The sequence below is a fragment of the Williamsia sp. R60 genome, from assembly GCF_054063855.1.
In genome coordinates, this window is record NZ_JBSSGR010000004.1 from 173,015 (window position 1) to 403,008 (window position 229,994).

Genomic DNA, 229,994 nt, shown 5'->3' on the forward strand with positions numbered 1-229,994 from the left:
CTGGTCGACCAGCCGTCGGTCCAGGAATCCAAGAAGACGGTCAAGGCCGTCCTCGACGAGGCAGGGGCGCAGGTTGTGTCCTTCACTCGTTTCGAGGTCGGACAGGCCTGAGTTTTCATGAGAGAACCCCGTGCGAATCAATCGATTCGCCGGGGTTCTTTTGTGCTCGTTTAGGATTGGGCCGGACCCGGGACGCATCCCGGACCCGCCGGCACCAGTAGCCCGCCGCGCCCACAATCGCTCCATGGAGGAACGCCACATGACCGACGACGCCACCGCTCAACGCGCCGGGTTCAAACGGGTTGTCCTGAAGCTGGGCGGCGAGATGTTCGGCGGCGGCAAGGTCGGTCTCGACCCCGACGTCGTGTCCACCGTCGCCGACCAGATCGCCGAGGTGGTCGACACCGGTGTCCAGGTGGCCGTGGTGATCGGCGGCGGAAACTTCTTCCGTGGCGCCGAACTTCAGCAGCGGGGTCTCGAGCGCGCCCGGTCCGACTACATGGGCATGCTCGGCACCGTTATGAATTGCCTTGCGCTACAGGACTTCCTGGAGAAGCGCGGCGTCGTCACCCGAGTGCAGACAGCCATCACGATGGGTCAGGTCGCCGAACCGTACATTCCGTTGCGTGCCCAGCGGCACCTGGAGAAGGGCCGTGTCGTCATCTTCGGTGCAGGCATGGGAATGCCGTACTTCTCCACGGACACCACCGCTGCCCAACGCGCCCTCGAGATCAAGGCCGAGGTGGTTCTCATGGCCAAGGGCGTCGACGGCGTGTACTCCGCCGATCCCAGGATCGACCCGGACGCCACCCTGTACCGCGAGATCACGCACCGTGAGGTGCTCGAACAGGGCCTCAAGGTCGCCGACGCCACCGCATTCAGTCTCTGTATGGACAACCAGATGCCCATCCTGGTCTTCAACCTGCTCGAGCAGGGCAACATCGCCCGTGCGGTCGCAGGTGAGAAGATCGGAACACTGGTCAGCACCTGACCCGCGACTCGGCCCGCCCGTCGTTGCGGAGACGGACCGGCCGCGGCACCACCACCACACGACAACGGAGGACACCATGATCGACGACGCGCTGCTCGACGCCGAGGAAAAAATGGAGAAGGCCGTCATTGTGGCCCGCGACGACATGGGTTCGGTCCGAACCGGCCGGGCGAACCCGGCGATGTTCAACCGCGTCACCATCGACTACTACGGTGCGCCCACCCCGATCACGCAGGTGTCGTCCATCAACACCCCGGAGCCGCGCATGGTGGTGATCAAGCCATACGAGCAGTCGTCTCTGGGTCTGATCGAAACAGCGATCCGCAACTCCGACCTCGGTGTCAACCCGACCAACGACGGCAACATCATTCGGGTCGCGATTCCCCAGCTGACCGAAGAACGACGTCGTGAACTCGTCAAACAGGTCAAATCCAAGGGTGAGGACGCCAAGGTGTCCATCCGTAACGTGCGTCGCAAAGCGGTCGATGAACTCAAACGCATCCAAAAAGACGGCGAAGCCGGTGAGGATGAGGTGACCCGGGCCGAAAAGGATCTGGACAAGACCACCTCGACGTACGTCGCGCAGGTCGACGAATTGGTCAAACACAAGGAAAGCGAACTGCTCGAGGTCTAGTCATCCGATGACGACTTCACGCAGTTCCAGGGGAGCAGGGCAGACGGTGACCGACACAGATCGGCCGCAGGACACACCAGGACCGCAGCCCAAGGGCTCCAGCTCGCGGGCCGGCCGGAACCTCCCGGCCGCAATCGGGGTCGGAGGCGCTCTGGGTGTGTCGCTGATCCTGATCCTCACCTTCGTCCCCGAGGTCTGGTTCCCGGTCGTGGCGGTGGCCATCGCGGTCGCCAGCTGGGAGGTCACCAAACGATTCCGAGATGCCGGTATCAAGGTCGCGCTGATCCCGATCCTCGTGGGCGGACAGGCGATCATCTGGGTGAGCTGGCCCTGGGGGATCACCGGATCAGTGGTGGCCTTCGCCGCGACGGTCCTGGTCTCGATGATCTGGAAACTGCTCTCGCAGGGATTGCAGGCGGCGCCTCAGCACTACCTCCAGGACCTCGCCGGCACCACGTTGGTGCTCGCCTGGCTGCCGTTGATGGGCGCCTTCGGCGCCTCGATGGTGCTCGAAGAGCACGGTGCGGCGAGAGTCTTCACGCTGATGATCGTCGTCGCCTGTTCCGATATCGGCGGGTACATCGCGGGAGTCACGTTCGGGCGGCACGCCATGGTTCCCGCGATCAGCCCGAAGAAGTCGTGGGAGGGCATGGCCGGATCCATGCTTTTCGGCATCGTCGGCGCCGTACTCACCGTCACCTACCTCGTCGACTCCCACTGGTGGATCGGACTGATCCTCGGGCCGGTGCTGGTCGTGTGCGCCACGCTCGGCGATCTCGTGGAGTCACAGGTCAAGCGTGATCTCGGTATCAAGGACATGGGCACGCTGCTGCCAGGACACGGCGGGATCATGGACCGACTCGACTCGGTGCTGCCGTCGGCCTTCGTGGTGTGGGCCGTGCTGGGCGCGCTGCTCTGATCGCTCACCCGCCGCGGACTCAACCGTGATCGGTGAAAGCCGGGTTCAGGGCCGGGCCTTCTTCACCGCCCGGCGAACCTGCAACATCCGAAGACTCCCGATGATCGCGGTGATGACGGCGCCGAGGATCGCCGCGACGAGCAGGCTCACGCCGAGCGGCAGGTTCACACTCCAGAAGAAGAGATCGACCTGCTGCTTGTCGAGGTTCTGCAAGATGAAGATCAGCAGCACGAGGGTCACCAGGACACCGATGATGAGCCCGACCCAGGCTGCGCGGGTACGGGTGTGCTTCACGTCGTCGAGCGCTTTGCGCCGCTCTTCCTCGCGGTGGTCGGCGGCGGGGACATCGCTGCCGGTGTAGTCCGGGGGAGGCGCGCTGCCGGTGGTGGCCGGGTCGTACGCGGGTTCCTGCGGGTAACCCTCGGGCTGTTGGTAAGTCATGTGTTCCATGGTGCGTCAGCGCGCACCGAACGACAATGTCGGTGATCGAATTGGCATCATCACCGGGCCGAATTGGCTTCTGTGGCCCCAGTCCGTCACCCTTGTGTTATGACAAGTCCGCTGCCGTTGGTGTTCGACGCGCCCAAACGGGGCAAGCCGCCGCAGCATCTGGCCGACCTCGACGCCGCCGGCCGCGTGGCCGCAGTGACCAAACTGGGCTTACCCAAGTTCCGGGCGGATCAGTTGGCCCGCCAGTACTACGCCCGTCTCAACGCCGACCCGGCCGAGATGACGGACCTGCCTGCAGCGATGCGTGAATCCGTCGGTCAGGCTCTGTTCCCGCAGCTGATGACGGTGGTTCGCCACATTGCCTGTGACGACAACACCACGCGCAAGACCCTGTGGCGACTTCATGACGGCACGCTTCTCGAGTCGGTGTTGATGCGGTATTCCGATCGCACCACTCTGTGCATCTCGAGTCAGGCCGGCTGTGGCATGGCCTGCCCGTTCTGCGCGACGGGTCAGGGCGGCCTCGACCGCAATCTCTCCACCGCGGAGATCGTCGACCAGGTGCGCGCCGCCGCCCGGTCCATGCGTGACGGGGAGCTCGGCGACCCCGGGCGTCTCTCCAACGTCGTCTTCATGGGAATGGGCGAGCCGCTCGCGAACTACAAGCGGGTCATCGACGCCGTCCGGCGCATCACGTCGCCGGCTCCCGAAGGCCTCGGGATCTCTCAGCGGTCGGTCACGGTGTCGACCGTGGGTCTGGCGCCCGCCATTCGGCGGATGGCCGACGAAGGACTGACCGTGACCCTCGCGGTGTCACTGCACACCCCCGACGACGAACTGCGCGACACCCTGGTTCCGGTGAACAACCGGTGGTCGGTGCGCGAGGTACTCGACGCCGCCCGCTACTACGCGGACTCCACCGGCCGGCGGGTCTCGATCGAATACGCCCTCATCCGCGACATCAACGACCAGCCGTGGCGTGCCGACCTCCTCGGGGAGAAGCTGCGCAAGGCACTCGGACCCCTGGTGCACGTGAATTTGATCCCCCTCAACCCGACGCCGGGCTCGAAGTGGGACGCGAGCCCCAAGCCCGTCGAGCGCGAGTTCGTGAGACGCGTGATCGCGCAGGGTGTTTCGTGTACGGTTCGCGACACCCGTGGCCAGGAGATCGCCGCGGCCTGCGGGCAACTCGCCGCCGAAGAGCGCTGAGGCGCCGTTCACCTGGCACTGCCCCCGGCTGGTGGCCACGCAAACATGTGTGCGGCATTCGCAGGACAAGTTGCCCGCCGTTCATCGATCAGATGCTGTACTCGTCACACACGCCCGAACAGATGAGACGAGACCATGACTTCCCAGGCGCCTATGACCACGGAACAATTCGCCGACCACGTGTTCGGTGCTCTACTCGGCGCCCAGCAGGTCCAGGCGCTGTATCTGGGTGACCGGCTCGGCTGGTACAAACTGCTCGCGAAGGAAGGCCCGCTGTCACCAGCGGAACTGGCAGAGCGATCCGGCACAGCGGAACGCTATGCCCGCGAGTGGCTCGAGCATCAGGCGGTCTCAGGTTACGTGATCGCCGACATCGGGCCCGAGGTCACCCGATTCGCGCTGCCCGCAGAGTATTCCGAGGTTCTGGTGAACGGCGACAGCCTGTCGTACCTCGCCCCGCTGGCACGGTTGTCGGTCGCCACTGGGAGTCAGATGTCGGAACTGCTGCAGGCCTATCGCACCGGCGGCGGTGTGTCGTGGCAGCAACTCGGCGCCGATGCCCGCGAGGCGCAGTCGTACGCCAACCGGCCGATGTACATGGGGCAGTTGACTTCTGAGTTCCTGCCGCAAATCCCTGATCTGCATGCGTTGTTGACCGCGGGTGCGCGTATCGCCGACCTGGGATGCGGTGAGGGATGGTCGTCGATCGCCCTCGCTGTGGGATATCCGAACGTCTCGGTCGACGGCTACGACATCGACACGGACTCCGTGGCCGCCGCGCAGCGGAACGCTGTCGAGTACGGCGTGTCGGACCGCGTCACGGTGACCGTGGCCGATGCTCAGTCAGAACTGGATTCCGACAGCCACGATGCGGTCTTCGCCTTCGAGTGCGTGCACGACCTCTCGGATCCGGTGTCGTTCCTCGCGACGATGCGTCGAATAGCGAAACCTGGCGCACCGATCATCGTGATGGATGAACGAACGGCCGATTCCTTCACCCCTGATGCCGGGCCGGTGGAACAACTGCTGTACGGATTCTCGATCGGTTGTTGCTTGCCCGACAGCATGTCCGGTGGGGACAGTGCAGCCACCGGAACTGTCATGCGGACGTCCACGCTTGATGCCTACGCCCGGTCGGCAGGACTGGACGGGGCCTCCGTGCTCGACATCGAGCACGACATCTTCCGTTTCTACAGGCTCCAATGACGACAACCGGGTGATGCCGCGGGACCACGCCGTCCGCGGTCAACCACCCAGGAGCCGCACGATGTCGGTCTGACCGAGGTTGCGTGCATTGTCCACGGCAGTTCGTCCCTGCGCGTCCCGGACATCGGGGTTCGCACCCGCCGCGAGCAGGCGCGCCACGATGTCCTGGTACGGCGCCGAACCATCTCCGTAGACAACGGCTTCGAGAAGTGCGGTCCAGCCGGAGTAATTGATGTGGTCCAGCGGAACCCCGGCGTCGATCAGCAACTGCACGGTGGTCGGGTGCCCCTTCTCCGCTGCCGGAATCAGGGCGGTGCCCCCGAATCGGTTGAGCGACCGCACATCTGCGCCGTGGTCGAGGGTGAGGACGAGTATCTCGTCGAGGCCTTCGGCGCCCGCGTAGAGATACGCGGAGTCGTCGAGATCATCCTTGGCATTGACATCGGCGCCGGCGAGGATCAGCCGTCGTGCGGTCTCGACATCATTGGCCTTGGTGGCCGCGACCAAGGGCGTGCGTCCGTCGGCATCGGTGACCTCGAGTGCGGGATCAGGGCTGGGTGTCGACGCCGGCGGTGCCGGCGGGGGCGTCTTGGAGATGACCGATGGACGGGTGGTCGACGGCTCGGTGCTGTCGGCGCGAGGCGGCTCGGACGTGGCGGTGCACGCAGCGCAAAACAGGATCAGGCATCCCGCTGTGGCGGACAGTGCCCGTCGCAGGCGGGAGGGCGAGGACGCGACCGCGCCTACTTCTTGATCGCCCATTTTCTGCGGCTGAGGATCTCGCCGCGGATCAAGATGAAGGCGAGGAGCAAGGCGAAGCCGAGCAGGAAGAGGTCTTCGACGTGACCTTCGTGATTTCCGATCATCATGACCAGCAGTGCCACGATCGACACCCATCCGGCGATCTTGAAAGTCTTGAGACCTTCGCCGTGCCAGCCGAATCGGGCCGACGGCGCATCCGCGGGCTCGCGCTTGTACTCGACCTCAGTGCTGGCCACGGCTACTCCTGATGGTTGGGACCGACGATTCTTCCGCGTCAGCATATCGTGGGCGGTCGGGCCTCGGCCGACGTGGGGTTGGTCGGGTCGTGCCCTTCCCGGCGCCGTCTCCGCTGCGCCTTCGGTGACCCGGTGCCAGAATGAACGCCGTGCCGCCGGAAAATCATGTAAGCGCCGACTATCCGCGTGATCTGGTCGGATACGGCCGCACCCCACCGCATCCGCAGTGGCCAGGCGAGGCCAACATCGCCGTGCAATTCGTCCTCAATTATGAGGAGGGTTCGGAGAACAACGTCCTCGAGGGCGACCGTGGGAGTGAGACGTTCCTGTCGGAAATGGCTGGCGCGGAATCATTTCCCAACCGGCACATGAGCATGGAGTCGTTGTACGAGTACGGTTCGCGGGCCGGCCTGTGGCGACTACTCCGCGTCTTCGACCGCCGCGAACTGCCCCTGACCATCTTCGCCGTCGCACAAGCCATGGCGCGCAATCCCGAGGCCGTCGCTGCTTTTCTCGAACGGGGCGACGAGATTGCTTCGCACGGCTTGCGCTGGCTCAGCTATCAATTGGTTGACCCCGACATCGAGCGTGCCCACATGGCCGAAGCCGTCGAGATCCTCACGGAACTGACCGGGGCCGCGCCGCTCGGCTGGTACACCGGCCGGGATTCGCCCAACACCCGTCGGCTGGTCGTCGAGCACGGCGGTTTCCTGTACGACTCCGACAGTTATGCCGATGACCTGCCGTACTGGGACAAGGTGACCGTCCCGGGTCGGGGCCCCGGTACCCCAGACCGCACCGTTGATCATCTTGTTGTGCCGTACACCCTCGACACCAATGACATGAAGTTCTCCTCACCCGCCGGCTTCCCCTCGGGCGACCAGTTCTTCGCCCACCTGCGCGATGCGTTCGACGTTCTCTACGCCGAAGGTGAGGCGGGGGCCCCGAAGATGTTGTCGATCGGGTTGCACTGCCGCTTGGCGGGACGCCCCGCTCGCACCGCAGCCCTGGAGCGTTTTCTCGACCACGTGCAGTCGCATGACAAGGTGTGGATCGCCCGGCGGGTCGACATCGCTCGCCACTGGGCCGAGCGACATCCGGCGCCGGGGACCGGCGGGTGACAAGTCGCCGCTCGTCGAGGTGGTCGCGCGGGTAGTACGGGATCGATCACACTGGGTGGGTGACCACACGCGTTCTCATTCTCGGTAGCACCGGATCGATCGGTACCCAGGCACTGGAGGTGATCTCAGCCAACCGCGACCGATTCGCGGTGGCCGGCCTCGGCGCCGGTGGCGGCAACGTCGACCTGCTCGCGAAGCAGATCAGTCAGTGGCAGCTCCCCGGCTCGGCGGTCGCCGTTGCCGATCCCGATGCTGCCGCACGCGTCGAGTCCGTCACCGGGACGACTGGCGTCCTGTCAGGGCCAGATGCCATGAGCGACCTGGTCGAGGCGACCGGCGCAGACGTAGTGCTCAACGCCGTGGTCGGATCACTCGGACTCAGGCCGACGCTGACGGCGCTGCGATCCGGTGCCCGGTTGGCGCTGGCCAACAAGGAGTCGCTCGTCGCCGGGGGAGCGTTGGTGCTGGCCGCCGCCGGGCCGGATCAGATCGTGCCCGTCGACAGCGAACACTCCGCCATCGCGCAATGCCTACGGGCCGGGACAGCGGCCGAGGTCGACCGGCTGGTGCTCACCGCGTCCGGCGGGCCGTTCTTCGGCTGGGACGCCGCAGCACTGGAGGACGTCACCCCAGAGCAGGCCGGTAAACATCCGACCTGGTCGATGGGACCGATGATCACCCTCAACTCGGCGACCCTGGTGAACAAGGCGCTGGAGGTGATCGAGGCCCATCTGCTGTTCGGGGTTCCATACGAACGCATCGACGTGACAGTTCACCGCCAGTCGATCGTGCATTCCATGGTCACGTTCATCGACGGCGCCACGGTCGCCAAGGCGTCTCCTCCGTCGATGAAGCTGCCGATCGCCCTCGCCCTGGGCTGGCCGGACCGCATCGCGGGGGCGTCGACGCCGTGCGACTTCTCGTCCGCGGCAACGTGGACCTTCGAACCGGTCGACAACGCGGTGTTCCCGGCCATCGATCTCGCCCGTCACGCCGGAACGCGTGGGGGATCGCTGACGGCGGTGTTCAACGCCGCCAATGAAGCAGCTGCCGACGGGTTCTTCGCAGGTGCCATCACCTTCCCCCGGATAGTCGGGATCATCGAGGAGGTGCTCGCTGCTGCGGATCAGTGGACCGAGGACCCAGGTACGGTGGATGACGTCCTGGCGGCCGACGCCTGGGCGCGTGAACGCGCTCGTCTGCTCGTCGCCGGTGTGCACCGTTAGCAGGTTCTCAGAAGGGTTAAGAAGCGGCCGATGATGTTTGCTCTGGGCGTGGTGCTCTTTGCACTCGGGTTGCTGGCGTCGATCGCCTGGCACGAGTGCGGTCACATGTGGGCTGCACAGCGCACCGGAATGTATGTGCGGCGCTATTTCGTCGGTTTCGGCCCGACCCTCTGGTCGACGCGACGGGGCGAGACCGAATACGGGATCAAGGCGATTCCCCTTGGCGGCTTCTGCGACATCGCGGGCATGACCACCCACGACGAACTCGCACCCAAGGACGAACCCCGTGCGATGTACCGCCAGAAGTCGTGGAAACGGGTAGTGGTGCTGCTCGCGGGTCCGGTGCAGAACCTGATCCTGGGGTTCGTGTTGATCGTGATCATGGGGCTCGCCTGGGGGTTGCCCAACCTCTCCGGATCGATTCCCGCGAAGGTGGGAGCAATCTCATGCGTCGGGCCCACCATCACTAACGGCGACATGGCGCCGTGTACCGGTGATGGTCCCGCGGCGGAGGCGGGCCTGCAACCGGGTGACACAGTCATCTCAGCCAACGGCCAGCGAATCAGCGATACAGCGGAGCTGAGCAAGGTTTTGCGCGCGGGCACCGCTCCGGTAGCCCTGACCGTCGAGCGCGAGGGAGAGCAGCTCGACCTGACTGTGATACCGCAGCAGGTCACCTCCACCGCGGTTGACGATAAGGGCGTCACCACTACCGAGACGGTCGGCATGGTCGGCATCGCCTACGATCTCGACGCCGGAACCGAACATCCCTCGGCGTTGGGCGCAATCCCGGCGGCAGCGGGGTTCACCGGCGACCTGATGGTGGAGACCTGGCATTCTTTGTTGTCTTTGCCCTCGAAAATTGGGGCGTTGTGGACGTCGGTGACCGGGGGTGAGCGCGCCGCCGATACACCGGTCAGCGTTTATGGTGCATCGGTGATCGGTGGCGGGGCCGCCGAAGCGGGCGTTTGGTCCTTCTTCATATTCCTGTTGGCCAGCATCAATTTCTTCCTGGCACTGTTCAATTTGGTTCCGCTACTACCCTTGGATGGTGGACACATCGCCATCGTCGTTTACGAGAAGGTGCGCGATTGGTTGCGACGGCTACGTGGTCTCGGCGCCGGCGCGCCTGTCGACTACCTGAAATTGATGCCGGCGACGTACGTGGTCCTCGCGATCATGGGCGGATACATGGCACTGACGCTGACCGCTGACATCATCAATCCGATCAAGGTGTTCTAGACCATCCGAAAACAGTTACAGATCAGGAAGTGACCCCGATGAGTGCAGATGCAACCGCGATCGGTCTGGGAATGCCCGCCGCACCGCCGCCGGTTCTCGCACCGCGCCGCAAGACGCGGCAGCTACAGGTGGGCACGGTGCCCGTCGGCAGCGACCATCCCGTGTCGGTGCAGTCGATGACCACCACCAAGACCCATGACATCAACGCGACTCTGCAGCAGATCGCCGAACTGACCGCGTCGGGGTGTGACATCGTCCGGGTGGCGTGCCCGCGGCCCGAGGACGCCGAGGCGCTGCCGGCCATTGCCAGGAAGTCGCAGATCCCGGTGATCGCCGACATCCACTTCCAGCCCAAGTACATCTTCGCCGCGATCGACGCCGGGTGTGCTGCCGTCCGGGTCAACCCGGGCAACATCAAGGAGTTCGACGGCCGGGTCAAGGAGGTCGCGAAGGCTGCCGGTGATGCCGGGATCCCGATCCGTATCGGCGTCAACGCCGGATCACTCGACCCGCGCCTGCTCCAGAAGTACGGCAAGGCGACGCCGGAGGCACTGGTGGAATCAGCGCTGTGGGAGGCGAGTCTCTTCGAAGAGCACGGCTTCGGCGACATCAAGATATCGGTCAAGCACAACGACCCGGTGATCATGGTGGAGGCCTACCGCCAGTTGGCCGCTGCCTGCGACTACCCCCTCCATCTCGGTGTCACCGAGGCCGGACCGGCCTTCCAGGGCACGATCAAGTCAGCCGTGGCGTTCGGCGCCCTGCTCGCCGAAGGGATCGGGGACACGATCCGGGTGTCGCTGTCGGCGCCACCGGTCGAGGAGATCAAGGTCGGCAATCAGATCCTGCAATCGCTCAACCTGCGGCCTCGTAAGCTCGAGATCGTCTCCTGCCCGTCCTGCGGCCGTGCGCAGGTGGACGTGTACAAGCTTGCCGACGAGGTGAGTGCTGGACTCGAAGGTATGGAGATCCCACTGCGGGTGGCCGTCATGGGCTGCGTGGTGAACGGCCCGGGAGAAGCACGCGAGGCCGATCTCGGTGTCGCTTCTGGAAACGGTCGCGGCCAGATCTTCGTCAAGGGTGAGGTCATCAAGACCGTTCCCGAAGCTCAGATCGTGGAAACGCTCATCGAAGAGGCGATGCGCATCGCCGAAGCGGCAGGCGAATCCGGTGACGCGGCAGGGGCCGGCGCACCGATTGTCACGGTGAGCTGACTTGGCACCGAGCGGGCTGGCAGAATGGCGACGTACGCTCTCGTACGCCCGTTACTAACCTGGGAGCCGCGGTGCTGAAGCTGTTGGGTGACCGTCCGCTCGGCGAGCGGGACTTCGACGCGGTCAGCCAGGCTCTCGCCCTCGATCCGGTGTCGTCGTGCATGGTCGCGGCTCGGGTGGAAGACCACGGCATCAATCCGCGAGCGCTGGGCGGGGAGCTGTGGAGCAACGGACAGCCGGTCGAGTCGCTGTGTTTCTCCGGGGCCAATCTCGTTCCGCTGCTCGGTACCGCTGACGATGTGCGCACCTTCGCAGAGCGGGCCATCCGCAATCCGCGGGCCTGTTCATCGATCGTCGGGCCGGCGGAGCTGGTGATGCCCTTCTGGGAACACACTCGTGAACACTGGGGTCCCGCCCGCGAAATCCGTTACAGCCAGCCGCTTCTGGCGCTGGGCACCGAACCTGCCATCCGTGCGGACCCCTTCGTGCGACGGGTGCGACTGGACGAGATCGACGCATACCTACCTGCCGCGGTCGAGATGTTCGTGGGGGAGGTGGGAATCGACCCCTGCGCGGGAGACGGTGGACGGTCCTACCGCCGCCGTATCGCAGGCCTGATCAACGCAGGCCGTGCATACGCGAAGTTCGAACGCGGCGAAGTGGTCTTCAAGGCCGAGGTCGGTGCGATGTCGCGTCGGGTCGGACAGATCCAAGGTGTGTGGGTTGCCCCGCACCGTCGGGGCACTGGCCTCGGTTCTGCGGGTACCGCGGCCGTTGTCGAAGCCATCGTGGCTGCCGGCCGTACCGCCAGCTTGTACGTCAATTCGTTCAACACGCCTGCGCGCGAGGCGTATCGGAGAGTCGGCATGCACGAGGTGGGTACGTTCGCGACCGTGTTGGTGGACTGACCGACCGCAATCGGGTGGGATCGCTCCTGTCTCGCCTGCGTGGCAACCGGGTTGCAGTGCCGCGCGCAAATACGATGACCGGTGATGATCCGATCAATTCACCTGTGGCCCGTTCGACTCCTCGGGATCGCCCTCGTGGTGGTCATCGGGGTCGCGTCGGCAGGTTGTGCCGGTGATGACAACGGACCGGGCGCTGCAGCGCAACGATTTCTGAGTGCTTTCGCTGATCACGACGGCAGTCGCGCCGGAGCCCTGACCGACGATCCCGTGTCGGCGACGTCTGCGATCGACGCGACCTGGAAGGGCTTGGCCGCCACCGAGATGTCGGCCGACACAGGGCAGGTGAAGGTCACCGGGGACACGGCCACGGTCGCAACCGACTACACGTGGGACCTGCCGGGCGGGCGCACCTGGGAGTACCGGGCGACCGTGCAGATGTCCCGCAGTGACGCGGGCTGGCAGGTTCGCTGGGTGCCGTCGAACGTTCATCCGAAACTCGGTGGGAACCAGACGATGCAGCTGCGAACGCTCGAGGCCCAGCGTGCAGCGGTCCGCGAAAGCGACGGCACCAATGTGCTGGTACCGGGCACTGTGTACAACGTACGGTTCGATGCCGCGGTGGCCGCCGACTCCGGCGCGGTCGTGTCCACCGCGACGGCACTGGCGACTGTTCTCGGTCGGTTTGCTCCGATGTCCGCGCAGGCCATCGCCGAGCAGGCAACCGGGCTGGGCGGCGAGTACTCGGTGATCACGCTCGGTCAGCGTGACTTCGATCAGGTCCGTGACCAGCTCGCGGGTCTGCCCGGGGTGTCGACGGTCGACCAGGCAGATCTTGTCCCCTCTGATCCGAAGTTCGCCCCGGCGCTGCTCACCCAGGTGAAGAAAGAAGTGTCCAAGGATCTCGAGGGCAAGGCCGGCTGGCGTGTGGTGTCGGTCAACCCGAACGGACTCGATGCCGATGTGCTGGCCGAGACCGCCCCTGCCCCGGCTCCGTCGGTCCAGATCAGCTTGTCCCGCGAAGTGCAGGAAGCGGCGCAGCACGCGGTGGACCAGCGCACAGATTTCCAGGTGGCCATGGTCGCCATCCAGCCGTCCACGGGGCGCATTCTTGCGATCGCCCAGAACGAGCTGGCCGACCGGGACGGCCAGATCGCGACCATCGGTCTCTATCCACCCGGCTCGACGTTCAAGGTGGTCACCTCCGCAGCTGCGATCAGCACCGGGCTGGCCCAGCCATCGACCATGGTCGGGTGCCCCAGTGAGGTCACCATCGGCGAACGCAGCGTCCCGAACTACAACGGTTTCGGACTCGGCACGGTCCCGATGCAAACCGCTTTTGCCCGGTCGTGCAACACCACCTTCGCCAAACTGGCCAGCGAGATGGGGCCGTCTGATCTGACGCGGACCGCCGCATCTCTCGGTATCGGTCCCGAGTATCACGTGGTCGGCCTGCCGACGGAGAGCGGGTCGGTCCCGATCGCACCCGAACTGGTGCAGCGCACGGAAGACGGGTTCGGCCAGGGCAAAGTGCTGACCAGCCCGTTCGGCCTGGCGATGGTGGCGGCCACGGTGGCACGCGGTTCGACACCGATCCCGTCGCTGATCGTCGGCCGAGACACCACCATCTCAGGGCCTCACCCGGACATGGACCCGGCCGTGGTCACGAAGTTGCGCCCGATGATGCGCGAGGTGATCTCGTCCGGCACCGCGTTGCGCATGCAGGATCTCGGTGAGGTGTTCGGCAAGACCGGTGAAGCCGAGGTCGCGGATGGTTCGCACGCCTGGTTCGCCGGCTACCGCGGTGACCTGGCATGGGCCACATTGGTGGTGCTCGGCGGGAGCTCGGACAACGCGGTGGCCGTCACCCACGAGTTCTTGGCGGCCCTGCAGCCCCGATGACCTCGATCGGACCGGTGGAGATAGTGAGCTTTGTAAAAGACATCCTGCCAATATTTTTTGCCGATTCCGGCACGGGGTGGAACCAAAACTGAGAAGCTCTCGTCAGATTCCTAATCGGATCGGCGGGGCACTGGAGGGGGGTACCCCGCCGATCCGTTTGTTCGACCCAAGGTGGCCCGACCCGGGGCAGTTCGATCCGGGACCACAAGGAACTGGCCGGTGTCAGGGTGAATCCATGTCAGCACCGGATGTTCATAGACCTCACTGAGCAGTTCGGCAGTCATCACCTCGCGTGTCGGCCCGGCGGCCACCATCGTGCCGCCCTTCATCACCAGCACCCGGTCCGCATACGCCGCCGCAAGCGACAGGTCGTGCACCACGATCAGGACCGCGCCGCCGTCATGGCGCCGTTCGCTCAGTATCGTCAGCAAACGTTCCTGGTGATGGATGTCCAAGGCCGCGGTCGGTTCGTCGAGCATCAGGATGGGTGTCTGCTGAGCCAGTGCGCGAGCCAGCGCAACCCGGGCCTGCTGCCCACCGGACAGTTGGCTGAATGGCCGATCGCGCACCTGCAGCAGATCGCATTGCGTCAGTGCCGCTTCCACCACGGCTGCGGACTGCGCCGCCCGTTCGGTCCTGGACCAGGGAAAACGGCCCATCTCCACCACTTCGTGCACCAGGAATGGGTTGTCTTCACGGTGCGACTGCGTCACCAGGGCTCGCCGTCGCGCCAGCTCGACAGGGGACAGTGACCCGAGGTCAGCCCCCGCCACGGTGACCGACCCCGCGGCAAGGGGACGCAGACCCGCCAGGCCCGACAACAGTGTCGACTTTCCACAGCCGTTCGGGCCCACCAGCGCAACAATCTCGCCCGTACCGAGTTCGAGGTCCACGTCGGTCACGATGGGGCGGCCACCGATGGCGACGTGCACGTCGCGTGCGACGAGAGCCTGCCCGGGCGTCAACTTCGTCACCAGCCGACTCCGGTATGACGGCTGCGACGCAGCAGCAGGAAGAACACCGGCCCACCGATCAGGGACGTGAGCATCCCCAGCGGAAGATCGGCGCCGGTCATCAGCGTCCGAGCGCCCAGATCGGCGGCGCACACGACGATCGCCCCGCCGATGACGCTGGCGGGAAGCAGGATCACGTGCCGCGGCCCGACGATCAACCGCATGAGGTGGGGGACAACCAATCCGACGAACATCACGATCCCGGTGAAAGCGACGGCAGCAGCGGTGAGCACCGCGACCAGCAGAATGGCGATGCGCCGAACCGTTTCCACCCTGACGCCCAGGGCAGCGGCCTGAATTTCGCCCAGCGACAACAGATCCAGCCTGCGGACCAGCAGCAGGCTCACGGCGATGGCCGCAGTCGCCACCGGCAGCACCACCCACACCGGACGCCAGCCGACACCTTGGAGCGACCCCAGCTGCCAGAAGACGATCTGTTCGCGGTCGTTGGTGTCGGCGAGGAAGGTCAGGAAGGCGATGATGCCCGAGGCGAACGCGTTGACGGCAATGCCGATGAGTATCAACATGATCGGCGACGACGATCCATCTCGCATCGACAGGGTGTAGACCACGGCCACCGTGATCAGTGCGCTGATGAAGGCGGCGCCGGCCAGCCCCCACACACTCGCCCAGATCCCGCCCGACACGATGGCCAGGCAGGCGCCGACCGCGGCGCCGGCCGACACCCCGATGACACCGGGCTCGGCGAGTGGGTTGGCCAGGACGCCCTGGAGCAGACAGCCTGCGCAGGCGAGTGTCGCCCCGACGAGCAGACCCATCACGATGCGGGGAAACCGTACGGTCCACAAGGTTTCTTCCCCATTGGGGGAGCTCGGCATCGGCCCGATGTCGAGGCCCAGGTGATGCATCACCGATCCGAACACCTCGGCAGGCGGGATGTACACCTGGCCACTGGCAGCCGAGCAGCCGACCAAGACGACAAGCAGCGCCAGCATGAGGGCGATCACGAGGGCATTGCGGGAGAGGACAACCCGTTTGGCGCTGCCGACGGTCAGGATCTGCTCGCGAAGTGCCTTCACACGTAGATCGCTTCGGCCAGTGCCGCGAGCACCCGCCCGGTGTCGGGGCCGAAGGTGAGGATCTCGGCCTGGTCCATCTGCACCACACGCCGATTGCGGCCCGCGTCGGTCTGGGCCAGGCCCGGCAACTGCAGCACCTTGTCGATTCCTCCAACCGATTCTGCTCCTTGCGTCATCACCAGGATGACCGCGGGATCGGCGTTGATCATCGCCTCCGCGTCGACGGTGGTGAACGAGGAGGTCAACCCGGCCGCGGTTCCGGCATCGACACCACCGATCGCCTCGATCAGATCGTCGGCGCCCGAGCCGGGTCCTGCCAGGAGCTTGAACCTCTCACCGCGCAGGTACAGAAACGCCATCTTCGACCCATGCGCCCGTTCGGGCACCGATGCCCGTGCCGCCTCGATCTCCGCGTCGGTGCGGGCGGCGAGGGCCCGGCCCTGATCGGGCACGCCCAGCGCTTCGGCGACCGCAGTGATGAGCGGGCCGGTCGAGGCGATGGTGCGGTCCTTGGCGAACACCACGACCGTGATCCCTGCAGCGCGCAGTTGATCGATGGTCCCCGGCGGATTCACCGACTCGTCGATGAGCACCACGCTGGGATCGGCGGCCAGGACCGCTTCGATGTTCACCGAGTGCCCACTGTCGGTGATCAGAGGAAGCTGCCCCGCCTCGGGGATGACGGTGGACCGGTCACGTGCGACCACTCGTTCACCCAGCCCGAGGGAGAACACGATGTTCGCCAGGGTGCCCGAGCGATCGATCGCGATGATGCGGCTCGCGTCGACGACGGTGACCCGTCCGCCGCCCACCGAATCCACGGTCACCGGCAACATCGGGACGGGACTGTCGGCAATCGGCTCGACGTCCGGGCCTTCGAGCGCGGCGGTCTGCGGACCGGACCGCAAGATGTTGTCCTGCGCCGTCGAACTGTTCGCCGAGTCGGTGATCGGCGCGGTGGAACAAGCTCCCATCAGCACGCCGATGATCATGATCAGCGCTGCGACGACCGGCGCAGTTCTTCCACCGGAAGACCGGTTCTTGACCATCGTCGCACTCCATCCCAGCACAGTGTGAGCCTTACCTTACTTAGGGCGATACGGCTGTGATCGTGCGGGGGACAGCCGCGGGTTAGGCTGGATACATGCCAGTTCGTGCCGCCCTGACCCCCGGCGAGATCTCGCCCACCCTGTCCGTGCCGTCGTTCATCCCGCGCCCCGAGTACGTGTGGAAGTCGACGGTGAACGAAGGTCACGAGCCGTGGGTTCAGACACCCGAGACCATCGAGAAGATGCGGGTCGCGAGCAAGATCGCGGCCAACGCTCTGGCCGAGGCGGGTAAAGCGGTGGCACCCGGGGTCACCACGGATGAGCTGGACCGGATCGCCCACGCGTACATGATCGACCACGGTGCGTACCCTTCGACGCTGGGCTACAAGGGTTTTCCCAAGTCCTGCTGCACCTCGCTCAACGAGGTGATCTGCCACGGGATCCCGGACTCGACCGTCATCGAGGACGGCGACATCGTCAACATCGATGTCACGGCATACATCGATGGGGTGCACGGCGACACCAATGCCACCTTCCTCGCCGGCGATGTCGCCCAAGAGGTGGTCGATCTCGTCGACCGCACCCGCGAGGCGACGAACAGGGCGATCAAGGCGGTGCGTCCGGGCCGGGAACTGAACGTGATCGGGCGGGTCATCGAATCGTACGCAAACCGCTTCGGCTACAACGTGGTCCGCGACTTCACCGGCCACGGGATCGGTGAGACGTTCCACAACGGTCTGGTGATCCTGCATTACGACCAGCCCAACGTCGAAACGCTGATCGAACCCGGGATGGTGTTCACCATCGAGCCGATGATCAATCTCGGCGCCCTCGAATACGAGATCTGGGACGACGGCTGGACCGTCGCCACGGCAGACCGCAAATGGACCGCGCAGTTCGAGCACACCCTGGTGGTCACCGACACCGGGGCGGAGATCTTGACCCTGCCGGACGCCTGACCTGTGGCGCACCCGGACCTCCGTCGATGAAGGGCGCCCTGCTGGTCGCGGGCACCAGTTCCGACGCCGGTAAGAGTCTGATCGTCGCCGGGCTGTGTCGTGCGCTTCATCGTTCGGGTGTGTCGGTGGCGCCGTTCAAGGCGCAGAACATGTCGAACAACTCGGTGGTCACGCTCGACGGGGGTGAGATCGGGCGAGCACAGGCAATGCAGGCCGCGGCCTGCGGGCTGGCGCCGTCGGTGCGTTTCAACCCGGTTCTGCTCAAGCCCGGTAGCGACCGGCGCTCGCAGGTTGTGGTCCGTGGACAGGCAGACGGGTTCGTCGGTGCCGTGGACTACCACAGTCGCAGAGCTGCTCTGGCCGGCGTCGTGGGGGACGAATTGCGTTCACTGCGCGACGATTTCGATGTCGTGATCTGTGAGGGTGCGGGGTCACCCGCCGAAATCAACCTCCGTGCGTCCGACATCGCCAACATGGGTCTCGCCGAGATGGGCGACCTGCCGGTGATCGTGGTCGGCGACATCGATCGCGGTGGTGTGCTGGCTCATCTGCTCGGAACGCTGGCGTCGCTCGAAGCGGCCGACCAGGCGCGCATCGCAGGTTTTGTGGTCAACAAGTTCCGCGGCGACCGATCGATATTGGAGCCGGGTCTCGAACAACTCCACGCCCTCACCGGCCGGCCGACCATCGGCGTGATCCCGTTCGCGGAGGGTCTGTGGCTCGACGCCGAGGACTCGCTTGCCAGCGTGGTCGGGCACCCCGTGGGGCGATCTGCTCCGGCTGTGGGCACGGACCGGTTGTCGGTGGCGGCGATACGCCTGCCCCGGATATCCAACTCCACCGACGTCGAGGCGCTGGCGTGCGAGCCGGGAGTCGACGTGCGCTGGGTGGACGACCCTGCGAGCGTTGCCGTGGCCGATCTGGTGGTGATCCCCGGCAGCAAGGCAACGGTGTCTGATCTGAAGTGGTTGCGTGCCAGGGGAATCGACTCGGCGTTGATCACCCGCGCCAGAACCGGACGGCCTGTCCTGGGGATCTGCGGCGGCTATCAGATGCTGGGCAGATCCATCACCGACGACGTGGAAGGTCACGTGGGAGAAGTCGCGGGCCTGGGGATCCTCGCCCTCGACGTCGTCTTCGGCGAGCACAAGGTGCTCCGGCAGGTGAACGGCACGGCATGGGGACATCCGGTGACCGGGTATGAGATTCACCACGGGCGGGTGGTCGCTTCCGGAGATGACGGACTGCTGATCGATGCGGAGGCGGGCGGCGAGGGCAGTGTGCGTGGAGTTGTTGTGGGCACCCACTGGCACGGGGTGCTGGCATCGGACGGATTCCGTCGTGACTATCTCCGCCGGGTGGCCGGCCACGTCGGACGTTCCGGGTTCGTACCCGGGGAGGTGTCGTTCGAACAGGCGAGGATGTCGCAGCTCGATCTGATCGCCGACCTGGTGGAGACCGAACTCGACATGGAGTTCATCGCCGACGTGGTCACCGCTGGGCCGAAGCCGGGGTTGCCGACGCTCACGGCCACGCTGACTTGACCCGATCGTCGTACCCGGACACGTAGGCTGACCGGGTGAGTATCGAACACCGCACCCTCACCGTGGGCGACCTGCAGTTCGACGTCAGGATCGGTGGGCCGGAGAAGGCGCCGTCAGTGCTGTTGCTGCACGGATTTCCCACCACCGGAGCCTGTTTCGACGGCGTCGTCGGACGGCTGCACGATTCGGGCCTGCGTACCATCGTTCCGGACCAGCGCGGCTACAGCCCCGGAGCCCGGCCCGACGATGTCGCAGCCTACGAACTGCGGCACCTGGCCTCCGACGCCATCGGCATCCTCGACGCTCTGGGCATCGGGTACACGATGGTGGTCGGACACGACTTCGGGTCGCTCGTGGCGTGGCATCTGGCCGGCCACCATCCGGATCGGGTGACCGGACTCGTCGCGGTCAGCGTGGGCCACCCATCGGCGATCTCGACGTCCCTGGCCGCGAGCGATCAGCGTGAACGGTCGTCGTACATCCTCGACTTCGTCAAACCCGACGCCGAGGACACCATGCTCGCCGACGACGCGAAGATGCTGCGAGAGCTGGTCCCCGACGACAGCGTGCTGCCCCTCACCGAGCGTCCCGCGCTGACAGCGGCGCTGAATTGGTACCGCGCGAACTTCACCGGCGACATCAAGGCGCACCTGTCGTGCCCGCCGATCGAAGCCCCCACGACGATGCTCTGGGGCGACCAGGATTTCGCGCTGGGGCGCGAGCAGGCAGAGGGGAGTGGACGATACGTCTACTCCGACTACCGGTTCGCTGCCCTCGAAGGCGTCGATCACTGGGTGCCGCAGAACGCGGCGGCTGCGCTCGCGAGCGAGGTCGCGTTGCGTTCAGCCGTGTGGTGATCCTCCCCGTCCGGTGGACCCGGCACAGGCCCGGTCCCCTCAGACCTCGAGGCCGAGGAGCGCGTTCTCGAGGACTTCGGGCATGGCGGGGTGGATCCAGTACTGACCGCGGGCCATGTTCTTGACGTCGAGACCGAACGACATGGCCTGGATGACAGGTTGGATGACCGACGGCGCCTGCGGGCCGATGATGTGTGCGCCCAAGATGCGCCCGGTGCCTTTCTCGGCGATCACCTTGCACAGACCGGTGAGGTCCTCCATCGCCCAGCCGTACGCCACATCGCCGTAGTTCTGCACCTTGACGGTGATGTCGAGGCCGGCCTGCACTGCCTCGTCCTCGGTCAATCCGACCGACGCGATCTGCGGGTGGGTGAACACCGCAGCCGGTACGAACCGGTGGTCGAAGGATTCGAGTTCGGTGCCGTCCCAATCGCGCAGGAGGTTGGCCTGCACCACCCGACCTTCGTGGTTGGCGACGTGCTTGAGCTGGTACTTCGAGGTGACGTCGCCGACAGCCCACACGTTCCGGGCCGCGGTGCGCCCGTAGGCGTCCCGGCAGACGCGGCCCTCGGAGTCGATGTCGACGCCGATCGTGTCCAGTGCCAGCCTGTCGCCGTTGGGGATCCGGCCGACAGCGACCAAGAGGGCATCTCCGGTGATGACGGTGTCGTCGGCGAGCTGCACCCGGACGTCGCCGGAATCCTCCTGCTCGACACTGTGGATCGCGGACTCGAAGTGCACATCCCATGCGGCCGAGGCGATTTCGGTGAACCTGCGGGAGATGTCGGCGTCCTGCGCGCGCAGGAGAGCGTTGCTGCGGGCGATGATCGACACCTTCGAACCCAATGCGCCGAACACGTGGGCGAACTCTGCCGCGATGTAGCCGCTGCCGATGATGATCAGGTGCCTGGGGAGCTCGGGTAGACGCATCACGTCTTCGTTGGTGTGGAAGTTGACCCCGCTCTCGGCGACCACGTCCGGGATGGCCGGCCTCGATCCGGCGGCCAGCACCACCTTGGTGGCGACGACCTCGTCTCCGGCAGCGGTGCGCAGCCGATACCGGCCGTTGTCGGTGACCCCGTCGAACTCCACGTGACTGGTGTAGACGGTGATGTTGGTGCAGTCCTCGACGCGGTAGCGTTTACCGCCCGCCGAGATCGGATCGATCCGCCCGAAGACGCGATCGACGATGCCCGGCCAGTCGACCTTCTCCACCGAGCCCGTGACGCCGAGACGTTCGCCCTCCCGGATGGTCTGGGCGATCTCCGCGGCGTACACGAACATCTTGGTGGGGATGCAGCCGACGTTGAGGCAGGTTCCGCCGTAGATGCTCTCCTCGAAGATCGCGATCTCCTGATCGGCGAACCTCTCGTCGGGGATCGAGTTGCCGGTTCCCGAACCGATGATCGCCAGGTCCACCTCGTGCACGTGTGGATGGCCGTTGTTCGTTGTCGATTCAGCCATGGATGACACCTCGTATCCGGTCGTTGTTGCTCGAGAGCCAGTGGTCGAGTTCGGAGTAGGCGGTGTCGCGTACCCCGGTGCGCGACAGGAAGACGTCGTGGCGGGCGCCCTCGACGGGGACGACGCTCACCCGGCCACCGAGGCAACCCGACCACTTGGCGATCTGACGGACGTCGAGGACTCCGTCTGCCGAGTCGATGTCTGCGACACTGCCGTCGGCCTCGGGCCCGCTGAGGGTCGTCTCGGTCGAGTGCAGCACCAGCGAGGGAACGCCGATGTCGAGTCCGCGGTGCAATCTGGCCTGTCCCTGACGTACCGCGCTGAGGAAACCGAACGTGACCGGATAACCCTGTAAGGGTTTGTAATGGAGGTCGTACTCCCACTCGCCGTGCACGCTGTGGTGCAGACTCTCGCCGTAGGCGCCGGAGATGTTGCGGGGTATGGCGGCCAGGGGGCGTACCCGGGCGACGCCGTTGATCAGCGCGGTCCCGGCCGTGCGCAGGATCGGAGCGCCTTGCAGGTCGAACCACGGCGAGTTCAGCACCAGCCCGCGTGGGCGTGCCGAAACCAGGGGATCAAGCTCCCGCGGCCTGTCGAGTGCTCGCAGCCGATCGAGCCACAGGGCGGTGATCAGGCCACCGGTGGAGTGCGCGGCCACCAGGAGCGGAACCCCGTCGGTGCCGGCGTTGATCTCCGCGACGGCGAGGTCGAGCTCGAAGTCGTAGGCGGCCAGGTCGGTGATGTGATGAGGTGTCTGCCCCGGTCGTTGCGAACGTCCGCACTTGCGCAGATCCAACGCGTAGAAGGCATACCCGCGCTGAGCGAAGAACTCGGCGAGAGGTCGTTGGAAGAAGTAGTCGGTGAAGCCGTGGACGTACAGCACCGCGCCGGTCACCGGACCGGTCGGTTCGTGGCGGACGAGGGTGGCGGTTATCTCACCTTCACCGTCGGGGTCGATGCCGAGGTCGAAGGTCGATGCCGAGAAGTCGGGGCCGAGTACATCGGGCTGCCAGCGGGAAGGGGCCACAATCGTTCACTGTAGATGTGCGCGCCGCCACGGGGAGTGTGCCCGAGGCAACTGCCGACCGCGTTGCAATGACCGCACCCGCATGAGAGACAATGGAACACATCCGAAAGTTCGCCGAATCAGGAAGTTGAGCTGGAGTGTCTGAGTCAGCAAACCCGCGCGACGGCGGAGTCATCACAACCGACATCGTGCTGGTGGGCGCAGGAATCATGAGCGCCACGCTGGGCGCGTTGATCCACCGGCTGCAGCCGGACTGGTCGATCAGTGTGTTCGAGCGCCTCGACGCGGCGGCCGCCGAGAGCAGCGATCCGTGGAACAACGCCGGTACCGGTCACTCCGCGCTCTGTGAATTGAATTACACGCCGCAGACAGCTGACGGCGAGGTCGACATCACCAAGGCTCTGCACATCAACGAGCAGTTCCAGGTCTCGCGCCAGTTCTGGGCGAACTCGGTGGAAGCGGGTGTGCTGCGGCGCCCCGAGGAGTTCATCAACCCGATCCCGCACGTGAGCTTCGTGCACGGTGAGTCCAACATCGACTACCTGCGTAAGCGGTACGACAAGCTGGCGGGCGAGACCCTGTTCAAGGGGATGGAGTACATCACCGACCCCGTGGAGTTCACCAAGCGTCTGCCGCTGATGTCGGCAGGCCGCGACTTCGCGGATCCGGTAGCACTCAACTGGTTCGACGGCGGAACCGACGTGGATTTCGGCGCTCTCACCCAGCAGTTGCTCGGCTACATCGGCCACGCCGGCACGGTGAACTTCGGGCACGCGGTGACAAACCTGAAGAAGCAATCCGACGGCACCTGGATCCTGAAGGTCAAGAACCTCCGGACCAAGGAAACCAGCACGGTCAAAGCAGGTTTCGTCTTCATCGGTGCGGGCGGCGGCGCGCTGCATCTACTGCAGAAGTCGGGAATCAAGGAAGCGAAGGGATTCGGCGGCTTCCCCGTGAGCGGCGCGTTCTTCCGCTGCACCAACCCCGATCTGATCGACGACCACGGCGCGAAGGTGTACGGCAAGGCAGCTGTCGGTGCGCCGCCGATGTCGGTGCCCCACCTCGACACCCGCGTGATCAACGGCAAAGCAGGACTGCTCTTTGGACCGTATGCCGGGTGGTCGCCCAAGTTCCTCAAGGAGGGCAAGATCACCGATCTGCCCGCCTCGATCAAACCGGGCAACCTCCTGCCGATGATGTCGATCGCGCCGAAAGAGTTCGGCTTGCTGAAGTACCTGATCAGCGAGCTCGCCGCCGGACCGGCGGATCGGGTCGAGACGCTGGCCGAGTTCGTGCCGAGGGCGCAGGGGGAAGACTGGGAGCTCATCGTCGCCGGCCAGCGCGTGCAGGTCATCCGCAAGCAGGGGCGCGGCGGTGTGCTCGAGTTCGGGACCGCTGTCATCGCGGCCGAGGACGGCAGCATCGCAGGCTTGCTGGGCGCGTCGCCCGGTGCCTCCACCGCCGTCCCGGCGATGCTCGATGTCTTGCAGCGTTGCTTCCCGAAGCACTACGAGGCGTGGCAGCCGCAGCTGTCCGACATGATCCCTTCGCTGGGCCACAAACTGAACGACAATCCCCGTCTCTTCGAGCAGATCTGGGACCACACGTCCAAGGTTCTCGGACTGCAGAACACGGTCGAGACGACGCCGAATGAGCGTGGCGCTCATCTGGCGACACCGAGCACCGTGTGATAGGCACTTGCATATGACCGCCACCGCGAACCTGCACCGCAGCTGGGCCCAAGACATCGAGATGTCGACCCTCTACAAGATCCTGCAGCTGCGAGTGGAGGTGTTCGTCGTCGAGCAGTCGTGCCCGTATCTCGACCTCGACGGGCGCGACCTCGATCCGGACACGAGGCATCTGTGGCTCGAAGAAGACGGCGAGATCATCAGCACCCTGCGACTGCTCGAAGAGCACGAAGGCGGCAAGTCCTACCGGATCGGCCGCCTGTGCACCGACCGCGCGCACCGAGGTCAGGGCCACACAACCCGGCTGCTGCAGACGGCTCTGGCAGACGTCGGTTCGGACCTCTGCCGTATTCATGCGCAGACCTACCTCATCGACATGTACGCCAAGCACGGTTTCGTCGTCGACGGCGAGGAGCATCTGCTCGACGGCGTCCCACATGTGCCGATGGTTCGTGGCGGCGGACATCGCTGACGGTGTGAAGGATCCGCTCTCCCGAGAGACAGCCTTGGACGGGGGGCCTGGGCACGGCAGCAATGCCGGGCTGGACCTCCCCTTTCCGTTCAGTGCGGTTGTCGGACAAGAACAGCTCAAGCTGGCGCTCATCCTCGCCGCCATCGCGCCGTCGATCGGTGGCGTGCTGATCCGGGGTGAAAAGGGCACGGCCAAGACCACCGTGGTGAGGGCGCTCGGTCCGCTGCTGCCTGCTCGCGACGACACCGGAGCATCGGTGGTGGAATTGCCGATCGGTGCCACCGAGGATCGGGTGGTCGGTTCACTCGACCTGCAGAAAATTCTGTCCGAGGGTGAAAAAGCCTTCACGCCAGGGCTGTTGGCGAATGCCGACGGGGGAGTGCTCTACATCGACGAGGTCAACCTGCTCGCCGACCACCTTGTCGACGTGCTGCTGGACGCAGCGGCGACGGGCCGGGTGGTCATCGAGCGTGACGGCGTCTCGCACACGCAAGCGGCCCGTTTTGTCCTCGTGGGGACGATGAACCCCGAAGAGGGTGAGCTCCGCCCGCAGCTGCTGGATCGATTCGGACTGGCGGTGGATGTGGCCGCGCCGCAGGAGATCGCGACGCGCGTCCAGGTGATGGAACGCCGACTTGCGTACGAAGACGACCCGGCAGGGTTCGCGGCACAGTTCACCGACCAGGACGCCGAGGTCGCCGCAGCCATCGCGCGGGCACGCTTGGTGCTCGGATCGGTGCGGCTGCCGCCGGCCCAACTCCGACGCATCGCGGCGATCTGCATGGAACTCCAGGTGGACGGTCTGCGCGGTGATCTCGTGGTCGCCCGTGCGGCCCGGGCCCACGCCGCATGGCGTGGATCCGACCTTGTCGAGGACATCGACGTCCGGCGTGCGGTGGAACTCGCGTTGCCGCACCGACGTCGCCGCGACCCCTTTGATGAGCCCGGTCTCACCGAGGACCAACTCGACGACGCCCTGCAGAAGGCGGACGAGCAGTCGCACCAGCCGGACAGTCAGAACTCGGAAGAACAAGCGCCCGGGCCAGAGCCCGAGCCACCGCCGCCCGGCGATCCGGCGGACACCGACCCCGATCCCGACGACCCAGGTCCGGACGGCTCGAAGGGTGGGGGAGCGACGCCGCCGAGCGGCGGATTCTCGCCGACCCGTGCGTCGGGCAAGGTCAAACCGATCAGTGCCGTGGGTGTTGGCGCCGGGGAGCCGGGTCGACGTTCGCAATCGCTGAGCGTACGGGGGCAGGCAGTTCGAGCGGTCACCGAAGGCGGAAGTGGCGTGCACCTGATCGGCACGGTTCTGGCCGCTGCGGAAGGCCACCTCGAGCGGGGCAACACGCGACTTCAGGTACTACCGCAAGACGTCCGGGGTGCGTTGCGCCGCGGCAGAGAAGGCAACTTGGTGGTCTTTGTCCTCGACCTGTCGGGATCGATGGCGGCACGTAAGCGCCTGGACGCAGTGTCTGGCGCAGTGGTGTCCATGCTGCGCGATTCCTACCAGCGACGTGATCGTGTCGCCGTGGTGACGGTGCGCGGTGACGGCGCAGAGGTCGCGGTTCCGCCGACCCGGTCCGTGGACGCCGCAGTACGGAGGCTGACCGGTCTGCGCACCGGCGGACGCACGCCGCTGGCCGAAGGCCTGCTCACGGCCCGCGAGGTGATCCGCCGGAACGCATTCAAAGAGCCTCATCGACGCCCACTGGTGGTGGTACTCACCGATGGCCGGGCGACAGCCGGAGCGGGCGCCTTGCCCAGGGCCGCGGCGGCGGCTGACCGGCTCCGTCGCGACGGGACCACATCCATCGTGATCGACTGTGAGCACGGCATGATCCGTCTCGGGCTTGCGGCGTCGCTCGCCCACGGCCTCGGCGGTCAGTGTGTGCAACTCGCCGACCTCACCGCCGGTGGTGTCGCGGGCGTCATCCGCGCGGCTGCATGAGCACGGATGTGTAGACGCCGAGACACTCACAGACCACCACACCGAGAGAGGTAGAGCTGTGCCACAGGGAGTTCCATCGGTCATCCCCGACGACGGTCTGACCACCCGAGCGCGCCGTAACCAGCCGGTGCTGGCTGTTCACACCGGTGACGGCAAGGGCAAGTCCACGGCAGCATTCGGGATGGCCATGCGTGCCTGGAATGCCGGCCTCGACATCGGCGTGTTCCAGTTCGTCAAGAGTGCCAAGTGGAAGGTCGGCGAAGAGTCCGCACTGACTGCGCTCGGTGAGCTCCACGCCCAGACAGGCCAGGGTGGTCCGGTGCAGTGGCACAAGATGGGCGAGGGCTGGTCGTGGATCCGCCACTCGGGCAAGGAGTCCGACCACGCCGAGCAGGCTGCCCAGGGGTGGCTCGAGATCCGGCGCCGCATCCTCGAGAGGACCCACGAGTTCTATGTCCTCGACGAGTTCACCTATCCACTCAACTGGGGGTGGGTGGACGTCGACGACGTCATCGAGGTGCTGAGGTCCAGGGAAGGCAAGCAGCACGTGGTGATCACCGGTCGTCGCGCTCCGGCCGCGCTGGTCGACGCTGCCGACCTGGTCACGGAGATGGTCAAGACCAGACACCCGATGGATGCCGGTCGTAAGGGTCAGAAGGGGATCGAATGGTGACGGCTCCACCGGCACTCGTCATCGCCGCTCCGGCATCCGGAAGCGGTAAGACCACTGTCACAACGGGTTTGATCGGCGCTCTGGCCCGGGCCGGGCACCGGGTGGCGCCCTTCAAGGTCGGCCCCGACTACATCGACCCCGGTTACCACGGACTGGCGGCGGGCCGGCCGGGCCGCAATCTCGACCCCGTGCTCGTCGGCGAGGACCGCATCGGTCCGCTGTATCGAGCCGGATCCGCTGGCTGCGACCTCGCCGTCGTCGAAGGCGTCATGGGGTTGTTCGATGGCCGCATCACCGAAGACCACATGCCGGCGATCGCGCCCGGATCCACCGCTCAGGTCGCATCTCTACTCGGTGCGCCGGTGGTATTGGTGATCGACGCATCCGGACACAGTCAGAGCCTCGCCGCGATCCTGCACGGGTTCGTCAGCTTCGATCCAGGCATCGACATCCGGGGTGTGATCCTCAACCGGGTTGGTTCCCCCCGTCACGAATTCGTGCTTCGCCAAGCCTGTGCCCGCGCCGGGCTCGAGGTGTTCGGCGCCGTTCCCCGCAATGCGAAAATGGCCGTGCCCTCGCGCCACCTGGGCTTGATACCCGCTGCCGAACGCGGGCCCGAAGCGGTCGCCGCGATTGATGCCATGACCGAATTGATCGGCGGTGCAGTCGATCTGGCCGCCCTCGTCGCCGCTGCCGACATCGGAGCGGGTGCCGTCGGCCCGATGTGGTCACCGGAATCGGAGGTCGGGGTCGACGAATCTGTGTCAGGCGACAGCAGGCCGGTCATCGCGCTCGCGTCCGGTGCGGCCTTCACATTCGGGTACGCCGAACACTCCGAGCTCCTGGCCGCCGCCGGCGCGTCGGTGGTGCCGTTCGACCCCCTCACCGACCTGTTACCCGATGGGTGCTCGGGTGTTGTCATCGGTGGTGGATTCCCCGAGGAACATGCCGCCGCGCTTGCCGCCAACCGGCGGCTGCTGACCCAGCTGCGCACAGTCGCACGATCCGGGATCCCCATCCACGCCGAATGCGCGGGACTGCTGTACCTGGCCCAGAGCCTTGATGATCATGTGATGGCCGGAGTGCTCCCCTTGCGCGGAACCTTCGGCAAGACACTGACACTCGGCTACCGAGACGCCGTCGCCCTGACGGACTCGGTGCTGTTCGATGCCGGTTCCCGGATGCCGGGGCACGAGTTCCACCGCACCACCATCACGGCTCTCGACGGCTCGAAGCCGAGCGCCTGGGGGTGGCGGCGCGATGGGGTGGCCCACATCGAGGGTTGGGTACAGGGCAACGTGCACGCGTCGTATCTACACACTCATCCGGCAGGTAGGCCGGAGGTCGTCGCGCGCCTGGTGCGGGCGGCGAGAACCGCGTTCGAGAGCGTTTCGCAGTACTGACGAGCGTGACGCCCTAGGTGCCAACCGTGCACACGAAGTGCGCTGGGTACGGTTTATCGCATGTCGGACAAGGAACTCGAAGGCCAGCAGGCCGATCACTACCTGGTGGGGCTCAGTTTGTCCGGGCGTCGGGTGGTGATCATCGGTGCGGGTTCGGTGGTGCAGAGACGATTGGGCACCCTCGCCCACAGCGGCGCGGACATCCACGTCATCGCCCCAGAGGCGACCCCGACCGTCGAATCGTTCCCGGGCATCACGTTGTCGCTGAGGGAATACCGCGACGGCGATCTCGCAGATGCCTGGTACGCGCTCGCGTGCACCGACGATCCCGAGGTCAACGCCGCGGTGGTGGCTGAAGCCGAATCACGGCGCATCTTCTGTGTTCGCGCCGACGATGCGCGGCACGGTACCGCCGTGACCCCTGCGTCGTTGCGGCACGACCACCTGAGCATCGGAGTGCTGGCCGGTGGGGACCATCGACGGTCTGCCGCGGTCAGGACAGCGATCGGTCAGGCGCTGGGCGGCGGCGAGTTGGGCGCTGCCGGTCTGGAGGCGGCTGCGCACGGTTCACAGCCACCCGGTGTCGCGCTCGTCGGAGGTGGTCCGGGTGACCCGGATCTGATCACGGTGCGTGGTCGGCGGTTGCTCGCCGCTGCCGATGTGGTCGTCGCCGATCGCCTCGCGCCGCCGGCGCTGCTCGCCGAGCTGGGACCGCACGTGGAGATCATCGATGCCGCGAAGGTCCCCTACGGACGGGCGATGAAGCAGGAGTCGATCAACGAGGTCCTCATCGACCGCGCCAAGGCAGGCAAGTTCGTGGTCCGCTTCAAGGGCGGGGATCCGTACGTCTACGGCCGGGGATTCGAAGAACTCGCGGCATGTGTGGCCGCGGGTGTGCCGGTGACGGTGGTCCCCGGGATCACCAGCGCCATCGCCGGTCCGTCGGCCGCCGGCATCCCGGTGACGCACCGGGGGATGACCCACGAGGTGGTGGTGGTCTCCGGTCACATCCCGCCCGATCATCCCGACTCCCTCGTCGAATGGCCTGCACTGGCGAAGATGCGCGGCACCATCGTGCTGATGATGGCCGTCGAGCGACTCGACGTGTTCACCGCGGCGCTGCTGAAAGGCGGGCGGGACGAGGCGACCCCCGTCGCGATCATCGAGAACGCCACACTCAGCAGCCAGCGGGTCGTGCGCTCGACGCTTGCTGCGGCGGCCGCGGACGCACGCTCCCAGAACGTTCGCCCACCCGCGATCGTGGTGATCGGTCCGGTCGCCGGGTTCGACGCGGAAACCGGCAGCACCGGGACTCCCGCGACCGGACCGTGACAAGCTTGATTGTGAAATGGCGACCAGGCGGCGGTACCGTCGATGCCCATGACCTCATCGACACGCATGTCTGCTGACGTCGGACAGACCCGCGTGTGGGGCCCGCAGATCGTCGTGCTGGGCGGTATGCAGCTGCTCGTGGTGCTCGACGGCACGGTAGCCGCGCTGGCTCTGCCCCGCATACAGACAGCGTTGGAGCTCTCCGACAGCGCCGGAGCATGGATCATCACCGCGTACGTGCTCGCGTTCGGTGGTCTGATGCTGCTCGGCGGAAGGCTCGGCGACACTTTCGGACGCAAGAGGATGTTCGTCGGGGGTGTGGCGGCCTTCACCGTCACTTCTCTGCTCTGCGGACTCGCCTGGGATCCGTTCAGCCTGATCATCGGGCGCGGGCTGCAAGGCGCTTCGGCAGCGGTGGCCGCGCCCACCGCAATGGCCCTGGTGGCAACCACATTCGCGCCGGGAAAGGCCCGCAACCAGGCATTTGCGGTCTACGCCGCGATGACCGGGATCGGTTCGGTGGCGGGTCTGATCGCAGGAGGCGTGCTCACCGAACTGTCCTGGCGGCTGGTGTTCCTGATCAACGTCCCGATCGGTCTGCTGGTCGCGATAGGCGCAATCTTTGTCCTGCAGGAGTCACAGGGTGAGCGCCTGCCGCTCGACGTCCGGGGTGCCGTGCTCGGCACCGCCGGCTGTTCCCTGGTGGTGCTCGCGGTGAACGAAGGACCCGGAGGCTGGTTGCGTCCGATCGTCGTGGTCCCGCTCATCTTGGGGATCTGTGCACTGATCGCTTTTGTGATGGTCGAGCGTCATGCCGACAATCCCATCCTGCCGTTCAGTCTGTTCGCCAACCACAGCCGCGTCGCAGCGCTGGTCGCGATCCTGCTGGCGGGCGCCATCATCATGTGCATGGCGGTCTTCATCTCGCTGTACCTGCAGGGCATTCTCAAGTACTCACCGATCCAGAGCGGCATGGCCGTGGTTCCGTTCGCGTTCGGTCTCGGGATCGCGGCGGCCGTCGCATCCAAACTGGCGTTGCGTTTCCAGCCGCGATGGTTGGTGATCGCCGGCGGTTCGGTGGTGGTCGCGGGCTGCGCCTACGCTGCCGCGATCGCCCGCGATGCGCCCGCCTACATGCCGCACATCTTCATCCCGGTGATCGTGATCGGCGCCGGCGTGGGTATGGCGGTGATCCCGCTGACGCTGTCTGTGGTCGCCGGAGTCGGGCCCACCGAGATCGGACCGCTGACCGCGCTCGCGCAGGTGGCCCAGAACCTCGGTGGAGCGATTGCACTTGTTGCGGTCGGGGCGATGGTGACCTCGCGGACCCTGTCCGAGGGTGGGGTGACCGGACCGGTGGAAGAGATGGACGCCGGCGAGCTCGATGCGCTCGCAAGCGGTTATGGGCTGGCGTTCGTCTGTTGCGCCGCGATCGCCGTCCTTGCCGGTGTGGTGGTGATGTTCATGCGTTTCACCCCCGAGGACGTCGCAGAGGGGCAAGCGGCTCAGGAGGCCGCTCACACCGACATCGACCCCAACGAACTGACTGCCTGACCCTGCGTCCACCGCTCAGTCGGTGAGGACGATCAGCTCCCGCTCAGAGGCCACCTCGGCTCGCTGACCCCCGTCGGCGACGATTGCCGCCAGCGAGTTGATGTCGCGTACCTGTTTGCGAGACCGGATCAGCGAGCGGGCCACCACACCCTTGTGGTGCTTGTTGAAGTGGCTGACAACGGTGCGTGTGCCGTCGGGTCCCTCGGTCAGCACTGTCACCGTGATGGCGTCGGGGACAGGACCCAGTTGCTGGTAACCACCCGACCGCAGGTCGATGACCACATCCTCGCCCAGAGCGGCCAGTGCCTCGGGGAGCGCGGGTTTCCATTCGGCTGCCAAAGTCCTGAACCCCGGAATTTTCGACCCCGCGGACAGTCGGTACGCCGGGATCAGGTCGCCCGCTCGCACGACGCCGAACATTGCCGAGCCGACAGCGAGACGGTCGATCGCCTTGGTCTTGCCTGCCCGACTCAGCGACGGGTAGTCGAGTGCGTCGAACAACACACCGGTGTACCGCTCGATCGCCGGTCGTGTCGGACTCGTCCACAGCTGGGCGTTCCGCTCGATCTCGGGCGTTGCCGACGCCCCCAGGCCCAGAGCCTTACGGCTCGCGTCGTGGTCGTCGGCGAGGGACACGATGGCCTCGGCCAGCTTGCGGCGGATGGGCGTCAGGGTGGGCAACGACAACGCGTCCAGGTCCAGTGGAGCGCCGCGGCCGCCTCCGGCCTTGGTCTCCGAGGGGGGTAACACGATCAGCACAGTGCAACACCGTATCGCCGACGGCACAGCCGTGACCGGGCACCGCCGGGAAGGCGTCCAGACCCCGTTAAGGTGACACCGTGATCACACGCATGTCGACCCTGTTCCTGCGCACGCTGCGCGACGACCCAGCCGACGCCGAGGTACCCAGCCACCGGCTGCTGGTCCGCGGCGGCTACGTCCGTCGGGTCGCCCCAGGCGTGTACAGCTGGCTGCCCCTGGGCCTGAAGGTGTTGCGCAAGGTGGAGACCGTGGTGCGCGAAGAGATGGACAACATCGGAGGCCAGGAGATCTCTCTGCCTGCACTGCTCCCGCGCGACCCGTACGAGGTCACCGGCCGCTGGACCGAATACGGCGCCGCCCTCTTCCGGCTCAAGGACCGCAAGGGCGCCGACATGCTGCTCGGACCGACACACGAGGAGCTGTTCGCGCAGCTGGTGAAGGGGGAGTACTCGTCCTACAAAGACCTCCCGGTCACGCTGTACCAGATCCAGACCAAGTATCGCGACGAAGAACGCCCGCGTGCGGGTATCCTTCGCGGCCGCGAGTTCATCATGAAGGACTCATATTCCTTCGACCTGGACACCGACGGATCGAAGGCGTCCTACGACGCCCACCGAGAGGCGTACCAGGCGATTTTCCGCAGGCTCCAGGTCAAGTACGTCATCGTGGCCGCCACGTCCGGCGCGATGGGGGGCAGCGCGTCCGAGGAGTTCCTCGCCGAGAGCGAGGTGGGCGAGGACACCTATGTCCGCAGCCCCGAATCCGGGTATGCGGCCAACGTCGAGGCCGTCATCACCCCGGCACCGCCGGCGCGCCCCATCGAGGGCCTGCCCGAGGCGACCGTGCACGACACCGGCAACACCCCCACCATCGACACGCTCGTGGCGTGGGCTCAGGAGACCTTCCCCGATCGCGGCTTCACTGCGGCGGACACGCTCAAGAACGTGGTCGTGAAGCTGCGCCATCCCGACGGCACGTCCGAATTGCTCGCGGTTGGTGTGCCCGGGGATCGCGAAGTCGACATGAAGCGGCTCGAAGCAGCTGTGGAACCTGCTGCGCCCGAACTCATCACAGACGCCGATTTTGCTGCCAACGCCTTCCTGGTCCGCGGCTACATCGGCCCGAAGGCCCTGCAGGACAACGGTGTGCGCTACCTGGTCGACCCCAGGATCGTCGACGGCACCGCGTGGATCACCGGCGCGAACGAGCCGGGCAAGCATGTGGTGGACCTGGTGGTCGGGCGGGACTTCGTGCCCGACGGCACGATCGAGGCCGCCGAGGTGCGCGACGGGGATCCGTCGCCCGATGGCCTGGGAACCCTGGTGACCGCCCGGGGGATCGAGATCGGCCACATCTTCCAGCTGGGTACCAAGTACACCGATGCATTCGATGTGGACGTCCTCGGCGAGAACGGCAAGCCCGTCCGGCTCATCCAGGGTTCCTACGGGGTCGGCGTGTCCCGGATGGTCGCCGTGATCGCCGAGCAGCACCACGACGAGAAGGGTCTGCGGTGGCCGAAGTCGGTGGCGCCCTTCGACATCCACCTCGTGATCGCGAACAAGGACGAACAGGCGTGGGCCGGGGCGCAGGGTCTGGCCGCCGACCTCGATGCAGCCGGCATGTCCGTGTTGATCGACGACCGCAAGGCGTCGCCCGGAGTGAAGTTCAAGGACGCCGAACTGCTGGGCATGCCCGTGGTGGTGGTGGTCGGTCGTGGCTGGGCGAACGGCACGGTGGAGATCCGGGATCGCTTCACCGGCGAGGCCACCGAGGTCGCCTCCGACGTGGCGGTCGAGACGTTGCTTGCGGGCCGCTGACTCAGATCGTGCTGCCGGGCAACGCGACGGTCGACGGTGAGATCCGTAGCGCCAGACGCCATGTCGCAGCCCGACGGGCGCTGTCGGTCAATCCGCCCAGCGCCAGGCCGCGTACGGCGGCGTCCTCGGCGCGTTCCAGCAGGGCGCGGTAGGCGATCGTGCAGTCCTCTTCGGTGGACAGCGCGACGGTGAGGGCAGAAACCGGGTCGGTGATCGGCTGCGGCAGATCGTAGCCGGGTGCTGCCTCCGGCACCTCGGCCGCGGCGGTGGTGAGAGCCGCGGTCAACTCTTCTCGACGTGATCGATGTTCGGCGGTGAACTCGGCGACGGTCTGTGCGCGGGACGCGGCCGCGTACGCCGCCACCACCCCGTAGGTGAAGATCGTCGCGTTCTCTGCATCCAGTGTCGCCGCGAGGGCGTCGGTGGTCACGGTCACGAGAGCTGCACCGCCACAGCTGTTGTGGTGCCGGCGCTGATCGACCCGAGGAGGCCGGCGACATACCCCTGCGTCTGCACCGCCAGGTCACCGGCCGACCGGGCGGAGGCGGTGAGCTGTACACGCAACTGATCGATCGTCGGTGGGGCCGGCGGGCTCGGACTCGGCGCCGCGGAACTCGATGCGCTCTTCGCGCGTCCGCTGTCGAGACGGGTGATCTCGTCGGTCAGCGCCCGTGCATGCGTGCTGCGCTCCTGCGCGATCACGGTCAGTGCGGCCGCCCGGTCGGGATTGGTCGCCACCGCGGCCGTCGCGGCAGTTGCATCGGCGTTCGCCGAGGCGACCTGGGGGAGCAGCTGGTCGGCGAGCTTCTGTTTCGCAGTGACCTCCGCGTTGTCACCGCATGCAGCCACCGTCGCCACCGCGGCCGCACCCGCCGACAACACAACCGTCGATCGCAGGAAAACCCGTCGCGTAGGACTCCAGCTGGTGGAGCCCGAGGGTTCCACGGACCTCACCAGGTCCATCGAGTTTCGTATGTCACTGACCGTCACAGGTTCACATAGTGCCAGTCGCGCTCGGCAAGGGAAGACTCTGCCGGTTCGCGGTGGGTCGCGTGCCCTGCCGACCGAGCAGGTGGGCGAAACGGTGTCCGCGGGGCGTTAAGCTGATGGCCACACGCCGCATCGCCGATGCGAAGGCATGCGGCCGACTATCGACCGCTCGACATGCTGGGAACCGACAACTGCACATGGAGGAGACGCCGATGCCCGGGGCAATCGACCACGACCGGATCAGCGCACTGCTCGAGCCGATCGCCGCTCAGAACGGCTACGACGTCGAGGAACTGACGGTGTCCGCCTCCGGTGCGGAGAACGTGGTCAAGGTGGTCGTCGACCGCGATGGTGGCGCCACACTCGACGAACTGGCCGCCCTGAGCAGATCCATCTCCGAAGTGCTCGACGCTCCGGCCGAATCCGACGACTCCGTCGGCGACATGACGTCGGCCGACCCGGTTGCCGCATTCAACACCTATGTGTTGGAAGTGACATCGCCGGGCGTGGACCGCCCGCTCACGGCAGCGCGCCATTGGCGACGCGCCGCCGGCCGCAAGGTTGTCGTCGACCTCGTCGGTGAGCCGCCCGAGCGGGTCGCCGGGCGGGTGGGGCGACTAACCGACGACGAGAACAGCGTGTCGGTGGTCATCAAGTCCGGCCGGGGACTGACCACCCGGGAGATCGAGCTGGCGGCTGTACGCAAGGCGTTCGTACAGGTGGACTTCGGTGAACCGTCCCCTGCGGAACTAGAGAAGTGCGGCCTCGATCCCGAACAGATCGAGGCAAGACGGAAAGGGAACAAATGAATATCGATATCGCAGCGTTGAGAATGATCGAGGCCGAGAAGGGCATCTCGATCGACACCGTCATCGAGACCATCCAGTCGGCTCTGCTGACCGCGTACCGCCACACCGACGGATTTGCACCCCACGCGTACATCGACGTGGACCGCAAGTCGGGTCAGGTGCGGGTGATGGCGCAGGAACGTGACGAGGACGGCAACGTCATCTCCGAATGGGACGACACACCAGAGGGATTCGGGCGGATCGCGGCGACCACCGCACGCCAGGTCATCCTGCAGCGTCTCCGAGATGCCGAGCACGACAAGAACTTCGGCGAGTTCTCCACCCACGAGGGTGAGATCGTCGGCGGTGTGGTCCAGCAGGACGCCCGGGCGAACGCACGAGGCATGGTGGTCGTGCGGATCGGCAGTGAGGCAACGGGTCAAGAAGGTGTGTTGCCGCCGGCGGAACAGGTGCCGGGAGAGAAGTACGTGCACGGCGAGCGGATCAAGTGCTACGTGGTGGGCGTCACCCGAGGGGCGCGTGGACTCCAGATCACGTTGTCGCGAACCCACCCGAACCTGGTCCGCAAACTCTTCTCGCTCGAGGTCCCGGAAATCGAAGACGGGTCGGTGGAGATCGTCGCCGTGGCCCGCGAGGCCGGGCATCGATCGAAGATCGCGGTGCACACCGGGGTCGCCGGGCTCAACGCCAAGGGCGCCTGCATCGGGCCGATGGGGCAGCGGGTCCGCAACGTGATGAGCGAACTGGCCGGAGAGAAGATCGACATCATCGACTACGACAACGATCCCGCGGTGTTCGTCGGTAACGCGCTCTCGCCGTCGAAGGTCATCTCGGTCACGGTGGTCGATCTGGCTGCCAAGGCGGCGCGTGTCGTGGTTCCCGACTACCAGTTGTCGCTGGCCATCGGCAAGGAAGGGCAGAATGCCCGGCTCGCGGCGAGGCTCACCGGATGGCGTATCGACATCCGCAGCGACACCCAGCCCGATCCCGACCACGTCGAGTCGGCGGCGGGTGCGAGCTGACCGAAAACTCGCCGGAAAGGGTGGCATTGGCATCTGCAGCGCCCAGGACGGTAGACTTTGCGGTGGTCCACAGTGATCCTTCGCCCCACCGCGAGAAAATTCCGATGCGTACCTGCGTCGGATGTCGACAGTGTCGCCCGGCCACCGAACTCATTCGGCTGGTCGTCTGCACCGACGACGGTCTCCCGGCTGTTGTGATCGACCATCGAAAGACCATGCCAGGGCGAGGAGCCTGGCTGCATCCCGAACCGGCATGTCTGGTGACAGCGGTGCAGCGTAGAGCCTTCGCAAGGGCATTTCGGCTCGGCGGGTTGACCGTCGACGCCGATCTACTGACCCGAGAGATCGAGTCGGTAGCCACACAGAGAGGCCGGCAGCAGTCGGCCACTAAGGACAGGTAGCAGAAGACATGAGCACACCGTGAAGTTCTTGCGATGAGCACGTTTCGGACGTAGACCGAGGTCGTAGCGGGCAATGCCGCTCGACCTCCAAGTGAGGAGAGCAGTGGCAGGCAAGGCCCGCGTGCACGAATTGGCCAAAGAACTGGGCGTGACGAGTAAAGAAGTACTCGCCCGACTCAGCGAACAAGGCGAGTTCGTCAAATCAGCGTCGTCGACCGTAGAGGCCCCTGTGGCCCGGCGACTTCGCCAGTCCTTCCCCGGGAAGGACGCTCCCGCCGCCAACGGTGGAGCACCATCATCAAACGCCGGAGGCAGCGCCCCGGCAGCAAAACCATCAGCAGCCAAGCCGGGTGCCGCGCGCACCCCGGCTCCTTCGGCGCCGGCACCGAGCGGTTCGGCTCCGGCCGCGCCGTCGACCGGCGCAAAGCCCGGCGCGCCGCGCCCGGCGGCGCCCGCAGCCAAGGCGACACCGGCAGCACCCCCGGCGCCCCCGGCAGCAACTCCGGCCCCGCAGAACCGGCCCGCTCCCCAGCGTCCGGCACCGGCGGCTCCTCAGGCTCCCGCAGCATCGGCAGCCTCCGCGACCCCGCCTGCGGCTCCTTCCCGTCCGGCTCCGGCCGCACGGCCGGCCGCTCCGGGACCCAAGCCCGGCCCGCGCGCGCCGCGGGTCGGTAACAACCCTTATTCGACGGCCGCTCCGGTCGAGCGTCCGGCACCACGTCCGGCACCCGGCGCTGGCGGTCCCCGCCCCGGCGGCGGCCAGCGCCCCGCACCCGGCGGCGCGACCGGCGGACGCCCGGCACCGGGTCAGGGCGGTCCCCGTCCCAGCCCCGGCAGCATGCCTCCTCGTCCCAATCCCGGCGCCATGCCGGCTCGTTCGGCCCGCCCAGGCGGTCCGGGCGGACCCGGTGGAGCACGCGGCGGTCCCGGTGGCGCACGCGGCGGACCCGGCGGTGCCGGTGGTGCCCGCGGCGGTCCCGGTGGCGGCGGCGGTGGATACCGCGGCGGTCCCGGCGGCGGCGGCGGAGCCCCGACAGGTGCTCCCGGTGGTCCTCCCGGTGGGTTCCGCGGACGCCCAGGTGGTGGCGGTCGTGGACGAGGTGGCGGCGCAGCCGGTGCCTTCGGTCGCCCCGGCGGTGCAGTCCGTCGTGGTCGCAAGTCGAAGCGGGCGAAACGCGCCGAGTACGAGAGCATGCAGGCTCCCGCAGTCGGCGGCGTGCGGTTGCCACGTGGCAACGGCGAGACCATTCGCCTTGCTCGCGGTGCATCGCTGTCCGACTTCGCCGACAAGATCGACGCGAACCCGGCAGCACTGGTGCAGGCGCTCTTCAATCTCGGTGAGATGGTCACGGCCACCGAATCGGTGAACGACGAGACGCTCGAGCTGCTCGGCGGCGAGATGAACTACGTCGTGCAGGTCGTCAGTCCTGAAGACGAAGATCGCGAGCTGCTCGACTCCTTCGACCTCACCTACGGCGAAGATGCCGGTGGCGAGGACGACCTCGAGCAACGTCCGCCGGTGGTGACCGTCATGGGTCACGTCGACCACGGTAAGACGCGACTGCTCGACACGATCCGTAACGAGAAGGTCCGCGAAGGCGAGGCCGGTGGCATCACCCAGCACATCGGTGCCTACCAGGTCCTCACCGAACTGGACGGCAACGAGCGTCTGGTCACCTTCATCGACACCCCGGGTCACGAAGCGTTCACCGCCATGCGTGCCCGTGGTGCGAAGGCCACCGACATCGCGATCCTCGTGGTCGCGGCCGACGACGGTGTCATGCCGCAGACGGTCGAGGCGATCAACCACGCACAGGCGGCCGACGTGCCGATCGTCGTGGCGGTCAACAAGATCGACAAGGAAGGTGCTGATCCGCAGAAGATCCGCGCTCAGCTCACCGAATACGGTCTGGTTGCCGAGGACTTCGGCGGCGACACCATGTTCGTCGACATCTCCGCCAAGCAGGGCACCAACATCGACGCGCTGCTCGAAGCAGTTCTGTTGACCGCCGATGCCTCACTCGACCTACGGGCGAACCCGGACATGGACGCGCAGGGTGTGGCCATCGAGGCCCACCTCGACCGCGGCCGCGGCCCGGTGGCAACCGTGCTCGTGCAGCGCGGAACGCTCAAGGTCGGCGACTCGATCGTCGCCGGAGACGCCTACGGACGTGTCCGACGGATGGTCGACGAGCACGGCGCCGATGTCACGGCGGCTCTGCCGTCGCGCCCGGTCCAGGTCATCGGTTTCACCTCGGTGCCCGGTGCAGGCGACAACCTGCTGGTCGTCGACGAAGACCGCATCGCCCGCCAGATCGCCGATCGCCGCAATGCGCGCAAGCGCAATGCGCTGGCCGCACGCAGCCGTAAGCGGATCAGCCTGGAAGATCTTGATTCGGCTCTGAAGGAGACTTCGCAGCTGAACCTGATCCTCAAGGGCGACAACTCGGGAACCGTGGAAGCGCTCGAAGAAGCGCTGCTCGGTATCGAGATCGACGACGAGGTGCAGTTGCGGGTCATCGACCGCGGTGTTGGTGGCGTCACCGAGACCAACGTGAACCTGGCGTCGGCATCGAACGCGATCATCATCGGGTTCAACGTCCGTGCCGAGGGCAAGGCAACCGAACTCGCGAACCGCGAGGGTGTCGACATCCGGTACTACTCGGTGATCTACCAGGCCATCGACGAGATCCAGAGCGCGCTCAAGGGCATGCTCAAGCCGATCTACGAAGAGGTCGAACTGGGTCGGGCCGACATCCGTGCGATCTTCCGTTCGTCGAAGGTCGGCAACATCGCGGGTTGTCTGGTCACATCGGGCATCATGCGCCGGAACGCCAAGGCCCGTCTGCTGCGCGACAACGTCGTGATCGCCGAGAACCTCACCATCTCCTCACTCAAGCGCGAGAAGGACGATGTCACCGAGGTCCGCGACGGCTACGAATGCGGTCTCACGATCACGTACAACGACATCAAGGTCGACGACGTCATCGAAACGTACGAGTTGCGGGAGAAGGCACGCGAATGACGTCGGCGACGGACATCAAGGTCGACGACGTCATCGAGACCTACGAGTTGCGGGAGAAGGCCCGGGAGTAATCCCGGACCAGGACGTCATGTTTGTCGGCTCCCTGGAGATCGACCTACTGCTCGGAGACGTCCGGTCCCTGAAGCAGAAGCGCTCAGTGGTGCGGCCCATCGTCGCATCACTGGCGCGTCTGCGGGTTTCGGTCGCCGAGGTCGACGACCACGATCTGCACCGCAGGGCGCGGATCGGGGTCGCGGCAGTTGCCACCGATTCCCGGCACATCGGTGAAATACTCGATGCCAGTGAAGATCTGGTCATGCAGCGGCCCGAGGTCGAAGTGTTGTCCGTCCGGCGCAGAATTCGCAGCAGCGAGGACGACTGAGCTCACTGCAGCACAATTACTCGAGAAGAATTCGGCTCACGGGCCGGTCTGAGAACAAAAAGGAGTGAGGTCCCATGGCAGACCCCGCACGGGCACAGCGGTTGGCGAAGCGGATCTCATCGATTGTCGCCACGGCCATCGCCAAGGAGATCAAGGATCCCCGGCTGGCCTACATCACCGTCACGGACGCGAAGGTGACCGGCGATCTACACGATGCAACAATTTTCTACACGGTGATGGGTCCGTCGCTCGACGAAGAACCCGATTACGCGGCGGCGGCAGCCGGTCTGGCCAAGGCGACCGGCATCCTGCGGTCGAAGGTCGGAGCCGGAACAGGCGTCCGCTTCACCCCGACACTGAGCTTTGTGTTGGACAAGGTGCCCGACACCGCCCGTGATCTCGAAGAATTACTGGAGCGCGCTCGCCAGCAGGACGAGGAAGTCGCCCGGCTGGCCCGCGATGCCGCCCCGGCCGGCGACCCGGATCCATACAAGGAACCGGCCCGGGCCGATGGTGATCCCGGCGACGAAGGTGCGGGTACTGCGGGTGCCGGCGAAAGGTGAACACCACCGAAACGGCGTCCACCTCCGCGCTGCGGTCGATCGTCGACGTGCTGGCAGCTGCCGAGCACGTCACCGTCCTCTGTCATACGCGACCTGACGCCGACACCATCGGCAGCGGCCTTGCCATAGCCGGAGCACTGCGACGCCGAGGCACCGTGGTGGAGGTGAGCTTCCCCGATTCGACGACGCTACCTGCGGCGCTGGCCGAATTGCCCGGCGCGGACACGCTTGTCGAGCCGGGCGAGGTGGTCGGCCACCCCGTCGTGGTGACCGTGGACTGCGCCAGCATTCATCGTCTGGAATCGCTGGCCGCCGTCGTGGAGGCGGCGCAGTCATCGGTGGTGATCGACCACCACGCGTCCAACGACGGCTTCGGCACCATCAACTTCGTTGATCCCACTGCCGACTGCACGGCCGAACTGGTTCTCGAGATCATCGATGCGCTCGAGGTGCCGCTCGACGTCGAGGTCGCCACCTGCCTCTATGCCGGCGTGGTCACCGACACCGGGTCATTCAAGTGGGCCAGCCCCCGATCACACAGGATCGCCGCCCGGTTGCTCGAACTGGGCGTGGATGGCCGGAGATGGACTCGGCGACTTCTCGACACCCACCGGTTCGCGTGGCTGACGATGGTTGCCGCCGCCCTCGACTCGGCGGAGCTGGTTCCCCACGCGTTTGCCGGACGCGGTCTGGTGTACGCCGTGGTCGACCACGAGTCGACCGCAGCGCTCGGCTGGGAAGAGAGCGAGAGTGTGGTGGACATCGTGCGCACCACCTCCGAAGCCGAGGTCGCCGTTGTCTTCAAGGAGGCCTCGCCGGGTCAGTGGACGGTGTCGATGCGGTCCAAGTCGGACGTCGACCTCGTCCCGCTGGCTCGGATACACGGCGGCGGCGGTCATCGGCTCGCGGCGGGATACGGCGCCACCGGGACGGCCACGGAGGTCGTCGGGCAGTTGTTGCGCTCGGTGTGACCGAAGCACCCGTCGGGGAGTTCACTCCCACCAACAGCCGAATCCTGCGGTTGTCGGCCTCGGCCCTGGTTGTTCTCGTGGCCGAGCCGTTGTACCTGATGCTCGATCTGGCCGTTGTCGGCAGGCTCGGTGGTCTCGACCTTGCAGCGCTCGGTGTCGGGGTGCTCGTCTTGTCGGTTGTCAGCACCCAGCTCACGTTCCTGTCGTACGGCACGACGGCCCGGGCTGCCCAGAGGTTCGGCGCCGGCGACCGGGCAGGCGCGGTGGGCGAGGGGTTGCAGGCCACGTGGATCGCGCTGGCAGTGGGTGCGATCATCGTGGCGGTCATGCAGCTGGCCGCCCCCTGGATCCTCGAGGTGCTCACCGGCGGTGGTGAGGTGGCCACCGAGGCGGTCGACTGGCTGCGCATCGCGGTCTGTGGGGTGCCGCTGATCCTGCTGTCGATGGCCGGTAACGGCTGGATGCGCGGCGTGCAGGACACCCGTCGTCCCATTCTGTACGTGGTTGCCGGACTGGGTCTTTCGGCAATTCTGTGCCCGATTCTGGTGCACGGACTGCTCGGTGCGCCGCACCTGGGGCTCGTGGGCAGCGCGATCGCCAACGTCATCGGCCAGAGTCTGGCCGGGCTCCTGTTCGCGATCCGCGTACTCCGCGAGTTCAGCGCGGTCACTCGCCTGACGCCGGTGGGCGCCGGACCCGGTGATCGATCGACGGTGTCCAGGCGTCCTCAGTGGACGGTCATCGCAGCGCAGCTGACCCTAGGCCGCGACCTCATCATGCGCAGTCTCGCCTTTCAGGTGTGTTTCCTGTCCGCAGCCGCCGTGGCGAGCCGGTTCGGCGTCGCGGCGGTCGCGTCCCACCAGCTCGTCCTGCAGCTCTGGAACTTCGTTGCCCTCGTCCTCGACTCGTTTGCCATAGCGGCCCAGGCCCTGGTCGGTGCGGCACTGGGGGCCGGTGCGGTTCCGGCAGCTTGGAGGGTCGCCCGCCGCGTGATCGCTTGGTCGCTGGGTGTGTCGGTCCTTCTGGCCGCGATGTTCGCCGCTGGCAACGCCGTCTTCCCGCGTGTGTTCACTTCCGACGCCGCGGTACTCGACGAACTGTCCACGCCGTGGTGGTTCTTCGTCGCGATGCTCCCGATCGCGGGAATCGTGTTCGCCCTCGACGGCATCCTCCTCGGGAGCGCAGACGCGGCCTTCCTGCGCACCTCGACACTGCTGTCGGCAATCATCGGATTCTTGCCGCTCATCTGGTTGTCCCTGGCGTTCGACTGGGGTCTGGCCGGTATCTGGACCGGCCTTGTCGTGTTCATGGTGCTGCGGCTGATCACCGGTGCATGGCGAGTGCGCGGTGGCAGATGGACCGAGGTCGCAGCCGGGCGACCCCAGCGCCCTGAACCGGGGCCACCCGAACCTTCGACTACCCTCGCGTGACGGGGCGGAAGACGAGACGGGCAGACCTGTGAACATCGGCGAAAGGACGCGACATGGCGACACTGTGGGCGATCAGTGACCTGCATGTCGCGCACCGCGGGAACGAATCGATCATCGACCGGATCCGGCCCGAGGGCGACGGCGACTGGCTGATCGTCGCCGGTGACGTCAGCGAACGGACCGACGACATCTCCGACACCCTGCGCCGCCTCAAAGCGCGGTTCGAGACCGTGATCTGGACCCCGGGCAACCACGAGCTCTACACCACCGCCAAGGATCCCATGCAGATCTACGGCGTCGCACGCTACGACTACCTGGTGCAGATGTGCCGCGATCTGGGCGTCGTCACACCCGAGGACATCTACCCCCTGTTCGACCCCGGTGACGGGACCGCACCGGTTCGCGTGGTGCCGATGTTCCTGTTGTACGACTACACCTTTCGACCGAAAGGCACCGTCAACAAGTTGCAGGCCCTGGCTGTCGCCCGGGAGAACAACGTGGTGGCGACGGACGAGTTCCTGTTGTCGCCCGAGCCATTTCAGACGCGCGACGCCTGGAGTCGGGCCCGCATCGACCAGACTCGCCGCCGGCTCGACCGACTCGACCCCACCGAGCGCACAGTGCTGATCAACCACTGGCCGCTGCGACGAGAGCCCACCGATGCATTGATGTACCCCGAGTTCGCCCTGTGGTGCGGCAGTGAACTCACCGACGACTGGCATCTGCGGTACAACGCGATGTGCAGCGTGTACGGACACCTGCACATTCCTCGGACCACCTGGTACGACGGGGTGCGGTTCGAAGAGGTGTCGGTCGGCTACCCGCGCGAGTGGGGCCGCCGTGGCCTGCCGGATCCCTTGCTGCGCAAGATCGTTCCCGATGACGGTTTGCTGCCCGAGCACCTGCCCGAACACGGCGCTCGGTTCGAGCTGCCCCCGGACTACAAGGAACGCGCCGAGGAGTTCGCCCAGAAGCTGGCCAAGAAACGTGAGGACGTGAAGGTGCGCCGCGCCGAGCGTGAACAGAAGCGAGACGAGACACCATGATCGAGAAGCTGTTTCCCTCAGGGGTCGCAGTGGCCGAGTCGTTCGGCGAGATGGCCGACGCCGAGCCGATGGCCGCCGAGGCCTCGTTGATCGCCCGTGCCGTAGACAAGCGTCGCCGCGAGTTCGTCACCACCCGCAACTGCGCACGAGAGGCGCTGAGCCGACTCGGTGTCGAGCCGGTACCCATCCTGCGTGGCGACAACGGTGAACCGCTGTGGCCCCGTCAGATCGTGGGCAGCCTGACCCACTGCGATGGGTACCGGGCGGCGGTCGCGGGCTATGCGATGCAGGTCCGTTCGCTGGGCATCGATGCCGAACCGCACGAGCCCCTGCCCGAGGGAGTTCTCGAGCACGTCAGTATCGAGCCCGAGCGAAAAGTGTTGGCGGCCCGGGACTCGGACGTGCACTGGGACCGACTGCTGTTCTGCGCGAAGGAAGCCACCTACAAGGCGTGGTTCCCGTTGGCCAAACGTTGGCTCGGTTTCGAGGATGCGCACATCACGTTCGAGCAGACCGCAGAACGCACGGGCACTTTCCGTACCGAACTCCTCGTGGACGGTGCCACCGTGGACGGGGGCCAGCCCTTGCTCGGGTTCGATGGGCGCTGGTTGGTCCAGGACGGTCTCATCGTCACCGCGATCGTGCATTGAGGAGTCGACCGTGAGTTCTCGACCACCACATTCAGGCCTTGACGGCGCGGGCCTGATGATCATCGACAAGGCCGCCGGCGTCACCAGCCACGACGTCGTCGCCTCGTGTCGCAAGCTGCTCAAGACACGGCGCGTGGGGCATGCCGGAACACTCGATCCCATGGCCACAGGCGTGTTGGTCATCGGGGTGGAGCGGGCGACCAAGATGCTCGGCCTCCTGTCGCTGACCACCAAGGCGTACGACGCGACGATCCGGCTCGGGGCCACCACCGACACCGACGACGCCGAAGGCAGCGTTCTCACCCGCACCGACACGAGCGACCTCGACCACGGGCGCATCCACACCGAGGTCAAACCGCTGACGGGGGAGATCAGCCAGATCCCGGCCCGCGTCAGCGCCATCAAGGTCGACGGTCAGCGCGCGCATGCGCTGGCCCGCGAAGGCGCCGAATTCGAACTCAAGGCCAGACAGGTGACGGTGTCGCGATTCGACGTCGTCGACATCGAGACCGTCCAGGACGGCGACGCGGTCTACACCGACGTGCGTGTCCAGGTCGAGTGCTCGGCGGGGACCTATATCCGGTCGCTGGCACGGGACCTCGGGGCCGAACTCGGCGTGGGTGGCCACCTGACGGCACTGCGGCGCACGAGGGTCGGTCCGTTCGGGCTCGACGTGGCGCGCACGATCGCCGAATTGACCGACGACCCGACGGTGTCGCTCGACATCGATGCAGCAGCGCAGTTCGCCTTTGCCCATCGCAACATCACCGCGGAGGAAGCCGAGTCGATCAGCCAGGGGCGCTGGCTCGAGCCGATCGGGATGGCGGGGGTCTACGCAGCCATCGACCCGGAGGGCCACACCATCGCGCTGCTGCAGGAAAAGGGCCGCAGAGCCAGCTCGGTGATGGTGGTCCGGCCGGCGACGTTGCGCTGAGAACCGTCTCGGCCGAGTTCAGCTCGGCTCACTTCAGTCGGCGAGCCAAATAGCCCGTGCGGCAATGTCTCCGAGATCGATCGGGGTTCCGCCGTCGATACAGATCTCGATGGTGCCGGCAAACGGGCGACGTTCCCGGACGGCGATGGTGCGGTCGAGCGCGATGCCCACCGAGTCGAAGTAGCGCAGCATCTCAGGGTCGGTGTCGGCGATGCGAGCGATCCGTCCGGCGGTGCCCACGTCCACATCGGCGAGCACCCGGGCCGATGGCGACGGCACCGACCCGTCCACCTGCGGTATCGGGTCGCCGTGGGGATCGCGGGTGGGGAAGTCGAGTTTCGCGTCCAGCCTCGACAGGAAGCGGTCGGACACGGCGTGCTCGAGTACCTCGGCCTCGTCGTGCACCTCATCCCATCCATAGCCGAGCTCGCGGACGAGGAATGTCTCCAACAGGCGATGCCGCCGGACCATCAGCACCGCGGCCGTTCTGCCGGCCTCGGTGAGCGTGATCGATCCGTAGCGCTCGTGCACCACGAGATCCTGATCGGCGAGCTTGCGGATCGCCTCGGACGCGGTGGACGGTGACACGCCGAGACGTTCGGCCAACATCTTGGTGGTGATCTTCTCCGGCCGCCATTCCTGGCCGGTCCAGATCACTTTCAGGTAGTCCTGCGTCACCGAGGACAGTTCGGACACGCCCCGCTGGTCGGCGGAGTCGGTGAGATCCTTCCCTGTTTCTTCGGGAGCATCAGATGGAGGCACCTGTCGAGCTTAGGACGCGACAACACGAGATGTCAGATCGCCAGGGGGAGTTCGGTGTCGCGGTCCCGCGGGCGGGGTCGTAGGCTTGTGCCGTGTTGCGCTGGCGAGGGCTTGAGGATATCCCCGCGGACTGGGGCAGATGTGTGGTCACGATCGGCGTCTTCGACGGCGTGCACCGAGGTCACGCGCAGTTGATCACGACCGCGACCAAGGCCGCCGAGGAACGTGGAGTGCCCGCGGTACTGATGACGTTCGATCCCCATCCCGCCGAAGTGGTGCGCCCGGGCAGTCACCCTCCCCAGTTGTCCACCCTCACCAGACGGGCAGAGCTCGCCGAAGAGCTGGGCATAGACGTGTTCTGCGTCATGCCGTTCACTCCCGTGCTCGCCGCCCAGTCCCCGAAGGACTTCGCGCATGAAGTGCTGGTGGAACGCCTGCACGCGCAAGAGGTCGTGGTCGGCGACAACTTCACGTTCGGGAAGAAGGCCGCGGGCAACGTCGAGGTACTCAGAACATTCGGCGAGAAGTTCGGATTCGGTGTGCAAGCGGTGTCCCTGCTGGGTGAGCATGCGGTGACGTTCTCCTCGACATACATCCGTTCGTGTGTCGACGCCGGGGACGTCGCGGCGGCGGCCGAGGCCCTCGGCCGGCCCCATCGGGTGGAAGGCGTGGTCGTCCGTGGTGACGGACGTGGCCGCGAACTGGGTTTCCCCACTGCCAATGTGGCACCGCCGATGTACTCGGCCATTCCCGCCGACGGTGTGTATGCCGCCTGGTTCACCGTTCTCGGAGCAGGTCCGGTCGTCGGTCAGGTGGAACCAGGGGAGAGTTACCAGGCGGCCGTGTCGGTCGGGACCAACCCGACGTTCTCCGGACGTACGCGCACCGTCGAGGCGTTTGTTCTGGATACCAAGGCCGACCTCTACGGCCAGCACGTCGCAGTCGACTTTGTCGGACGCATCCGAGGGCAGGTCAAGTACGAGTCGGTGCAGTCGCTGATCGACCAGATCGCAGCCGATGTCGAAGAGACCCGTGTGGTGCTGGCATCCGGGCCCGATCCAGAGGACTGACTCGCACGTCGGCCCGCTCGAGGGTCCAGGCCTCGATTTGGCCTGGTGACCGCCGCGCCGGTACAGTGGACAGTCGGTGTGTGCTGCGGTTCGCGGTGGCTGCACCAAGATCTTCGAGGGTGGTGGGTCAAAACCACCCGGAGTTCTCCCATCAACGCGCGGACGGCATTTTCAGGAGTTTCTTGTGGCTTTGACCGTTGAACAGAAGAAGACCATTCTCGCCGAGTACGGCTTGCACGAGACCGACACCGGTTCTCCCGAGGCTCAGGTCGCGATGCTGACCAAGCGCATCACCGACCTCACCGAGCACCTCAAAGAGCACAAGCACGACCACCACAGCCGTCGCGGACTCCTGCTGCTCGTCGGCCGTCGCCGTCGTCTGCTCAAGTACGTCGCCAAGGTCGATGTGCAGCGCTACCGCTCGCTCATCGAGCGTCTGGGCCTGCGCCGCTAGTACGGCCCACCCGGCCTGCGCGGAGGTGCCGAATGGCGCTCGGCAGGCCACTGCACCACCGAGAGTGCGAACGCCGAGGATATCGAGTGATATCCTCGGCGTTGGCTTTTGTACCAAGAAGATCACGGCCGTTTGCGCGGCAGTACCCGGTCGGCATCTGCGGCCCGGACACACTGCAGTAGGTGAGCGGTCCTCGGTAGTGGCTCCCGGAGACACGATTCTCCGGCGGCTTCGATCGATGGCCGTCACGCGACGTGCAATTGCCTCCTCTTGGTTCAGGGCCTACTCGCGTGTGTTCGCCCGCGAGTCGACCGACCGTAAGCAGGTCGTCATCTCTGACGCCTGACGAGAGGAACCATCAACACATGACTGACGTCACCACCACAGACACCGTCGATTACGACGACGAGATCACCGAAGCCACCGCTGTCATCGACAACGGCACCTTCGGCACCCGCACCATCCGTTTCGAGACCGGCCGGCTCGCGCAGCAGGCCGCAGGCGCGGTTGTCGCCTACCTCGATGACGAGACGATGCTGCTGTCGGCCACCAGTGCCGGCAAGCACCCCAAGGACCATTTCGACTTCTTCCCGCTGACGGTCGATGTCGAGGAGCGCATGTATGCGGCCGGCCGCATCCCCGGGTCGTTCTTCCGTCGTGAAGGCCGTCCGTCCACCGACGCGATCCTGACCTGCCGCCTGATCGACCGGCCGCTGCGCCCGTCGTTCGTTGACGGTCTCCGTAACGAGATCCAGGTCGTAGTCACCATCCTGAGCCTCGATCCCAAGGACCTGTACGACGTGGTGGCCATCAACGCCGCCTCGGCGTCCACCCAGATCGCGGGCCTTCCGTTCTCCGGGCCGGTCGGTGGCGTGCGGGTTGCGCTCATCCCGACCGACGAGAACAAGGCCGGCCAGTGGGTCGCCTTCCCGACCGTCGAGCAGCTCGAAGGCGCCGTCTTCGACATGGTCGTAGCAGGCCGAATCGTCTCCGGCGAGGGTGACTCCGCCGATGTCGCGATCATGATGGTCGAGGCCGAGGCCACCGACAACGTGATCGAACTGATCGAGGGTGGCGCGCAGGCGCCCACCGAAGCCATCGTGGCCGAGGGTCTCGAGGCCGCCAAGCCGTTCATTGCTCGTCTGTGTGAGGCACAGCAGAAGCTCGCCGCCGAGGCAGCCAAGCCCACCGGCGACTTCCCGCTGTTCCCGCCGTACGGGGACGACGTCTTCGCTGCTGTCGAGGCCGCAGGCTCGGCCAAGCTCTCCGAGATCCTGACCATCGCGGCCAAGGCCGAGCGCGACGACAAGACCGATGAACTCAAGAGTGAGATCCTCGAGCAGCTCGCCGGACAGTTCGAAGGCCGCGAGAAGGAAATCGGCGGCGCATACCGGTCGCTGACAAAGAAGCTGGTACGCGGACGCATCCTCACCGACCACTTCCGGATCGACGGTCGCGGTGTCACCGACATCCGCTCGCTGTCTGCCGAGGTCGCCATCATTCCTCGCGCACACGGCAGTGCCCTGTTCGAGCGTGGCGAAACCCAGATCATGGGCGTCACCACCCTCGACATGGTGAAGATGGCGCAGCAGGTCGACTCCCTCGGGCCCGAGACCAGCAAGCGGTACATGCACCACTACAACTTCCCGCCGTACTCGACCGGTGAGACCGGCCGGGTGGGTTCACCCAAGCGTCGCGAGATCGGCCACGGCGCACTCGCCGAGCGCGCCCTGATGCCGGTACTGCCGAGCGTCGCCGAGTTCCCGTACGCGATCCGTCAGGTGTCCGAGGCCTTGAGCTCCAACGGCTCTACGTCGATGGGCTCGGTGTGCGCCTCCACGATGTCGCTGCTCAACGCCGGCGTGCCCCTGCGGGCCCCGGTTGCCGGCATCGCGATGGGCCTGGTGTCCGACGAGATCGACGGCCAGACCCGCTACGTCGCCCTGACCGACATCCTCGGAGCCGAGGACGCCTTCGGCGACATGGACTTCAAGGTTGCAGGCACCAAGGACTTCGTGACCGCACTGCAGCTCGACACCAAGCTCGACGGCATCCCGTCGAAGGTTCTGGCATCGGCGCTCGCCCAGGCCAAGGACGCCCGCATCACCATCCTCGACGTGATGGCCGAGGCCATCGACGAGCCGGATGAGATGAGCCCGTACGCGCCTCGTGTGACCACGGTCAAGGTGCCCGTCGACAAGATCGGTGAGGTCATCGGGCCCAAGGGCAAGATGATCAACTCGATCACCGAGCAGACCGGTGCGAACATCTCCATCGAGGACGACGGCACCGTGTTCGTCGGCGCCACCGATGGTCCGTCTGCGCAGGCCGCGATCGACATGATCAACGCCATCGCCAACCCGCAGCTGCCCAAGGTGGGCGAGCGGTTCCTCGGAACCGTGGTCAAGACCACCACCTTCGGTGCCTTCGTGTCGCTGCTCCCGGGCCGCGACGGTCTGGTGCACATCTCGAAGCTGGGTAAGGGCAAGCGCATCGGCAAGGTCGAGGACGTGGTCAACGTGGGCGAGAAGCTCCGCGTGGAGATCGCCGACATCGACGACCGCGGCAAGATCAGCCTCGTCCCCGTCGACGACGACGCGGCTTCGGCCCCGGCCGAGGCGGAGCCCGTCTCGGAGGCGAACGCCTGAGCAACGCAACAGGTTTGACCTCGTCGCGGCCGAAGTCCGCGTCGACCGCAAGCCACCGGGCAGTACGGAGATCCGTGCTGCCCGGCGGGCTGCGGGTGGTCACCGAACACATCCTGGGGGTCAGGTCCGCATCGGTCGGCCTCTGGGTGGCGGTCGGTTCGCGTGACGAGAAGCCGTCGGTTGCCGGCGCTGCACACTTTCTCGAGCATCTGGTGTTCAAGTCGACGCCCACACGAACGGCAGCGAGTACGGCGCAGCAGATCGATGCCATCGGCGGTGAACTCAACGCCTTCACCGGCAAAGAGCACACCTGCTACTACGCCCACGTACTCGACGAGCACCTGGCCACGGCCATCGACATCGTCGGTGACGTCGTGCTGCGCGGTCGTTGCCGCGCCGAGGACGTCGAAGTGGAGAGGACCGTTGTGCTCGAGGAGATCTCGATGCGCGACGACGATCCCGAAGACCTGCTCGCCGATCTGTTCATGACGGCGATGTACGGGGACCATCCGATCGGACGGCCGGTGATCGGGTCGGCAGAATCGATCACCGATATGACCAGAACGCAGATCAAGTCGTTTCACGGTCGTCGGTACACACCCGACAAGATGGTGCTGTCGGTCGCCGGGAACGTCTCACACGCCGACGTTCTCGCCGCAGTTCGGTCCACCTTCGCCGGTCATCTCGGCGGCGACGCCGCGCCCGCCCCGATTCGTGTAGGAAGCAAGACGATCGGTGGCCTGCCATCGCTCGAGTTGTCCTATCGCGACACCGAACAGGTACACATCCTCCTCGGTGTTCGCGCGCCCGGCAGGGGCAATCCGGATCGATGGGCACTGTCCCTGCTCAACACCGCGCTCGGGGGCGGGCTGAGTTCTCGGCTGTTCCAGGAGATCCGGGAGTCGCGAGGTCTGGCGTACTCGGTCTACTCGTCGGTTGATTCATTTGCCGACATCGGCGCGTTCTCCGTCTATGCCGGTTGTTCTCCCGACCATCTGGCCGAGGTCGTCACTGTCACCGGAGAGATCCTGTCCCAGGTTGCCCGCGAGGGCATCACCGAGGAAGAACTGGTGCGCGCCAAGGGTTCGTTGATCGGCGGCATGGTGCTGGGGCTCGAGGACTCTCAGTCCCGGATGCATCGAAACGGACGCGGCGAGATCAACTACGGCAAACAGCTCTCCGTCGAACAAACGCTTCGCAAGATCGAACGGGTCACCGTGGCCGACACGAGCCGGGTGGCAGGCGAGTTGCTGAGCCGGCCCATGGGGGCCGCGGTGGTCGGCCCGTACCGCTCCCGTCGGCAGTTGCCGAAGTCACTGACCGGTCTGATCTGCTGATCGGGTCCAGGCCTGGCACGATGAGGCAATGGTCCAGATCGCGGAGTTCCTTGCCGCCTACCCGCCGTTCGACTCACTCGACGAGTCGGAGATCGCACGGATCGCTGCGTCGTCGCGGCTCGAGCACCACGAGTCCGGTAGCCAGATCATGGACGGATTCAGCCGGCCGGTCGAGGAACTCGCCGTTGTCGTAGCCGGCCAGGTGGAACTGTGGAACTCGCCCGATCACAAACCCGATGGCCCGGACGAGATCCTCGGGCCGGGCGGGGTGTTTGGCTACTCGGCGATGTTGACCGGATCGTCGATCGGGCCACTCGCCATCGCGGCCGGCCCGGTCCAGGTCTGTCGCGTCCCTAATCATGCTGTGCGTGCGGTCTTCTCGTCCCTGGCGGGCGCCGAGTTCCTCGCCCGTAAGCTCACCGTCGCGCAACGCACCGACTCGTTGTCGATCAACGACTATGGCACCGTGGACGAGCTGATCCGTACGGCCCCGGTGGTCGGCTCCGGATCGATGACGGTGCGAGAGGCCGCGTCCGTCATCACCGAGCGTCGCAGCGGGTACATTGTGATTCCCTGTGACGACGGGCGTTTCGGTGTGCTGACCGACCGCGACATCCGCGCCCGTGTGGTCGCCACCGGAGCAGATCTGCGGACGCCGGTGCGCGAGGTCATGACCTTTCCTGCGATCACCGCGGTGACCAATGCGCCCGCTTCCGACGTACTCGTCAACATTCTGGAGCACGATCTGACCTGTGTCCCGGTGGTCGATCCGGGCGGGACGCTCCGGGGAGTTGTTCTGCCCGGTGACTTCGTCAATGCCCCTGCGGGTATCAGTGTTGCTCTGCGAGAACAGATCACGCGTGCCGACTCGATCGACACCCTGCAGGACCGTGGCAAGCGGATGCGATACCTGGTGGCTGATCTGCTGCGACGTGGTCGGCCGTCCTTCGAGGTCACCGCCGTTCTGTCGGTGGTCACCGATGCCGTGGTGCGCCGTGCCCTCGAGATCGTCTTGGGTGGTCACCCAGAATTGGACCCCGCCGCCCTCACCTGGCTGTCGCTCGGCAGCAATGCGCGCCGGGAACCAGTTCTCAGTTCTGACGTGGACAGTGCGGTCTCGTTCGCCGAATCGGTGAACGACCCGGAGGCGATAGCGGCGTATCGCGCAGCGTTCGCCGAGGTCGGCGAGGTCTTGCGCGGCTGCGGGCTCAGCATCGACAGCAACGGCGCATCGGCAGAGATGCCACTGTTCTCCCGCACCCACAGTCAGTGGCAGGAAGCTGCCCAGCAGTGGCTGGTATCGCCCCTGGACAACAAAGGCATGATCCTGGCCTCCCTTCTGCTCGATGGCCGGCCCATCTGGGGTGATCCGGGTGTCACCGCCGTGTCCGAGGTGTTCGGCAACGTGCGGTCGCATCCTGGCACCATGCGACTGCTGCTTGCCGAATCGCTGTCGTACCGAGCGAAACTCCGCTCGATGCGCGACGTGTTGTCGCGGCGCGGGGGGACATTCGACATCAAGTCCCACGCCTTGATCCCCGTGATCAACATCGCCCGGTGGGCTGCGTTGAGCGTGCAGAGTCCGGAGTTGGGTACGCGCGCACGGTTGGGCGCCGCCGCAGGTAGTCCGATGCTCACCGAGGACAACGCCAACACACTCATCGAGGTGTTCGAGGTCTTGCAGAAGATCCGGCTGACCTACCAGGTAGCCCAACTCGACAGAGGGGAGAGGGCCACGGACGTGCTCACCATGTCCAGACTGTCACCGCTGGACCGCAGTCTCGTCGGACAGGCCGTGCGAGAGGTGTCGGCGGTCCAGCGGCGGATGGAGAACATGTCGCACTACTTGTCTGTCCGGGAGTTCGTCGACCCGCCCGCGTGAGCGGAATCGTCGAGGGGCGATGTGCCCAGCGGGATCTCGAGATCGGCCGCCACGTGCGGGCACAGCATCTCACCGCGGTGGGTGCTCAAGCCCTTGGCGAGTGCGGTGTCGCGACGCAGCGCCTCGGTCCATCCGAGGTCGGCAAGCTTCAGTACGTACGGCAAGGTGGCGCCTGTGAGCGCCATCGTCGAGGTCCGGGCCACTGAGCCCGGCATGTTGGCAACGCAGTAGAACACCGAGCCGTGCACCATGAACGTCGGGTCGTCGTGCGTGGTCGGTCGTGAGTCCTCAAAGCATCCACCCTGGTCGATGGCGATGTCGACAAGGACCGATCCTTCTCTCATCTCCGCCACCAGCGTATTGGAGACCAGCACAGGGGCTTTCGCGCCGGGGACAAGAACCGCGCCGATCACGAGATCGGCGTTCTTGATCGCCTCGCCGAGCGCGAGCGCGGTGCTGTACCGGGTGTGTACCCGACCGGAGAAGCGGGCGTCGATCGCACGCAGCTTGGCGATGTCGAGGTCGAAAACGGTCACCGTCGCCCCCATACCCATCGCGATGGTCGCGGCGTTCACGCCACTGACCCCGCCCCCGATCACCACGACGTCGGCGGGGGCGGTACCCGGGACCCCGCCCATCAACACACCACGTCCGCCGGCCGACCGCATCAGGTGGTAGGCGCCGACCTGCGGGGCCAGCCGACCGGCGACCTCGCTCATCGGTGCCAGCAGCGGGAGCGAACCGTCTGCGGCCTGCACGGTCTCGTAGGCGATGGCAGTTGTACCGGATTGGAGCAGGGCGTCGGTGCACGCCCTGCTCGCCGCGAGGTGCAGGTAGGTGAAGAGCACCTGACCTTCTCGCATCAGCTCGTATTCGGCTGCGATGGGTTCTTTCACCTTGAGCAGGAGTTCGGCTTGGTCCCATACGGCTTTGGCGGTGCCCAATATCTGGGCGCCGGCTTCTTTGAAATCGGTGTCGGAGATGGCCGAGCCGGCGCCGGCGTTCTGCTCGATGATGACCTCGTGGCCCCGCCGGGTCAGTTCGGCCACTCCTGCCGGGGTCACCGCGACCCGGTATTCGTTGTTCTTGATCTCGCGTGGGATTCCGACACGCATGACGTTCTCCTTGTGATTGAGGTAGGTCCAAGCGTGAAACTTGTTCGATTCCGGCGCAATATATGTGACGATAATTCTCTGGAGTCGGGATTGTTCCGACAATTCTTCGATCTTGGAGGTTCGCGTGACACCTGAGCCGAATATTGTTCGACCGCGGACGGCCGGGTTGGATGACGTCGATCGCAAGATCTTGGCGTTGCTGCAAACCGATGCGCGTATGTCCAACAGTGCGCTGGCTGCCGAGGTGGGCATCGCCGCTTCGACCTGCCACGGCCGGATTCGCCGGTTGGTCGACATAGGAGTGGTGCGCGGGTTCTTCGCCGATATCGATCCGGCTGCCGTGGGGCGACCGCTGCGGGCGATGGTGGCGGTGAGTCTGCAATCGGACGCGCGGGGCCAGATCCGTCGCTTCGTGGCGGAGATCGGTGTGCACGACGAGGTGATCGACGTTTTCTTCCTCGCAGGTACGGACGACTACTTGCTCCACGTGGCCACCGCCGACACCGAGACGCTTCGTCAGTTCGTGGAGATGCTCAACTCGCGTCCCGAGGTGGCCGGGACAACAACGTCATTGGTGTTCGAGCACCTGCGCGGTTCGGCGCCGATCTTCTGACCGGTCGATGTGTTTGCGTAGTCGGGTGAAAGTGCGACCACCGCCCGTCGCGACCACTGCGACGGGCTCGTCGACGTCGCCGTACACCGCCACGAAGCGATCCGACTCCAGATTGCCTTCGACGATGCTGGGCGATTGCCCTGCAGGTATGGTCCCGCACACCTGAAGCCTCAGATCATACTGATCCGACCAGAAGTACGGCGCCGTGTACTTCGGTGGAGGCAAGCGCAGCAGCGATCGCGCCGCTCGTCGTGCGTGGTCGAGCGCCGCCGCCCAATGTTCCTGTCGCACATGGGTAGCCGTGATGGCGTTATACACGCGGGCACAATCTCCGACCGCGTATACGCCGGCCACCGCGGTGGCGCACTGTTCGTCGGTGAGGAAGCCGCGGTCGATCGCAATCCCGGATGCGGCAGCCCACTCGGTGTTGGGGAGGGCTCCGATTCCGATCACCACGGTGTCTGCCGGTAGTTCGGTGCCGTCGGCGAGCGTCACCGACTCCACCCGGGCGGTTCCGTTGATCGTCTCGATCGCTGTCCCGGTACGCAAGGTCACCCCGTGCCTGGCGTGCACGCTGTGTAGCCAGTGCGCCAGTCGCGCACCGAGCAGGGCCGCACCGGGGGCCTCGGACGCCTCGACGATGGTCACCGACATGCCTGCTGCTGTTGCACTCGACGCCACTTCACATCCGACGAAACCGGCACCGATCACAACCATGTGACCGCCGCGCCGCATGGATTCGCGGAGCTCGAGAGCATCGTCAAGGGTTCTGAGGGTGTGTACGCCGGCCATGTCTGCGCCGATCAGGGTGCGCGGCCGAGCGCCGGTCGCCACCACCACGGTCGCTGCGGTGATCGAAGTGCCGTCGTCGAGCAGTACATCGTGCCCGGCTGCGTGATGGTCGATGCCGATCGCCGGCGACCCCAGGCGCCACCGGAACTCGGTCAGGTCCTCGTCGTCGGTCAGGCCGATGGGTGCGCTGGTCACGCCCTGGCACAGAACAGCTTTCGACAGCGGCGGCCTGTCATAGGGCAGATGGCCCTCCGCCCCGATGAGGGTGATCTCGCCGGTGTGCCCGAGTGCGCGTAGTTCGCGGGCGGTCGACAGACCGGCAAGCGAGGCCCCGACGATCGCCACGGAGGCGGTGGACGGGTCTGCGAGCGATGGTTCGGCCGTGGTGTCCGATGGCGTCCCGCTCACGCGGCGTCGTGCCCGGAGAGCTGCAGGTAGATCCGGCCGTCCTCGACCAGGGTCTGATGAGTCCGGACCGCGATCTTCGCCGGGGGTCCCGAGGGCAGTCCGGTCCGGAGGTCGAAGCAGGCTTCGTGCAGCGGGCACTCCACCGCGCAGCCTTCCACCCAGCCGTCGGCCAGCGAAGTCTCCTGATGGGTGCAGGTGTCGTCGATCGCGAACACCCCGTCTTCGGTGTGGAACACGGCGATGGGTGGTTGACCCGGGGGAGTGACACGTGCGACCTCCCCGGCCGGCAGGGCGTCGAGAGTGGACACCAAGTAGTGCTGAATGGCCTGGTCAGGAGTGATTGTCATGGCAGCCTCGATGAAGTCGGTGTACAACTCACGACGGTTGAGTTGCGTCAGTTGCAACTAAGTTCGGTATGCGCAACAGCGTCGCATCCGGCGGAGCGTCAGTCAAGCCGACCGGCCGGTTCCGGCGGTGCCCCGGGAGCGCCGCATTAGGCTGAGCGACGATGACTGAAGCCGAGAGTGAAACCCGTCCCGCATCGATCCAGTCGGTGGACCGTGCCCTCCAGGTGCTGGAGATCCTTGCCCGCCAGGGTCAGGGCGGGGTGTCGGATATCGCCGACACCCTCGGAGTCCACAAGTCGACGGTGTCCCGGATCGTCTCGGTCCTCGAGGCGCGGGGGTTCGTCGAGCAGTTGTCTGATCGTGGCAAGTACCGGCTCGGCTTCACGATCGTGCGGTTGGCCGGGGCGACGATGGCGACCCGCGATCTGGGCAAAGAGAGTCGCGAGATCTGTGAGGCACTTGCGGACGAGGCCGGGGAGACGGTGAATCTGGCGATCCTGGAAGGTGATCGGGCCATCAACATCACCGAGGCGAGCGGCCCGCTCGGGATCGCGCTGCGAACCTGGGTCGGGCAGAGTTCGCCCGCGCACGCGACATCCAGCGGCAAAGTCCTCCTCGCCGCCGTGCCGGAAGGGCGGTTGGGGCAGACCCTCCGTGACCAACTCGAGCGGTTCACCCCTCGCACCATCACCGACCTGACCGAGTTGCGCGAGCAGCTGCAACTGATCTCCGCGCGCGGGTGGTCCAGCGCAGTCGAAGAGCTCGAGGACGGCCTCAATGCGATCGCTGCGCCGGTTCGTGACCACACCGGCGATGTGATTGCGGCGCTGAGTATTTCCGGACCCAGCTTTCGGCTCACACCTGAGGCAATGGATGCGTTCTCGTCGCGGTTGTGTGGTGCGGCGCTGGACGTGAGCCGAAGACTCGGCTTCCCGGGCTGAGCGCCCGATTCGCCTGTCCGCTTGACACACGCGTGGCGCGGCTTCACCATTTGTTGCGTAGGGCACGAACGAGTTGCGTAATGCGCAACGCTCGGGCCGTCTCGCCGCAAACGTTTGGAGTCCCCGGGTGGTGCAACCGCGATTTCTGATCATCGGTGCGGGTGTGGTCGGATCGGCCTTGGCCGATGAGCTGACAGCGCTGGGATACACAGAGGTGACCGTCCTCGACCGCGGTCCACTCGCGCCTGGTCAGACGCCGATGACAGGTGGGTCCAGTTCGCACGCACCCGGATTGGTGTTCCAGACCAATCCGTCGCGGACCATGGCGGAGTTCGCGCGCTACACGGCCACCAAGCTCAGGTCGCTGAACACGGCGGACAGCCTCTGTTTCAACACTGTCGGCGGGCTCGAGGTTGCCACCACGCCTGAGCGACTGGCCGACCTGCACCGGAAGGCGGGCTGGGCGCAGGTCGAGGGAATCGAAGCCGCGGTCGTCGATGTCGACGCGTGCGTGCGGCTCCATCCGCTGATCGATCGAGACATCGTTCTGGGCGGCCTGTACACACCCGCCGATGGCCTGGCCGGTGCGCCGGCCGCGATCGGGATGCAGATGCGGCGGGCAATCGACCGGGGCGCAACGTTCTTCGGTGGCCAGCAGGTGATCGAGATCAGCCAACGGGCTGGTGTGGTGACCGGTGTCCGCACCACCGAGCGCACGTTCGAGGCTGACGTCGTGGTCTCGTGTGCCGGGTTCTGGGGCGCCGAACTCGGGAACCTGGTCGGACTGCGGGTACCACTGGTCCCGATGGGGCACCAGTACGCCAAAACCACTGCGCTGCCCGTTCTTCGGGACCATTGTGATCAAGCGCGAGGCCACGCCGACGCGAGACTGCCCATTCTTCGGCATCAGGACGCCGACCTCTACTATCGCCAGCACGGCGAGGCGATGGGCATCGGGTACTACGGGCATCGCCCGATGCCGGTGGACATGGCCTCTCTCGAGGAATTGACCGCGGCCCAGCCGATGCCCTCGATGCTGCCCTTCACCGATACCGACTTCGCTCCTGCCTGGACCGAGTCGATGCGTCTTCTGCCTGCGCTTGCCGAAGTCGGCGTGGTCGAGGGGTTCAACGGCATCTTCTCGTTCACCCCGGACGGGGGCCCGATGATGGGCGAACATCCCGCGCTGTCCGGATTCTGGGTGGCGGAGGCGGTGTGGGTCACGCATTCGGCCGGTGTGGCCAGGACGATGGCCCAGTGGATCACAGCCGGAACCCCCGACCTCGATCTCCACGGTTGTGACCTCGCCCGGTTCACCACTCCGCAGCTTTCGGCCGATTACGTGGCCGAAACGAGTGCACAGGCTTTTGTCGAGGTGTACGACATCATTCATCCCCGCGACCAACGCTCGGTGCAGCGCGGCCTCGCCAGGAGCCCGTTCCATGCGAGGCACGTGGACGCGGGCGCGGTGTTCCACGCCGGCCGCGAGTGGGAACGGCCGGCCTGGTTCGAGAGCAACGCGGGCATGGTCGACTGCGACGTCACATATCCCCACGACGGGTGGGCCGGCCGGAACTGGTCGCCGATCGTGCCGGCCGAAGCCCTCGCAACCCGCCGCCGTGTGGGCTTGTACGACATGACGTCGCTCATGCGGATCGAGGTCACGGGTGCCGACGCCACGAACTTCCTCGACAGGATGCTGACCCGCACGGTGCGGCGACCGATCGGGACGGTGATCTACGCGCTGCTCCTGGACGAGTCCGGCGGTGTCCGCAGTGATGTGACGGTTGCCCGGCTGGGCGAGAACACCTTTCAACTCGGTATCAACGGACCGATGGACATCGACTGGCTGCAACGGCATCGAGCCGATGCCGACATCACCGTCACCGACATCACCGCGGCCACCTGTTGCGTGGGTGTATGGGGGCCGCTGGCCCGTGAACTTGTGGCGCCTCTGTGCTCGATTGATCTGTACGACACCACACTCGGCTACTACCAGGCCGCACGCGCGATCATCGGCGGCATTCCGGTGACCATGATGCGTATCTCCTACGTCGGCGAGCTGGGTTGGGAGATATACGCCGACGCTGCCCACGGCGAAACGTTGTGGGACGCATTGGCAGACGCGGGAAAACCACTCGGTGCGGTGTGGGCAGGGCGGGGGGCGCTGGACGTGTTGCGCCTGGAAAAGGGGTATCGCGCCTGGGGCACCGACGTGGATGCCGAGATGTCTCCCGAGGAAGCAGGGTTGTCCTTCGCGGTGGGAAAGAAGCACGACTTCCTCGGCAGGCACGCGCTCGAGGCGAAGGTGGTGCGCTCGAAGCTCCACACCCTCGTCGCTCTAGACCCACAGGCGATCGTCATGGGCGGCGAGCCGGTGACCGCAGCCGGTCTGGTGGTCGGGTTCGTCACCTCGGCTGCGTTCTCCGCACTGGTGGGCCGGACGATCTGCTATGCCCGACTGGCGCCGCACCTGTCTGTCGGAGACACCGTCGCCGTGGAGTACTTCGGAGAGCTCCTCGACTTCGCCATCACCGAACCGGTGCTCGTCGACCCAGAGGGAGCACGCGTCAAAGGTCTGATCGGAGTGAACAATTGAGTGACCGCAGCGCGGGGAGCTACGACGTCATCGTCCTGGGTCTGGGCGGGATGGGCTCATCGGCCGCCTATCACCTGGCGCGCCGAGGTATGCGGGTCCTCGGGCTCGAGCGGTTCGCGCCTGCGCACGACAAGGGGTCCAGCCATGGCGGATCGAGGATCATCCGGCAGTCGTATTTCGAAGACCCCGCGTATGTGCCACTGCTGCTGCGGTCGTACGAGCTGTGGGAGGAGCTCAAACAGAACAGCGGTGTCGACGTCTACTCGATCACCGGTGGTCTGTTCATCGGCCCACTCGACTCGACGACCTTCTCCGGCTCACTGCGGGCATCGGAGCAGTGGGGCCTGGACCACGAGGTACTGACCGATCGCGAGGTGCATCAACGCTTTCCGGCCTTTGAGCCGCCCGCGGGGCAGTACGCACTCTATGAGCGTATGGCGGGTTTCGCGCGACCGGAGTTCACCGTCCGGGCCCACATCGGGCTGGCAGAGCAGGCGGGCGCCGACCTCCACTTCGGAGAACCGGCGCTGTCGTGGACCGACGACGTCAACGGGGTGAGCGTCCACACCGAGGCCGGTACGTATCAGGCCGCGCAGCTCGTTGTGTGCCCGGGCGCGTGGGCGCCGAAAATACTGTCCGACATCGGGATTCGAATCAAGATCGAGCGACAGGTGATGTACTGGATCGATCACTCGCCGGGGTCACCGTCGATGGAAGGCGGCCCGATCTACATCCAGGAGAACAACAACGTCGAGCAGATCTACGGGTTCCCGCCGATCGACGGTCCTGCAGGCGGAGCCAAGGTGGCGTTCTTCCGCAAGGGAACCGAATGCACACCGGACACGATCGACCGGGAAGTTCACCCGGATGAGCGCATGGACATGCTGGACCGGGTCTCGCAGCTGCTTCCAGGGTTGAGCGGTCCGGTTCTGGACACGGCCACGTGCATGTACTCGACGACTCCGGACGAGAATTTTGTCATCGCCCGCCACCCGCTGCACACCAACGTCTCGGTCGCCTGCGGATTCTCGGGCCACGGGTTCAAGTTCGTGCCAGTGGTCGGGGAGATACTCGCCGATCTGGTCGAGCATGGCACCACCGACCATCCCATCGCCCTGTTCGATCCGGCCAGACTGGCGAGCGCATGACCGTCACCGAGCCGGCGGATCCGCCGGCGTCCGGGCGGGATGCCTCCAGACCCTCTTCTGCGCCTTCGGAACCGGCGCTCATTCCCACGCTGGCAGGCGAGGCGTACACCGATCCGGGCTTCTTCGCGGCCGAACAGGAACGGATCTTCGAGCGGATGTGGTTCTGTGCCGTGCTCGCCGCCGATGTGCCCACTGCCGGTGCGTTCCGCACAGTTGTCATCGGCCGAGAGAGCGTGTTGATCGTCCGGGGTCGCGACGGGACGTTACGTGCGTTCCTCAACAGTTGCCGCCACCGCGGTGCACTCATCTGTGACCAGCCCGAGGGGCAGGTGCGGCGCAACCTGCAATGCCCGTATCACGCCTGGACCTACGGGCTGGACGGAAAACTCGTCGCCGCACCCAACCTGGCCGATCTCGGCGACATCGACCGGGCCGCTTACGGTCTGATCCCCGTCGCCGCCACCGAGTGGCTCGGCTACCTGTGGGTCTGTCTGGCCGACACCCCGCCGTCGTTTGCCGACGAGGTCGTCGGCGCCGTGACGGACAGGCTCGGGAGCACGGAGTCGATCGAGCGATACGAGGTCGATCAGTTGGTACTGGGCCGACGTGAGCGGTACGAGGTCGCCGCGAACTGGAAGCTCATCATCGAGAACTTCATGGAGTGCTATCACTGCGCCACCATCCACCCGGAGTTGACCGAGGTGCTGCCGGAGTTCGCCGACGGTCTGGCGGCCCAGTACTACGTGGGCCACGGCGCACTGTTCGGCGAGGATGTCGAAGGATTCACCGTCGACGGTTCACCCGGCCACGCGACGTTGCCGGCGTTGTCGGATGCGCAGGATCGCCGGTACTACGCGATCACGGTACGGCCGCAGGTGTTCATCAACCTGGTCCCCGACCATGTGATCGTGCACCGGATGTACCCGGTGGCGGTCGACGCCACGGTTGTCGAATGCGACTGGCTCTATCGGCGAGAAGTGGTGGATTCAGGTGCGGACCTGGACAAGTCGGTCGAGTTGTTCCATCGGGTCAACCTCCAGGACTTCGCCGCGTGTGAGCGCACTCAGCCGGGCATGTCCTCTCGTGCCTACCGCCGCGGCGGCGTACTGGTTCCCGCCGAGCACCACATCGGCGAGTTTCATGATTGGGTACGTGCGGAGGTCGATCCGGCGTCATAGTTGTTCCACGACACACCCGGCCGCGCGAGATCGGCCCAGGGCGAGAGGAGTCCGACCGCGTGGCAGATCTGTTGATCGGAGGCAAGTGGGTCGCCTCGTCCTCGGGCGAGCGACGCGATTGCATCAATCCCGCAGACGGTTCGGTGGTGGCGACGGTCGACGAGGCGAGTGCCGATGATGCTCGTGCTGCCGTCGACGCGGCCCGCGCCGCCTTCCCGGTATGGTCCGCCACTGCTGTCGCCGAGCGTGCCGCTGCTCTCGACAGCATCGCGGACCTCCTCGGCCGCGACCGCGAGCAGCTGGCCCGTATCGAGACCCTCGACACGGGGAAGACCCTGGCAGAGAGCCACATCGACATCGACGATGTGATCTCGGTGTTCCGGTACTACGCGAATCTGGCACGCACCCAGGCCGACCGGGTCGTCGATGTCGGCAACCCGGAGGTGATCTCGCGGGTGGTGGCCGAACCCGCAGGGGTCTGCGTCATGATCGCCCCGTGGAACTACCCGCTGCTGCAGATCTCGTGGAAGGTGGCTCCGGCGCTGGCTGCAGGTTGCACCATGGTGCTCAAACCCAGTGAGGTGACCCCCCTTTCGACCATCGAGTTCGCAAAGCTGATGTCGGAGGCAGGTGTCCCGGACGGGGTGGTGAACCTGGTCCAGGGGAGCGGCGCTGCGGTCGGCGGGGCGCTCACCGACAACCCCGACGTCGATCTCATCTCGTTCACCGGTGGACTCGCCACCGGTCAGAAGATCTCCGAGGTGGCGGCCAAGCATGTCACCAGGGTTCTCGTCGAACTGGGCGGGAAGAACCCGCACATCGTTTTCGCCGATGCGCTTGCGGACGACCAGGCGTTCGCCAATTCGGTAGACCAGGTGCTCACAGGTGTATTCCTTCATTCCGGCCAGGTGTGCTCGGCCGGAACCCGATTGATCATCGAAGAGTCAGTGGCCGATGACTTCGTCGACGCGCTGGTCACCGCGGCCGAGCAGATCGTGATGGGTCCGGGCCTCGACCCGGCGAGCAGGACCGGCCCCCTGGTGTCCGAAGCGCAGCTGCGCAAGATGCAGGAGTTCGTCCGGGTGGGTGTCGAGGAGGGAGCCGCCCTCGTCGCCGGCGGACGACAGCCCGACGACGAGGAACTCGCGTCCGGGTTCTTCTTCCTGCCGACCATCTTCGACCACTGCGATCGGAGCATGCGGCTGATCCGGGAGGAGACGTTCGGCCCGATCCTCACCGTCGAGCGATTCACCTCCGAGTCCGAGGCGCTCGAACTCGGCAACGACACGGAATACGGCCTTGCTGCAGGTGTCCGCACCTTCGATGCCGCCAAGGCCGAGCGCATGGCGCGCGGGCTGCGTCACGGCACCGTGTGGGTCAACGATTTCGGCTACTACACCCCGGCCGCAGAATGGGGTGGTTTCGGGCGATCCGGCAACGGACGCGAACTCGGACCGACAGGGCTGTCGGAATACCAAGAGCTCAAACATATTTGGAACAACACCGCGGCACCCGCCGCGGGATGGTTTTCCGGCTAGGCGAGGCGTCCTTCGAAAGGTTACGGCCCAATGACCACAACGCAACCCGGGGGCGCGCCCCCGCCCGGATCCACATCTTCGTCCGCCGACACCGGGATGGAGCATTTCGGTTACAAGCCCAGCCTCGATCGCAGTATCGGCAAGTTCGCCAGTTTCGCGGCCGGCGTGTCCTACATCTCGATCCTGACCGGCACCTTCCAGTTGTTCTACTTCGGTTTCGGTACCGCCGGTCCGGCGTACCTGTGGTCCTGGCCGCTGGTGTTCATCGGGCAGATGGCTGTTGCTCTGTGTTTCATGGAACTGGCCGCGAAGTACCCTGTCGCGGGCTCGGTCTACAACTGGTCAAAACTGTTGGGCAGCAGGATCGTCGGATGGTCATCGGGCTGGCTGATGCTCACGGCGTCGATCGTCACGCTCGCGGCCGTGGTACTCGCACTGCAACTCAACCTGCCCCGTCTGTGGAGTGGCTTCCAGATCATCGGTGATGGCACCGGAGAGTACGACTACGCGGGCAATGCAGTCATCCTCGGCACGATACTGATCATCATCACCACGGTCATCAATGCGCTCGGCGTGAAGCTGATGGCGATGATCAACAGCGCGGGTGTGTTCATCGAACTCATCGCGGCTGTCCTGATCGCGATCATCCTGGCGGCCAACATCGAACGTGGCCCTGATGTGTTCTTCTCGACGAACGGCTACGGCACGGGAGAGAGCGGTGGCTACCTCGGTGCGTTCTTGATCGCCTCGCTTGCCTCGGGATATGTGATGTACGGATTCGACACGGCCAGCTCACTCGGCGAGGAGACGATGGAGCCGCGGCGCACGGCGCCCAAGGCCATCTTCCGGGCGATCCTGGCGTCCTTTGTCATCGGCGGCGCCATCCTCGTGTTCGCGGTCATGGCTGCACCCGACCTCGACGATCCGGCACTGGGTGAGCAGACAGGAAGTCTGCAGGGCATCGTCGAGGCCGTGATGTGGGGACCGCTCGGCGATATCTTCCTGGTGTGCATCGTGATCGCGGTCATCGTGTGTTCGCTTGCCGTGCACACTGCGGCGATCCGGCTCACCTTCGCGATGGCGCGCGACAATGCGCTCCCGTTCGGCAATGCCCTGGCGCGCGTCCACCCCAAGACCCAGACCCCGGTGGTGCCGGCCATCGTGATCGGCGTGTTGGCGGTGCTGATCCTGGTCATCAACATCAACCAGCCGAAGATATTCACGGTCCTGACCTCGATCGCCATCATCATGATCTATCTCGCGTACCTCATGGTGACCGGTCCGTTGCTCAAGAAGCGTCTGCAGGGGCAGTGGCCGCCGAAGGACCTCAAGGAGGACGGTTATTTCACCATGGGCCGGTGGGGGATGTTCGTCAACATCGTCGCGGTCGTCTGGGGTGCCGCGATGGCGTTGAACCTCGCCTGGCCGCGAGAAGCGGTGTACGGCACCCCTTGGTACAACACCTGGGGTGCGTTCGTGTACATCGGCATCATCCTGGCCGCCGGGCTGCTGTGGTACGGCGTCAAAGGACGTCACCACATCGGGGTGCTCCGGTCTCACGCATCGTCCACCAAGGAGTGAATCCTCGTGCCGCAGCAACATTTCGACTACGTGATCGCCGGGGGAGGCACAGCGGGATGTGTGCTCGCGGCCCGGCTGAGCGAGGATCCGTCGGTGACGGTGTGCCTGGTGGAGGCGGGGCCCACCGATGTCGACAATAAGGACATCCTGGAACTCGCGGCGTGGATGCACCTGCTCGACTCGGGCTATGACTGGGACTACCCGGTCGAACCTCAAGAGATCGGTAACTCGTTCCTGCGTCATGCCCGCGCAAAGGTGTTGGGCGGCTGCTCCTCTCACAATTCCTGCATCGCGTTCTGGCCGCCGGCCGAGGGGTTGGCGGAGTGGGAGGCGTCCGGACTGACCGGGTGGGGTCCGGATTCGATCCGGCCGCTGGTGCGCAAGCTCGAACGCAACGACGCCGAAGGCTCACACGGACACGACGGCCCGGTCCGGTTGCGGGATGTGCCACCGGATGACCCCTGCGGCGCAGCCGTTCTCGAGGCGGCCGCCCAGGTCGGCCTGCCCACCGTCAAATTCAACCGCGGTGACACCGTGCTGAACGGCGCCGGGTGGTTCCAGATCAACGCCGACGAAGACGGCACCAGGATGAGCACCTCACACGCCTATCTGCATCCGATTCTGGGGTCGCGTCCGAACCTCGAGGTACGGACCGGATGCTTTGTCAGTGAGGTGGTCTTCGAAGGCACCGCCGCAGTCGGCGTTCGCTACCAGCGGCCAGACCTGACCGGGTACGACGTGGTGTCGGCGACGCGCGAGGTGATCGTGACCGCCGGGGCCATCGACACCCCGAAACTGCTCATGCTCTCGGGGATCGGTCCGGCAGAGCACCTACGGGATATGGGCATCGAGGTTCGCGTCGACGCGCCCGGTGTGGGGGCAAACCTGGACGATCATGTCGAGGGACTGGTGTTCTGGGAAGCCTCGCGTCCGATGGTCACCACGTCGAGCCAGTGGTGGGAGATCGGATTGTTCGCCACCACCGAGCCTGATCTTGTGCTGCCGGATCTGATGATGCACTACGGAAGTGTGCCGTTCGACATGAACACCCTTCGGTGGGGTTACCCGACCACCGACAACGGCTTCTGCCTGACTCCCAATGTCACACAGGGGCTTTCGCGTGGGACGGTGCGGCTGCGCAGCCGCGATTTCCGTGACCGCGCGAAGGTGGACCCGCGGTACTTCACTGATCCGGACGGCCACGACAACCGCGTGATGCTGGCCGGCGTGAAGCTCGCACGCACCATTGCCGAGCAATCACCGCTCAAGCAGTGGATCGCGCGCGAGTTGGCCCCAGGGCCCGACGCCGTCACCGATGACGAACTCCTCGACTACATCCACAAGACGCACAACACGGTCTATCACCCGGCGGCCACCGCGCGGATGGGTCCCGACGGCGACCCGATGGCCGTGCTCGACGCGCAGTTGCGCGTGCGCGGCACCCAGCGGCTGCGGGTCGTGGACGCGTCGGCAATGCCCAAGCTCCCCGCGGTGAACCCGAACATCACCGTGATGGCCATGGGAGAGAAGTGTGCCGAGCTGATCAAGGCGACGTGAACGGCCTGCGCCACCGTCAGGCCCATGACCGGACGCCCACTGACTAGACTCGGCCGGGTGAATGACCAGATCAATGTCGGTGTACTCGGTTCCGGCGGCAAAGTCGGGCAGGCCATCGTCGACGCGATCGAGGCCGCATCGGACCTGAGGTTCAGCGCCGGCGTCGACAAGGACGACTCGCTGACGCGTTTCGTCGAGACCGGTACGTCGGTGGTGGTGGACTTCACCCACCCTGACGTGGTGATGGACAACCTCGAGTTCCTGATCGACAGCGGCATTCATGCCGTGGTCGGGACAACGGGTTTCGATGACAACCGGCTCGAAACAGTGCGCGGCTGGCTGGCGAAGAAGCCGGACGTCGGTGTGCTCATCGCACCCAACTTCGCGATCGGCGCCGTGCTGAGCATGCGGTTCGCCCAACAGGCCGCGCGCTTCTTCGACTCCGTCGAGGTCGTCGAACTACATCACCCGCACAAGGCCGATGCCCCGTCCGGGACCGCGTACCGGACCGCACGTCTGATCGCCGAAGCCCGCGCGGCGGCGGGCGTGCCGATCAGTCCGGATGCCACCAGCACCGAACTCGAAGGCGCACGTGGGGCCGACGTCGAAGGTGTTCGTGTCCACTCGGTTCGTCTGGCGGGCTTGGTCGCCCACCAGGAGGTGCTCCTCGGGACGCAGGGGGAGACGTTGACCATCAGGCATGACTCGATCGACCGGACATCGTTTGCGCCCGGAGTGCTGCTGGGCGTCCGTCAGATAGCGTCTCGGCCCGGCCTCACCGTGGGTCTCGACGAGTTGATGGACCTGTGAGTCACGCCGGTGAGTGAGAAACGCGCAGATGCCCGGCCGATCGTCCTCGCGATCGCAGCCCTGGTTCTGGTGCTCTGCTTCTACTTCGTTCTGCTGGGGACGCGGGGTGTCGATCTGTTGACCAGTGGCGAGGCCGTCGGGGTCGGTCTCGGAATCGGAGTGCTCATCCTGCCGTTGCTGGGTGTCTGGATGGTGGTCGCAACACTGCGGGCCGGGCTCGCCCATCAGCGGCTCGCCAGACGAATGGCAGAAGAGGGCACCGAACTGGACGTCTCCGCGTTGCCCAGACGCCCGTCCGGCCGGATCGAACGCGACGCGGCGGACGAGTTGTTCGCGAAGGTCAAGGCCGAATGGGAAGCAGACCCCAGCGATTGGCGCGCCACCTACCGCATCGCCCGGGCCTATGACTACGCCGGTGACCGTTCCCGTGCCCGCGAGATGATGAAACGCGCTGTCGCGCAAGAGAAGGAATCGAGTACCGCCGACGGCCGTGCTGATGGCTGACGCGCGGACATTGCTCGTGGTGCACCACACGCCTTCGCCGCCGACCCGTGAGCTGTTGGAGAAGGTGCTCGAAGGCACGGCCGACCCGGAGATCTCCGGTGTGCGGGTGCGGCCCGTCGCGGCGCTTGCGGCCACCGTGCCCGACGTGCTGGCCGCCGACGGCTTCCTGTTCGGCACCCCGGCCAACTTCGGGTACATGTCGGGCGCGCTGAAGCACTTCTTCGACACCGTCTACTACCCGGTGCTCGGATCGGTGACCGGTAAGCCGTACGGCTTGTGGGTGCATGGCAACAACGACACCGCGGGGGCGGTGGCTTCCGTTCAGCGCCTTGCCACGGGGTTGGAACTCGAGCCTGCGGCCGCGCCGCTCGAGATCACGGCAATCGACCCGTCCACGCGGGAGGCGTGTTACGAGCTGGGCGCAGTGCTGGCGGCCACAATCGCTTGAGCCACCGTCCTGCTCGAGGGTGTGCGAAGACTGGATGGTTCGCCGCGGCGACACGCGGAAACGCTGCCGAGTCCGACGCACCCTAGACTTGACCCCGTGACGGACGCGGCCAAGATCCCAACCCCGTACGAGGACCTGCTTCGGCTTGTGCTCGACACGGGAACGCCCAAAGCCGACCGCACCGGTACCGGCACCCGGAGCCTGTTCGGTCATCAGCTCCGATACGACCTCGCCGAGGGTTTCCCGCTGATCACCACCAAGCGGGTGCACCTGAAGTCGATCGTCTACGAGCTCCTGTGGTTCCTCCGTGGCGATTCGAACGTGCGGTGGTTGCAGGACCGCGGCGTGACCATCTGGGACGAGTGGGCCGATGCCGATGGCGAGCTCGGACCGGTTTACGGCGTGCAGTGGCGCAGCTGGCCGACCCCGTCCGGCGAACACATCGACCAGATCTCCGCCGCGCTCGAGCTGCTGCGCAGCGACCCCGACTCCCGGCGCAACATCGTCTCCGCGTGGAACGTGGGCGAGATACCGCAGATGGCTCTGCCTCCCTGCCACGCGTTCTTTCAGTTCTATGTCGCCGACGGCAAACTCTCGTGCCAGCTCTATCAGCGCAGCGCTGACCTGTTTCTCGGGGTGCCGTTCAACATTGCGTCGTACGCGCTGCTGACGCACATGATGGCCGAGCAGGCGGGCCTCGGTGTCGGCGAGTTCGTCTGGACCGGCGGCGACTGCCACATCTACGACAATCATGTCGAGCAGGTCACCACCCAGCTCCAGCGCGACCCGTATCCCTACCCGCGCTTGTCGCTGGCGCGGCGGGACTCCATCTTCGACTACGAATACTCCGATATCGAGGTCCTGGACTACCGCTACCACCCGGGCATCAAGGCGCCGGTGGCGGTCTAGTTCGCCGATGACAATCGCACTCATCTGGGCTCAGGCTGCCGACGGGGCAATCGGTCGTGGTGGCGACATACCGTGGCATCTGCCCGAGGACCAACGGTACTTTCGGCAGATCACCGGCGGGCACCCGGTGGTGATGGGGCGGCGTACCTGGGATTCTCTCCCGGCTCGATTCCGTCCTTTGCCGGGTAGGGCCAATCTTGTTGTCACCCGCAATGCTCAGTGGTCCGCGGACGGGGCTCAGACCCACCCGAACGTGCGCGACGCCCTCGACGCCGGACTCCACCTCGACGACACGGTCTTTGTCATGGGCGGTGGTGAGATCTACAGCGCAGCAATGGAATTAGCCCACGCGGCGTACGTCACCGAGATCGACCTCGAGGTGTCTGATGCCGACACCTGGGCGCCTGCACTCGATCCCCGCCGATGGGCGCTCGAATCGGACGGAGGCTGGCTCGAATCGCCCACCGGTGTCCGCTATCGATTCCTTCGGTATTCGGCGTCACCGTGACAACCGTTCGACGAGCCCGGGCCGAATCGCTGTCGGCGACGCAGGCCCGCAAAATCGCCCTCGCCGCACAGGGTTTCACGGACCGCCGGCCCACGGGTCCGGTGACCCGGCGTCACCTGCAGCGCGTCCTGGAACGAGTCCGCCTGTTCCAGATGGACTCGGTCAGCGTGGCCGTACGGGCTCATTACATGCCGCTGTACAGCCGGCTCGGTTCCTACGATCGCGGCCTCCTCGAACAGGCCGCGTGGGAACCCACCGCCCGTCGTCCCGCGCTCTTGGCCGAGTACTGGGCGCACGAAGCCGCACTGATTCCCATCGAGCATTGGCCGCTCTTCCGTTGGCGGATGGACGATTTCCAGCACGGGCGCTACAAAGAAGCAGTCGGTGACCCACAAGCCGCCGCGATGCGCACACAGATCCGCGAAGCGGTCGCCGAGTTGGGGCCCTGTACGAGCGGGATGCTCGAAGATCATCTCGGCCACGAGAAGCGGACACGCAAAGGCACGTGGTGGGACCGCAGCCACGTGAAGTACCTGTGCGAGGTGATGTTCGCTGCGGGTGAGCTGGCTGCGGTGCGACGCAGCGGCTTCGCCAGGTATTACGACCTCACCGAGAACATCGTCGGGGAGAACACCGAGGTCACCGTGCCCCGGGACGAGGCAATCCGCGAATTGGTCGCCGGTTCGGTGACCGCGCTCGGTGTCGGCACCGAGGTCGACATCCGCGACTACTACCGTCTCAAGCCGCAGGCGGCCCGCGAGGCACTGGATGATCTCGTCGCCGCCGGGCGTGTTCAGCAGGTGGAGGTCGAGGGCTGGGCGAAACCGGCATTCCTCGATCCCGCCGCGCGACTACCGCGAAAAGTCGAACGCACGGCCCTGCTCAGCCCGTTCGATTCGTTGGTGTTCTTCAGGCCCCGTACCGAGCGGCTGTTCGATTTCCGCTACCGGATCGAGATCTACGTTCCCGAGGCCAAGCGCGTGCACGGCTATTACGTCTTCCCGTATCTGATGGGCGAGCGGCTCGTGGCCCGGGTGGACCTCAAGACCGACCGGGCAGGTGATCAGTTGCTGGTCCTCGGCGCGTTCTGCGAGAGCCGGGCCGATCCATTGGAGGTGGCCACCGCGTTGGCCGCGGACCTGCTGGACATGGCACAGTGGCTCGGCGTCAGCAGGGTCGAGGTCGGTTCGCGGGGCGATCTGGCAGCCCCTCTCACCGCCGCCGTGCACGCTCAACTCTGAACCCGTCCTCGGCCCGACCATCGGGTCCGGGGCGGTGAAGGGGACAATCGGTGCTCCAACACGAAGAAAGAGGAATGCGGTGTCCGAACTGGTGCCATTGAAGGTGCAACTGGTGGCGAAGTCGTCGTTCGACCCGCCGACCGATGTGCCGTGGACCACAGATGCGGACGGGGGTGAAGCCCTCGTCGAGTTCGCCGGGCGCGCCTGTTACCAGAGTTGGGACAAGCCCAATCCGCGGACCGCGACCAACGCCGGATATTTGCGTCACATCCTCGAAGTCGGGCATCTGTCACTGCTCGAACACGCCACGGTCACGTTCTACATCTCAGGGATCTCCCGGTCGTGCACCCACGAGCTGATCCGCCACCGACATTTCTCCTATTCGCAGCTGTCGCAACGCTTTGTGCCCGAACATGATTCGAATGTCGTCTGCCCTCCGGCGATCCGGGGCGACGCCGAACTCGAAGCCCTGTTCGTCTCGGCCACCGATGCCAGCCGCGCAGCCTACGCCGAACTGCTGACGGCACTCGAAGAGAAGTTCTCCGATGTGCCCAACAACATCCTGCGGCGCAAGCAGGCCCGTCAGGCCGCACGTGCCGTCCTGACGAACGCCACGGAGACCAAGATCGTCGTCACCGGCAACTACCGCGCCTGGCGGCACTTCATCGGTATGCGGGCCACCGAGCACGCCGACGTAGAGATCCGTCAGCTGGCCATCGAGTGCCTGCGTCAGCTGCTCGACATCGCCCCAACGGTGTTCGGGGACTTCGAGATCGGGCGGCTCTCCGATGGGTCGGAGGTGGCGACGTCCCCGTTCGTACTGGAGGGGTGAGAGTCGGGCCGGGACCGGCCGACCTCTGGCGGCGCCGCGGATGCGGGATCGGCGCAGGGCCTCCGGTAACCTTAGCCACCATGACCACCGGTGAGACGCAACCGCAGAGCTTCCCTTTCGGGACTGTCAGTGTTGCCATGGTTACCCCGTTCACCGTCGATGGAAAGCTCGACCTGGACCGGGCCGGCGAACTCGCCGTGAAGCTCGTGGACGGCGGGTGTGATGGGCTGGTGGTCTCCGGGACCACCGGCGAGTCGCCGACGACGACGCCCGCCGAGAAACTCGATCTGCTCAAGACCGTGCTCGCCGCGGTCGGTGACCGGGCCCGCATCGTGCAGGGCGCCGGGAGTTACGACACGCGGGAGAGCGTCTGGTTCGCGAAAGAGGCCGCAGCGCTCGGCGCGCATGGCCTCCTCGTGGTGACCCCGTACTACTCGAGGCCTCCGCAGACCGGTTTGCTCGCACACTTCACAGCGGTCGCCGATGCCACCGACCTACCGGTGATGCTCTACGACATCCCGCCGCGCTCGGTGGTGCCGATCGAACACCGCACACTGCTCGAACTCTCACGCCACCCGAACATTGTCGCTGTCAAGGATGCCAAGGGCGATCTGAACTCGGCGGCGTCGCTGATGACCGACACCGGGCTGCAGTACCTGTCCGGTGAAGACGCGCTGAACCTGCCCTGGCTCTCGATCGGCGCGGCGGGGTACGTCAGCGTCATCGGACACCTGGTACCCGATCGGCTGCGCGACATGCTCGACGCGGTGAACAAAGGCGACCTGGTTCGCGCCCGCGAACTGAATGCGTCGATGATCCCGCTCGTCAATGCGATGGGCCGACTCGGCGGCGTCACGATGGTCAAGGCTGCGCTGCGCATCCTCGGTCTCGACGTCGGAGACCCGAGGCTCCCGCAGGTGCCGGCCACCGGCCCCCAGATCGAAGCCCTGATCGCCGATCTGCGCGTCGCAAAGGTGCTGTCATGACCACGAACGAGCCCGGCCGTCGCCGGGGACGAGTCATTCGCAAGGCCGGACCGCCGGCAGAACCCCCCGTAGAGAAGAACGAGTCGAAACCCCCAGTGGCCAAAGCCCAAGAACCCGTCACCACCCCAGAGCCCGTCGCTGCCGCGGCATCCGGCACCTCGGCGCCCGCCGCCGCGCGAGCACCGAAGTCAGGCAACTCGGGTTCACCCGGCTCGAGTTCGTCTGGGTCCAAACGAAACTCGCGTGATCGCCGGGGCGGTGCAGCTCGCAAGGCCGCGGCAGAAAAGAACGCCGAGTCGAAGCAGGTCGATCCGACCGAAAAACTCGGTGCACCGCGACGGCTGCCCGCCGGCGGCCTGCGCGTCGTCGCCCTCGGTGGCATCGGCGAAATCGGCAGGAACATGACCGTATTCGAGTACGACGGTCGTCTGCTCATCGTCGACTGCGGTGTGCTCTTCCCCGAGGACGCCCAGCCCGGTGTCGACCTGATCCTCCCGGACTTCCGGTACATCGAAGACCGCATCGACGACGTCGAGGCGATCATCCTCACGCACGGCCACGAGGACCACATCGGTGCGGTCCCGTTCCTGTTGCGACTGCGTCCGCAGATCCCGGTCATCGGGTCGAAGTTCACTCTCGCCCTGCTCGCCGCCAAGTGCCGCGAACATCGCCAGCGTCCGAAACTGGTCGAGGTCGTCGAGGGCGAGAAGACCACGCACGGACCTTTCGAATGCGAATATTTCGCGGTCAACCACTCGATCCCCGATGCTCTCGCGGTGGCGATCCGGACCGGTGCAGGCGTTGTCCTGCACACCGGCGACATCAAGCTCGACCAGCTGCCGCTGGACGGCAGGCTCACCGACCTCGCCGGGTTCAGCCGCCTCGGCGACGAAGGCGTCGACCTCTTCCTCGTCGACTCGACCAACGCCGAGGTGCCCGGGTTCGTCACACCGGAACGCCAGATCGGTGGGGTGCTCGACCAGGTGATCGGCAAGGCCCGTCAGCGCGTGATCGTCGCCTCGTTCGCCAGCCATGTGCACCGCATCCAGCAGGTCGTCGACGTGGCCCACACGCACGGACGCCGGGTGACATTCGTCGGACGCTCGATGGTTCGCAACATGCAGATCGCCCAGGAACTCGGCTACCTGCGGGTGCCCGATGGCGTGGTGGTCGATCTCGACACGGCCGCAACACTTCCCGACCACAAGCTGGTCCTGATCTCCACCGGATCGCAGGGCGAACCGCTGTCGGCACTGTCACGGATGGCTCGCGGTGAGCATCGGCAGATCAACATCCGCGCGGATGACCTGGTCGTCTTGGCGTCTTCGCTCATCCCGGGCAACGAGAACTCGGTGTTCGCGGTGGTCAACGGCCTGGCGCGACGCGGGGCGACCGTGGTCACCCAACAGAGCGCCAAGGTGCACGTGTCGGGTCACGCATCGGCCGGTGAGCTGCTCTACCTTTACAACGCCGTCCGGCCCTCCAACGTGATGCCCGTGCACGGTGAGTGGCGGCATCTTCGCGCCAACGCAGCACTGGCTGTTGCCACCGGCGTCAAGCCGGAGGCCGTTGTCCTCGCCGAGGACGGTGTGGTGGTGGATCTGATCGACGGTCGCGCCCAGATTTCCGGCCGTGTCCCTGTGGGCTACGTCTACGTCGACGGACTCTCGGTGGGAGACGTGGGGGAGTCGACGCTCTCGGAGCGTTTGGTGCTCGGCGAGGGCGGCTTCATCGCGATCGCCGTGGTGATCGACGCCGACACCGGCCGGGCGATCAATCCGGCCGAGGTTTCCGGAAGAGGATTCTCCGATGATCCGACCGCGCTGAAAGAGGCGGGCGACCTGGTCGATCAGGCGCTGGCACAGATGGCGGTCGAACGCGTCACGGACACTCATCGGATCGCTCAGACTATCCGTCGTGTGGTGGGTCGCTGGGTCGCCGACAAGTACCGGAGGCGCCCCATGATCGTGCCGACCGTGATGACCGTCAGCGAGTCTTCGGCGGACTGACCACGCCGCACCTCATAGGGTGTGTGCATGACCATTGCCCGAGATGAACGCGCCGCGCTGGTGTCCACCCTGCGCAGCGTCGGCCCCGATGCCCCGACGCTGTGCGAAGGGTGGACCACCCGAGACCTGACCGCTCACATGATCGTCCGCGAGTACCGGCTCGATGCGATGCCCGGCATCCTCGTCCCGGCCTTGGCGGGCCGGACCCAAACGGCCCAGGACCAGGCCGCGCGCGACGACTGGGACGCGATGCTCGCCAAGTTCGCGGCGGGTCCTCCGCTGTACTCGCCGCTCAAGCTGGTGGACCGCTTCGCCAACGTGACCGAGATGTTTGTTCACCACGAGGACGTCCGGCGTGCGGGCGGACCCTGGGAACCGAGAGACCTCGACCCGGCCACCGAGAAGGCGATTCGGGTGCCGCTCAAGGCGATGGGGAAGCGCGCGATCGCTAAGTCGCCCGCCACCGTCGAGATGATCACCACCGACGGACAGAAAGTGGCCACCGGCGGCCGGGGACCGCAGGTCACGGTGACCGGTGATCCCCTCGAACTGCTCATGTTCGCGTTCGGGCGTCACGAGACACTGGTTGACTACGCCGGCGACGCCGATGCTGTCGCTGCGGTCAAATCGGCCAAACGCGGACTCTAGCGTTTCGATTTCAACACATAGCCCGATACGCGTGTTGCAGATGAGGTAGCTGTGACAGTTGCCGACTAGGCTGTCAGCCATGGCAACCAAGTCCACCGCCCGTCGTTCCGGTGCGTCGGGTCGTAGTCCCGCGCGCTCCGGCGCCGCCCCGGCCAAGAAGGCCGGTGCCACCAAGGCTGCACCCCGAAAGGCCTCTCCCAAGAAGGGGTCGTCGGCGAGCGCCGGAAGCCGCAAGACGCCGGCGAAGAAGGCTGCGAGCCGGCCGTCCACCCGCACGTCGGCTGGGACGAAACGCGCCTCCACCACGCGTTCCGGCGCAACATCTCGTGCCTCGGCCCCCCCACGCAAGTCCGTGGTGAAGTCCGTTGGCAGCGGTGTCGGCGCCGGGTGGGGTTTGCTCGCCAAGGGTGTCGGCGCGATGGCGCGCGCCGGCTCACGCAGTGGCGATCCCGACTACGACGAGCGCGTGTACGGAGCCGACGACGGATGGGACGAGGGCGGGGACGCGGACGGATCGTTCTCTCCGCGACCTGAGCACCCGCACACACAGGGACGCGACGGTGTTGCGCTTGTGATGATCGCGCTGTCGATCGTCGTGGTCGCGTCGGTGTGGTTCAGCGCGGGCGGACCGGTGGGTGCATTCGTGGACTCGGCGACTCGCGCGCTGATCGGGTCGGCTGCGGTACTTCTCCCGATCGTCCTCTTGGTGGGCGGTTTCATCCTGATGCGCCACGGACCCGATCCGGCGGGTCGCGCTCGGCGCATCGGGGCAGGCCTGCTCATCGCGTTGCCCATCGTCGGGCTGTGGCACATCTTTGCCGGTGCACCCACAGATTTCTCCGAGCGACAGCACGCCGGCGGATTCTTCGGAATGGCCGCAGGTGGTCCGCTGACCGACGGCCTGACGGCCTGGTTGTCGGTGCCGATCCTGCTGCTGTGCCTGGCCTTCGGGCTCTTGCTCCTGTCCGGTCTCACGGTGCGTGAACTGGTCGACGTCACCCGTGCCTACCTCGGGCTCGGTGTCGACGACCACTGGGACGACGACGAGGACGTGGACAACGATGAAGACGGTGGTTACGCAGACACAGCCTTCGGCGATCCGTACGACAACTACCCGCCCGACGACAACGCGACCCGGGCGACCGAAACTCTGCGACGGCCGGCGCGTCGACGCCAGTCCACTGCGGTGACGGCGGGGGAGGCACTGACCGAACCCATCATCGAAGACGAGCCGGTGCCTGCTGCCGTGACCGAGGCACTGAGCACACCGCCGGTCGGCGCCCAGCCGGTCCGCAAGCGCGCGGTGCCCAAACCTGCGCCGAAACCGGTGCGGCCCGAGCCCGAGCCCGAACCTGATCTCGACTCCGGCAGCGGCCACGATGCACTGGTCGTGGACAAGGCCGTGGAAGGCGACTACCGGCTTCCGCCGGCCAGCCTCCTGATCGAGGGTGACCCGCCCAAGCTCGGCAGCGCGGCCAACGACGAGATGATCGACCGCATCTCGGCGGTCCTGGAGCAGTTCAAGATCGACGCGGCCGTCACAGGATTCACCCGGGGGCCGACGGTCACGCGGTACGAGGTGGAACTCGGACCAGGTGTGAAGGTGGAGAAGATCACCGCCCTGCAGCGCAACATCTCGTACGCTGCGGCAACCGACAACGTGCGGCTGCTGGCACCCATCCCGGGTAAGTCCGCGGTGGGGATCGAGGTCCCCAACAGCGACCGCGAGATGGTGCGGCTCGCCGACGTCCTGACCGCCGGTTCGACGCGCAAGGACAAGCACCCGCTGGTCATCGGTCTGGGTAAGGACATCGAAGGTGATTTCGTCACCGCCAACCTCGCGAAGATGCCCCACTTGCTCGTCGCCGGTTCCACCGGTTCCGGTAAGTCGAGCTTCGTCAACTCGATGCTGGTCTCGCTGTTGACCCGGGCCACTCCCGACGAGGTACGGATGATCCTCATCGACCCCAAGATGGTCGAGCTCACCCCTTACGAGGGCATCCCGCACCTGATCACCCCGATCATCACGCAGCCGAAGAAAGCTGCCGCGGCACTCGCGTGGCTCGTGGAGGAGATGGAGCAGCGCTACCAGGACATGAAATCCTCGCGCGTTCGTCACATCGACGACTTCAACAGCAAGGTGCGTTCGGGAGAGATCTCCACACCGCTGGGATCGGAGCGGGTCTACAAGCCGTATCCGTACATCCTCGCCATCGTGGACGAGCTCGCCGATTTGATGATGACCGCTCCGCGTGATGTGGAGGACGCCATCGTCCGGATCACCCAGAAGGCGCGTGCGGCAGGTATCCACCTCGTGCTGGCCACGCAGCGACCGTCCGTCGACGTGGTGACCGGCCTGATCAAGACCAACGTCCCGTCGCGGCTGGCGTTCGCCACGTCGTCGCTCACCGATTCCCGGGTCATCCTGGATCAACCGGGCGCCGAGAAGCTGATCGGTATGGGCGACGGACTCTTCCTCCCGATGGGCGCGAGCAAACCCGTCCGTATGCAGGGTGCGTTCATCACCGACGAAGAGATCCAGGCCGTCGTCGACTTCGCCAAGGACCAGAGCGAACCCGATTACACCGAGGGTGTGACAGCGCAGAAGGTCTCGGACAAGAAGGACATCGACTCCGATATCGGCGGCGATCTCGACGACCTGCTGCAGGCGATCGAACTGGTCGTGTCCAGTCAGTTCGGCTCGACGTCCATGCTGCAACGCAAATTGCGCGTCGGATTCGCCAAGGCCGGACGGCTGATGGATCTGATGGAGACCAGGGGAGTGGTCGGACCCTCCGAGGGTTCGAAGGCACGAGATGTGCTCGTCAAGCCCGAGGACCTGGCCGGGGTGATCGCCTCGATCACCGGCGGCGGTGACACGTCGGACGACTCGGACGACTAGCCCTACCCGTTTCGTGGCGGTGGCCGTTTTGTGTGTTGCCAAAGTCTCACCAGCGAAAAAGTCTGACCGGGTGATGTCACGGGGGTCGCAGCGCATCTGCGCTGTGACCGTCGGAACATCCTCTGCTGCAGGAGAATCCCAGACGTAGCCGTTCACGCCTCGGGTCTGCTCCACACCTGCACCGCGATGGGCGGGGCGAGGGACGGTATTCGCGTGTCCGTGGGCGGTTCGATCCTTCGGTAAAGTGGTCTTTACTTTTCCGAAACTGCTGCTGGAGGCTGCGTGGACGTATCACCACTCGTGTGGATTATCACCTGTCTGGTGATCCTGGGACTCTTCATATTCGACTTCTTCGCCCATGTGAGAACCCCACACGCTCCCTCGTTGAAAGAATCCGGCTTCTGGTCGGCCGTCTACATCTCCATCGCCCTGATCTTCGGTGGCTTCGTGTGGTGGAAATGGGGTGGGACCTCGGGCACCGAGTACTACGCCGGATTCATCACGGAGAAGGCGTTGTCGGTCGACAACCTCTTCGTCTTTGTCATCATCATGGCGAAGTTCGCCGTGCCGCGTGAGTACCAGCAGAAGGTTCTGCTCCTGGGCATCGTGATGGCCCTGGTGATGCGCGGTGCATTCATCGCCGTCGGTGCGGCCGCGATCAATGCTTACTCGTGGGTCTTCTACCTCTTCGGTGCATTCCTCATCTACACCGCGGTGAAGCTGCTGCGTGAATCCGGGCACGAGGAAGAGGTCGAAGAGGAGCGGGAAAGCCGTATCCAGCGCTTTGTGAAGAAGGCGCTGCGGACCACCGACAACTACGACCGCGACAAGCTGTTCACCAAGGAGAACGGCAAGCGCCTCGCGACCCCGATGCTCATGGTCCTGATCGTCATCGGGTTCACCGACGTCCTGTTCGCCCTGGATTCGATCCCGGCCATCTACGGCCTCACGGAGGAGCCGTACATCGTCTTCACCGCCAACGCTTTCGCGCTGATGGGTCTACGCCAGCTGTACTTCCTGCTCGGCGGATTGCTCGACAAGCTGGTTTTCCTGTCGTTCGGCCTGTCGTTCATCCTCGGCTTCATCGGCATCAAACTGGTGTTGCACGCTCTGCACGAGAACACGCTGTCGTTCATCAACGGCGGCGAACACATCAAGGTGCCGGAGATCTCGACCCCGCTGTCGCTCGGCGTGATCGTCGGAACCCTGGTGATCACCACCATCGCCAGCCTGGCGAAGACACGATTCGACGAGGGGCGCGCCGACAAACAGGCGGTCAGTCAGAAAACGGACCAAAAACACTGACCCACTTGTTGATCCGGACCTCACCGACGTAGCCGGCAACCGCGAACGGGTCGGCGGCCAAGATGTCCTTGGCCGCCTGCTCGTCGGCGCAGTCGAGCAGGATCAGCGCGCCGCTTCCATCGGCGTACGGCCCGGCCATCCGCACAACACCTTCGCTGTTCAGCTTGGACAGCCAGGCGCGGTGGTCGGGCCGAGTGGTGTCGCGCCCGTCGGCGAACTCTACGGGGTAGGTGTATTCGACGCTGAACAGCGGCATGGTTCGACCTTTCAGAGGTTGGCGAGCATTCGGGTGTTGCCGAGTGTGTTGGGTTTTACGTAACTGAGGTCCAGGAACTCCGCGACGCCGGCGTCGTAGGAACGGCACATCTCCTCGTACACCTCGGCGGTCACCGGTGTGCCCGCGATCTCGGAGAAGCCGTGTTTGGCGAAGAAGCTGGTCTCGAAGGTGAGGACGAACACCCGGGAAAGCTGCAACTCGCGGGCCATACCCATCAGTCGGCTGACGATCTGATGGCCGATCCCGCGCCCCGCGTAGGACTTGTCGACCGCGACCGTGCGGACCTCACCGAGGTCTGCCCACAAGACGTGGAGTGCGCCGCAGCCGACAACCGTGCCATCGATCTCGGCGACCCAGAACTCCTGGACGGCCTCATAAAGGGTCACGAGATTCTTCTCGAGCAGAATCCGTCCGGCGTACTGATCGATGAGTTCCTTGATACGGGGTACGTCAGATGTGCGGGCACGGCGCACGCTCACGTCGCCTCGCGAAACGGGGGAATCGTGGTGACCGGCCAGGTCGGCCGGTCCAGATGTCGCGGCATGCTCGTGTGCCGAGCTGTCGTGAGGTGCCATGAATGAACAGTAATACGCGGGCACACCGGGGCCGGTGGGCCGCCGTCCGGACCGGGCCGATACCCACGGCCCTGGGTGGCGGGGCCTCCGCCTATCCTGTGGTCGTGGGCATTGGGCAATTCTTATCACCGGAACCAGGTGCAGCCCGTGGCTGATCGTTTACGACGGCAGGTGAACGAGCCGGAGCCCGACCCGATCTCCGATCCGGTCAGCACTGATGTGCCCGTGTTGAACCTTGCCAATGTGCTGACGATGTTCCGTATCGTTCTCGTCCCCGTATTCGTCGTGGTCCTGTTCATCGACGACGGCGACAACCCGTGGTGGCGGACGATGGCGTGGGGCGTGTTCGCCCTCGCCGCCGTGACGGATCACTACGACGGTCGTATCGCCCGTCAACGGGGCCTGATCACGGACTTCGGCAAGCTGGCCGACCCGATCGCGGACAAGGCGCTGATCGGTTCGGCACTGATCGGGTTGTCTGTGCTGGGTGAGCTCCCGTGGTGGGTCACCATCGTCATCCTCGCCAGGGAACTGGGCATCACCGTGCTCCGTTTCTGGGTGCTGCAACATGGCGTGATCCCGGCGAGCCGGGGCGGAAAGCTCAAGACGCTGCTCCAAGCCATCGCGATCGGACTGTTCATCCTGCCGCTGCCCGGGCCGCTGCACTGGCTGGCGATCGCCGTCATGGCTGCCGCGCTGGTGGCGACCGTCGTCACCGGGGTCGACTATGTCTGGCAGGCGCTGGCGAAGCGGGCACAGCGTCGTCGTGACGCAGCTGCCGCGCGCCGAACCGACCGAACCGGTAGGTGAACCGCAGGTTCGTCGTCGAGCCGGCGGATGGGTGCATCTCGCTGATCACCGCGGAGCTTGGCCGATCGTCGATGTGGCCGGGTGGGAATGGCTCGTTCGGCATCGGAGTTCTACCGGTGTCGCTACGCGGCGATCGGCGGGATCTTCGTCTAGTCTCGACCACACGGTCGACGGACGAAGCGCTCGGGAGGATCTGCTGCACAGCGCTCGGCGGTTCGGGAACGGATTCGGCCCGTGCGGCGTTGGACTGACTGACGTGTTGAGGAGGACTCATATGGCACTGCTCCTGCGGGAAGCACTCGGTGGCAGCCTACGGCGGGTCCGGATGGATCAAGGCCGTACGTTGCGTGAGGTATCAACCAGTGCCCGGGTCAGCCTGGGTTATCTGTCGGAAGTCGAACGCGGCCAGAAGGAAGCGTCGAGCGAACTGCTCGCCGCCATCTGCGATGCGCTGGAAGTGGAGATCGCCGATGTGTTGCTCGATGTCCGCGATACCCTCCGCACCGGCCACGACCAGCCCACGACCCCGCCCACGCACACGACGATCGCCACCGAGACCAAGGTGGTCATCCCGCAGCCGGCATCGGCTCTGGCGGCTGCGTGATCGATGTCTTGTGCCACCGGGCCGGGCCAGACGATAGATTAGATCGAGACTGCTCGGATTCGGACTTCAAGACAAGGCGGGGCAATGGCTAACCCATTCGTGAAGGCGTGGAAGTACCTGATGGCGTTCGGCAACGCCAAGATCGACGAGAACGCCGACCCGAAGATTCAGATCCAGCAGGCGATCGAGGACGCGCAGCGTCAGCACCAGGCGTTGTCGCAGCAGGCTGCGGCGGTCATCGGCAACCAGCGCCAGTTGGAGATGAAGCTGAACCGTCAGCTCGAGGACATCGAACGTCTGCAGGCCAACACCCGTCAGGCGTTGACGCTGGCCGACAAGGCCGCCGCCTCCGGCGACGCCGCCAAGGCGACCGAATACACCAACGCCGCAGAGGCTTTCGCTGCCCAGCTGGTCACCGCGGAACAGAGCGTCGAGGACCTCAAGGCGCTGCACGACCAGTCGCTGCAGGCGGCCGAACAGGCCAAGCGCGCGGTGGAACAGAACTCGATGACGCTGCAGCAGAAACTCTCTGAGCGCACCAAGCTGCTCAGTCAGCTCGAGCAGGCCAAGATGCAAGAGCAGGTCTCGGCATCGCTCAACCAGATGAGTGAACTCTCCGCCCCCGGCAACACGCCGAGCCTCGACCAGGTGCGGGACAAGATCGAGCGACGCTACGCGAATGCACTGGGATCGGCCGAGTTGTCGCGCAATTCGGTTCAGGGCCGGATGCTCGAAGTGCAGCAGGCCAGCGTGCAGATGGCAGGACACTCACGACTCGAGCAGATCCGCGCGTCCATGGCGGGCGAATCACTGGCCGCGGGCGACTCGGCCACGACGCCGGCCGTCGACCAGGCGAAGACGAACATCGAGAAGCCGCAAGCCAACTGACGTCTCCGGGGTCAGGGTAGTCCCTGAACTTCCCCCCATCTTGGTCGTTTTCGACTGACATCGGAACCGAGCACTGGCACCGTTGAGGTCACTCGGACGACAGGAGATGTCATGTGGTGGAAAGTTCTTCTAGCGATACTTGTGGTGTGGCTGGCCTTCGGGCTGATCATGGCCGTGGTGAAGGGTCTGCTCACGGTGCTCGTGATCGGGCTCGTCGTGATCGGGATCGTCGCGGTGATCAAGTGGGCAGCTTCTGACAAGAGTTCGACCAAGATCGGTTCGTGATCGGCGGTACGGGGGACACGCGTGCGGGCAGCTCTGGTGGCAGGCTCAGACGCCGGTCATGCCTTTCCGATGTTCGCGCTGGCGGAGTTGTTGCAGGACAACAACATCGAAGCGGTGGTGTACACGGGTTCGCAGTGGATCGAGAAGGCAACCGCTCGCGGCCTCGACGTCCGAGAGCTCCCGGGTCTGACGGCGTCGGCTGCTGACGACGACACCGATGCGGGTGACAAACTCAGTGCACGCGCGGCGCGGATGAGCCTGCAACTGGCGCCGGTGCTCGCTGAACTGGAACCCGATCTGGTGGTCGGCGATGTCATCACCGTGTGTGGCGGCTGGGCCGCCGAGACGATCGGTGCCCCATGGGTGGAACTGTCTCCCCATCCGCTGTACCAACCCTCGGTGGGGCTTCCCCCTGTCGGCAGTGGCCTGGAACCTGGCACTGGCCTGTCCGGCAGGGTGCGTGATGCGCTGATGCGCGCGGCTACCGGCCGATCCATTCGAGTGGGACAACAACAGCGTGCGGCCGCCCGGGTGGGCATCGGGCTCGATCCCGCGCAGCCGCATCCGGGAGCGCGGCTGATCGCCACCCTTCCGGCGCTGGAGGTGCCCCGCCCGGACTGGCCCGACGGAGCCGAGGTGGTCGGCCCCCTGCTGTGGGAACCCACCGACGCCGTCTTCGCACGTCCCCCCGGTGACGCCCCGTTGGTTGTCATCGCGCCGTCCACCGCGGTGACCGGTTCGGCAGGTCTGGTGGAGGCGGCGCTGGCTGCTCTCGACCCGCGCGTACTGGGACGCCCGGTGCGGGCGGTGGTCTCGGGGCTCGATCCCGAGGTAGGTGATCTACCGTCGTGGGCTGTGGCCGGACACGGCAGGCAAGACGAGCTCCTCCACGACGCATCGCTCGTCATCTGCGGTGGAGGACACGGAATGCTGGCGAAGTCCATGCTGGCCGGCGTACCTCAGGTGCTCGTTCCCGGCGGCGGAGATCAGTGGGAACTGGCCCAGCGTGCCCGCCGATGGGGCAGTGCCGCGGTGGTCAGGCCCACCACCGTCGAGTCGTTGGCCGCGGCGTGCCGAAAGGTGCTGGACAACAAGTCATTCACCGACGCCGCCCGACGCGGCGCCCGGACCGGTGTCGACGTTGTCGACCCGGTCGCGGTATGTGTCGGTGCAGCGCGGTCCTGAAGGTTTCGCTACGCTCGGTCACGTGCGATTGACCGAATTCTCCGAACTCATCAGCACCGAGTTCGGGTCCACCACTGCGAATTCGATGCTTGTCGACCACGTCCTCACCGACCTCGGTGGCCGGACGGCTGCCGAAGCGCTTGATGCCGGCATCGATCCCAGAGATGTGTGGACAGCGCTGTGCCGGGACTTCGACGTCCCGCGGGAACGCTGGTAGCAGTACTTCATCTGCCCCGGCGTGTCGGATGTCCGGGTGGTTGACTCGAACAAGCGTTCGCCTAGAGTGGGTGGTGTTCGACGCGAGGACGGGAACGTCGAGATCCGGGATTGTCAGAGGGCTGATCTAGCGTGACGTCAGTGCGCAAAGAGATGCCGAATACGCGAAAGAAAGCCCGATCCCGCCAGACCGGCGGCACCACCACCGCCGACAACTCGGCGCAAACACTAGGGGAAACCATGGCAGCCCAACCAGACCGCGAAAAGGCCCTCGACCTGGCATTGGCCCAGATCGACAAGAACTACGGCAAGGGCTCGGTGATGCGTCTCGGCGAGAACGCCCGCCAGCCGATCGCCACCATCCCGACCGGCTCGATCGCGCTTGATGTCGCACTCGGCATCGGAGGTCTCCCGCGAGGCCGCGTCGTCGAGATCTACGGGCCGGAATCGTCGGGTAAGACCACCGTTGCGCTGCACGCGGTCGCCAATGCACAGGCCGCCGGTGGCATCGCGGCGTTCATCGACGCCGAGCACGCCCTCGACCCGGACTACGCGCAGCGGCTGGGAGTCGACACCGACGCGTTGCTGGTGTCACAGCCGGACACCGGTGAGCAGGCACTCGAGATCGCTGACATGTTGATCCGGTCGGGCGCTCTCGACATCCTTGTCATCGACTCGGTCGCGGCGCTCGTGCCGCGTGCGGAGATCGAGGGCGAGATGGGCGACAGCCACGTCGGTCTGCAGGCGCGGTTGATGAGCCAGGCACTGCGGAAAATGACCGGTGCCATGAGCAATTCGGGCACCACCGCGATCTTCATCAACCAGCTGCGCGAGAAGATCGGCGTGATGTTCGGGTCTCCCGAGACCACCACCGGTGGTAAGGCGCTGAAGTTCTACGCATCGGTCCGTCTGGATGTGCGCCGGATCGAGACCCTCAAGGACGGTACCGAGGCAGTCGGTAACCGCACTCGCGTCAAGGTCGTCAAGAACAAGGTTGCCCCTCCGTTCAAGCAGGCCGAGTTCGACATCCTGTACGGCCATGGCATCAGCAAAGAGGGTTCGCTCATCGACATGGGCGTGTTGCACGGCTTTGTCCGCAAGTCCGGTTCCTGGTTCACCTATGAAGGTGAACAGCTGGGCCAGGGCAAGGAGAACGCTCGTAAGTTCTTGCTCGAAAACACCGAGGTGCGTGACGAGATCGAGAAGAAGATCAAGGAAAAGCTCGGGATCGGCGCTGTCCTGACCGAGGACGCCGTCGCGCCGGCACCGGTCGAGTTCTAGGACGCCGATTCAGGTGAACAGGCCTGCGGGAGAGGACGTCCACGAGAGCACCGCCGAGCTGCGGTCCGCGATCGCAGACATCCTCTCCCGCAGTGCTGTCCCGGCCGATCCGCCTGCGACGCAGCCTGCTCCGGAGAGTTTCGGCGACCGCGCCGCTACCACCGCATCGGCTTATGACGCCGCATTGCGGTTACTCGGCGTCCGCGCACGGAGTCAGGCAGAACTGCGCAAACGATTGCACGACAAAGATTTTGCGCCTACCGAGATCGAATCGGTGATGACTAGGCTCGCCGCGGCCGGTCTGCTCGACGACGTCGATTTCGCCGAGCAATGGGTGCATTCCCGACACCGCCACAGCGGCAAGGGACGCACTGCTCTACGGCACGAGCTCCGGCAGAAGGGCGTCGCCGACACCGTGATCGAGCACGCACTCGATCAGATCGACGACGACGCCGAACGCGAACGGGCAGCAGATCTGTTGCGCCGCAAAATGTCTCGCCTGACAGCCGAAGACATCGCTGACCGGGCCCTGCGGGACAAACACGTTCGGCGACTGGTAGCGATGCTGGCCAGACGTGGGTACGCGCCGTCTCTGGCCATGAGTCTGGTGAACGAGGAACTGAACCAGCTCACTGCCGAGTGAAGATCAGATAGCAGCGGCCTGTTCGTCCACTTTCACATCTGCGACCGGTCCGCGATTCTTGCCTTCCCTCAGTCTCCGCTCGATGACGGTGGCCAACGTGGAGAGCCCGAAGTTCAGCAGGATCATCACGGCGGCGACCACCACGAGGGCCGGTAGATAGTTGCCGTAGAACGATGCCGACTGGATGCCGGACCGAACCACCTCGACATAACCGATCGCGTATCCGAGTGCACTGTCCTTCAGAGCGATGACCATCTGCGATATCAGTGCAGGCAACATGGCAGTCACCGCCTGCGGGAGCAACACCAGTCGCATGGTCTGTGATTTGCGGAGGCCGAGTGAGTTCGCCGCCTCGAGCTGGCCGCTCGGTAGCGATGTGATGCCTGCCCGCAGGATCTCTGCGATGACAGAGCCGTTGTACAACGTCAGTCCGGTCACCACGGCAGCGAAGGCCAGGTCCTCGGCTGGGAAGACGGCGTATTCGGCAAACAGGTAGTAGGCGAAGATCATCAGGATGAGCACGGGTATGGCCCGGAAGAACTCGACCACCGCTCCGCTGAGTCCGCGAATCGCTCGGTGGTCGGACAATCGGCCGATGCCGAGAACCGCGCCGAGCAGTAGAGCCAACACGATCGACAGAACCGCGGCGGAGAGTGTTCCCCACAAACCGGGCAGCAGGTAGGTGGTCCACGTGTCCGGTTCCAGAAACGGCTTCCACTTCTCGCTCGTCAGCTGCCCGTTGCCGGCCAGTGCCACGACCACGTAGATCGCGATGGCGAGTAGCACCACCGCGAATCCGACAGCGATGAGCTGATTGCGACGCCGTGCCCTGGGCCCCGGAGCGTCGTAGAGAACTGTTGCACTGCTCATCGCTTGACCGCCAGACGCTTTGCGAGGAAACCGAAGACATATCCCTCGGTGAGGGTGATCACCATGAACCCGATGGCGATGATGACGAAGATCCCCACCACCTGATCGGCGTGGTTCTCGATCTGTTCTTTCATCAGCAGCGAGGCCTCGGCCACACCGATCGCCGAAGCGATCGTGGTGTTCTTGGTCAGTGCGATCAGCACGCTGCCCATCGGACCGATCACCGATCTGACCGCTTGGGGAAGCACGATGATCCCGAACACCTTGCTGAACGGCAGGCCGAGCGAGCGAGCCGCTTCGGCTTGTCCGAGTGGCACGGTGTTGAACCCCGAACGCAGCGTCTCGCAAACGAACGTGGACGTGTAGAGCACAAAGGCCAGGACGGCGAGCCAGAAATTGTTGTTGGTGATGAACTCGTCGTTCTCCTGAGCCAGCTTCAGCCCGAGGTTTTGGTACAGGCCGACCGAGGCAAAGATGACGATGAGCGTCAGCGGAGTGTTCCGGACGATATTGACGTACCAGGTTCCGAACACACGCATGACGGGGACAGGAGAGACCCGCATGCCGGCCAGAACGGTGCCCCAGATGAGGGATCCGATGGCCGAGTAGAAGGTGAGTTTGAGCGTGACCCAGTAGGCAGGCCACAGCTGCGGTCCGATGTCGGACCAGAGTTCACTCATGACAGTTCCGCCGGGCATGGGGTGGATGTCGACTCGAGGAAGCCGAGGTCTCCTGGCACCGGGGTGAACTGGTACTTGGAATCGGGACCCTGCGCACGCTCGATCATCGAATCGACTTCGCTGTCGCCGATCTCGTCGCGCAAGGCGATCTCCCAGGCCGACTCGCCGCCGTCGGCAGGCTTTGCCAGCATCGACCTGAGTGCCTCGTTCACCGCCGTCACGGATTCGGGATAGTCCTTGGGCATCCCGATGCCATATCGCTCGGTCGAGAACGGGGTGCCGGCCTTCTTGAGCGATTTCTTCCCGCTCGAGGTCACACATGCGTCCTTGGGGTACGTCATGTCGACGATCTTGAACTCATCGGGGAAGAAGTCGGAGAACCCAGCGAGGATGGCCTCGTCGGTGGTGAGGGCGTCAACCTTGTTGCGGCGCAGAGCCTCAACACAGGACGAGTACGAGTCGTACTCCTGCAGCTGGATTTTCGGCAACTGGTTCTTCACGTTCTGGGCCGAGGTGGAGCCTGTCACCGAACACAGCTTCTTGCCTTTGTTCAGATCCGTCAGCGTGGTGATGCTGTCGTCGTCCTCGCGGACCAGCAGCCCCTGGTAGTTGATCAGATAAGGACCGGCGAAACTCACCTTCTTCGAACGGGCCGCGTTGATCGAGTAGGTGGCGGCGATCATGTCGACCTCACCGTTGTCGATGAGCGTCTCGCGTTGCGCCGATGGGGTTTCCCGCCATGTGATCTTCGGCTTCTTCCACCCGTTGGTCTGCGCGATGGTGTTGACCACGTACTCGGACACCGCGACATCGAATCCGGTGAACGACTTGTCGGGGTGTCGCAGACCCAGGCCGGGCTGATCGAACTTGGTGCCGAGGATGACCGAGCCGCTCTCGATCGATTCCATGAGGTTGCGCGGGCTGGTGTTACCGCATGCGGTGAGTGCTGTGCAGAGCACCACGATGGCCAGGGCCGGTAGCAGGATCCAGTGTTTCGAGTTCTCACGCATGGTGCGCTTCCTCGTTGGCGCCGTCTTCAATGGCCGAGGATCTTGCCGAGGAAGTCACGGGCGCGCCCGGACTCGGGCCGGGTGAAGAACGACTCGGGATCGGTGTCCTCCACGATGGCGCCATCGGCCATGAAGACCACTCGGTCGGCCGCCTTGCGGGCAAACCCCATCTCGTGGGTGACGACCAGCATCGTCATGCCCTCTTTTGCGAGTGAGACCATCACGTCGAGGACTTCGTTGACCATTTCCGGGTCCAGAGCGGATGTCGGCTCGTCGAACAACATGACCTTGGGATCCATCGCCAGTGATCGTGCGATGGCAACGCGTTGCTGCTGCCCGCCGGAGAGTTGCGCCGGGTACTTGTCCTTCTGGCTCGCGATGCCGACTCGCTCCAGCAATTCCATCCCGCGCTTGTTCGCCGCAGCCTTGTCCTTGCCACGCACCTTGATCGGTGCCAGCGTCACATTGTCGAGAATTGTTTTGTGCGCGAACAGATTGAACGACTGGAAGACCATTCCGACGTCGGCGCGCAGGGCGGCGAGCGCCTTGCCTTCGGCGGGCAACAACTTGCCGTCGATACGAATCTCGCCGCTGTCGATCGGCTCGAGCCGGTTGATCGTGCGGCACAGGGTGGACTTGCCCGATCCCGACGGACCGAGGATGACCACGACCTGACCGGCGGGCACCTCGAGGTCGATGTCCTTGAGCACGTGGAGGTCGCCGAAGTGCTTCTGCACGTCGCGCAGAGCGATCATCGGTGGGGCGGTCTGTGTGGCGGCCGGCCCGTCGGGATGAGGCGCGGACGAGCCCGCTCGAGGTGCTGTCATAACTGTCGACCTTAAGGTGCCGGTGTCGGCGAGCAGCGGGGGACCGGGAACATCGCCGGCTGGAGGGGCGGATCGCCGCAGCTCAGCCGCCAATTTCACCTGGTCTGATGGGCCAAGTACCCTGGTAGGAGTGACAATCTCGATGACGGATCCGCAGACCGGGCACCCCGACACCATGGGGCGCTCCTACCAGGTCCGCACCTACGGCTGTCAGATGAATGTCCACGACTCCGAGCGTATTTCCGGTCTCCTCGAAGAGGCCGGTTATGTCCGCGCATCCGACGATGGCGATGCCGACCTGGTGGTCTTCAACACCTGCGCCGTCCGGGAGAACGCCGACAACAAGCTGTACGGCAACCTCTCGCATCTGGCACCGGTCAAGGCGAGTCGTCCCGGAATGCAGATCGCTGTCGGCGGCTGTCTTGCCCAGAAGGATCGCGGCACCGTCCTGGAGAAGGCCCCGTGGGTCGACGTCGTGTTCGGAACACACAACCTCGGATCTCTGCCGGTGCTGCTCGAACGCGCTCGCCACAATGCGCAGGCCCAGGTCGAGATCATCGATGCACTGGAGGCCTTTCCGTCCACGTTGCCCGCCAAACGCGAGTCCGCGTATGCGGGGTGGGTGTCGATCTCGGTCGGTTGCAACAACACCTGCACGTTTTGCATCGTGCCGGCTCTTCGCGGCAAAGAGGTCGATCGCCGGCCCGGAGACGTCCTCGCCGAGGTGCAGGCGCTGGTGAACGAAGGGGTTGTCGAGGTCACCTTGCTCGGCCAGAACGTGAACGCCTACGGGATGTCGTTCGCCGATCCGGATCTGGGACGTGATCGGGGAGCATTCGCCGCGCTGCTGCGTGCCTGCGGTGACATCGAGGGTCTCGAACGTGTGCGGTTCACGTCGCCGCACCCCGCAGAATTCACCGACGACGTGATCGAGGCGATGGCGCAGACCCCGAACGTCTGTCCCCAACTGCACATGCCGTTGCAGTCGGGTTCTGACCGGATCCTCAAGGCGATGCGCCGCAGCTACCGCAGCACAAAGTTCCTCGGAATCATCGAGCGGGTGCGGGCGGCGATGCCGCACGCATCCATCACCACCGACATCATCGTCGGATTCCCCGGTGAGACCGAAGAGGATTTCCAGGCGACCCTCGACGTGGTCGCCGCGGCCAGATTCACCAGCGCGTACACCTTCCAGTATTCGCCCAGGCCGGGGACACCGGCGGCCGACATGGCCGACCAGGTACCCAAACATGTTGTGAGTGAGCGCTATATGCGGCTGACCGACCTGCAGGACCGGATCTGCCTGGAGGAGAACCAGAAGCTCATCGGCGCGCCGGTGGAGGTCCTGGTGACCGCCGACGGCCGAAAAGATCAGGGCCGGATGACCGGCCGTGCGCGCGACGGCCGGCTCGTCCACTTCGCCAGCGATGGCGACGCCATCCGCCCGGGCGATCTGGTGGACGCGGTCGTGACCGGTGCGGCACCGCACTATCTGCTGGCCGATGATGGTATCCGCGGCCATCGGCGCACCAGGGCCGGCGACGCGCACGCGGCCGGTACCACCCCCCAAACCCCGCCGATCGGAGTCGGACTCGGTCTGCCGCCGATCGGGAAGCCTGACGAAGCGCCGGTTGAATCTGCCTGTGGCGCAGGATGCGAGCTCTGATGACCGAGAAGAACAACGGACCGGACCCAGCGGGTTTCGATCAGTTCAAGGGCGATCTGCGCAAGGCCGAACGCAAGGTCGCCGGCGAGATCGACCCCGGGGCCCGCGCCGTGGTGGTGGCGGTTGCGGTGCTGGTGGCGATTCTGTCCTTCGTCCTGCCCCACACCGGGTCCGTGACCGGCATCGACGTGATCACGTTCAGCTCGGACGCGGCGGCCGAGCGGGTGACCATCACCTCGCGCGTGTTCGTGGTCCTGCAGCTGGTCTTCGGGATCGGTTTCTCGGCGCTCGCACTGCTCACCCGTCGATGGGTCTTCGCCTGGATTGCCCTGTGCGGCAGTGCGGTGTCCTGTTTCGCGGGTTTGTTGGCGTGGTGGTCGCGCAACACTCCGGGAGTGTCCGGAGAGGAGCCGCCCAGCGGCGTCGGCATCGGCTTGATCATCGGATGGCTGGCGATGTTCGTGATCACCTTCCACTGGTCGCGTGTGGTGTGGGCCCGCACCAACTACCAATTGGCTCTCGAGGCGCAGCGTCGCAACGAGGCCGCAGCCGAGGAAGAGCGGGCGCTCGCGCTACAGCGGCGAACGTCCGAACGCCGGCGTGAAAGCCGTCGCTCCGAGGGCGAAGACCTCTAGCAAGCCGCCGGCCCGCCGACATCGTCCGGCCCGCCGGCATCCGTGAGGATGCCAGGTCGACGTCAGTCCCCGATGGCGCCTTCGGCTGCACGCGCCCATTCGCGCCACTGTTCGGCCTGTTCGCGTAGTTTGCGCGCATCCTTGCTCTTGCCGTTGGCTTCCGCCTTGGCAGCCTGATCCTCGAGCTGGGCCACGCGGTCGGCGAACTGCTGTGCACGCGCCTTCACCGCGGGATCGGTGCGCTGCCACTGAGCGGACTCGGCGTCGCGAATCCGCTTCTCCACAGCCTTGATCCGTGCCTCGAGGGAGTGCATCTGTTCGCGCGGGACCTTGCCGATCTCGTCCCACTGGTCCCGGATGGTGCGGAACTCGCGACGAGCCGCCTCGAGATCAGCTTGCGGATCGATGGACTTCTCGGCCCGCGCAAGTAGTTCGAGCTTTGCCTTCGCGTTGGTCTCGAACTCGGCATCGCGTTGTGACGACGCGGCGTTGCGGGCGCTGAAGAAGACATCCTGGGCGGCCTTGAACCGCGCCCACAATGCGTCGTCCTGGTCGCGTGGTGCGCGCCCGGCGGCCTTCCACTGGGTCAGCAGGTCGCGGAACTTCGCTGCGGTGTCGGCCCATTCGGTCGACGACGACAAGGCCTCGGCCTCGACGATCAGCTCTTCCTTGCGTGAACGGGCGCCGGCGCGTTCGCGGTCCATCTCGGCGAAATGTGCACCGCGACGGCGGTTGAAGGTGTCACGGGCCTTGGAGTAGCGCTTCCACAGCTGGTCGTCGGTCTTGCGGTCGACGCCTTTGATGGTCTTCCACTCTTCGAGGATGACCCGCATGCGGTCGCCGGCGACTTTCCATTGGGTCGACTCCGACCCGATCTGCTCTGCTTCGGCGGCGAGCTCTTCTTTGCGGGCGACGGCCTTTGCACGGGCTTCGTCCCGGTCGTGTTTGACCTTTTCGGCGGCGCCGTCCGCGCCGTCGATGATCAGCTTCAGTCGCGATGCGACGGCATCGACATCTCCGATGACCGCTGCCGTGGGCAACGTGTCGAGTAGTGTGGCCGCTGCGGTCTTGGTCTTGCGGGGATCGCCGGTACCGGCGTCAAGGCGTTCCTCAAGCAACTCGACCTCGACCACGAGGTCGTCGAATCGCCGACCGAAGTGCGCCAGGCCTTCGGCGGCTGTGCCCGCCTGCCATGAGGCGATCTGGTGTTCGCCCTCGGAGGTCTTGAGCCACACGGCGCCGTCATCGTCGATACGCCCGAACTTCGAGGGATCCGACGCGGGACGTATCACCTCCGCAGGTGCGGGGTGGACCTTTGCCGGGGGGTGCTGACCGGGGCGCGGGCCCGGTCGCGGGCCGGGCCGGGGACCAGGCTTGGGTCCCGGGGCGGGCGCCGGTGTCTCTGGTGCGGCCGGTGCGGGCGTGTGCTGCTCGGTCATCTCAGTACCTAGTTCCTGCCGCGCGACACGGCTGCCAGTTGCGTTTGTCTACCGGCGGTGAACGGTCTCCACACCCGGGTGGCGGCGCACCGCCTCTATCATTGAAGCAGGTCACCGGCTTGTGTGTGGACACTCGTGGACAATCGGCCGGTCGGGCGCATTCTGGGTTCACGCGCGTCGGCTAGCGTGGCGCAGGTGTTGGTTGCCGCTGCATTTGTCCCGGGCGCGCCGGTATTGGTGCCAGAACTGTCCGGGCCGGCGCTCTCGGAGGTCGCACCGGTGCGGGCCGCGGCATTCGACGTCTGTGGACAACTCGCCGAAATGTGCAGTCGCTGGGTACTTGTCGGTGCCGGAGACCCTCGACGTGAGATGTCTGCGCGGGGAACCCTGGCGGGTTTCGGTGTCGATGTGGCAGTGGAATTGGTCCCGGGTTCTGATGAGCCGACTGATGCCGGCATGCCCACCACAGTGTTGATCGGGGGATGGCTCCGGTCCCGGACGGCTCCACATGTTGCGCTCACGGTGGAGGTCGTGGACCCGGCTGCGCCCGCGCAGTCGTGTCTACGGCAAGGGTCCGACCTAAGGTCGCGGCTCGCGTCGGCCCCGGAGCCTGTCGGTCTGCTCGTGGTGGCCGACGGTGCAACAACGATCACCGAGAAGTCGCCCGGTGGGCTGAAGCGCGGTGCGGTCGAGTTCCAGGACATGATCGACGGCGCGCTCGCAGCGGCCGACCACAACACGATCTCGGGGCTCGACGAATCGCGGTGTGCCGAGTTCGGCGTCGAGGGCAGGGCAGCGTGGCAGGTGGCATCTGGAGCCTTTGCCGGACCATCTCTGGCGTCCGAGGTCCGCTACGCGGGGGCGCCATTCGGTGTGGGTTACACGGTGGCCTGGTGGAACACGTGACCGCCGGGACGAAGCCCATCGCGGTGATCGGGCCCACGGCCAGTGGCAAGTCCGACCTCGCGCTCGATCTGGCGGTCGAGCTGGGCGGGGACATCGTGAACGTCGACGCGATGCAGCAGTACCGGGGGATGGACATCGGTACGGCCAAGGTTCCCGTGCACGAGCGTCGCGGGATCACTCATCATCAGATCGACGTCCTCGACGTCACCGAGACGGCGACCGTCGCCAGGTACCAGCAGGCCGCCCGCGAGGACATCGAGCGTCTCCTGGCGCAGGGGCGAACACCGGTGGTGGTGGGTGGATCGATGATGTACATCCAGGCACTCCTCGACGACTGGAACTTCCCGGCCACTGATCCGGCCGTCCGACGGCGCCACGAAGACGAACTGGCGCGAATCGGAACACGGGCGATGCATGACCGGCTGGCGCAGGTGGATCCGGAAGCCGCCCGGCAGATCCTGGACACCGATGGTCGCCGGATCGTCCGGGCGTTGGAAGTGGTGGAGCTGACGGGTCAGCCCTTCGCCGCGTCGGCTCCGACGATCGGTGACCCCAGGTGGGACACGACGGTGATCGCACTCGATCGCGACACCGCAGAGCTCGACGAGCGGATCGAGCGACGCACGAGTGCGATGTTCGGATCGGGCTTCGTCGACGAGGTGGAGACACTGCTGTCGGCCGGCCTCCGGGACGGTGTCACCGCGGCTCGCGCCATCGGATACGCACAGGTCATGGCCGCCATCGACGGCGAATACGACGTGGCCCGCGCGCAGGAGCTGACCTTCATCGGTACGCGGCGTTACGTACGCAGGCAACGGTCCTGGTTTCGCCGTGACCCTCGCATCCACTGGCTCGACGCCTCGTCGCCGGACCTCACGGGTCAGGCGCTGCGCGCGGCAGGCAGATGAGGAGGTCGGGCGCGTATCGTTGACACAATGTTCGCACGCGTCGACTTCGTCAAAGGGCACGGCACACAGAACGATTTTGTGCTGTTGCCCGACCCCGGCGTGCAGTTGGACCTCACCCCGGAGTTCGTCTCGGCGCTGTGTGATCGTCACCGTGGCATCGGGGCGGACGGGGTCCTCCGGGTCGCCACAGCCGGGGCACTCCGCGACGCGGGTGTGCTCACAGCGCTCGGCGCCGGCATAGCCGACGACGATTGGTTCATGGACTACCGCAACGGCGACGGCTCGATCGCGGAGATGTGTGGCAACGGTGTCCGGGTGTTCGCGCATTTCCTTGCCGCGCACGAGCTCGTGTCCGAACGCTCCTTCACCGTCGGGTCGCGCGCGGGTGCGCGGCCGGTGACGGTGCACGCTGTGACGGGTTCGTCGGCCGACGTCACCGTGAACATGGGCCCAGCCCGTCTCGGCGTCGACAGCAAAGCCCAGATCGACGGCCGGCGGTACGCCGGGGTGTCGGTGGATGTCGGCAATCCCCATCTGGCGTGCGTGGTCGACGGGTTGAAGCCGCAGGATCTGGCGGACATCGATCTGTGCGGGTCGATCACGTTCGACAACACAGTCTTTCCCCATGGTGTGAACATCGAGCTGATCACCGCACCGTTGTCGGCAGGCGCTGCGGACGCCGAGATCACGATGCGGGTCCATGAACGCGGAGTCGGTGAAACCCGCAGCTGCGGTACCGGAGTCGTCGCCGCCGGCGCCGCTGCTCTGCGGTTCATGGGAAGGTCCGAGGGGACGGTACTCGTCAACGTTCCCGGGGGTCAGATCACGGTGACGGTCGATGACGAGAACACAACGCTGCGCGGCCCGTCGGTACTCGTCGGCGCCGGAGTGCTCAACGAGGGATGGCTCTAAAATCGGTATGCACCACACCTACCCGAGTGTCACCATGGTGATCTCATGACCGAAAACAACAAGGCCGGCAACGATCAGCGCGACGCGCCGACGATCGGCGAACTCCAGCTCGACGAACGCAGTTCGCTGCAGCGCGTCGCCGGATTGTCCACAGAGCTCACCGACGTCACCGAGGTCGAGTACCGCCAGCTACGACTCGAACGGGTTGTCCTGGTCGGGGTCTGGACGCAGGGCAGCACCACTGCGCAGGCCAATTCGAGTCTCGCCGAACTCAAGGCCCTCGCCGAGACGGCTGGGTCGGAAGTTCTCGAAGGTCTCATCCAGCGTCGTGAAAAGCCCGACCCGGCAACCTATATCGGGTCCGGCAAAGCTCACGAGCTGCGTGAGATCGTCTTGGCCACCGGCGCCGACACCGTCATCTGCGATGGCGAGCTGACCCCTGCTCAGCTGACCGCTCTGGAAAAAGTGGTCAAGGTCAAGGTTGTCGATCGAACTGCGCTGATCCTCGACATCTTCGCCCAGCACGCGACGTCGCGAGAAGGCAAGGCGCAGGTCGCGCTGGCACAGATGGAGTACATGCTCCCGCGGCTTCGTGGCTGGGGTGAATCCATGTCCCGGCAGGCGGGTGGCCGTGCCGGCAGCAATGGCGGCGTCGGACTGCGCGGACCCGGTGAGACGAAGATCGAGACCGACCGCCGACGGATCCGCGAACGCACAGCGAAACTGCGGCGCGAGATCCGCGAGATGAAGACGTCACGAACCACCAAGCGCGCCAAGCGAAAGCAGGCTGCCGCGTCAGCGGTGACCATCGTCGGGTACACGAACGCCGGCAAATCGAGTTTGATCAACGCGTTGACCGGATCGGGCGTGCTGGTCCAGAACGCCTTGTTCGCAACCCTCGATCCGACAACCCGTCAGATGTCCCTCGAGGATGGCCGTGAACTGGTCATCACCGACACCGTCGGATTTGTCCGGCATCTGCCCACCCAGCTGGTCGAGGCCTTCCGTTCGACCCTCGAGGAAGTCGCCGACGCCGATCTGCTCCTGCACATCGTTGATGGTTCGGACCCGGTTCCGACCGACCAGATCATGGCGGTGCGGAAGGTGATCGAATCCGTGCTCGAGGAGGAGAATGCAACAGCTCCGCCCGAACTGCTCGTGATCAACAAGATTGATGCCGCCGACCCGCTGGTACTGGCGCAGCTCAAAGGGCTGTTCTCGACAGCTGTGTTCATCTCGGCGGCCACCGGCGAGGGCATCGACGTACTCCTCGATCGCATCCGGGAGTCGGTGGCCAGGAACGACGTGCACGTCAGTGTCCGGGTGCCGTATGAGCGTGGCGACCTCGTGTCCCGGATCCATGCCGAGGGTGACGTATTGACCGAACGTCACGAGGCGGACGGGACTGCGATCACCGCCACGGTGCCTGCCGCGCTGTCGCGCCAGCTGGCATCTCTGGCCATTCCCGAGTCAGCCGAATAGCCCTCCGAACTGCAGCTTTGGGCCAGATGTAGAATCCGGTTACAGTTGGATATCCAACCAATGCCACCTGTAATGGAGACCTGACGATGGAACGCACCCTTTTCGAGCCCGAGCACCTTCTCTTCCGCGATTCGTACCGGAGCTTCCTCGAACAGCACGTGGCGCCGAACCACGAACGCTGGGAAGAGCAGAACCTGGTGGACCGGGATGTCTGGGTCGAAGCAGGCAAGAACGGATTCCTCGCGGTGGAGGCGCCCGAGGAGTTCGGCGGCGGGGGAGTCGACGACTTCCGTTACAACACCATCATCGACGAAGAGACCGTCCGCGGCGGCTACAGCGGTATCGGCTTCGCGCTGCACAACGACGTGGTGGCGCCGTACCTGCTCGACCTCTGCAATGACGAGCAGAAGGCACGCTGGCTGCCCGGCTTCGTCTCCGGTGAGCTGATCACCGCGATCGCGATGACCGAGCCCGGCACCGGGTCCGATCTCCAGGGCATCAAGACCAACGCCAAGAAAGACGGCGACAACTGGGTGCTGAACGGTTCCAAGACGTTCATCACCAACGGCATCAACGCGGACCTCGTCATCGTGGTGGCCCGCACCGACCCCGAGGCCGGTGCGAAGGGGTTCAGCCTGCTGGTGGTCGAGCGCGGTATGGAGGGATTCGAACGCGGCCGCAATCTCGACAAGGTCGGGATGAAGGCGCAGGACACCGCCGAGCTGAGCTTCGACAACGTCAAGGTGCCCGCCGAGAACCTCCTGGGCGAGGAGGGCATGGGCTTCATCTACCTGATGCAGAACCTCCCGCGCGAGCGCCTGTCGATCGCTGTTGTGGCGGCCGGTGCCATGGAGTCGGTTCTCGAGACGACAATCCAGTACACGAAGGACCGCAAGGCATTTGGCCGCCCGATCGGTAGCTTCCAGAACTCGCGGTTCCTGCTCGCCGAACTGGCGACGTCCACCGCTACCACCCGTGTGTTCGTCGATCGGTGTATCGAACTGCTGAACGAGAAGAAGCTCACCGTTCCGGACGCGGCGATGGCGAAGTACTACGCCACCGAGAACCAGGTCCACCTCATCGATCGTTGCCTGCAACTGCACGGCGGCTACGGCTACATGCGTGAGTACTCGGTGGCCAAGGCCTTCCTCGATTCACGCGTGCAGACCATCTACGGCGGCACCACCGAGATCATGAAGGAAGTCATCGGCCGAAGCCTCGGGGTCTGAGTACGTTTCATAACTACGCGAAGTGGGGTGCACCGGAAGGTGCACCCCACTCGTGTCTGCGTAGTACCCGCGTTTGTTCGGTTGCCGAGGATGTTGCCGGACGCCTCAGAGGCGCCGCATCACCGTGACGACTTTGCCCAACACAACGGCGTTGTCGCCGGGGATGGGGTCGAACACCGGGTTGTGCGGCATCAGCCACACCGCATCCTTGGTGCGTTTGAACGTCTTGACGGTCGCCTCCCCGTCGATCATGGCCGCAACGATGTCGCCGTTGTCTGCGACATTCTGCTGCCTGACGACCACCCAGTCGCCGTCACAGATGGCGGCATCGATCATTGACTCGCCGACCACCCGCAGGAGGAACAAAGATCCTTCACCGACAAGCTCTTTCGGTAGCGGGAACACGTCTTCGACGGCTTCCTCGGCCAGGATCGGCCCGCCGGCCGCGATGCGGCCGAGGACCGGAACGAACGTCGGTGTCGGCAGGGATTCGTCGGGTACCTGGACCTGGCCGGCCGCCGTGGCCGGATTGAGGTCGGTGTCCTGGATGTTGACCGCCCGGGGACGGTTGTTCTCGCGCTGGAGGAATCCTTTGCGCTCGAGGGTGCGGAGCTGATGAGCGACCGACGACGTGGAGGTGAGGCCGACGGCATCACCGATCTCGCGGATTGACGGGGGATAGCCGCGTTCGCGGACCGACGCCCGGATCACCTCCAGTACGGCTTTCTGGCGCGGGGTCAGCGACCCCTCGGCCAGCGGTTCGGAAGTGACCACCGTCGCGGCCGCCGCGTCCGGCGGCGTCCGGGTGTCTGTCGTATCGGCCATCAGGTCCTCCAGTTCGTACGGTGTCCGGCCAAGGTGTCGTAGCTGTCGAGAGAAGAAAACGCACACGTTGTTCGTTGGATTATGGGGATCACGCTAATGCAATCTGTCACAACTCTCAAACATTTGTTCGATTGGGCGTGGCGTGTGTCGGACCCCCGTGATACAACTCGAACATTCGTTCAATCGAACGAGTGATCGAACTGTTGACCCGAGGATCGAACAATGACTGCAGCCACCACCATCAGCCGCCCGGCCGCTGAGCGGCCCCGTCGCCGGCTCGCCCGAGTCGGTGGGCCCGTCGCCTCCGATCAGTACACCCGCACGGCGCGAGCGCGTGTCGACAGTACTCGCCGGCCGGCCGACCGCAGGCTCGCCGCAGACCGCCGTGTTGTGGTGGGCTGCTCCGAGCCTGGCAGTTACGCACCGTCGGCTGCCGTCGTCGAGCGCGATGTGTATTTCCGCCGACGTGCCTGGGCCGGGGCCGCCGTGGTCGGAATCGGCCTGATGATGCTCGTGTTGTTCCTCATGTTCTTCGGCCGGGTTGTCGAGAGCGGTGCCGCTCCGGCGAACACCGGGACGGCGGTCGTCCACGTGCAGTCAGGAGAATCGTTGGGCGACATCGCCTCTCGAATCGCTCCCGAGATGCCGACCGAAGCGGTGGTGGAGAAGATCATGGACCTCAACGCGATGAGCAATTCAGCGTTGTCGCCCGGGCAATCCCTGGTGACGCCGATCTACGCGCGGTAGCTGCAGTGCTGGGGCAAGCAATCGGCCGGGCGGTATCCTCTACAACAGAGTGTCCGGTCATTCCGACGGGGCCGCTGACGTCCGAGGAACCCTGCATGCACTGCCCGTTTTGCAAGAACGAGGACACGCGGGTCGTCGACTCACGGGTGGCCGACGAGGGCCAGGCGATTCGTCGTCGGCGGGCCTGCTCGCAATGCGGACGGCGGTTCACCACGGTGGAGAGCGCAGTCCTTGCGGTCGTCAAACGCAACGGCGTCACCGAACCCTTCAGTCGCGAGAAGGTGATGAGGGGCGTGAGGCGCGCCTGCCAGGGCCGTGCGGTCGACGATGACCGGCTGCACCTGCTCGCGCAGCAGGTCGAAGAGGCCGTCCGCGCCTCAGGATCGGCCGAAGTTCCCAGCAACGAAGTGGGCCTGGCGATCCTGGGCCCGTTACGGGATCTCGACGAGGTCGCTTACCTTCGCTTTGCGTCGGTGTATCGCTCGTTCGACTCAGTCGAAGACTTCCAGAAAGAGATCGACGATCTGCGAGCGGCCAAACCCTGACCGCCTTTCGTCCGGCAGTGGTGCCGCCGGATCAGCGCAGTTCCCGGATGGCCTTGATCGCCCGTTTCTCCGACACGGGATACGCAGTACGCAGGTGCTGTGCGAACAATCCGACTCTCAGTTCTTCGACGATCCATCCAGCTTGCTCGTTGACTGCGTCCCGGCGACCGGGCGGCACGTGTCGCAGGTGATCAGTCCACGCCGACACCACCCGGTCGATGGCCGCCATCGCCTGGGCATCGCGAGCGGCGCCTGCCGGGAGCTGTTCGAGCCTCGACCTCGCAGCATCGAGGTAGCGGGGGATCTCCGCGAGGTGTTCGTCGCGTGTCGCAGAGACGAATCCGTCGAACAGCAGCTCGTCCAGCTGGTCCCGCACGTCGTCGGCGGCGATCGATCTGCCGGCCGCGGTAATCGCCGTTCGTAGGGGCGCCACGCGGGTCAGGATCGTCGCCACCCTGCGTAGTTTCTCCGTTGCCCTCCCGGTTGCCTGGCGGGCCACATTTTCCCGAAGTGCAGCGAATTCGCTTGGCGTCCAGACATTCGGCGGGTTGGGTACAAGGTCCACCACGGCAGCCCGAACGCAATCGGCCAGAAGAGCAGCGGTGTCCGGGTAGGGGCTCTGGCTGAGGGCGAGTCGCTCCGCGGTGCTCAGAGTCGAAGTCACCGACGGTCGTAGTGGCGGAACGCTGGAGACGATCATCTCGACAACAGCGTCGTACATGTTCGCAGCCTGCTCGGCCTGGGTGGGCACGGCGACCACCGTGAAACCACTGCCCCGGCGGGTCAGGGCGGGATAGCTTGTGATGTCTTGGCCGGCAACAGAACTGCGCAATGTGCGGCTGATGTCTCCGAAGGTGTCCGCGGTCCACGTGGTGGCCACAGGTCGGGATGCGGTGCCGGCCTCACTCTCCAGAGCCGCGCGAGATCTACCGGCCAGTCGATCCTGCAGTTCGCGCAGCGACTTGGAACGTCCGAGAACTTCGCCGTCGGTGGTGACGGCGGTGAAGGTCATCCGCAGGTGGTCGGGGAGTGCGGCCAGTCGTAGATCTGACGCTGCGACGTCAACACCTGTGCGCACACGGATCTCGGCGGCCACCGCCTCGGTGACAGGTTTGCTCCTCGGTGTCACCGACTCCAGTATTCGCGCGGCCAGGTCGGGGGCCGGTCCCACTTGCCGCCGTAGGGATTTCGGCAGGGTGCGGATCAGCTCGGTGATCAGCTCCAAGCGCATGCCGGGGACCAGCCAGTCGAACCCAGAGGGCCGGGCACGCACGAGCAGCGACAACGGGATGAGCACACTCACGCCGTCATCGACGGTGCCGGGCTCGAACCGGTATCTCAAGGCATAACTCGTGTCTCCCTGACGCCAGTGGTCGGGAAAACCGGCCGGGTCGGTGGCGGCAGTGTCGGCCACGAGGTCGGCGGGATCCAGATCCAGCAAGGTGGGGTCAGCTTTGCGTGCGGTCTTCCACCACGTGTCGAAGTGTCTGCCCGACACCACTTCTCCGCCGATGTGTCGGTCGTAGAAGGCGAAGAGCTGGTCGTCGTCGACGATGACGTCGGTGCGCCTCACCCGATGCACCGACTCCTCTGCGTCCTCGAGCAACGCGCGATTGCGGTGGAAGAACGGGTGTTGTGTACGCCAGTCACCCTCCACGAGCGCGTGGCGGATGAACAACTCGCGGGCAACCGCGGGATCGATCGAGCCGTAGTTCACCCGTCGTTTGGTGACCAGCGGGACGCCGTAGAGGGTGACCCGCTCGTAGGCCATGGCCGCTGAGTGTTTCCCGGACCAATGAGGCTCGCTGTATTGACGTTTGACGAGGTGCTCGGCCAGGCGCTCGGCCCATTCCGGTTCTATGCGGGCGGCGGTACGCGCCCAGAGCCGAGAGGTCTCCACGATCTCGGCCGCCATCACGAACCGTGGTGGTTTCGACGAGAGATGAGATCCGGGAAAGATCATGAACTTCGTGCCGCGAGCGCCCAGGAACTCCTTGGCGTCCCCCTCGCGGACGCCGATCTGGCTGAGTAGACCGGACAGGATGGATTGATGAATCGATGCCGCCGATGGCGATTCATGGTCGGGTGCGGTCACCGTCGCAGGAACCGACCACCCGAGGTCCTTGGCGATCCGGACCAGCTGCGCGTGCAGGTCTCGCCATTCGCGGATTCGCAAGCTGTGCAGATACTCTCGACCGCACCGCTTCCGGAACTGGTTCGACGACAACTCCGAGCGGAGTTCATCCAGGTAGGTCCACAGATTCAGCAGGGTCAGGAACTCAGACCCCGGAGCAGCGAAGCGTGCATGCGAGGCATCGGCCGCCTGGCGATGCTCGGCCGGTCGCTCGCGTACGTCCGGAATCGACAGTGCGGCCGCCAACACGAGCATCGGGCCGACCACGCCCTGTTTGTCGGCCTCGACCAGCATGCGCGCCAGCCGCGGATCGACAGGTATGCGAGCGAGCGACCGTCCGATCGGGGTGAGTCGGCGCACGGGGTTGTCGGCCGAGGCAGGTTCGAGCGCCCCGAGTTCGTCCAGTAGTTGCTGGCCGTCTCGGATCGCCCGCTGATCCGGCGGCTGTACAAACGGGAACCGGCCGACGTCGCCGAGCCCCAGAGAGGTCATCGTGAGGATCACCGACGCGAGGTTGGTGCGCAGGATCTCGGGCTCGGTGTACTCGGGCCTGCTCTCGAAGTCCTCTTCGCTGTAGAGCCGGATGCACACACCTGCGGCCACGCGGCCACACCGCCCCGCCCGCTGCCGTGCGCTGGCCTGCGAAATCGGCTCGATCGGCAGCCGCTGCACCTTGGTGCGCGTGGAGTAGCGCGACATCCGGGCGGTGCCGGCGTCGATGACGTAGTGGATTCCCGGCACGGTCAGCGATGTCTCGGCAACGTTGGTGGACAACACGATTCGCCGACCTCGGTGACTGGAGAACACCTTGTGCTGGTCTGCCGCCGACAGTCGGGCGAACAGCGGGACGATCTCGATGCCACGGGATTCAAGGTGCGCAAGCGATTTCGCGGTATCGGTGATCTCGCGTTCGGTGGGCAGGAACACCAGGATGTCGCCTGGGCCGTGAGAACACAGCTCGTCGACGGCGGCCCCGATGGCCTGTAGCTGATCGAGGTCGGCTTCGTCCTCGTCATCGACCACGAGTGGGCGATAGCGGATCTCCACCGGATAGGTGCGGCCGGACACCTCGATGATCGGCACCGGCGCGTCATCGGTCGCGAAGTGGTCGGCGAACCGGCCGGGTTCGATGGTCGCCGAGGTGATGATGATCTTCAGGTCGGGGCGGCGTGGCAGCAGTTGCTTGAGGTAGCCGAGGATGAAGTCGATGTTGAGGCTTCGCTCGTGGGCCTCATCGATGATCAGGGTGTCGTACTCGCGGAGCATCCGGTCCTGGGACAATTCACGCAGCAGTATGCCGTCGGTCATCACCTTGACCAGCGTGTCGTCGCCTGCCTTGTCGGTGAAGCGCACCGAATATCCGATGACGCCGCCGAGGTCGGTCCCGGTTTCCTCGGCGATCCGTTCGGCAACCGACCGCGCAGCGAGTCGGCGAGGCTGAGTGTGACCGATCTTGCCGGCCAGTCCGCGCCCCAGCTCGAGACAGATCTTGGGAAGCTGTGTGGTCTTACCGGAACCGGTTTCACCGGCGACGACAACAACTTGGTGCTCCGAGATCGCCTCGGCGATGGCATTGCGGGCCTCGGACACCGGCAGTTGCGGCGGGTAACTGATCGTGGGGACGAGCGCGCGTCGGCGCTCGATCACAGCCGGATCCGGCCGGTCGGTGCGAGTGGAGCGGCTGGTCGGACGTCGTCGCCGTTTACGCCGGGCGGACTGTTCCGGCTGGTTGGACGAAGTCGACATAACTGATCAAGCCTACCTGAGCGGCGGATCCGGCAATGTCCGGCGGACCCGTGTCCCCGCTCCCGGCGCGCCCGAACACGGATTGACACGAGAGTGGCTGCGGCCCCGGAGGAAACCAGGGGGACACCAGGCATGATGTTCACATGACAGTCTCAACTTCTGCCGGTCTCTGGCACGGATTCGCCGACATGGGCGCAGTGAGCACCACGGGACCCTTTGTGGTCACCAAGGGTGAAGGCGTCCACATCTGGGACGACAAGGGGAACAAGTATCTCGACGCCACAGCAGGCCTGTGGTTCACCAACGTCGGGCACGGACGCACGCAGATCGCCGACGCGGTGGCGAACCAGTTGAGCACATTGGCGCACTACTCCGGATTCGGTGACATCACCTCCGACGTCACGGCGGCGTTGGCCGACCGTCTGTCCGGCCTCGCTCCGGTACCGGGGAGCAAGGTGTTCTTCACCTCGGGCGGCAGCGATTCGATCGACTCGGCCGTCAAACTGGCGCGCCGCTACTGGCATGAGATGGGCAGGCCCGACAAGAAGATCGTGGTCGGCCGCACGAAGGCGTATCACGGTATGCACGTCGGCGGCACCGCGCTGTCCGGGCTGCCCCCGAACCGCGAGAACTACGGCGATCTCATGGCCGATGCGGCCACTGTCGACTGGGATGACGCCAAAGGGCTGTTGGGGTTGATCGAGCGGGTCGGTGCCGAGAACATCGCCGCGTTTTTCTGTGAACCGATCATCGGGGCGGGCGGGATCTACCTCCCGCCGGAGGGTTACCTCGCCGAGGTGCGCCAGATCTGCCGCGACCACGATGTGTTGTTCGTCGCCGACGAGGTGGTCACCGGCTTCGGCCGGATCGGCGGATCATGGTTCGCCTCGAGCCGATTCGACCTGCAACCCGACATGATCGCCACCGCGAAGGGATTGACATCGGGGTACGTGCCGATGGGAGCGGTGTTCATCGCCCCGAACGTCGCCGAACCGTTCTATTCCGGCGGTGTCTGGTGGCGCCACGGTTACACCTACGGAGGTCACGCCGGGGCCGCGGCAGCAGCCATGGCGAACCTCGACATCATCGAGACCGAAGGTCTGCTCGAAGATGCTGCCCGCTTGGAGTCCGATCTGCATGTGGCGCTTGCGCCGCTTGCTGATCTGGACGCGGTCAGCGAGGTCCGCAGCGGGCTAGGCGCGGTGAGCGCCGTCCAGCTCGAGGAGCCTTCGCGGGCACCTGCTGCAGTGGCAGCTCTGCGCGCTCACGGCGTCAGCGGACGGGCGGCAGGCCAAGGCGCACTACAGATCTCACCGGCGTTTGTGATGACAGGCGCGCAGGTGGCCGAGCTCGCCGAGCGGATCTCCGACGCCCTGAGCTAGTCACTCGACAACAGAACCCACCGGTTCCGGTGAGCCGGCCGACAACGGCGGCCGGCTTCGATCGGAACGGGTGGGTTCTGTGTGTCGGGGTCTATCCGACGAGTACGTCGGCCGTGCTCAGTGCGGCTGCCACGCCGGCGACGATGGAAGCCACCTTGAGTGCCTCGAGAATGGCCTCGCGGTCGATGCCGGCCTCGCGCAGGGTGTTTTCGTGAGCGGCCACACAGTGACCGCACCCGTTGATGGACGACACCGCGAACGACCACAGCTCGAAATTGGCTTTGTCGACGCCGGGATTGCCGATGATGTTCATCCGCAGCCCGGGTCGCAGGTCGTCGTACTTGCCGTCAAGGAAGCCCCGTCCCCGGTAGAACACGTTGTTCATGCCCATGATCGACGCGGCGCCCAGTGCGGCGTTGTACGCCTCTGCCGAAAGCGTGTCGGCCGCTTCGTCGGCGATCTCCTTGAGCACCACCGCGTTCTTGGTAGCGGCTGCGGTGGACAGGAGGGTGCCCCACAATTGCTCGTCTTTGAGAACCGTTGTGCGAGCGATCGACCCGAGATTGAGCTTGAGGTCTTTCGCGTACTCGGGCAGCGCGTTCTTCAGGTTGTCGATACTCATGTCTCACCCAATCCTTGTTGCGAGCGTCAGACGCTTGCGGTCAGCAGCTCACCAGCGTTGATGGTCGGATCGCCCTTCTTCCAGTTGCAGGCGCACAACTCGTCGGACTGAAGTGCATCCAGCACCCGCAGAACCTCGTCGACGTTGCGACCGACGGAACCGGCCGTCACCGAGACGAACTGGATTTCGTTGTTCGGGTCCACGATGAACGTCGCACGATCGGCGACACCGTCGGCGTTGAGCACGCCGGCTGCCGATGCGAGTTCACGCTTGAGGTCCGAAAGCATCGGGAAGGGAAGTGTTTTCAGATCTTCGTGCTGCGCACGCCACTGGAAGTGCACGAACTCGTTGTCGACGGACGCTCCGAGGACCTGGGCGTCGCGGTCTGCGAACTCATCGTTCAACTTGCCGAAGGCGGCGATCTCCGTGGGGCACACGAAGGTGAAGTCCTTGGGCCAGAAGAACACGATGCGCCACTTGCCCGGGTGGTCGTCGCTGCTGATGGTGGTGAAGTAGTCATCGGGCTGCTGGGCGTCGACCTTCGAGAGGTCGCCGCCGATCACGGCCGTCAGGTTGTAGGAAGGAAATTGGTCGCCGATGGTCAGCAAAGCCATGGTGCTCCTTGGTATTCGACTAGAGATGCGAGATTTTCAGATCTTCGATGTGTGCGGACGCGTCAGTGCGCACTGAACCATCGTGCCCAAGTACGGGCGAAAAGGAAACGTGATGAGTAGCACTAAGGTGATAGGTATGGCCGATCAAAGTTATCAACCGACCATCGCCGGGCTCAAGGCCTTTGCGGCTGTCGCCGAGAAACGCCATTTCGGCTCTGCGGCAACCAGTCTCGGCATCAGTCAGCCGTCGCTGTCCCAAGCCCTCGCGGCCCTGGAGGCCGGACTGGGGGTCAAACTTGTCGAGAGGTCGACCCGGCGTGTCTTCTTGACGAACGAGGGAAATACCTTGCTGCCCAGGGCCATGTCCGCCATCGATGCCGTTGACTCGTTCACCCACGCCGCTGCGGGAGTCACCCAGCCGATGACAGGTACTCTCCGACTGGGTCTGATCCCGACTGTCGCGCCGTATGTCTTGCCGACTGTGTTGCGCGGACTGGGTGAACATGTTCCTGCTCTGACGGTGAGGGTGGTCGAAGACCGGACGGGCCCGTTGCTCGAAGCCCTGCGCCACAATTCGATCGACGCGGCGATGATCGCGTTGCCGTCTGACGTGCCGGGGATGATGGAGATCCCGATGTACGACGAGGATTTTGTCCTCGCTCTGCCGGCCGGTCATCCACTCGCCGGTGCACGTGAGGTCAATCCGGCTGCGCTGGCTGATCTTCCGCTATTGCTGCTGGACGAAGGGCACTGCCTGCGCGAACAGGCCCTGGAGGTCTGCCGCCTTGCGGGGGTGCGTCCGGATATGGGCCCCACACGGGCGGCGTCGCTGGCCACGGCTGTGCAGTGCGTAGAAGGTGGCCTGGGGGTCACGTTGATACCCGCGACGGCCGAACGCACCGAAACCGCCAGGGGTTCACTGGCAACGGCACGGTTCGACTCGCCGCGCCCGGGGCGTCGCATCGGTCTGGTGTGGCGCGTGACAAGCGGACGAGAGGCCGAATATCGAACGCTTGCAACACTGATTGCCGACCTGGTCACCGAGTCCGGTGCTGCGCGCCCCGTGTAGTTGCTGCGTGCAGTTCGGGTCCGGTCAAGTCGCCGACTCCAGCGACTCCAGTGCGGCGGACAGGTCCCGCAGACCGGCAAGCGCGGCCTCCCACCGTTCGACACCCAGGTGGCCACACAACTGCGCGGCGAGGGCTGCATGCCCCGGGTTGATCCGATGCACGGCATCGCGCCCGGCATCGGTGGCCTCCACGAGCTTGGCCCGACGGTGGGCCGGGTTGTCGTGGTAGGCGACGAGGCCTTGTGCGGCAAGCACATCGGCGGTGCGTTGCACACTCTGTCTTGTGATACCCATCGTCCGTGCGATGTCGGAGACCGTCAACGGCTCACCGAGGATGGCGCCGAGCACTTGCCAACGGGTTGCGGTCAGCCCGGCAGGCTCGGCCAATTGTTCTGCCACGGCCATGAACTGACCGTTGAGCCGAAAGGTGGTGAGGGCCGAATCGCTCAGGAGGTCCTGAGGGTCTGTCATGCCTGAAGCGCCATCAGGTCGTGATAGCCGGCGGGGTCGCCGCTGTAGAGCCGGAACCAGGCCGCAAGGACCTCGGGGGTATAGAGGTCGAGCTCGGCGAAGATCTCGCGGGCGAACGCCACCGGCTGCATGGCGGCGGCGGTGATGAGGTGGCCGGGCGTGCTGGTGTCGGTGACCGCTGGTTCGTCTACGTACTCCGCCGCACCCAAGTATCCGGTCCACGACAACGCCTCGGCGGCGTTGCTGGTGTGGCGCCGACCGTCGAGCAACCCGGCTCGGGCCAGCCCGACGGTCGCGCCGCAGATCGCGGCGACGGGAACGCCCGCGGCCAGGAACGCGGCCGCGGCGTTCGTGAAGTCACCGAGGTCGCCGGTCATCCACGCGCCCGCTCCGGGGAGGATCAGCATTGCACTGTCATCGGGATCCAGGTCACCGATCGCGAGGTCGGGCACGATGCGCACGCCGCCCGCGGTGGTCACAGCGTCGGTGGTGGGGCCCACCGTACGAATCCGGTAGCGACCGGGTCTTTTCTGATGCTCCGGGTCGTTGATGTGCGCGACGGCGTGACCGGCTTCCCAGTCGGCGAGTGTGTTGTAGACGGCGAGGTGGACGACGGAGGTCGCGGGGTCTGAGGACATGACAACATGCTGTCAATATGACAGCGTGCTGTCAATGGGTCATCCGGCCTGGATGTGCAGGTCGAGCAACTCGGGTTCGTCCTCGGCGGTGTCGGGCCTGCTGTACCTGGCAACGATCGACCATCCGTGGTCACCGTCGGGGTCGTCGAGGACCTGGCGGGCAACCCACTCGTCACCGTCGGCTTCCACCGAGAACAAGGCCGGGCTCCTGGCTGCCGGCCCTGCGCCCGGAGCGCCGTACTCGTCGAAGAATTCCGCGGTCTCGTCGAACCAGTCGAGATCGGGGTAGGCGGCATGCAGTGCGGTCCAATTCCGGTTGGCCAACAGGTTGACGAACCGGAACATGTTGTTGCGCAATTCGACTCGGGTAGCTCGAGTGTTCGGCGCCCGGCCCGGTGGCGTCACGGACGCCAGCGGGTCGGCGATCGCCTGGTCGGGGTGTGTCAGCTGCTCCCATTCGTCCAGCAGGCTCGAGTCCACCCGGCGAACCAGCTCGCCCAGCCATTCGATCACGTCGTCGAGTTCGTCTGTCCGTGCCGAATTGGGAACACTCTGCCGCAGGGTGCGATAAGCGTCCGTCAAATACCGCAGCACCACGCCCTCGCTGCGGGCCAGTGCATAGCGCGAGATGAGGTCGCCCCAGTCCATCCCTTGTTCGATCATGTCGCGGAGTATCGACTTGGGGCGCGGGGGAGTGTCGATCACCCACGGGTGACCCTGCTGGTAGGTGCCGAATGCCTCGAAGATGAAGTCGCGCAGCGGTCGTGGCCACGTCACCTCGGTGAGGAGCTCCATCCGCTCCTCGTACTCGACTCCGTCGGTCTTCATCTGCGCGATGGCCGCGTCCCTCGCGACCTTCTGTTGGCCCATCAGCACCGGACGCGGATCTTCCAGTGTCGCCTCGACAATCGAGATCAGATCGAGGGTGAAGGTGTCGGAGTCGGTGTCCAGCAGCTCGAATGCCGCCAGGGAGAAGGGCGACAACGGGTTGTTCAGGGCAAAGTTGTTCGGCAGGTCGACAGCCAGCACGGCGTAGCGGCCCAGGTCGTCGGGTTCGTCGAGTCGCAGGACCACGCCGCTGTTGACCAGGGATCGATACAGCGACAAGGCCCGAAGGATGTGCCAGCGTTGACGGGCCCGGGTCTCGTGGTTGTCTTCGAGCAGGTGACGCATGGCCGAGAAGCAGTTGCCCGGGCGGGCAATCACTTCCAGCAACATGGACGTGCTGACACCGAACCGGGATCGCAGGGGTTCGGGCGGAGCGTCGATGAGCTTGTCGAATGTTGCCTCACCCCAGGAGACGAACCCCTCCGGCGCCTTCTTGCGCTGGATCTTTTTCAGCTTCTTCGGATCGTCACCGGCCTTGGCGACCAGCCGGGCGTTCTCGACGTCGTGATCGGGCGCTTGGGCGACCACGAAACCGCGGACGTCGTACCCGGCCCGGCCCGCCCTCCCGGCGATCTGATGGAACTCGCGGGCACGCAGATGGCGCTGACGCACGCCGTCGTACTTGGTCAGTCCGGTCAGCAGGACGGTGCGGATCGGCACGTTGATGCCGACACCCAGGGTGTCCGTCCCGCACACCACGCGCAGAAGCCCTTGCTGGGCAAGGCGTTCGACAAGGCGTCGATAGCGCGGCAACATGCCGGCATGATGCACGCCGATTCCTGCGCGGACCGTCTTCGACAGGGTTTTGCCGAAGCCCGTGCTGAAGCGGAAATCACCGATCTCCGCTGCGATCGCATCGCGTTCGGACCGGCTGCAGATGTTGGCGCTGAGCAGCGACTGTGCGCGTTCCATCGCGGAGACCTGGGTGAAGTGCACCACGTAGACCGGCGCCCGGTCTTTGGCGATCAGTTCCTCGATGGTCTCGTGCACGGGCCGGGTGGAGTACGAATACTCCAGCGGCACCGGGCGAGTGGTGCCGGTGATGTCGGCGGTGTCACGTCCGGTGCGACGCCGTAGATCTTCGATGAAGAAGTCGACATTGCCCAGTGTCGCCGACATCAGGACGAACTGGCTCTGCGTCAGCTCGATCAGGGGGACCTGCCACGCCCAGCCACGGTCGGGCTCGGAGTAGTAGTGGAACTCGTCCATCACCACGATGCCGATGGAGGCGTCAGCGCCTTCTCGCAGGGCAATGTTCGCCAGCACCTCGGCCGTGGCGCAGATGATGGGGGCACCGGCGTTGACCGAGGCATCCCCGGTCAGCATGCCCACGTTCTCGGCGCCGAACTGGGCGCAGAGGTCGAAGAACTTCTCGCTGACCAGCGCTTTGATCGGCGCCGTGTAGAAGGCGCGACGGCCCTGTGCGGCAGCGAAATAGAGTCCGCCGCTGGCGATGAGCGATTTACCCGAGCCGGTGGGGGTGGAGACGATCACGTTCGACCCGGCGGCGAGTTCGAGGAGCGCTTCGTCCTGGTGGGGGTACACCTCGATCCCGCGCGCGGCCCACCAGTCGACGAACGCGGTGTACAGGCCGTCGGGGTCCGCGTCCCCGGGATTCGGGAAGGCGAGCGGCCGAGCCTCTGCGGACTGTGTCACCAATGCAGGTTAGGCCACCGTCGGCGATCAGCCGGCAGTGCCGCCGCCCGCCTGGCCCGAATCATCGTCTGAGTTGCGGTCGCTGCCGGCATCCCCGGTCTGGGTGGCGAGGAACCGTTCCAACTCGGCCCCGAGCTCGTCGCCGGTGGGCAGATCACCCTCGGCGGCCAACAGCGATGCCTTCTCCTGTTGCGCCTGGTTGAAGGTGTCGTACTGCGTTTCGAGCGCGGCGACCACAGACTCGACCTCCTGGTTGCCCGACACCTCGGCGTCGACCTGGCTGCGGACCTTCTCCGCCGCGTTGGCCAGTGCGGCCGTCGGCAAATCCAATCCGGTGATCTCGCCGAGCGACTCGAGCAACTTGTGCGACGCGGCAGGGTATTCCGCCTGCGAGAGATAGTGCGGCACATGGACGGAGAGTCCGGCAGTTGTCAGACCGTGCTGTCCCAGACGGAGTTCGAGCAGCATCGATGCGCTGGCGGGAACCTTCAGCTCCGAGCCCCATCGGGGCAGCGAAGCGATCAGGTCCTTGTCGTTCGCGTGCGCGGTGATGGTGGACGGCCGGGTGTGCGGTATCCCCATCGGGATGGCGTTGAGACCGATCACTGTGGACACCCCGAACCGATCCGACAATCCCTGGATGGCGGCGACGAACCGTTCCCAGCGCAGGTCCGGCTCGGCGCCGGAGAGCAGCAGGAACGGCGTGCCGTTGTTGTCGCGCACGGCATGCAACGTCAGCTCGGGCATCGCCACGTCGGTGAACTGGTCACCCGTAAACGTCATCAAAGGGCGGCGCGATCGGTAGTCCATCAGTTCGTCGGTGGAAAACGTCGCCACCAATTCCGATTCCAGACTTTGCCGCAAGTGGTCCGACGCGAGTTTGATCGCGTGGCCCGCGTCGGCGAAACCCTCCAGCGCGTGGACCAGTACCGGTCCGTCACCCTCGTCGCCGGTCACCTGTGGCGCTGGAAACTCGAGCTCGTAGAGCGTGGACTTGTCGTCCATGGCGAACCTCCTCGCTGCCCAGTCCTGCTGTCGTGTGGATAAGTGTTCTCCATTGTCGCCCATGATCGGCCGTTCGAACCAATCCCTGGCCGAGAGTCAGCCCTGACCACGGGCTCAATGGCGACTAGTGTTCTCAACGGAGTTCGAACGGTGTCAATTCCCCAGCGAGTTCGCCGTGAGCGAAAACCAAGCAAACATTAGGGTGAAGACCGCGGCGGTCAGACCGCCCCAAACACGGTCAGTGCAGCGAAAGGCAATCATGGCAGAGCAGGTGCGTGGTGTGGTCTCGGCAGGAAAAGGGGCCCCGACCACGATCGAGACGATCACGATCCCCGATCCAGGCCCCCGCGACGTGGTGGTGCGCATCCTTGCCTGCGGCGTGTGCCACACCGACCTCGCCTACCGCGAGGGCGGCATCAACGACGACTACCCGTTCCTGCTGGGACACGAGGCCTCCGGCATCGTTGAGACCATCGGTGATCAGGTCACCCATGTCGAACCCGGCGATTTTGTCGTACTGAACTGGCGCGCCGTGTGCGGTGTGTGCCGAGCCTGCAAGCGTGGTCGCCCCTGGTACTGCTTCGACACGTTCAACGCGAGCAAACCGATGACCCTTCAAGACGGCACCGAGCTGACCCCCGCACTCGGTATCGGCGCGTTCGCGGACAAGACGCTCGTTCACGAAGGACAGTGCACCAAGGTCGCCCCCGATGCCGATCCGGCCGTGGTCGGGTTGCTGGGTTGCGGTGTCATGGCCGGCATCGGAGCCGCGATGAACACCGGTGGCGTCGGCCGCGGCGACAGCGTCGCTGTGATCGGATGCGGTGGGGTGGGCGATGCCGCCATCGCGGGCGCAAGGCTTGCCGGCGCGACCAAGATCATCGCGGTCGACCGCGATGCCCGCAAACTCGAGTGGGCGACCTCTCTCGGCGCCACCCACACCATCGATGGTTCTGTGACCGACGATGTCGTCACCGCCATCCAGGACATCACCGACGGCAACGGTGCCGACGTGGTCATCGATGCGGTCGGTCGGCCCGAGACGTACAAGACCGCGTTCTATGCGCGCGATCTGGCCGGTGTCGTCGTGCTCGTCGGTGTGCCGACACCCGAGATGACCCTGGAGATGCCTCTGGTCGACTTCTTCTCTCGCGGCGGTGCCCTCAAGTCGTCCTGGTACGGCGATTGTCTGCCCGAGCGTGACTTCCCGATGCTTGTCGACCTGTACCAGCAGGGCAGGTTGCCACTCGAGCTGTTCGTCACCGAGCGTGTCGGACTGGACGACGTGGAAGCCGCGTTCAGCAAGATGGAGGCCGGCGAGGTCCTGCGTTCGGTGGTGATCCTGTGACCGTTCGCGTCGACCACGTCGTCACGTCGGGCACGTTCAGTCTCGACGGCGGTACCTGGGATGTCGACAACAACATCTGGCTCGTCGGTGACGATTCCGAGGTTGTCATCATCGACGCCGCACACTCGTCGGCGCCGATCATCGAGGCGGTGGCCGGACGTACGGTCAAGGCCGTGCTGCTCACCCATGGCCACAACGACCACATCACGGTGGCCCCCGAGTTGTCGCGCACCCTCGATGCCCCGATGAAGATGCACCCGGGTGACCGGATGCTGTGGGACCAGACGCACGCCGATGTCGCTCCGGAGGAACTGGCCGATGGTCAGAAGATCAGTGTCGCGGGCACCGACCTCGTCGTGATCAACACCCCGGGTCACTCGCCTGGTTCATCGTGCATCTACGCACCAGAACTCGGGGTGCTGTTCAGCGGCGACACACTGTTCTCGGGCGGACCCGGCGCAACCGGTCGCTCGTTCTCGGACTTCCCGACGATCATCGAGTCGATTCGGACCAAGATCTTCACGTTGGATCCGGGGACGAAAGTGCACACCGGACACGGTGATTCCACTGCGGTGGGTACCGAGTCGCCACACCTCGAAGAGTGGATCAAACGCGGGAGCTGACCTCGCGGGAGGTCAAGCATCCAGTGCAGGCGGCGAGCTGATCCTGGTGATCAGCTCGTCGACCTGATCGTGCTGCACTGTTGCCCAGCCGGACAATGCGGCCGCCACGTTCTCCAACTCGGTGACCGCGGAGTCGGCGTGAGCAAGCGTGGTTTCCCGCAGTCGCGGGGGAGTCTTGGACACCGCTATCAGCCAATTGTCGAGATCTGTTGCGGCCAGCTCGATCCGGACCCTGGCGTCGATACGTTCGCCGTCGTACTCGAGCTTCGGGTCGGCGCGGAGGAGGGCCAGCGCGTCGCGGATGCGCCGGTGCAGCCGCGCTTCCGGGTCGTGCGAACCTGCCCAGGACGCGGGCGCATTGGTGGGCTGGCCGGGGATGATCTCGTTCGAGCGCACCGCGCTGTCCCGGATCCGGCGGGTCATGAGGAAGACACCCACCGCCGCGGCAACGCATGCGACGAGGACAACGACCACGATCGCGGTGGTCATGACGGCCTCTCGGTGGATGCGGTCATCGCAGCGCCGCCCACGTGGCGACCACTGCGATGATGACGATCAGGGCCGCGAGCACGGCGAACGCGATCTTCACCTTGCTCCACGGACGTTGGCCCTGCACCTCGCCGGTCACCCCGTTGATGAAGACCTGGAACGGATTGCCTGCGTAGACCACGGTGAGCAGCCAGATCGGCAGCAGGACGTGCTTGAACGTGAGTGCGTTGTACCTGGTGTCCTTGCTGTTGATCCGCTGGTGGTCACCGCCGATGTCGCGACGGATCGCGTGGTCGATCCCGGCGTCGATCCGTGCCTGGGCCACCGGAAAACACTGGTCCGCGTCGTGATCGTAGGTGCGGCACAGATGGCCTGCGACGAACTCGGGTGTGTACGGCGTTGCCTGAGCCGTCGGCCAGGGTTCGAGTTCATGCACCTTGTCGGTGTCGAATCCCGTGTTCGCCAGAACCGCCACGTCGTCGAAGTCGACCCCCACGACACCGGAACGGTGACTCCACCGCGTGCGGGTCTCGGTGCGGCGATTGTCGCCGCTGCCGACCGTCACCGTGTAGTTGTCGCCGCGCATTCCGGTGTACGACGTCGTGGTGTCGGCGTCGTAGGTGAAGTAGGCGGCGTACACGCTGCTGAACGCGCCCACCTCGCGGTACTTCTTGAACTCGGTGGGGGCGAACCAGCGACTGTTGATCCACTTCTCGATCACCTCGCGGCCCTGCTTGTCGTCGACCTGGAACGGCAGGATGCCGTCGACAGGAAGTCGCGTGGGGGCGTCGTGTATGTCGTCGCGCTGGATCGGGGTGGCACAGTACGGACACCGGGTGGCGGTCAGGGTGCCGCTGAAGGTTGTTCTGCCGCCACAACTCTGGCAGACGATCTCGCGCTCGCTCACTGTCTGACCCGACGAGTTCTCGGCGATCAGCCCGCGCAGCTGGGTCATCGTGGAGGCCAGGTCGTGTTCGACCACCCGCCGGTTCGGATCCAGCACGATCTGATGGGAACGACCGCAACTCGGGCAGAGCAACTGCTGTGACGCCGGGTCGAACACCAACTGTGCCCCGCAGGTGTCGCAGGGATAGGTACGCGTCCGCTCGGTGACCTGGAACTGGGCTCGCTCGGGGTCGGATGGTCCGGGTAGCGGTTGCTGTGGCGAGGCCGGTCGCGGGTCACGCGTCGGTAATGGTGGCGGGTCGAAGGACGACGGCGCGGCGTAGCCCGAAGGCGATGCGTCCGGCTGAGCACGACCGGGCAGCGGCGGTGGTCCGACGTTGTCGTCGTTCATGGCTACGCCGATGGTGTGGTCGTAGGGATGGGTGGCGGGGTCGCGAACAGGCCCGCAAGAGCGGGAACGGTCGCCGCCTGCGCCCATCCGGGCATGCCCTGGGTCCACACCAGAGTCGCCCCGGTGAACTGCCCCGACGCGACCGCACCCTGCAGCTGAGCGACGGTATAGGGACCCGCCGGCTGACCGCCGTTGTCGATGTGGAACGTGACGGCCCCCGGCAACGGTGGAGGCCCTTGTGGCGCAGCCGTATTCGCCTGCTGCGCCTGCCCGCCGAACTGGCCGGCCATCTGGCTGCCCAGCGCCACGCCCATACCGGCCGACATCATGTCGCCCATTGCGCCCCCGCCGGGGTTCTGCGCTGCGGCGAGCATGGCGTCGGCGGCTCTGCCCTGCTGATAGCGGCCCAGGTCGCCGACGTTGTTCAGGAAGCCGCCCTCCTCGACGCCGCGGGCGACACCACGCGTCATCGCCGAGGTGATCTCGTCGGGCAGCGAGATGTTCATCGTGATGGAGTCGATCGACAGCCCGAACTCGTCGTCGACACGTTCGGCGACGAAGTCCCGGAGTTTCTGCGACAACTCGACCTGGCGCCCCTGGAGGTCGATCACACCGAGACGGGTTTCCATGATCATGTCCGAGAACGCCAGTGTGATGACACGCCTCAACAGCTCGGAGATCTCCTCCACGTCGACCTCGCTGTCGGTGCCGATCACCTCGCGAAGAAATATGTCGGGTTCAGCCACCCGAACGACACACAAACCGTTGGCCCTCACCTGGACCATGGTGAAATCCGGGTCGCGCACGGTGACCGGATTGGCGGTACCCCAGCGGAGGTCGGTGACCGGCCGGGTGTTGATGAAGTACACCTCGGACCGGAAGGGGCTGTTGAACCCGTGCTTCCAGCCCTGCAGGGTGCTCAGGAGGGGGAGGTTCTCGGTGGTGAGCTGATAGTGGCCCGGACCGAACCGATCGGCGAGCTGCCCGCGGTAGACGAAAACAGCCTGCTGACCTTCACGGACGATGAGCTCGGCGCCGTTCTTGATCTCGTTGTGGTAGCGAGGAAACCGCCAGGCCAACGTGGAGCGCGAATCATCGATCCATTCGATGATGTCGACGAGTTCACCCTTGATCTTGCCGATGATCCCCATAACCGTTGTTCTCCTCGCGGCGTCGCCTGATCGCTGTCTTCGGTGATGTTCGCGCAGCAGTCGCCCCGGCGGCTGTCACTAGTGGGCAGTCTAATCGTGTCGCGCGCCCCGATGGCCTGCTCGCGGTGGCACAGTGGGTCCGGTGAGTTGGGTGTCGGGGTGAGCCGGGTGACAGGTTTTCGTGCGGGGCGACGGGGGTTGTCCTTGCTGGCGATGGTCGCTGTCATCGCGGTCGCCGGGTGCACGTCCGCGGTCGACGGTGAGCCGACGGCAGCACCGACGGGGTCGGCGGAGCCGCAGAATTCGAGTTCGAGCCTCGACCTCGCGTCTCGATCCGTCACCGCTGCAGACTTTCCGGCCGGCTACTCGCCGACAGAAGTGACCGGAGACCAGTTGGGCGCCGTGCTCGCCGATACGGCCGGAGTTCCCACCGGCGGCGGTGTGAACCCACCGAACTGCGCCCCGAGACCGTTGCCCAGTGGCGGTGGGCAGGCAACGGCATGGGTGGCAACCGGCGCAGGGCCCAATGCGGGAACCCTCAGCGCCGTGTCGATTCTGGTGAACTCGCCGCTGGCCGACCTACAGACCCAGATCCAGAACTGCCCGTCATACACAACTGACGCATTCGGCGCGACAGCCACCGTGACCACCACGATCCTGCCTCCTTCGCCCGCGGAATCCGACGAGTCGATGGCGTTCCGTCGGGTCACGGTCTCGGGGGCCATGACTCAGACGATGACCGCGCTGGTGGCCCAGAACGACGGGGTACGCGTATACGTCACCTCCCTCGTCGCAGGTCCGCGGCCCGGATCGGATGGGTTGGCACTCGACGAGTTGTACACCAAGGCGGTCTCTCGCTCGCGTGGATGAGTCGGCCGCTGTGGACAACCCGGGATCGGTGGACAACCCGGCCGAATCGGTCCTCGTGCCATCACCTCTGTTGTCGGGTGCCCCGAACATAGGTGCATGACATCTGACAGCTACGCCACATCGGTTTCCGGCCCGGGGGCGTTGATCACCGCCATCCCGGCCCTCCTCGGCTTCATCCCGGAGCGTTCCTTGGTCCTCATCACCCTCGACGGGGAGGGTGACGAGATCGGCACCACCATGCGACACGATCTTGTGCTCGATGACAGGGGTCGTCCGACCTCGGAGATGCTCGCGCTCATCGAGCACCTCGCCCACGTGTGTGAATCGTATGACGCACAGCTTGTGATGGGGGTCGTGATCGACGGCGCTCATCCGGCCGACAGCCCCCACTATCGGCGCCTGTTCGCGATCATCGATCGGCATCTGTCCGCGGTCGGCGGACTGTACGGCGGTTTCGTGACGCCTGCCATCACCGCAGGTTCTCACTGGACGACGATGTGGGACAACAGGTCCGACGCACAACAGGGGAGCGGTCCGGCCACGGGTGTGCTGGGTGACCCTACGATCAGCCCGGTGGCCATCGCACGCGCCGTCAAGAACGGCAGGCGCGTACTGATGACCCGCGACGAGATGGTGAACAGTTTGTCAGCCCTTCCGCACTGTGCAGATCCGGCCTGTGACGCCCACGCCGTGGCCGCCGACGATGACAGCGCGTACTGGCGGATCCACGACGAACGCGTGGAGAGTGCGCTGTTCGGCTCAGGGGAGGACGACGAGCTGGACCCACAGGATTGTGGTCGAGTGGACGAGACCGCGCACTGGGTGAACCGGGTCCCGCAGTCGCTGGACCAGACGACAGTCGCTCCGTCGACACTGCGACAGTGGGCCGAGTCGGCGGCGCCGCAGCGAATTGCGTTGCCGACCTTGGTCGATGACCTTCGCCGCCTCCAGGAGAGGCTCGACCTCGAGAGCGCCCTGGACGTGCTGGAGGACGGTCGTGAGCTGACGTGTGCCGATCTCCGGTTCTTCGACAAGGCCCTTCGTGAGTTCTACGTGCGCGACTCACTGCTGGCGCTGGCGGTCACCGACCGATGGATGGACGCCGAACGGGCGTGGACGCAGGCTGCTCGTCGGCTCCGCGGTCGCGGACAGGCATCTGCGGCCACGTTGCTCGGATTCATCTACTACGTACACGGCAACGGGGCGATGGCAGGCACCGCGTTCGACGTCGCGTTGCGCGCCTGCCCGGACTACTCGATGGCGGTGTTGTACAGCGATGCCCTCGTGCGGGGGATTCCACCCCACAGGATCAGCGAATGCGCCGAGTCAGGATTCATCGTTGCGCGGTCACTGGGCGTGACACTTCCGGAACCCGTGGTGCGGCCGGCGGCCTGAGAACAGACGTCAACGAGCGGCGGCTGCCGCCGAGTGGGCCCGATCACCGAGGGTCCGTGTGAACTCCCAGGCGTCGCGGACGATGACCGGTAGATCTGTCTTCTCGGGGTACCACCCGAGGTCGGCGATGGCCTTGTCGCTCGAGGCGATCAGGACGGCGGGGTCGCCGGCGCGACGCGGCGCATCGACGACGGGGATGTCGAGGCCCGTCACCTCGGCACACGCCGAGATGACTTGCCGCACAGAGAATCCCGTGCCACTGCCCAGGTTGTAGATCGCGTGACGACCGGCGATTGCCGATTCGAGCGCCAGCACATGTGCCTGCGCCAAGTCGTACACGTGGATGTAGTCGCGTATCGCCGTGCCGTCATCGGTGTGGTAGTCGGTACCGAAGACCTTGATGTGGTCCCGGTGTCCGAGGGCGACCTGAAGGATCAGCGGGATCAGATGCGTCTCGACCTGACGATTCTCGCCCGCGCCGGCATGTGCGCCCGCAACGTTGAAGTACCGCAAGCTCATCGCGGCCAGCCCGTGGGCCGCCGCGTAGGACGTGATGGCGTGGTCGATGGCCAGTTTTGTTGCGCCGTAAGGATTCGTCGGCCGAGTCGGTGAGGACTCGAGAATCGGCACCGACTCAGGTTCGCCGTAGGTGGCGGCGGTAGAGGAGAACACCAGTCGCGGGGTTCCCGAGATCCGAACCGCCTCGAGGAGGGCCAACGACTCGACCACGTTGCCGTACCAGTACTTTTCGGGTGACTCGACCGATTCGCCCACCAACGACTGGGCGGCGAAGTGGAGTACGCCGTCAAATGAGTCGGAGCCGAGTACTCGCGGCGCGACCTCACTCACGTTGCCCTGGATGAACGCGGCGTGGTCGGGCAGGGCATCGACGTTGCCGGTGGAGAGATTGTCGATGATGGTGACGTCGTGGCCGTGCTCGATCAGCACCCGAGCGCAGACGCTACCCACATAACCGGCTCCGCCGGTGACCAGAAGCTTCATTGCGGTGCGTTCAGACCTTCTCGACCTGCAGCGAGTGGGCCATTTCCTCGGACAGGGTCAGCCCTTCGTGTCCCGGGGTGATGATGACGATCGCGCCGGGCTTCACCGACACGGTCACCCGCGCGTTGGGCACCACGCCGGCCTCACGGAGCTGACTGATCAATTCGATGTCCGACTGAGCGTGCTCGGACAACCGCCGGACGATCACGGCAACCGGTTCGCCCTGCGGGAGTTCGGAGATGCGTGTCATCGGTCCGGGAGGTGCGATGTTCTCATAGCCCAGCAAGTCCAGGCCCGGGATCGGGTTGCCGTACGGCGAGGTGGTCGGGTGGTCGAGGACCTCCAGCAACCGGCGCTCGACGTTCTCGCTCATCACGTGTTCCCAGCGGCATGCCTCGGCGTGCACGTCTTCCCACGGCATGCCGATCACGTCGACCAGCAGCCGCTCGGCGAGCCGGTGCTTGCGCATCACCGACACGGCGAGGCTGCGGCCCTTGTCGGTCAACTCGAGGTGGCGGTCGCCCGCAACCATCACCAGTCCGTCGCGTTCCATCCGTGCGACGGTTTGTGACACCGTCGGGCCGCTCTGTTCCAGTCGCTCGGCGATACGAGCCCGCAGCGGAACGATGCCTTCTTCCTCGAGGTCGTAAATCGTCCGGAGATACATCTCGGTGGTGTCGATCAGTTCGTTCACGATCCCCATCCCTTTCGTCCTCTAGTAAGGTTACCTGTACGAGTGGGTTGTAGCGGTAGCGCGGGGCGAGGGGGCGCGATACGCCTGTGCCCCGGTCCGGGTGAACCAGGCCGACAAGGCCCCACTGCGCGTCAGTCGAACTAGGCTCGCAGCATGAACAATGCAGTCGACCGACCCGGTGCCGAGCCGGCCGCAGTGATCTGGAGCGACGACTTCCTCGGATACCGATGGACGGCGGCGCATCCGATGAACCCGGTGCGGCTGGCCCTGACGATGTCTCTGTCGCGGTCGCTCGGGGTGCTCGACGGTGTCGAGACCACGCCGCCGATGAACGTCGACGACCGGCTGCTGCAGACCGTGCACACCTCCGCTTACCTCGATGCGGTGCGCAGCGCCTCCGCGGTCGACGACTATGTCGGCGGCGCAACACATTTGCTGGAGAGACTGTTCGGGCTGGGAAGCACGGACAACCCGATCTTCGAGGGAATGCACAGTGCCGCCAGCGTTCTCGTCGGCGGCACCATGGCGGCCGCCGCGGCAATCGCGTCGGGCTCGGTACGTCGAGCGGTGAACATCGGTGGGGGCATGCACCACGCGATGCCCGGTCACGCGGCGGGTTTCTGCATCTACAACGACTGCGCTGTCGCCATCAGGTGGCTGCTGGAGCAGGGGTATGACCGCATCGCCTACATCGACATCGACGCGCACCACGGTGACGGCGTGCAAAAGGTCTTCGCCGCGGACCCCCGCGTTCTGACGGTGTCGTTGCACCAGCATCCGGCGACGCTCTGGCCGGGCAGCGGGTGGCCGGAAGAGGTGGGGGAGCAGGACGGCAGGGGCACCGCGGTCAACATCGCGCTGATGCCCGAGACCGCGGACAAGCTGTGGCTGCGCGCATTCCACGCCATCGTGCCCGGGATGCTCGAGAGCTTCCGTCCACAGATCATCGTCAGCCAGTGCGGAGTGGACAGTCACCGGCGCGATCCGCTGACCGACCTGTCGCTGACGATCGACGGTCAGCGCGCCGCGGTCCTCGCGATGCGTGACCTCGCCGACACCTACGCCGAAGGGCGTTGGCTGGCGGTCGGTGGTGGTGGATACGGCATCGTGGACGTGGTTCCGCGCAGCTGGACCCACCTCATCGCGGCGGTGACCGGACACGACCTCGACCCCGTCACCACCATCGATGAAAGCTGGTGCCGCGCAGCGACAGAGGAGGCACAAGCGCTCGACGAAACGCTGCGCGGCGATCCCGTGAACAGCATGACCGACGGGGGCGACATCGACTACCTCCCGTGGGACGGTGATGGTGGTGGACCGCTGATGGCGGGTGTCACCGATGCCGCCCAAACCCGAACTGACGCCACCATCATGGCCACCCGCCGAGCGGTGTACCCGCTGTGCGGACTCGATCCGGAGGACCCCCGTGACTGACACCGTGCCACCCGATCAGCGGGGCCCCCACGACTACCCGCGTCACTGGATCGCCGATGTTCTCGCGAGCGACGGCGGCGTGGTCCATCTGCGCCCGATCGTGCCCGAGGACGCCGACCGTCTCGTCCGCTTCCACTCACGGCTGTCCGAGCGCACGCGCTACCTGCGCTACTTCGGTCCCTTCCCGCAGATTCCGCCCCGCGAACTCGCGCGGATGACCACCGTGGACCACTACAGCCGCGTCGCGTTCGTCGGCATGCTCGGCGGTGAGATCATCGCCATCGGCATCTACGAGAGCCTGGCCGGCGACGGCAAACCCGGGACGGCAGAGGTCGCGTTCGTGGTGGCCGACGAGCACCAGGGAAGGGGACTGGGCCCGATCCTGCTCGAACATCTCGCCGGTGCCGCCGCGGAATGCGGATTCGAGAAGTTCGAAGCCGAGGTGCTGGCCGAGAACCCCAACATGGTGGCGGTGTTCCGGGACGCGGGATATCAGCTGCGACGTAGCTTCGACGGCAGCACCATCCACGTCGAGTTCACCATCGACCCGACCGAAGCCCTGCTGTCGGTGCGCAACGCGCGCGAGCGCGGATCAGAGGCCCGCAGTGTGGCAAACCTGTTGCGGCCGACGTCGGTTGCGGTCATCGGCGCTTCCGTGGACAGATTGAAGGTCGGCAATGCGGTGCTGGCGAACGTGATCGCCGCGGGATTCACCGGGCCGGTGTATCCGGTCAATTCCGAGCACCGGGCGGTGCGCGGCATCCGCGCCTATCCGACGGTGCGCGACATCCCGGATCCTGTGGACCTGGCCATCGTCGCGGTTCCGGCCGACGCGGTCGAGGACGTCCTCGACGACTGTCTGTCCAAGGGTGTCAAGACGATGCTCGTGCTGTCCTCCGGATTCAGTGAGACCAGCGATTCCGGGCTCGAATCCGAGCGTCGTCTGGTCGAGTCCGTCCGCGAGCACGGTATGCGACTGGTGGGGCCCAACGCCCTCGGTGTGGCGAACACCGATCCGGCTGTCGGCCTCAATGCCACACTGGCGCCGTTGGTTCCAGGGCGAGGTGCGGTGGGCTTCTTCTGCCAGTCGGGCGCCCTCGGCATCGCGATCCTGGACGCCGCCGCCCGACGGCAACTGGGTCTGTCGACGTTTGTGTCGGCAGGCAACCGCGCGGACGTATCCGGTAATGACCTGCTGCAGTACTGGGACAGCGATCCGGACACCGAGGTGGTGCTGCTCTATCTGGAGAGCTTCGGTAACCCCAGGAAGTTCACCCGCCTCGCCCGGCGGGTTGCAAGCGGCAAACCGGTTGTCGCGGTCAAGTCCGGCCGCGGTGCCGTGCCACCCGCGATGGCCGCCGCCGACCATTCGCTCGACGACGAGAGCACCCGGGCCATCCTCGCCCAGTCCGGCGTCATCCAGGTGGGCACCATATCGGCACTGTTCGACTGCGCGACGGTCTTTGCGTATCAACCCCTTCCGCGTGGTCCCCGGGTCAGCATCGTCGGCAACTCTACGGCGCTGGGAGTGCTGGCACAGGAAGCCGGTAGCCACTTCGGCCTCGAAGCGGTTCAGCGGGTCGATCTCGGACCGGGTGCCTCCCCGGAAGAGTTCGAGGCAGCCGTTCGGACGGCAGCCGCCGATGACGGGGTGGATGCATTGATAGCCGTGTTCGTCCCACCGGTGGCGGTGAGTGTGGACCGGTACGCCCAGGCGTTGATGACCGGGATGGCCGACTCCGACAAACCAGTGGTGACCACGTTCCTCGCGGTGGAAGGCATCCCGCAGAACCTCACCGTCCTCGGACCACACGGAACACCCGCACGCGGATCGATCCCGTCCTATCCAGGGCCCGAGCGGGCCGCCGAAGCACTCGGATATTCGTGGCGATACTCGCAGTGGCGGTCGCGGCCACCGTCCCAGGTCCGCCGGCCTGCCGATGTGGACCCCGACACCGCTCGCCGTCTCGTCCGGGAGGCCGTCGACGCACAGGGCGGGGATGTCACCGAGCTCGACGACGCGGCAACCGCCGAGGTGCTCGCCTGCTACGGCGTCCACATCGTCCCCTTCCGGGAGATCAACAGCGTCGAGGAGAGCGTCGCGGCTGCGGACGAACTCGGGTATCCCGTTGCCGTCAAAGCATTCTCGGAAGAATGGCGAGGCCGGGCCGATCGCGAGGGTGTGCGCCTGGACCTACCCGATCAGCATGCGGTCCGGCTCGCGGTGGTGGAGCTGGGTGAGGTGACCGGCGAATCCCGTCTGCACGTCCAGCAGATGGCACCCAAGGGGATCAGCACGGTCATCAGGGTGCGTGACGACCCGTCGTTCGGGTCGCTCATGTCGTTCGGATTGGCCGGCGTGACAAGTGATCTGCTGGGGGACAGGGCGTATCGGGCCTTGCCCCTCACCGAGAGTGACGCCGCCGACCTGATCGAGGCGCCGCGGTCGGCGCCACTGCTGTCGGGCTATGGCGGTTCGGAGCCGGTGAACAAGGATGCACTCATCGATTTGGTCACCCGTATCTCGGCGCTGGTCGACGACATCCCCGAGGCACGCGAGGTGGTGTGCGACCCGATCCATGCCACGCCGGGTGGGGTGGCCGTGCTCGCGGCACGCATGCATGTGGGGCCCGTTCCCACCAAGCACGATTCAGGGCCCCGCCGTCTGGGGTGATACGGGATCCATGACGAGAAAAGCCGCCACCGACGAATCGGTGGCGGCTTTCCGCTCGAGTGTAGACGTACGGCGCGATCAGCTCGCGTAGGCGCGAAGCCGTTCGGCGCGTTCGCCCTGGCGCAGCTTCGACATCACTTCGCGCTCGATCTGGCGAACACGTTCACGCGACAGGCCGAACATCCGCCCGATCTGATCGAGGGTGCGGGGCTGGCCGTCGTCGAGTCCGAAGCGCAGGCGAATGACCTGCTGCTCACGCTCGTCGAGGGTGGAGAGCACGGTGCGCACGTCGGTGTGCAGGAGACCGGCGATCACGGCATTTTCGGCGGAGGTGGCCTCCGCATCCTCGATGAAGTCGCCGAGGGGAGCTTCTTCATCGCTGCCGACCGGCATGTCCAGGCTCACCGGGTCGCGGCTGTGGTCGAGCAGATCGGCGATCTTCTCGGCCGGGATGCCCGACTCCGACGACAGCTCCTCGTCGGTGGCCTCACGGCCGAGCTGCTGATGGAGTTCGCGTTTGATGCGGGCCAGCTTGTTGACCTGCTCCACCAGGTGGACAGGGAGCCGGATCGTTCGGCTCTGGTCCGCCATACCGCGGGTGATGGCCTGACGGATCCACCAGGTGGCGTAGGTCGAGAACTTGAAGCCCTTGGCGTAGTCGAACTTCTCCATCGCTCGGATCAGACCCAGGTTGCCTTCCTGGATCAGGTCCAGGAGCGGCATGCCGCGGCCGGTGTAACGCTTGGCCAGCGAGACCACCAGGCGGAGGTTGGCTTCGAGCAGATGCGAGCGAGCCGACTCACCTTCACGGACCAGTTGGGCCAGATCGCGCTTCTTGACTGCGGACAGACGCTTGCGGGTGGCCAGGACATGCTTGGCGTAGAGGCCGACCTCGATCTGCTTCGCCAGTTCGACTTCCTGCTCGGCGTTCAGGAGGGCGGTGCGGCCGATACCGTTCAAATAAACGCGGACCAGGTCCGCGGCCGGGCTCTGTGCATCCAGGTCCTGTTCGGTCATTGCCGGACGGATGGTGGTGGGGCTGGACATGTCGGCCTCCTCGAGTGCGATTGTCTTCACAGAGTTCAACGGCTAAGCCTCACCAGATAGTTCCGCGAGGTGTTCCCGCGCAGGATGCGCTGACCTGCGTCTTTGGGAAGACGGTCTGAGAAGTTACTGAGAGTGAACTGAGCTTTCCCGGCAGGGACCGCTACATCCCCGCGGGGACAACGATTCCGTGACGCACCAGGCCCTCGATCATCGCGTGCACATCACCCGGATCCAGGGGGTCGGACCCGGTGGCCATGGCGAGCAGCTCGGCCACCTCATCGAGGCACAACCCGTCGGGCCGCAGCCCAGCCAGCAGGGATCGACCGAGTGCATCGATCTCGTGGCTCCACCGGGGCCCGTCTCCGCGGTGGATGCGGGTGACGACGTCCTCCCAGCCGTCGTCGCCGGTCAGCGTCGCGACCCGTTCGAGCGCGACGCCCCCACGCACGCTGAAGCGTTCCTCGCCCAGATCGTGGTCGCGCAACCACGCGACCCGACGCAGATACTCGGCCGCCTCGGGACCCAGTGGGTCGTCGAACGCCTGACTCATCTCTTCCGCCAGCAGGTCGGTGGGCTCATCGGTGCGGCGCAGGAAGACGAAGCCGAAGCCGATGCCCCGCACACCGGCACCGTCCAGATGGCTCAGCCATCGGTCCGCCAACTCCGCGGCCGCAGGATCGCGCAGGTCATGCCCGGCGTCGCGCAGCCACGTGCCGACGTAGAGCGCCGGATCGGCGACGTCGCGCTGGACCACCCATGCGTCCACACCGTGGTCCGGGATCCACTGGGCGACCCTTTCGCGCCAGTCGTCGCCGCGGATCGTCCACGAAGCCAACATCGACGCAGTGCCGCCCTCGGCAAGGAAGTCCGGTGCTGTTCGGCACATCAATTCGCTGGCCCCGTCGAGGTCGAGGCCGGAGTCGCGGTACGTGTGCGTCACGGACGGGAGGCCCACCACAAACGGCGGGTTCGCCACGATGTGGTCGAAACGCGATCCCCCGACCGGTCCGAACCAGGCACCACGCGCCACTGTGACCCGTTCACGCGTGATGTCGTTGATGGCCACGCCGGCGCGGGTCATCGCCAGTGATCGTCCGGTGATGTCGGTGGCGGTGATGTGGCGAGCGAAGTCGGCAGCGTGGATTGCCTGCACACCGCAGCCCGTCCCGATGTCGAGAAGTGTGCCGACCGGCTCGGTTGCTGTTGCTCTGAGCAGTGACAGCGATGCCTGCCCGACTCCGAGGACATGATCGTCGGTGATGGCGATCCGGCGCATGCTGCCGTCGAGGTCGGAGAACAGCCAGCGCGACCCCGTCCCGAAATCCACGGGCCGGACATCGATCGCGGCTCGGACACCGTGATCGTCGTGATCAAGCATCCCCACGCGCACCGCATCGTCGACCGGCACGGGCTTCAGGGCAGCGGCGACGTCGCCCTCCGGGCACGTGTCTCCCAACAGGAGCAGCCGGATGAGGACGCCCAGCTCGCCCCCGTCGGCGCAAGCACGCCGTACCGGTACGGGTTCGCCGCGACCGAGCGCATCATGCGCGTCGGTTCCCAGTAGGTTCAGGATCCCGTCGGCGGTGTAGTCGGTACGGAGGAACGCCGAGCGCAGACCGGCCGCAATGGACGCCAGGTCCTCGACGGATCGAGCGGTGCTCACTCGCGTCGTCGGTCGAGCCCGTTGAAGGTGGCCCCGTCGGTGAGCTGGCGGTGATTGTCCGGGCCGTACTTGTACTGGGGCACCTCACCCTTGGCCCGAGGCGGTCGATCATTGGCGATCAGGACCGCCACCCACGGGATGGGAATGGACAGGACGATGATGCCGAGTGCCAGCAGACCGTTCTGGGTGGCGCCATAGACGAGCCCCGCGATGACAAGCGCCGGAACGCGAAACGCCATCAGCGTCAGGTATTTGCGTACTCGAGTACGGTGCTGCTCCTCCAGGGACGTCTGCGCCTGGGTGATCAGATATGTCTCGGTCGCGTGCTCTTTCGGACCCACGGCTCCACTATCCACCTTTCCTGGCCGGACAGCCACCATGCGCGGTGTGACCCCTACGGCACGCCCATTGGCCGACACCGCCGCAGCGATGCAGAATTGGACCCATGGATACGCAGACCGTCGAACGCCCCGATGTCACCACCGATGAGACGACCGAAGACGACACCCCGAAGTTCTTCCACTATGTGAAAAAAGACAAGATCGTCGAGAGCGCTGTCATGGGGAACATCGTTGTCGCGCTGTGCGGCGAGACCTTTCCCGTCACCAAGTCGGCGAAGCCCGGGTCCCCCGTGTGCCCGAAATGCAAGAAGATCTACGCCCGCATGAAAAAGGACTGATCACCGCTCATCCTCGAGGGGACGGTCCGGGCTACGTCGTGGAGGCGACTGCGGCGGTTCGGCCGCCTCGAAATCCGGTTTGCGGATCGGGCCCGTTGGCAGTCTCTTCGGAACGGTTTTGAGTTGGTCGGTGATGTCGCTGGTCTGCGCCGAGACCCAGTCGCGGACCTGGTCGATCTTGCTCGGATTGGCGGGCCACGTCTCCTGCACGATGGAGTTGAACTCCGCGCCGATGACGATGGCGAATCCCAGGAAAAACGTGAACAGCAGGAACGCGATCGGCGTCGCCAGCGCCCCGTAGCTGTACCCGGTCTGGGTGATGATCGACAGGTACCAGCGCAGCACCGCGCTGGCGAGCCAGAACACCGCGCCGGCCAGCAGCGCACCGCATAGCAGCCGGTGCCACGGCAGTGGATTGGCCAGGGCTACCCGGTAGAGCGTGGTCAGTCCGATCAAGAGCAGGACGGCCACCGCCGGGAAGTAGCCGTAGTCGACCAATTGTGACCCGGTCTCGCGCCACGCATCGGGTACCACCTCACGTACGTACGTGGGGCCAAGGGCGACCAGGGGCAGTGTGAACACCGACAGGACGAGGAAGCAGACGTAGAGCCAGAGCGCGAACAGCCGCTGTGTCACCGCGTGCCGCACGTTGTGTTGACCGTGGGCGACCACGATGGAATCGACGAAGCTGGACATCGCCGAGGACCCGGCCCACAGCGACAGCAGGAAGCCGAGCGAGATGACCTCTGCGCGACCGCTGACGAGCACGTTGTCGACGGTGGGGGTGATGATCTCGTCGACGACGTTCTGGCTGAACGTACGGTCCGCGAAGCCGATGATCCGGTCGGAGATGATCTGTTCGGTGTTCGGGCCGAACCAGCCGGCGATGTAGCCGAGACTGCCGAGAATGCCCAGGAGCAGTGGGGGCAAGGACAACGTCTGCCAGAACGCGGCCTGCGCGGACATGGCGAATATCGAGTCATCCCACGACTTCGTGATCGTGCGCCAGAGGAGCCGGGGAATCGTTCTGAGGACCGGCGGTCGCGACGTCGGGGCGTCGAGGGGATCTGCGTGAGCGCCGCGCGCCGGCTTCTTCGGGGCGGGTTCGGATTGGGGATCGGTTGGAGGAGCGATGGTGTCCAGCATTGCCGAAGTTCGGATGCGATGCGTGATGCCGCGCCGCCGCCGCGGTCGCTCGGACGTCTGCGGGCGCGGTAACATTTTGCCGGTGCCCGACGGACCCGTGCAGTGGCCGATCTGCCCCTCGGCAAGGCACCGACCGTCCGACCAGCTCGGACGGGTGGAATCCGATCTCATCGCAGCTAGGAGTTGTGCCCTGTCGTGACCCGACCTATTGCCGCCACCGGATCACAGGTCACGTCCGACCCAGCGCCCGCGCCCGCCGCGTCGTCGCTGCGTACCTGGCAGCGACGCGCGCTGACAAAATATCTGTCCGCGGCACCGAAGGACTTCCTGGCGGTCGCGACCCCAGGTGCAGGCAAGACGACGTTCGGTCTGCGGATCGCCACCGAATTGCTGACCGACCGCACCGTGGATCAGGTCACCGTCGTCGCGCCCACCGAGCACCTCAAGCACCAGTGGGCCGCAGCGGCCGCACGCGCGGGAATCGCCCTCGATTCACGATTTAGCAACAGCACCGGCCAGACCAGTTCGGACTTCCAGGGTGTCGTCGTGACATACGCGCAGGTCGCGGCGCATCCGGCTCGACACCGGGTGCGAACCGAGAACCGCCGCACCCTGGTGATCCTCGATGAGATCCACCACGGAGGCGACGCGAAGAGTTGGGGAGATGCGATCCGCGAGGCGTTCTCCGACGCGACCCGGCGTCTGGCGTTGACGGGAACCCCGTTCCGGTCCGACGACAGCCCCATCCCGTTCATCAACTACGAACCCGAGCCGGGCGGTGGAGCCCGTTCGGTCGCCGACTACGTGTACGGGTATTCCGATGCCCTTGCGGACGGCGTGGTCCGGCCGGTTGTCTTCCTCGCGTACTCGGGGGAGGCAAGCTGGCGAAACAACGCGGGGGAGGAGTTCACTGCCCGCCTGGGTGAGCCGCTGTCGGCCGAGCACACCGCACGCGCCTGGCGGACCGCCCTTGACCCACACGGAGACTGGATCCCCGCTGTGCTGCAGGCCGCGCACACCCGGCTGCGGCAGCTCCGAAAATCAGGGATGCCCGATGCCGGTGGGCTGGTGATCGCCAGCGATCAGACCGTCGCACGCGACTATGCCGAACTCCTGCAGGCCATCACCGGTAAGGCCCCGGCGCTCGTCTTGTCCGACGACCCCAAGTCGTCGAGCAGGATCGCGGAATTCGGTGACTCCGATGACGAGTGGATGGTCGCGGTCCGCATGGTGTCGGAGGGTGTCGACGTGCCGCGCCTGGCAGTCGGCGTCTACGCCACCAGTGCATCGACCCCGTTGTATTTCGCTCAGGCGATCGGCCGGTTCGTGCGGTCGCGGCGGCCGGGAGAGAACGCGAGTGTGTTCCTTCCCTCGGTGCCCGTGCTGCTCCAACTGGCCAGCCAGCTCGAGGCCCAACGCGACCACGTGCTCGGCAAACCGCACCGCGAGTCCGAGGGACTCGACGACGCGCTGCTGAACGACGCCAACAAGACGAAGGACGAGAAGGACGACGAACGGGGATTCGAGTCCCTGCACGCCGACGCCGAGTTGGACCAGGTGATCTTCGACGGGTCCTCGTTCGGTACGGCGACGTTCTCCGGCAGTGACGAGGAGGCCGACTATCTCGGCCTTCCGGGGCTGCTCGATGCCAACCAGGTGCGGGACCTGTTGCAGAAGCGGCAGTCCGATCAGATCGAGGCCCGCAGTGCCGGTCCTGCAGCTGCGCCGGCCACACCGCGCGAACCCACCGTGGGCAATCAGCTCAGTGCGTTGCGCCGGGAGCTGAACAGCCTTGTCGCGATGCACCACCACCGGACCGGTAAACCGCACGGACTGGTCCACAACGAGCTGCGTGCGAAGCTCGGGGGACCGCCCACAGCGATGGCCACGGCAGAACAACTGCAGGCCCGGATCGAGGCGCTGCGCACCTGGCGTTAGGACTTGCGAGAAGGTCCTGCGCCCAGGTCGGCCACACAGACGACACCGCCGCGGTTCACAGTGAGTGAACCGCGGCGGTGTTGTGTTGTCGGCGTGTCAGACGAGCTCTTCCTCGTTCGTGATCACGGTGGCGCCCATGTCCACCAGCCGGGCTTCGTGCTCGTTGAAGTGGTGGCGGCAGAACAGCAACTCGCCACCTGTGGAGAGAACAGCGCGTACACGGGCTGCTGCACCACATCGATCACAGCGGTCGGCAGTGGTCAACGGCATGGAGATCGGGGGCGTGGTGATGGTCTCTGACATTTTTTCCTCCGTCCCGGGCCTGCGCTGGCGCGGTCCCTTCGCGAGCTAACACACCGGGGTGGTGCATCCACTCTCACTCTTTCAGACGATCAGGGATTCGGCTTTGTTCCCGGGTGCCTCGGCGTGTGTCGTCACTCACCCGTAACAGCAGGCTTTCGATCGGCAACATCTGTGTATCGCGGGCCTATGAAATGCATCCCAGTACAGCCACCTCGCCGGGTCATCACCGCGGTCGTCATGCCTACAGTGAGCCCATGAGCAGCCGTGTCGATCCCTCTCGGTCGGAACGGATCTCCGCCAATCTACCTCTGCTCTTCATCATCGGGGCGGTGTGCCAGTACGTCGGCGCATCGGTTGCGGTGCCGCTGTTCTCCCAGCTCAACCCGGCAGCGGTGGCCTGGCTTCGGGCCACCGCCGCCGGGCTCGTGCTGTTGGCTCTGTGGTGGCCGCTCGCAGGGCGGCGATGGCCGAGGGGGCAGGGCTCTTATCCACCTCGCCGACTCGCGATCGCAGCTGCTTTCGGGCTGATCACCATGGGTATGAACATGGCCTTCTACCTGGCGATCGACCATATCGACCTGGGGGTGGCCGTCGCGATCGAGTTTCTCGGGCCGATCGTCGTGGCAGCAGCGGGTTCGCGGAGGATGTCGGACGGCGTTGCGGTGGTGTCGGTGCTGGTGGGCGTCGTCCTGCTCAGCGGGGCGAGTTTCTCCGGTGCGCCGCTCGGGGTGCTGTTCGCCCTGGTGGCCGCCGGATTGTGGGCCGGCTACATCGTGGTCGGCAAGATGGTGTCGACGGGGAACGTACATGCCGAGTCTGCGCCGGCCGGCCCGGCGTGGCGCAACGGGATCGACGACCTGGCCATCGGTCTCAGCGTCGCCGGGGCCATCTGTGCCCCGGTGGTGATAGGCATCACGACGACCATCTCGCACGGAGAACTCTGGAGCTGGCGGGTCCTGGCGCTCGGGGTCGCGGTCGGCGTGTTGTCGAGCGCCGTGCCGTATCTACTCGACCAGGTGGTGCTTGCCCGGCTCGGCCGGTCCCAGTTCGCCTTGCTGCTCGCACTGCTGCCACTGACCGCGACGGTGGTGGGTGCCATCGCATTGGCACAGGTGCCTTCGTGGACCGAGATGTGCGGAATGGTGCTGGTGGTCGCCGCGATCGTCTTCACGGCGCGATCGTCCGAAATTGACTCTGGCGCAGGTACCGGGTGATGCGGCAGGCTGGTAAGGGTGAGTGACGGCGTCCACCTGGTTCATCTGTGCTCGATATCCGACTGGCTCGAGGCGCGTACGAGTGGCGTCCTGGAACCGGAGTCGCTGACGCAGCAGGGGTTCGTGCACCTCTCTGAACGCACCCAAGTCCACATCCCGGCCAATCTGCTCTACCGAGATCATTCCGATCTCGTGCTCTTGAGCATCGATCCACAACGCGTGGGTGGCGAGATCGTATGGGAAGACGGCGACCCGCCGAGTGATGACGGAACGCAGTTCCCGCACCTCTACGACACTCTGCCGACAAGCGCGGTCGTCGGAGTGGAACGGTACGAGATAGATGACTCCGGTCGATATCCACAACTCAACTGACCGCCGGGTCTGGAGTGGTCAACGCGTGCCGTCGGGTCTGACGACACCGTGTTCGCGGGCGATGATCGCGGCCTGCACACGGGACTGGAGCCCGAGTTTGGTCAGTACCCGTGACACGTGAGTCTTGACCGTCGTCTCCCCGATGAACAACTCCGAGGCGATTTGCGCGTTCGACAGTCCGCGTCCCAGTGCCGCCAACACGTCGCGTTCGCGTTCGGTCAGCTCGGCCAGCCCGCGTGCCACGACACGATCGGGTTCGGACGCCGGCCGCGGCGACGGGTGGTCGGTGAACCGTTCGATGACCCGGCGAGTCACTTCGGGGGCAAGGGCAGCGTCCCCGCGCGCCACCGCCGTGACGGCCGACACCAGTTCTGTTGCGGTAGCGGTCTTGAGCATGAACCCGGCCGCTCCGGCGCGCAGCGCCGCGAAGAGATAGTCGTCGATGTCGAAGGTGGTGAGGATCAGCACGTTGGCGTCGTGGGTGGCGCCGATGAGAGCGGTGGCCGCGATCCCGTCGGTGCCCGGCATGCGGATGTCCATCAGCACCACGTCTGGGTGGAGTTCTGCGACGAGCCGGACGGCGTCATCTCCGTCGACGGCCTCGCCGACGACCTCGATGTCGTTCACGCCGTCAAGCATGAGGCGGAGCCCCGCGCGGATGGCGGCATGGTCGTCCGCGATCACGACCCGGATCATCGGGACCCTGCCGACGTGGTCGATACGCTGGCGGTGGTGTCGAGGACAATGGTCGGCAACTGCGCGGACACTCGCCATCGTCCTTGTGAGACAGACACTTCGAGCACGCCGCCCACCGACGACGCGCGCATCCTCATGTTCGTGATGCCGTGGCCGGCGTCCGGCAGGGCTGCCGTGGTTCCGTCTGGTACCGGGTTCGTCACCGCGATCGTCAGAGACGAATCATCTTGCTGCACATCGATCTCGATGGCGCTGCCGGGACTGTGGACCGTCGCGTTGGTGATGGCCTGCTGGATGATGCGGAAGGCGGCGATGTCGGTGGCCGGGGCCAGGCGTGAGTGGACGATCGTCGCCCGCACGGGAGAGCCGGCGGCCCGTGCGGCGTCGATCAACCGGTCCACCCGGGCCAAGGTCGCGGTGGCCGGAGGATCGACATCGTCGCTCCCGGAAAGCAATTCGATCATCGTGCGCATCTCGCCGAGCGCGTCGACGCTGCTTGCGCGCACGGTACGCAGCACTGTCTCGCGGGTTGCCGGGTCGGTGGTCTCCAGGGCCGCTGCAGTCTGTAGTGCGATGCCCGACAAATGGCCCGCGATCACGTCGTGGAGATCGCGCGCCAGCTGTCGGCGTTCCTGGGCGATCGCGGCCTCCTGTTCCCGGACGGCCAGTTCCTCGGTCGCCTGAGCCCTGGCGCGTTCGCTGTCGGCTGCGATCTGATGTTGCCTGATCGCGTGGCCGTAGGAGGCGGGGGAGGCGATCAGTGCGGTCACCAGCAGCATGACCATCAAGGCGATCCGCCAGTCACCGGAACCCGCGATCGCCGTGGTCAGGGCGACCGCGGCGATCAGCCAGTTCGCCAGCAACATGGCCCGCCGGGTCTGGGCGGAACCGTACCTCGCGACGGAGTAGACGACATCGGAGTACACGATCCACACCGCGATCGTGGGGCCGGCGAACGCATCGACCACCATGACGGCTAGGCATCCGCCGAGAGCGATGTCCGGGCGGGTCGACCGCAGCGATTGGAAAGCGCACGCAAGGGCGAGTGCGACGTATGGGACCCACTCCGGGACGACAGAGACAAGTGGCTCACCGCCGAAGAAGTAGCGCAGGTCGCCGACGTAGAGCGCGATGCCCAGAACGAAAAATGCCACGGCCACCGCGACATCGCGCCGGCGGTCCGGGTCGATGGTGAGCTTTGTCATCGCGGCGCCTCCTTGCACCCCACCATGACAACACATCGGCTGACCGCGGTCGTCGTCCCAAGTGATGACTCTTTCTCGATCTCGTGGCCGATGTGTCGGTTGCGGCCACCGACCGAGACTCGTCGGTATGGAATCGCCTGTTCTCGGTGTGATCGTCGGTTGTGAAGTCGGTTTCTGGGTGGTCGTCTTCGGTGCACTGGCGGTTCGATATCTCCTGCACCGACAACGTGCCTCGATCATCGTGCTGGCTCTGCTGCCCCTGCTCGACGTGGTTCTGCTCGGTGCGGTCGCAGTGGACTTGCAGCGGGGGAGCGAGGTCGAGACGGTGCATCGCCTTGCCGGTATATACCTGGGGGTGACCGTAGCGTTCGCCCATTACCTGATCGGGTGGGCCGATGTCAGGTTCGCGCACTGGTTTGCCGACGGGCCGCCGCCTCTGGCCCGACATTCAAAGGGCAGGAACGCCTTTCGGCACGAGGTGGAGATGTTCGGACGGTGGATCTGTGCTGCCGCCGTGTCTATCGCCGCGGTTCTCCTGCTGGCCTGGACCGTAGCGGACGGCGATCAGGCACGTGGCTTGTACGGCGTCTTCCCCACGCTGGGGGTGATCACGGTTGTCTGGCTACTTGTCGGACCGCTCTGGTCGTTGGCCGATGTCCGGGCCGGTTGATCAGCAGTCGCAGCAATCACAGACGTTGCAGCAGTCGCACCCGTTGCATGCGGCTTGGTGCCGGCGTCCGTTGCACGGATTGGTGTGGTCCGCGCAGCAGGCGTAGCCGGTGCAGTACACGCCCATCCACGGCAGGACCCGCTTGTAGAACGGCGGCAGTTGCGGCTGACGACGCTGTCCGGGGCTGGTGAACACGGCATCGGGACCAGGACCGAAGACGCGTACCAGCGCACGGTTCAATCCACCGATCAACAACATCCGCAGCAACCGGTCATCGCGCAACCGCACCCCGTCAAGCGCCACCCTGATCGCATCCACCAACCGCACGCACTCTGTGCGCGCGAACTCCACAGTGGTTCCCGTTGCGATCAACGGATTGAAGTCCCCACCTGCTCGATCACGCTCGAGATCCTCCACCGCATCCAGCAAATGAGCACACCGTCCGAAATCGCGACCGATGCCCGCCAACACCTCCCGGTTGCCCGGCACTCCCGCCAATTCCGCCGTCGCTGCGAAGACTGCGGCACCAGCGGACGCTGCATTCTCGGTGATCTCCCCCAACGACACCGACCCCGACTCCACCTGCGCCTGAGCACCCAGCTGCGTCAACAACTCCCCACCACCCATCGCAGCCGAGACCGGCGCATCCGCCAATGCCCGAGACCGCAGCCGCGGCTCCGCCCACCGTGCACCCTCGGCCCGCACCGCGGATGGCGACGCCACCCCCGCCGCCCGCTCCGCCACCACATCAGCAGCTTTGGCCGAGGCCAACGTCAGCGACGCCGTCGCCCCCAACCGCACACTGACATCACTCGCCGAGACCACCTGCGCCCCACGCATACCCCTCAACGCACACCGACCTGCCGACACCAGCTCCGGCGCCGACTCACGCTGCGCATCGACAAGAACCGACACCACCACCGCATCGGTATTGGTTGTCAACCGTGACAACTGTCCGTGAGTGGACCTCAACGTCAAACACACACCACACAAGTGCGCACGCCACTGCGCGCCCAACTCTTCATCCAAATGCGCCACGCATGGGCTCAACACACCGAACATGCGGATATGGAAGCACAGCAGAGGGCGCCGGGCCTCGCAGAAACCCGGATTTACCCCCGATGATCATTCAGACTGCTGACGTGCGCTCTCGACGCGAGCGCAGAAAACCCGGCCGGAAGGATCCGAGATGCCGTCTGAATTCGTTGTCGAATCGGTCCACGGCGCAGTGTTGTCCGGCTCGCGGTGGGAGCCTGCGGGAAAGCCGGTGGCGACCGTGTTGCTGGTACACGGCATGGGTGAGCACGTTCGCCGGTACGAGGACACCGCCCACGCCTTGACCGCTGACGGCTTCGCCGTGGTCGGCTACGACCATCGCGGGCACGGTTCGTCGGTACTTCCCGGCCGCCTCCCCGGCGATCTCGGACCAGACGGCTGGAATGCCCTGGTGGCCGACGTGGGGCGACTGATCGATGTGGCGAAGAACGAGATTCCGGAGTTGCCTCTGATGGTGATCGCTCACAGCATGGGGTCATTCGCCACGCAGCAGTACCTACTCGAGCACAGCGACGACGTGGACGCCGTGGTACTGAGCGGGACAGCGGCCCTGGACGCCCTCGAACCCGCACTCGACTTCGAAAGCGAATTGGACCTGTCGATGTTCAACGCACCCTTCGCCCCGGCACGAACCGACTTCGACTGGCTGTCGAGGGACACCGACATCGTCGATGACTACGTCGCCGACCCGCTGTGCGGTTTCGGCATCGATGCAACGGCAACCCGTGAGATGTTCACCGGGGCCCGCAGACTTGCCGATCCCGCGCTCGTCCGAATGATGCGCCGCGACCTACCGATCCTGATCGCGGTGGGTGATCAGGATCCGGTCGGTGGCGGGGGAGCACTGGTCGATCAGCTGGCAGCTCATTACCGGTCTGCCGGGCTCATCGACGTCACCGTCCGGGTGTTCCCCGGCGCCCGACACGAGATCCTGAACGAGACCAACCGAACGCAAGTCCGCAATGAACTCATCGCATGGATGATGCGGGCGATCGGTCCCTAATCGAGGTAGTCGCGCAGGACCTGCGACCGTGACGGGTGGCGCAGCTTCGACATGGTCTTCGACTCGATCTGGCGGATGCGCTCGCGGGTGACCCCGTAGACCTGGCCGATCTCGTCCAGGGTGCGTGGCTGCCCGTCGGTCAGGCCGAATCGCAGGCGGACAACACCGGCTTCGCGCTCGGACAGTGTCTCGAGCACCGATTGGAGCTGGTCCTGCAGCAAGGTGAACGACACGGCGTCAACGGCCACGACTGCTTCGGAATCCTCGATGAAGTCACCGAGCTGGCTGTCACCTTCGTCGCCGATGGTCTGATCGAGCGAGATGGGCTCGCGCGCGTACTGCTGGATCTCCAGCACCTTCTCGGGCGTGATGTCCATCTCCTTGGCGAGCTCTTCAGGAGTGGGTTCACGACCCAGGTCCTGCAGGAGTTCGCGCTGGATGCGCCCGAGCTTGTTGATGACCTCGACCATGTGCACCGGGATGCGGATGGTGCGCGCCTGGTCGGCCATGGCCCGGGTGATCGCCTGACGGATCCACCACGTGGCGTACGTCGAGAACTTGTAGCCCTTGGTGTAGTCGAACTTCTCCACCGCACGGATGAGGCCGAGGTTGCCCTCCTGGATCAGGTCCAGGAATGCCATTCCGCGGCCTGTGTACCGCTTGGCTAGGGAGACCACGAGACGGAGGTTGGCCTCGAGCAGGTGGTTCTTGGCGCGGCCACCGTCGCGTGAGATCCACGACAGATCGCGACGCTGAGCGACGGTGAGTTTTTCTCCGGACTCGGTGATCCGCCGCATGCGTTCGGTGGCGAACAGGCCGGCCTCGATGCGCTTGGCGAGTTCGACCTCCTCTTCGGCGTTGAGGAGAGCAACCTTGCCGATCTGCTTGAGGTACGCGCGGACCGAGTCGGCGGACGCGGTGAGCTCGGCGTCCTTGCGGGCCTGCCGCAATGCCTCGGACTCGTCTTCGTCCCACACGAAGTCACCGGAGGCCTTGTCGGTCTCGGACGGTTCTTCGACATCCTCGTCGGCCTTCTTGGCCTTGCCCTTACCCGGTGCGACGACTCCGGCCTCGACAGTGTCGTCGTCGACCACGACCACAACATCGTCGTCGGTCAGTTCGCCCTCGGGTACGTCGATGTCATCGATCGAGGGATCCGGTTCGAGACCGTCGCCTTCGATGATGTCGCCATCAGGCGCGCCGTCGACCTTCTTGGTCGCGCGTTTTGCGCCTGCCTTCTTGGCCGGGGCTTTTTTCGCCGGGGCCTTCTTGGCGGCTGTCTTCTTGGCGGCTGCTTTCTTTGCGGGTGCCTTGCGCGCCCGCGACGCGGTCACCGACTCCGATTCCGACTGCTCGGTATCCGGTTCGGTTTGGCGGGTTTTCGTGGCTGCCACGTACGACCTTTCGGGCTATCTCCGTGACACCGAAACCGGTGGGTTTCGCCGCGGAGACGGTGTCCCGCCGAGATGTCACTCGGCGAAGCTGGGGGCTTGGGGGGAACCGGCGTACAGCCAGTCGAATGCCATTGTAACGGCACCTAGGGTCGCAACCCCGCCTCCACCGCCATAGCGGCGCCCACAATCCCGGCGGTGTTCTGCAAAGTGGCCGGTACAACGGGTGTCTGGTTGGTCAGATGAGGAATCCATTTGTGCGCCTTTCGGCTGATCCCGCCGCCCGCGATGAAGACCTCGGGCCAGAACAGTGCCTCGTACGCCGACAGCACGACGGACACCTCCTCGGCCCACTTGGAGTAGGACAGGTCGTTGTCTTCCTTCACCTTCGACGACGCCCGGTGTTCGGCCTCTTTGCCACCGACCTCCATGTGGCCGAGTTCGGTGTTCGGGATGAGCGTGCCGCCGAACATGATCGCCGAGCCGATGCCGGTACCGAACGTCAACAGCATCACCACGCCCTTGTAGTCCTTGCCCGCGCCGTACCGGTCTTCGGCCATGCCGGCCGCGTCGGCGTCGTTGAGCACCGACAGCTGTCGGTCACCCAGTTCGGCGCCGAGCAGCTTGTAGACGTCCGTGCCGATCCAGCCCTTGTCGACGTTGGCGGCGGTGCGTGCGACGCCTCCGGTGATGACGCAGGGCAGGGTGACGCCGACGGGGCCCTTCCAATCAAAGTGCCCGACGACTTCGCGGATGCCGCCGGCAACGGCCTCAGGGGTGGCCGGCTGCGGGGTCAAGACCTTGAATCGATCGCCGACCAGCTGCCCGGTGGTCAGATCGACGATCCCGCCCTTGATCCCCGATCCGCCGACATCGACGCCGAACCCCAGCTTGTTCGACTCTGGTAACGACTCGGTGGACACCCCGGGTTCACTGGACACGAGAACGGCTCCTTCGGCTCGACACGGCGGTGACACCAACCGGCCCGCCGTTGTTCAGGCTAGTCAGCACGCAAGGGTTCTGCGCGACGTCGGGCGGATCTGTTCGCGTTCGGTTCACCGGGTCGCCCCGTCGTTTCGGCCAGGGGTGTGCTCACATGTAGCAATGGCGGAACTCGAGCCGGCCGACCTGACCGCGGTGGCGATCCAGGTTGCCGAACAGGCAGCACAGCACGTGCGCACCCGAAGGCCCGAGGTCTTCGGGTCTGGTGTCACGAAAACCGATGCACCGCAATCGGTGTCGACAAAGAGTACTGACACCGATCCGGTCACGATCGTCGACACCGAGTCCGAGAGCCTGGTCCGCGGGCTGCTCGCGTCGCTGCGTCCGGGCGATGCCGTGCTCGGTGAAGAAGAGGGTGGCTCGGTCGAGGTTCCTTCCGGTGTCCGGTGGGTCATCGACCCCATCGACGGCACGGTCAACTTCCTATACGGCATTCCTGCGTACTCGGTCTCGGTGGGCGCTCAGGTGAACGGGCGCACGGTCGCCGGAGCTGTTGTCGACGTCGTCCGCGGCACCACCTACTCCGCCACTCGTGGCGAGGGCGCGTATTCGGACGATGGCTCGGGTCCGGTCCGGCTCCGGACGAACCCCATCGACAAGGTCGGGCTCGCTCTGGTGGCCACCGGTTTCGGCTACGGATCGGCGCGTAGACGGGTCCAGGGCGAGTTGATCTCCGCATTGCTGCCACACATCCGCGACGTCCGCAGGATCGGTTCGGCCGCACTCGATCTCTGCATGGTGGCAAGCGGGGCGGTGGACGCACATTTCGAACACGGCCTGAGCCCGTGGGATTGGGCGGCCGGATCGCTGATCGCCGAAGAGGCGGGCGCCGTGGTGACGATCCCCGACGCCACCTCACGGAGCGCAGCGGGCAACGTCACCCTGGCCATGGCTCCGGGTATCGCCGACGAATTGGGCGGGTTGCTGGCGCGGCTGGGTGCCCTGGAGCCGATCCCGGACTAGATCCGGTCTACGGCCGACAGCGGGCGGGTCGGTGATCAGCAGGGGGAGTCGTGGACCGCTGCCACCACTGCAGGGTCGGCTCCGGTGTTCGGGTCCGAAGGATTGGCCACCCGCAGCGTGTCGAGGACGGCGAGCGCGTCCTGATTCTGTTCACTCTCGCCGTAGTGGTTGCCGAGTGCGAGGTCGACGTCGGTTCCTGGGCGTCCGTCGTTGATCAACTGCGTGCACGGCGCCGCGATCCACAGTGCCGCAGCGGCGGCCTTGCCGCCTTCGCCGAACCGGATCTGCCCGAAACAATCGAGATTGCGATCCGGATAGAGGGGATCGTCTCCGTAAGCATTTTCCGGCGCGGCCTGGAATCCGAGGGCGGTGAGGTCGTCGAGGATGGTCTGCGCCATGCCCTGTTCGTCCGTCGCGTTGAGGACCCGGATCTGAAAACTGCTCAACGCGGCGGGCGGAACCTGCAGCATCTCGTCGGTGGCGGCCGGTGTACCCACCACGGGTGTGGGCCCCTCGGGAGCGGCCGACGGGGACTGAGGTTGCGGACAATCGGTCGGGGTCGCCTGCGTGTCGGACGAAGACAGCGCACCGGCCCACACCACCGCAGCGATGAGTGCAAGCACCACCGCGGCGATGATTGCCGGGAGGTAGCGGCGTCGCCGGAAGGGACGACCGCGATCGTCGGTGGGGTAGCCGTAGGTGATCTGGGAAACCACGGGTTCTCAGGTGCCTTCCGCGCGCAGTTGTGGGGCGAGTCAACTGTAGTCGGTACACACCGTGACGCCGCGCAGCTGGACACGCAGGAGATCTGGGCCGCGTCGCGCATCGTGGCGGCACGCGGCTTTCGACGGGAATGTTCTCGCGCAACCGTTGTTGTTGACTCTGAGCAACGGCTGGGCTAGGCTTCGGCCGCCTCGGTTGGACAGCCCAAAAAGAGGCTATCCACCAACTGTGGCGAAAATCACAGAAATCATGCTCCTGTTCGGCAACGAATACTGATCGATGGCTCGTTGTCCAAGGGGCATCGTCGCGGAACTTTGCAGATGGGGAAGTACGCGGCTTGTTGGGACTTTTGGAACCTGCACACATCGGGAACCTGAAAGTCGCAGGCGCTTCTATTTTAAGGCGGAATGATGGCAACTGATTACGATGCGCCGAGGCGCACTGAATCCGACGAGGTATCCGAGGACTCCCTCGAAGAACTGAAAGCGCGGCGGAGCGAGGCGCAAGCCGCCTCCGTCGACATCGACGAAGGCGACACCGCCGAGTCGTTCGAACTCCCCGGGGCCGACCTGTCGGGTGAAGAACTCTCGGTGCGGGTCATCCCGAAGCAGGCGGACGAGTTCACCTGCACCAGCTGCTTCCTCGTGTACCACCGCAGCCGACTCGCGACCGAGAACGGTAACTCGCGTATCTGCGTCGACTGCGCTTGACACAACGCCGTCCGCGACCACGGTGTGGCGGACGGCGATGATCGCCGGCGGGTTCGACTACCCCGGGTCCGAGGCTTCGGTGGCCGCGTCTGGTAATCCCAGCGCGGCCACCAGCTTTTCTGGGTGTCGCGTACTGACGAGCCAGTAGGGCGTGGGGTCGTCGGGGTCGTCGAGAACCAACAAGACCATCGTCTTCACCCAGAACTTGTGAACCAGGAATGCGGCCGGATCGAGCTGCCGGCCCAGTGCGGCGCTCTTCGCAGCGGCGGGGATCACGGCGGCCCGGTCGATCACCTCGATTGGCAGATGGGCATTGTGGGCCCACAATTCACCGTCGGCCACCCGCACGCGTGTGCGCCCCATCGACCACAGACCCCAGAAGACCAGCGGGGTGAGGACCGCGTACGCGATCCAGCTCAGCGAGCTCTGATGCAAGGCCAATTGCACCTCGTACCCGAGCAATGCGATCAACGCGACGCCCAACAGCCACCACCAGGCAGGTACGCGCAGCCGCTCGTCATGGGTCCCCTCGGATGGGGTCGGGCGGGTGCCGGCAGCGTCACCGGCAGGGTCGGGTGATGGAAGAGGTGGCACGTCCCCAGCGTAGTCTTCCGGTGTGGCAACCAACGCTGGCAGCACCCCCGCCGATGCACCGTTCGTCGCCGTCAGGCGTCTCGATCCGGGCATCGATCTACCCATGCGGGCCCATCCGGGTGATGCGGGTGTGGACCTCTCGAGCACGATCGACGTGGTGCTCGAACCCGGTCATCGCGCCTTGGTGCCGACCGGCATCTCGATAGCGTTGCCGATGGGCACGGTGGGACTGATCCACCCGCGCTCGGGCCTGGCCGCCCGCGCGGGACTGTCGATCGTCAACACACCGGGAACTGTCGACTCGGGATATCGCGGTGAGATCAAGGTGTGCCTGATCAATCTGGATCCGCACGATGCGATCACGATCGCCAGGGGCGACCGGATCGCCCAGCTGCTGGTCCAGAAGGTCGAGCTGCTCGACTTCGTGGAGGTCGACGAACTGGACGAGACGAGCCGGGGCGCAGGCGGACACGGATCGAGTGGGGGCCACGCGATGTTGGGGGCCTCGCAGCCGAAGGGAGTCTGAACCATGGCACGGGACAAGGGAATCGGGCGTGGCCGCCGCGCCCGCGGTGCGGCATCTGAGCCCGATGTCGAACCGAAGGTCATCGGTAGCGGTGAAGGCCCTTACGACATAGGCGATCTGGCCGCAGATGCCGGCTTCGAGAACTCGCATCTCGATCTGGGCTCGGTACTCGTGCCCGTGGTCGAGGGCGGTCAGGTCACCGTGGAGATGACCGCCGACCATCAACCCCAGGCCGTGTATCTGGTGACGCCCCACGGGCGGATCACCGTGGCAGCCTTCGCTGCGCCGAAATCGAGCGGGCAGTGGCGCGAGGTCGTCGGCGAGCTGACCGAGTCCCTGCGTGCCGAGGGAGCAGAGACCAGCATCGAGACCGGCTTCTGGGGGCGTGAGGTGGTCGCCACCGTGCCCGGCGGCATTCATCGTTTCATCGGCGTCGACGGTCCGCGCTGGATGATCCGCTGTGTTGCCAGTGCGCCGACCGCCGGTGCGGAAAGCCTGTCGAAGGTGGCCCGGGCTGTGGTCAGCGAAACGGTCGTCCGCCGCGGCGACGAACCGCATCCACCCCGAACCCCGCTGGCGATCGTGCTGCCACCCGTGCTGGCCGAGCAGGTCGCGGCCGCACAGCAGCAGATGGCCGCCGGTCAGCAGAATGTTCCGGGTGCCGTACCCGACACGGGGGCCCAGGCCCAGTCTGCGCAGGCGAACGTGATGGTGCAGGGCGGTGCCGAAGCCGTTGCCGCCGAATCGGAGCCGCCCGCCCCGGCCGAACCGGAGGTCGAACCGGGTCCGGTGTCTCGCGGTTCGGCCATGCAGCAGCTCCGCAATCAGCCCAAGCGCTAGCCGGGCGCGGTCGTGAGGTCGCGCCAGCCGTGGATCGCGAGGCGGCCCAGGAGCGCCGGGTCCGCACCCCATCGGGCCATCGAGATCTCGGTCGACACCGAGCTGTCGGCGGCGTCGTGCCACGCCTTCGCAACGTCTGCCGGGTGCACCGGGTCGTCGGACACCGCAACGATCGACAGTGGAACCCGCAGTCCCGCAATCATTTCCGCGGTCGGGGCGACATAGTTGGCGGCCTCGTCCAGTTGTGACACCAGGTGCGGGCCGGCGGCCCGCCAGGATCTGTCCAACTCGGCGGAGAGCCAGGCCGGACTGCCTGCGGACATCTGTCGGATCGTCTCCTCCAACCCGTGGGTGCGGATCAACGCTGCGGTCCAGGCTGCGCTGTGCGCAGCAGGCGCCGTGCGCGGAGAACCGATCCACGGGGGCAGGGCCGCGAGCACCCCGGCGCACGCGGCCGGATGCGACAACGCCCACTGCACCGCTACGCACGCACCGATGGAGATGCCCGCCGCAATCACCTGGGTGTGGTCTGCGGCGGCACGATCCAGCGCGCGCTCGTAGCCCCGGACCAGGCCGGTCCCGTCCGGATCCACCGCGACGACCGGCAGTCCCGTGGACCCGAACGCGCGTCTGGCGTAGTCGGCATCCGACCCCGTCCCGGGCAGCGCCACGACCACCGGATCGGCACTTGTAGGGGCCGTTCGCGACCCCTCTGAACTGCGCATCTGTTGATCTTCCCGTGGAGGGTGGAAGTCGGGTGTGCGGGGGTCTACTCTGGCGGAGGCACAGCCCCGTGCCCACCAGCCCGATTGTCCCCGAAGGGTGCATAAGCGCAATGACCGCAGGCGGATATCTCAAACGCCTCACCCGCAGGCTCACCGAAGACATCGATCAACTCGATGCCGAGGACATCTCGCAGCAGTCGCAACAAGCAGGTGCACAGCGCGCCTGCGATTGTTCGGCAGGCGACGAGGTGACCATGCAAGGTGAGCTGCGCTCCGTCCAGACCTGCTCGAAGGCCATGAAGACCGGGATCGTCGCCGAGTTCTTCGACGGAACCGACGTGGTGACCCTGAAGTTCATCGGCCGCAATCGCATCCCCGGCATTGAACCCGGGCGGACGTTGACGGTGCGCGGCCGAATCGGTGAGCACGACGGCAACAAGGTGATGTTCAACCCGTACTACGAGTTGCTCGGTGAGAGCTGACGGCAGCGCTCATCGGCAGCAGCCAGATGGCGATGAGCGGGTGTCGCCCGACGACATCCCGGGTGACGCCGACAAGGCCGACGCTCCCACGCTGACGCTGCTGGAGCAGATGGGCGGCGTCTCGGGGCTGATCTACTCGTCGGTGCCGATCCTCGTGTTCGTTCCGGCCAACTCGCTGTGGAATCTGACGGTGGCCATTTACGCCGCCCTGGCCACGGCGCTGGTCATCTTCCTGGTCCGGCTGGTGCGGCGTGAACCCATTCAGCCGGCTATCTCCGGTGTGATCGGCGTGGCGGTGTGCGCGTTCATCGCCCACCGCACGGGCAATGCGAAGGGGTTCTTCCTCTTCGGCATCTGGACGACACTGCTCTACGCCGGTGTCTTCGTGGTCTCCATCATCGTCCGGTGGCCCCTGGTCGGCGTGATCTGGAACACGTTGAACGGCAACGGAACCGACTGGCGTCGTCATCGGCGCACGTTGATCGCCTACGACATCGCGACCGCCATCTGGGCAGCCCTCTTCGGTGTGCGCTACCTGGTGCAGTCATTCCTCTACGACCACGACGAAACCGGCGCTCTCGCGATCGCACGGATCGGGATGGGGTGGCCGCTGACAGCGGCTGCGGTTGTTGCCACGTTCTTCTTGGTCCGGTGGGCACACAAGGAAGAGTCTGTGGATCAGGACGCCGTCGCAGCCGGACCGGGCCCGGACGAAGTCACTTCCCGTGGCACCGGCACGCGCGTCGTCGACGGTGTGTCCGAGGACAACGCCCCGGAGCAGCCGGACGGGGCTAGCGGGCAGGCCCCGCCGGCTCGATGATCGCTGCGCGCAACTGACCTTCGGCCTCGGCGGGCACGATGAAGATCAGCTCGTCGCCGCCTTCCACGGCGTCGTCGGCGAGCGGCACGATCACGCGTCCGCCCCGCAGGATCGTGACCAGAGCGGCGTCGCGGGGGAGTCGCAGCTTTTTCACGGGCTTGCCCGCCAGGGGTGTGTTGTCGGGAAGCGTCATCTCGACGAGATTGGCCTGCCCTTGCCGGAAGGTCATGAGCCGGACCAGATCACCCACCGATACCGCTTCCTCGACCAGTGAGGCGAGCATCCGCGGCGTGGAGACGGCCACATCCACGCCCCAGTCCTCGTCGAACAACCACTCGTTGCGGGGATCGTTGACCCGGGCAACCACACGGTGGACCGCGAACTCGGTTTTCGCGAGCAGGCTGACCACCAGGTTGGCCTTGTCATCTCCGGTGGCCGCGATCACCACGTCGAACCGCTGCAGCTGAACCCGCTCGAGGTTGTCCAACTCACACGCATCGCCGCCGACCCACTGTGCCCCCGGTACCGATTCCTCGTCGATGTGCTCAGGATTGCGCTCGAGCAACGTGACGTCGTGGGCGTTGGCGATCAGCTCCCGTGCGATGGAACGGCCTACCGCGCCGGCTCCGGCGATCGCGACCTTCATGATTTCTCCTACGGGCTGTGGTCGAAAGACCTCGTTCGTGACTGGGTGGGTGATGCGGGCAGAACTCAGTCGAACTCCGGGGCCACGCCGGCGGCAACTGTGCGCACTGCCTCGAGGTTGTCGGTGAGGGCCGCGACGAACACCTGATCATCCTGCTGGAGAACCGATTTCGCGCTGGGTAACACGGGCCTGCCCAGTCGGTTGATGAAGCTGACCCGGGACCCGGTGTTCTCCTGGAACAGGGTCACCGAGGTTCCCACCCACGATTCGTGCACGGTGAGCTGGACAATCGCGACCTCGCCCGACGGTTCGGTCCAGGCGACATCGTCAGCACTGCCACTGCCCAGCGCGGAGATGAACCGGTCAGTGGTCCACGGCACCGTCGCCACGGTGGGAATGCCCAGCCGTTCGTAGACCGCGGCGCGCTTGGCGTCGTAGATCCGGGCGACGACCTTGGGCACATTGAAGGTCTCGCGGGCGACGCGTGCGGCGATGATGTTGGAGTTGTCACCGGAGGAGACCGCCGCGAAGGCATCGGCTTCGGCGATTCCTGCGCGGCGCAACACTTCCTGATCGAATCCGACGCCCTTGACCTTGGTTCCGCCGAAATCCTCGGGAAGTCGCCGAAACGCTGTGGCGTCGCGGTCGATGATCGACACATCGTGCCCGGAACCTTGCAGTTCCTGGGCAATGGACGCGCCCACGCGACCGCATCCCATCACCACAACATGCATGAGAACTCCTCGCTCACATCACCTGAGTGAACTGTTGCTCCGGGCTCGGCTCGGCCGCGTCCACTCACTCTCCCGAACGCTACCGTGACCGCCGTAGCTATACGGCAGCACAGGCCCTATTGTTTGCTTGGTGTCCACGGTGTCGAAGACCTCCACCGCAGCCAAACGGCTGCTGCTGGGACGTCCTTTCAGGAGCGACAAACTCGGGCACACCTTGCTGCCCAAGCGGATCGCCCTCCCGGTCTTCGCCTCCGATGCCATGTCATCGGTGGCCTACGCCCCGCAGGAGATCTTCCTCGTCCTCTCGGTCGCGGGTCTGTCGGCTTATACGTACACACCCTGGATCGGTCTCGCCGTCGCCTTGGTGATGGTCGTGGTGGTCGCCAGCTACCGGCAGAACGTCCACGCTTATCCCTCCGGCGGCGGCGACTACGAGGTGGCGACGACCAACCTCGGCCCCACTGCCGGTCTGACGGTCGGTAGCGCACTGCTGGTCGACTATGTCTTGACGGTGGCCGTGTCCATCGCATCGGCGGCCGAGAACATCGGTTCGGCCATCCCACTGGTCCAGGACCACAAGGTGTGGTTCTGCGTGGTGGCGATCGTACTGCTGACGTCGATCAACCTGCGCGGACTCCGAGAATCGGGCACTGCGTTCGCAATTCCCACCTACGCCTTCATCTTCGGGATGGTGGCGATGCTCGGCTGGGGTTTTCTGCGGGTCCTCGTGTTCGGTGATGACCTCACCGCCGAGACCGCAGGCTACGAGATCAAGGCCGAGCAGAGTCACCTCGTCGGTATCGCATTCGTGTTCCTCATCGCCAGGGCGTTCTCGTCGGGCTGTGCGGCGCTGACCGGGGTGGAGGCGATCAGCAACGGGGTACCCGCGTTCAAGAAGCCCAAGTCCCGCAATGCGGCCACCACCCTGCTGCTGCTCGGCGGCATCTCCATCGTCCTGTTGATGGGCATGATCCTGCTGGCCAAGCAGATCGGTGTGAAGTACGTATCGGATCCGGCGAAAGACCTCATCGGCGCCCCCGACGGATACGAGCAGAAGTCCTTGATCGCCCAGATCGGACACGCCGTGTTCGGCGGGTTCACACCCGGCTTCTACTTCGTGACCATCGTCACCGCACTGATCCTGGTACTCGCAGCGAACACGGCGTTCAACGGTTTCCCGGTGCTCGGTTCGGTTCTGGCACAGGATCGCTACCTCCCGCGGCAGCTCCACACCCGTGGCGACCGGCTTGCCTTCTCGAACGGAATCCTCTTTCTCGCTGCTGCCGCGATCGCGTTTGTCGTCGCCTTCGGCGCTGAGGTGACCGCATTGATCCAGCTCTACATCGTCGGGGTGTTCGTGTCGTTCACCCTCAGCCAGATCGGCATGGTCAGGCACTGGACGCGGCACCTCAAGACAGAGAAGGATCCCAGCGCAAGGTCGCGGATGCTGCGTTCGCGGGTGATCAACAGCATCGGTCTGGTGATGACGGGCTCGGTTCTGATGATCGTCCTGGTGACGAAATTCCTTGCCGGAGCATGGATCGCCATCGTGGCGATGGTCGCGATCTTCGGCCTGATGAAGCTGATCCACCGGCACTACGCCTCGGTGCAGGCCGAATTGGACAATTCCGACTACGAGGCGGTGTTGCCGAGCCGCACCCATTCGATCGTGCTCGTGTCCACGCTGCACCTGCCGACCCGCCGGGCGATAGCGTTTGCCAGGGCCACCCGTCCGGACACCCTCGAAGCCGTCACCGTGAACGTCGACGACCGCGACACCCGGAAACTGGTGGCGCAGTGGGAAGACAGCGACATCACCGTGCCGCTCAAGGTGATCGCCTCGCCGTATCGAGAGGTCACCCGGCCGGTCATCGAGTATGTGCGCCGACTGCGGCGTGAGTCACCGCGCGATGTGGTGACGGTGTTCATCCCGGAGTACGTGGTGGGACATTGGTGGGAGCAGATCTTGCACAACCAGTCGGCACTGCGCCTGAAGGGTCGTCTGCTGTTCGAGCCGGGTGTGATGGTGACGTCGGTTCCGTGGCAGCTCAGCTCGTCCGACCGCCGTAAACGCGACCGGGTCTACATTGCCCCGGGCGACACCCGGCGCGGCGTCGGCTCGACACCCGGAGAACGCACCGGACGGGGGCCCGAGTGAGCGGCCCCGAGAGCAGCGAAGGCCACGATACTGGTTGGCTGGGAACAGAATTCGACATCACCGTTGACCGGCTGGGTCACGGCGGCGTCTGTGTCGGCCGCCATGAGGGCAGGGTTGTCTTCGTCCGGCATGCGCTGCCGGGAGAACGGTTGCGGGTCCAGGTCACCGAGGATCGTGGCAAAGGGTTCTGTCGCGCCGAGGTGGTGGACATCCTCACCCCGTCCGATCATCGCATCGACCCGGCCTGCCCGGCGGGAGCCCCCGGTGGTGGCGCCGGGTGCTGTGATCTGTCCCATACCACCGGAAGCCATGCGCGCGAGCTGAAGTCGTCCGTGCTCACCGAATTGCTGTCCAGGATGGGCGGGGTCACCTGGGAAGGCGAGGTCACCTCGCTCGACCCGCATGCCGGATCCGAACCGGAGACAGGATGGCGAATCAGGCAACGGCTGTTCGTCGACGACGACGGCAGGCCCGGCCTGGCGGCCTTCGGATCGCATGCGGTGGTCCCACGACTGGACTGTGCGCAGCCGGTCACCGGCATGCTCGGTGGGCTCGACGAGTACACCGGCCTGACACCAGGGGCCGAGCTGGTCATCACGATCGGTGACGACGAACAGCGGCACATCTCGCAGATCGCGCCACCGGAGGCAGAACGCGGTCGACCCGCGAAGCGGCGGACCCGGGCGAACGATCGACGCGGTCAGGCGCAGCGGTCACGCTCGAAACGTGCCGCGCCGCGGGTCGAGGAGATCGTCTCGGGCACCGAAGCGGTTCAGCGCACGGTCGGGAACCGGACGTGGCTCTTGCCGGTGTCTGGCTTCTGGCAGGCCCACCGGCTGGCGGCAGCCGGGTACGCGAACACGGTCCGAGAGCTGCTCCGGCAGGCCGACCTGGGTCCGTCCGTGGTCGCCTGGGATCTGTACGGGGGAGCCGGAACACTGGCCGGCGCGATCCTCGACGAGTGCGACAGCACCCGTGCGGTGGTGACCGTCCATGTCGTGGAGACGGACCCACAGGCGGTCGCTGCGGGATCTGAGACGTTCGCCGACGACCCGCGCGTGCACTTCCACCACTCCAGCGTGACCCGGACCGTGGCGGATCTGCCCGCCCCGACCGTTGTCGTCGCCGACCCGCCACGCGCGGGCGCGGGCAGGGAAGTGGTGGACAAGATCGTCGCCGCAGCGCCCTCGGCGATCATCGCTGTCGGCTGCGATCCGGCCACCTTCGCCCGTGACCTGGCGGACTATCGACGCGGCGGCTACCAGGTGCACTGGTTGCGTGGTTTCGACGCGTTCCCGCTGACCCACCACATCGAAGCGATCGCGCTACTGCGGTCCTCGCCACAGTCGGCTGCGGTACGAGCCCGCAGCGGCATACGTCCGTAGACTGGGTGACCACGCGCCGCCACAGCCCGGCGGCGCAGCGACGGTCTCGAACATCTCGCCGTTGCCCATTGCCATGAAAGGACCTGGGATGAGCGTGCTGGATTCGGTCAATTCACCCGCCGACCTGCGCGAGCTCTCCTTGGAGCAGACCCAGGAACTGGCTCGGGACATCCGGCAGTTCCTCATCGCGAAGGTGTCGGCGACCGGCGGCCACCTCGGACCGAATCTCGGAGTCGTCGAGCTGACCTTGGCTCTGCACCGGGTGTTCGACTCGCCCCAGGACGCTCTGCTCTTCGACACCGGTCATCAGTGTTACGTGCACAAGATCGTCACCGGTCGCAAAGGTGCCTTCGACACCCTGCGTCAGCGTGGCGGGCTCACCGGTTACCAGGAGCGAGCCGAGAGCGAGCACGACTGGATCGAGTCATCGCACGCGTCCGCGGCATTGTCGTACGCAGACGGGCTGTCCAAGGCGTTTGCACTGACCGGTCAGGACCGGCACGTCGTGCCGATCGTCGGAGATGGTGCGCTCACCGGGGGGATGTGCTGGGAAGCTCTGAACAACATCGCCGCCGGCGATCGCAAGATGGTGATCATCGTCAACGACAACGGTCGTTCGTACGCGCCAACCATCGGCGGATTCGCCCAACATCTGTCCGGACTGCGGCTACAGCCCGCATACGAGCGGGTCCTCGACGAAGGCCGGCGCGCGGTGTTGCGTCTGCCGCTTTTCGGGCAACTCGCGTACTCCGCTCTGCACGGTCTCAAGACCGGTATCAAAGATGCGCTCACACCCCAGGCCATGTTCACCGATCTCGGCCTCAAGTACGTCGGGCCGGTCGACGGCCATGACCAGGACGCGCTCGAAAACGCTCTGCGCCAGGCGAAGGCGTTCGGCGGACCGGTCATCGTCCACACCGTGACCCGCAAGGGCATGGGTTATCACCACGCCGAGAACGACATCGCGGACCAGATGCACTCCACCGGGATCATCGATCCGGCCACCGGCAAGGCGACCTCGGTGTCGGCCCCGGACTGGACGTCGGTCTTCTCGGCTGCCCTGGTCGAGGCCGGGGGTCAGCGTCGCGACATCGTCGCCATCACCGCGGCGATGGCCGGGCCCACCGGGCTCGCCGCTTTCGGTGAGCGTTTCCCGGACCGGATGTTCGACGTGGGCATCGCCGAACAGCATGCCCTCACCTCGGCGGCGGGACTTGCGCTCGGTGGCATGCACCCGGTTGTTGCCATCTACTCCACGTTTCTCAACCGCGCGTTCGACCAGTTGCTGATGGACGTTGCCCTGCTCGGACAGCCGGTGACACTCGTGCTCGACCGCGCCGGCGTCACCGGTCCCGATGGCCCCAGCCACAACGGGATGTGGGACCTGTCCCTGATGTCCATCGTGCCGGGCATGAGGGTCGCAGCGCCCCGCGATTCGGTGCGGCTGCGTGAGGAACTCGCCGAAGCGCTCGACATCAACGACGGCCCCACGGCGCTGCGTTTCCCGAAAGGTGCCGTGCCCGAGGACATTCGGGCGATCGACCGACTCGCCGACGGCACCGATGTGCTGCACCGGCCGGGTCGCGGTGAGTCCGAAGACGTCCTGATCGTCGCGGTGGGTCCGTTCGCCTCATTGGCCATGGACACTGCGGCCAGGCTGGCGCAGCAGGGGATCGGTACCACGGTGGTCGACCCTCGCTGGGTACTGCCGGTGCCGGAATCCATTTCCGAACTCGCCGTCGAGCACCGTCTGGTGATCACCGTGGAAGACGGTGGAGTGCATGGTGGTGTCGGGTCGTCTGTCTCGGAAAACCTTCGGGCCAAGGGGATCTCGACGCCGGTCCGTGATGTCGGTATCGCTCAGGAGTTCCTGACGCCTGCCTCGCGCGGGCAGCTGCTCGATGAGCTCGGACTCACAGCTCAGGACGTTGCCCGGGCGATCACCGCCATGGTGTCTCGGATGCAGCCACAGCTGTCGTCGTCGGACGAGAACGATCTCGACTCCGGCTTCGCGGGCTCCGACGATGTACGTCCCGAGAACAGTTCAGGCACACGCGAATCCGGCCGGTGACGGGCTAGCCGTCAATCGTTGTCGGTCGACGGCCCGTCGGCATCCTCGTCCTCGAGGGGCCGACCCAGTGCTTCGCTGATCACCGGTGCCGTCAACTCGATCTGCCAAGGACGTGCGCCACCCGCGGCCAGCCGGTGCTCGACGGCCTGCACGGTGGGCGGATCGATTCCCTCCCACGACACCTGGCGAACCAGCTCGGGGAGCAGCAGGTTCTCCACGGGTACCGAGAACTGTTCGGAGAGGTCGGTGAGGCCGGCTCGAATTCCTGCCAACCGGGCAGCAGCCTCGGGATCCTTGCCCTCCCATCGATTGACAGGCGGTAGACCCACCGCTGCCGGCCGACGCGACGGCAGTTCCTTGTCGGTCAGTCGACGCGCTGCATCCAGCGCCGACAGCCAGCGGGCGGCCTGGCGACGTTGGCGAGGGCCGCCGAACACCGGCACTTTGTACAGTTCGTCGAGTGACTTCGGGTCTGCGGTGGCAGCGGCGATGATGGCCGAGTCGGGAAGGATGCGTCCGGGAGCCACATCGCGACGCCGGGCGATCTCTTCGCGGGCATTCCAGAGCTGCTGGACGGCTGCGAGGATGCGCGGCGACTTGATGGTGTGGATACGGGAAACGCGTCGCCACCTGTCGGTGCGGGGCGGTGGATCCGGTCGGGCCAGTACGGCGGCGAACTCTTGTTCGGCCCAGGTCTCCTTGCCTGCATCGACGAGAGCGGCTTGAACCGCGTCACGCAGTTCGATCAGGACCTCGACGTCGAGAGCGGCATAGTTGAGCCAGTCGGCTGGCAGAGGACGCCTCGACCAGTCGGCCGCTCCGTGTCCCTTCACCAGGCCCAGCCCCAAGAAGTGCTCGACCATTGCCGCGAGGTTGACCCGGGCGATCCCGAGCAACCGGCCGGCCAGTTCGGTGTCGAAGAGCCGGGCACATCGGAATCCGAGCTCGCGCAGGCACGGCAGGTCCTGATCGGCTGCGTGGAGGATCCACTCGGGGCCGTCGAGTGCGTCGATCACCGGGGTCAGCGCCTCAGGATGATCGATGGGATCGATGAGGAAGGATCCGCTACCGGTTCGTTTGATCTGGATGAGGTATGCCCGCCCCGAGTAGCGGAAGCCGGAGGCGCGTTCGGTGTCGAGTGCCACCGGACCCGTGCCCTCGGACAGCAGTCGGCCGGCCTCGGCGAACTCGGCTGGGGTGGACAGGACGGGCGGAACGCCATCCGCCGGTTCTGTCAGCGGAATCGGTTCGGGACGGTCTGGCTCGTCCGTGGTGCCGCCGTCCGCCACCTCTGGGTCGCCGGATGACTGATCGCCCGGGCCGGTGTGGGCCGTCGGGTCAGTACTCGTGGGATCGGTCATCGACGTCGCAGCTCACGCTTTGGTGAAGCCGAGCTGCGTGACGCCTGTCGGCGGCAGCCCGGCCGCGAGCGACAACACCTCGCAGAAAGCCTCGACGTGCCCGTCGAGGTCACTGTTGGTCGCGGTCCAGGAGGCGCGGAGTTCCAGTTGATGAGCGCGCGGTGGTCCGGAGATGTCGCCGTACCGCACCGATGAGGTGGAGGTGACCGTGCCGCCGAGGGCCGTGATCTCGATGGTGGGTTGCGCCAGGGCCTCGGTGAGCCAGCTCCACGCGACTTCCGGGAGCAATGGGTCGGCGGCGAGGACGGCTTCGACCTCTGCCTGGATGAATGCCACCAACCGCATGGTGCCGTTCCAGGCCTCGTGTCCGTCGGGATCGTAGAGCAGGATCAGCCGGCCGAAAGCGCTGCCGTCGGAGTCCGTGGCGATCTCGCCGTCGTCGGGCTGGGTCACCTCGGCGCCCACTGCATAGCTGAAGGGCGCCAGCCGCTGAGGTGGGCGAATACTGCCGAGCTCGATCTCCGACCGCACCTTGGCCGCATGCATCGATTCGATGGCGCTGCGGAAAACTGCAGGCTCGCTCGAGGCTTCGGATGTGGTCACCCGTCGACCGTAGGTCCAAGCCGGGCGGACCGACGGTAGGCGCGCCGATGGCTTGATCGGGCCCTATTCGGTAGTCCTTGGAGTCCTGGGCGCAGTGCATGGCAGCATGTCAGGTGATGACTCAACAACATGCCCGCGCCCTTTCGCCGCTGGTCGCGGCCGCTCGTGGGCAACAGCCCGGCCGCCGACCGGTGTGGTTCATGCGGCAGGCCGGCCGCTCACTGCCCGAGTACCGGGAGATCAGGGTCGGGCGCGGGATGCTCGAATCCTGCTTCGACCCCGAACTGGTCTGTGAGATCACCATGCAGCCGGTTCGCAGGCACGGTGTCGACGCGGCAATCCTGTTCTCCGACATCGTGGTTCCGCTCAAGGCGGCCGGGGTCGACCTCGACATCGTCTCCGGGGTGGGTCCGGTGATCGCGCACCCCATCCGCACGCACGCCGATGTCCGCGCCCTTCCCTTGCTGACACCCGACGCGGTCGGTGCGGTCTCGGCCGCGGTGAAACTGTTGAAGGCCGAGCTCGGCGAGACCGCATTGATCGGTTTTGCTGGCGCCCCGTTCACCTTGGCGTCGTACCTGATCGAAGGCGGCCCCAGCCGCAACTACGAGAACACCAAGGCCCTGATGTACGGGCAGCCGGACATCTGGCACGAACTGGTCGGCAAGCTCGCCGACATCACGATCGCCTTCCTGAAGGTCCAGCTCGATGCCGGGGTGGACGCCTTCCAGTTGTTCGATTCGTGGGCAGGCGCGCTCTCGGTGGCCGACTACAACGCCTTTGCCCGACCCCATTCGGCGCGCGTCTTCGCCGAACTGGCGTCGTACGACGTTCCCCGCATCCATTTCGGGGTGGGCACCGGCGAGTTGCTCCACGACATGGGAACCGCCGGCGCCGACGTGGTCGGGGTCGACTGGCGGATCCCGCTCGACGATGCAGCGCGGCGGATCGGACCCGGCCGGGCCCTTCAGGGAAACCTCGATCCGGCCGTGCTGTTCGCGCCGTGGCCGGTGGTGGAACAAGAGGTCCGCCGCATCGCCGCCGAAGCTGATCGAGCGGTGGCAGCGGGGGCTCTGGGCCACATCTTCAACCTCGGTCACGGGGTTCTGCCCGCCACCGACCCGACCGTGTTGACCCGGGTGGTGGAGTTGGTGCACTCGCTGTGACCCGTGTCGCGGTGCTCGGTGGCGGTATCTCGGGACTGACCGCGGCGTACCGATTGCGGACGCTACTCGGGCCAGACGCGGTGATCGATCTCTTCGAAGCATCGCCCGTCCTCGGTGGCACGCTGCGGACAGCCGAACTCGATGGACACCATGTGGATGTCGGTGCCGAGGCATTCCTGGTTCGCCGCCCGGAAGTCGCCGCTCTGGTGGACGAACTCGGCTTGACCCCGTCACTCGTCCATCCCGGTGTTCTCGGGCCCAATGTCCTCAGCGGTTCCACCCTCAAGGCAATGGCCCGTCCGACGGTGATGGGAATCCCCGGTGGTCCGGACGCCGTACGCCACCTTGCCGAGGCGGACGACCTTGCGCGCATGGCCGATGAGCCGCAGCGACCCCTCGACTGGCAAGCAGGACAAGACATGTCGATCGGGGCCCTGGTAGGGGACCGCTTCGGCCGGTCGATCGTGGATCGCAGTGTCGACCCGATGCTCGGCGGTGTGTATTCGGCACGTGCCGACGACCTGGGTGTGCGGGCCGTGGTTCCTGCCCTGGCGGCGCGACTCGACGCCGGTGCTCCGAGCCTGACCGCGGCGGTGACCGGCCTATTGGCCGCATCAGGTGGTTCTGGCCCGGTGTTCGGCGCCTTGGCCGGTGGATACCGCCAGCTGGTCGACGAACTCGGCCATCGCTGTGCCGCAGGCATCCATACCGGCGTGGCAATCCGACAGCTGATCCGGGCGGGCTCCGGCTGGATGGTCGACGACGTCCGCTACGACGGTGTGGTGGCTGCGCTGCCGGCTCCCGTCCTGGCCCGCGTGTGCGCAACCGTTCCCGAGATCGCCGAGCCGCTGACGCAGGTCGACCTGTCGGGGTCGGCGGTGGTGTCGCTGGCGCTCGAGGCGGGTGTCGACTTGCCACAGCTCTCGGGGGTTCTCGTCGCCAGTGACGAATCACTGGTGCACGCAAAGGCTTTCACCTTCAGTACGCGCAAGTGGAATCACCTTGCCGCGGACGCGGTGTTGGTGAGGGTGTCGTTCGGTCGTTACGGCACCGATCTCGAGAGCATCGAGGACGACCAGCTGATCGATTGGGCTGTGGCGGATCTCGCAACGGTCATCGCTCTGGCCGGCGGGGGAGAAGTGCGTGTCGGACCGCGGGACGCCGTGGTCCAGCGGTGGCCCGGCGGACTTCCTCGATACGCGCCCGGGCACGCGTCCCTGGTCTCAGAGGTCGACCGCAGTCGTCCACCGGGTCTGGTGCTCGCCGGGGCCACTTTCGACGGTGTGGGGGTACCCGCATGTGTCGGTCGTGCAGACAGGGCGGCCCGGCAACTCGTCGCCGATCTGGCTCTTGATGGGCCGCGGAGCACGCACCTGCGCTGACATCGCGTTGTCCTGGCAATGGCAGGATGGGAGCCATGACGCGCCTGGACTATGCAGAACTCAACGCCACTGTTCGTTACCTCATGTTCTCGGTCTTCTCGGTTCGGCCGGGCGAGCTGGGCGACGATCGGGACGAGGCGATCAGCGACGCCCGCCAGTTCTTCGACTCGCTCGAGGCCAAAGGTGTTGTGGTTCGCGGTTTGTACGACGTCTCGGGTCTACGGGCCGACGCAGACTTCATGATCTGGTGGCATTCGGAAGAGGTCGAGCAGATCCAGGCCGCCTACGCCGATTTCCGCCGGACCACCATCCTCGGCCGTGCCAGCAACGCAGTATGGAGCAACGTGGCGCTGCACAGGCCCGCCGAGTTCAACAAGAGCCACATCCCGGCGTTCCTCGCGGGTGAGGAACCGGGCAAGTACATCTGCGTGTACCCGTTTGTCCGCTCGTACGAGTGGTACCTGCTGCCCGATGCCGAACGACGCACCATGCTCGCCGATCACGGCAAGCAGGCACGCGGATACAAGGACGTGCGGGCGAACACCGTGTCGTCGTTTGCCCTCGGCGACTACGAGTGGTTGCTGGCGTTCGAGGCGCCCGAGCTGCATCGGATCGTCGACCTGATGCGCGACCTACGCGCTACCGAGGCACGGATGCACGTGCGCGAGGAGACCCCGTTCTTCACCGGCCCGCGCGTCGACGTCGACAAGCTCATCACCGCGCTGCCCTGAGCTGCCACCGCCCCTCGAGCAGTCGATCGGTCAAACGCTGTCCGTTGCGTCGATTTCCGGGTTCAGTTCATGCGCTGACGGTGGCCGCGGGCCGCGTTCTGGTTCCGGGGATCTCGTGATCCCCGGACTTGCGAAGGTCCAGATACCGGAACAGCAGCGCGCAGAACACCGCGATCATCAGCAGTGACCAGCCCCATGTCACCTTGTTGTACTCGATCGCCCGCCCGAACGCCTCCCAGCGATCCGAGTAGAAGCCGTCGAATGTGAAGCACCCGTAGACACCGAGCCAGGCCGGCCAACTCCGGATGGCCGAGCCCCGCATGAACACCGTCATGAGCAGCGGGAACAGCAGCATCGAGTAGTAACCCTGGCCCAGCGAGCCGACCAGCCACGACGTGCACAGCAGCACACCGGCCGAAGTGCTCATCCACAGCAGTTCGTCGGTGGTGCGGTAGTAGCGGTACAGGAACCACAGGCTGAAGGCGGCCATCAGGACAAAGGCGATCCGCAACAGCACCACGAGCCAGGTCTGCACGCCGAAGTAGGCGGCATTGCCGACGATCGAACTGTTGTAGTAGTCGCGCGCCTCGAACAGATACGGCGCGGTGCGGCTCACGAAAGACCGGGGGTCGGCGGACAGCGGCCACGCGAGCGCGGTCAGCAGCAGCGGGACCCCGATCGCACCCACGAACACCTTCCACTGACGGTTGAGCAGCGGGAGCAACAGCAGCACGGCAAGAACCGGTTTGACGGCGAGGGTGAGACCGAGAGGGACACCCGCCCACAGGTCTTTCCGTTTGAGCGCCAACATCATGAACAACAGCTCACCGAGCAACACGAAGGCGTTGAAGTTCACGAAGATCAAAGTGTGCGACACCGTCTCGGACAGGAAGAAGACGAACAGCACAACGGGCATCACCCACGACCGGACCGAGTACCCGAACATGCGGGTGATCAGATACGCGCACAGCACGAGCACGGCGGCGGAGACGAAGATGAACAGCCATCGCGCTCGCTCGGGGTCGATGTAACCCAGCGGAGCCATCAGCAGCGTTCCCGACGGCGGGTACAGGTAGTGAGGGTCGACCGTGTTGTAGTTCTCGGTGTAGATCGGCTCGTTGCGCAGGAATGCCAACGCGGCGCGATACACCGGCGAGAAGTCGTCCGTGCGGTCGCCGTCCACGCCCAGGATCACCGTGCGCTGGAAGACCATGAGGATTGCCACGGGCCAGAGCACCATCGAGATGATGCGGCCTACGTCGACACCCGGGAACAGGACGCGTTCGGCCGTTCCCGTGCGGTTGACCAGGCCGTACCCGGGTCGCTTCCCGTGCTCCCGTCCGACGTCAGCGGAAGTTTTCTGGTGGTCTCCGGTGGATGGGTCATTGATCGACACTGCCGCACCGTACTACGACAGCGGCTCTGCGCCGTCCCCGACACTACGAACCGATGCCGGTCCCGCTGATCCGGTCAGGCCGGACACGCACCGGGAGCGGGTGGTTCACCAGAGCGGGCGTAGGCGATGGCCGCTTCCCCGGCACAGTCCGAGTGCGCCAGCACCGAGTAGCCGAGGCCTTCCCACGAGAGAATCGATGACGTGGCACCGGCGCCGATCAGGGCGCCGTTGATGCCGTCGGACGCGGTGGGTCCGTTGATGGTGTCGCCCGAGCCGGTGAACATCAGCACCGGCACCGGGATCTCGCCGATGGTCGGCGGGGCGGCTCCGGCGGGGAAGCCGTTGCAGCGCAGGAGGCCGAGTGCCGTGCCGGCACCGGTCAGGGGGTATTGGCGTCCCCATTCGGCGATCAACCCGTCGATCTGGTTGCGTCCGACGGGTTCGAAGGTGTCGTTGCACTGTGACAACAGCTGACCGTCGGTGCCACGCAGGGCCCGGGCCTGACCTATCGCCGTGCGCAGTGGGCCGAGAGCGCCGCCGTCGGCCGCACTGAGCATGTCGGCGGCTGTGGTGATGACGGTGGCCCGGTCGCCGGGCGCGAGCGCGATGGTGGTGGTCAGTGCGGCCAGGACGTCGGTATCGGCGATCCCGTCGAGGCCGCCGGTACGCGCCCGATCGAGCAGGCCTGCGATGACGACGCCGGGGTCGGCCCCGAGGGAGCAGCTGATGGCCCGGCACTGATCGGCGAACAAGCCGAGTGCCGCGCCGGTGCCCTCGGCGATCTGTTGCCCGGTGGTCTGGGCGTTGGTCGAATACGGCGCCGGCGTGTCGAGGATGAGCCGGGCCAGGTGGTCGGTGTAGAGCCCGGCGTAGGCGAGTGCCACAGCTGCGCCTTCCCCGACGCCTGCGATACCGATCCGGTCCACCTGCCACACCGTGCGCAGCTTCTCGAGATCGGCTGCCGCATTGTTGGCGGTGAACTGCACCTGGTGCGGGCTCAGGATTTCCGTACAACCGTCCGACGCCGACGTCCCCGCGGCGGCCAGTCGCTCCACGCGCGCCGGGTAGTCAGCGGATGAGGCGCTGAAGCCGTTGTTCAGGAGCGTGTTTCGTTCCAGGTTCGTCATACAGTCGAGCGGCGTCGACGCGCCGGTCCCGCGCCGGTCGACAGCGACCACGGGATGCGCCGACAACAGATTGCGACCGCCACCCTGGGCCAGGCTGAGCAGGGTGCGGGTGGACGGTATGTCGGTGCCGGAGGTCAGCACCAGCGGAGCAGCGTCGGCGGGCGTGTCGGCCGACCGTGCTCGGACAGCCGAGACCGTCACGGTGTCGATGCTCTGGGTGCCCGGTGTCACCGAGTTCTCGAAGTTGCCGCACTCGAACGTGACGCCCGGTGCAAGAGCGGTCCCGGGAAACCGCTCCTGGAGATCGTCGCCGCACTCTCGCCACGCCAGATCCTGTTTGGGGACTTCGAGGTTCGGTGGCGGCGGCGTGGTCGTCGGGGCCTGGCCTCCGCCGTTGTTCTCTTCGATGACCAGATCGGGCCCGGGATCGGGGCCGGCGGTACATCCGGTGAGGATGCCCACCGCCACCATCGCTGCCGCCAGCAGGCGCAGTGAGCGTCGACGGGCTGAACGATCCGGGCCGCTGAGCGACCACATCCGGCCGGTGCGGTCGTCTGTGGTCACAAGAGCGCGCTGCATATCGGCGAGGGTACTGGCGAACGACATCACTCCTGATCGCGCACCCAGCGCAGGTACAGGTAGTCCTCGTCGTCGGCGAGGACGTGGGCGCGTCGCATTCCACGTACCGCGTCCGAACCGGCCGTCATGTGTTTGCCACTACCCGCAGTGACCCTGGGACTGACCGTCACGCAGAGCTCGTCGACCAGATCTCTGTCGAGCAGCGAACCGAGCAGGGCCGGCCCGCCCTCGCACAAGATCTGCGTCAGGCCGCGGTCGGCAAGGTACCCGATCGCCTGTGCCGGATCGACTTCCTCGTCGCCGCAGTCGACGACGGTCGCCCCGGCGTCGCGCAGCTGAGCGCGAGCGCCTGCGGGGGCCGAACGGCAGGTGAGGACGGTGGTGCTCGGTGCGAGAGTGAAATCACCCTCTCCGGGAACCGGGATGGTGAGCGTGTTGCTGACCAGGGCGAGCGCCGCGGCCGCCGGCCGGCCCTCGGTCGTTCGCAGCTCTCCGAGCAAAGGATGTGGTTGAACCGGCCCGTACCCCTCGGCGACAGCGGTGCGGGCACCCACCACGATGACGTCGGCCAGTGCCCGCAGAACCGAGAACAACCGCTGGTCACCCGACGACCCCAGGGCGCCGGATCGCCCTGCGACCGTTGCCATCCCGTCGATCGACGCGATCATGTTGGCGCGTACCCGGGCGACGCCCGTCTGACCCTCCGGATAGGCGTAGAGGGCGGCGAGCGCCTTGTCGTCGAGGTCACCGGTTGTGAGCTGGGTCGCTTTGCGCAGTGGGTACACACAGCCATTCTCGTCACGTCGCTAGGCTCGGCGCATGCCAGCACGTTTGAGTGACCGCACTCCGCAGGTCGCGCCCGAGGCCCTCGTCGATGAGATGGTGCCCCCCTCGATGTTCGACGAGGTCAGTTTCGACTCGTATATTCCCGACCCCAACGAGCCAAGCCAGGCCGAGGCGGTCAAGGCCGCGCGCAGCTTCGTCGAACGCGCGACCAAGGCAAAGGGGGGCAAGCGTGGCCTCTTCGGGCGCAAGTCCGCGCCGCAGCAAGGGCTGGGCCTCTACCTTGACGGCGGTTTCGGCGTCGGCAAGACCCACCTCCTCGCGTCGATCTATCACGCGATGCCGGGGCCCAAGGCGTTCGCGACCTTCGTGGAGGTCACCCACGTCGTCGGAGCTCTCGGCTTCGCCAATGCCCTCGACCGGCTCTCGGACCACTCCGTGCTGTGTATCGACGAGTTCGAGCTCGACGACCCGGGCGACACCATGCTGGTGTCGCGACTGCTGACCGAACTGTCGGCCAAGGGCGTCTCCATCGTCGCGACGTCCAACACACTGCCGGGGCAACTCGGCGAGGGTCGTTTCGCCGCGCAGGACTTCTTGCGAGAGATCAAGAAGTTGGCGGCGGTGTTCGAGGCCATCCGCGTCGACGGCCCCGACTACCGGCACCGCGACCTGCCGCCGGCCCCGCCACCCCACAGCGACGCAGAGCTCGAGAACCTGGCCGAGAGCACTCCCGGTGCCACCTTGGACAACTTCGACGAACTCTGCGCACACCTGGCCAAGCTGCATCCCTCCAAGTACAAGGCGCTCGTGGAGGGCGTCACCCTGGCGTGCGTGGAAGGTGTGCACCCCGCGGCGGATCAGACGGTCGCGTTGCGTCTCGTGGTGCTGGCCGACCGCCTCTACGACGCCGGAACGCCGCTCATGGTCTCGGGTTCGAAGCTGGACGAGATCTTCACCGAGGAGATGCTCGCCGGTGGTTACCGCAAGAAGTATCTCCGTGCGACATCGCGTCTGCTCGCACTGTCACGGTTCGCGGAATCGGCGTAGCCCTTCAGGGTCAATGCAGATCCGACGTCGGCGGGGGAGTGCGCGCGAGCACGTAATCGCTGCAGCGCTTGCCGCCGACGACAAAGGACTTGCGCCCCACGATGGTGAAACCCATCTTCTCGTAGAACCGTTGCGCTCGGCGGTTCTGCTCGTTCACGCCGAGCCAGATGCGGGCGCTGCCCTGCTCGGTGGCGTGCGCGAGCGCTGCCGACATCAGCGCCGCGGACACCGCTCCGCCGTGAAAGCCGGGTAGCACGTACAACTTCGACACCATCGTCAGCGGGCGTTCCGGAATGGCCGCCAGGACGTCGGTGTCGTCGGGTTCGGAGTCGATGAGGAGTGCGTACCCCACGATGGCACCGGAGGCGCTGTCCGTTGCCTTCAGGACGTGATGATCGGGCGCGCTGAGAAACCTGCGGAAGTGCTGACCCGACAATGTGGTCGCGATGAAGTGCGCGACGTCGTCGGCGCTCAGATCCGGAGGGCAGGCCAGGGGGAAGGTCGCGGCCGCGACCTCCGCCAATTGGTCGGCGTCGGTGGGATCGTCGGTGAAGTTCACCAGTATCTCGGGACCGCTCACGACGATCATCTCAACACGGGCATCACGCGGGCCGCTCAGCGGCGTGAGGTCTCTCAGCGTGAGCTGGTGGCCAGCTCGGCCTGGCCGGACACGAGTTGCTGTGCAGCGGCGTGCAGGGCCCGTTCCCGTTCCTCGATGTTGCTGTACTCGCGGCTGATCGGCAGCAACTCGATCAGGATCTGGCTTCCGCTGACCGAGTACCCGTTGGTGCTCGCCCAGTTCAGGGTGTACTCAAGACGTCGCGGTCGAGAGTGTCGTTCATGGAATTCCTGTGACTCGATGTGATGAACAATCCGTCCGTACCCGTCACATGAGAATGACCCGGGGTCGCCGGGTCATTCTGTGGTGCAGGTGGTGCGCGATACAGGGATTGAACCTGTGACCTCTTCCGTGTCAGGGAAGCGCTCTCCCGCTGAGCTAATCGCGCGAGATTGTGTTCAGTTGTCGAACTGATCTGGAGGCGGCGACGGGAATCGAACCCGTGTGCACGGCTTTGCAGGCCGTTGCCTCACCACTCGGCCACACCGCCACGGTGGAAATATCGTGCTCCGAGCGGATGACGGGATTCGAACCCGCGACCCTCACCTTGGCAAGGTGATGCGCTACCAGCTGCGCTACATCCGCATGCACCCTGAAAACTGCTGCTCTGGGTGCGAACGTGAACATTATCGGACGTACCCACAAAGCAACAAATCCGCTGGTCAAACGGTCGGTTGCAGAACGATCCCCAGGTCACGGGCCGCGGCGACACCCGGGGTGAATCGAGTCGATGTGATTTGGGTTCCGGCGGGGTGTGCGTGTTAATGTCTTTCGGTCGCAGACCCCGGTTCAGCCGGGGTAGACGTCAGGTCCCGTGGCTCAGTGGAAGAGCGTCCCGTTCACACCGGGAAGGTCGCTGGTTCGATCCCAGCCGGGACCACTTCATCTCCCGTTCAATCGACTGACGTCCGTGCGCAGTCCTGTTGCATCTCCCGCGTTGCCGAGTTCCGTAGAGTTGCCGGAAAAGGTTTGCAAACGGTCAATTTCGGACAAAGGAACGTCATGCCTGATGACGCGAAAGTCGATGCCGACGAAGAACGGTCCCAGGGCGGGATTCTCTCCGCAATCGGCAACAAGCGTGACCAGATTCGGGAGCAACGCCGCCTGAATCTCATTTACCGCTGTTGTGTCGGTGTGGTCGGAACGGGCGTCCTTCTCGTGGGTATCGCGGCGATCCCTTACCCCGGTCCCGGATGGCTGATCGTGTTCGCCGGTCTGGGCATCCTCGCGTCCGAGTTCGACTGGGCGCGCCGCCTGCTCCATTTCGCGCGCAGCAAGTACGACGCATGGATGGACTGGATCAAGAAGCAACACTGGACGGTCCAGGCGGCATTCGCCATCCTGACCTGCGCCATCGTGCTCCTGACGCTCTGGCTGCTCGGCGCGCTCGAGATGGCGGCCGGTTGGATCGGTCTCGATTGGTCGTGGCTGAAGAGCCCGATTCTGTAATCGCGCCCGAACTTCTCGGCGACCGGTAGGGGGTAGTGGGTCCGCCGGGCACTACGATCATGGACTGATACGCCAGCTCGGCCGTGCCGGTCGAGTGGTCTGCCTCGACAAGGAGTTTCCTGGTGCCCGAGAACGCCGCCGCCCCGCCCCCAGCCACGATCACGGTGGCGGCCGGGACCACTGCGGGGGCGGCTCTGCGCGACAGCGGTCATCCCAACAAGGGGCCCGAGGCGATCGTCGTGGTCCGCGACGCGGAAGGGACGCTTCGCGACCTGTCGTGGTCGCCCACGAGCGATGCGGTGGTCGAGCCCGTTGCGGCCAACACCGACGACGGACGCAGCGTCATCAGGCACTCGGCTGCACATGTGCTGGCGCAGGCGGTTCAGGATCTGGACCCCAAGGCCAAACTGGGGATCGGACCGCCGATCGAGAACGGTTTCTACTACGACTTCGATGTCGAGGACCCGTTCACGCCTGACGATCTGACCGCGCTCGAGAAGAAGATGAAGCAGATCATCAAGTCCGGTCAGCGCTTCTCCAGGCGCGTGTACGAGTCGGTCGACGCGGCGAAGGCCGAACTGGCCGGGGAACCGTACAAGCTCGAATTGGTCGACGACAAGGGTTCGGCCGACGACCCCGAGGTGATGGAGGTCGGGGGTGGCGAACTCACCGCCTACGACAACCTCAATCCTCGTACCGGCGAACGGATCTGGGGCGATCTCTGCCGGGGTCCGCACGTGCCCACCACCAAGTACATCACCGCGTTCAAGCTGACCCGCAGTTCGGCGGCATACTGGCGCGGCGACCAGGACAACGCGGACCTGCAGCGCATCTACGGCACGGCCTGGGAATCGGCCGAGGCGATGGACGCCTACCTCGAGTTGCTGGCCGAGGCCGAACGCCGCGACCACCGAAAGCTCGGTGCCGAACTCGATCTGTTCAGCTTCCCCGACGCGCTGGGCTCGGGTCTGCCGGTGTTCCATCCCAAGGGCGGCATCATCCGCAAGGAACTCGAGGACTACTCGCGCCAGCGGCACATCGCCGAGGGCTACGAGTTCGTGAACACCCCGCACATCACCAAGAGCAACCTGTACGAGATCTCCGGTCACCTCGATTGGTACCGCGATGGCATGTTCCCGGCCATGCACCTCGACGCCGAACTCGACGACGACGGCGAGGTGCGCAAGCCCGGCCAGGACTACTACCTCAAGCCGATGAACTGCCCGATGCACAACCTGATCTTCAACGCACGGGGCCGCTCCTACCGGGAGTTGCCACTGCGGCTCTTCGAGTTCGGGTCGGTGTACCGGTACGAGAAGTCGGGAGTCATCCACGGCCTCACCAGGGTTCGCGGAATGACTCAGGACGACGCGCACATCTACTGCACTCGCGAACAGATGCGGGCCGAGCTCACCACCACCCTGAACTTCGTACTCGGACTGCTCAAGGACTACGGCCTCGACGATTTCTACCTCGAACTGTCGACCAGGGATCCGAAGAAGTCCGTGGGTTCGGACGAGGTCTGGGAAGAGGCGACGGCCACCCTTGCCGAGGTCGGCGAGGCATCCGGTCTGCGGTTGGTGCCCGATCCCGGTGGGGCCGCGTTCTATGGACCGAAGATCTCGGTACAGGTCAAGGATGCGCTGGGCCGAAACTGGCAGATGTCGACCATTCAGCTCGACTTCAATCTGCCGGAGCGATTCGAGATGGAGTACACCGGTGCCGACGGGTCCAAGCACCGGCCGGTGATGATCCACCGAGCGTTATTCGGATCCATCGAGCGGTTCTTCGGTGTGCTCACCGAGCACTACGCCGGCGCCTTCCCGGCGTGGCTGTCCCCGGTGCAGGTTGTGGGCATCCCGGTCGCGGACGCGTTCGTTCCCCATCTCGACGGTGTCGTGACACAGCTGAGGTCGCTCGGCGTCCGTGCCGAGGTCGACGGTTCGGACGACCGGATGCAGAAGAAGATCCGCAATCACACAACCGGCAAGGTCCCGTTCATGTTGCTGGCCGGCGAACGTGACGTGGAGGCCGGCGCCGTCAGTTTCCGTTTCCGTGACGGCACACAGGTCAACGGGGTTCCGGTCGCAGACGCGGTCACCCTGATCTCCGACTGGGTCGCCCAGCGTCGCAACGAATCCCCGACCGCCGAACTGGTCGCGACGCCTGCCGACGCTGCCGGGGAGGCCCGGTGACCCACACCGACAACCCCGGCGTCATCCGCGACCAGGGGCCGGGCGACCCGGACCGGCTTCAGCGGCTGTGGAGCCCGCACCGGATGTCGTACATCACGGCTGCCCCGCGATCGGGTGTGGACCCGGACGGGGACGACACCACGTCCGCGAAGTCCGTCCACCCATTCCTCGACATCCCACGGATGTCGGACGAGGCCGGGCTGATGGTCGCCCGAGGTGAATCGGTGTACGCGGTGCTCAACCTCTATCCGTACAACCCCGGGCACACGATGATCGTGCCGTACCGGCAGGTCGCCGACCTCGAAGACCTCACAGAGGTCGAGAGCCGTGAACTGATGGTGTTCACGCAGAAGATGATTCGCGCGATCAAAGCGGTCTCCAATCCGGACGCGTTCAACGTCGGGCTCAATCTCGGTGCCGCAGCCGGTGGTTCGCTGGCCGAACACCTGCACCAGCATGTGGTTCCGCGGTGGGGTGGAGACGCCAACTTCATCACGGTGGTCGGGGAGACGAAGGTGATGCCGCAGTTGCTGCGCGACACCAGGACTCTGCTCGCCGACGCCTGGCGACAACTCGAGGACGGAACATGACCAAGCAGAGCGTGAACGATCCATGCTGAGCGTCCTGGGTCGCGCCTCGGTGTCCAAGGTCACCCTGCCCCTGGGGCGGGCCCTGATCAAGACGGGCCTGACGCCCGACGCGATGACCGTCATCGGAACGGTGGCGACCATCGCGGCAGCGGTGACGCTGTACCCGATGGGTTACCTGTTCGTCGGCACCCTGGTGATCTGGCTTTTCGTGATGTTCGACATGCTCGACGGCGCGATGGCGCGGGCACGCGGCGGCGGCACCAAGTTCGGTGCGGTGCTCGATTCGACGTGTGATCGGCTCGCCGACGGCGCGATCTTCGCCGGCCTCGGCTGGTGGTGCCTGGTGGAGAAGCCGCACCAGTGGCTGTTCGTCGCGACCATGATCTGCCTGGTCACCTCGCAGGTCATCTCGTACGCGAAGGCACGTGCCGAGGCCAGCGGACTCAACGGTGACGGCGGCCTCATCGAACGCCCGGACCGCCTCGTCATCGTCCTCGTCGGCGCCGGCCTCACCGGTATCGGACTGCCGTGGGCCATCCACATCGCGATGTGGCTTCTCGCCGTCGGCAGCATCATCACGGTGTTTCAGCGAATGTGGTCGGTCTACAAGTCGCCCGGAGCCACCGATCTGCAGCCGATCGCCGCTCCCTCCGCCGGTGGGGCGACCCAGGGCGAGGACGGACCGGAGTCGTGACGACGGCCGGCGAGCGTATTGCCGACCTGGGGTACGCGGCGGGGTGGTCGCTTGTGCGGCGCCTGCCCGAGGGTGTCGCGCGCACGGTGTTCGACAGTGTGGGAGGCTACGTCGGCGGCCGGGGTGGCGGGCCGGTCCAGCTGCGCAAGAACCTCGCCAGGGTGGTCCGCTGTACACCCGCAGAGGTACCCGACGACCTCATGCGAGATGCCATGCGGTCCTACGCCCGCTATTGGCGCGAGGCATTTCGGCTGCCCGCCATGGATTTTCAGGTGGCCGCGTCGCGGGTCGACCTCCCCCCACCGGATCGACAACTGCTGGACACAGCCCTCGCGAAGGGCAAGGGCGTGGTGTTCGCGTTGCCCCACAGCGGCAACTGGGACATGGCCGGGGTCTGGCTCGTCCAGAACATCGGGGACTTCTCCACCGTGGCGGAGCGACTGAAACCGGATTCGCTCTTCGAACGTTTTGTCCGATACCGCGAGACCCTCGGATTCGAGATCTTCCCGCTCAGCGGTGGCGAACAACCCCCCTACGGACAGCTGGCCAAGCGGCTGCGCAGCGGCGGGGTGGTGTGTCTCCTCGGCGAACGGGACCTGGCCAGACACGGTGTCCCCGTTCAGTTCTTCGGCGAGCCGACGCGGATGCCCGCGGGCCCGGCGAAACTCGCCATCGACACCGGCGCCGCCCTCGTCGGGGTTCACCATTGGTACACCGGCCCGGATACCTCGCAGATATCGCTCACCGGGCCGATCGACACGTCCGGGGGAGTGGAGGCGGCAACCCAGGCGCTGGCAACGGTGTTCGAGACGAACATCGCCGCCCACCCGCAGGACTGGCACATGCTGCAACCGCTCTGGGAGGCCGATTGGTCCGACGAGCGCCGTGAGCGCATCAAGGGGGCCGACACCTCTCGGAGCAACGAGGATGTCGAGGGCGCCGCGGGATGAAGATCGGCATGATCTGCCCGTACTCGTTCGACATCCCGGGCGGTGTGCAGGCCCACGTCATGGAACTGGCGCAGGTCTTCATCGATCGGGGACACACGGTGAGCGTTCTCGCGCCCGCCGGACACGACAAGAAACTGCCCGGTTATGTGGTGTCGGTGGGCGAGGCCCTCGCCATCCCGTACAACGGATCGGTTGCCCGGATCGCCTTCGGGCCCAAGGCCTATCACAAACTGCGATCCTGGCTTCGGGAGGAGAAGTTCGACGTCCTCCATGTGCACGAGCCGAACTCGCCGAGTGTCTCCATGTTGTCGTTGATGGTCGCGCAGGGCCCGATCGTCACCACTTTTCATACATCCACGACGAAGTCGTTGATACTAAGCATCTTTCAGGGGATACTTCGTCCCTACCACGAGCGCATCGCCGGTAAGATCGCCGTCTCCGAACTCGCCCGACGTTGGCAGATGGAATCTCTGGGTTCGGACGCGGTCGAGATCCCGAACGGGGTGCACACGGACATGTTCGCCGGAGCCCAACCGCTCGACGGGTATCCGCACCCCGGCAGAACCGTCCTGTTCCTCGGTCGTTTCGACGAACCACGCAAGGGTGTTGACGTGCTGATCAAGGCACTGCCCGCTGTGGTGGCGCGCTTCCCGGACGTGCGTGTCCTGATCGTCGGCGGGGGTCACCAGCGAACGTTGCGGGGCAAGGCCGGCGACCTGGCCGACCACCTCGTGTTCCTCGGCCAGGTCGATGACGACGTCAAAGCCCGCGCCCTCCGTTCCGCGGACGTGTACTGCGCTCCCAACCTCGGCGGCGAGAGTTTCGGCATCGTGCTCGTGGAAGCCATGGCCGCCGGTACCGCCGTGGTGGCGAGCAAGCTGGACGCGTTCCGGCGGGTGCTCGACGACGGACAGGCCGGTGTGCTGGTAGAGGTAGGGGACGCCGACCAACTCGCCCAGGGGATCATCTCCGTTCTCGGTGATGACGACGGCCGGGCCGCGATGGTCCGCCGTGCACGCGATCGCGCCGCCCGCTACGACTGGTCCGAGGTCGCCGACCAGATCCTGCGTGTGTACGACACCGTCGTCGTCGGGGCCGGCAAGGTCGTCGTCTCCGATTGACCCCTTCTGAGAGGACTTCATGACCATCTCCGCCCTGACCGTCCTGATCCTGGGCGTCATCACGGTGCTGGTGTTGCTCGGTCTGGGCTGGGCCTACAAAACCGCCAACCGGCTCGACCGACTCCACGTGCGGGTGGACCTGTGCTGGCAGGCGCTCGACGCCGCGCTTGCCCGCCGGGCCGTGGTGGCCCGATCCATCGGGGCCGGCCTCGGTCCAGAAGGCCGGGAACTGATCATCGCCGCCGACCGCGCGGAGGGTTCGGCGCGGCCGGATCGTGAATCCGCCGAGAACGTCGTGTCGGCGGCGCTGGCCCAGATCGACCTCTCGTCGCTGCGATCGCAGCTGGTCACCGAGCTTGCCGACGCCGAGACCCGCGTGATGATCGCCCGCCGGTTCCACAACGATGCCGTTCGCGACACCCTGGCCCTTCGCAATCGGCGACCGGTGCGATGGCTGCACCTGGGTGGCACCGCACCGACCCCGCTGTACTTCGAGATCGTCGAGCGAGCGCCCGTCTGACCTGCCCGCCCGACGTCGAAAAGGGGCGTGTGATGCCGCCGGACCACGCGGCGCCGAGAAAGCCTAGACTGGAAGCTCAGCAATCGACTAGACCACAGGAGCTATAGACGTGAGCAGTGCCCCAGATCCAGGTTCATCGGTGCCAGCGGAAAGTGCCGGCACCGGTACCGCGCGGGTCAAGCGTGGCATGGCCGAGATGCTCAAGGGCGGCGTGATCATGGACGTCGTGACAGCCGAGCAGGCCAAGATCGCCGAGGACGCGGGCGCTGTCGCAGTCATGGCCCTCGAGCGGGTACCGGCCGACATCCGTGCACAGGGCGGGGTCTCGCGGATGAGCGACCCCGACATGATCGACGGGATCATCTCGGCAGTGTCCATCCCGGTGATGGCCAAGGCTCGCATCGGACATTTTGTCGAAGCCCAGATCCTCCAGAGCCTGGGTGTCGACTACATCGACGAGTCAGAGGTGCTGACCCCGGCCGACTACGCCAACCACATCGACAAGTGGCAGTTCACCGTGCCGTTCGTGTGCGGCGCAACCAACCTGGGCGAGGCGCTCCGCAGGCTCACCGAGGGCGCCGGGATGATCCGGTCCAAGGGTGAGGCGGGCACGGGCGACGTCTCGAACGCCACCACACACATGCGCAAGATCCGCGACGAGATCCGGCGGCTGACCTCACTGCCCAAGGACGAACTGTTCGTCGCCGCCAAGGAGCTGCAGGCGCCGTACGACCTGGTCGTCGAAGTTGCCGAGCTGGGCAAATTGCCCGTCACGCTATTCACCGCCGGCGGCATCGCCACCCCCGCGGACGCGGCGATGATGATGCAGTTGGGCGCCGAGGGCGTCTTCGTGGGATCGGGAATCTTCAAGTCCGGCAATCCCGCAGAGCGTGCTGCCGCGATCGTGCAGGCGACTACGTTCTACGACGATCCCGACGTGCTCGCGAAGGTGTCGCGTGGACTGGGTGAGGCGATGGTCGGTATCAATGTCGACGACATCCCACAACCCCATCGACTTGCCGAGCGCGGCTGGTGAATTGACGTGGACGCGGGGGCGGGGAATCGGAGATGACCAGCGCGTCCGCTGATTTCGAAGCGATTCCGCTCGGCTGCGGCCGCTGCGGAACCCAGATCCCGTCCGCGTCCGCCCGCTGTCCCGAATGTGGACAGCAGATGTTCGTCACCAGAGGTGGCGCAGTACCGAGGTCGCCGCGTGAGGCTCTGGTTGCGGGTCGAATCCCCGCCTCGAACGGTTCACGGGTGGCCGCTTATCTCGTTGATGTCGCCATCCTGCTGGCTGCGGTTGCAGCTCTGCTCGCCGCCGGTCTGATCTTCGGCCTCGACGCGGCCTTGGTTGTGTGCGTGGCGGTGCCGGTTGCGAGCTGGATCTCGTCGGCACTCGCGCGGGCCAACGGCATCCGTACCCCGGGCCAGGTGTTGGCGAGAACCACGATCACCACAGGCCGGGCGGGCCGTCCGATCGGTTTCTGGCGGCATCTGACCCGCACCGCCGTACTTCATTTGAGCAACGTCCTGTTGTTCGCCGGAGCGATGTCGGTATTGATCGACAGGGGCCGTCCCCGTCGCGGTTGTCACGAGAAGCTCTCCGGCACAACGACTGCGAGCAGTGTGGGTTCGGCAGGGTACGAGGTGATCACGGCGCCCAGCGCACACGTGGCCGAGCCCGGCGAGGAAGCGGCAGATTCGGTCACCGAGCGCATCGATCCCAGCACAGGCGCCCGCACCCTGCCGTTACGCCGGGCCGGCGCCGGTTTGCGGCTTCGACTCGACGACGGCAGCTACACCGGTCTGTCCGGTGCCGGATACCTCGGTGTGCCGGCCGTCGAGTGGTCGCACGGTCGCGCACAGATCGTGGTCACCCCAATCGAGGCGCCAACTTCGGACGACACGCAGGTCCAGTTCAGCGTGGCGGACGGGAAATTGTGGATGATCAGTACGGGCCCAGACGTCCGATCGGTTCTGGACACCGGCGAGTCGGTGACCGCGATGCGACCCGGACATCCGTACGAGGTGGGTCCGGGCACCGTGGTGCATCTCGGACAGTGCAGTTTCGAGGTTGCGAGATGAGCCAGGATGCGGAGCTCGACCGTGAATCGGAGACGGAGCCGAAGGCGGAGCTCGACCGTGAATCGGAGACGGAGCCGAAGGCGGAGCTCGACCGTGAAACAGACGCGGTACTCGATCCTGGGCGTGAGCGCGGAGGGCACATGACGATGGAAGCGACCGGGACCGTCCGGGACGAGACACGCAGCGGGGTAGGCGAGTTCGGTCAGGTCGAGGTGAACTGGGCTGTGGTCAGCGACGTCGGCCTGCTGCGTGAGACCAATGAGGACGCGGCTCTGGTCGGCCCTGGGATGATCTTGGTGGCCGACGGCATGGGCGGTCATGATTGCGGTGAGCTCGCCAGCGAGGCGGCGTTGTCGGCGTTGTCGGACACAACGGTGACAGGGGTGAACCGCACACGCGATTCGGTGGTGGACCTGTTGGGGGAGGCGCGCCGCCAGATCGAGAACATCGACTCCGACTCGGGCCGCCGTGCCGGCACCACCGTCACCGGGGCGATGCTCGTCGACAGCGACGGGCGACCCCATTGGCTTGTGCTGAACATCGGGGATTCGCGGACGTACCGTTTTGCCCACTCGAAGCTCGAGCAGGTGACCGTCGACCACTCTCAGGTGCAGGAGCTTGTGGATGCGGGATTCCTGACCGCAGCACAGGCCCGTGTCGACCCACGCCGCAACGTGATCACCCGGGCACTCGGTGCCGGGATGGAGCAGGAGGCCGATTTCTTCACGTTTCCGGTGGAGCAAGATGACCGGATCCTGGTGTGCTCCGATGGTCTCACCGGTGAGTTGGCTGACGATGCGATCGCCGCGATCCTGGCCGGCTTCGACGATCCGACAGCGGCTGCGCAGGCGCTGGTCTCGGCCGCTCTGGAGGCCGGTGGCCGTGACAATGTCACCGTGGCGATCGCCGACGTGAAGGCGGTTCCGGACGTCTCCGACCCCGCGTCGTGATCCGGCGATGACGATCACCGATCCGGCGGGCGAACCCGGTCAGCCTGAAGGCGTCAAACGCCCGATCGCCGAGACGTTCGTGGAGTTCTGCGGCGAGCGGGTGGCGGTCAGTCCGGACGAGCCGTTCCACATCGGCCGCGACGCCGATCTCGATATCGACGACAACCCTTATCTGCATCGCAGATTCCTCATGCTGCACCACGAAGACGGGTTGTGGTGGCTGTCCAATGTGGGGTCGCATCTGTCCGCAGGGGTCGTGGCGGGTGACGCCGGATTCCAGGCGACGCTGGCTCCCGGCGCTCGGGTGCCTCTGGTGTTCGGCGTGACCGCTGTGGTGTTCTCGGCGGGCCCCACGACGTATGAGCTCGAAATCCATTCAGGCGCAATGCCGTTGAATCTTGCGCCGGTAGAGGAGCCGGCACGAAGCGGCGAAACCACCATCGGGGTGGTGTCCCTGACGGAGAGTCAGAAGCTACTGATAGTTGTCTTGGCCGAAGAGGTGTTGCGGCGCAACGGAACCGGTGCGAGTTCGATCCCGTCGTCGGCGCAGGCCGCAGCCAGGCTCGGCTGGTCGTTGACGAAGTTCAACCGCAAACTCGACAACGTGTGTGACAAGTTCGACCAGATCGGGGTGTCCGGTGTCCGCGGCGGCTCGGGGCGGCTCGCCAGCAATCGGCGGGTCAAGCTGGTCGAATATGCGGTGGCCGCCCGATTGGTGACACGCGAGGATCTGGTGCTCATCGATGCCGAGGCGCGCCGCAACGGCGTGATCGGCTGATCGAGAGCTGGGCCGCTGCCTGGCGGCCGGTGGGCGGATCCGCGGTGGCCTCTGTGGTGAGTTGATGGTCAGTCCCCCGCGAAACCCCTTCTGAGCTGGGCTCATGTGGTGGGTAGTTCTACCCATCGACATGTCCGGTGTGCCGGTTTTAGTGTTTAGACACTTCGATAGAGGGCAGGAGAAAACCGGCCCCCCAGACCAGGAGAATCACCGATGACCGTACTGCACAACACCTTTGGCGCTCCCAGTCGCACGCGGGTCGGTTACCGGCCGACGACCCCGGTCCGGATGACCAGGGAGGAAGCGCTGGCTCGGCTCAAGCAGCGGACGATGCCTCTGCCCGGTCGCGCGGCGCCGCATTCGCAGCCCGGGGTCATCTGTGCGACTCCTGCGGTTCCCATGTCGGGTCACGGTCGCAGCGGGCGGCCAGAGGGGGCTGCCGACACCGGCACAACCACCGCTTACCGCGCGCCCAAACTGTCGCAACGCGAGATCGAGGTACTGCGTGCGTGGCTGAACCTCGATTCCAAGTCGGCGGTGGCCCAATCGCTGTTCATCTCACTGGGCACCGTCAACACCCATCTCGCCCGGATCCGGGTCAAGTACAACGAGGTCGGTCGGCCTGCCCCGACCAAAGCCGCACTCGTGGCCCGCGCGATCCAGGACGGGATCGTGTCGATCGACGACCTCTGACCGCCGGCGGGGGAGCCGTGATGGGCCTGCGCCCTCGGTGAGCCATAATCGTCGTCGGAAAGGTGGTGCCACCTCATGGCGACGATCGAAGAGATTCTGCAGCTCGAAACGATAGAAAAAGACATCTATCGTGGGCACGCCCACCCGAGCCACCTGCAGCGCACCTTCGGTGGGCAGGTCGCCGGGCAGGCCCTGGTGTCGGCGACGAAGACGGTCGACGCTCGTTTTGTGGTCCATTCGTTGCACGGTTACTTCCTGCGCGGCGGGAACCCCGAAGAGCCGACCGTGTACCTGGTCGACCGCATCCGCGACGGCCGTTCGTTCTGCACCCGGCGGGTGACAGCGGTGCAGGACGGTATGGCGATCTTCACGATGTCCGCGTCATTTCACGTTCAGGACCAGGGATTCGAGCATCAGGACAAGATGCCGTCGGTGCCCGATCCGGAGGATCTGGTCGACGTTCTCACCGCCCAGGACCGCAAGGCGATGTCACCTTTTCGCGAGTGGGAGAACTTCGACGTCCGGATCGTCCCGGGCGACCAGCTCGTCCGCAGCCGCGATCTGGCCGCCCAGCAACGTGTCTGGTTCCGGTACCGCCATCAGCTCCCCGATGAGCCCGTGTTCCACATCTGCACACTCGCCTACATGAGCGACATGACGTTGCTGGGTTCGGCGAAGGTAGCCCACCCCGACGAGGACGCCCAGGCCGCCTCGCTTGATCACGCGATGTGGTTTCTCCGGCCGTTCCGCGCCGACGAGTGGCTCTTGTACGACCAGACGTCGCCGTCGGCGGGGGGTGGCCGGGCCCTCACCCAGGGCCGGATCTATGACCGCAACGGGGTCATGGTGGCGGCGGTGACCCAGGAGGGTCTCGCGCGGACCGGACGAAAGTTGCCCGCGGACCAGCACGCGAAGAGGGAGAGTTGAGCACGCCGGTGCGGATCGGCATCCTCGCGCTGCAAGGCGATGTCCGCGAACACCACGCCGCCCTCACCGAGATCGGCGTCGAGCCCGTGTCGATCCGCCGGGCCTCCGAACTCGACTCCATCGACGGGATCATCATCCCGGGTGGTGAATCCACGACGATGAGCCGGCTGCTCGTGGTGCTGGGCCTGCTCGAACCGCTCCGCGAGGCCCTCGCCGATGGACTGCCCGCCTACGGATCGTGTGCGGGGATGATCATGCTCGCGCGCGACATCCTGGACACACGACCGGACGCGCAGCATCTCGACGCCCTCGACATCACGGTGCGGCGCAACGCATTCGGTCGCCAGGTCGCGTCGTTCGAGACCGACCTCGACATCGACGGAATCGATGGCGGACCGATGCGCGCTGTCTTCATCAGGGCTCCCTGGGTCGAGTCTTCCGGGGAATCGGTCCAGATTCTGGGCACGGTTCCCGATGGCCCGGCCGCGGGCCGTGTCGTCGCTGTCCGGCAGGGCGATGTGCTCGCGACGTCCTTTCATCCAGAGGTCACCGGGGACCGGCGGGTCCACGAGTACTTCGTCGAGATGGTCAGGGCGGCGCAAGGAAAGCGGTGAGGCTCGTCGCCGCACCGCCGGTGGCGAGTAGGATCGGTCCGCAGTTCTCGACGCCACACACCCGAGCAGTACGAAAGGGGCTTGCTGAATGAGCGGCCACTCAAAATGGGCCACCACCAAGCACAAGAAGGCGGTGGTCGATGCCAAGCGCGGCAAGATGTTTGCCAAGCTGGTCAAGAATATCGAGGTCGCCGCGCGCACGGGTGGCGGAGATCCGAGTGGTAACCCCACGTTGTACGACGCCATTCAGAAGGCCAAGAAGTCATCGGTACCCAACGACAACATCGAACGCGCCCGCAAACGTGGCGGCGGCGAAGAAGCCGGCGGCGCCGATTGGCAGAACATCACCTACGAGGGATACGGCCCCAACGGCGTCGCGATCCTGATCGAGTGCCTCACCGACAACCGGAACCGCGCCGCCACCGAGGTGCGCACCGCCATGACCCGCAACGGCGGCAACATGGCCGATCCCGGCTCGGTCTCGTACCTGTTCGCGCGCAAGGGTGTCGTCACCCTGGAGAAGAACGGCCAGAGCGAGGACGACATCCTGATGGCGGTCCTCGAAGCGGGCGCAGAAGAGGTGACCGACCTGGGCGACACCTTCGAGATCGTGAGTGAACCCACAGATCTGGTCGCGGTCCGGACGGCGCTGCAGGATGCGGGCATCGACTACGAATCCGCCGAGGCCAGCTTCCGTGCGTCGGTGGAGGTACCGGTCGACGCCGATGGCGCCCGCAAGGTGTTCAAGCTGATCGACGCACTCGAGGATTCCGACGACGTGCAAGAGGTCTACTCCAACGTCGACATCAGCGACGAGGTGCTCGCCGAGCTCGAATCGGAGTGACATCACCGGTGCCGCGTGTTGATGCCTGAGACCGTCGTGACCGCCGGTTACGATATCGAACAACTGTTCGTGCCGAGCAGATTCGAGTCGTAGCCGAAAGCGGGTTTGCATGCGGGTGATGGGTGTTGACCCCGGGCTGACCAGGTGCGGTATCGCGCTCATCCAGTCGGGCACGGGCCGCTCGGTGACCGCGCTCGATGTCGACGTCATCCGTACCCCACCCGACATGGCACTGGAGAACCGCTTGCTCGCCATTCACACCGCTGCCGAGCACTGGCTCGACACCCACCGGCCCGATGTCGTGGCGATCGAGCGTGTGTTCGCCCAGCACCAGGTCAGCACCGCGATGGGCACCGCCCAGGCCGGTGGCGTGATCGCCCTGGCCGCGGCTCAGCGCGGGGTACCCGTTCGATTTCACACACCGAGCGAGGTGAAGGCCGCGGTGACGGGAAGCGGACGGGCCGACAAGGCCCAGGTGACGGCGATGGTCACCCGCATCCTCGGCATGCAGCAGGCACCGCGGCCCGCCGATGCCGCGGACGCACTTGCCCTTGCGATCTGCCACTGCTGGCGTGGGCCGATCCAGGAACGGATGGAGCAGGCCCAAGCGGTCGCTCTGGCGCAGCAGAAGGCGTATCGCGATCGGGTCGCCCTGGCCAAGAAGGCGGTAGGACGGTGATCGCGTCGGTACGTGGACCCGTGGTCGACGTGGCGCTCGATCACGTCGTCATCGACTGCGCAGGCGTCGGGTATCAGGTTCTCGTCACCCCCAGCACGGCCGGTTCGGTCCGGCGTGGCTCGGAGGCAACGCTGCTCACCACCATGATCGTGCGCGAGGACTCGATGACCCTGTACGGGTTCACCGAGCCCGACGCCCGTTCGCTGTTCACGCTTCTGCAGACCGTCACCGGCGTCGGACCACGTCTGGCGATGGCCACACTGGCCGTGCTCGAGCCCGACGCCCTGCGTGAGGCTCTGGCCGGCGGCGACACCAAGGCATTGATCACCGTCCCCGGCATCGGCAAGCGTGTCGCCGAACGACTGGTGGTCGAACTGCGGGACAAAGTCGACCGACCGCACACGACGGGGGGCGACGCGTCGAGCCTGCCGAGTTCGTCGGTGCGCGACCAGGTCGCCGAAGCGCTTGTCGGCCTTGGCTTTGCGGCTCCCGTCGCCGAGAAGACGGTGATCGCAGTGCTGGCGGATCAGCCGAACGCCGACTCCGCGACAGTCCTGCGTGCCTCGCTTGCGTCGTTGGGCAAGACCCGATGACCCCCGACGACATCGACGACTTCGACGGTATCGGCGAGTCGGGTTACCCGATCGCCGAGCCGGAACCGGTCAACCGAACCGTCAACGCCGGCCGGATCACGGCAGACGGCGACCTCGACAACAGCCTTCGCCCGAAGTCGCTCGGCGACTTCATCGGTCAGCCGAGGGTGTGCGAACAGCTGGAGCTGGTGCTGCAGGCGGCGCGCGGCCGTGGTGGCACCCCCGACCACATTCTGCTGTCGGGTCCACCGGGGCTGGGCAAGACCTCGTTGGCGATGATCATCGCGGGGGAGATGGGTGCCGCGTTGCGGGTCACGTCCGGCCCCGCGCTCGAGCGGGCCGGGGACCTCGCCGCGATGTTGTCGAACCTGGTCGAGGGAGATGTCCTCTTCATCGACGAGATCCACCGCATCGCCCGGCCCGCCGAGGAGATGCTGTACCTCGCAATGGAGGATTTCCGCGTTGACGTGGTGGTGGGCAAGGGGCCGGGTGCCACGTCCATCCCGCTGGATGTCGCACCGTTCACCTTGGTCGGCGCCACCACGCGTTCGGGCGCTCTGACGGGCCCACTGCGGGACAGATTCGGTTTCACCGCACACATGGAGTTCTACGAGGAAAGTGAACTCGAGCGTGTCCTGAGCCGGTCGGCAGGCATCCTGGGGATCACGATGGAGCCGGACGCCGGCGCCGAGATCGCGTCTCGTTCCCGCGGTACCCCCCGGATCGCCAACCGTCTCCTGCGGCGGGTGCGCGACTACGCGGAAGTAAGGGCGGACGGCGTCGTCGACCTCGCGGTGGCGCGGGCTGCCCTGACCGTCTACGACGTCGACGAACTCGGATTCGATCGGCTCGACCGGGCTGTTCTCGGTGCACTGGTCCGTGGCTTCGGCGGCGGACCGGTAGGAGTGTCCACCTTGGCCGTCGCGGTCGGGGAGGAGCCGGCCACGGTGGAAGAGGTGTGCGAACCATTTCTCGTGCGTGCCGGGATGATCGCCCGCACCCCGCGGGGGAGGGTCGCGACCGCCGCTGCGTGGCACCACCTCGGTCTCACGCCGCCTGCCGGCGCCCTGAACGGTTCGTTCGGGGTGCGCGTGCGCGAGGACGGGTCCGCCATGATGTCGCTGTTCGGTGACGACGACCCGGCCGCGGTCTGACATTTCTCAGCCGGAGCTCAGCGGCGAATTCGGGTCCGGCACGCCCGGGATGGCACACTGGGTGTGATGGCGAGCGCTGCTCGTGTGCACGAATGACAAATCAAGGACTGAACACACCACCATGGAATTGATATTTCCTATCCTGCTGGTCTTCTTGGTCGGCTTCATGATCCTGTCCGTTCGTCGCCAGAAGAAGGCGATGTCCGCGGCTCAGGAGATGCAAGACTCGCTCCAGATCGGCGCACGTATCCAGACCACCTCGGGCGTCTACGGCACTGTTGCCGGGCTGGCCGACGGAACCGTTGACCTCGAGATCGCCGATGGCGTTGTCACTCGCTGGAACCGGTTGGCCATCCGTGAGGTCGTCCATGCCGACGACCTCGCCGACAGCTACCCCGGCGTCGGGCTGATCGACAACACCGATTCCGACGACGACGACTTCGGCTTCGCCGACCACGGCAACGCGGACAGTTACGCCGATCACGACGACTCGATCACTCTCGAGAAGTCTCGCGGAGACCAAGACAAGTCATAGAGCTCTCCCGGCCAAGGGGGCGTCACACGGGCGTGCGCGACATCGTCGATGTCGGAGCACGTACCGTGACGGACGCCCCCGCGGTCTGTACGGGGTTCGTAGGACAACTGAGGAGACGTAGGCAGCGTGGCATCGTCGTCAAACCGTGAAGTACCTCCGTCACGGATGTTGATCGTCTTTTTCCTGTTGATGATCGTGGTGTACGGGCTGGTGTTCTTCACCGGCAGCAGAGAAGCGACCCCGAAACTCGGTATCGACCTCCAGGGCGGGACGCGGGTCACCCTCACCGCACGTACCCCTGATGGCAGCGCACCGAGCCGGGACCAGCTCGACAAGGCCAAACAGATCATCGAGCAGCGGGTCAACGGCCTCGGCGTCTCCGGGTCCGAGGTGATCATCGACGGTGACAACCTGGTGATCACGGTTCCCGGTGACGACGGCAAACAGGCCCGCACCCTCGGACAGACCGCATTGCTCTACGTGCGCCCGGTCGCCGATGTACAGGCGGCCACCCCCCAGCCCAACGCTCCGCCCGCTCCCGAGGGACAGACGTCCGAACAGGCGATCGCAGAGGCCAAGGCACTGCGGCAGGCGCCCAAGGACGCGAACACGGATGCCCTCAGAGCGCAGATGGCAAAGATGAACTGCGATCCCTCTGCGCCGGATCCATTGCAGGGCAACGACGATCCCGAGCAGTTCCTGGTGACCTGCTCCGAGGACGGCACCCAGGTGTATCTGCTCGAACCGCAGATCATCAAGGGCAGCGACATCGACAAGGCCGAGGCCGGGACCACCCAGGGTGCAGGCGCATGGATCGTGCGGTTGGACTACAAGGGTGGCGCCCGCGACTTCTGGTCGAGCTACACCGCCCAGAACATCGGCAAGGCAACAGCATTCACCCTGGACTCCAAGGTGGTCAGCGCCCCGCAGATCAACGGCGCCATCAACGGCACCACCGAGGTGAGTGGCGACTTCACCCAGACCGAGGCCAAGGATCTTGCCAACGTCCTCAAGTACGGGTCTCTGCCCCTGTCGTTCAAGGCATCTGACGCCCAGACGGTGTCCGCGACCCTCGGCTGGTCGTCGCTCAAGGCCGGTCTGATCGCAGGCCTGATCGGTCTGATCGCGGTCTTCATCTACGCCTTGGCGTACTACCGGATGCTCGGGATCCTGACGGTTCTGTCGCTGACCCTGTCGGGGATCATGGTCTACGGGATCATGGTCCTGCTCGGCAGGTACATCAACTTCACCCTCGATCTCGCCGGCATCGCCGGTCTGATCATCGGTATCGGCATGACCGCGGACTCCTTTGTCGTCTACTTCGAGCGCATCAAGGACGAGATGCGTGAAGGCCGGAGCTTCCGCTCGGCTGTTCCACGCGGCTGGGCGCGAGCCAAGCGCACCATTTGGTCGGGCAACGCGGTCAGCCTGATCTCGGCCGGTGTGCTGTACTTCCTCGCCGTCGGTGACGTGAAGGGATTCGCGTTCACCTTGGGATTGACGACCATTCTGGACGTCGCGGTGGTCTTCCTCGTGACCTATCCCTTGGTGGTCTACGCATCCCGGTCGAACTTCCTGTCCAAGCCGAGCGTGAACGGTCTCGGCGGGGTCACCCAGGTGGCGAAGGAGCGGCGCCAGGCGGCAGCCGAGCGTCCCACCACGACTTCGGGAGGAGTGCGCAATGGCTGACACCGACCGCCGGGCACCCACCAGCGACGCCGACTTCACCGCCGCGACCAACCGGTCGCTGCTGTCCCGCCTCTACACGGGTACCGGCGCCTTCGAGATCGTCGGCCGCAGGCGCATGTGGTTCATGATCACCACCGCGCTTGTGCTCATCTCGCTCGCGAGTATCGGGATCCGCGGATTCACCCTCGGGATCGAGTTCGAGGGCGGAACCCAGATCTCGTTCCCCAAGACCGGTGAGGTGTCGACCAGCGAGGTCGAGTCGACCTACGCCGATGCCATGGGCGAGGATCCGCAGTCGGTCCAGACCGCGGGGTCGGGGGCCAGCCAGACCGTGCAGATCCGGACCGAGACCCTCGACGCCCAGCAGCTGATCAAGGTCACCGATGCGTTGTCGGACGAGTTCGGGCTCGCGCCCAACGATGTGAGCTCGTCGGACGTCAGCTCCACCTGGGGCGGTGAGATCACCGAGAAGGCGCTGATCGCGCTGGCGGTGTTCTTGGTGCTGGTGACGATCTACATCGCCATCCGTTTCGACAAGGAGATGGCGGTGGCGGCGATCGCTGCGCTGTTCTTCGACATCGCCACCACGGCGGGCATCTACTCCCTTGTCGGCTTCGAGGTGACACCGGCGACGGTGATCGGTTTCCTGGCGATCCTGGGCTTCTCTCTCTACGACACCGTGGTGGTCTTCGACAAGGTGGAAGAGAACGTCCGTGGGGTGCTGCACACCAGCCGGCGCACGTATGCCGAACAGGCCAATCTCGCGGTGAACCAGACCCTGATGCGATCGATCAACACCACTGTCATCTCGGTACTCCCGGTGCTGTCCCTGATGGTCATCGCGGTGTGGGTGTTGGGAGTGGGCACCCTCAAGGACCTCGGTCTGGTCCAGATGGTCGGTGTCGTCACCGGCACGTTCTCGTCGATCTTCTTGGCGACCCCGCTGCTCGCCACCCTGAAGGAACGGCGTAAGGACATCGGCTCGCACACCCGGAAGGTGCTGGCCCGTCGGAGCGAGCGTGAGGGTCGATCGGTACCGGCGACCGATGACGTCGCACCCGCAGTCGGTGGCACCACCACGTTGACCAAAACCGCCCCCGCGCCGGTTCGAGCGCAGCGGTCGGGAAGCGCCCCACATGCAGGGGCGCGTCCGTCGGGTAAGCGGCGCCGCAAACGCTAACCTGTGCGGTGATGAGATCCCGCGCACTGCTTGCCGCATCGCTGGCGATGGTGTGTGGGACGGCAGTGGTCGCGGGTTGCTCAGAAGACGCCGAATTCTCGGTGAACTACCTGATCGACGGTGCGGTGACCACATACAACACCGAGACGTTGAACGGTGGCATCGGCGGGGGGCAGATGGCTCTGGCGCGGGTGCTGCCCGGATTCAGCTACCTCGGGCCCGACGGGCGCGTCATCGCGGACACCGACATCGGAACCGCGACACCACAGCCGGTCGACCCTTCCCGTCTGACGGTGAACTACCAGATCAATCCCCGGGCCGTGTATTCCGACGGGGTACCGCTGACCTGCGATGCGATGACGTTGGCGTGGGCTGCCCACAGCGGGCGTTTCTCCGGATTCGAACCCGTCACCACCGCGGGCTATCGCGACATCGAACGCGTCGAGTGCACCCCCGGCGCCAAGACGGCGACCGTCACCTTCCGGCCCGGCCGCGCCTATCGCGACTGGAAGGGGCTGTTCGGGGCGGGGACGCTGATCCCTCCTCAGTTGGTTGCCCGTGCCTCGGGGGTGCCGGATGTTGTCGGACCCATAAGCCGAGGCGACCGCCGCGTCCTGGGACAGATGGCGCGGATCTGGAACACGGGTCTGTCGATGACACCCGGCGAATTCGAATCCGCAGACTTCCCTGCACTGGGCCCCTATCGGGTGCAGGACTACACCCGAGACGGCGGACTGGTGCTGTCTGCCAACGACCGATGGTGGGGCCAACCCGCCGGTGAACAACAGCTGACGCTGTGGCCGCGGTCCACTGCGATGAGCGACGATTTCGCGGACGGCAAAGGTGACTCGAAGGTCGACGTGCTCGACATCGGGGCCGGAACCTACAGTGCCGTCGACCCGGCGCCGCGCGAACAGTCCAGCACCACCGCGGCGCCACCTCCGGGGCCGATGCCACCGGCCTCGCTGGGGGTCGAGCGGATCGTCATGGCTGGTCGCGGTGTGTTCGCCACGTCGGCCGCGCGTCGCGCGTTCGCCGCGTGCGTACCCCGTGACGGTCTCGCCCGTGAGTTCGGCCGCGGGGCCCCCATCGCCAACAACCATCTGCTCGGGCCCGGTGATCTCCTCACGGGTGCACTCGATGCCGAGTTCGGTCGCGACTACCTGCGGGCCGACCCCGAGCGTGCCGCACGGGAAGCGCGCGAGTCAGGGGCAGGCGCTGCCATGACCGTCCGCATCGGTTATCTGGGACCGGACATGCGCAGAGGTCAGATGGTGGCCGCCATCACGGCCAGCTGCCAGCGTGCCGGCATCACCGTGGTCGACGCCGCCTCCGACACCATCGGTCCGGCGAGTCTCGGCACCGAGGTGGATGCCTTGATCACCGCTTCCGGTAACGGATTCGCCGCCACGGGCGCCGCCGATCCCATCCGGGATTCCTACGCCTTCCATCGAAGCGATCCGAGCAACATCGGCAGGTACTCGAACGCGAGGGTCTCGGCCCTGATCGACCAGCTCGCGGTGACGGTTCGGCCCGCGGGTCAACTCCCTCTCCTCCGCGAGATCGAGTTGTTGCTGTGGCAGGACATGCCGGCTCTCCCGTTGTTCGTCGAGCCGCGAACGCGGCTTTCGGGAGACAATGTGGACAACGTGGTGCCCGGGAACGCTCGCGTCGGTACGGGATGGAACATTGATCGCTGGATGCTGTCGGACACCTGACCCGCGTTCTACAGACCACGCAGGCCCACTGGCGCACGACGTCGAACGGTGGTAATCGAACAGATGAGGACTTGAGAAGATGGACAGCCCCACCACCCAGACCGGCCGCGAGGCGCACACCGCTCGCGAGGCCTCGTCGGCAATCGAGCGGCTCACTCGCAAGGTGGCCGATTTTCCGTCGCCGGGAGTCCAGTTCAAAGATCTGTCACCCGTGCTGGCCGATCCGGTCGGGCTTCGTGCGGTGATCTCCGGACTCGCCGACTGCGACGCCGGTCAGATCGATCTGGTGGCGGGAATCGACGCGCGGGGATTTCTGTTGGGTTCGGGTGTGGCACTCGAGCTCGGCACCGGAGTGCTGGCGGTCCGCAAGGCCGGAAAGCTGCCCCCGCCGGTGCTGATGCAGGAGTACACCCTCGAGTACGGATCCGCCTGCTTGGAGATCCCGGCCGACGGCCTCGACCTCACGGGGATGCGGGTACTGATCGTCGACGACGTGCTCGCGACCGGAGGAACGGTCATCGCCGCGATCAAGCTGCTGCGCCAAGCCGGGGCGATACCGGTCGCGGTGGCCGTGGTGATGGAACTCGGCGCACTCGGTGGCCGGGCGGCAATCAGCCAGGCCGTCGGTGACATCGGGCTGTCTGCCCTGGCTCCGGGCTGAGGTCTAGGGTTGATGGACATGATCTGACTGGTAGTTTTCGATCCTTCACATCACAGGAGGTGACCGATGGCCGAAGAGACGCCTGGTGCTCTGACGCAGGCCCCGACCGGCGACAGCGTCGCCCCCGTGGCACCCCCGGCTGCGGACGTCGCCCCGGTCAAAGGGTCGAACGGTGCTGTCTCGACATCGGCCTCTCGCCGTGTCAGGGCTCGCCTGGCCCGACGGATGACCGCGACCAAGAGTTCGATCCGGCCGGTGCTCGAGCCCCTCGTCGCCCTTCACCGCGACGGCTACCCCAAAGCCGACGTCACCGTTCTCCAACGCGCCTATGACACCGCGGAGGCCAAGCACAGCGGGCAGTTCCGCAAGTCCGGCGACCCGTACATCACGCACCCGCTCGCGGTGGCCACCATCCTCGCCGACCTCGGAATGGACACCACCACGCTGGTGGCGGCGCTACTGCACGACACCGTCGAGGACACGGGATACTCGCTGGAACAGCTGTCCGAGGACTTCGGGCAAGAGGTCGCCCACCTCGTCGACGGTGTGACCAAACTCGACAAGGTCGCTCTCGGCAACGCCGCCGAGGCCGAGACCATACGCAAGATGATCATCGCGATGGCCCGTGATCCGCGGGTCCTGGTGATCAAGGTCGCGGACCGCCTCCACAACATGCGCACCATGCGCTTCCTGCCACCGGAGAAGCAGGCGCGCAAAGCCCGCGAGACCCTGGAAGTCATTGCCCCGCTTGCTCATCGACTGGGCATGGCGACCGTCAAGTGGGAACTTGAAGATCTCGCCTTCGCCATCCTGCATCCCAAACGTTACGAGGAGATCGTCCGTCTCGTCGCCGACCGGGCGCCCTCCAGAGACACCTACCTGGCCAGGGTTCGTGCCGACATCATCAACGCGCTCACCGGATCTCGCATCACGGCGACCGTAGAGGGCCGGCCCAAGCACTACTGGTCGATCTATCAGAAGATGATCGTCAAGGGGCGCGAGTTCGACGACATCCACGACCTCGTGGGTATGCGCATCCTGTGCGACGACCTGCGGGACTGCTATGCCGCTGTGGGCGTGGTGCATTCACTCTGGCAACCGATGGCCGGCCGCTTCAAGGACTACATCGCCCAACCTCGTTTCGGGGTGTACCAGTCGCTGCACACCACCGTGATCGGTCCCGAGGGCAAACCCCTCGAGGTGCAGATCCGCACCCGCGACATGCACCGCACGGCGGAGTTCGGGATCGCGGCCCACTGGCGATACAAGGAGACGAAGGGCAAGCACAGTTCCGACTCCGCCGAGATCGACGACATGGCGTGGATGCGGCAGTTGCTCGATTGGCAGAGAGAGGCTGCCGATCCCGGCGAGTTCCTCGAGTCGCTGCGGTACGACCTCGCAGTCAAGGAGATCTTCGTCTTCACACCCAAGGGCGACGTGATCACCCTTCCCACCGGATCGACGCCGGTGGACTTCGCCTACGCGGTCCACACCGAGGTCGGCCACCGCTGTATCGGGGCGCGGGTCAACGGTCGACTCGTCGCGCTCGAACGCACGCTCGAGAACGGGGAAGTCGTAGAGGTCTTCACCTCGAAAGCCGCCACCGCGGGGCCATCGCGGGACTGGCAGTCGTTTGTGGTCAGTCCGCGCGCCAAGGCGAAGATCCGGCAGTGGTTCGCCAAGGAACGCCGGGAGGAAGCTCTCGAATCCGGCAAAGATGCCATCGCCAAAGAGGTTCGGCGAGGCGGACTTCCGATTCAGAGGCTGCTGAACAGCGATTCCATGGGCGCGATTGCCCATGAGCTGCGTTTCACGGATGTGTCGGCGCTCTACGCCGCTGTCGGTGAGGGACATGTCTCCGCGCGCCACGTGGTCAGTCGTCTGGTGGCCCAGCTCGGTGGACTAGAAGACGCCGAAGAAGAGCTCGCCGAACGGTCCACCCCGTCGACGATGCCGTCCCCGGCCCGTCAGACGGGTGATGCCGGTGTGGTGGTCCCCGGCGCGGACGGCGTCCTGGCCAAGCTGGCGAAGTGCTGCACTCCCGTTCCGGGCGACGAGATCATGGGATTCGTGACCCGCGGTGGGGGAGTGAGCGTGCATCGCACCGATTGCACCAACGCCGGAGCACTGCGCGAGCAGTCCGAACGGATCATCGAGGTCAAATGGGCGCCGTCACCGTCGTCGGTGTTCCTCGTCGCCATCCAGGTCGAGGCCCTCGACCGGTCGCGTCTGCTGTCGGACGTCACCCGCGTCCTCGCAGACGAGCGCGTGAACATCTTGTCGGCGTCGGTGACCACATCACGTGATCGAGTGGCCATCAGCAAGTTCACCTTCGAGATGGGCGACCCGAAGCATCTCGGCCACGTCCTCAACGTGGTCCGCAATGTCGAAGGTGTCTACGACGTCTACCGGGTCACCTCGGCCGCGTAGTCGAACCCTGGTCGCTCACCGGGGTCGAGACGGCCGAGGTGGCTCTCAGCTTCCGATCGTGGCGGTGGTGATGTCCACCGGGAGAACGGGTTTGCCGTCTGACGGGTTCTCGTCGAGCGACCCGGTGGACTGGTTCGGACGCAAGCCGGGCACGATGCCGCCTGCGAGCACCTTGTCCAGCACCTGCAGGCCGGGCTCTTCGACCTTGCCGATCACGGTGTAATCGGCAGGCAGTACGCCATCCTGGATCACCATGAAGAACTGACTTCCGCCAGTTCCCGCGCCGGTTTCCTGGTTGGTGCCGCTGTTGGCCACCGCGATGGTGCCGCGGGGATACGTCACCGGTTGCGCTCCGGTGGTCGGGTCGGCTTCGCCGGCCGGCGCGAATCCCGTCGGCAATTCGTCAGGACTCTGCCAGCCGGGCCCGCCGCGACCGGTGGCGGTGGGGTCTCCGCACTGGAGCACCTTGAGTTGATCGCTGGTCAGCCGGTGGCAGGAGGTGTCGTTGAAGTAGTTCTCTTTGATGAGGCTCTCGAACGCGCCGACGTTGCAGGGGGCGTCCTTTCGGTTCAGCTGAACCGGGATTGCGCCCTGGCTGGTGTCGAATACGACGTCGACCGAGCCTTCTTTGAGTTGCTTGTCGCCGGGCATGGGCGCTTTACGCTGTTTGGCGGCACCGGCTTTGAGCTCACCGAGGAACTGCTGGAACTTGGGCTGCTGGTCAGCCGGGACCTCTGCCGGCACGGTGTCCGGCAGGCCTTCGAACGGGTCGGCGGTGTCCTCGACGTAGCTGCACGCGGTCCAGCGGGCCTTCTCGTTGTCGTCGGCGACCTTTTTCACGATGAGCGTGGTGGCCACCGCGGCGACCGCAACGACCAGTACCACGGACGTCGAGACGATGATGATCTTGCGCTTGCGCGCGGCCTGCTGCTGCCGCTCCAACCGCCGCTCCAGCTTGCGTTTCGCCGCCTGCCGTCGTTGCTCGTTGCTCGACACCGCAGAGATCCTCCGTATAAATTGTCCGTCTCGCTGCACCCCGGGCGCGGGGCATCCGGTGCGAGTCTGCCAGCAAATGCTGAGAGCACGTTATATGGGTGCGGCGTTGGCGCGCCGACTTCGGCACGTGGCCGGGGCGATCACGTTTTGCCGTGCTGGGATGATGAAGGAACACCTTCCCCGACCCAGGAGTGCAGACCATGCTGATCACGGGCTTCCCCGCGGGCATGTTCGCCACCAACTGCTATGTGGTGGCGCCCGCCCCCGGTAGCGAGGCGATCATCATCGACCCAGGTCAGGACTCCGCTCCAGGAGTGCGCAAACTACTGGCCGAGCATTCACTGACCCCGGTGGCAGTGCTGCTGACCCACGGGCACCTCGATCACACCTGGAACGCCACCGAGTTGTGCGACGAATACGCCATCCCGGCATTCATCCATCCGGCTGACAGACACATGCTCGCCGACCCGGCGGCCGGAATCGGACGGGCACTCGGAGCGATGATCGGCGACACCGTCTTTCGAGAGCCGGAGAAGGTGATCGATCTCGTCGATCGCGAAGATCTGGACGTCGCGGGGTTGTCCTTCTCGGTGGATCTGGCGCCGGGTCACACGCAGGGTTCGGTGCTGTTCGGTATCGACGTGGACACCCCGGAGGGGACTGTTCCGGTCTGCTTCGCGGGCGACGTGCTGTTTGCCGGTTCCATCGGCCGCACGGACCTGCCGGGCGGCGACCACCAACAACTGCTCGATTCCATCGCCGACCGGATGCTGGGGTTGCCGGACGAGACGTTGGTACTGCCAGGGCACGGCGAGCAGACGACCATCGGTCGCGAACGTGCCGGCAATCCATTTTTGGCTGATCTGTCCCACCCCGGGCAGGATGGACCGGCCACCAACCGATCGAAGGGACGTCACGGACTGTGAATGCCGGATTCCAGGCGCCGCGGGGCGTACCAGACTACGTTCCGCCGTCATCGGCCCAGTTCGTCGCCGTCCGCGACGCATTGACCAGGGCGGCGCGACTGGCCGGATACTCACACATAGAGCTGCCGATCTTCGAGGACACCGCGTTGTTCGCCCGGGGCGTCGGAGAATCCACCGACGTGGTCTCGAAGGAGATGTATACGTTCGCCGATCGTGGTGACCGGTCGGTGACATTGCGTCCGGAAGGAACCGCGGGCGTGATGCGGGCCGTGATCCAGCACGGCCTCGATCGGGGTCAACTCCCTGTCAAGCTGTCCTACGCAGGGCCGTTCTTCCGTTACGAAAAGCCTCAGACGGGCCGGTACCGCCAGTTGCAGCAGGTGGGTGTCGAGGCGATCGGAATCGACGACCCGGCACTCGACGCGGAGGTCATCGCGATCGCCGACGAGGGCTTCCGCGCCCTGGGGCTGAAGGGCTTTCGACTCGAGATCACCTCGCTCGGCGATGACACCTGCCGGCCTCAGTATCGGGAAGCCTTGCAGCAGTTCCTCTTCGGACTCGATCTGGACGAAGAGACGCGGCGCCGAGCAGAGATCAACCCGTTGCGGGTGCTCGACGACAAGAGGCCGCACATCCGTGAGGCGACGGCTGGTGCACCTTTGATGATCGATTACCTGTCGGACTCGGCTCGGGAACACTTCGATGCGGTGATCGGGCACCTGGACCGCCTCGGCGTGGCGTATGAGAAGAACCCGAGGCTGGTCCGCGGCCTGGACTACTACACGAAGACCACCTTCGAGTTCGTTCACGACGGGCTCGGTGCACAGTCGGGCATCGGTGGCGGCGGTCGCTACGACGGCTTGATGAAGCAGTTGGGCGGCAAGCAGGAGCTGTCCGGTATCGGTTACGGGCTCGGCGTGGACCGCACCGTTCTGGCGTTGGAGGCCGAAGGGATCGCCGCGGCAACGGACGCGCGGTGCGAGGTGTTCGGGGTGCCACTCGGTGACGCCGCCAAAGATGCGCTCGTCGAGGTTGCCGGTCGGCTCCGGGCGGCCGGGGTCAGGGTCGACATCGCCTACGGCGGTCGCGGACTCAAGGGAGCGATGAAGGCGGCTGACCGATCGGGCGCGCGATTCGCACTGGTTCTCGGCGAGAACGAACTGGCTTCCGGTGAGGTCGAGCTCAAGGACCTGAGCAACGGGAACCAGCAGCGCCTGGCGCTCGATGCTGTTGTGCAGCAACTGACTTCGCAGCTGGCCGCAGGCCGATGAGCCGCCGGGTCCGGCTCTGGTGTGCGGCGGGGCTGACCGCACTGGTCATGACCGGGTCGGTTGCCTGCACCTTCACGGTGAGCGGTGACCCCGAACCGGCACCGTTCACCGGACGCACATGGGGGGGCCAGGCCCACACCCCGAGTCTGCCGGTCGCCGAGAACCCGCCCGAGTAACCCGCCTAGCGGGCAATCCGAGCGGCGGAAGGTCGCGGTCGGTGGCGGCCGGCGCCCGATCGGTGGTCAGGTCAGTTCGGACCGCAGGACATCAAGACTGACCCCGCCGAGCGCCAGCGCCTTGCGGTGGAAGTCCTTGAGTGAGCCGCCCGGGTTGAGGTGCAAGTAGTTGTCGCGGGCCTGCTGCCACACCCGTTGCCCGAGCGCGTACGACGGCGCCTGGCCGGGCCAGCCGAGGTAACGGTCCAATTCGAACCGGAGTACGGTGCGGTCCATCGCGACGGCCGAGGTGAGGAACGTCCACGCCTTGTCGGCATCCCATGTCCCTCCACCCACCGACTCCGGTGCGGTGAGCCCGCAGTGCACCCCGATGTCCACGACAACCCGGGCGGCGCGAAGTCGCTGCGAGTCGAGCATCCCCATCCGGTCACCCGGATCCTCGAGCCAGCCGAGTTCCCCCATCAGTCGTTCTGCGTAGAGGGCCCAACCCTCACCATGACCGGAGGTGAACGACGCCAGTTTGCGCCACCGGTTGAGGTCGGGGCTGACCATCGCCGAACCGAGCTGCAGGTGATGTCCTGGGACGCCCTCGTGGAAGACGGTGGTGGTCTCCTGCCACGTGTGAAAGATCTTCTGCTGCGGCGGAACCGACCACCACATGCGCCCCGGCCTGCTGAGGTCTTCGCTCGGTGTCGTGTAGTAGATGATCCCGGTGGCCGCCGGTGCCAGGCGACATTCCAGTGCGGTGAGATCGGCAGGGATGTCGAAGTGTTCGCGGCCCACCTCGGCGGTGGCCCGGTCCGACAGCTCCTGCATCCAGGCGACGAACGCATCCCGATCGGTCATCTGGTACCGCGGATCGCCGTTGAGGGCCTCGAGTGCACCGTTCACACCAGCTCCCGGCGCGATCACCTCGGCCAGCGTCTGTTGTTCGGCAACAATGGAATCGAGCAGGTCCACGCCCCACGCGTACGCGTCGTCGACGTCGATGTCGGCACCGACGAACTCCGCTGAGTGCAGGCGGTAGCGGTCGCGGCCCACGCCATCGGCATCGGTGGTGCGGGGCAGCACGTCGTCGCGTAGGACGGCCGCCAGCCGCGTCATCACTGCACCCACTCGTCCGCGCAGGTCGTCGAGCAGTTCGACGCGGTCTGTGGACTCGATCGCCGTCGCATTGCTGAAGATCGACGCGGTGGCGGTATCGGCCTGAGCCGCAACCAATTCGACCTGCCGTCTGGTCAGGGCAGGTCCGGATGACAGGCGGGCCCGGATCCCTTCGATGATGGTCTCCACGCAGCTCGGGACCTGATCCAGCCGGGCCAAGAACACGTCCTGGTCGGCGGGGGAGTCGGTGGCCATCAAGTCGAAGACGTCGCGGACCGCCTGCAACGGCGATTCGATGACGTTCACCTCACCGGTCCGCAGTCCGGCATCGTCGACGGCCAGCGACCGGCTCAACTGGTCGGTCATGGTCGCCACGGTCACCCGGTCGACATCGTCGGCGAGTGCCTCGGCCGCGAGTGCCGCGATGGTGTCCCGCCTGGCGATGGCCCGCTCTTCCTCACCGGCAGGCGAGAAGTCGGTGAGCCGGTGATCGTGGCCGACGACGCCGATATGCGTGGCCTCGATGGGATTGAGTGCGCACGACCGTTCCAGGAATCCCTCCGCGATCCGGTCGATCCCGGTGGCCTCCCGGGTCACAGGCTGCCCGCCGCGAAGGTGTCGCATGCCGCGGCGTCGCCGCGGTCATATCCCACGTTGAACCATCGCACCCGCTGGTCCGATGAACCGTGTGTCCACCCCTCCGGATTGGAACTGTCGCCCGAGATGGCGTCGTCTCCGATGGCCTTCGCTGTCTGGATCACGTCGGAGATCTGCTGCTGGGTGAGCGGCGCCAGCATCGCGTCCGGACCCTTGTCTGCGTTGAACGCCCACACGCCGGCCAGGCAGTCGGCCTGCAGCTCGATCCGCACCGATCCCGACGTCGGGCCGGCGGCCCCCATGCGCTGACCCTTCTCCAGAGCGCCGGTGAGGTACTCGATGTGGTGGCCGTACTCATGGGCGACCACGTATTCCTGTGCCAGCGGGCCGTCGCTGCCGCCGAGCTGATCGCTCAGCACGTCAAAGAAGGTTGGGTCGAAATAGGCGGTCTGATCACCCGGGCAGTAGAAGGGTCCGACGTCGGAGGTGGCCGGCCCGCAAGCGGTGTCGACGCTGCCGGAGAAGATCTTCGTCTGCGGCGGCTCGTATCCCGGCATGATGTTGCTCCACACGCGGTCGAGACTGTTGGTGGTCGCAACGATTCGACACACCGTGTCGACGTTGGCCTTCTCGATGGTGCAGCTCTGGATGTGCTCGTCGATCGCCGACTGCTGCGAGGAGGTACTCGAACCGGTCTCGTCACCACCGAGGCCGATCGCGTTCGGATCGATCCCGAGCAGAGCGGCCACGACGATGACGATCAGTCCCGCGCCGCCACCGAGGGCCAGCCGGCCACGACCTCCGCCGCCGCCGGAGACGTTGCCTGTGTCGAGTGGACCGCCACCTTGGAAAGTCATTCGCCAAGCATGGCACGAGCAGGTGCGTTCTCTCTCGAATGCGGCGCCCGTAGGATGTTGCACGATACAAAACCCTTCAGCCACCGAAGTGTTTGACCGCAATCGAGAGGAACACTGTGCTGCGCACCCATTTCGCCGGATCGTTACGGGCCGAGAACGCCGGACAGACCGTGACGTTGACCGGTTGGGTGGCGCGACGACGCGACCATGGCGGGGTCATCTTCATCGATCTGCGCGACAGCTCCGGGCTCGCACAGGTGGTCTTCCGTGACGAGGCGGTGGCCACGCCGGCGCACCGGCTCCGCGCAGAATATTGCGTGCAGGTCACCGGACTCGTCGAGCAGCGACCCGAGGGCAGTGAGAACCCGAACCTGGAGTCGGGCGCGATCGAGATCAATGCCACCGAACTCGTTGTGCTCAACGAATCCGCGCCCCTGCCGTTCCAACTCGACGAGAGCCCCGGCGAGGAAGCGCGTCTGAAGTACCGGTATCTGGACCTCCGCCGTGAAGGCCCGGGCGCAGCCCTGCGGCTCCGGTCGAAGGTGAACAACGCCGCGCGTACTGTCCTGCTCGATCAGGACTTCGTGGAGATCGAGACCCCGACGCTGACCCGATCCACACCCGAAGGCGCCCGCGACTTCCTGGTGCCGGCACGGTTGCAGCCCGGCACCTTCTATGCGCTGCCGCAGAGTCCCCAGCTCTTCAAGCAGCTGCTGATGGTCGCCGGGATGGAACGGTACTTCCAGATCGCCCGCTGCTACCGCGACGAGGATTTCCGCGCCGACCGCCAGCCCGAGTTCACCCAGCTCGACGTCGAGATGAGCTTCGTCGAGCAGGACGACGTGATCGCCGTGGCAGAACAGATCCTCGTCGCGCTGTGGAAGCTGATCGGTTATGACCTCCCGACGCCGATCCCGCGGATCACCTACGCCGAGGCGATGCGCCGGTTCGGCAGCGACAAACCGGACCTGCGATTCGGACTCGAGCTGGTGGAGTGCACCGACTACTTCAAGGACACTCCGTTCCGGGTGTTCCAGGCTCCCTACGTTGGTGCCGTTGTCATGCCGGGTGGCGCAAGCCAGCCACGCCGACAACTCGACGCCTGGCAGGAGTGGGCGAAGCAGCGCGGCGCCAAAGGGTTGGCGTATGTGCTTGTCCAAGAAGACGGTTCGCTCGGTGGGCCGGTGGCCAAGAACCTGTCCGAGGACGAGCGGGCCGGTCTGGTCGCCCACGTCGGCGCGACCCCCGGTGACTGTGTGTTCTTCGCCGCCGGGCCCGCCAAAGCACAGCGTGCCCTACTCGGTGCAGCGCGCGGCGAGATCGCCCAACGTCTCGGCCTGATCAAGGACGGCGACTGGGCGTTCACGTGGGTGGTGGACGCGCCACTGTTCGAGCCGGCCGACGATGCCACCGCCAGCGGTGACGTGGCCGTCGGCTCGGGCGCATGGACCGCTGTGCACCACGCCTTCACCTCTCCGAAGCCCGAATCGCTCGGGGTGCTCGAATCCGACCCCGGATCCGCGTTGGCGTACGCCTACGACATCGTCTGCAACGGCAACGAGATCGGTGGCGGATCGATACGTATCCACCGGCGCGAGGTCCAGGAACTCGTCTTCAAGATCATGGGCATCGGTGCCGAGGAAGCGCAGGAGAAGTTCGGATTCCTGCTGGACGCCTTCGCATACGGAGCCCCGCCCCACGGCGGCATCGCTTTCGGATGGGACCGGATCACGGCGCTGCTCGCCGGGCAACCGTCGATCCGCGACGTCATCGCGTTCCCGAAGTCCGGGGGAGGCATCGATCCGCTCACCGACGCGCCCGCCGCGATCACGCCGGCCCAACGCAAGGAGTCGGGAATCGACGCGAACCCTCCGGCGCCCAAGGACAAACAGGCCGTGAAGTCACCGACACCCGCCGAGTCCTGAACGCAGCCGGCCCGTGCTCCACATCCGGATCATCAGCCCGCACGAGCGATCTGATGCCGTCGTGGAGACCTTGCGCGACTACGTCGGGGTCGCTCACGTGGTCCGGATTCCGGGCGTCGCAGTGGAGCCGGCCGGGGACCTGATCGAAGCCGACGTCACCCGTGAGGCCGCAAACGAACTGCTCAAAGAGCTCAGGGCACTGGAACTTCGGACCGAAGGTGCCATCACCGTCGAACTGCTCGACATGGTGCTGTCCGAGGCCGCCGATCGGGCTGAGCACGACGCCCCGGGAGATCCCGGGGACGCGGTGGTGTGGGACGAACTACTCGAGCGCACCAATGAGGACTCGACGCTGAGCGGGACGTTCCTGGCTTTCCTCTGCCTGGCCTGTCTGCTCGCGGCTGTCGGGGTGGTGACCGATTCCCCCGTCACGGTTGTCGGTGGGATGGTCGTCGGGCCCGAGTTCGGTCCACTCGGGGGCATCGCCGTGGCGATCGTGCGCCGTCGATACGCCCTGGCCCGACGATCGGTGGTGGCCTTGGCGGTGGGTTTTCCGCTCGCCATGGTGGTGACCGGGCTCGGAGCGCTGGCCGCCCAGAGCCTCGGCTGGATGACGATGCGCGACGTGACCACAGCCGACCAGCTCGACTTCATCTATCAGGTCGGACCGTTCTCGCTGGTGGTCGCACTGCTGGCCGGCGCCGCAGGCATGTTGTCACTGGTGTCCTCGAAGTCCGCGGCGCTGGTCGGCGTCTTCATCTCGGTCACGACGGTGCCCGCTGCCGGGTATGCGGTGGTCGCCGCCACCTTGGGGCAGTGGCGGGTCGCCGCCGAATCCACCGCGCAGCTGGTGATCAACCTGATCGGGATCGTGGTTGCCGGAGTCGCGGTGCTCCTCATCCATCGGGCCCACAGCCGACGGCGCGGAAAGTCGGCCCTCGTGCGCAAGTCCGGGCGCAGCGGTGAGACACAGTAGCGGGGCCACTCGTCGCCCACGATCGCGGGCAACGGCGGCGACCGGCCCGGGCGTACCGATGATCCCCGACCTGGGTCGCACACGTACAGTTCTGCGGTGACATCGCCCAAGGCCGAACCCACCGGAGTCCTGGACAGATATCGGTCTGACCGGTTCGGATTGTTCGATCTCGCTCGGATCCCCGGAGCTTCGTCCCCAGGCCCGTACGACGAGCTGCTCGATGCCTCGGGGACCGTGCGCAGGCAGTGGGAACCGCTCGTCGACGGCTATTCGCGCCTTGGCCGATCGGGACTGCACCGGGCCGAACAGCGCGTGCGCACACTGGTCGACGACGACGGCATCACCTACAACGCCCCGGACGGTGATTCCACCCGGCGGCGGCGCTGGGAGCTGGATAGTGTGCCGCTGCTCATCGACGGCGCGCAGTGGGCCGAACTCGACCGAAAGATCGCTCAGCGTTCCAGGGTTCTCGACGCCCTGCTCGCCGACATCTATTCGGGCCAACGGGTGATCACGGACGGCATAGTGCCACCGGAGATGGTCTATGGACACCCGGGGTACATCCGCAAGGCTGCAGGATTCCCGCAGGCCGGGCCGCACTCATTGTTCCTGCACGCCTGCGACGTCGGGCGGGGCCCGGGTGGGGCGCACACCGTGTATACCGACCGCGCCGGCGCCCCCTCTGGCGTCGGATACGCGCTTGCCGATCGACGACTGATGTCGAGGGCATTCCCGCGGTTGTTCCAGCGATGTGTACCCCGGCCCCTGACAGCGTTCTCGGCGACCCTTCGCCTGTCGCTGTTCGAGTACGCGCCGCAGGGGACCGAGGACCCGACGGTGGCGGTACTGACACCGGGCTCGTTGTCCGAGACCGCATTCGACCAGGCCTACCTGGCTTCGGCACTGGGCTTCCCGCTTGTGGAAGCAGCCGACCTCGTCGTTCGCGGCGGCAGTGTGTACATGCGTTCGCTGGGCAAGTTCAAACGACTCGACGTGATCCTCCGGCGCGTCGACGCGGCCTATTGCGATCCGCTCGATCTGCGCACCGATTCGCGGCTCGGGGTTCCCGGGCTCGTGGAGGCCGTGTCGCGCGGGACGGTCTCGGTGGTGAACCACCTGGGCGCGGGGGTCCTGGAGAACCCGGCGTTGCACACCGTGTTGCACGCTGTCAGCCGACACCTGCTCGACGAGGACCTGCTTCTCGATTCTGTCGAGACATATTGGGCGCGAACAGATCTCGACCGGTCCAAGATGGTCGCCGACATAGCCAACCTGCAATTCTCCAATTTCCGCACCGGAGAAGAGATCTCGGGGCCAGGTCTGACCGCCGCAGCGCGCGATGCACTGATCGCCCGGATCGAAGCTGAACCCTGGCCGTGGGCGGGGCGTCGGCTCGAGGACTATTCGGTGGCCCCGTCGGCCACCCCGGCCGCTACGCAATCCGGCTCCGGCGGGGCGGGCCTGCGTCCGGCGCCGGTGGGCCTTCGTGTGTTCAGCGTTGCCCAGGGTGCGGGTTATGCCGTGATGCCGGGCGGTCTGGGCCACGTGCTCGCCGATGGAACTGCCGGAGCATCCTGGGATTCGATTGCCGGAAAGGACGTTTGGGTCACCACCACCGAGCTGTCCGGACCCACCGCCCGTGTCCCCGAGTCGTCCGACCACCACGACCGAGTGGCAACCGTCATGACGGCGGACGACGAGCAGGTGGGCCGCCGATCCACTCGCGCCCATCGACCGGTGACCGACAGTGCCGTCGTGAGCTCTCCGAGGGTGCTGTCGGATCTGTTCTGGTTAGGCCGATATGGAGAACGAGCAGAACTGACCACCCGAATGGTCAAGGTGGCCAGGGAACGTTACGAGGACTATCGCTACCGGCCGTGGATGTCGGGGACGGCGTCCATTCCGTTGTTCCTGTCCGCGATCGCAGCGGCCACCGGCAGCGAAGCCGCCCTCGAGGACACCGACGGTATCGCCGACTTCGACAGCAGCCGGCCGCCCGAGCCCGATGAGGTGATGGCGGCCACGGCGCGTATGCACTCGATGACCAGCTCGCGCAGGGCATCGGGTTCGGTGGCCTTCGCCGTCGAACGCCTGCAGCAACTCGCGCGCGCGGTGCGGGATCAGATGTCCACCAGCACATGGATGGTGCTCGGCGCGATCGACAGAGCGATCGCCGAATTGGGCAGTCCGCCGGCCGTCTTGTCCGGTTCGGGCGCCGAGACGCACGAGGAACTGGACGTTGATGGGTCCGAGCTCGGCCGTGCGCACGAGGAGATCCTGCACGGGCTCCTGGCGCTGGTCGGACTGCAGGCCGAATCGATGGTCCACGACGCGGGCTGGCTCTTCATGGACATCGGGCGGCGCATCGAACGAGCTCAGATGCTGGCCGCGCTCACATCCGCTGTTCTGGTCCAGCAGCACGACGCCGACACCGAACAGGGTCTGCTTGAGGCCTACCTCGTTGCCAACGAATCCGCGATCATCTACCGTCGCCGCAACCGCGGCATCGTCAGGCTGGGCCCGGTCGCGGGTCTCCTGCTCTTCGACGAGGGCAACCCCAGGGCGATGATCTACCAATTGGACACTCTGCGCGCCGATTTGACGGCGCTGCCCACCGACGTACGGTCCGCCGCCGCCGAGCGGCTGGTCGAAGACCTCGTCGCCGAGTTGCGCAGAGTCGACCCCGCGGATCTCGCCGCGATCGGTGCCGGTGGCCGTCGAGTCGAACTCGCCGAACTGATGAGCACTCTCGGCGCCGGATTGCGTGAGATATCCGACGTCCTCGGCCGGACCCGCTTTGCCTACCCGGTCGAGATGCAGCCGCTCTGGGGCGCCGGATCGGAGGACCAACTGTGAACCGGCCGGGCGAGTTCGAGCCACCAGCGCGGGCGGGGGAGAGCTCCGCGAGCGCCTCGCCGAGTCGGCGGTACGCCGTGCTGCACCGCACCCGTTACGACTACGACGACGTGGTCACCAGTTCTTACGGACGAGGACACCTGCAACCCCGTGACATGCCCGGGCAACGGGTGCTCTCGAGCGAGGTCGAGATCGACCCCGAACCGGCCGACCGGTCCACCGGTGTCGACACATACGGCAACCACGACTGCTATTTTCATGTCCGCACCCCACATCGGCGGCTCGAGGTCACCGGCCGTTCGATCGTCGAGGTGGATCCGATCGACGACGATGTGCTGCAATCGCCTGCCGCGCAGGCCCCCTGGGAATCAGCCCGCCCGACCGGGATGGCCGGCGCCAGGGCGGCTGAGTTCCGACTCGATCTCGATCCTCCCGAGATCACGCCCGCGGTGACGGATTACGCGTCGGCGATCTTCACCCCGGGCAGACCACTCCTCGAAGCCGTGACCACCCTCACCACGCGCATTTTTCAGGACTTCACCTACCGTTCGGGGTCCACGGCCATCTCCACCAGAGTCAGCACTGTCATGGAGCGCCGCGAAGGCGTGTGCCAGGACTTCGCGCGGGTCGCGATCGCATGCCTGCGGTCCCAGGGTCTGGCTGCCAGGTATGTGTCGGGTTACCTCGCCACCGACCCGCCACCAGGAAAAGAACGGATCTTCGGTGCCGATGCCTCGCACGCATGGGCCGCGGTCTGGCTGCCTGGGGACTCGTGGATCGCATTCGACCCCACCAACGACAAACTGGTCGACGAACGTCACGTCACCGTTGCCTGGGGCAGGGACTACGACGACGTGCCGCCCCTGCGCGGGGTCATCTACACCGAATCGCGCAAGAGCAGGATCGAGGTCTCCGTCGATGTGTCGCCACAAATCTGACATGTCTCGTCGGGTGGGCCCGGGTAAGGCCACCATTGGGTAAGTTGGAGGCGATGACTGTTCTTGCCGATAGCCAGATCACCGGCGCGGTGCAGGCAGCCGAGCGTATTCTCGCAGCTCGGGCCGGCTCCGCGGTGTCCTTAGCCGATCCTGAGGACCTCGGTGGCAGCGGTCGTACCGAGGTGGTTCGGGTCCGGGTCGCCCAGAATCCGTTCTCCGGCGACCGCACCTTGGTGATCAAGGTCCTCGGCGACGGTGACGACGCCGAGTCCAGCGAAGCATTCATTCGCGAGGTTGCATCGTACAAATACGCGACCGCGCTGCCCCTCGAGTCGCGTCCGGGTCCTCAACTGATCGCATTCGACCTCTCGGCTCGTGTTCTGGTGTTGAGCGACCTCGGAGATGGACGATCCATGACCGAGCTGCTGGGCAGCGACGACCGCGCCGCCACCAGCAACGCGGTGAGCGCGTGGGGTCAGGCGCTCGGCCGCATGCACGCTGCCACCGTGGGCGGCGAAGGCGACTTTGCCGCGCTGCTCCGCCAAGGCGCAGCGGGGATCGCCGTCGATGCCCTCCGAGCGCAGTTCGAGGCGGCGGTCAGCGCCGCGCCGCGGGTGATCGCAGACACTTTCGGGCTGACGGTGGACCCTGAAGTGCTGGATGCCCTGGGCAAGGCCAGAGCGTTGTTCGGCGAAGGGGAGCATCGCGCATTCAGCCCCTCTGACGTCGGTCCGGAGAACATCCTCATCAACGATGAGGGCGTCCAGTTCATGGACTACGAATGGGGCGGTTTCCGCGACGCCTCGCTCGACATCGCCTATGCGCTGGTGACGTTCCGGCCGTGGCTTGCCGCCGACAATGCCGCTCGCATAGTCGAACTCGAGACCGCAATGCTGGACGCGTGGCGCTCGGAAGTGCAGGGCATCTGGCCCAGCCTGGCGTCCGACCGTGAGCTGGCCCGCAAGGCCGTGCTCGCCCGGCTGGCGTGGGTATGGCTGTCCACCGTCTGGATGTTGCCTGCCGACGACACCGACGTCGGTGCTTCCGACGAGCCGCACGGGCTCGCGATCAGCACATCCGACCCGCGGGTGATCGTCGACCGCTGGGCCGGCCTCGCCGACGCCGCTCGCCGGGCGGATGCACCGAATCTTGCCCAGTTCGCCGACACGGTCGGTCAGGCGCTGGACTCGTCCTGGCTGCACTGACGGGGCCGCACGAGATGACCGACATCCGGCCTTGGCCATGACCGACGAACAGGGTGGGCTCTTCGCCGCACCCGAGGCACCGCCCGACACGATCACCAAGGGTCTGCCCGGCGCCTCCGCGGGATCACCCTTGGCCGTGCGGATGCGACCGCAGACACTGGAAGAGATTGTCGGACAGGAACATCTGCTGGAGAGCGGATCTCCGTTGCGCCGGCTCATCGATGGTTCGGGGGCCGCGTCGGTACTGCTGTTCGGCCCACCCGGCACCGGCAAGACGACGATGGCCTCGCTCATCTCCACCGCAGCAGGCGGACGGTTCGAAGCACTGTCGGCCCTGTCGTCGGGGGTCAAGGAAGTCCGCGCGGTGATCGACGCGGCGCGCCGCCGCCTGATCGCGGGCACTCAAACCGTGCTCTTCATCGACGAGGTCCATCGCTTCTCCAAGACGCAGCAGGACGCCTTGCTCGATGCGGTGGAGAACCGAATCGTGCTGCTCGTTGCGGCCACCACCGAGAATCCGTCGTTCTCCGTGGTGGCACCGTTGCTGTCGCGATCCCTGGTGCTGCAACTGCGGTCCCTGGAAGGGCCGGACATCCGCAAGCTGCTACAGCGGGCGGCATCAGACCCTCGCGGTTACGACGGGGCGGTCACGATCGACGACGACGCCCTCGACCACCTGGAGAAGATCTCGGCGGGCGACGCGCGTCGCGGCCTCACGGCGCTGGAAGCGGCAGCCGATGCGGCACTTGCCGATTCGATGGCCGACGGCGGTACCTCCCGCGCGACGACAAAGGTCACCCTCGCGCATGTCGAGTCAGCAGTCGATCGTGCTGCCGTTCGATACGACCGTGATGGCGACCAGCACTACGACGTGATCAGCGCGTTCATCAAATCGATCCGCGGATCGGATGTGGATGCCGCACTGCACTACCTGGCCCGCATGATCACGGCAGGCGAGGACCCACGGTTCATCGCACGCAGGTTGGTCGTGCACGCCAGTGAGGACATCGGGATGGCCGACCCCACGGCGCTGCAGACGGCGACCGCTGCGGCGCAGGCGGTTCAACTCATCGGTATGCCCGAGGCGCGGCTCGCTTTGGCGCAGGCGACGATTCACCTGGCGACGGCCCCCAAATCCCCAGGTGTGGTGGCGGCCATCGGCGCAGCGATCGCCGATGTCGAGGGCGGCCGGGCAGGCGCGGTGCCCGCGCACCTGCGTGACGGGCACTATGCCGGCGCGGCGAAACTCGGCAATGCCGTGGGCTACCGCTACCCCCACGACGCACCCGGCGGCGTCGTCGGGCAGCAATACCCGCCGGACGAACTGGTCGGCGTCGACTACTACGAGCCCACCGATCACGGCTACGAGCGCGAGATCGGCCCACGTCTCGGACGGCTCCGCAACATCATTCGTGGCCGCGGCCGCTCCAACACCTGATTCCGGGGCCGACACCGGTAGTGTGAACACGGCCGTTTACCGGCGACACGCCGAGCGGCACGCCCCGATGAGTAAGGACTGAACCAGTGCAGACGCATGAGATCAGGAAGCGCTTCCTGGATCACTTCATCAAGGCCGGGCACACCGAGGTACCCAGCGCGTCACTGATCCTCGACGACCCCAACCTGCTCTTCGTCAACGCCGGCATGGTGCCGTTCAAGCCTTACTTCCTCGGCGAGCAGAATCCGCCGTACACCCGGGCCACCAGCATCCAGAAGTGCGTCCGGACACTCGACATCGAAGAAGTGGGTATCACCACCCGCCACAACACCTTCTTCCAGATGGCGGGCAACTTCTCGTTCGGCGACTACTTCAAGCGTGAGGCCATCACGTTCGCGTGGACGTTGCTCACCAACCCGGTGGCCGACGGCGGATTCGGGATCGACCCGGTCCGGCTGTGGCCGACGGTGTACCTCGACGACGACGAGGCCGAAGCCATCTGGCGCGATGAGATCGGCGTACCCGCCGAACGCATCCAGCGCCGCGGGATGAAAGACAACTACTGGTCGATGGGTGTCCCGGGGCCCTGCGGACCCTGTTCGGAGATCTTCTATGACCGCGGGCCCGCATACGGAGTCGAAGGTGGACCCGAAGCCGACGAGGACCGCTACATCGAGATCTGGAACCTGGTGTTCATGCAGAACCAGCGTGGACCTGGTGGCGGCAAGGACGGCTACGAGATCCTCGGGCCACTGCCGAAGCAGAACATCGACACCGGCATGGGCATCGAGCGTGTCGCCTGCCTGCTGCAAGGGGTGGAGAACGTCTACGAGACCGACCTGCTCGCCCCCGTCATCGGGATCGCACAGCAGTTGACCGGCCGCACCTACGGCGCAGGCAACCACGAGGACGATGTCAGATTCCGGGTGATCGCCGACCATGCGCGCACCGCGGTGATGCTCATCGCCGACGGCATCACACCCGGTAACGACGGCCGCGGGTACGTCCTACGCCGCCTCCTGCGCCGCATCGTGCGATCGGCCCGTCTCCTCGGTGCCTCGGGCGCCACGGTCGGCAGGTTCACCGAGGCAGTCATCGACACGATGTCGACGTCGTATCCCGAACTGGCCGAACAGCGTTCGCGCATCGTGTCACTGGCTGTCGGTGAGGAGGACGCATTCCTCAAGACCCTGACCGCCGGCTCCAAGTTGTTCGATGACGCCGCGGCGACGACAAAGGCTTCGGGCGCCACCCGGATCAGCGGACGAGATGCATTCGCGCTGCACGACACTTACGGATTCCCGATCGACCTCACCTTGGAGATGGCCGCCGAAGCCGGACTGTCGGTGGACGAACAGGGCTTCACCGCACTGATGGCAGAACAGCGTCAGCGCGCCAAAGCCGATGCCACGGCACGTAAGTCCGGCCACGCCGACCTCAGTGTCTATCGGGAGTTCCTCGACCGCGGACCCACCGTCTTCACCGGTTTCGATGAATTGGTCTCTGAGGCAACGGTATTGGGACTCGTGGCCGACGGAGGCAAGGTTCGCAGTGCTTCGGCGGGGCAAGAGGTCGAGGTCATTCTCGACCGCAGCCCCCTTTACGCCGAATCCGGTGGCCAGATCGCCGACATCGGCAGCATCACGACATCGTCCGGGCTCCGGATCAAGGTCAAGGACGTCCAGAAGCTCGGTAAGACGGTGTGGCTGCACCGGGCGGTGGTCGAGGAAGGCGAGGTCGCCGAAGGCGATGTGGTGCTCGCCCAGGTGGACACCGCCTGGCGTCACGGCGCCACGCAGGGGCATTCCGGAACCCATCTCGTGCACGCAGCGCTCCGGCAGGTCCTGGGGCCCACCGCGACCCAGGCCGGTTCCCTGAACCGACCGGGTTATCTCCGTTTCGACTTCAGTGCTCAGGGCCCGGTCACCGAGGCCCAGCGCGGGGAGATCGAGGAGATCACCAACGCCGCGGTCGAGGCCAATTACCCGGTGAACACCTTCGAGACCAACCTGCCCGAGGCCAAGGCGATGGGCGCCATGGCACTCTTCGGCGAGAACTACGGCGACGTGGTGCGAGTGGTGGAGATCGGCGGGCCGTTCTCGATGGAACTGTGCGGCGGCACCCACGTCGGTGCGTCAGCTCAGGTCGGTCCGGTCACGTTGCTGGGGGAGTCCTCGGTGGGGTCGGGTGTGCGGCGGATCGAGGCCTACGTCGGTCTTGATTCCTACCGCTACCTCGCCAAGGAGCGGGCGTTGCTGGCCGGTCTGGCCTCGAGCCTCAAGGTGCCGTCGGATCAGGTCCCAGCCAGGGTCGAGACCTTGGTCGGCAAACTGCGCGACGCGGAGAAGCAGATCGAGAAGATGCGCGCCGACGCCGCGAAGGCCTCGGTGGGTTCGCTCATCGACGACGCAGTCCGGGTCGGTGACGTGCTGGTGGTCTCCGGCACACTCGACGGGATGAACGCCGGTGACCTGCGGACGCTCGCCGGCGACCTGCGTGGCCGTGTCGGCTCGGACACTGCGGTCGTCGCCCTCTTCTCCGTGTCGGACGACAAGGTCCCCTTCGCGATCGCCACCACCGCTGCAGCCCGTGACGCGGGTATCAAGGCCGGCGACCTGGTGAAGGATCTGGCGCCGCTGGTCTCCGGTCGCGGCGGCGGAAAGCCGGATCTCGCCCAGGGGTCGGGTACCGACGCCGCCGGTATCGATGCCGCGTTGTCTCGGCTGCGCGACCTGGTCGGCGCGAATCGATGACGCTCACGCCGCGGGGGCGGCGCGTGGCCATCGACGTCGGGAGTGTCCGGATCGGGGTCGCGTCGTGCGATCCCGATGGCATCCTCGCGACTCCGGTGGAGACCGTGGCGCGAACTGCCGGCGGCGACGGGGACCTTCGTCGGCTGGAAGAGATCATCGCCGAGTACGAGGCGGTCGCGGTCATCGTCGGGCTACCGAAAACCCTGCGTGACGAGCACGGCCACGCAGCGAAACTGGCGACCGAGTTCGGAAACGCGCTGGCAGACCGGATCTCACCCATCCCGGTGCTCTACAGCGACGAACGCCTCTCGACGGTCACCGCGCAGCAGGCCCTTCGCAGCTCGGGTGTGCGGGCGAAGGCGCAGAAATCGGTTGTCGACCAGGCGGCCGCCACAGCGATCTTGCAGGGATGGTTGGATTTACAGGCGAACCGTCAAGACATGCAGGCGGGCCGTCAGGAAGGACGCGGGTGAGCGACGATCGATCCGATGAACGGGCCACCGGCCGCGGTCACGGCGACCGCCGGGAACAGCATCAGCCTCCCGGTCACCGTCGCAGCCGTTCGGCACAGGACTACGACCCGGAACGGCTGAAGTACTTCACCCGCGGTGGGGACGGTGGTGGCTCTCGTTCTGGTCGTCACGGGCCGAGAGCCATCCCTCCGGGCGGTGCCGACGGGGTGCCGACTGGTCAGCAACTACCCGGCCGTGGATCCTCGCCCGATCCGTCGTGGGCCCCACCAGAGTCGACCCGTCGACCGGTCCCACCGCCCGCTGGACCGGCGCCGGGAAGCGGTCCTCGGATGGACACGCCATTCGATCCGCCGCCACCGGGCACGGTTCCGCCCGAACCACGTGGCTCTCGCCATCCCCGTGCGTACGACCCCATGGCATCGCACGATGCGACCGGTCCATATGTGGACCCCGGTCGGGAAGATTTTGACAGGCGTCAACGCGCCGACCGCGACGGCGTGACCGCTGCAGGCGTGGATCCGGCATCCGCGCCGTCGCGACGACGCCCTGATCCCAGATCGGCACTGCCCACCCGGGACCGTTCGCCCAAACGCAGTGCGGCAGCCGAACGGCGCCGCAAACGCAAGAGGGTTGTCATCGCCGCGGCGGTGGCGTTCATGGTGCTTCTCGTCGGCGGGATCGGCTACGCCGGACTCCGGCTGGCCGGGCAGTTCGGCGGACCGGACAACTCGGACTTCTCGAACACCGCGGGCACGTCGGATGTGGTGGTACAGATCCCACCCGACTCGTCGCTCACCGCATTCGGCGAGATCCTGAAGGAGAACAAGGTGGTGGCCAGCGTGGGCGCCTTCACCACCGCGGCCGACGGCAAGCCGATCTCGGCGGGCTTCTACAAGCTGCGCACCGAGATCCCCGCCAGCACAGCTGTTTCCATGCTCACCGACGACAACCGGGTGGGCCGGGTGGTCATTCCCGAGGGCCTGCAGCTCGACACCAAGGAAGGCATCGACGGCAAGACGACGCCGGGGGTCTTCGCTCGCGTCGCCGAAGCCACTTCGCTCACCCTGAACGGACAGGAGAGCGGGGTCACCGTCGAGGAATTGGCCCAGGCGGCAGCCACCGCGACACCTCAGGAACTGGGCGTCCCGTCGTGGGCGACCGACGCGGTCACCGCGCTGGCCGGCGACCACCGCAGGATCGAAGGGCTCATCGCGCCGACGCTGTGGGAAGCGATCGACCCGAATCTGAGCCCGGTGCAGATGCTGAACTACCTGATCTCGCGCAGCGCTTCCCTGTTTGCGCAGTGGGGCCTGCCGGAATCGGGCACCACGTCGAGCAAGATGACCCCGTATCAGACGCTGGTCACCGCCTCGATCGTCGAACGCGAGGTCAACCGGGCCGACGACTACCCCAAGGTCGCTCGGGTCGTGGTGAACCGGCTCGACGACAATCAGGCACTCCAGATGGACTCCACGGTGAACTACACCTCGGCGATCCAGAACATCGATGTCGCCGGCGACGACTTCACCGCGGACACCAAGTGGAACACCTACCAGCAGAAGGGGCTGCCGCCCACACCGATCGGTGCGGTCGGTCAGCCGGCACTCGAGGCGTCGCTGAACCCGCCGGTGGGCAATTGGCTCTACTTCGTGTCCATCGATCAGCAGGGCACAACCCTGTTCACCGACGATTTCGAGCAGCACAAGCGCAATCGGCAGCAGGCCTGCGACAACGGCGTGCTGCAGACGAACTGTGGTTAGTCGGGCCGCCGCGATCCTCGGGTCGCCGGTGAGCCATTCACGTTCGCCCGACCTCCATCTGGCGGCGTACCGGGCCCTGGGCCTGCGCGACTGGACGTACGAACGTATCGAGTGCACGGCCGAACAGCTACCCGCTCTGGTGGGCGGGCTCGACGATCGGTACATCGGTCTGTCGGTGACCATGCCCGGCAAACGGGCCGCCCTGGACGCGGCGCAGACCCGGACCGAGCGGGCCGCGAAGGTCGGTTCGGCGAACACCCTGGTGAGGACCGATGGTGGCTGGCGGGCCGATTGCACCGACATCGATGGGGCGGCGGCAGCGTTGACAGAACTCGGTGTCGGCGACCTCGGCGGCGCGTCTGCCGTGGTCCTCGGCGCCGGCGGCACCGCTGCGCCCGTTCTCGCAGCACTCGCGGGAGTCCGCGTGGGACACGTGACGGTGGTAGCACGCAGCGCCGCGCGGGCCGAGGAAGCCATTGCTGTCGCAGATGCGTTCGGCCTGCGCACCGAGGTGATCGCTTTTGAACCCGGCCCGGAACTGGCAAGGCGTTCGCGCGAGTGCGCGGTGCTGGTCAACACTGTCCCTGCGGCAGCCGCCGAGCCCCTCGTCGACGTCGCTGCCGTCGCGCCCCGCCTCTTCGACGTGATCTACAGTCCGTGGCCCACCCCACTGGCAACCGCTGTCGCCGAACGGGGTGGCGCAGTTGTCGGTGGCCTGGTGATGCTGTTAAACCAGGCATACGGCCAAGTCGAACAATTCACAGGCAGACCGGCGCCCAGAGAGGCGATGGCCGCGGTACTGGCCTGATCTGTCCACAGAAGCGCAGCCGTCCACAGCCCTGGCTCATCGGAGCCCTCGCGGCCGGTGGCACCGGCCATTGTTGGCGTTGTGCAGATGCTGATGCCGGTGCTGGCGATCTGGTTCGTGGCCTTGTCCGTGTCCGATGTCCGAACGCGCCGACTGCCGAACGTACTGACCGTGCCCGCTGCAGTCGCCTCCCTCGTGGCCGTCGCGATTCACCCCGCCGCCACACCGGGTCTGGTCGTCGCCGTCGGCATCTACCTCGTGGCCTTCTCGCTGCACGCCTGTGGGGGTGGGGACGTGAAGCTCGCCATCACCGTGGGCGCCCTGGCCGGCTCCGTCGTAGCAGTACTGGCCGTGATCGTCCTGGCGCACATCCTCACCGTGTTGCCTGCGGTGGTCATCGGAGATCGACGGCCACAGCCCCATGGCCCGGCGCTGTGCGCGGCCACGGCGCTCGTCTGTGGGATCTGGTGAGGGCCTGGCGGGCGACGCGTGGAACAATTGACCACTGTGTTGCGCTGGAGTACTGCCGGAGAATCCCACGGGCCCGCATTGGTTGCCGTTCTGGAAGGAATGGTGGCCGGTGTCGAGGTGACGTCGTCCGAGATCGCCGACCAATTGGCTCGTCGCCGTCTCGGTTACGGACGTGGTGCGCGGATGAAATTCGAGGCCGACAAGGTCACCATGATCGGCGGTGTACGCCACGGCGTGACCATGGGTGGACCCGTCGCCATCGAGGTCGCCAACTCCGAGTGGCCCAAGTGGGAGTCGGTCATGTCTGCCGACCCGGTACCCGCCGAGGAACTCGAGGGGATCGCCCGCAACGAGCCGCTCACCCGCCCGCGTCCGGGCCATGCCGACTACGCGGGCATGCTCAAGTACGGATTCGCCGACGCGCGGCCCGTGCTGGAACGGGCCAGTGCACGTGAGACAGCGGCCAGGGTCGCGATCGGCACGGTTGCCCGCAACTTCCTGCGTCAGGTGCTCGGCATCGAGGTGCTCTCGCACGTCATCTCCATCGGCGCCTCCGATCCGTACATCGGGGCAGCCCCCACCCACGCCGATCTAGCGCAGATCGACGCCAGCCCCGTGCGGGCTTACTCCACCGATGCCGAGGCAGCGATGATCGCGGAGATCGAGGCAGCCAAGCGCGACGGCGACACCCTGGGCGGCGTCGTCGAGGTGGTCGCCACCGGAGTCCCGATCGGCCTTGGCTCACACGTCAGCGGAGACCGCAGACTCGATTCCCGTCTGGCCGGCGCACTCATGGGCATCCAGGCCATCAAAGGTGTCGAGGTGGGTGACGGGTTCGAAACCGCCCGTCGCCGGGGGAGTGCGGCTCACGACGAGATGGTGCCCGGACCCCATGGTGCCGTCCGGTCGACCAACCGGGCCGGTGGCCTCGAGGGCGGCATGAGCAACGGCGAGTTCATCCGGGTGCGGGCGGCGATGAAGCCGATCTCGACGGTGCCTCGCGCGCTGTCCACCATGGATATGACCACCGGCGAGCAGGCCACCGCGATACACCAGCGGTCGGATGTGTGTGCGGTTCCCGCCGCAGGAGTGGTTGCCGAGTCGATGGTCGCACTGGTCCTCGCTCAGGCGGCGCTGGAGAAGTTCGGTGGCGACTCGGCTCACGAGACCGCTGACAACCTGGCGGGCTACCTCAAACGCGTCGCCGCGCATCTACCGCAGCCGTGACGTCCGGGCCACGGGCCGTGCTGATCGGCTTCATGGGATCCGGCAAGACAACAGTCGGTCAGCAGCTGGCCCGCTTGCTCGGTGTCGACTGGATCGATAGTGACGGTGAGATCGAACGGCGCAGTGGCAGGACGATTCCCGAGATCTTTTCAGTAGACGGCGAGCCCGCGTTCCGGTCTCTGGAAGAAGATGTGGTGGCGGACCTGCTCGCCGGCGAGCGGGGCGTCGTGTCGCTGGGCGGGGGCGCGGTGCTCTCCGAATCGACTCGGCAACGGCTCGCAGGCCAGAACGTCATCTACCTCCACGTGACGGCGGCGCAGGGCTTCGCCCGTGTCTCGGGATCCAAGCGTCCACTGCTACAGGCTCCTGACCCGGCCCAGGTTTATGCCGATCTGCTCGCCGAACGAGACCCCGTCTACCGAGACATCGCAACGATCGTCGTGGACGCACAGCCCCATCAACGGCTCGTGGCCGACGAGATCATCAGTCAACTCACCACGCAGGAAGCGAGACAATGACCGCGGACTCCACACCGATCCGGGTACCGGTGAACAGCGAGAGCCCTTACGAGGTGATCATCGGAAAGGGCCTGCTCGGCGAACTCGTCGAGTCGGTCGCCGGTGCCGACTCGGTGGCCATCCTGTACCAGCCGACGCTCGCCGAGACCGCTGAAGTAATCCGAAAGACGTTGGCAGAAAACGAATTCGACGCGCACCGGGTCGAGATTCCCGATGCAGAGGACGGCAAGGACCTTTCCGTCGCCGCGTTCTGCTGGGAAGTGTTCGGCCGGATTGGCATGAAGCGCAACGACGTCGTGATCAGCCTCGGTGGTGGAGCGGCCACCGACCTCGCCGGCTTTGTCGCCGCCACCTGGATGCGGGGCATCCCGATCGTGCATGTGCCCACCACGTTGCTGGCCATGGTCGACGCCGCGGTCGGCGGCAAGACCGGGATCAACACCGACGCCGGCAAGAACCTGGTCGGCTCTTTCCACGAACCGCGGGCGGTCCTGATCGACACGGCAACGCTGGAAACCGTGCCGCACAACGAGATCGTGGCCGGCATGGCAGAGGTGATCAAAACCGGATTCATCGCCGACCCGGTGATCCTCGACTTGATCGAGGCAGATCCCCAAGCGGCGCTCGACCCTACGGGGCCGATCCTGACCGAGCTGATCGAGCGATCGGTGCGGGTCAAGGCAGAGGTCGTCGCGGCCGATCTGCGAGAGTCTGCGCTCCGGGAGATCCTCAACTACGGTCACACGCTGGGACACGCCATCGAACGCCGGGAGCGGTACCGCTGGCGTCACGGTGCCGCGGTGTCGGTGGGACTCGTCTTCGCTGCGGAACTCGGCCGACTGGCCGGACGGCTCGACGACGCGACCGCAGACCGGCACAAGGCGGTTCTGGAAAGTGTGGGATTGCCGGTCGCCTATGACCCGGACGCGCTTCCCGATCTGCTCGAAGGCATGGCGGGGGACAAGAAGAACCGGTCCGGAATGCTGCGTTTCGTGGTGCTCGACGGTCTGGCGAAACCAGGCCGTCTGGAAGCGCCCGATCCGGCACTGCTCGCGGCCGCGTACTCGACCGTCGCCAAGGACGAACCGTCCGGCGGGGCGATCTTCATCTAGGCAACCGATCGACCGGCCGGCCTTAACGGCGGGCCGGTCGGCCCACGCCGGTTACCAGTCAGATCGGTTACTTGTTCAGGCCGACGGGCTGGGTGCGCTGGTATGCGGCATCGTCGTCATCCGCGTACCGCTGGTCCCGGCGGTTGTCGTCCTGCCGCTCGCGGTTCGCCTCGTTCTTGCGATGCTGACGACGCGTGAGGTACCGGCCCAGCGCGGCGCCGACAAGCGCGGGCACGAAGATCAGAAGCGTGGTGAACGCGCCGCCTGCGAAGATCTCGATCGCCAGCGAGTTCTGGCCCATTCCGGCCAACACCCAATTGCCGAGTACCCAGCCGACGATGGCGGAGATCAGCCCCGCGAGCAGGCCGGCCTTGAGCCAGCGCATGGTCAGGTCGTCGTAATCGTCAGGGTCAGCGTGCGCGCGGCCGTCGAGCAGGCCGTCGATTCCGCCCCAGATGATTGCTACGAGGACCACGGACGCGATGGCGATGGTCTTCCAATAGGTGGCTTCCAGTGGCCACTGCACGATCGCCAAAGCAAGCAGAACCCGGGCACCGATGTGCACCGCCGACATCACCAAGCCACGAAGCAACCACGCAATCATGTGAGCAGCGTACCGATGCGCCACGTCTTTTTGTGGCAGGGCCCACAAAACCGACGTTTTCGGATGTCGGCGTCCCCGGTCGCGGGGGTGCATTGACCATCCCCGGAGAGCGAAGTCGCACTAGCCTGGACGTCATGAGCGCTACATCCGACACCTCGGCGCAGACCGCCGCCCCCATCAGTCGAGTGGCCGCAGATCCCGCGAACGCGGCCCACGCAGGGCGGCGGGACCGCCTTCGAGTGGGACTCAGCGCGGCCGGCGTCGATGCGATTCTTGTCACGGACCTGGTCAATGTTCGCTATCTGTCCGGATTCACCGGGTCAAATGCCGCTCTTGTGGTGACTGCATCCGGTGATGACCGGATCAGCACCGACGGGCGGTATCTCACCCAAGTCGCCGAACAGGCCCCCGACCTCACCGCGATCATCGCCCGCGATTGCCCTTCCGCGCTCACCGAGTACCTGGTGGGGTCCGGCGCCCGGATCGGGTTCGAGAAACACGTGGTGACCGTCGAAACACACCAGCGGCTGCTGCCGATCCTCACCGGCGCCGAGACGCTGAAGCCGGTGGGGGCGCTGGTCGAGGACCTCAGGATGGTCAAGGACGACGACGAGATCGAACAGATCCGGACCGCCTGTCAGACGGCCGACCTGGCCCTCGCCGACATCCTCGGTGACGGCCTCGTGGTTCCGGGCAAAACCGAACGTCAGGTCGCGAGGGCACTCGAATGGGCGATGTTCGAGCGCGGTGCCGAGGCCGTGTCGTTCGAGACGATCGTGGCGACCGGGGCGAACTCCGCCGTTCCTCACCACCGGCCGACCGATGCCGTGCTCGGGTCGGGCGACCTGCTCAAGATCGACTTCGGTGCGGTGGTCGGTGGCTACCACTCCGACATGACCCGCACGTACGTCTTGGAGAGAGCTGAGTCCTGGCAACGAGAGATCTACGACCTGGTCGCACAGGCACAGCAGGCTGGCCGCGAGGCGCTGGCACCCGGCGTCGACGCCGGCGAGGTGGATGCGGCAGCCCGATCGATCATCGACGCGGCGGGGTTCGGTGAGCAGTATGTGCACGGTCTCGGACACGGCGTCGGCCTGCAGATACACGAAGCGCCGTCCATCGGGAAGCTGAGCACGGGTACACTACCTTGCGGTGCAGCGGTGACCGTAGAACCCGGTGTCTATCTGCCGGGCCGAGGTGGCGTTCGGATCGAGGACACCCTCGTGATCCGCGACGGCGAACCCGATCTGCTCACCACCACCGACAAGACATTCACCGTCATCTGACCGTGCGCCCCGGCGCGAGCAGGACGTCGCGCAACAAGATGCCCGGGGCGGGTGAGAGGAAGAACAGACGTGGCCAACACTTCGGATTTCAAAAACGGCTTGGTGCTCAACATGGAGGGTCAGCTCTGGCAGATCCTCGAGTTCCAGCATGTCAAGCCCGGTAAGGGTCCTGCCTTCGTGCGGACCAAGATCAAGAACGTGCTCTCCGGGAAGACCGTCGACAAGACGTTCAACGCCGGGGTCAAGGTGGAGACGGCGACGGTCGACCGCCGCGACATGACGTACCTGTACAACGACGGCAGCGACTACGTGTTCATGGACGGGCAGACCTTCGAGCAGTTGAACGTCAACCCGGAGACCGTGGGCGACGGAGCCAAGTTCATGCTCGAGAACATGACCGTGCAGGTGGCCACGCACGAAGGCGTGCCGCTGTACATCGAACTCCCGGTCACCGTCGAACTGCTGGTGTCCCAGACCGATCCCGGCGTCCAGGGCGACCGTTCCACCGGTGGCACCAAGCCCGCGACTCTGGAGACCGGTGCCGAGATCCAGGTGCCGTTGTTCATCAACACTGGCGACAAGCTGAAGGTCGATTCGCGCGACGGCAGCTACCTCGGCCGCGTCAACTCGTGACATTGGTCAAGAAATCCGGCACCCGCCACAAGGCCCGCAAACGCGCGGTCGACCTGCTCTTCGAGGCCGAGGTCAAGAACGAGTCACCGATCGAGCTGATCGCCCAGCGGCGTGAGATCGCGCTCGGTGACGACAGTATGGGCAAGATCCACGACTACACCGCTCAGATCATCGAGGGTGTCGCGGGCGATGCCCGCCAGATCGATTCGGTGATCGAGTCGCATCTGCGTGAGTGGACGCTGCCGCGGCTCCCCGCCGTGGACCGCGCGATCCTGCGGCTCGCCACCTGGGAGTTGTTCAACACCACCGACGTTCCGACCGCCGTTGTCGTCGACGAGGCCGTCGAATTGGCCAAGGAACTCTCGACCGACGATTCCCCTGGATTCGTCAACGGTGTGCTCGGTCGCATCGTGCTCCTCGCGCCGCAGGTACGTGCGTCGTTGGGGAAGCAGTCACCGTCCGAGGACGCGTGAGACCGGCCGGTGCCGTCGCGGTGCGGCGGCCCCGGCCTGATAGCCTGATGCACGAACTGTTCCGGACGAAGGCATTGTGATGTCGGTGTCCATGGCAGTGACCGACATCCTTTAACGATCCGTCCAGAGAGGCGGAGAAGGAGGTCCCGATTACTGTGCCGACTCCCGAGGGCGACGGTACCGACACGGGTCGCGAGCTACTCGACGACGCCGATGTCGGACGGACCATAGCGCGCATAGCGCATCAGATCATCGAGAAGACCGCATTGGACGACGCCGATGCGCCTCGAGTGGTCATCATCGGAATCCCCACCCGCGGTATCTTTCTCGCCCGCCGGCTCGCTGAGAACATCGCCGAGTTCGCAGGCGTCCACGTGCCGGTCGGGTACCTCGACATCACGCTTTACCGCGACGATCTCCGTGCCAAACCGCACCGCGCCCTGGAACCGACCGCGGTTCCGGCCGGCGGCGTCGACGGCGCCCTGGTTGTCCTCGTGGACGACGTCCTCTACTCGGGTCGTACGGTGCGCGCCGCGCTCGATGCCCTGCGCGATCTCGGCCGACCTGCCGCGGTGCAACTGGCGGTGCTCGTGGACCGCGGGCATCGGGAGCTGCCCCTGCGTGCGGACTACGTGGGCAAGAACATCCCGACCGCCCGTACCGAAGACGTGCAGGTCCATCTGCGCGAGCACGACGGTGTGGACCGCGTGATCCTGCGAACCGGGAACATCTGATGCGGCATCTGCTGTCGGTGTCCGACCTGACCCGCGAGTCGGCCACCGAACTCCTCGACGAGGCCGAACGGTTCGAGCAGGCCCTGGTGGGCCGCGAGATCAAGAAGCTGCCGACGTTGCGCGGCCGGACCATCATGACCGTGTTCTACGAGAACTCCACCCGCACCCGCGTGTCCTTCGAGGTTGCGGGCAAGTGGATGAGCGCCGACGTGATCAACGTCAGCGCGTCGAGTTCCTCGGCGAACAAGGGGGAGTCGTTGCGCGACACGGCCAAGACCCTCCGTGCCGCCGGAGCGGACGCGTTGATCGTCCGACATCCCGCATCGGGTGCGGCCCATCAGATCGCGCAGTGGACATGGGAAGAGGGAACCGGACCATCGGTGATCAATGCCGGTGACGGAACCCACGAACACCCGACCCAGGCACTGCTCGACGCGTTGACGCTGCGGCAGCGTCTCGGCTCGCTCGAAGGCCGCAGGATCGCGATCGTCGGCGACGTGCTGCACTCGCGGGTGGCCCGCTCCAACGCGCACCTCCTGGCCATGCTCGGGGCGCAGGTGGTTCTCGTCGCTCCGCCCACGCTGCTGCCCGTGGGTGTCGAGGCGTGGCCCGTCGAGGTGTCACACAGTCTCGATGCCGAACTCGCCGCCGTCGACGCGGTCATGCTGCTGCGCGTTCAGGCCGAGCGGATGAATGGTGGTTTCTTCCCGTCTGCGCGCGAGTACTCCATCCGGTACGGGCTCAGCGACCGTCGGTCGGCGTTGCTCGCCGACCACGCCGTGGTGCTGCACCCGGGACCGATGCTGCGTGGCATGGAGATCGGGTTCTCGGTGGCGGATTCACCCAAAGCAACTGTGCTGCAACAGGTCTCGAACGGAGTGCATATGCGGATGGCCGTGCTGTTCACGTTGCTGGTCGGAACCGAGAGCGAGGGCGTGGCATGAGTGCGCAGCTCCTGATCCGCAATGTACGGCCATACGGCGACGACGCCGTGGACATCCTGATCGAGGGTGGCGAGATCGTCGAGATCGGCGCCTCGATCGACCCTGATGCGGCGGACGATGTGCTCGACGGAGCGGGCGCTGTGCTGCTGCCCGGTTTCGTCGACATGCACACCCACCTTCGTGAACCCGGCCGGGAAGACACCGAGACGATCGAGACAGGTTCGGTGGCAGCGGCTTTGGGTGGCTACACCGCGGTGTTCGCGATGGCCAACACCGACCCGGTCGCCGACAGTGCCGTCATCACCGATTTCGTCTGGCGCCGCGGCCAAGAGGTGGGCCTCGTGGATGTGCATCCGGTGGGCGCCGTCACGGTCGGGCTCGGGGGCACCCAGCTCGCCGAGATGGGCGCGATGGCCGCCGGCGTCGGCGGGGTGCGGATGTTCAGCGACGACGGCAAGTGTGTCTTCGATCCGCTGATCATGCGCCGTGCGCTCGAGTACGCGAAGGGTCTCGGCGTACTCATCGCCCAGCACGCCGAGGAACCGCGGCTCACCGAGGGAGCCATCGCCCACGAAGGTGCCGTCGCGGCCAGGCTCGGACTCACCGGCTGGCCACGGGCGGCCGAGGAGTCGATCGTCGCGCGCGACGCGCTGCTCGCCCGCGACGCAGGCGCACGGGTGCACATCTGCCACGCATCGACCGAGGGTACGGTCGAACTGCTCAAATGGGCTCGTGGACAGGGCATTTCGATCACCGCCGAGGTCACGCCACATCACTTGCTCCTCGACGACAGCCGCCTGGAGACATACGACCCCGTCAACAAGGTCAATCCACCCCTTCGCGAGGGTCGCGACAAGGCAGCCCTCCGGCAGGCTCTCGCCGACGGGATCATCGACTGTGTGGCCACGGACCACGCGCCCCACGCCGCGCAGGAGAAGTGCTGCGAGTTCGCCAACGCGAGGCCGGGCATGCTCGGACTGCAGACCGCCTTCTCGATCGTCGTGCAGACGATGGTCGAATCCGGTCTGCTCGACTGGCGCGGGGTCGCCAAGGTGATGAGCGAACGGCCCGCAGAGATCACCGGGTTGTCCGACCACGGCCGCCCGATCGCGGTCGGTGAACCGGCGAACCTGGCCCTGGTCGATCCGGATACGGAATGGACAGTGGAATCCGGTGCGTTGGCCAGCCTCTCGGAGAACTCACCGTTCGACGGTCTCACCCTGCCCGGCGTTGTGGTCGCGACGGTGTTGCGCGGTGAGGTGACCAACCACGGCGGCAAGGTCCGGGCGCCCCGATGACCGGTGTTGTGGTGATCCTGATCGTCATTCTCGCCTGGGGCGGGATCGTCGGCCTGATGCTGCTCGGCTGGCGAGGCCGTGGCCGCCGACAAGAGTTGCTCCTCGGTGCGTTCCCCGAAGTGCCTGCCACTCTCGGACCACGTCGGCTGGGCCCGCACACCGGGTTGTACGTCGGATCGACCATCGCGCCCAGCTGGCAGGACCGGGTGGCCGTCGGTGACTACGGGGACCGTGCCGTCGCGGAGATCAGCCGCTTCGACACCGGGATCCTCATCGACCGCACCGGTGCCAACCCGATCTGGATACCGGATGACCAGATCACCGCCATCCGCACCGAAAGGGGCCTGGCAGGCAAGGTGATGACCGCGGACGGCGTCCTCGTCATCCGCTGGCTCCTCCCGTCGGGAACCGAGATCGATTCGGGCATTCGCGCCGACGACAAGACCATCTACCCAGAATGGGTCAAACCTCTCGAGCAGGACGGAAAGAAGAAGCAGTGACACAGCAACAACCGGCCACCACCGCGGTGCTGGTACTCGAGAACGGTGAACGTTACGTCGGGACGAGCTTCGGAGCGCTCGGCCAGACTCTCGGAGAAGCCGTCTTCTGCACGGCGATGACCGGATATCAGGAGACACTCACCGACCCCAGCTACCACCGGCAGATCGTGGTGGCCACCGCGCCGCAGATCGGCAACACCGGATGGAACACCGAGGACGGCGAAAGTCGTTACGGCGCGGACGATCCCAGCGCCACCCACGACGACACCGGCAAGATCTGGGTGAGTGGGTACGCCGTGCGCAACCCGAGCCGACGAGTGTCGAGTTGGCGCGCCACGGGCAGCTTGGAAGACGAATTGATCAACCAGGGCATCGTCGGCATCGCCGGCATCGACACCCGTACTGTTGTGCGCACCCTGCGCGACCACGGGTCGATGCGGGCCGGGATCTTCTCCGGAGATGCGCTCGCCGGGTCGGACGAACTGCTCCGGCGGGTGGTCGAGGCGCCTGAGATGTCCGGTGCCGATCTGGCCGGTGAGGTGTCGACCACCGACGGGTACGTCGTCGAACCCGAGGGCGAAGCCCGGTTCACGGTGGCGGCGCTCGACCTGGGGATAAAGACCAACACCCCGCGCATGTTCGCCCAGCACGGAGTGCGGGTGCACGTACTGCCGGCGGGCACCTCGTACGACGCCATCGCCGACATCAAACCGGACGGCGTGTTCCTGTCCAACGGACCCGGCGACCCCGCGACCGCCGACCACCCGGTGGACTTCACCCGCAGCGTGCTCGGTGACGGGATCCCGCTGTTCGGCATCTGCTTCGGGAACCAGATCCTGGGCCGCGCGCTCGGCCGGGGTACCTACAAGATGAAGTTCGGCCACCGCGGAATCAACATCCCGGTGGTCGACCATACGACCGGAGCCGTGTCGATCACCGCCCAGAATCACGGGTTTGCCCTGGAGGGTGAAGCCGGCGAAGAGTTCGACAGCGACTTCGGTCGTGCCCGGATCAGCCACACCTGCGCCAACGACGGCACGGTGGAAGGCATCGAACTCATCGACGGCCGAGCGTTTTCCGTCCAATATCACCCCGAGGCCGCGGCAGGACCCCACGACGCCGCGTACCTCTTCGAGAAGTTCGTCTCTCTGCTGCAAGGAGCGCGTGCCTGATGCCCCGCCGTACCGACCTCAAGCACGTCCTGGTCATCGGATCCGGACCGATCGTCATCGGTCAGGCCTCCGAGTTCGACTATTCGGGCACACAGGCCTGCCGGGTCCTCAAGGCCGAAGGCCTGCGGGTGAGCCTGGTCAATTCCAATCCCGCGACGATCATGACCGATCCGGAGTTCGCCGACGCGACCTACGTCGAGCCCATCACCGCCGCCTACGTGGAGAAGGTGATCGAGGCCGAGCGTGATGCCGGATATCCCATCGACGCCGTGCTGGCGACGCTGGGCGGGCAGACCGCACTCAACACCGCAGTGGATCTGCATGACCAGGGCATTCTCGCCAAGTACGACATCGAGCTCATCGGCGCCGACTTCGAGGCCATCCAGCGCGGCGAGGACCGGCAGAAGTTCAAGGACATCGTTGCCAAGGTCGGCGGCGAAAGCGCCCGTTCCCGAGTGTGTTTCACCATGGAGGAGGTCCACGATACGGTGGCCGACCTCGGTTACCCGGTGGTGGTTCGCCCCTCTTTCACCATGGGTGGGCTCGGTTCGGGGATGGCCTATGACGCCGACGACCTCAACCGGATTGCCGGTGGCGGGCTGGCGGCGTCGCCGAGCGCCAACGTCCTGATCGAGGAGTCGATCTTGGGCTGGAAGGAATACGAGCTCGAGCTGATGCGTGACAACCGCGACAACGTCGTGGTGGTCTGTTCCATCGAGAACGTCGATCCCGTCGGTGTCCACACCGGTGACTCGGTCACGGTGGCGCCTGCGATGACGTTGACCGACCGCGAGTACCAGAAGATGCGCGACCTCTCCATAGAGATCATCCGTGAGGTCGGTGTCGCCACGGGCGGCTGCAACATCCAGTTCGCGATGGATCCCGCCGACGGCCGGATGGTGGTCATCGAGATGAATCCCCGGGTGTCCCGGTCGTCGGCGCTCGCGTCGAAGGCGACCGGGTTCCCGATTGCCAAGATCGCGGCCAAGCTGGCGGTCGGCTACAGCCTCGACGAGATCCTCAACGACATCACCAAGAAGACCCCGGCGTGCTTCGAACCCACCCTCGACTACGTCGTGGTAAAGGCGCCGAGGTTTGCGTTCGAGAAGTTCCCCGGCGCTGACGACACCCTCACCACCACGATGAAGTCGGTGGGTGAGGCCATGTCGCTGGGCCGATCGTTCGCCGAGGCACTCGGAAAGGTGATGCGTTCGCTGGAGACCAAGGCCGCCGGGTTCTGGACCGAACCCGAGACCGACGAACCGGCTCCGTTGCTCCCCGAACTGCTCGAACGGCTCCGCACGCCCAAGGACGGTCGGTTGTACGGCCTGATGCAGGCATTCGGCATGGGCGCGACCGTGGAGCAGCTGTTCGAGTCGACCGCCATCGATCCCTGGTTCCTCGCCGAGATCGAAGCCGTCCACCAACTCGGTCAGCGGGTCCGCGAGGCGGACACCCTGGATGAGAACCTGCTCCGCGAGGCCAAGAGCAACGGGCTGTCCGACCGGCAGATCGCCGCGCTGCGCGACGACGTGGACGACGAGACCGCGATCCGCGACCTACGGCACTCGCTGGGCGTGCGTCCGGTCTACAAGACGGTCGACACCTGTGCCGCCGAGTTCGAGGCGGTCACGCCGTACCACTATTCGACCTATGAGCTCGACCCCGCCGCGCAGAGTGAGGTCGCGCCGCAACGCGAGCGGCCGAAGGTGCTGATCCTCGGGTCGGGCCCCAACCGGATCGGTCAGGGCATCGAGTTCGACTACTCGTGTGTGCACGCCGCCATGACGCTGTCGGAGGCGGGTTACGAGACGGTCATGGTCAACTGCAACCCGGAGACCGTGTCCACCGACTACGACACCGCCGACCGGCTGTACTTCGAGCCGTTGACCTTCGAAGACGTCCTCGAGGTGTTCCACTCCGAGTCGGAGTCGGGCACCGTCAAGGGCGTCATCGTGCAGCTCGGCGGGCAGACCCCGCTGGGTCTGGCCCATCGGCTCGAAGCTGCGGGTGTTCCGATCGTGGGCACCAGCCCGGCGGCGATCGATCTCGCCGAGGATCGCGGTGAGTTCGGCAACGTGCTCAGCGAGGCGGGTCTGCCCGCTGCGAAGTACGGCATGGCGACCACGTTCGATCAGGCCAAGGCCATTGCCGGCGACATCGGGTACCCGGTGCTGGTGAGGCCCTCGTACGTGCTCGGCGGGCGGGGTATGGAGATCGTGTACGACGAGGATTCCCTCGCCAGTTACATCTCCCGGGCCACCGAGATCACGCCCGAGCATCCCGTTCTCGTCGACCGATTCCTGGAGGACGCGATCGAGATCGACGTCGACGCGCTCTACGACGGCACCGACTGCTACATCGGCGGGGTCATGGAACACATCGAAGAGGCAGGCATCCACTCGGGCGACTCCGCATGTGCGTTGCCGCCCATCACACTCGGCCGCTCGGACCTGGAGAACGTCCGCAAGTCCACCGAGGCGCTGGCCAAGGGCATCGGTGTCCGTGGTCTGCTCAACGTCCAGTACGCGCTGAAGGACGACATCCTGTACGTCCTCGAGGCCAATCCGCGGGCCAGCCGCACGGTTCCGTTCGTGTCCAAGGCCACCGCGGTCCAGTTGGCCAAGGCCTGTGCGCGGGTGATGCTGGGCGCCACGATCGCCGAGCTGCGTGCCAGCGGCATGTTGCCGGCCGAAGGGGACGGCTCCGAACTGCCCGACACCTCGCCGGTGTCGGTGAAGGAAGCCGTACTGCCCTTCAACCGGTTCCGCCGAGCCGACGGCACCGGTGTCGACTCTCTGCTCAGCCCGGAGATGAAGTCGACCGGTGAGGTGATGGGTATCGACGCGGACTTCGGCCGTGCCTTCGCGAAATCGCAGACGGCCGCCTACGGTTCACTCCCTGTGTCCGGCAAGGTGTTCGTGTCCGTCGCCAACAAGGACAAGCGCGCTCTGGTGTTCCCGGTCAAGCGGCTCGCTGATCTGGGGTTCGACATCCTGGCCACCGAGGGCACCGCACATGTGTTGCGGCGCAACGGAATCAAGTGCACCCAGGTGTACAAGCACTCTGACATCGATCTGCCCGAGGGCGAGGTCAGCGTGGTCGAGCGGATCCGGGCCGGGGAGATCGGCATGGTGATCAACACTCCCTACGGCAACTCCGGTCCGCGTATCGACGGTTACGAGATCCGTAGTGCCGCTGTGTCGGTGAACATCCCGTGTATCACCACGGTGCAGGGCGCGAGCGCGGCGATCCAGGGCATCGAAGCCGCGTTGGGCGGGGCCATGGGTGTGCAGTCGCTGCAGAAGCGGCACCGGACGATGCTGGGCGCATAGGTGGACGCGAGATCGGGTGCGGTCGGCGACACATCGTTTGCCGACCGCTACCGGGCGGCGGTCACCGACCGCGGCCGGTTGTGCGCGGGGATAGACCCTCATCCGGAACTGCTCGAGGCGTGGGGTCTGTCGGTCGACGCTGCGGGCGTCCGTGCGTTCGGTGACATCTGTGTCGAGGCCTTTGCCGGGTCCGTCGCGGTGATCAAGCCCCAGGTGGCGTTTTTCGAGACGTTCGGTTCGGCAGGCTTCGCGGCTCTGGAGTCGGTGATCAGCGGTTGTCAGGCCGGTGGCGCGCTGGTCATCGCCGACGGGAAACGCGGCGACATCGGTTCGACGATGGCCGCGTACGCGCGGGCTTGGCTCGATCCGGCATCACCGCTGTGCGGCGATGCCCTGACCGTCTCGCCTTATCTCGGCTTCGGGTCACTGAGCCCCGCCATCGAACTTGCGCGCTCGGAGGGACGGGCCGTGTTCGCGCTGGCCCGCACCTCCAACCCTGAGGGGGAGTCGCTACAGCTGGCCCGGGGCGACGGTGGCGTGGCGGTGGCCCAGAGCATCGTTGATGCGGCTGCAGCGGAGAACTCGGATGGTCGCGCGACTGTCGGACTGGTGGTCGGGGCGACCCGGCACCACGGACTGCAGCTGGCGGAACTCGGCGCGCCGATCCTGGCCCCGGGCCTTGGTGCCCAAGGAGCTGCGGCGAGCGATCTACCCGCTGTGTTCGCCGATGCCGATCAGCGGTGGGTGCTGCCGGCCAGCTCCCGGTCGGTGCTGCGTCACGGTCCCGATGTGACAGCACTGCGCGATGCCGCGCGCCGCACCCGGGACGAGATCGAGGCGGCGCTCGGGGACCAGGCCTAGCCCGAGACCTCTTGTTCCAGTACCTCGGACCGGTCGTCGCCGTGGGGTGTGGCCTCGTCTGCCGGTGCGGAGTCCACCGGCAACGACTCCAGAAATGCTTCGATTCGCGGCCACGTGCCGGAAACGGCGTCGGGTCCGGCGATCAGTCCCAGATGACTTGTCTCGACGGTGTCGAAGTGCACCTGTGGTGATCCCTTGAGCAGGTCGACACCGTGCCGGGCAGCTGCCCACGGCACGATGGCGTCACGATGGCTCCCGAACAGCTGGACCGGGACCCCGATGCTCGTGAGATCGATGCGGCGCCCTCCGAGGTCGAGCACACCGGTCGCCAGTTCACCCCGATAGATGAAGCACTCCCACATCTGTTCGGCCAGGCGGCCCGGGTAGCCGGGGAACTCACGCTGGAAGCGATTGACGATCTCCATCCGTGCGAGCTTCTCGGTGTCACCGAGATTGGACAGGATGAAACCAGGCTTCTTCAGTTCGCGTTGCCATGCCGTGCCTCGGTAGCCGATCTGCACCAGTGGCGCAGGGATCCCGCCGAGTAGCCGGAGAATGCCGGTGACCGCCAGACCCTTGGTCGGCCGGG

215 protein-coding genes, 4 tRNA genes and 1 pseudogene (2 of these 220 running past the window's edge) are annotated in these 229,994 nt (G+C 65.9%); 155 read left to right on the forward strand and 65 right to left on the reverse strand.

Features of this window, described 5'->3' with window-relative positions; all coding sequences use genetic code 11:
• From tsf to ACVWY6_RS19750, 4 genes are all read left to right on the forward strand, one after another.
• On the forward strand, positions 1-111 hold the 3' end of the coding sequence (gene tsf, locus ACVWY6_RS19735) for a translation elongation factor Ts (RefSeq protein WP_023963953.1). The gene continues 714 nt to the left of window position 1, outside the view; only the last 111 of its 825 coding nucleotides appear in the window; its start codon lies off the left edge, out of view; it ends in the stop codon at positions 109-111.
• A gap of 133 nt (positions 112-244) precedes the next feature.
• A complete protein-coding gene (gene pyrH, locus ACVWY6_RS19740; protein ID WP_400730566.1) occupies positions 245-991 on the forward strand; it encodes a UMP kinase in 747 nt (248 codons plus the stop codon).
• Positions 992-1,067: 76 nt separating this feature from the next.
• Positions 1,068-1,625, forward strand: coding sequence for a ribosome recycling factor (gene frr, locus ACVWY6_RS19745; RefSeq protein WP_023963949.1), 558 nt, complete (start codon positions 1,068-1,070; stop codon positions 1,623-1,625).
• Between the two features lie 7 nt (positions 1,626-1,632).
• The gene (locus ACVWY6_RS19750) at positions 1,633-2,544 is read left to right on the forward strand and encodes a phosphatidate cytidylyltransferase (RefSeq protein WP_457540416.1); all 912 of its coding nucleotides are present in this window, start codon (positions 1,633-1,635) and stop codon (positions 2,542-2,544) included.
• A 45-nt stretch (positions 2,545-2,589) separates the two neighbouring features.
• On the opposite strand, the gene ACVWY6_RS19755 is transcribed toward ACVWY6_RS19750, so the two are convergent.
• Positions 2,590-2,985 carry a LapA family protein gene (locus ACVWY6_RS19755; RefSeq protein WP_223249449.1) on the reverse strand — a complete coding sequence of 132 codons (396 nt, stop codon included), beginning with the start codon at positions 2,983-2,985 and terminating at the stop codon, positions 2,590-2,592.
• A 108-nt stretch (positions 2,986-3,093) separates the two neighbouring features.
• Between ACVWY6_RS19755 and rlmN the strand changes: the two genes are divergently transcribed.
• Both rlmN and ACVWY6_RS19765 read left to right on the forward strand, forming a co-directional pair.
• Positions 3,094-4,203 carry a 23S rRNA (adenine(2503)-C(2))-methyltransferase RlmN gene (rlmN, locus tag ACVWY6_RS19760; RefSeq protein ID WP_062797782.1) on the forward strand — a complete coding sequence of 370 codons (1,110 nt, stop codon included), beginning with the start codon at positions 3,094-3,096 and terminating at the stop codon, positions 4,201-4,203.
• A gap of 153 nt (positions 4,204-4,356) precedes the next feature.
• Complete coding sequence (locus tag ACVWY6_RS19765) at positions 4,357-5,409, forward strand: class I SAM-dependent methyltransferase (protein WP_457540419.1); 1,053 nt, start codon at positions 4,357-4,359, stop codon at positions 5,407-5,409.
• Positions 5,410-5,448: 39 nt separating this feature from the next.
• Here the strand turns inward: ACVWY6_RS19765 and ACVWY6_RS19770 are convergent, their stop codons facing one another.
• Both ACVWY6_RS19770 and ACVWY6_RS19775 read right to left on the reverse strand, forming a co-directional pair.
• Complete coding sequence (locus ACVWY6_RS19770; RefSeq protein ID WP_457540421.1) at positions 5,449-6,171, reverse strand: ankyrin repeat domain-containing protein; 723 nt, start codon at positions 6,169-6,171, stop codon at positions 5,449-5,451.
• Positions 6,153-6,407 carry a DUF2631 domain-containing protein gene (locus ACVWY6_RS19775; protein ID WP_023963937.1) on the reverse strand — a complete coding sequence of 85 codons (255 nt, stop codon included), beginning with the start codon at positions 6,405-6,407 and terminating at the stop codon, positions 6,153-6,155. Before ACVWY6_RS19775 ends, ACVWY6_RS19770 begins: the two co-directional genes overlap by 19 nt.
• A gap of 140 nt (positions 6,408-6,547) precedes the next feature.
• Between ACVWY6_RS19775 and puuE the strand changes: the two genes are divergently transcribed.
• The 6 genes from puuE (at position 6,548) to ACVWY6_RS19805 (ending at position 14,017) form a co-directional block, all read left to right on the forward strand.
• Positions 6,548-7,528 (forward strand): allantoinase PuuE, encoded by a 981-nt coding sequence (gene puuE / locus ACVWY6_RS19780; protein WP_457540423.1) that lies wholly within the window; start codon positions 6,548-6,550, stop codon positions 7,526-7,528.
• Between the two features lie 59 nt (positions 7,529-7,587).
• Complete coding sequence (gene dxr, locus ACVWY6_RS19785) at positions 7,588-8,754, forward strand: 1-deoxy-D-xylulose-5-phosphate reductoisomerase (protein ID WP_116915505.1); 1,167 nt, start codon at positions 7,588-7,590, stop codon at positions 8,752-8,754.
• Between the two features lie 30 nt (positions 8,755-8,784).
• The gene (locus ACVWY6_RS19790; RefSeq protein WP_457540426.1) at positions 8,785-9,996 is read left to right on the forward strand and encodes a M50 family metallopeptidase; all 1,212 of its coding nucleotides are present in this window, start codon (positions 8,785-8,787) and stop codon (positions 9,994-9,996) included.
• Between the two features lie 38 nt (positions 9,997-10,034).
• Positions 10,035-11,210 carry a flavodoxin-dependent (E)-4-hydroxy-3-methylbut-2-enyl-diphosphate synthase gene (ispG, locus tag ACVWY6_RS19795; RefSeq protein ID WP_023963929.1) on the forward strand — a complete coding sequence of 392 codons (1,176 nt, stop codon included), beginning with the start codon at positions 10,035-10,037 and terminating at the stop codon, positions 11,208-11,210.
• A gap of 71 nt (positions 11,211-11,281) precedes the next feature.
• Positions 11,282-12,118, forward strand: coding sequence for a GNAT family N-acetyltransferase (locus ACVWY6_RS19800; RefSeq protein WP_457540428.1), 837 nt, complete (start codon positions 11,282-11,284; stop codon positions 12,116-12,118).
• Positions 12,119-12,202: 84 nt separating this feature from the next.
• Positions 12,203-14,017, forward strand: a complete 1,815-nt coding sequence (locus ACVWY6_RS19805; protein WP_457540430.1) for a penicillin-binding transpeptidase domain-containing protein — start codon at positions 12,203-12,205, stop codon at positions 14,015-14,017.
• 110 nt (positions 14,018-14,127) lie between these two features.
• On the opposite strand, the gene ACVWY6_RS19810 is transcribed toward ACVWY6_RS19805, so the two are convergent.
• The 3 genes from ACVWY6_RS19810 to ACVWY6_RS19820 form a co-directional block, all read right to left on the reverse strand.
• On the reverse strand, positions 14,128-14,991 hold the full coding sequence (locus tag ACVWY6_RS19810) for a heme ABC transporter ATP-binding protein (RefSeq protein WP_457540432.1): 864 nt from the start codon (positions 14,989-14,991) through the stop codon (positions 14,128-14,130).
• Positions 14,988-15,986: a FecCD family ABC transporter permease gene (locus tag ACVWY6_RS19815; protein ID WP_457541153.1), complete on the reverse strand. Its 999-nt coding sequence runs from the start codon at positions 15,984-15,986 to the stop codon at positions 14,988-14,990. The genes ACVWY6_RS19810 and ACVWY6_RS19815 overlap by 4 nt, the downstream gene beginning before the upstream one ends.
• Positions 15,987-16,066: 80 nt before the next feature.
• The gene (locus ACVWY6_RS19820) at positions 16,067-17,119 is read right to left on the reverse strand and encodes a heme/hemin ABC transporter substrate-binding protein (protein WP_457540433.1); all 1,053 of its coding nucleotides are present in this window, start codon (positions 17,117-17,119) and stop codon (positions 16,067-16,069) included.
• A 95-nt stretch (positions 17,120-17,214) separates the two neighbouring features.
• Between ACVWY6_RS19820 and map the strand changes: the two genes are divergently transcribed.
• The 3 genes from map to ACVWY6_RS19835 are packed head-to-tail and all read left to right on the forward strand — an operon-like array spanning position 17,215 to position 20,479.
• Entirely contained in the window at positions 17,215-18,078 is an 864-nt protein-coding gene (gene map, locus ACVWY6_RS19825; RefSeq protein WP_457540434.1) for a type I methionyl aminopeptidase, read from the forward strand.
• Between the two features lie 26 nt (positions 18,079-18,104).
• Positions 18,105-19,622 (forward strand): cobyric acid synthase, encoded by a 1,518-nt coding sequence (locus tag ACVWY6_RS19830; RefSeq protein WP_457540435.1) that lies wholly within the window; start codon positions 18,105-18,107, stop codon positions 19,620-19,622.
• Positions 19,623-19,657: 35 nt separating this feature from the next.
• A complete protein-coding gene (locus ACVWY6_RS19835) occupies positions 19,658-20,479 on the forward strand; it encodes an alpha/beta fold hydrolase (protein ID WP_062797799.1) in 822 nt (273 codons plus the stop codon).
• Between the two features lie 39 nt (positions 20,480-20,518).
• On the opposite strand, the gene mtr is transcribed toward ACVWY6_RS19835, so the two are convergent.
• Together mtr and ACVWY6_RS19845 are read right to left on the reverse strand one after the other, a co-directional pair.
• Positions 20,519-21,943, reverse strand: coding sequence for a mycothione reductase (gene mtr, locus ACVWY6_RS19840; RefSeq protein ID WP_457540437.1), 1,425 nt, complete (start codon positions 21,941-21,943; stop codon positions 20,519-20,521).
• Positions 21,936-22,970 carry an alpha/beta hydrolase gene (locus ACVWY6_RS19845; protein WP_457540439.1) on the reverse strand — a complete coding sequence of 345 codons (1,035 nt, stop codon included), beginning with the start codon at positions 22,968-22,970 and terminating at the stop codon, positions 21,936-21,938. Before ACVWY6_RS19845 ends, mtr begins: the two co-directional genes overlap by 8 nt.
• A gap of 137 nt (positions 22,971-23,107) precedes the next feature.
• Here ACVWY6_RS19845 and mqo point away from each other — a divergent pair, with 137 nt between their 5' ends.
• Genes mqo through ACVWY6_RS19880 form a run of 7 tightly spaced genes read left to right on the forward strand, consistent with a single transcriptional unit; the run spans position 23,108 to position 32,046 of the window.
• The gene (mqo, locus tag ACVWY6_RS19850) at positions 23,108-24,661 is read left to right on the forward strand and encodes a malate dehydrogenase (quinone) (protein ID WP_400730532.1); all 1,554 of its coding nucleotides are present in this window, start codon (positions 23,108-23,110) and stop codon (positions 24,659-24,661) included.
• Positions 24,662-24,674: 13 nt separating this feature from the next.
• Positions 24,675-25,133 carry a GNAT family N-acetyltransferase gene (locus ACVWY6_RS19855; protein WP_457540441.1) on the forward strand — a complete coding sequence of 153 codons (459 nt, stop codon included), beginning with the start codon at positions 24,675-24,677 and terminating at the stop codon, positions 25,131-25,133.
• Between the two features lie 34 nt (positions 25,134-25,167).
• Entirely contained in the window at positions 25,168-27,084 is a 1,917-nt protein-coding gene (locus ACVWY6_RS19860; protein ID WP_457541155.1) for a VWA domain-containing protein, read from the forward strand.
• 58 nt (positions 27,085-27,142) lie between these two features.
• Positions 27,143-27,757 (forward strand): cob(I)yrinic acid a,c-diamide adenosyltransferase, encoded by a 615-nt coding sequence (cobO, locus tag ACVWY6_RS19865; protein ID WP_457540443.1) that lies wholly within the window; start codon positions 27,143-27,145, stop codon positions 27,755-27,757.
• Entirely contained in the window at positions 27,751-29,160 is a 1,410-nt protein-coding gene (locus tag ACVWY6_RS19870; RefSeq protein WP_457540444.1) for a cobyrinate a,c-diamide synthase, read from the forward strand. The genes cobO and ACVWY6_RS19870 overlap by 7 nt, the downstream gene beginning before the upstream one ends.
• Before the next feature lie 60 nt (positions 29,161-29,220).
• Entirely contained in the window at positions 29,221-30,492 is a 1,272-nt protein-coding gene (gene cobA, locus ACVWY6_RS19875) for a uroporphyrinogen-III C-methyltransferase (RefSeq protein WP_023963905.1), read from the forward strand.
• A gap of 48 nt (positions 30,493-30,540) precedes the next feature.
• Positions 30,541-32,046, forward strand: a complete 1,506-nt coding sequence (locus ACVWY6_RS19880; protein WP_457540446.1) for an MFS transporter — start codon at positions 30,541-30,543, stop codon at positions 32,044-32,046.
• 15 nt (positions 32,047-32,061) lie between these two features.
• On the opposite strand, the gene yaaA is transcribed toward ACVWY6_RS19880, so the two are convergent.
• Positions 32,062-32,805, reverse strand: a complete 744-nt coding sequence (gene yaaA, locus ACVWY6_RS19885) for a peroxide stress protein YaaA (RefSeq protein ID WP_457540447.1) — start codon at positions 32,803-32,805, stop codon at positions 32,062-32,064.
• An 80-nt stretch (positions 32,806-32,885) separates the two neighbouring features.
• On the opposite strand from yaaA, the gene ACVWY6_RS19890 reads away from it, so the two are divergent.
• Positions 32,886-34,625 (forward strand): proline--tRNA ligase, encoded by a 1,740-nt coding sequence (locus tag ACVWY6_RS19890; RefSeq protein WP_457540450.1) that lies wholly within the window; start codon positions 32,886-32,888, stop codon positions 34,623-34,625.
• A 1-nt stretch (position 34,626) separates the two neighbouring features.
• Here the strand turns inward: ACVWY6_RS19890 and ACVWY6_RS19895 are convergent, their stop codons facing one another.
• Together ACVWY6_RS19895 and ACVWY6_RS19900 are read right to left on the reverse strand one after the other, a co-directional pair.
• Positions 34,627-35,061 carry a ferritin-like domain-containing protein gene (locus ACVWY6_RS19895; protein WP_023963902.1) on the reverse strand — a complete coding sequence of 145 codons (435 nt, stop codon included), beginning with the start codon at positions 35,059-35,061 and terminating at the stop codon, positions 34,627-34,629.
• Complete coding sequence (locus ACVWY6_RS19900; protein ID WP_457540452.1) at positions 35,058-35,588, reverse strand: hypothetical protein; 531 nt, start codon at positions 35,586-35,588, stop codon at positions 35,058-35,060. Before ACVWY6_RS19900 ends, ACVWY6_RS19895 begins: the two co-directional genes overlap by 4 nt.
• A gap of 239 nt (positions 35,589-35,827) precedes the next feature.
• Here ACVWY6_RS19900 and rimP point away from each other — a divergent pair, with 239 nt between their 5' ends.
• From rimP to truB, 11 genes are all read left to right on the forward strand, one after another.
• Positions 35,828-36,424, forward strand: a complete 597-nt coding sequence (gene rimP / locus ACVWY6_RS19905) for a ribosome maturation factor RimP (protein ID WP_457540453.1) — start codon at positions 35,828-35,830, stop codon at positions 36,422-36,424.
• Positions 36,421-37,446 (forward strand): transcription termination factor NusA, encoded by a 1,026-nt coding sequence (nusA, locus tag ACVWY6_RS19910; protein ID WP_457540455.1) that lies wholly within the window; start codon positions 36,421-36,423, stop codon positions 37,444-37,446. Before rimP ends, nusA begins: the two co-directional genes overlap by 4 nt.
• A gap of 104 nt (positions 37,447-37,550) precedes the next feature.
• The gene (locus ACVWY6_RS19915; RefSeq protein WP_457540457.1) at positions 37,551-37,847 is read left to right on the forward strand and encodes a YlxR family protein; all 297 of its coding nucleotides are present in this window, start codon (positions 37,551-37,553) and stop codon (positions 37,845-37,847) included.
• Between the two features lie 103 nt (positions 37,848-37,950).
• On the forward strand, positions 37,951-40,872 hold the full coding sequence (gene infB, locus ACVWY6_RS19920) for a translation initiation factor IF-2 (protein ID WP_457540459.1): 2,922 nt from the start codon (positions 37,951-37,953) through the stop codon (positions 40,870-40,872).
• 88 nt (positions 40,873-40,960) lie between these two features.
• The gene (locus ACVWY6_RS19925; protein ID WP_023959756.1) at positions 40,961-41,254 is read left to right on the forward strand and encodes a DUF503 domain-containing protein; all 294 of its coding nucleotides are present in this window, start codon (positions 40,961-40,963) and stop codon (positions 41,252-41,254) included.
• A 74-nt stretch (positions 41,255-41,328) separates the two neighbouring features.
• Complete coding sequence (gene rbfA, locus ACVWY6_RS19930; RefSeq protein ID WP_023959754.1) at positions 41,329-41,817, forward strand: 30S ribosome-binding factor RbfA; 489 nt, start codon at positions 41,329-41,331, stop codon at positions 41,815-41,817.
• A complete protein-coding gene (locus tag ACVWY6_RS19935; protein ID WP_457540461.1) occupies positions 41,814-42,788 on the forward strand; it encodes a DHH family phosphoesterase in 975 nt (324 codons plus the stop codon). The genes rbfA and ACVWY6_RS19935 overlap by 4 nt, the downstream gene beginning before the upstream one ends.
• The gene (locus ACVWY6_RS19940) at positions 42,785-44,218 is read left to right on the forward strand and encodes an MATE family efflux transporter (protein ID WP_457540463.1); all 1,434 of its coding nucleotides are present in this window, start codon (positions 42,785-42,787) and stop codon (positions 44,216-44,218) included. The genes ACVWY6_RS19935 and ACVWY6_RS19940 overlap by 4 nt, the downstream gene beginning before the upstream one ends.
• A 53-nt stretch (positions 44,219-44,271) precedes the next feature.
• Positions 44,272-45,264, forward strand: a complete 993-nt coding sequence (locus ACVWY6_RS19945; protein ID WP_457540465.1) for a metallophosphoesterase family protein — start codon at positions 44,272-44,274, stop codon at positions 45,262-45,264.
• Entirely contained in the window at positions 45,261-45,914 is a 654-nt protein-coding gene (locus ACVWY6_RS19950; protein ID WP_457540467.1) for a 4'-phosphopantetheinyl transferase family protein, read from the forward strand. Before ACVWY6_RS19945 ends, ACVWY6_RS19950 begins: the two co-directional genes overlap by 4 nt.
• Positions 45,915-45,924: 10 nt before the next feature.
• Positions 45,925-46,848, forward strand: coding sequence for a tRNA pseudouridine(55) synthase TruB (truB, locus tag ACVWY6_RS19955; RefSeq protein ID WP_457540469.1), 924 nt, complete (start codon positions 45,925-45,927; stop codon positions 46,846-46,848).
• Between the two features lie 33 nt (positions 46,849-46,881).
• Here truB and ACVWY6_RS19960 read toward each other — a convergent pair whose 3' ends face one another.
• Positions 46,882-47,544, reverse strand: coding sequence for a metal-dependent transcriptional regulator (locus tag ACVWY6_RS19960; RefSeq protein ID WP_030163512.1), 663 nt, complete (start codon positions 47,542-47,544; stop codon positions 46,882-46,884).
• 158 nt (positions 47,545-47,702) lie between these two features.
• On the opposite strand from ACVWY6_RS19960, the gene ACVWY6_RS19965 reads away from it, so the two are divergent.
• The 5 genes from ACVWY6_RS19965 to ACVWY6_RS19985 all read left to right on the forward strand — a co-directional run bounded on the left by ACVWY6_RS19965 (position 47,703) and on the right by ACVWY6_RS19985 (position 55,001).
• Positions 47,703-48,680, forward strand: coding sequence for a bifunctional riboflavin kinase/FAD synthetase (locus ACVWY6_RS19965; protein ID WP_457540471.1), 978 nt, complete (start codon positions 47,703-47,705; stop codon positions 48,678-48,680).
• Positions 48,681-48,864: 184 nt separating this feature from the next.
• Complete coding sequence (gene rpsO, locus ACVWY6_RS19970; RefSeq protein ID WP_023959738.1) at positions 48,865-49,134, forward strand: 30S ribosomal protein S15; 270 nt, start codon at positions 48,865-48,867, stop codon at positions 49,132-49,134.
• Positions 49,135-49,499: 365 nt separating this feature from the next.
• A complete protein-coding gene (locus ACVWY6_RS19975; RefSeq protein WP_062797833.1) occupies positions 49,500-51,782 on the forward strand; it encodes a polyribonucleotide nucleotidyltransferase in 2,283 nt (760 codons plus the stop codon).
• 14 nt (positions 51,783-51,796) lie between these two features.
• Positions 51,797-53,119, forward strand: coding sequence for a M16 family metallopeptidase (locus ACVWY6_RS19980; protein WP_457540474.1), 1,323 nt, complete (start codon positions 51,797-51,799; stop codon positions 53,117-53,119).
• 28 nt (positions 53,120-53,147) lie between these two features.
• Positions 53,148-55,001, forward strand: coding sequence for a putative nucleotidyltransferase substrate binding domain-containing protein (locus tag ACVWY6_RS19985; RefSeq protein WP_457540476.1), 1,854 nt, complete (start codon positions 53,148-53,150; stop codon positions 54,999-55,001).
• Here the strand turns inward: ACVWY6_RS19985 and ald are convergent.
• On the reverse strand, positions 54,962-56,116 hold the full coding sequence (ald, locus tag ACVWY6_RS19990) for an alanine dehydrogenase (RefSeq protein WP_457540478.1): 1,155 nt from the start codon (positions 56,114-56,116) through the stop codon (positions 54,962-54,964). The genes ACVWY6_RS19985 and ald overlap by 40 nt on opposite strands.
• A 166-nt stretch (positions 56,117-56,282) precedes the next feature.
• Here ald and ACVWY6_RS19995 point away from each other — a divergent pair, with 166 nt between their 5' ends.
• The gene (locus ACVWY6_RS19995; protein WP_457540480.1) at positions 56,283-56,729 is read left to right on the forward strand and encodes an Lrp/AsnC family transcriptional regulator; all 447 of its coding nucleotides are present in this window, start codon (positions 56,283-56,285) and stop codon (positions 56,727-56,729) included.
• Here ACVWY6_RS19995 and ACVWY6_RS20000 read toward each other — a convergent pair.
• Complete coding sequence (locus ACVWY6_RS20000; RefSeq protein WP_457540482.1) at positions 56,685-57,929, reverse strand: NAD(P)/FAD-dependent oxidoreductase; 1,245 nt, start codon at positions 57,927-57,929, stop codon at positions 56,685-56,687. The genes ACVWY6_RS19995 and ACVWY6_RS20000 overlap by 45 nt on opposite strands.
• Positions 57,926-58,276 carry a bifunctional 3-phenylpropionate/cinnamic acid dioxygenase ferredoxin subunit gene (locus ACVWY6_RS20005; protein ID WP_062798527.1) on the reverse strand — a complete coding sequence of 117 codons (351 nt, stop codon included), beginning with the start codon at positions 58,274-58,276 and terminating at the stop codon, positions 57,926-57,928. The genes ACVWY6_RS20000 and ACVWY6_RS20005 overlap by 4 nt, the downstream gene beginning before the upstream one ends.
• Before the next feature lie 161 nt (positions 58,277-58,437).
• On the opposite strand from ACVWY6_RS20005, the gene ACVWY6_RS20010 reads away from it, so the two are divergent.
• The 19 genes from ACVWY6_RS20010 to ACVWY6_RS20100 all read left to right on the forward strand — a co-directional run bounded on the left by ACVWY6_RS20010 (position 58,438) and on the right by ACVWY6_RS20100 (position 81,920).
• The gene (locus ACVWY6_RS20010; protein WP_457540484.1) at positions 58,438-59,217 is read left to right on the forward strand and encodes an IclR family transcriptional regulator; all 780 of its coding nucleotides are present in this window, start codon (positions 58,438-58,440) and stop codon (positions 59,215-59,217) included.
• A 127-nt stretch (positions 59,218-59,344) separates the two neighbouring features.
• Complete coding sequence (locus tag ACVWY6_RS20015) at positions 59,345-61,816, forward strand: GcvT family protein (RefSeq protein ID WP_457540486.1); 2,472 nt, start codon at positions 59,345-59,347, stop codon at positions 61,814-61,816.
• A 50-nt stretch (positions 61,817-61,866) separates the two neighbouring features.
• Positions 61,867-62,964, forward strand: coding sequence for an N-methyl-L-tryptophan oxidase (gene solA, locus ACVWY6_RS20020; protein ID WP_457541157.1), 1,098 nt, complete (start codon positions 61,867-61,869; stop codon positions 62,962-62,964).
• Positions 62,961-64,142 carry an aromatic ring-hydroxylating oxygenase subunit alpha gene (locus tag ACVWY6_RS20025; RefSeq protein ID WP_457540488.1) on the forward strand — a complete coding sequence of 394 codons (1,182 nt, stop codon included), beginning with the start codon at positions 62,961-62,963 and terminating at the stop codon, positions 64,140-64,142. Before solA ends, ACVWY6_RS20025 begins: the two co-directional genes overlap by 4 nt.
• A 59-nt stretch (positions 64,143-64,201) precedes the next feature.
• Positions 64,202-65,680: an aldehyde dehydrogenase family protein gene (locus ACVWY6_RS20030; protein WP_457540490.1), complete on the forward strand. Its 1,479-nt coding sequence runs from the start codon at positions 64,202-64,204 to the stop codon at positions 65,678-65,680.
• A gap of 96 nt (positions 65,681-65,776) precedes the next feature.
• Positions 65,777-67,261 (forward strand): APC family permease, encoded by a 1,485-nt coding sequence (locus tag ACVWY6_RS20035; RefSeq protein WP_457541159.1) that lies wholly within the window; start codon positions 65,777-65,779, stop codon positions 67,259-67,261.
• Positions 67,262-67,267: 6 nt separating this feature from the next.
• Positions 67,268-68,818, forward strand: coding sequence for a GMC family oxidoreductase (locus tag ACVWY6_RS20040; protein WP_457540492.1), 1,551 nt, complete (start codon positions 67,268-67,270; stop codon positions 68,816-68,818).
• Between the two features lie 24 nt (positions 68,819-68,842).
• A complete protein-coding gene (gene dapB, locus ACVWY6_RS20045) occupies positions 68,843-69,628 on the forward strand; it encodes a 4-hydroxy-tetrahydrodipicolinate reductase (protein WP_457540494.1) in 786 nt (261 codons plus the stop codon).
• Between the two features lie 9 nt (positions 69,629-69,637).
• Positions 69,638-70,132 carry a hypothetical protein gene (locus ACVWY6_RS20050; RefSeq protein WP_457540496.1) on the forward strand — a complete coding sequence of 165 codons (495 nt, stop codon included), beginning with the start codon at positions 69,638-69,640 and terminating at the stop codon, positions 70,130-70,132.
• Positions 70,125-70,580: a flavodoxin family protein gene (locus ACVWY6_RS20055; RefSeq protein ID WP_031332615.1), complete on the forward strand. Its 456-nt coding sequence runs from the start codon at positions 70,125-70,127 to the stop codon at positions 70,578-70,580. The genes ACVWY6_RS20050 and ACVWY6_RS20055 overlap by 8 nt, the downstream gene beginning before the upstream one ends.
• Before the next feature lie 96 nt (positions 70,581-70,676).
• Entirely contained in the window at positions 70,677-71,489 is an 813-nt protein-coding gene (locus ACVWY6_RS20060) for a thymidylate synthase (protein WP_023959712.1), read from the forward strand.
• A 7-nt stretch (positions 71,490-71,496) separates the two neighbouring features.
• Complete coding sequence (locus ACVWY6_RS20065; protein ID WP_457540499.1) at positions 71,497-71,997, forward strand: dihydrofolate reductase; 501 nt, start codon at positions 71,497-71,499, stop codon at positions 71,995-71,997.
• Positions 71,994-73,238, forward strand: a complete 1,245-nt coding sequence (locus ACVWY6_RS20070) for a winged helix-turn-helix domain-containing protein (RefSeq protein ID WP_457540501.1) — start codon at positions 71,994-71,996, stop codon at positions 73,236-73,238. The genes ACVWY6_RS20065 and ACVWY6_RS20070 overlap by 4 nt, the downstream gene beginning before the upstream one ends.
• 79 nt (positions 73,239-73,317) lie before the next feature.
• Positions 73,318-74,070, forward strand: a complete 753-nt coding sequence (gene thyX / locus ACVWY6_RS20075) for an FAD-dependent thymidylate synthase (protein ID WP_457540503.1) — start codon at positions 73,318-73,320, stop codon at positions 74,068-74,070.
• Between the two features lie 80 nt (positions 74,071-74,150).
• Positions 74,151-75,056: a 4-hydroxy-tetrahydrodipicolinate synthase gene (gene dapA, locus ACVWY6_RS20080; RefSeq protein WP_023959704.1), complete on the forward strand. Its 906-nt coding sequence runs from the start codon at positions 74,151-74,153 to the stop codon at positions 75,054-75,056.
• Positions 75,053-77,065 carry a ribonuclease J gene (locus tag ACVWY6_RS20085; protein ID WP_457540506.1) on the forward strand — a complete coding sequence of 671 codons (2,013 nt, stop codon included), beginning with the start codon at positions 75,053-75,055 and terminating at the stop codon, positions 77,063-77,065. The genes dapA and ACVWY6_RS20085 overlap by 4 nt, the downstream gene beginning before the upstream one ends.
• Before the next feature lie 27 nt (positions 77,066-77,092).
• Positions 77,093-77,713, forward strand: a complete 621-nt coding sequence (locus ACVWY6_RS20090) for a TIGR03085 family metal-binding protein (RefSeq protein ID WP_457540508.1) — start codon at positions 77,093-77,095, stop codon at positions 77,711-77,713.
• 79 nt (positions 77,714-77,792) lie between these two features.
• A complete protein-coding gene (locus tag ACVWY6_RS20095) occupies positions 77,793-80,615 on the forward strand; it encodes a DNA translocase FtsK 4TM domain-containing protein (protein WP_457540510.1) in 2,823 nt (940 codons plus the stop codon).
• Positions 80,616-80,897: 282 nt separating this feature from the next.
• Complete coding sequence (locus tag ACVWY6_RS20100) at positions 80,898-81,920, forward strand: TerC family protein (protein ID WP_457540512.1); 1,023 nt, start codon at positions 80,898-80,900, stop codon at positions 81,918-81,920.
• On the opposite strand, the gene ACVWY6_RS20105 is transcribed toward ACVWY6_RS20100, so the two are convergent.
• Both ACVWY6_RS20105 and ACVWY6_RS20110 read right to left on the reverse strand, forming a co-directional pair.
• Entirely contained in the window at positions 81,892-82,176 is a 285-nt protein-coding gene (locus ACVWY6_RS20105; RefSeq protein ID WP_023959696.1) for a YciI family protein, read from the reverse strand. The two genes, ACVWY6_RS20100 and ACVWY6_RS20105, sit on opposite strands and share 29 nt — an antisense overlap.
• 11 nt (positions 82,177-82,187) lie before the next feature.
• Positions 82,188-82,772: an amino-acid N-acetyltransferase gene (locus tag ACVWY6_RS20110; protein WP_084248233.1), complete on the reverse strand. Its 585-nt coding sequence runs from the start codon at positions 82,770-82,772 to the stop codon at positions 82,188-82,190.
• A gap of 147 nt (positions 82,773-82,919) precedes the next feature.
• Between ACVWY6_RS20110 and pgsA (ACVWY6_RS20115) the strand changes: the two genes are divergently transcribed.
• From pgsA (ACVWY6_RS20115) to ACVWY6_RS20150, 8 genes are all read left to right on the forward strand, one after another.
• Positions 82,920-83,582: a CDP-diacylglycerol--glycerol-3-phosphate 3-phosphatidyltransferase gene (gene pgsA, locus ACVWY6_RS20115; protein ID WP_030163453.1), complete on the forward strand. Its 663-nt coding sequence runs from the start codon at positions 82,920-82,922 to the stop codon at positions 83,580-83,582.
• A 274-nt stretch (positions 83,583-83,856) separates the two neighbouring features.
• Positions 83,857-84,186, forward strand: a complete 330-nt coding sequence (locus tag ACVWY6_RS20120; protein ID WP_023959688.1) for a helix-turn-helix domain-containing protein — start codon at positions 83,857-83,859, stop codon at positions 84,184-84,186.
• A gap of 84 nt (positions 84,187-84,270) precedes the next feature.
• Positions 84,271-85,074 (forward strand): phage shock protein PspA, encoded by an 804-nt coding sequence (gene pspA / locus ACVWY6_RS20125; protein ID WP_457540515.1) that lies wholly within the window; start codon positions 84,271-84,273, stop codon positions 85,072-85,074.
• A gap of 111 nt (positions 85,075-85,185) precedes the next feature.
• The gene (locus tag ACVWY6_RS20130) at positions 85,186-85,359 is read left to right on the forward strand and encodes a hypothetical protein (RefSeq protein ID WP_169805145.1); all 174 of its coding nucleotides are present in this window, start codon (positions 85,186-85,188) and stop codon (positions 85,357-85,359) included.
• 21 nt (positions 85,360-85,380) lie between these two features.
• Positions 85,381-86,544, forward strand: a complete 1,164-nt coding sequence (locus ACVWY6_RS20135; RefSeq protein WP_457540518.1) for a glycosyltransferase — start codon at positions 85,381-85,383, stop codon at positions 86,542-86,544.
• Between the two features lie 22 nt (positions 86,545-86,566).
• Positions 86,567-86,761: a DUF3046 domain-containing protein gene (locus tag ACVWY6_RS20140; protein WP_023959680.1), complete on the forward strand. Its 195-nt coding sequence runs from the start codon at positions 86,567-86,569 to the stop codon at positions 86,759-86,761.
• A gap of 239 nt (positions 86,762-87,000) precedes the next feature.
• Positions 87,001-88,041: a recombinase RecA gene (recA, locus tag ACVWY6_RS20145; RefSeq protein ID WP_030163447.1), complete on the forward strand. Its 1,041-nt coding sequence runs from the start codon at positions 87,001-87,003 to the stop codon at positions 88,039-88,041.
• A 13-nt stretch (positions 88,042-88,054) separates the two neighbouring features.
• Positions 88,055-88,684 carry a regulatory protein RecX gene (locus ACVWY6_RS20150; RefSeq protein ID WP_457540520.1) on the forward strand — a complete coding sequence of 210 codons (630 nt, stop codon included), beginning with the start codon at positions 88,055-88,057 and terminating at the stop codon, positions 88,682-88,684.
• A gap of 3 nt (positions 88,685-88,687) precedes the next feature.
• Here the strand turns inward: ACVWY6_RS20150 and ACVWY6_RS20155 are convergent, their stop codons facing one another.
• The 4 genes from ACVWY6_RS20155 to ACVWY6_RS20170 are packed head-to-tail and all read right to left on the reverse strand — an operon-like array spanning position 88,688 to position 91,999.
• Positions 88,688-89,554: an amino acid ABC transporter permease gene (locus ACVWY6_RS20155; protein ID WP_457540522.1), complete on the reverse strand. Its 867-nt coding sequence runs from the start codon at positions 89,552-89,554 to the stop codon at positions 88,688-88,690.
• Positions 89,551-90,234, reverse strand: coding sequence for an amino acid ABC transporter permease (locus ACVWY6_RS20160; protein WP_030163440.1), 684 nt, complete (start codon positions 90,232-90,234; stop codon positions 89,551-89,553). Before ACVWY6_RS20160 ends, ACVWY6_RS20155 begins: the two co-directional genes overlap by 4 nt.
• Positions 90,231-91,244, reverse strand: coding sequence for a glutamate ABC transporter substrate-binding protein (locus tag ACVWY6_RS20165; protein ID WP_457540524.1), 1,014 nt, complete (start codon positions 91,242-91,244; stop codon positions 90,231-90,233). Before ACVWY6_RS20165 ends, ACVWY6_RS20160 begins: the two co-directional genes overlap by 4 nt.
• A gap of 26 nt (positions 91,245-91,270) precedes the next feature.
• Complete coding sequence (locus ACVWY6_RS20170; RefSeq protein ID WP_062797874.1) at positions 91,271-91,999, reverse strand: amino acid ABC transporter ATP-binding protein; 729 nt, start codon at positions 91,997-91,999, stop codon at positions 91,271-91,273.
• 214 nt (positions 92,000-92,213) lie between these two features.
• Between ACVWY6_RS20170 and miaB the strand changes: the two genes are divergently transcribed.
• Together miaB and ACVWY6_RS20180 are read left to right on the forward strand one after the other, a co-directional pair.
• On the forward strand, positions 92,214-93,737 hold the full coding sequence (gene miaB / locus ACVWY6_RS20175; protein ID WP_457541162.1) for a tRNA (N6-isopentenyl adenosine(37)-C2)-methylthiotransferase MiaB: 1,524 nt from the start codon (positions 92,214-92,216) through the stop codon (positions 93,735-93,737).
• Positions 93,737-94,372, forward strand: coding sequence for an Rv2732c family membrane protein (locus tag ACVWY6_RS20180; protein WP_457540526.1), 636 nt, complete (start codon positions 93,737-93,739; stop codon positions 94,370-94,372). Before miaB ends, ACVWY6_RS20180 begins: the two co-directional genes overlap by 1 nt.
• Positions 94,373-94,434: 62 nt before the next feature.
• On the opposite strand, the gene ACVWY6_RS20185 is transcribed toward ACVWY6_RS20180, so the two are convergent.
• A complete protein-coding gene (locus tag ACVWY6_RS20185) occupies positions 94,435-95,811 on the reverse strand; it encodes a DUF349 domain-containing protein (protein WP_457540528.1) in 1,377 nt (458 codons plus the stop codon).
• 195 nt (positions 95,812-96,006) lie between these two features.
• Here ACVWY6_RS20185 and ACVWY6_RS20190 point away from each other — a divergent pair, with 195 nt between their 5' ends.
• From ACVWY6_RS20190 to ACVWY6_RS20210, 5 genes are all read left to right on the forward strand, one after another.
• Positions 96,007-96,717: a class III extradiol ring-cleavage dioxygenase family protein gene (locus ACVWY6_RS20190; RefSeq protein ID WP_317713974.1), complete on the forward strand. Its 711-nt coding sequence runs from the start codon at positions 96,007-96,009 to the stop codon at positions 96,715-96,717.
• Positions 96,714-97,625, forward strand: coding sequence for a tRNA (adenosine(37)-N6)-dimethylallyltransferase MiaA (gene miaA / locus ACVWY6_RS20195; protein WP_457540530.1), 912 nt, complete (start codon positions 96,714-96,716; stop codon positions 97,623-97,625). The genes ACVWY6_RS20190 and miaA overlap by 4 nt, the downstream gene beginning before the upstream one ends.
• A gap of 27 nt (positions 97,626-97,652) precedes the next feature.
• On the forward strand, positions 97,653-98,537 hold the full coding sequence (gene dapF / locus ACVWY6_RS20200) for a diaminopimelate epimerase (RefSeq protein ID WP_457540532.1): 885 nt from the start codon (positions 97,653-97,655) through the stop codon (positions 98,535-98,537).
• Between the two features lie 45 nt (positions 98,538-98,582).
• Positions 98,583-100,019 carry a GTPase HflX gene (gene hflX, locus ACVWY6_RS20205; protein WP_457540534.1) on the forward strand — a complete coding sequence of 479 codons (1,437 nt, stop codon included), beginning with the start codon at positions 98,583-98,585 and terminating at the stop codon, positions 100,017-100,019.
• 86 nt (positions 100,020-100,105) lie between these two features.
• Complete coding sequence (locus ACVWY6_RS20210; RefSeq protein WP_023959665.1) at positions 100,106-101,248, forward strand: acyl-CoA dehydrogenase family protein; 1,143 nt, start codon at positions 100,106-100,108, stop codon at positions 101,246-101,248.
• 105 nt (positions 101,249-101,353) lie between these two features.
• Here the strand turns inward: ACVWY6_RS20210 and lexA are convergent, their stop codons facing one another.
• Entirely contained in the window at positions 101,354-102,073 is a 720-nt protein-coding gene (gene lexA / locus ACVWY6_RS20215) for a transcriptional repressor LexA (protein ID WP_023959664.1), read from the reverse strand.
• A 222-nt stretch (positions 102,074-102,295) separates the two neighbouring features.
• Here lexA and ACVWY6_RS20220 point away from each other — a divergent pair, with 222 nt between their 5' ends.
• Together ACVWY6_RS20220 and nrdR are read left to right on the forward strand one after the other, a co-directional pair.
• Complete coding sequence (locus ACVWY6_RS20220) at positions 102,296-102,820, forward strand: LysM peptidoglycan-binding domain-containing protein (RefSeq protein WP_457540537.1); 525 nt, start codon at positions 102,296-102,298, stop codon at positions 102,818-102,820.
• Between the two features lie 95 nt (positions 102,821-102,915).
• On the forward strand, positions 102,916-103,365 hold the full coding sequence (nrdR, locus tag ACVWY6_RS20225; protein WP_023959662.1) for a transcriptional regulator NrdR: 450 nt from the start codon (positions 102,916-102,918) through the stop codon (positions 103,363-103,365).
• A gap of 31 nt (positions 103,366-103,396) precedes the next feature.
• Here nrdR and hrpA read toward each other — a convergent pair whose 3' ends face one another.
• Positions 103,397-107,245 carry an ATP-dependent RNA helicase HrpA gene (hrpA, locus tag ACVWY6_RS20230; RefSeq protein ID WP_457540539.1) on the reverse strand — a complete coding sequence of 1,283 codons (3,849 nt, stop codon included), beginning with the start codon at positions 107,243-107,245 and terminating at the stop codon, positions 103,397-103,399.
• Between the two features lie 143 nt (positions 107,246-107,388).
• On the opposite strand from hrpA, the gene ACVWY6_RS20235 reads away from it, so the two are divergent.
• The gene (locus tag ACVWY6_RS20235) at positions 107,389-108,627 is read left to right on the forward strand and encodes an aminotransferase family protein (RefSeq protein WP_062797887.1); all 1,239 of its coding nucleotides are present in this window, start codon (positions 107,389-107,391) and stop codon (positions 108,625-108,627) included.
• Positions 108,628-108,718: 91 nt separating this feature from the next.
• On the opposite strand, the gene ACVWY6_RS20240 is transcribed toward ACVWY6_RS20235, so the two are convergent.
• Both ACVWY6_RS20240 and ACVWY6_RS20245 read right to left on the reverse strand, forming a co-directional pair.
• Positions 108,719-109,249 carry an alkyl hydroperoxide reductase gene (locus ACVWY6_RS20240; RefSeq protein ID WP_030163411.1) on the reverse strand — a complete coding sequence of 177 codons (531 nt, stop codon included), beginning with the start codon at positions 109,247-109,249 and terminating at the stop codon, positions 108,719-108,721.
• Positions 109,250-109,275: 26 nt separating this feature from the next.
• Positions 109,276-109,863: a peroxiredoxin gene (locus ACVWY6_RS20245; RefSeq protein ID WP_030163409.1), complete on the reverse strand. Its 588-nt coding sequence runs from the start codon at positions 109,861-109,863 to the stop codon at positions 109,276-109,278.
• 112 nt (positions 109,864-109,975) lie between these two features.
• On the opposite strand from ACVWY6_RS20245, the gene ACVWY6_RS20250 reads away from it, so the two are divergent.
• Positions 109,976-110,932 carry a hydrogen peroxide-inducible genes activator gene (locus ACVWY6_RS20250; RefSeq protein WP_457540542.1) on the forward strand — a complete coding sequence of 319 codons (957 nt, stop codon included), beginning with the start codon at positions 109,976-109,978 and terminating at the stop codon, positions 110,930-110,932.
• A gap of 24 nt (positions 110,933-110,956) precedes the next feature.
• Here ACVWY6_RS20250 and ACVWY6_RS20255 read toward each other — a convergent pair whose 3' ends face one another.
• Genes ACVWY6_RS20255 through ACVWY6_RS20270 form a run of 4 tightly spaced genes read right to left on the reverse strand, consistent with a single transcriptional unit; the run spans position 110,957 to position 115,590 of the window.
• Positions 110,957-111,403 (reverse strand): MarR family winged helix-turn-helix transcriptional regulator, encoded by a 447-nt coding sequence (locus ACVWY6_RS20255; protein ID WP_062797891.1) that lies wholly within the window; start codon positions 111,401-111,403, stop codon positions 110,957-110,959.
• On the reverse strand, positions 111,400-112,041 hold the full coding sequence (locus ACVWY6_RS20260; protein ID WP_457540544.1) for a DJ-1/PfpI family protein: 642 nt from the start codon (positions 112,039-112,041) through the stop codon (positions 111,400-111,402). The genes ACVWY6_RS20255 and ACVWY6_RS20260 overlap by 4 nt, the downstream gene beginning before the upstream one ends.
• Before the next feature lie 39 nt (positions 112,042-112,080).
• Positions 112,081-114,585 (reverse strand): DEAD/DEAH box helicase, encoded by a 2,505-nt coding sequence (locus ACVWY6_RS20265; protein WP_457540546.1) that lies wholly within the window; start codon positions 114,583-114,585, stop codon positions 112,081-112,083.
• A gap of 27 nt (positions 114,586-114,612) precedes the next feature.
• Positions 114,613-115,590: a proteasome assembly chaperone family protein gene (locus ACVWY6_RS20270; protein WP_023959654.1), complete on the reverse strand. Its 978-nt coding sequence runs from the start codon at positions 115,588-115,590 to the stop codon at positions 114,613-114,615.
• A 259-nt stretch (positions 115,591-115,849) separates the two neighbouring features.
• Between ACVWY6_RS20270 and ACVWY6_RS20275 the strand changes: the two genes are divergently transcribed.
• Entirely contained in the window at positions 115,850-116,938 is a 1,089-nt protein-coding gene (locus tag ACVWY6_RS20275) for an S-(hydroxymethyl)mycothiol dehydrogenase (RefSeq protein WP_062798541.1), read from the forward strand.
• Positions 116,935-117,561: an MBL fold metallo-hydrolase gene (locus ACVWY6_RS20280; protein ID WP_023959653.1), complete on the forward strand. Its 627-nt coding sequence runs from the start codon at positions 116,935-116,937 to the stop codon at positions 117,559-117,561. Before ACVWY6_RS20275 ends, ACVWY6_RS20280 begins: the two co-directional genes overlap by 4 nt.
• A gap of 12 nt (positions 117,562-117,573) precedes the next feature.
• Here the strand turns inward: ACVWY6_RS20280 and ACVWY6_RS20285 are convergent, their stop codons facing one another.
• Genes ACVWY6_RS20285 through ACVWY6_RS20295 form a run of 3 tightly spaced genes read right to left on the reverse strand, consistent with a single transcriptional unit; the run spans position 117,574 to position 120,498 of the window.
• On the reverse strand, positions 117,574-118,050 hold the full coding sequence (locus ACVWY6_RS20285) for a hypothetical protein (protein WP_457540548.1): 477 nt from the start codon (positions 118,048-118,050) through the stop codon (positions 117,574-117,576).
• A gap of 22 nt (positions 118,051-118,072) precedes the next feature.
• Positions 118,073-119,347: a hypothetical protein gene (locus ACVWY6_RS20290; RefSeq protein WP_457540550.1), complete on the reverse strand. Its 1,275-nt coding sequence runs from the start codon at positions 119,345-119,347 to the stop codon at positions 118,073-118,075.
• A gap of 2 nt (positions 119,348-119,349) precedes the next feature.
• Entirely contained in the window at positions 119,350-120,498 is a 1,149-nt protein-coding gene (locus ACVWY6_RS20295) for an SPFH domain-containing protein (RefSeq protein ID WP_317713983.1), read from the reverse strand.
• A 168-nt stretch (positions 120,499-120,666) separates the two neighbouring features.
• Here ACVWY6_RS20295 and ACVWY6_RS20300 point away from each other — a divergent pair, with 168 nt between their 5' ends.
• A complete protein-coding gene (locus ACVWY6_RS20300; protein ID WP_457540553.1) occupies positions 120,667-121,368 on the forward strand; it encodes a hypothetical protein in 702 nt (233 codons plus the stop codon).
• A 96-nt stretch (positions 121,369-121,464) separates the two neighbouring features.
• Positions 121,465-122,763 carry a DUF4192 domain-containing protein gene (locus ACVWY6_RS20305; RefSeq protein WP_457540555.1) on the forward strand — a complete coding sequence of 433 codons (1,299 nt, stop codon included), beginning with the start codon at positions 121,465-121,467 and terminating at the stop codon, positions 122,761-122,763.
• 9 nt (positions 122,764-122,772) lie between these two features.
• Here the strand turns inward: ACVWY6_RS20305 and galE are convergent, their stop codons facing one another.
• Positions 122,773-123,765 carry a UDP-glucose 4-epimerase GalE gene (gene galE / locus ACVWY6_RS20310; protein WP_317713985.1) on the reverse strand — a complete coding sequence of 331 codons (993 nt, stop codon included), beginning with the start codon at positions 123,763-123,765 and terminating at the stop codon, positions 122,773-122,775.
• A gap of 10 nt (positions 123,766-123,775) precedes the next feature.
• Entirely contained in the window at positions 123,776-124,459 is a 684-nt protein-coding gene (locus ACVWY6_RS20315) for a metal-dependent transcriptional regulator (RefSeq protein ID WP_062798545.1), read from the reverse strand.
• Between the two features lie 153 nt (positions 124,460-124,612).
• Here ACVWY6_RS20315 and ACVWY6_RS20320 point away from each other — a divergent pair, with 153 nt between their 5' ends.
• A complete protein-coding gene (locus tag ACVWY6_RS20320) occupies positions 124,613-125,893 on the forward strand; it encodes an acetoin utilization protein AcuC (protein ID WP_457540557.1) in 1,281 nt (426 codons plus the stop codon).
• Entirely contained in the window at positions 125,799-128,567 is a 2,769-nt protein-coding gene (locus ACVWY6_RS20325) for a bifunctional acetate--CoA ligase family protein/GNAT family N-acetyltransferase (protein WP_457540559.1), read from the forward strand. Before ACVWY6_RS20320 ends, ACVWY6_RS20325 begins: the two co-directional genes overlap by 95 nt.
• Positions 128,568-128,645: 78 nt before the next feature.
• Here ACVWY6_RS20325 and ACVWY6_RS20330 read toward each other — a convergent pair whose 3' ends face one another.
• From ACVWY6_RS20330 to ACVWY6_RS20340, 3 genes are all read right to left on the reverse strand, one after another.
• On the reverse strand, positions 128,646-129,614 hold the full coding sequence (locus ACVWY6_RS20330; protein ID WP_051406577.1) for a sigma-70 family RNA polymerase sigma factor: 969 nt from the start codon (positions 129,612-129,614) through the stop codon (positions 128,646-128,648).
• A gap of 160 nt (positions 129,615-129,774) precedes the next feature.
• Positions 129,775-131,277 (reverse strand): DUF7782 domain-containing protein, encoded by a 1,503-nt coding sequence (locus tag ACVWY6_RS20335; protein ID WP_457540562.1) that lies wholly within the window; start codon positions 131,275-131,277, stop codon positions 129,775-129,777.
• Positions 131,274-131,657, reverse strand: coding sequence for a DUF3099 domain-containing protein (locus ACVWY6_RS20340; RefSeq protein ID WP_081729804.1), 384 nt, complete (start codon positions 131,655-131,657; stop codon positions 131,274-131,276). Before ACVWY6_RS20340 ends, ACVWY6_RS20335 begins: the two co-directional genes overlap by 4 nt.
• Before the next feature lie 65 nt (positions 131,658-131,722).
• On the opposite strand from ACVWY6_RS20340, the gene ACVWY6_RS20345 reads away from it, so the two are divergent.
• Positions 131,723-131,956 carry a DUF3039 domain-containing protein gene (locus ACVWY6_RS20345; protein WP_062797911.1) on the forward strand — a complete coding sequence of 78 codons (234 nt, stop codon included), beginning with the start codon at positions 131,723-131,725 and terminating at the stop codon, positions 131,954-131,956.
• On the opposite strand, the gene ACVWY6_RS20350 is transcribed toward ACVWY6_RS20345, so the two are convergent.
• Complete coding sequence (locus tag ACVWY6_RS20350) at positions 131,957-133,102, reverse strand: YihY/virulence factor BrkB family protein (protein ID WP_457540565.1); 1,146 nt, start codon at positions 133,100-133,102, stop codon at positions 131,957-131,959.
• A gap of 207 nt (positions 133,103-133,309) precedes the next feature.
• Between ACVWY6_RS20350 and ACVWY6_RS20355 the strand changes: the two genes are divergently transcribed.
• Positions 133,310-135,040: a DEAD/DEAH box helicase gene (locus ACVWY6_RS20355; protein WP_457541164.1), complete on the forward strand. Its 1,731-nt coding sequence runs from the start codon at positions 133,310-133,312 to the stop codon at positions 135,038-135,040.
• Between the two features lie 96 nt (positions 135,041-135,136).
• Here the strand turns inward: ACVWY6_RS20355 and ACVWY6_RS20360 are convergent, their stop codons facing one another.
• A complete protein-coding gene (locus ACVWY6_RS20360) occupies positions 135,137-135,343 on the reverse strand; it encodes a DUF7455 domain-containing protein (protein ID WP_030163359.1) in 207 nt (68 codons plus the stop codon).
• Positions 135,344-135,597: 254 nt separating this feature from the next.
• Between ACVWY6_RS20360 and ACVWY6_RS20365 the strand changes: the two genes are divergently transcribed.
• Entirely contained in the window at positions 135,598-136,557 is a 960-nt protein-coding gene (locus tag ACVWY6_RS20365) for an EamA family transporter (protein WP_457540568.1), read from the forward strand.
• 18 nt (positions 136,558-136,575) lie between these two features.
• Positions 136,576-136,929, forward strand: coding sequence for a DUF952 domain-containing protein (locus ACVWY6_RS20370; RefSeq protein ID WP_400730419.1), 354 nt, complete (start codon positions 136,576-136,578; stop codon positions 136,927-136,929).
• An 18-nt stretch (positions 136,930-136,947) separates the two neighbouring features.
• Here ACVWY6_RS20370 and ACVWY6_RS20375 read toward each other — a convergent pair whose 3' ends face one another.
• Together ACVWY6_RS20375 and ACVWY6_RS20380 are read right to left on the reverse strand one after the other, a co-directional pair.
• Positions 136,948-137,625 carry a response regulator gene (locus ACVWY6_RS20375; protein WP_116915444.1) on the reverse strand — a complete coding sequence of 226 codons (678 nt, stop codon included), beginning with the start codon at positions 137,623-137,625 and terminating at the stop codon, positions 136,948-136,950.
• A complete protein-coding gene (locus ACVWY6_RS20380; RefSeq protein ID WP_023959616.1) occupies positions 137,622-138,830 on the reverse strand; it encodes a sensor histidine kinase in 1,209 nt (402 codons plus the stop codon). The genes ACVWY6_RS20375 and ACVWY6_RS20380 overlap by 4 nt, the downstream gene beginning before the upstream one ends.
• A gap of 127 nt (positions 138,831-138,957) precedes the next feature.
• On the opposite strand from ACVWY6_RS20380, the gene ACVWY6_RS20385 reads away from it, so the two are divergent.
• On the forward strand, positions 138,958-139,500 hold the full coding sequence (locus tag ACVWY6_RS20385; RefSeq protein ID WP_457540571.1) for a hypothetical protein: 543 nt from the start codon (positions 138,958-138,960) through the stop codon (positions 139,498-139,500).
• Here the strand turns inward: ACVWY6_RS20385 and ACVWY6_RS20390 are convergent, their stop codons facing one another.
• Entirely contained in the window at positions 139,501-140,562 is a 1,062-nt protein-coding gene (locus tag ACVWY6_RS20390) for a DUF5685 family protein (protein ID WP_457540573.1), read from the reverse strand.
• Positions 140,563-140,689: 127 nt separating this feature from the next.
• Here ACVWY6_RS20390 and ACVWY6_RS20395 point away from each other — a divergent pair, with 127 nt between their 5' ends.
• Positions 140,690-141,559: an alpha/beta hydrolase gene (locus ACVWY6_RS20395; protein ID WP_457540574.1), complete on the forward strand. Its 870-nt coding sequence runs from the start codon at positions 140,690-140,692 to the stop codon at positions 141,557-141,559.
• On the opposite strand, the gene ACVWY6_RS20400 is transcribed toward ACVWY6_RS20395, so the two are convergent.
• Positions 141,556-142,953, reverse strand: coding sequence for an RNA polymerase sigma factor (locus ACVWY6_RS20400; protein ID WP_023959608.1), 1,398 nt, complete (start codon positions 142,951-142,953; stop codon positions 141,556-141,558). The two genes, ACVWY6_RS20395 and ACVWY6_RS20400, sit on opposite strands and share 4 nt — an antisense overlap.
• Before the next feature lie 143 nt (positions 142,954-143,096).
• Positions 143,097-143,891 carry a polyphosphate--glucose phosphotransferase gene (gene ppgK / locus ACVWY6_RS20405; protein ID WP_030163340.1) on the reverse strand — a complete coding sequence of 265 codons (795 nt, stop codon included), beginning with the start codon at positions 143,889-143,891 and terminating at the stop codon, positions 143,097-143,099.
• Between the two features lie 163 nt (positions 143,892-144,054).
• Between ppgK and ACVWY6_RS20410 the strand changes: the two genes are divergently transcribed.
• Positions 144,055-144,915, forward strand: a complete 861-nt coding sequence (locus ACVWY6_RS20410; protein ID WP_062797924.1) for an inositol monophosphatase family protein — start codon at positions 144,055-144,057, stop codon at positions 144,913-144,915.
• A gap of 35 nt (positions 144,916-144,950) precedes the next feature.
• Here the strand turns inward: ACVWY6_RS20410 and cei are convergent, their stop codons facing one another.
• Positions 144,951-145,631 (reverse strand): envelope integrity protein Cei, encoded by a 681-nt coding sequence (gene cei / locus ACVWY6_RS20415; protein ID WP_023959604.1) that lies wholly within the window; start codon positions 145,629-145,631, stop codon positions 144,951-144,953.
• A 417-nt stretch (positions 145,632-146,048) separates the two neighbouring features.
• Between cei and ACVWY6_RS20420 the strand changes: the two genes are divergently transcribed.
• Positions 146,049-146,348: a DUF4193 domain-containing protein gene (locus ACVWY6_RS20420; RefSeq protein ID WP_030163338.1), complete on the forward strand. Its 300-nt coding sequence runs from the start codon at positions 146,049-146,051 to the stop codon at positions 146,346-146,348.
• Between the two features lie 57 nt (positions 146,349-146,405).
• Here ACVWY6_RS20420 and ACVWY6_RS20425 read toward each other — a convergent pair whose 3' ends face one another.
• The gene (locus tag ACVWY6_RS20425; protein ID WP_235189574.1) at positions 146,406-146,942 is read right to left on the reverse strand and encodes a DUF3093 domain-containing protein; all 537 of its coding nucleotides are present in this window, start codon (positions 146,940-146,942) and stop codon (positions 146,406-146,408) included.
• Between the two features lie 22 nt (positions 146,943-146,964).
• On the opposite strand from ACVWY6_RS20425, the gene dut reads away from it, so the two are divergent.
• Both dut and ACVWY6_RS20435 read left to right on the forward strand, forming a co-directional pair.
• Positions 146,965-147,468, forward strand: coding sequence for a dUTP diphosphatase (dut, locus tag ACVWY6_RS20430; RefSeq protein ID WP_457540576.1), 504 nt, complete (start codon positions 146,965-146,967; stop codon positions 147,466-147,468).
• A 3-nt stretch (positions 147,469-147,471) separates the two neighbouring features.
• A complete protein-coding gene (locus ACVWY6_RS20435; protein WP_457540578.1) occupies positions 147,472-148,308 on the forward strand; it encodes a DUF3710 domain-containing protein in 837 nt (278 codons plus the stop codon).
• Here ACVWY6_RS20435 and ACVWY6_RS20440 read toward each other — a convergent pair.
• Positions 148,305-149,033, reverse strand: a complete 729-nt coding sequence (locus ACVWY6_RS20440) for an alpha/beta fold hydrolase (RefSeq protein ID WP_457540580.1) — start codon at positions 149,031-149,033, stop codon at positions 148,305-148,307. The genes ACVWY6_RS20435 and ACVWY6_RS20440 overlap by 4 nt on opposite strands.
• Positions 149,034-149,143: 110 nt before the next feature.
• Here ACVWY6_RS20440 and ACVWY6_RS20445 point away from each other — a divergent pair, with 110 nt between their 5' ends.
• Complete coding sequence (locus ACVWY6_RS20445) at positions 149,144-149,515, forward strand: OB-fold nucleic acid binding domain-containing protein (protein WP_023959592.1); 372 nt, start codon at positions 149,144-149,146, stop codon at positions 149,513-149,515.
• A gap of 109 nt (positions 149,516-149,624) precedes the next feature.
• Positions 149,625-150,335, forward strand: a complete 711-nt coding sequence (locus ACVWY6_RS20450) for a DUF3159 domain-containing protein (RefSeq protein WP_457541166.1) — start codon at positions 149,625-149,627, stop codon at positions 150,333-150,335.
• Here ACVWY6_RS20450 and ACVWY6_RS20455 read toward each other — a convergent pair.
• Positions 150,307-150,981 (reverse strand): potassium channel family protein, encoded by a 675-nt coding sequence (locus ACVWY6_RS20455; protein ID WP_030163327.1) that lies wholly within the window; start codon positions 150,979-150,981, stop codon positions 150,307-150,309. The genes ACVWY6_RS20450 and ACVWY6_RS20455 overlap by 29 nt on opposite strands.
• Positions 150,982-151,046: 65 nt before the next feature.
• Positions 151,047-151,715: a potassium channel family protein gene (locus ACVWY6_RS20460; protein ID WP_023959586.1), complete on the reverse strand. Its 669-nt coding sequence runs from the start codon at positions 151,713-151,715 to the stop codon at positions 151,047-151,049.
• 130 nt (positions 151,716-151,845) lie between these two features.
• Here ACVWY6_RS20460 and ACVWY6_RS20465 point away from each other — a divergent pair, with 130 nt between their 5' ends.
• The 3 genes from ACVWY6_RS20465 (at position 151,846) to dxs (ending at position 157,329) form a co-directional block, all read left to right on the forward strand.
• Positions 151,846-153,873, forward strand: a complete 2,028-nt coding sequence (locus ACVWY6_RS20465; RefSeq protein WP_174548733.1) for an APC family permease — start codon at positions 151,846-151,848, stop codon at positions 153,871-153,873.
• Entirely contained in the window at positions 153,870-155,258 is a 1,389-nt protein-coding gene (locus tag ACVWY6_RS20470; protein WP_457540583.1) for a class I SAM-dependent RNA methyltransferase, read from the forward strand. Before ACVWY6_RS20465 ends, ACVWY6_RS20470 begins: the two co-directional genes overlap by 4 nt.
• A gap of 88 nt (positions 155,259-155,346) precedes the next feature.
• Entirely contained in the window at positions 155,347-157,329 is a 1,983-nt protein-coding gene (gene dxs, locus ACVWY6_RS20475) for a 1-deoxy-D-xylulose-5-phosphate synthase (protein ID WP_457540585.1), read from the forward strand.
• 11 nt (positions 157,330-157,340) lie between these two features.
• On the opposite strand, the gene ACVWY6_RS20480 is transcribed toward dxs, so the two are convergent.
• Entirely contained in the window at positions 157,341-158,690 is a 1,350-nt protein-coding gene (locus ACVWY6_RS20480) for an HRDC domain-containing protein (protein ID WP_457540587.1), read from the reverse strand.
• A 12-nt stretch (positions 158,691-158,702) separates the two neighbouring features.
• On the reverse strand, positions 158,703-159,293 hold the full coding sequence (locus ACVWY6_RS20485) for a DUF3000 domain-containing protein (protein WP_030163311.1): 591 nt from the start codon (positions 159,291-159,293) through the stop codon (positions 158,703-158,705).
• Positions 159,294-159,409: 116 nt separating this feature from the next.
• Between ACVWY6_RS20485 and hemE the strand changes: the two genes are divergently transcribed.
• From hemE to hemQ, 3 genes are read left to right on the forward strand one after another with little or no spacing between them, the layout of a single operon-like run.
• Positions 159,410-160,459 carry a uroporphyrinogen decarboxylase gene (gene hemE / locus ACVWY6_RS20490; protein ID WP_457540589.1) on the forward strand — a complete coding sequence of 350 codons (1,050 nt, stop codon included), beginning with the start codon at positions 159,410-159,412 and terminating at the stop codon, positions 160,457-160,459.
• On the forward strand, positions 160,456-161,841 hold the full coding sequence (gene hemG, locus ACVWY6_RS20495; protein WP_457540591.1) for a protoporphyrinogen oxidase: 1,386 nt from the start codon (positions 160,456-160,458) through the stop codon (positions 161,839-161,841). The genes hemE and hemG overlap by 4 nt, the downstream gene beginning before the upstream one ends.
• 35 nt (positions 161,842-161,876) lie before the next feature.
• A complete protein-coding gene (gene hemQ, locus ACVWY6_RS20500) occupies positions 161,877-162,572 on the forward strand; it encodes a hydrogen peroxide-dependent heme synthase (RefSeq protein WP_023959574.1) in 696 nt (231 codons plus the stop codon).
• 67 nt (positions 162,573-162,639) lie between these two features.
• On the opposite strand, the gene ACVWY6_RS20505 is transcribed toward hemQ, so the two are convergent.
• From ACVWY6_RS20505 to ACVWY6_RS20515, 3 genes are all read right to left on the reverse strand, one after another.
• A complete protein-coding gene (locus ACVWY6_RS20505) occupies positions 162,640-163,812 on the reverse strand; it encodes a glycosyltransferase family 87 protein (protein ID WP_457541168.1) in 1,173 nt (390 codons plus the stop codon).
• A 230-nt stretch (positions 163,813-164,042) separates the two neighbouring features.
• Positions 164,043-165,701, reverse strand: a complete 1,659-nt coding sequence (locus ACVWY6_RS20510; protein WP_457540593.1) for an alpha/beta hydrolase — start codon at positions 165,699-165,701, stop codon at positions 164,043-164,045.
• Complete coding sequence (locus tag ACVWY6_RS20515) at positions 165,701-166,459, reverse strand: pyrimidine reductase family protein (protein WP_457540595.1); 759 nt, start codon at positions 166,457-166,459, stop codon at positions 165,701-165,703. The genes ACVWY6_RS20510 and ACVWY6_RS20515 overlap by 1 nt, the downstream gene beginning before the upstream one ends.
• Positions 166,460-166,493: 34 nt before the next feature.
• On the opposite strand from ACVWY6_RS20515, the gene zapE reads away from it, so the two are divergent.
• Positions 166,494-167,507, forward strand: coding sequence for a cell division protein ZapE (gene zapE, locus ACVWY6_RS20520; RefSeq protein ID WP_457540597.1), 1,014 nt, complete (start codon positions 166,494-166,496; stop codon positions 167,505-167,507).
• A gap of 10 nt (positions 167,508-167,517) precedes the next feature.
• On the opposite strand, the gene ACVWY6_RS20525 is transcribed toward zapE, so the two are convergent.
• From ACVWY6_RS20525 to ACVWY6_RS20540, 4 genes are all read right to left on the reverse strand, one after another.
• Entirely contained in the window at positions 167,518-168,096 is a 579-nt protein-coding gene (locus ACVWY6_RS20525) for a GNAT family N-acetyltransferase (protein ID WP_457540600.1), read from the reverse strand.
• A 343-nt stretch (positions 168,097-168,439) separates the two neighbouring features.
• Positions 168,440-168,514: transfer RNA gene (locus tag ACVWY6_RS20530), tRNA-Val, on the reverse strand.
• Positions 168,515-168,542: 28 nt separating this feature from the next.
• A tRNA-Cys gene (locus ACVWY6_RS20535) sits at positions 168,543-168,616 on the reverse strand.
• 22 nt (positions 168,617-168,638) lie between these two features.
• Positions 168,639-168,711 (reverse strand) — tRNA-Gly (locus ACVWY6_RS20540).
• A 223-nt stretch (positions 168,712-168,934) separates the two neighbouring features.
• On the opposite strand from ACVWY6_RS20540, the gene ACVWY6_RS20545 reads away from it, so the two are divergent.
• The 25 genes and pseudogenes from ACVWY6_RS20545 to ACVWY6_RS20665 all read left to right on the forward strand — a co-directional run bounded on the left by ACVWY6_RS20545 (position 168,935) and on the right by ACVWY6_RS20665 (position 193,178).
• A tRNA-Val gene (locus ACVWY6_RS20545) sits at positions 168,935-169,006 on the forward strand.
• A 122-nt stretch (positions 169,007-169,128) separates the two neighbouring features.
• Positions 169,129-169,575 (forward strand): TIGR02611 family protein, encoded by a 447-nt coding sequence (locus ACVWY6_RS20550; RefSeq protein ID WP_023959559.1) that lies wholly within the window; start codon positions 169,129-169,131, stop codon positions 169,573-169,575.
• 122 nt (positions 169,576-169,697) lie between these two features.
• Positions 169,698-171,770, forward strand: a complete 2,073-nt coding sequence (thrS, locus tag ACVWY6_RS20555; RefSeq protein ID WP_457540602.1) for a threonine--tRNA ligase — start codon at positions 169,698-169,700, stop codon at positions 171,768-171,770.
• Positions 171,767-172,360 carry an HIT family protein gene (locus tag ACVWY6_RS20560; protein WP_023959555.1) on the forward strand — a complete coding sequence of 198 codons (594 nt, stop codon included), beginning with the start codon at positions 171,767-171,769 and terminating at the stop codon, positions 172,358-172,360. The genes thrS and ACVWY6_RS20560 overlap by 4 nt, the downstream gene beginning before the upstream one ends.
• Positions 172,361-172,382: 22 nt before the next feature.
• The gene (gene pgsA, locus ACVWY6_RS20565) at positions 172,383-173,054 is read left to right on the forward strand and encodes a phosphatidylinositol phosphate synthase (protein WP_457540605.1); all 672 of its coding nucleotides are present in this window, start codon (positions 172,383-172,385) and stop codon (positions 173,052-173,054) included.
• Positions 173,051-174,004 (forward strand): phosphatidylinositol mannoside acyltransferase, encoded by a 954-nt coding sequence (locus ACVWY6_RS20570; protein WP_457540607.1) that lies wholly within the window; start codon positions 173,051-173,053, stop codon positions 174,002-174,004. Before pgsA (ACVWY6_RS20565) ends, ACVWY6_RS20570 begins: the two co-directional genes overlap by 4 nt.
• A complete protein-coding gene (locus ACVWY6_RS20575) occupies positions 174,001-175,125 on the forward strand; it encodes a glycosyltransferase family 4 protein (protein ID WP_062797952.1) in 1,125 nt (374 codons plus the stop codon). The genes ACVWY6_RS20570 and ACVWY6_RS20575 overlap by 4 nt, the downstream gene beginning before the upstream one ends.
• A gap of 19 nt (positions 175,126-175,144) precedes the next feature.
• Positions 175,145-175,633 (forward strand): annotated as a pseudogene (locus ACVWY6_RS20580) (exopolyphosphatase); the annotation flags it as partial.
• Positions 175,634-175,754: 121 nt separating this feature from the next.
• Entirely contained in the window at positions 175,755-176,681 is a 927-nt protein-coding gene (gene pdxS, locus ACVWY6_RS20585) for a pyridoxal 5'-phosphate synthase lyase subunit PdxS (RefSeq protein WP_030163259.1), read from the forward strand.
• A 32-nt stretch (positions 176,682-176,713) separates the two neighbouring features.
• The gene (locus tag ACVWY6_RS20590) at positions 176,714-177,733 is read left to right on the forward strand and encodes an RDD family protein (protein ID WP_457540609.1); all 1,020 of its coding nucleotides are present in this window, start codon (positions 176,714-176,716) and stop codon (positions 177,731-177,733) included.
• The gene (locus tag ACVWY6_RS20595; RefSeq protein WP_457540610.1) at positions 177,730-178,683 is read left to right on the forward strand and encodes a PP2C family protein-serine/threonine phosphatase; all 954 of its coding nucleotides are present in this window, start codon (positions 177,730-177,732) and stop codon (positions 178,681-178,683) included. The genes ACVWY6_RS20590 and ACVWY6_RS20595 overlap by 4 nt, the downstream gene beginning before the upstream one ends.
• A 7-nt stretch (positions 178,684-178,690) precedes the next feature.
• Positions 178,691-179,461, forward strand: coding sequence for an FHA domain-containing protein (locus ACVWY6_RS20600; protein WP_243404314.1), 771 nt, complete (start codon positions 178,691-178,693; stop codon positions 179,459-179,461).
• 213 nt (positions 179,462-179,674) lie between these two features.
• Complete coding sequence (locus tag ACVWY6_RS20605) at positions 179,675-180,154, forward strand: response regulator transcription factor (protein WP_023959537.1); 480 nt, start codon at positions 179,675-179,677, stop codon at positions 180,152-180,154.
• Between the two features lie 75 nt (positions 180,155-180,229).
• The gene (gene tesB / locus ACVWY6_RS20610; protein ID WP_023959535.1) at positions 180,230-181,081 is read left to right on the forward strand and encodes an acyl-CoA thioesterase II; all 852 of its coding nucleotides are present in this window, start codon (positions 180,230-180,232) and stop codon (positions 181,079-181,081) included.
• The gene (gene pdxT, locus ACVWY6_RS20615; protein ID WP_457540613.1) at positions 181,078-181,695 is read left to right on the forward strand and encodes a pyridoxal 5'-phosphate synthase glutaminase subunit PdxT; all 618 of its coding nucleotides are present in this window, start codon (positions 181,078-181,080) and stop codon (positions 181,693-181,695) included. Before tesB ends, pdxT begins: the two co-directional genes overlap by 4 nt.
• Positions 181,696-181,783: 88 nt before the next feature.
• Positions 181,784-182,539, forward strand: coding sequence for a YebC/PmpR family DNA-binding transcriptional regulator (locus tag ACVWY6_RS20620; RefSeq protein ID WP_023959531.1), 756 nt, complete (start codon positions 181,784-181,786; stop codon positions 182,537-182,539).
• A gap of 109 nt (positions 182,540-182,648) precedes the next feature.
• Entirely contained in the window at positions 182,649-183,218 is a 570-nt protein-coding gene (ruvC, locus tag ACVWY6_RS20625) for a crossover junction endodeoxyribonuclease RuvC (RefSeq protein WP_457540616.1), read from the forward strand.
• Positions 183,215-183,811: a Holliday junction branch migration protein RuvA gene (ruvA, locus tag ACVWY6_RS20630; protein ID WP_030163232.1), complete on the forward strand. Its 597-nt coding sequence runs from the start codon at positions 183,215-183,217 to the stop codon at positions 183,809-183,811. Before ruvC ends, ruvA begins: the two co-directional genes overlap by 4 nt.
• Positions 183,808-184,965, forward strand: coding sequence for a Holliday junction branch migration DNA helicase RuvB (gene ruvB / locus ACVWY6_RS20635; protein ID WP_457540618.1), 1,158 nt, complete (start codon positions 183,808-183,810; stop codon positions 184,963-184,965). The genes ruvA and ruvB overlap by 4 nt, the downstream gene beginning before the upstream one ends.
• Before the next feature lie 121 nt (positions 184,966-185,086).
• Positions 185,087-185,500, forward strand: a complete 414-nt coding sequence (gene yajC, locus ACVWY6_RS20640; protein ID WP_023959525.1) for a preprotein translocase subunit YajC — start codon at positions 185,087-185,089, stop codon at positions 185,498-185,500.
• Positions 185,501-185,665: 165 nt separating this feature from the next.
• Positions 185,666-187,189, forward strand: a complete 1,524-nt coding sequence (gene secD / locus ACVWY6_RS20645) for a protein translocase subunit SecD (protein ID WP_211339056.1) — start codon at positions 185,666-185,668, stop codon at positions 187,187-187,189.
• Positions 187,182-188,369 carry a protein translocase subunit SecF gene (secF, locus tag ACVWY6_RS20650; protein WP_116915425.1) on the forward strand — a complete coding sequence of 396 codons (1,188 nt, stop codon included), beginning with the start codon at positions 187,182-187,184 and terminating at the stop codon, positions 188,367-188,369. Before secD ends, secF begins: the two co-directional genes overlap by 8 nt.
• Positions 188,370-188,380: 11 nt before the next feature.
• Entirely contained in the window at positions 188,381-190,087 is a 1,707-nt protein-coding gene (locus tag ACVWY6_RS20655) for an ABC transporter substrate-binding protein (RefSeq protein ID WP_457540621.1), read from the forward strand.
• A 79-nt stretch (positions 190,088-190,166) separates the two neighbouring features.
• A complete protein-coding gene (locus tag ACVWY6_RS20660) occupies positions 190,167-190,748 on the forward strand; it encodes an adenine phosphoribosyltransferase (RefSeq protein WP_457540623.1) in 582 nt (193 codons plus the stop codon).
• Between the two features lie 66 nt (positions 190,749-190,814).
• Positions 190,815-193,178 (forward strand): RelA/SpoT family protein, encoded by a 2,364-nt coding sequence (locus ACVWY6_RS20665; RefSeq protein WP_062797972.1) that lies wholly within the window; start codon positions 190,815-190,817, stop codon positions 193,176-193,178.
• A gap of 45 nt (positions 193,179-193,223) precedes the next feature.
• Here ACVWY6_RS20665 and ACVWY6_RS20670 read toward each other — a convergent pair whose 3' ends face one another.
• Positions 193,224-194,174, reverse strand: a complete 951-nt coding sequence (locus tag ACVWY6_RS20670; RefSeq protein WP_023959514.1) for a peptidylprolyl isomerase — start codon at positions 194,172-194,174, stop codon at positions 193,224-193,226.
• 200 nt (positions 194,175-194,374) lie between these two features.
• Between ACVWY6_RS20670 and ACVWY6_RS20675 the strand changes: the two genes are divergently transcribed.
• From ACVWY6_RS20675 to ACVWY6_RS20685, 3 genes are read left to right on the forward strand one after another with little or no spacing between them, the layout of a single operon-like run.
• The gene (locus tag ACVWY6_RS20675; protein ID WP_062798574.1) at positions 194,375-195,100 is read left to right on the forward strand and encodes an MBL fold metallo-hydrolase; all 726 of its coding nucleotides are present in this window, start codon (positions 194,375-194,377) and stop codon (positions 195,098-195,100) included.
• On the forward strand, positions 195,097-196,371 hold the full coding sequence (gene hisS / locus ACVWY6_RS20680; protein WP_457540627.1) for a histidine--tRNA ligase: 1,275 nt from the start codon (positions 195,097-195,099) through the stop codon (positions 196,369-196,371). The genes ACVWY6_RS20675 and hisS overlap by 4 nt, the downstream gene beginning before the upstream one ends.
• Entirely contained in the window at positions 196,368-196,547 is a 180-nt protein-coding gene (locus ACVWY6_RS20685; RefSeq protein ID WP_457540628.1) for a hypothetical protein, read from the forward strand. The genes hisS and ACVWY6_RS20685 overlap by 4 nt, the downstream gene beginning before the upstream one ends.
• Positions 196,548-196,613: 66 nt before the next feature.
• Here the strand turns inward: ACVWY6_RS20685 and ACVWY6_RS20690 are convergent, their stop codons facing one another.
• Both ACVWY6_RS20690 and ypfJ read right to left on the reverse strand, forming a co-directional pair.
• Complete coding sequence (locus ACVWY6_RS20690; protein WP_457540630.1) at positions 196,614-198,275, reverse strand: DUF885 domain-containing protein; 1,662 nt, start codon at positions 198,273-198,275, stop codon at positions 196,614-196,616.
• Positions 198,245-199,105 carry a KPN_02809 family neutral zinc metallopeptidase gene (gene ypfJ, locus ACVWY6_RS20695; RefSeq protein WP_031332566.1) on the reverse strand — a complete coding sequence of 287 codons (861 nt, stop codon included), beginning with the start codon at positions 199,103-199,105 and terminating at the stop codon, positions 198,245-198,247. Before ypfJ ends, ACVWY6_RS20690 begins: the two co-directional genes overlap by 31 nt.
• Positions 199,106-199,221: 116 nt before the next feature.
• On the opposite strand from ypfJ, the gene aspS reads away from it, so the two are divergent.
• From aspS to ruvX, 8 genes are all read left to right on the forward strand, one after another.
• A complete protein-coding gene (gene aspS, locus ACVWY6_RS20700) occupies positions 199,222-201,030 on the forward strand; it encodes an aspartate--tRNA ligase (RefSeq protein ID WP_457540633.1) in 1,809 nt (602 codons plus the stop codon).
• 13 nt (positions 201,031-201,043) lie between these two features.
• Positions 201,044-202,006: a DUF389 domain-containing protein gene (locus ACVWY6_RS20705; protein WP_400730319.1), complete on the forward strand. Its 963-nt coding sequence runs from the start codon at positions 201,044-201,046 to the stop codon at positions 202,004-202,006.
• 96 nt (positions 202,007-202,102) lie between these two features.
• Positions 202,103-204,862, forward strand: coding sequence for a circularly permuted type 2 ATP-grasp protein (locus ACVWY6_RS20710; protein WP_457540635.1), 2,760 nt, complete (start codon positions 202,103-202,105; stop codon positions 204,860-204,862).
• Between the two features lie 77 nt (positions 204,863-204,939).
• Entirely contained in the window at positions 204,940-205,800 is an 861-nt protein-coding gene (locus ACVWY6_RS20715) for a transglutaminase family protein (protein WP_243404350.1), read from the forward strand.
• 53 nt (positions 205,801-205,853) lie between these two features.
• The gene (locus tag ACVWY6_RS20720) at positions 205,854-207,005 is read left to right on the forward strand and encodes a hypothetical protein (protein WP_247208655.1); all 1,152 of its coding nucleotides are present in this window, start codon (positions 205,854-205,856) and stop codon (positions 207,003-207,005) included.
• Between the two features lie 37 nt (positions 207,006-207,042).
• Complete coding sequence (locus ACVWY6_RS20725) at positions 207,043-208,443, forward strand: replication-associated recombination protein A (RefSeq protein WP_023959496.1); 1,401 nt, start codon at positions 207,043-207,045, stop codon at positions 208,441-208,443.
• An 86-nt stretch (positions 208,444-208,529) separates the two neighbouring features.
• Positions 208,530-211,196, forward strand: a complete 2,667-nt coding sequence (gene alaS / locus ACVWY6_RS20730) for an alanine--tRNA ligase (protein WP_062797988.1) — start codon at positions 208,530-208,532, stop codon at positions 211,194-211,196.
• Positions 211,193-211,669 (forward strand): Holliday junction resolvase RuvX, encoded by a 477-nt coding sequence (gene ruvX / locus ACVWY6_RS20735; RefSeq protein ID WP_023959491.1) that lies wholly within the window; start codon positions 211,193-211,195, stop codon positions 211,667-211,669. The genes alaS and ruvX overlap by 4 nt, the downstream gene beginning before the upstream one ends.
• Here the strand turns inward: ruvX and ACVWY6_RS20740 are convergent.
• The gene (locus ACVWY6_RS20740) at positions 211,651-211,839 is read right to left on the reverse strand and encodes a hypothetical protein (protein WP_152538091.1); all 189 of its coding nucleotides are present in this window, start codon (positions 211,837-211,839) and stop codon (positions 211,651-211,653) included. The two genes, ruvX and ACVWY6_RS20740, sit on opposite strands and share 19 nt — an antisense overlap.
• Positions 211,840-211,998: 159 nt before the next feature.
• On the opposite strand from ACVWY6_RS20740, the gene mltG reads away from it, so the two are divergent.
• The 6 genes from mltG to aroB all read left to right on the forward strand — a co-directional run bounded on the left by mltG (position 211,999) and on the right by aroB (position 217,565).
• Positions 211,999-213,429: an endolytic transglycosylase MltG gene (mltG, locus tag ACVWY6_RS20745; RefSeq protein WP_457540639.1), complete on the forward strand. Its 1,431-nt coding sequence runs from the start codon at positions 211,999-212,001 to the stop codon at positions 213,427-213,429.
• A gap of 28 nt (positions 213,430-213,457) precedes the next feature.
• The gene (locus ACVWY6_RS20750) at positions 213,458-214,237 is read left to right on the forward strand and encodes a shikimate dehydrogenase (RefSeq protein WP_400730304.1); all 780 of its coding nucleotides are present in this window, start codon (positions 213,458-213,460) and stop codon (positions 214,235-214,237) included.
• Between the two features lie 87 nt (positions 214,238-214,324).
• Positions 214,325-214,708, forward strand: coding sequence for an A24 family peptidase (locus ACVWY6_RS20755; protein WP_457541170.1), 384 nt, complete (start codon positions 214,325-214,327; stop codon positions 214,706-214,708).
• Between the two features lie 18 nt (positions 214,709-214,726).
• Complete coding sequence (gene aroC / locus ACVWY6_RS20760; RefSeq protein ID WP_062797994.1) at positions 214,727-215,935, forward strand: chorismate synthase; 1,209 nt, start codon at positions 214,727-214,729, stop codon at positions 215,933-215,935.
• 32 nt (positions 215,936-215,967) lie between these two features.
• Positions 215,968-216,453 carry a shikimate kinase gene (locus tag ACVWY6_RS20765; protein WP_457541172.1) on the forward strand — a complete coding sequence of 162 codons (486 nt, stop codon included), beginning with the start codon at positions 215,968-215,970 and terminating at the stop codon, positions 216,451-216,453.
• A complete protein-coding gene (aroB, locus tag ACVWY6_RS20770; protein ID WP_457540642.1) occupies positions 216,450-217,565 on the forward strand; it encodes a 3-dehydroquinate synthase in 1,116 nt (371 codons plus the stop codon). Before ACVWY6_RS20765 ends, aroB begins: the two co-directional genes overlap by 4 nt.
• Positions 217,566-217,632: 67 nt before the next feature.
• On the opposite strand, the gene ACVWY6_RS20775 is transcribed toward aroB, so the two are convergent.
• Positions 217,633-218,169, reverse strand: a complete 537-nt coding sequence (locus ACVWY6_RS20775; protein ID WP_030163173.1) for a B-4DMT family transporter — start codon at positions 218,167-218,169, stop codon at positions 217,633-217,635.
• 134 nt (positions 218,170-218,303) lie between these two features.
• On the opposite strand from ACVWY6_RS20775, the gene ACVWY6_RS20780 reads away from it, so the two are divergent.
• From ACVWY6_RS20780 to pyrF, 10 genes are all read left to right on the forward strand, one after another.
• Positions 218,304-219,455: a M24 family metallopeptidase gene (locus ACVWY6_RS20780; RefSeq protein WP_457540644.1), complete on the forward strand. Its 1,152-nt coding sequence runs from the start codon at positions 218,304-218,306 to the stop codon at positions 219,453-219,455.
• A 69-nt stretch (positions 219,456-219,524) separates the two neighbouring features.
• Positions 219,525-220,088, forward strand: coding sequence for an elongation factor P (gene efp, locus ACVWY6_RS20785; protein WP_023959473.1), 564 nt, complete (start codon positions 219,525-219,527; stop codon positions 220,086-220,088).
• Positions 220,085-220,561, forward strand: a complete 477-nt coding sequence (nusB, locus tag ACVWY6_RS20790; protein ID WP_457540646.1) for a transcription antitermination factor NusB — start codon at positions 220,085-220,087, stop codon at positions 220,559-220,561. Before efp ends, nusB begins: the two co-directional genes overlap by 4 nt.
• Positions 220,562-220,716: 155 nt before the next feature.
• The gene (pyrR, locus tag ACVWY6_RS20795) at positions 220,717-221,295 is read left to right on the forward strand and encodes a bifunctional pyr operon transcriptional regulator/uracil phosphoribosyltransferase PyrR (protein WP_062798000.1); all 579 of its coding nucleotides are present in this window, start codon (positions 220,717-220,719) and stop codon (positions 221,293-221,295) included.
• Positions 221,295-222,239, forward strand: a complete 945-nt coding sequence (locus tag ACVWY6_RS20800) for an aspartate carbamoyltransferase catalytic subunit (RefSeq protein ID WP_023959467.1) — start codon at positions 221,295-221,297, stop codon at positions 222,237-222,239. Before pyrR ends, ACVWY6_RS20800 begins: the two co-directional genes overlap by 1 nt.
• Positions 222,236-223,537 (forward strand): dihydroorotase, encoded by a 1,302-nt coding sequence (locus ACVWY6_RS20805; protein ID WP_457540648.1) that lies wholly within the window; start codon positions 222,236-222,238, stop codon positions 223,535-223,537. The genes ACVWY6_RS20800 and ACVWY6_RS20805 overlap by 4 nt, the downstream gene beginning before the upstream one ends.
• Positions 223,534-224,037 (forward strand): PH-like domain-containing protein, encoded by a 504-nt coding sequence (locus tag ACVWY6_RS20810; protein WP_023959463.1) that lies wholly within the window; start codon positions 223,534-223,536, stop codon positions 224,035-224,037. The genes ACVWY6_RS20805 and ACVWY6_RS20810 overlap by 4 nt, the downstream gene beginning before the upstream one ends.
• On the forward strand, positions 224,034-225,209 hold the full coding sequence (gene carA / locus ACVWY6_RS20815) for a glutamine-hydrolyzing carbamoyl-phosphate synthase small subunit (RefSeq protein WP_033334891.1): 1,176 nt from the start codon (positions 224,034-224,036) through the stop codon (positions 225,207-225,209). The genes ACVWY6_RS20810 and carA overlap by 4 nt, the downstream gene beginning before the upstream one ends.
• Entirely contained in the window at positions 225,209-228,544 is a 3,336-nt protein-coding gene (gene carB, locus ACVWY6_RS20820) for a carbamoyl-phosphate synthase large subunit (protein WP_457540650.1), read from the forward strand. Before carA ends, carB begins: the two co-directional genes overlap by 1 nt.
• A complete protein-coding gene (pyrF, locus tag ACVWY6_RS20825; protein WP_457540651.1) occupies positions 228,545-229,405 on the forward strand; it encodes an orotidine-5'-phosphate decarboxylase in 861 nt (286 codons plus the stop codon).
• Here pyrF and ACVWY6_RS20830 read toward each other — a convergent pair.
• Positions 229,402-229,994 carry the 3' portion of an alpha/beta hydrolase gene (locus ACVWY6_RS20830; protein WP_457540653.1) on the reverse strand. It continues 601 nt past the right edge of the window, so only the last 593 of its 1,194 coding nucleotides appear in the window; its start codon lies off the right edge, out of view; it ends in the stop codon at positions 229,402-229,404. The two genes, pyrF and ACVWY6_RS20830, sit on opposite strands and share 4 nt — an antisense overlap.

Excerpts from the sequence above, each read along its gene's own strand:
- pyrH (WP_400730566.1), top strand. The coding sequence starts at position 245 with ATGGAGGAACGCCACATGACCGACGACGCCACCGCTCAACGCGCCGGG.
- frr (WP_023963949.1), top strand. The coding sequence starts at position 1,068 with ATGATCGACGACGCGCTGCTCGACGCCGAGGAAAAAATGGAGAAGGCC.
- ACVWY6_RS19750 (WP_457540416.1), top strand. The coding sequence starts at position 1,633 with ATGACGACTTCACGCAGTTCCAGGGGAGCAGGGCAGACGGTGACCGAC.
- ACVWY6_RS19755 (WP_223249449.1), bottom strand. The coding sequence starts at position 2,985 with ATGACTTACCAACAGCCCGAGGGTTACCCGCAGGAACCCGCGTACGAC.
- rlmN (WP_062797782.1), top strand. The coding sequence starts at position 3,094 with ATGACAAGTCCGCTGCCGTTGGTGTTCGACGCGCCCAAACGGGGCAAG.
- ACVWY6_RS19765 (WP_457540419.1), top strand. The coding sequence starts at position 4,357 with ATGACCACGGAACAATTCGCCGACCACGTGTTCGGTGCTCTACTCGGC.
- ACVWY6_RS19770 (WP_457540421.1), bottom strand. The coding sequence starts at position 6,171 with ATGGGCGATCAAGAAGTAGGCGCGGTCGCGTCCTCGCCCTCCCGCCTG.
- puuE (WP_457540423.1), top strand. The coding sequence starts at position 6,548 with ATGAACGCCGTGCCGCCGGAAAATCATGTAAGCGCCGACTATCCGCGT.
- ACVWY6_RS19790 (WP_457540426.1), top strand. The coding sequence starts at position 8,785 with ATGATGTTTGCTCTGGGCGTGGTGCTCTTTGCACTCGGGTTGCTGGCG.
- ispG (WP_023963929.1), top strand. The coding sequence starts at position 10,035 with ATGAGTGCAGATGCAACCGCGATCGGTCTGGGAATGCCCGCCGCACCG.
- ACVWY6_RS19805 (WP_457540430.1), top strand. The coding sequence starts at position 12,203 with ATGATCCGATCAATTCACCTGTGGCCCGTTCGACTCCTCGGGATCGCC.
- ACVWY6_RS19815 (WP_457541153.1), bottom strand. The coding sequence starts at position 15,986 with ATGCTGGCGCTGCTTGTCGTCTTGGTCGGCTGCTCGGCTGCCAGTGGC.
- ACVWY6_RS19820 (WP_457540433.1), bottom strand. The coding sequence starts at position 17,119 with ATGGTCAAGAACCGGTCTTCCGGTGGAAGAACTGCGCCGGTCGTCGCA.
- map (WP_457540434.1), top strand. The coding sequence starts at position 17,215 with ATGCCAGTTCGTGCCGCCCTGACCCCCGGCGAGATCTCGCCCACCCTG.
- ACVWY6_RS19830 (WP_457540435.1), top strand. The coding sequence starts at position 18,105 with ATGAAGGGCGCCCTGCTGGTCGCGGGCACCAGTTCCGACGCCGGTAAG.
- mtr (WP_457540437.1), bottom strand. The coding sequence starts at position 21,943 with ATGGCTGAATCGACAACGAACAACGGCCATCCACACGTGCACGAGGTG.
- ACVWY6_RS19855 (WP_457540441.1), top strand. The coding sequence starts at position 24,675 with ATGACCGCCACCGCGAACCTGCACCGCAGCTGGGCCCAAGACATCGAG.
- ACVWY6_RS19870 (WP_457540444.1), top strand. The coding sequence starts at position 27,751 with ATGGTGACGGCTCCACCGGCACTCGTCATCGCCGCTCCGGCATCCGGA.
- cobA (WP_023963905.1), top strand. The coding sequence starts at position 29,221 with ATGTCGGACAAGGAACTCGAAGGCCAGCAGGCCGATCACTACCTGGTG.
- ACVWY6_RS19880 (WP_457540446.1), top strand. The coding sequence starts at position 30,541 with ATGACCTCATCGACACGCATGTCTGCTGACGTCGGACAGACCCGCGTG.
- ACVWY6_RS19900 (WP_457540452.1), bottom strand. The coding sequence starts at position 35,588 with ATGGACCTGGTGAGGTCCGTGGAACCCTCGGGCTCCACCAGCTGGAGT.
- rimP (WP_457540453.1), top strand. The coding sequence starts at position 35,828 with ATGCCCGGGGCAATCGACCACGACCGGATCAGCGCACTGCTCGAGCCG.
- nusA (WP_457540455.1), top strand. The coding sequence starts at position 36,421 with ATGAATATCGATATCGCAGCGTTGAGAATGATCGAGGCCGAGAAGGGC.
- ACVWY6_RS19915 (WP_457540457.1), top strand. The coding sequence starts at position 37,551 with ATGCGTACCTGCGTCGGATGTCGACAGTGTCGCCCGGCCACCGAACTC.
- ACVWY6_RS19925 (WP_023959756.1), top strand. The coding sequence starts at position 40,961 with ATGTTTGTCGGCTCCCTGGAGATCGACCTACTGCTCGGAGACGTCCGG.
- rbfA (WP_023959754.1), top strand. The coding sequence starts at position 41,329 with ATGGCAGACCCCGCACGGGCACAGCGGTTGGCGAAGCGGATCTCATCG.
- ACVWY6_RS19945 (WP_457540465.1), top strand. The coding sequence starts at position 44,272 with ATGGCGACACTGTGGGCGATCAGTGACCTGCATGTCGCGCACCGCGGG.
- ACVWY6_RS19950 (WP_457540467.1), top strand. The coding sequence starts at position 45,261 with ATGATCGAGAAGCTGTTTCCCTCAGGGGTCGCAGTGGCCGAGTCGTTC.
- ACVWY6_RS19975 (WP_062797833.1), top strand. The coding sequence starts at position 49,500 with ATGACTGACGTCACCACCACAGACACCGTCGATTACGACGACGAGATC.
- ACVWY6_RS19985 (WP_457540476.1), top strand. The coding sequence starts at position 53,148 with ATGGTCCAGATCGCGGAGTTCCTTGCCGCCTACCCGCCGTTCGACTCA.
- ald (WP_457540478.1), bottom strand. The coding sequence starts at position 56,116 with ATGCGTGTCGGAATCCCACGCGAGATCAAGAACAACGAATACCGGGTC.
- ACVWY6_RS20005 (WP_062798527.1), bottom strand. The coding sequence starts at position 58,276 with ATGACAATCACTCCTGACCAGGCCATTCAGCACTACTTGGTGTCCACT.
- ACVWY6_RS20010 (WP_457540484.1), top strand. The coding sequence starts at position 58,438 with ATGACTGAAGCCGAGAGTGAAACCCGTCCCGCATCGATCCAGTCGGTG.
- solA (WP_457541157.1), top strand. The coding sequence starts at position 61,867 with ATGGGCTCATCGGCCGCCTATCACCTGGCGCGCCGAGGTATGCGGGTC.
- ACVWY6_RS20025 (WP_457540488.1), top strand. The coding sequence starts at position 62,961 with ATGACCGTCACCGAGCCGGCGGATCCGCCGGCGTCCGGGCGGGATGCC.
- ACVWY6_RS20035 (WP_457541159.1), top strand. The coding sequence starts at position 65,777 with ATGGAGCATTTCGGTTACAAGCCCAGCCTCGATCGCAGTATCGGCAAG.
- dapB (WP_457540494.1), top strand. The coding sequence starts at position 68,843 with ATGACCGGACGCCCACTGACTAGACTCGGCCGGGTGAATGACCAGATC.
- ACVWY6_RS20055 (WP_031332615.1), top strand. The coding sequence starts at position 70,125 with ATGGCTGACGCGCGGACATTGCTCGTGGTGCACCACACGCCTTCGCCG.
- ACVWY6_RS20065 (WP_457540499.1), top strand. The coding sequence starts at position 71,497 with ATGACAATCGCACTCATCTGGGCTCAGGCTGCCGACGGGGCAATCGGT.
- dapA (WP_023959704.1), top strand. The coding sequence starts at position 74,151 with ATGACCACCGGTGAGACGCAACCGCAGAGCTTCCCTTTCGGGACTGTC.
- ACVWY6_RS20085 (WP_457540506.1), top strand. The coding sequence starts at position 75,053 with ATGACCACGAACGAGCCCGGCCGTCGCCGGGGACGAGTCATTCGCAAG.
- ACVWY6_RS20090 (WP_457540508.1), top strand. The coding sequence starts at position 77,093 with ATGACCATTGCCCGAGATGAACGCGCCGCGCTGGTGTCCACCCTGCGC.
- ACVWY6_RS20095 (WP_457540510.1), top strand. The coding sequence starts at position 77,793 with ATGGCAACCAAGTCCACCGCCCGTCGTTCCGGTGCGTCGGGTCGTAGT.
- ACVWY6_RS20105 (WP_023959696.1), bottom strand. The coding sequence starts at position 82,176 with ATGCCGCTGTTCAGCGTCGAATACACCTACCCCGTAGAGTTCGCCGAC.
- ACVWY6_RS20110 (WP_084248233.1), bottom strand. The coding sequence starts at position 82,772 with ATGGCACCTCACGACAGCTCGGCACACGAGCATGCCGCGACATCTGGA.
- ACVWY6_RS20120 (WP_023959688.1), top strand. The coding sequence starts at position 83,857 with ATGGCACTGCTCCTGCGGGAAGCACTCGGTGGCAGCCTACGGCGGGTC.
- pspA (WP_457540515.1), top strand. The coding sequence starts at position 84,271 with ATGGCTAACCCATTCGTGAAGGCGTGGAAGTACCTGATGGCGTTCGGC.
- ACVWY6_RS20130 (WP_169805145.1), top strand. The coding sequence starts at position 85,186 with ATGTGGTGGAAAGTTCTTCTAGCGATACTTGTGGTGTGGCTGGCCTTC.
- recA (WP_030163447.1), top strand. The coding sequence starts at position 87,001 with ATGGCAGCCCAACCAGACCGCGAAAAGGCCCTCGACCTGGCATTGGCC.
- ACVWY6_RS20155 (WP_457540522.1), bottom strand. The coding sequence starts at position 89,554 with ATGAGCAGTGCAACAGTTCTCTACGACGCTCCGGGGCCCAGGGCACGG.
- ACVWY6_RS20160 (WP_030163440.1), bottom strand. The coding sequence starts at position 90,234 with ATGAGTGAACTCTGGTCCGACATCGGACCGCAGCTGTGGCCTGCCTAC.
- ACVWY6_RS20165 (WP_457540524.1), bottom strand. The coding sequence starts at position 91,244 with ATGCGTGAGAACTCGAAACACTGGATCCTGCTACCGGCCCTGGCCATC.
- ACVWY6_RS20170 (WP_062797874.1), bottom strand. The coding sequence starts at position 91,999 with ATGATCGCTCTGCGCGACGTGCAGAAGCACTTCGGCGACCTCCACGTG.
- miaB (WP_457541162.1), top strand. The coding sequence starts at position 92,214 with ATGACGGATCCGCAGACCGGGCACCCCGACACCATGGGGCGCTCCTAC.
- ACVWY6_RS20180 (WP_457540526.1), top strand. The coding sequence starts at position 93,737 with ATGACCGAGAAGAACAACGGACCGGACCCAGCGGGTTTCGATCAGTTC.
- ACVWY6_RS20185 (WP_457540528.1), bottom strand. The coding sequence starts at position 95,811 with ATGACCGAGCAGCACACGCCCGCACCGGCCGCACCAGAGACACCGGCG.
- dapF (WP_457540532.1), top strand. The coding sequence starts at position 97,653 with ATGTTCGCACGCGTCGACTTCGTCAAAGGGCACGGCACACAGAACGAT.
- hflX (WP_457540534.1), top strand. The coding sequence starts at position 98,583 with ATGACCGAAAACAACAAGGCCGGCAACGATCAGCGCGACGCGCCGACG.
- ACVWY6_RS20210 (WP_023959665.1), top strand. The coding sequence starts at position 100,106 with ATGGAACGCACCCTTTTCGAGCCCGAGCACCTTCTCTTCCGCGATTCG.
- lexA (WP_023959664.1), bottom strand. The coding sequence starts at position 102,073 with ATGGCCGATACGACAGACACCCGGACGCCGCCGGACGCGGCGGCCGCG.
- ACVWY6_RS20220 (WP_457540537.1), top strand. The coding sequence starts at position 102,296 with ATGACTGCAGCCACCACCATCAGCCGCCCGGCCGCTGAGCGGCCCCGT.
- nrdR (WP_023959662.1), top strand. The coding sequence starts at position 102,916 with ATGCACTGCCCGTTTTGCAAGAACGAGGACACGCGGGTCGTCGACTCA.
- hrpA (WP_457540539.1), bottom strand. The coding sequence starts at position 107,245 with ATGTCGACTTCGTCCAACCAGCCGGAACAGTCCGCCCGGCGTAAACGG.
- ACVWY6_RS20235 (WP_062797887.1), top strand. The coding sequence starts at position 107,389 with ATGACAGTCTCAACTTCTGCCGGTCTCTGGCACGGATTCGCCGACATG.
- ACVWY6_RS20240 (WP_030163411.1), bottom strand. The coding sequence starts at position 109,249 with ATGAGTATCGACAACCTGAAGAACGCGCTGCCCGAGTACGCGAAAGAC.
- ACVWY6_RS20245 (WP_030163409.1), bottom strand. The coding sequence starts at position 109,863 with ATGGCTTTGCTGACCATCGGCGACCAATTTCCTTCCTACAACCTGACG.
- ACVWY6_RS20250 (WP_457540542.1), top strand. The coding sequence starts at position 109,976 with ATGAGTAGCACTAAGGTGATAGGTATGGCCGATCAAAGTTATCAACCG.
- ACVWY6_RS20255 (WP_062797891.1), bottom strand. The coding sequence starts at position 111,403 with ATGACAGACCCTCAGGACCTCCTGAGCGATTCGGCCCTCACCACCTTT.
- ACVWY6_RS20260 (WP_457540544.1), bottom strand. The coding sequence starts at position 112,041 with ATGTCCTCAGACCCCGCGACCTCCGTCGTCCACCTCGCCGTCTACAAC.
- ACVWY6_RS20270 (WP_023959654.1), bottom strand. The coding sequence starts at position 115,590 with ATGGACGACAAGTCCACGCTCTACGAGCTCGAGTTTCCAGCGCCACAG.
- ACVWY6_RS20275 (WP_062798541.1), top strand. The coding sequence starts at position 115,850 with ATGGCAGAGCAGGTGCGTGGTGTGGTCTCGGCAGGAAAAGGGGCCCCG.
- ACVWY6_RS20285 (WP_457540548.1), bottom strand. The coding sequence starts at position 118,050 with ATGACCACCGCGATCGTGGTCGTTGTCCTCGTCGCATGCGTTGCCGCG.
- ACVWY6_RS20290 (WP_457540550.1), bottom strand. The coding sequence starts at position 119,347 with ATGAACGACGACAACGTCGGACCACCGCCGCTGCCCGGTCGTGCTCAG.
- ACVWY6_RS20295 (WP_317713983.1), bottom strand. The coding sequence starts at position 120,498 with ATGGGGATCATCGGCAAGATCAAGGGTGAACTCGTCGACATCATCGAA.
- ACVWY6_RS20305 (WP_457540555.1), top strand. The coding sequence starts at position 121,465 with ATGACATCTGACAGCTACGCCACATCGGTTTCCGGCCCGGGGGCGTTG.
- galE (WP_317713985.1), bottom strand. The coding sequence starts at position 123,765 with ATGAAGCTTCTGGTCACCGGCGGAGCCGGTTATGTGGGTAGCGTCTGC.
- ACVWY6_RS20320 (WP_457540557.1), top strand. The coding sequence starts at position 124,613 with ATGAACAATGCAGTCGACCGACCCGGTGCCGAGCCGGCCGCAGTGATC.
- ACVWY6_RS20325 (WP_457540559.1), top strand. The coding sequence starts at position 125,799 with ATGCCGCCCAAACCCGAACTGACGCCACCATCATGGCCACCCGCCGAG.
- ACVWY6_RS20330 (WP_051406577.1), bottom strand. The coding sequence starts at position 129,614 with ATGTCCAGCCCCACCACCATCCGTCCGGCAATGACCGAACAGGACCTG.
- ACVWY6_RS20340 (WP_081729804.1), bottom strand. The coding sequence starts at position 131,657 with ATGGTGGCTGTCCGGCCAGGAAAGGTGGATAGTGGAGCCGTGGGTCCG.
- ACVWY6_RS20345 (WP_062797911.1), top strand. The coding sequence starts at position 131,723 with ATGGATACGCAGACCGTCGAACGCCCCGATGTCACCACCGATGAGACG.
- ACVWY6_RS20350 (WP_457540565.1), bottom strand. The coding sequence starts at position 133,102 with ATGCTGGACACCATCGCTCCTCCAACCGATCCCCAATCCGAACCCGCC.
- ACVWY6_RS20360 (WP_030163359.1), bottom strand. The coding sequence starts at position 135,343 with ATGTCAGAGACCATCACCACGCCCCCGATCTCCATGCCGTTGACCACT.
- ACVWY6_RS20365 (WP_457540568.1), top strand. The coding sequence starts at position 135,598 with ATGAGCAGCCGTGTCGATCCCTCTCGGTCGGAACGGATCTCCGCCAAT.
- ACVWY6_RS20375 (WP_116915444.1), bottom strand. The coding sequence starts at position 137,625 with ATGATCCGGGTCGTGATCGCGGACGACCATGCCGCCATCCGCGCGGGG.
- ACVWY6_RS20380 (WP_023959616.1), bottom strand. The coding sequence starts at position 138,830 with ATGACAAAGCTCACCATCGACCCGGACCGCCGGCGCGATGTCGCGGTG.
- ACVWY6_RS20385 (WP_457540571.1), top strand. The coding sequence starts at position 138,958 with ATGGAATCGCCTGTTCTCGGTGTGATCGTCGGTTGTGAAGTCGGTTTC.
- ACVWY6_RS20390 (WP_457540573.1), bottom strand. The coding sequence starts at position 140,562 with ATGTTCGGTGTGTTGAGCCCATGCGTGGCGCATTTGGATGAAGAGTTG.
- ACVWY6_RS20395 (WP_457540574.1), top strand. The coding sequence starts at position 140,690 with ATGCCGTCTGAATTCGTTGTCGAATCGGTCCACGGCGCAGTGTTGTCC.
- ACVWY6_RS20410 (WP_062797924.1), top strand. The coding sequence starts at position 144,055 with ATGGCGGAACTCGAGCCGGCCGACCTGACCGCGGTGGCGATCCAGGTT.
- ACVWY6_RS20420 (WP_030163338.1), top strand. The coding sequence starts at position 146,049 with ATGGCAACTGATTACGATGCGCCGAGGCGCACTGAATCCGACGAGGTA.
- ACVWY6_RS20435 (WP_457540578.1), top strand. The coding sequence starts at position 147,472 with ATGGCACGGGACAAGGGAATCGGGCGTGGCCGCCGCGCCCGCGGTGCG.
- ACVWY6_RS20440 (WP_457540580.1), bottom strand. The coding sequence starts at position 149,033 with ATGCGCAGTTCAGAGGGGTCGCGAACGGCCCCTACAAGTGCCGATCCG.
- ACVWY6_RS20445 (WP_023959592.1), top strand. The coding sequence starts at position 149,144 with ATGACCGCAGGCGGATATCTCAAACGCCTCACCCGCAGGCTCACCGAA.
- ACVWY6_RS20450 (WP_457541166.1), top strand. The coding sequence starts at position 149,625 with ATGGGCGGCGTCTCGGGGCTGATCTACTCGTCGGTGCCGATCCTCGTG.
- ACVWY6_RS20455 (WP_030163327.1), bottom strand. The coding sequence starts at position 150,981 with ATGAAGGTCGCGATCGCCGGAGCCGGCGCGGTAGGCCGTTCCATCGCA.
- ACVWY6_RS20460 (WP_023959586.1), bottom strand. The coding sequence starts at position 151,715 with ATGCATGTTGTGGTGATGGGATGCGGTCGCGTGGGCGCGTCCATTGCC.
- dxs (WP_457540585.1), top strand. The coding sequence starts at position 155,347 with ATGAGCGTGCTGGATTCGGTCAATTCACCCGCCGACCTGCGCGAGCTC.
- ACVWY6_RS20480 (WP_457540587.1), bottom strand. The coding sequence starts at position 158,690 with ATGACCGATCCCACGAGTACTGACCCGACGGCCCACACCGGCCCGGGC.
- hemE (WP_457540589.1), top strand. The coding sequence starts at position 159,410 with ATGACTCAACAACATGCCCGCGCCCTTTCGCCGCTGGTCGCGGCCGCT.
- hemQ (WP_023959574.1), top strand. The coding sequence starts at position 161,877 with ATGACGCGCCTGGACTATGCAGAACTCAACGCCACTGTTCGTTACCTC.
- ACVWY6_RS20505 (WP_457541168.1), bottom strand. The coding sequence starts at position 163,812 with ATGGTGCTCTGGCCCGTGGCAATCCTCATGGTCTTCCAGCGCACGGTG.
- ACVWY6_RS20510 (WP_457540593.1), bottom strand. The coding sequence starts at position 165,701 with ATGTCGTTCGCCAGTACCCTCGCCGATATGCAGCGCGCTCTTGTGACC.
- zapE (WP_457540597.1), top strand. The coding sequence starts at position 166,494 with ATGCCAGCACGTTTGAGTGACCGCACTCCGCAGGTCGCGCCCGAGGCC.
- ACVWY6_RS20525 (WP_457540600.1), bottom strand. The coding sequence starts at position 168,096 with ATGATCGTCGTGAGCGGTCCCGAGATACTGGTGAACTTCACCGACGAT.
- ACVWY6_RS20550 (WP_023959559.1), top strand. The coding sequence starts at position 169,129 with ATGCCTGATGACGCGAAAGTCGATGCCGACGAAGAACGGTCCCAGGGC.
- pgsA (WP_457540605.1), top strand. The coding sequence starts at position 172,383 with ATGCTGAGCGTCCTGGGTCGCGCCTCGGTGTCCAAGGTCACCCTGCCC.
- ACVWY6_RS20575 (WP_062797952.1), top strand. The coding sequence starts at position 174,001 with ATGAAGATCGGCATGATCTGCCCGTACTCGTTCGACATCCCGGGCGGT.
- ACVWY6_RS20590 (WP_457540609.1), top strand. The coding sequence starts at position 176,714 with ATGACCAGCGCGTCCGCTGATTTCGAAGCGATTCCGCTCGGCTGCGGC.
- ACVWY6_RS20595 (WP_457540610.1), top strand. The coding sequence starts at position 177,730 with ATGAGCCAGGATGCGGAGCTCGACCGTGAATCGGAGACGGAGCCGAAG.
- ACVWY6_RS20600 (WP_243404314.1), top strand. The coding sequence starts at position 178,691 with ATGACGATCACCGATCCGGCGGGCGAACCCGGTCAGCCTGAAGGCGTC.
- ACVWY6_RS20605 (WP_023959537.1), top strand. The coding sequence starts at position 179,675 with ATGACCGTACTGCACAACACCTTTGGCGCTCCCAGTCGCACGCGGGTC.
- tesB (WP_023959535.1), top strand. The coding sequence starts at position 180,230 with ATGGCGACGATCGAAGAGATTCTGCAGCTCGAAACGATAGAAAAAGAC.
- ACVWY6_RS20620 (WP_023959531.1), top strand. The coding sequence starts at position 181,784 with ATGAGCGGCCACTCAAAATGGGCCACCACCAAGCACAAGAAGGCGGTG.
- ruvC (WP_457540616.1), top strand. The coding sequence starts at position 182,649 with ATGCGGGTGATGGGTGTTGACCCCGGGCTGACCAGGTGCGGTATCGCG.
- ruvB (WP_457540618.1), top strand. The coding sequence starts at position 183,808 with ATGACCCCCGACGACATCGACGACTTCGACGGTATCGGCGAGTCGGGT.
- yajC (WP_023959525.1), top strand. The coding sequence starts at position 185,087 with ATGGAATTGATATTTCCTATCCTGCTGGTCTTCTTGGTCGGCTTCATG.
- secD (WP_211339056.1), top strand. The coding sequence starts at position 185,666 with ATGTTGATCGTCTTTTTCCTGTTGATGATCGTGGTGTACGGGCTGGTG.
- secF (WP_116915425.1), top strand. The coding sequence starts at position 187,182 with ATGGCTGACACCGACCGCCGGGCACCCACCAGCGACGCCGACTTCACC.
- ACVWY6_RS20655 (WP_457540621.1), top strand. The coding sequence starts at position 188,381 with ATGAGATCCCGCGCACTGCTTGCCGCATCGCTGGCGATGGTGTGTGGG.
- ACVWY6_RS20660 (WP_457540623.1), top strand. The coding sequence starts at position 190,167 with ATGGACAGCCCCACCACCCAGACCGGCCGCGAGGCGCACACCGCTCGC.
- ACVWY6_RS20665 (WP_062797972.1), top strand. The coding sequence starts at position 190,815 with ATGGCCGAAGAGACGCCTGGTGCTCTGACGCAGGCCCCGACCGGCGAC.
- ACVWY6_RS20675 (WP_062798574.1), top strand. The coding sequence starts at position 194,375 with ATGCTGATCACGGGCTTCCCCGCGGGCATGTTCGCCACCAACTGCTAT.
- ACVWY6_RS20685 (WP_457540628.1), top strand. The coding sequence starts at position 196,368 with ATGAGCCGCCGGGTCCGGCTCTGGTGTGCGGCGGGGCTGACCGCACTG.
- ACVWY6_RS20690 (WP_457540630.1), bottom strand. The coding sequence starts at position 198,275 with ATGCGACACCTTCGCGGCGGGCAGCCTGTGACCCGGGAGGCCACCGGG.
- ypfJ (WP_031332566.1), bottom strand. The coding sequence starts at position 199,105 with ATGACTTTCCAAGGTGGCGGTCCACTCGACACAGGCAACGTCTCCGGC.
- ACVWY6_RS20720 (WP_247208655.1), top strand. The coding sequence starts at position 205,854 with ATGACTGTTCTTGCCGATAGCCAGATCACCGGCGCGGTGCAGGCAGCC.
- ACVWY6_RS20725 (WP_023959496.1), top strand. The coding sequence starts at position 207,043 with ATGACCGACGAACAGGGTGGGCTCTTCGCCGCACCCGAGGCACCGCCC.
- ruvX (WP_023959491.1), top strand. The coding sequence starts at position 211,193 with ATGACGCTCACGCCGCGGGGGCGGCGCGTGGCCATCGACGTCGGGAGT.
- mltG (WP_457540639.1), top strand. The coding sequence starts at position 211,999 with ATGGACACGCCATTCGATCCGCCGCCACCGGGCACGGTTCCGCCCGAA.
- ACVWY6_RS20755 (WP_457541170.1), top strand. The coding sequence starts at position 214,325 with ATGCTGATGCCGGTGCTGGCGATCTGGTTCGTGGCCTTGTCCGTGTCC.
- ACVWY6_RS20765 (WP_457541172.1), top strand. The coding sequence starts at position 215,968 with ATGGGATCCGGCAAGACAACAGTCGGTCAGCAGCTGGCCCGCTTGCTC.
- aroB (WP_457540642.1), top strand. The coding sequence starts at position 216,450 with ATGACCGCGGACTCCACACCGATCCGGGTACCGGTGAACAGCGAGAGC.
- ACVWY6_RS20775 (WP_030163173.1), bottom strand. The coding sequence starts at position 218,169 with ATGATTGCGTGGTTGCTTCGTGGCTTGGTGATGTCGGCGGTGCACATC.
- ACVWY6_RS20780 (WP_457540644.1), top strand. The coding sequence starts at position 218,304 with ATGAGCGCTACATCCGACACCTCGGCGCAGACCGCCGCCCCCATCAGT.
- ACVWY6_RS20800 (WP_023959467.1), top strand. The coding sequence starts at position 221,295 with ATGCGGCATCTGCTGTCGGTGTCCGACCTGACCCGCGAGTCGGCCACC.
- ACVWY6_RS20805 (WP_457540648.1), top strand. The coding sequence starts at position 222,236 with ATGAGTGCGCAGCTCCTGATCCGCAATGTACGGCCATACGGCGACGAC.
- ACVWY6_RS20810 (WP_023959463.1), top strand. The coding sequence starts at position 223,534 with ATGACCGGTGTTGTGGTGATCCTGATCGTCATTCTCGCCTGGGGCGGG.
- carB (WP_457540650.1), top strand. The coding sequence starts at position 225,209 with ATGCCCCGCCGTACCGACCTCAAGCACGTCCTGGTCATCGGATCCGGA.